Origin of the sequence: Acidovorax sp. LjRoot66 (assembly GCF_964253305.1) — a bacterium.
Taxonomy (GTDB): Bacteria; Pseudomonadota; Gammaproteobacteria; order Burkholderiales; family Burkholderiaceae_C; genus Acidovorax.
This window is the reverse complement of the sequence record NZ_CAXUQU020000001.1, coordinates 5357501-5585189: the sequence shown is the minus strand read 5'-3', so window position 1 is coordinate 5585189 and position 227689 is coordinate 5357501. Positions and strand designations below refer to the sequence as shown.

Genomic DNA, 227689 nt, shown 5'->3' with positions numbered 1-227689 from the left:
AATCAAGAACTATTCCCTGAACTTCGGACCGCAGCACCCTGCAGCGCACGGCGTGCTGCGCCTGGTGCTCGAGCTCGACGGCGAAGTCGTCCAGCGCGCCGACCCGCACATCGGCCTCTTGCACCGCGCCACCGAAAAGCTGGCCGAGCACAAGACCTACATCCAGTCGCTGCCCTACATGGACCGCCTGGACTACGTGTCGATGATGTGCAACGAGCACGCCTACTGCCTGGCCATCGAAAAGCTGATGGGCCTGGAAGTGCCCGAGCGCGCCCAGTACATCCGCGTGATGTTCTCCGAAATCACGCGCTTGCTGAACCACCTGATGTGGCTCGGCTCGCACGGCAACGATTGCGGCAGCTCCACCATCCTGATCTACACCTTCCGCGAGCGCGAAGACCTGTTCGACATGTACGAAGCCGTCTCCGGCGCGCGCATGCACGCGGCGTACTTCCGTCCGGGCGGCGTCTACCGCGACCTGCCGGACTCCATGCCGCAGTACAAGGTCAGCAAGATCAAGAACGCCAAGGCCCTGGAGGCCATGAACCAGAACCGCAAGGGTTCGCTGCTCGACTTCATCGACGACTTCACCCAGCGCTTCCCGGGCTGCGTGGACGAGTACGAGACCCTGCTCACCGACAACCGCATCTGGAAGCAGCGCACCGTGGGCATTGGCGTGGTGCCGCCCGAGCGCGCGCTGAACCTGGGCATGACCGGGCCCATGATCCGTGGCTCCGGCATTGCATGGGACCTGCGCAAGACCCAGCCCTACGACGTCTACGACCGTATGGACTTCGACGTGCCCGTGGGCAAGACGGGCGACTGCTATGACCGCTACCTCGTGCGCGTGCACGAAATGCGCGAGTCCAACCGCATCATCAAGCAGTGCGTGGACTGGCTGCGCGCCAACCCCGGCCCGGTCATCACCGACAACCACAAGGTGGCTGCGCCCGACCGCGAATCCATGAAGTCCAACATGGAAGAGCTGATCCACCATTTCAAGCTGTTCACCGAAGGCTTTCACGTGCCCGAGGGCGAAGCCTATGCCGCCGTGGAGCATCCCAAGGGTGAGTTCGGCATCTACCTGGTCAGCGATGGTGCCAACAAGCCCTACCGCCTGAAGATCCGTGCGCCCGGCTTCGCGCACCTGGCCACGCTCGACGAGATGGCCCGCGGCCACATGATTGCCGACGCCGTGGCCATCATCGGCACCATGGATATCGTGTTCGGGGAGATTGACCGATGAGTACGACCGAATCGAAGAACCTGACCGCTGGCACCGCCGCCATCACCGAGGCAACCCTTGCCCGTTTTGCGCGCGAAGTCGCCAAGTACCCGTCCGAGCAGAAGCAGTCGGCCGTGATGGCCTGCCTGGCCATCGTGCAGCAGGAGCAGGGCTGGGTCAGCGTGCAGAGTGAGGCCGTGATCGCCGACTACCTGGGCATGGCCCAGATCGCGGTGCACGAAGTGACCACGTTCTACAACATGTACAACCAGCAGCCGACGGGCAAGTACAAGCTCAACGTCTGCACCAACCTGCCTTGCCAGCTGCGCGACGGCCAGAAGGCGCTGCACCACCTCGAGAAGAAGCTCGGCGTGACCATGGGCGAGACCACGCCGGACGGCCTGTTCACGCTGCAGCAGTGCGAGTGCCTGGGCGCCTGCGCCGATGCGCCCGTGATGCTGGTCAACGACCGCACCATGTGCAGCTTCATGGACAACGACAAGCTCGACCAGCTGGTCGACGGCCTCAAGGCTGCGGAAGGACAAGCATGACCACCGCCGCACAGATCCTCTCGCAGTTCCAGGCCACGGGCGTGCAGACCTGCTTCCACGACCGCCACATCAACCCACAGATCGTTGCGGGGCTCGACGGCACGAACTGGGGCATCAAGGACTACGAAGCGCGCGGCGGCTACGAAGCGTTGCGCAAGATCCTGGCACAGGGCGAAGGCGCAGGCCTCACCCAGGACCAGGTGATCGCCACCGTCAAGGAATCGGGCCTGCGCGGCCGCGGCGGTGCGGGCTTCCCCACCGGCCTCAAGTGGAGCTTCATGCCCCGCTCGTTCCCCGGCCAGAAGTACCTGGTGTGCAACTCCGACGAAGGCGAGCCAGGCACCTGCAAGGACCGCGACATCCTGCAGTTCAATCCGCACATCGTCATCGAAGGCATGATCATCGCGGCCTACGCGATGGGCATCTCCGTGGGCTACAACTACATCCACGGCGAAATCTTCCAGACCTACGACCGCTTCGAAGAAGCGCTCGAAGAGGCGCGTGCCGCCGGCTACCTGGGCGACAAGATCCTGGGCAGCAATTTCAGCTTCCAGCTGCATGCGGCGCACGGCTTCGGTGCCTACATCTGCGGCGAAGAAACCGCGCTGCTCGAATCGCTCGAAGGCAAGAAGGGCCAGCCGCGCTTCAAGCCGCCGTTTCCTGCCAGCTTCGGCCTGTACGGCAAGCCCACCACCATCAACAACACCGAGACCTTCGCGGCCGTGCCGTGGATCATCCGCAATGGTGGCCAGGCCTACCTTGAGTGCGGCAAGCCCAACAACGGCGGCACCAAGATCTTCTCGGTCTCGGGCGACGTGGAAAAGCCCGGCAACTACGAAGTGCCCATGGGCACGCCGTTCGCCAAGCTGCTCGAGCTCGCCGGTGGCGTGCGCAAGGGCCGCCAGCTCAAGGCGGTGATTCCCGGTGGCTCGTCCTCGCCGGTGCTGCCGGCGTCCGTCATCATGGAATGCACGATGGACTACGACTCCATCGCCAAGGCCGGCTCCATGCTGGGCTCGGGCGCCGTCATCGTGATGGACGACTCCCGCAGCATGGTCGAGAGCCTGCTGCGCCTGTCCTATTTCTACTCGCACGAATCCTGCGGCCAGTGCACGCCGTGCCGCGAAGGCACGGGCTGGATGTGGCGCGTGATCGACCGGATCCAGCACGGCCAGGGGCGCGATGGCGACCTGAACCTGCTCAATTCGGTGGCAGACAACATCCAGGGGCGCACCATCTGCGCACTGGGTGACGCAGCGGCCATGCCGGTGCGCGCCATGATCAAGCACTTCCGTCCGGAATTCGAAGCGCTGATCCGCCAAGAGAAGACCCCCCAGGCTTCCGCCTCCGCCTGATCGCGAGAAACGCATATGGTTGAAATCGAACTCGACGGGCAGAAGGTAGAAGTCGCCGAAGGCTGCATGGTGATGCATGCAGCCGAAAAGGCCGGCACCTACATTCCCCATTTCTGTTACCACAAGAAGCTGTCCATTGCTGCCAACTGCCGCATGTGCCTGGTGGATGTGGAAAAGGCACCCAAGCCCATGCCCGCCTGCGCCACGCCGGTGACGCAGGGCATGATCGTGCGCACCAAGAGCGACAAGGCCATCAAGGCCCAGCAGTCGGTCATGGAATTCCTGCTCATCAACCACCCGCTGGACTGCCCCATCTGCGACCAGGGCGGTGAGTGCCAGCTGCAGGATCTGGCCGTGGGCTATGGCGGCTCCTCCTCGCGCTACGAGGAAGAAAAGCGCGTGGTCTTCCAGAAGGACGTGGGCCCGCTGATCTCCATGCAGGAGATGAGTCGCTGCATCCACTGCACCCGCTGCGTGCGCTTCGGCCAGGAAGTGGCCGGCGTGATGGAGCTCGGGATGATCCACCGCGGTGAGCACTCCGAGATCACCACCGTGGTGGGCGATACGATCGACTCCGAGCTGTCGGGCAACATGATCGACATCTGCCCCGTGGGCGCGCTCACCAGCAAGCCGTTCCGCTACAGCGCCCGCACCTGGGAACTGTCGCGCCGTCGCTCGGTCAGCCCGCACGACTCCACCGGTGCCAACCTCATCGTTCAGGTCAAAAACCACAAGGTCATGCGCGTGGTGCCGTTCGAGAACGAAGCCGTCAACGAATGCTGGATCGCCGACCGCGACCGCTTTTCGTACGAATCGCTCAACAGCGACGAACGCCTGACGGAGCCCATGCTCAAGCAGGGCGGCGTCTGGAAGGCCGTCGACTGGCAGACCGCGCTCGAGTACGTGGCCAATGGCCTGAAGAACATCAAGGCCGACCACGGTGCCAACAGCATCGGCGCCCTGGTCAGCCCGCACAGCACGCTCGAAGAGCTGTACCTGGCCTCCGCCCTGGTGCGCGGCCTGGGCAGCGACAGCATCGACTACCGCCTGCGCAACGCCGAATTCGCGGCGCCCGAAGGCATTCGCTGGCTCGGCACGTCCATCGCCTCCCTGTCCACGCTGCAACGCGTGCTGGTGGTGGGCTCCAACCTGCGCAAGGACCATCCACTGTTCGCCCTGCGCGTGCGCCATGCCGTGCGCCACGGTGCCCAACTGAGCGTGGTCGACTCCTCCGTGGGCGACTGGGCCATGCCCATCAAGCACCAACTGCTGCAGAACGCCAGCCAGTGGGTGCAAGCCCTCGGGTCTATCGCCTCGGCCATCGCCCAGGAAAAGGACGTCGCCGCCCCCCAGGGTGCAGCCGAAGCCTCCGAGGCCAGCCTGGCCATCGCCCGCTCGCTGCTGGGTGGTGAACGCAAGGCCGTGCTGCTGGGCAATGCCGCAGCGCACCACGGCCAGGCTGCAGCGCTGCTGGCCCTGGCCAACTGGATCGGCGAGCAGACCGGCGCCACCGTCGGCTACCTCACCGAAGCCGCCAACACCGTGGGTGCCCAGTTCGCTGGCGCCCATCCAGTGGGCAGCGGCCTGAACGCAGGCCAGATGCTGGCCGGCGGCCTCAAGGCCGTGCTGCTGCTCAACACCGAACCCGCGTTCGACGCGGCCAACGGTGCCCAGGCCAGCGCCGCCATCGGCCAGGCGCAGATGGTTGTGACCCTGAGCCCCTTCAAGGCCAACATGGACATCAGCGACGTGCTGCTGCCCATCGCGCCGTTCACCGAAACCTCGGGCAGCTTTGTCAACGCCGAAGGGCGCCTGCAGAGCTTCCACGCCGTGGTGCGCCCGCTGGGCGACACGCGCCCCGCCTGGAAGGTGCTGCGCGTACTGGCCAACGTGCTCGGCGTGCCGGGCTTCGACTTCGAGACCTCGCAGGACGTGCTGGCCCGTGCCACCAACGCCCCGGCGGGCAAGCTGGCCATGCTGCCGGCCGAGCAAATGTCCAACGCCGTGGGCCACCCGCCCGCAGCAGGCGCGGCCAGCGTGGCCGAGCCCGCAGTCGCTTCGATTTACCAGCTCGATGGCCTGGTGCGCCGCGCCACCTCGCTGCAATTGACAGCCGATGCCCGCATGGCGGCCGGTGAAGGAGTGGCGGCATGATCGACGCGCTGTACAACGGCGGGCTGAACCTCCTGCCCTTCGCCTGGTGGACGGGCGCGGCCTGGCCCGTGCTGTGGATCCTGCTCAAGATCGTCGTGATCGTCGCGCCCCTGATGGGCGCGGTGGCCTACCTCACGCTGTGGGAGCGCAAGCTCCTCGGTTTCATGCAGGTGCGCCACGGCCCCAACCGGGTCGGCCCCATGGGCCTGCTGCAGCCGCTGGCCGACGGCCTGAAGCTGATGACCAAGGAAATCATCCAGCCTGCGGCCGCCAGCAAGGGCCTGTTCGTGCTGGGTCCGCTCATGGCCATCATGCCGGCCCTGGCTGCCTGGGTGGCGATCCCCTTTGGTCCCGATGTGGCGCTGGCCAACGTCAATGCCGGCCTGCTGCTGGTGATGGCGATTACCTCCATCGAAGTCTATGGCGTGATCATCGCCGGCTGGGCATCGAACTCCAAGTACGCCTTCCTGGGCGCGCTGCGCGCCTCGGCACAGATGGTGAGCTACGAAATCGCCATGGGCTTTTGCTTCTTGGTGGTGATCATGGTGTCGGGCAGCATGAACCTGACCGAGATCGTGATGTCCCAGTCCCGCGGCATGGCCGCCAACATGGGGCTGAGCTTCCTGTCCTGGAACTGGCTGCCGCTGCTGCCGATCTTTCTGGTGTACCTGATCTCCGGCGTGGCCGAAACCAACCGCCACCCCTTCGACGTGGTTGAAGGCGAAGCCGAAATCGTGGCCGGCCACATGGTCGAGTACTCGGGCATGGGCTTCGCGGTCTTCTTCCTGGCCGAATACGCCAGCATGTGGCTGGTGTCCATCCTGGCGGCGCTGATGTTCCTGGGCGGCTGGCTGTCGCCCATCGACAGCGTGCTGTTCAACTGGATTCCGGGCTGGATCTGGCTTGGCATCAAGACCTTCGTCGTGGTGTCCATGTTCATCTGGATCCGCGCCACCTTCCCGCGCTTTCGCTATGACCAGATCATGCGTCTGGGCTGGAAGATCTTCATTCCGGTCACCCTGGTGTGGCTGCTCATCGTCGGCGGGTGGTTGCTCTCGCCGTGGAACATCTGGAAATAAGCGGGGACACACATGACTGCTGTTGCTGTTGCTGCTGCTGCACCTTTCTCGTTCAAGGATTTCTTCAAGAGCTTCATGCTCGTGGAGCTGCTCAAGGGCATGGCCCTGACGGGCCGCTATGCGTTTCGCCGCAAGGTGACCGTGCAGTTCCCCGAAGAGAAGACACCCTTGTCGCCGCGTTTTCGCGGCCTGCATGCCCTGCGCCGTTACGACAACGGCGAAGAGCGCTGCATCGCCTGCAAGCTCTGCGAGGCCGTGTGCCCCGCCATGGCCATCACCATCGAGTCCGAAGTGCGGGATGACGGTTCGCGCCGCACCACGCGCTACGACATCGACCTGACCAAGTGCATCTTCTGCGGCTTCTGCGAAGAAAGCTGCCCGGTGGACTCGATCGTCGAGACGCACATCTTCGAATACCACGGCGAAAAGCGTGGCGACCTGTACTTCACCAAGGACATGCTCCTGGCCGTTGGTGACCGGTACGAGGGTGAGATTGCTGCAGCCAAGGCTGCGGACGCCAAGTACCGCTGAGCGGTCGCGATCCCATCCATCCCGTCGCCAGACTTTCTATAAAGACCTGATTCATGGACGCCAAGACTGGTTTCTTCTACCTTTTCTCGGTCGTGCTGCTGTTTGCAGCCTTCCGGGTGATCACCGCGCGCAACCCCGTGCACGCGGTGCTGTACCTCATCCTGGCTTTTTCGCAAGCGGCGGCCGTGTGGCTGCTGCTCAAGGCCGAGTTCCTGGCCATCGCCCTGGTGCTGGTGTACCTGGGCGCGGTGATGGTGCTGTTCCTGTTCGTGGTGATGATGCTGGACATCCACATCGACACCGTGCGCAAGGGCTTCTGGAAGCACTTCCCGCTCGCTGCCTTCGTGGGCGCCCTGATCGCGCTGGAAATGGCCGCCGTGCTGATGGGAGGCTTCCGCGGCATGGAAGAACCCAAGGCAGCCGCGGTGGTGCTCGACGCCGCCGGCAAGGTGGTGCAGTACTCCAACACCAAGGAACTGGGCAAGCTGCTGTACACCCAGTATCTGTACCCCGTGGAAATCGCGGCTGTGATCCTGCTGGTGGCCATGATTGCGGCCATCGCCCTGACCCTGCGCCAGCGCAAGGACAGCAAGGCCATCAACCCATCCCAGCAGATCCGCGTGCGCGCCAAGGACCGCCTGGAAGTGGTGAAGGTCACCGCCACGCAAAAGCCCGCACCCGAAGTGCCGGCCGAGCCCGCCGCTGAGGAGAAGAAGCCATGACATTGACGCTGGGACATTTTCTTTCGCTGGGCGCCATGCTGTTCGCCCTGGCGGTGATCGGCATCTTCCTGAACCGCAAGAACCTGATCGTGCTGCTGATGGCCATCGAGCTGATGCTGCTGGCGGTCAACATGAACTTCGTGGCGTTCTCGCACTACCTGGGTGACATGCACGGACAAGTGTTCGTGTTCTTCATCCTGACGGTGGCCGCGGCCGAGTCGGCCATCGGCCTGGCCATTCTGGTGCTGCTGTTCCGCAACAAGTCCAGCATCAACGCGGAAGACCTCAACACCCTCAAGGGCTGATGAGCCACCCGTATTCCCAAGGTTCTCAAGAATGAGTCAAACCCTCTCTGCTTCGACGCTCCTGGCCGTGCCCCTGGCACCGCTGGCGGGCGCACTGCTGGCCGGCATCTTCGGCACGACCTTTGGCGGCAACTGGATCGGCCGCCGGCTGAGCCACACCCTGACCATCCTGGGCGTGCTCGTGGCCTTCGTGCTGTCGGCCATGACGCTCAAGAGCGTGGCGGTCGATGGCGCGCGCTTCAACGAGACGCTCTACACCTGGATGGTGGTAGGCGGCCTGAAGATGGAAGTGGGCTTCCTGATCGACAGCCTCACGGCCATGATGATGGTGGTGGTGACCTTCGTGTCGCTGATGGTGCACATCTACACCATCGGCTACATGGAAGAGGACGAGGGCTACAACCGCTTCTTCTCGTACATCTCGCTGTTCACGTTCTCCATGCTCATGCTGGTCATGAGCAACAACCTGCTGCAGCTGTTCTTCGGCTGGGAAGCGGTGGGCCTGGTGTCCTACCTGCTGATCGGCTTCTGGTTCAACAAGCCCACGGCCATCTTCGCCAACATGAAGGCCTTTCTGGTCAACCGCGTGGGCGACTTCGGCTTCATCCTGGGCATCGGCCTGATCGCCGCCTACACCGGCACGCTCAACTACAGCGAGATCTTCGCCAAGTCGGGTGAGCTCGGCGGCCTGGCCTTCCCCGGCACCGACTGGCTGCTGATCACCGTGATCTGCATCTGCCTGTTCATCGGCGCCATGGGCAAGTCGGCCCAGTTCCCGCTGCACGTCTGGCTGCCCGACTCGATGGAAGGCCCGACGCCCATCTCGGCACTGATCCACGCGGCCACCATGGTGACCGCCGGCATCTTCATGGTCTCGCGCATGTCGCCGCTGTTCGAGCTGTCGGACACCGCACTCAACTTCATCCTGGTCATCGGCTCCATCACGGCGCTGTTCATGGGTTTCCTGGGCATCATCCAGAACGACATCAAGCGCGTGGTGGCCTACTCCACGCTGTCGCAGCTCGGTTACATGACCGTGGCCCTGGGCGCATCGGCCTACTCGGTCGCCGTGTTCCACCTGATGACGCACGCCTTCTTCAAGGCGCTGCTGTTCCTCGGTGCCGGTTCGGTCATCATGGGCATGCACCACAACCAGGACATCCGCTGGATGGGCGGCGTGCGCAAGTACATGCCCATCACCTGGATCACCTCGCTGCTGGGTTCGCTGGCGCTGATCGGCACCCCCCTGTTCTCGGGTTTCTACTCCAAGGACAGCATCATCGAGGCTGTGCACGCCAGCAACCTGCCGGCGGCTCACTTCGCCCACTTCGCGGTGCTGGCCGGCGTGTTCGTCACGGCGTTCTATTCGTTCCGCATGTACTTCCTGGTCTTCCATGGCAAGGAGCGTTTCGATCAGAACCCCGACGCACACCACGATGCGCACCACGACGACCATGGTCACGGCCATGGCGAGCACCACGATCCGCACGAGTCCCCCTGGGTGGTGACGGTGCCGTTGGTGCTGCTGGCAATTCCTTCGGTGGTGGTGGGCTTCCTGTTCATCCAGCCCATGTTGTTCGGCGACTTCTTCAAGGACGTGATCTTTGTCGATGCGGCCAAGCACCCCGCCATGGCGGAGCTGGCCGAGATCTTCCACGGCCCCGTGGCCATGGCCCTGCACGGCCTGCAGACGGCGCCGTTCTGGCTGGCCGTTGCCGGTGTGGCCCTGTCGTATTACATGTACATGGTGAACCCGGCGCTGCCGGCGGCCATCAAGCGCATGTGCATGCCGATCTATACGCTGTTCGAGAACAAGTACTACCTCGACTGGTTCAACGAGAACGTCCTGGCGCGCGGTGCGCGTGCCCTGGGTACCGGCCTGTGGAAGGGCGGCGACCAGGCCATCATCGACGGTGCGCTGGTCAATGGCTCGTGGAAGCTGGTGCGCGGCGTCTCCGGCATGGTGCGCTGGGTGCAGACGGGCTTCATCTTCCACTATGCCCTGGTGATGATCCTGGGCGTGTTTGCCCTGATGACGTGGTTCGTCTGGGGCGATTTCTTCATGCAGCTCATCAAGAAATAAGGAAAAGAACAAAATGGGTCTGTTGAGTCTTGCAATCTGGGTGCCGATTGCCTTCGGCGCGCTGCTGCTCGCGGTTGGCCGCGATGAGCACGCCCCCGCCGTGCGCTGGTTGGCCCTGCTCGGGTCGGTGATCGGTTTCCTGGTCACCATTCCTCTGTACCAGGGCTTCAAGCTCGGTACGGCGGCCATGCAGTTCGTCGAAAAAGCCGAGTGGATCGAGCGCTTCAATGTGCACTACCACCTGGGCGTGGACGGCATCTCCTTCTGGTTCGTGCCGCTCACGGCCTTCATCACGGTGATCGTGGTGATCGCCTCGTGGGAGGCCATCACCGAGCGCGTGAACCAGTACATGGGCGCGTTCCTGATCCTCTCGGGCCTGATGATCGGCGTGTTCAGCGCGCTCGACGGCATTCTGTTCTATGTGTTCTTCGAGGCCACGCTGATCCCGATGTACCTGATCATCGGTATCTGGGGTGGCCCGAACAAGATCTACGCGGCGTTCAAGTTCTTCCTGTACACGCTGCTCGGCTCGCTCTTGATGCTGATTGCGCTGATCTTCCTGTACAACCAGTCCGGCGGCAGCTTCGACATCGCCACCTGGCACCAGCTGCCCCTGAGCTCCACGGCCCAGACCCTGCTGTTCTTCGCCTTCTTCGCCGCCTTCGCGGTGAAGGTGCCGATGTTCCCGTTCCACACCTGGCTGCCCGACGTGCACGTGGAAGCGCCTACCGGCGGCTCTGCCGTGCTGGCGGCCATCATGCTCAAGCTCGGTGCCTACGGCTTCCTGCGCTTCTCGATGCCCATCGCCCCCGATGCCGCACGCGAGTGGGCCTGGCTGATGATCACCCTGTCGCTGATCGCCGTGATCTACGTCGGCCTGGTGGCCATGGTCCAGAAGGACATGAAGAAGCTGGTGGCCTATTCGTCGGTGGCGCACATGGGCTTCGTGACCCTGGGCTTCTTCATCTTCAACGACCTGGGCGTCTCCGGCGGCTTGGTGCAGATGATTGCCCACGGCTTCGTCTCGGGCGCGATGTTCCTGTCCATCGGCGTGCTGTACGACCGCGTGCACTCCCGCGAGATCGCGGCCTACGGCGGCGTGGTCAACACCATGCCCAACTTCACGGCCTTCGCGCTGCTGTTCGCCATGGCCAACTGCGGCCTGCCGGGCACGGCCGGGTTCGTGGGCGAGTGGATGGTGATCCTGGGTGCGGTCAAGGCCAACTTCTGGATCGGCATGGCGGCTTCCACGGCGCTGATCTTCGGCGCCGCCTATACCCTGTGGATGTTCAAACGCGTGTACCTGGGACCCGTGGCCAACGACCATGTCAAGGAACTCACCGACATCAACAGCCGCGAATTCCTCGTGATGGCGCTGCTGGCGATTGCCGTGCTCGCCATGGGCCTGTACCCGCGTCCCTTCACGGACGTGATGGACACTTCGGTCGCGGAACTGCTCAAGCATGTCGCACTGTCGAAGCTGAACTGACCAGACTGAACTGAGAGATTCGAGATGATTGACAACATCAGCTGGCTTGCGATTTACCCCGAGATTGTTCTCCTGGTCATGGGCTGCGTCATTGCGCTGGTCGACCTGGGGGTGCACAGCCCCCGCCGCACGGCCACCTACGTGCTGACCATGCTGACGCTGGCCCTGGTGGCCGGCCTGCAGGCCATGTACGCCAGCACCGGCAGCACCTTCTACGGCTTTGGCAACATGGTGGTCAGCGACTCCATGGGCAACTGGCTCAAGTGCTTCGCCACCGTGGCCGTGATGGTCACCCTGGTCTATGGCCGCCCCTACGCGGCAGACCGCGACATGATGCGCGGCGGCGAGTTGTTCACGCTGTCGATCTTCGCGCTCCTGGGCATGTTCATCATGATCTCGGGCAACAACTTCCTGATGATCTACCTGGGCCTGGAGCTCTTGACCCTGTCGAGCTACGCCCTGGTGGCCCTGCGCCGCGACAACGCCACCGCGACCGAAGCGGCGATGAAGTACTTCGTGCTCGGCGCCATGGCCAGCGGCTTCCTGCTGTACGGCCTGTCCATGGTCTACGGTGCCACCGGTTCGCTGGACATCGGCCAGGTGTTCAAGGCCGTCAACTCCGGCCAGATCCGCCACCAGGTGCTGGTGTTCGGTCTGGTGTTCGTGGTGGCAGGCCTGGCCTTCAAGCTCGGTGTGGTGCCTTTCCACATGTGGATTCCTGACGTGTACCAGGGTGCCCCCACGGCCGTCACGCTGCTGATCGGTGGCGCGCCCAAGCTGGCCGCGTTCGCCATCACCATCCGCCTGCTGGTGGACGGGCTGTTGCCGCTGGCCATCGACTGGCAGCAGATGCTCGCGGTGCTGGCCATCGGCTCGCTGCTGGTGGGCAACCTCGCGGCCATCGCGCAGACCAACCTCAAGCGCATGCTGGCCTACTCGACCATCTCGCAGATGGGCTTCGTGCTGCTGGGCCTGATGTCGGGTGTGGTCAACGGCAACGTGGAAGCCGCCGCCGTCGAGAACGCCTACAGCGCCTCCATGTTCTATGTGGTGAGCTACGTGCTGACCACGCTGGCCGCCTTCGGCGTGATCCTGCTGCTGGCCCGCGAAGGTTTCGAGAGCGAAGAGATCGCCGACTTCGCCGGCCTGAACCAGCGCAGCCCGCTGTACGCCGCCGTGATGGCGGTGTGCCTGTTCTCCATGGCTGGCATTCCGCCCATGGTCGGCTTCTACGCCAAGCTGTCGGTGCTGCAGGCGCTGGTGGCATCGGGCCAGGCCGCCTACATCGCCATGGCGGTGTTCGCGGTCGTCATGTCGCTGATCGGCGCCTTCTACTACCTGCGCGTCGTCAAGGTCATGTACTTCGACGCCCCGCTGACCGCCACCAGCGTTTCCGCCCCCCTGGACGTGCGCGTGGTGCTCACCATCAACGGTGCCCTGGTGCTGGGACTCGGCCTTCTGCCCGGTGGCCTGATGGCGCTGTGCGCCGAGGCCGTCGTGCGCGCCCTGGCCACCTGACCGACCGGCCGGAGCGAACCCGTGTCCCTGACCGGTTCCGTCTGGCTGGTGATCGTGGCGGCCCTCATCGCTGCGAACCTGCCCTTTGCCAACCAGCGCTGGCTGGTGGTGGGGCCTGTGGCGCAGCCCAGGAAGGGCCTGCCCGTGCGCATCGCAGAACTCGTGCTGGCGTATTTTCTGGTGGGTGGCCTGGCGCTGCTGCTGGAGCGCCGGGCCGGGCAGATCGCCCCGCAGGGCTGGGAGTTCTATGCCATCACCGGCACCATGTTCCTCACGCTGGCCTTCCCCGGCTTCGTCTACCGCTACCTGCTGCGCCGCCACGGCTAGGCAGGGGTCGCATTCCTTTCTTTTCCCTCACGCGCCTCCTCGACCATGAAAGTGCTCGACCTGCACTGCCACGAGGGCCATGTCTTCGAAGGCTGGTTTGCTTCGGAGGACGACTTCCAGAGCCAGAACCAGCGCGGCCTCGTGCAATGCCCCTGGTGCGGCGATTCCAGCATCTCCAAGCGCCTGAGCGCGCCGCGGCTGAACCTGGGCGCCAAGCCGCCGGCCGTGGCACCCGCCAAGCCGGCGGCAGCCCCTGGCGGCCAGGAGTCCGTGGCCTTGCCCCCGGCGCTGCAGGCCGCCTGGCTGGAGCTGGCGCGCAAGATCGCCGCCAATACCGAGGATGTGGGCAACCGCTTCGCCGATGAGGCTCGCCGCATGCACCACGGCGAGACCGAGGAGCGCGCCATCCGCGGCCAGGCTACGCCCGACGAGGCGGCCCAATTGATCGATGAAGGCATTGCCGTGCTGCCGCTGCCCTTGCCAGCTGCAGCGAAAGAAACCCTCCACTGAATCTGCCTGAGGGCAGGGCGACTGCGTTGGCCTCGGCTCAGGCGGTGAACTGCAGCGCCGCCAGGCGCGCGTAGATGCCGTTGACGGCCAGCAGGCCGGCATGCGTGCCTTGCTCCACGATGCGCCCATGCTCCAGCACCACGATGCGGTCGGCGTTCTGCACGGTGGCCAGGCGGTGGGCGATCACAAGGGTGGTGCGTTGGCCGGTGTGGCGCTGCATGGCGGTGTCCAGGGCGGCCTGCACCATGCGCTCGCTTTCTGCGTCTAGGGCGCTGGTGGCCTCGTCGAGCAGCAGCAGCGGCGGGTTCTTGAGCATGGCGCGGGCGATGGCGATGCGCTGGCGCTGCCCGCCCGACAGGCGCACACCACGCTCCCCAAGGAAGGTGCCGTAGCCCTCGGGCAATGCCATCAGGAAGTCATGGGCGAACGCCGAGCGCGCAGCGGCCATCACTTCCTCGTCGGTGGCGTCCGGGCGCCCGTAGCGGATGTTCTCCATCGCCGATGACGAGAAGATCACCGCATCCTGCGGCACCACGCCCACATGCGATCGCAGCTCGGTCAGCGACATGGAGCGGATGTCCGTGCCGTTCAGCCGGATGGCGCCACAGGGTTGACCGTTTGGCGCCGTGTCCACGTCATAAAAGCGCTGCAGTAGCTGGAACACCGTGGTCTTGCCCGCACCACTGGCGCCCACCAGGGCCACGGTTTCACCCGCAGCCAACTGCAGATTGAAGTCGTGCAGCGCCGGCTGGTCCGGGCGCGAGGGGTAGTGGAAGTCCACCTGGTCGAATGCCACCGCCAGGCCCTTGCCGGTACCGGGCAGGGCCACGGGCGCGGCAGGCTCGGCCACGGGGGAGCGGCTGCCCAGCAGTTCCATCAGCCGCTCGGTGGCGCCCGCGGCGCGCAGCAGGTCGCCATAGACCTCGCCCAGCACGGCCACGGAGCCTGCCAGCAGGACCACGTAGACGACGGTCTGCCCCAGGTGTCCGGCCGTCATCTGGCCGGCCAGCACCGCCTGCGTGCCCTGGTACAGGCCCCACAGCAGCAGGGCGGCATTGGCGATGATGATGAAGGCCACCAGCACCGCACGCGCCAGCGTGCGCCTCACGGCCACGTGGAAGGCGTTTTCGTTGGCCTGCGTGAAGCGCTGCGCCTCACGCGGCTCGGCTGTGTAGCTCTGCACCACCGGGATGGCGTTGAGTACCTCGGCTGCGATGGCGCTCGAATCGGCCACGCGATCCTGGCTGTCGCGCGAGAGGCGCCGCACGCGCCGCCCGATCCACATGGTGGGCACCACCACCAGCACGATGGCCAGCAGCACCCATGACATCACGTAGGGGTTGGTCCACACCAGCATGGCCAGCGCGCCGATACCCATCACCGCGTTGCGCAGCCCCATGGACAGGGACGAGCCCACCACCGTCTGCACCAGGGTGGTGTCGGCCGTCAGTCGCGAGAGCACCTCGCCGGTCTGCGTGGTCTCGAAGAACTGCGGGCTTTGCTGCAGCACATGGCCATACACCGCATTGCGCAGGTCGGCTGTCACGCGCTCGCCCAGCCAGCTCACCATGTAGAAGCGCCCGGCCGAGAAGACGCCGAGCGCGATGGCCACAGCGAACAGGGCCTCGAAATGGTCGCGCAGCGCCATGGCCTGCTCGCCCTTGTCGGCATGGACCAGGCCGCCATCGACCAGCGTGCGCAGCGCGATGGGAAACGCCAGCGTGGCCAGTGCCGCCAGCACCAGAAAGACGCCCGAGAGTGCGATGCGCCCGCTGTACGGACGCAGGAACGGCAGCAGGCCGCTCAGGGAGCGCGGCGCACCGCGGGCTGGGGATGTGGAGGGAGATGCCATGCGCGCAGTGTAGGGGGCCGGGCGATTGCGTGCGCTGATGGGGCCGTTGCCAACCTGTACGGGTGGATACAGGTCCCGACGGGCCCACGGCACCCCACCAGTCAGTAAAAAGTCAGCACTCCAGCGGCCATGCCGCAGTGGCGGCCCAAGGTGCTGAAACCGGATTGGCGAGCCATGTTCCAGAGGCGGCATTCGGGTATACGCGCATGCCCTGGGCATGCTGCGCGCCACCCCGCACTGTCACCTAGGCGTTTATACATAGGCATTAGTCCCAGTATCTGCGCAGGGGCTCAGCCGCATACCATGCGTTGCAACAAATAAGCATGCATGGAGACCTTGTTGCAAGGCTCTTGCACCCTGCACACAACGGAGCAGCCAAGGCGCAATGAGCGACGTCATCCTCGAAACCACCAGCCTGACCAAAGAGTTCAAGGGCTTCACTGCAGTCAGCGATGTGAACCTGGCCGTGCGCCGGGGTTCCATCCATGCGCTGATCGGCCCCAATGGCGCAGGCAAGACCACGTGCTTCAACCTGCTGACCAAGTTCCTGGAACCCACGTCGGGCGTCATCCGCTTCAATGGGCATGACATCACACGCGAGCAGCCCGCGCAGATCGCCCGGCGCGGCGTTATCCGGTCGTTCCAGATCTCGGCCGTGTTCCCGCACCTCACGCTGATGGAGAACGTGCGCCTGGGCCTGCAGCGCAAGCTCGGCACATCCTTCCACTTCTGGCGCAGCGAACGCAGCCTGCACCAACTCGACGACCGGGCCATGCAGCTGCTGACCGAGGTCGGCCTGGCCGACATCGCCGACGAAGTCACCGTGAACCTGCCCTATGGCCGCAAGCGTGCGCTGGAGATCGCCACCACGCTGGCCATGGAGCCCGAACTGATGTTGCTGGACGAGCCCACCCAGGGCATGGGCCACGAGGACGTGGACCGCGTCACCCAGCTCATCAAGAAGGTCTCGGCCGGCCGCACCATCCTCATGGTGGAGCACAACATGAAAGTCGTCTCCACCATCGCCGACCGCATCACGGTGCTGCAGCGCGGCGCCGTGCTGGCCGAAGGGCCGTACGCCGAAGTCTCCAGCAACCCCCAGGTGATGGAAGCCTACATGGGCACCACCGACGGCCAACTGCAAGGGGCACATTGATGGCCGGCACCACACCCGCACTCGAAATCAAGGGCCTCGAAGCCTGGTACGGCGAATCGCATGTGCTGCACGGCGTGGACATCGTCGTGCAGCCCGGCGAGGTCGTCACCCTGCTGGGCCGCAACGGCGCGGGCCGCACCACCACCATGCGCGCCATCATGGGCCTCACGGGCGCACGCAAGGGCTCGGTCAAGATCCATGGCGTTGAGACCGTGAACATGGCCACGCACCGCATCGCCCACCTGGGCGTGGGCTACTGCCCGGAAGAGCGCGGCATCTTCTCCAGCCTCTCGTGCGAGGAGAACCTGCTCTTGCCCCCGCAGCTCAAGACCGGCACGCCCGGCATGTCGGTGCAGGAGATCTACGCCATGTTCCCCAACCTGGCTGAACGCAAGAACAGCCAGGGCACGCGCCTGTCGGGCGGCGAGCAGCAGATGCTCGCCGTGGCCCGCATCCTGCGCACCGGCGCCAAGCTGCTGCTGCTCGACGAGATTTCCGAGGGCCTGGCGCCCGTGATCGTGCAGGCCCTGGCCCGCATGATCACCATGCTGCGCCAGAAGGGCTACACGGTGGTCATGGTGGAGCAGAATTTCCGCTTTGCCGCGCCGCTGGCCGACCGTTTCTACGTCATGGAGCATGGCCGCATCGTCGAGAAGTTCGGTGCGGCCGAGCTCGAAGCCAAGATGCCGGTGCTTACCGAGCTGCTGGGCGTCTGACCCGACGGCAGCAGCACCCGCTCCCATCCTCTTCACCACCACCCACCCACAGGAGACAAATCCATGAAGAACCAACTCAAAGTGCTGGCCTTGATGCTCGGCGCAGCAGGTCTTGCAACGTCGGCCGCACACGCGCAGGACAAGGTCAAGATCGGTTTCATCACCGACATGTCCAGCCTGTACGCAGACGTGGAAGGCAAGAACGGCGCGCTGGCCATCCAGATGGCCATCGACGACTTCGGCGGCAAGGTGCTGGGCATGCCCATCGAGCTGATGAGCGCCGACCACCAGAACAAGGCCGACATCGCCGCCTCCAAGGCGCGCGAGTGGATCGACACCCAGGGTCTGACGATGATCTTCGGCGGCACCAACTCCGGCACCGCTCTGGCCACGGCCAAGGTGGCGTCCGAGAAGAAGCGCGTCTACATCAACAACGGCGCGGCCAGCTCGGCACTGACCAACGAGCAGTGCTCGCCCTACACCGTGCACTATGCCTATGACACCGTGGCGCTGGCCAAGGGCACGGGCTCGGCCATCGTCGATACCGGCGGCAAGAGCTGGTACTTCCTGACCGCCGACTACGCCTTCGGCCATGCGCTCGAAGCAGATACCACCACCGTGGTCAAGGCCAAGGGCGGCAACGTGGTGGGCGCCGTACGCCACCCGCTCAACGCTTCGGACTTCTCGTCCTTCCTGCTGCAGGCGCAGAACTCCAAGGCCCAGATCCTGGGCCTGGCCAACGCGGGCGGCGACACCATCAACGCCATCAAGGCCGCCAAGGAGTTCGGCATCGGCAAGACCATGAAGCTTGCCGGCTTGCTGATCTTCATCAGCGACGTGCACAGCCTGGGCCTGCGCAACACCGAAGGCCTGCAGTTCACCACCAGCTGGTACTGGGACCTGAACGACGAGACGCGCAAGTTCTCGGCCCGCTTCTTCGAGAAGACCAAGCGCATGCCGACCGAAATCCAGGCCGCCGACTACTCGGCCACGATGAACTACCTCAAGGCCGTGGAAGCCGCCAAGAGCATCGATGCCGACAAGGTCATGACCACCTGGCGAGGCATGAAGATGAACGACTTCTTCGGCTCGGGCCAGTTGCGTGCCGATGGCCGCTACGTGCACGACATGTACCTGATGGAAGTGAAGAAGCCTTCGGAATCCACCAAGCCATGGGACTACTACAAGCTGGTCAAGAAGCTGCCCGGCGACACGGTGTTCACCACCAAGGCCGAGAGCAAGTGCCCGCTCTGGAAATAAGCCCCTTCCCACCGACCTGAACCACTTCGCACCTCCTGCCGCCTTCGCCCATGGAAATCTTTGGTGTCTCATTGCCAGGCCTGTTGAGCCAGCTCCTTCTGGGGCTGGTCAACGGATCCTTTTATGCAATCCTCAGCCTGGGGCTGGCCGTGATCTTCGGCCTGCTCAACGTCATCAACTTTGCGCATGGAGCGCTGTTCATGACCGGGGCACTGATCACCTGGATGGCCATGAACTACCTGGGCCTTGGCTACTGGTGGATGCTGTTGCTGGCGCCGCTGGTGGTGGGGGTGTTCGGGGTGGTGATCGAGCGGCTCTTGCTGCGCTGGATCTACAAGCTCGACCACCTGTACGGGCTGCTGCTCACGCTGGGCCTCACGCTGCTGATCGAGGGCGTGTTCCGCTCCATCTACGGCGTGTCGGGCCTGGGCTATGACACGCCCGAGCTGCTCGAAGGCGCGACCAACCTCGGCTTCATGATCCTGCCCAACTACCGGGCCTGGGTGGTGGTGGCCTCGGTGGTCGTGTGCCTGGCCACCTGGTATGTGATCGAGAAAACCAAGCTCGGTGCCTACCTGCGCGCCGGCACCGAGAACCCGCGCCTGGTGGAGGCATTCGGCATCAACGTGCCGGTGATGGTGACCCTGACCTACGCCTTCGGCGCCGCCCTTGCGGCTTTTGCCGGCGTGCTCGCCGCGCCGGTCTACCAGGTCACGCCGCTGATGGGGCAGAACCTCATCATCGTGGTCTTCGCCGTGGTGGTGATCGGCGGCATGGGCTCCATCATGGGCTCCATCCTCACCGGGCTGGGCCTGGGCGTCATCGAAGGCTTCACCAAGGTGTTCTACCCCGAGGCTTCTTCCACCGTGGTGTTCGTCATCATGGTCATCGTTCTCCTCATCCGCCCCGCCGGCCTGTTCGGCAAAGAAAAATAAGCAGGGGCCGCTCGCATGAATCTCAAGAACCTTGCCCCCATCGGCTACGGCCTGCTGCTGCTCGCCTTGATCGCAGCGCCCTTCCTGGGGGCCTATCCCGTCTTCGTGATGAAGCTCATGTGCTTCGCACTGTTCGCTTCGGCCTTCAACCTGCTGCTCGGCTTCACCGGCCTGCTGTCCTTCGGCCACGCCGCCTTTCTCGGTGGCGCGGCCTACGTGGCCGGCCACGCCATCAAGGTCTGGGGTCTGACGCCCGAGATCGGCCTGCTGCTGGGCACCGCCGGCGGCGCGCTGCTGGGCCTGCTGTTCGGCTGGCTGGCCATCCGCCGCCAGGGCATCTATTTCTCGATGATCACCCTGGCCCTGGCGCAGATGCTGTTCTTCGCCTGCCTGCAGGCCCCATTCACCGGTGGCGAGGACGGCCTGCAGGGCGTGCCGCGCGGCAAGCTGTTCGGCATCATCAGCCTGCAGAGCGACCTGGTGATGTACTACGTGGCCCTGGTCATCGTGGTGCTGGCCTTCCTGGTCATCGTGCGCACCATCCACTCGCCGTTCGGGCAGGTGCTCAAGGGCATCAAGGAGAACGAGCCGCGCGCCATCTCCCTGGGGTACGACACGCACCGTTTCAAGCTGCTGGCCTTCGTACTCTCGGCCGCCCTGGCCGGGCTGGCGGGTTCGCTCAAGACGCTGGTGCTGGGTTTTGCCACCTTGTCCGACGTGCATTGGACCGCGTCGGGGCAGGTGATTCTGATGACCCTCGTGGGCGGGCTCGGGACTCTCTCCGGGCCACTGATCGGGTCGGCTGTGGTCGTGATGCTGGAGAACAAGATTGGCGAGTTCGGTAACTTGCTGGCTGCGCTGACCAGCGTGGAATGGTTCAAGACGCTGGGTGAGTCGGTCACCATGGTTACTGGCTTGATCTTCGTCATCTGTGTGCTGGCGTTCCGGCGCGGGATCATGGGGGAGATCATTGCCTGGCTGGTTGCTCGGCGGTCTGCGGGTTCGCGGCACTGAGGTTCTTGTTGCCCCTATGCCTTTGTTGAGGGCGGAGGCCGGGTCACGGCCCGGCGGTTGAGGGACATTCGACGGGCTGTGGCTTTGGTGATGGCGTGCCTGTGCGTGGTGCGGGAGCCGGGATGTGCGCCCGGCGGCGCACCTACCTTCTTTTGCTTCGTCAAAAGAAGGTAGGCCAAGAAAAGACGACCCCGCTGCCCGTGTCCCCACTCGCCTGGCAGCGAGTGGGGCAGCCTGCGATGCTCGGGCCTGGGGTGGCGCCGAAGAACTCCCTGCGCTGCCTCTGCGAGGCAGCTCCGGTCAAACAGCTTCGGCGAGCCAGATGACGAGGCGCGTGTCCTTCGGCACGCGCTCACCCCAGGCCCTGCGCTTCTCGGCACGGTCAGAAGGGGCGGTGAGCAGGCTCCACACGGGCCATTGCTTCGCTCGGCCCCAACTGCCTCGCTGCGCTTGGCCTGGACAGGGCGGCTGCGCCCCAGCCGTCGGCAGCGCGCAGCGCGAACCGACCCCAGGCGCAGCTGCGCAGCAGCAGCCGTGTTTGACCCCGCTCCCCACCCCTTCTGGCTGCGCCGAGAAGCGCAGGAGCTGGGGTGGGCGTGTGTGCCGAAGGACACACACGCTTCGTGAACTGACTTGCCGCAGCTGTTTGAGCGGAGTTCGAAGAACGCAGCGAGTTCTGCGGCACCACCCCAGGACCGAGCATCGCAGGTTGCCCCCGTTCGCCCGACAGGGCGAACGGGGGACGCAGACTGGGGGTCGCCTTTTCTTGGCCCACCTTCTTTTGGCGACGCAAAAGAAGGTGGGTGCGCCGCCGGGCGCACATCCCGGCTCCCGTCCTCAGCACAGGCATGCTGCAACCACCAACCACCAACCACCAACTACAACTTCAAAGCCCTCGCATACCCCGTCATCTCCAGATACCCCTTCCCCACCACTGTCCCCTCCCGCAGCAACTCCGACAACCCCTCCCAGTAGATAGCCCCCGTAGACGCACTGCTATCGAGCTCCTGGTTGTCCAGCAGACTCCGCACCTCAAACACCCCCACAGGCGTCTGCACCCGCCACTGCACCGGATACCGCGCCCCGCTCACAGGACTCGTCCACCACCGCTCGGGCGTGAACACCACCTCGGCCGCATCGAACACCCGGGCCGCCTGCCCAGGGGGGCGAAACGATCCCCCTGCCCACAGCGCAGACCCATCCCCACGCCGCAGCCGGAACGCCGTGAGCGCACTGCCATCCAGCAGGTTCATCCCGATCCAGTCCCACCCCTGCGCCTCGGGGTGCAGCAGCGCCTCGCTCCACTCATGGTCCATCCAGGCACGGCCACTTCCTGGGTCGATGGCCATGCGCTTGCCATCGAGCACGATGGCGCCGCCCACGGCCAGCTGTGGCTGGCTGTAGTAGTAACTCGCCTGGGCGCTCTCGGGCCCCTTGCGCGAGAGTCCTTCGCGGCCCTGCAGCAGCACGGGCTGGGTGGCGTCGAATTGCAGCTGCAGGCCGAAGTGCTCGCCCTCTATGCGCGCGGCATAGCGGCTGCCCCCGCCACCCGGCAGGTCGCTGCGCACCAGGCTCCAGTCCTGCAGTCGGATGGCTGTGTCGGATTCACTCGCCTGGGCCACGCCGAAGCCTGCGCGGGCGATGCGCTGGTCGTGGTGCAGGCGCTGGCCCTTCAGATCGGTGAGGGCGGCATGCGCGAACAACAGGTGCTTTGCGGCAAAGGCCGACTGGATGCCTTGTGCGGCGTCCACGCGCGAGCGAAAGAACGTGACCTGGAAGCCCCATTCGCGGCCGCCTGCTTGCGCATGGCCGGTGATGTACCACCACTCGGTGCGCAGCTCGGGGTGGCTGCCGTGGTCGCGGGGGAAGGCCAGGGTGCGGGCAGGCAGTGCCTGGGTGTGGCCGCTCCACGCGCTACCCAGGGCACCGGCCAGGCCCAACACGAGTGCCTTGCGGCGCGAGGGTGCGGGAGGTATGCCAAAGAGCATTGGGTACGGCGGCATGCGGCCTGCCTCAGTCCATCAGCGCCTGTACCTTGCGCTGTGCCTCGGTGCAGTCGCCGAAACTCCGGGCCACCCAATCGGCGTCGAAGTACGTGGGCAAATAGCGCTCGCCTGCATCGCACAGCAGCGAGAGGATGGAGCCCTGCTCGCCGCGCTCGCGCATCTCGCTGGCCAGGGTCAGCATGGCAATGAAATTGGTGCCCGTCGAGGGCCCCACGCGCCGCCCGAGCAGCTGCGACAGCGCCTGCATGGCGGCCACCGATTCCACGTCAGGCACTTCCTGCATGCGGTCCACCAGGGTGCGGATGAAGCTTGGCTCCACACGCGGGCGGCCGATGCCCTCGATGCGCGAACCGGGTGCCGTCAGCGTGGCGTCGCCCGTGCGGTGGTAGGCGCTGAACACCGAGCCCGCAGGGTCGGCCACGCAGACCTCGGTGGCGTGCTGCTGGTAGCGCAGGTAGCGGCCGATGGTGGCGCTGGTGCCGCCCGTGCCCGCACCCACCACGATCCAGCGCGGCACCGGGTGGGGCTCGCGCGCCATCTGCGTGAACATGCTCTCGGCGATGTTGTTGTTGCCACGCCAGTCGGTGGCGCGCTCGGCGTACGTGAACTGGTCCATGTAGTGGCCACCCGTCTGCTCGGCAATGGCGCGGGCCTCCTCGTACACTTGGCCGGCACTCTCCACCAGGTGGCAGCGGCCACCGTGGAACTCGATCTGCGCGATCTTCTCGGGCGAGGTGGTGCGCGGCATCACGGCCACGAAGGGCAGGCCCAGCAGGCGCGCAAAATAGGCCTCGCTCACCGCGGTGGAGCCGCTCGACGACTCGACCACGGTCGAGCCCTCGCTGATCCAGCCATTGCACAGCGCGTACAGAAACAGCGAGCGCGCCAGCCGGTGCTTCAGGCTGCCCGTGGGGTGCGTGGATTCGTCCTTGAGGTACAGGTCGATGCCATGCGCGCCATACGAGGGCAGGCGCAGCGGGATCAGGTGCGTGTCGGCACTGCGCTGGTAGTCGGCTTCGATGCGGGCGATGGCGTTGTGCAGCCAGGTGCTGGCATGCACGGGTGGGAGGGGCTTGTTGGCAGCGGTCATGGGGGGATTGTCTCGCAGTGCCCACTGTCCACGCAGGTTCTTACCAGTCTTCCTTGACGGCCATCACCGCATCGCGCCCCGCAGCGGCCCGCCCGGCCAGCCAGGCGGTCACCGTGCCCGACACCACCACGGCCGCGCACAGAGCCGCAAGGCGCCAGCCCGGAATGCTCAGGTCCATGGTCCAGTGAAAGCTCTGCGGATTCACCACGTGCACCAGCACCACCGACACAGCCAGGCCCAGCAGCACGCCGGCGACTGCGCCCACGCCTGTCCAGGCCGCGCCTTCGGCGGCCACCACGGCCAGAATCTGGCGGCGTGTGAGGCCCAGGTGCGCCAGCAGCCCGAACTCCTTGCGCCGCGCCAGCACCTGGGCACTGAAGCTCGCTGCCACGCCGAACAGGCCGATGCCGATGGCCACCGCCTGCAGCCAGTAGGTGACGGCAAAGCTGCGGTCGAAGATGTGCAGCGAGCGCTCGCGGATCGCGCTGGCGGACATGAACTCCAGGGGCAGCTCGCCCGCGCCACGGGCCGCCGCCAGGTCGCGGATGGCCTGCTGCAACACCGCCAGGTCGGCGCCCTCGCGTGGCCACAGTGCCAGGTCGCTGGTGCGCGCGTCGCCCGTGAGAAGCAGGTAGTCGGCCCGGTCCAGTGCCACTGCGCCCGACTGGCGTGCATAGTCGCGCCAGACCCCGGCGATGAAGAAGCGCGGCGCATCCACCCGGGTGCTGAACGCCCGCGATAGCCCATCCCACTGCATGCCCGGCGCCAGGCCATAGAGGTCCACCACGGCTTCGCTGATGTAGATGCCGATGCTGCCGGCGGGCACCGGCAGGGCCGTGCCCACCAGCGGCAGCTGGCGCGCCGGGTCGGCGCCCAGGGGGCGGCTGATGAGCATGAGCGCAGGGCGCGAGGGGTCGAGCTGCAACGGGCTGGCACGCAGCGGCTGCACGCGCTCGATACCCGGCAGCTGCGCCACGGCTTCGGCAAGGCCGGCGGGCAGCAGTGCGGCCTCGCTGCCCGCACCGCCCAGGGCCGAGCGCACGTACAGCGGCGAGGGCAGCACCCCATCGAGCCACTGCGCGACCGATCCGCGAAAGCTCGACACCATCACCGTGAGCGCCACGGCCAGGCTCAGGCTGGCCACCACACCGCCCACGGCAATGGCGGCGCTGCCGCGCATGCGGCGCGCGCGCTCCAGTGCCAGCAGGGGCAGGGCGTGTTGCGCGGCCAGCGGCTGCAGGCGTGCCAGCAGCGCCGCCATGCCGCGCGGCAGCAAGGCGATGCCGCCCACCAGCAGCAGCGCAATGGCGCCATAGGCTGCCAGCGGAATGCCGGCCAAGGGCGGCGCGAACGACAGCGCCACGCCCCCAGCCACCAGGGCCAGGCCCACGGTGCCCCGGTCGGCCCTGGTGGTGGCACTGCCCAGGCCCTTGAGGGTCTGCGCGGGCGGCAGGGTCTGCGCCGCGCGCGCGGGCCACCAGCCACCGGCCAGTGCGGCGGCAAGGCCCAGTGCGCCATAGATGGCCGCAGCCGGTGCGCTCCACTGCAGTGCCGGCTGCACGCCCGCAAAATAGCCGCCGCCCAAGTCCCCGCCCAGCAGGCGCAGCGCCGCTGCGGCCAGGCCCGTGCCCAGCGCGATGCCGGCCACGCTGCCCACCACGCCCAGCACCGCCGATTCGGCCAGCACCAGGGCCAGGCGCTGGCGCGGCGTGGCACCCAGCACGGCCAGCAGCGCGAACTGCGGCCCGCGCTGTGCCACGCTGAGCGCCAGCACCGAGAACACCAGGAAGGCCCCCGTGAACAACGCCACCAGCGCCAGCACCGTGAGGTTGACGCGGTAGGCACGCGAGAGGTTGCTGATGCGCTGCGCCGCATCGCCCGGCTCGGCCAACACGGCTTGCGCTGGCCAGCCGGGCAGGGCGCGCAGGCTTTGCATGAAGGCCTGGCGGTCGGTGCCCGCCTGCAGCTGCAGGTCGATCCTCGTCAATTGCCCGGCACGGCCGAACAGGTCTTGCGCGGCACCGATATCCATCACCGCCAGCGGCGCACCGCCTGCACCCACCGTGCCTGCCACACGCACCGCCAGGCGCTGCAGGCCCGTGTGCAGGGTGATCTGCGGCAGCGGCGCCCCCGCGTCGGTCGGTGCGGTGGATATCCCCAGCGCCTGCAGCGCCGAAGCATTGAGGAACACCGTGGCGGGCGAGAACAGTGCGAAGCGGTCTGCCTGGGCCCAGGGGCGCGGCACAAGGGCTGGTGCCACGGCGGGCAGCAGCAACGCATCGGCCCCCAGCACGCGCAGCGGTACGCGCGCGGCCTGGGCCCCCGAGGCCCCGTTGGGTGCCGCCACGGCCGACAGCTCCAGCACCGGGCTGGCCCGGGCCACCTGCGGGTGGGTGGCCAGGCGCCCGTACAGGGCCTCGTCCAGGCTGCCCTGCATGGCGCGCAACTCCAGATCGGGCTGGCCGTTGACGGCGCGCACCGCCTGCGAGAACTCATCGAGTGCCGAGGCATTGATCACATGCACTGCAAAGGCCAGCGCCACGCCCAGCATCACCGCGATCACGGCCGCCAGGCTGCGCCAGGGGTGGTGGCGCAGGTCCTGCCAGGAGAAGGTGCGCAGCAGGGCGAGCATGGCGGGCGGGCCTGGCGCAGTCAGCCTGCGCCGATGCCGTCGCTGCGCAGCCGCAGCACTCGGTCGGCCCGCGCGGCGGCCGCATTCGAATGCGTGACCAGCACCAGCGATGCGCCGTGTTCGCGCGTCTGCGCGAGCAGCAGGTCCATCACCAGCGCGGCGGTGGTGGGGTCCAGGTTGCCCGTGGGTTCGTCGGCCAGCAGCAGGGCGGGGCGGTGCACCAGGGCTCGGGCAATGGCCACGCGCTGCAACTGGCCGCCGCTGAGCTGCTGCGGCAGGCGCGCGCCCAGCTCGGCCAGGCCCACGGCGGCGAGCATGTGCTGCACCCGTGTTGCGTCGTTCTGGCCCAGCAGCATCAAAGGCAAGGCCACGTTCTGCGCCACGTCCAAGTGCGGCAGCACGTGGAAGGCCTGGAACACGAAGCCCACGTGCGCACGCCGCCACAGGGCGCGCGCCGTGTCGTCGAGCGTGCCCAGGTCGGTGCTGCCGTGCGTGATGCGCCCGGTGTCCCAGGTATCCAGGCCCGCCAGGCAGTTGAGCAGGGTGGACTTGCCCACCCCCGAGTCCCCCACGATGGCCACGAACTCACCGGGTTGCACTGCAAAGTCGACACCGGAAAACACCGTGGCCTCGCCATAGTGCTTGCCCAGGGCGCTGACGGTCAGTGTGGCCGTCATGGCGCGGCGGCATCCAGCCGCGCCAGCACGGCCTGCACCAGCGCGGCCGTGGCATCGGGCTGGTCGCAGGCGATGGCATGGCGCGCGGGCATGCTGCGCAGCCAGGTGATCTGGCGCTTGGCCAACTGGCGCGTGGCGGCAATGCCGCGCTCGCGCAGGCTGTCCATGGGGAAGGGGCCGTAAAGGCTTTCCCAGGCCTGGCGGTAGCCTACGCAGCGCATGGAGGGCAGGTCCGGGTGCAGGTCGCCGCGTGCGTGCAGGGCCTTCACCTCGTCCAAGAAGCCGGCCTGCAGCATGGCATCGAAGCGCTGGGCGATGCGCGCATGCAGCCAGGCGCGGTCATCGGGTTCCAGGCTGAACAGGGCGGTGCTGGCCGCCACTGTGCTCGTGGCGCGGTCCTTGGCCGAGTGAAAGCTCGACAGCGGCCGGCCAGAGACCTGCCACACCTCCAGCGCGCGCTGGATGCGCTGGCTGTCGGCCGGGGCCAGGCGCGCGGCGGTGACCGGGTCCACGCGCGCAAGCTCGGCATGCAGCGCGGGCCAGCCCTGCGCTGCGGCCTGGGCCTCGATGCGCTCGCGCACCGCAGGGTCGGCGGCGGGCATGTCGTCGATGCCGTCGAACAGCGCCTTGAAGTACAGCATGGTGCCGCCCACCAGCAGCGGCAGCGCGCCTCGCGCTCGGATCTCGGCAATGAGCCGGGTGGCGTCCTGCACGAACTCGGCCGCGCTGTAGGCCTGCAGCGGGTCGCGGATGTCGATCAGGTGGTGCGGTACGGCAGCCAGTTCGTCGCTGCTGGGCTTGGCGGTGCCAATGTCCATGCCGCAGTAGACCAGGGCCGAGTCCACGCTGATGATCTCCACCGGCATGCGCGGCGCCAGCACGGCGGCCAGCGCGAGGGCACCAGCGGTCTTGCCCGAGGCAGTGGGGCCGGCCAGCGCGATGGAAGGAATGTGTTCAGGCGCGCTCACCAGGATCTCCGAATTTCTGCACCAGCGTCCACGAGATCACGGCCAGCACCACCGACCAGAACCAGATGCCATTGACCAGCGGCCACACCGTGCCATCCAGGCGCAGGCCCAGCCAGCCGCCGATGGCGAAGGCCGCCAGCATCATCATGAAACCGTTGAGCGCCGAGGCCACGCCGGCCGCCTGGGGGAACGGCCCCACGGCGCCGCTCTGCCCACAGGGCTGGTGGATGCCATGCGCCAGCATGAACAGGTAGAACGGCAGCAGCAGCGCCCAGGGCTGGTGCCAGCCCATGAAGGCGACCAGCCCCATCAGCGTGCCGCCTGCCAGGCTCAGGCCGCCCGCAATGGCCACGGAGCGCTTGAGTCCGAAGCGTGCCAACAGCCCCCGGCACAGAAAGGTGCCCGCAAAGTAGGCCACGCAGGCCGATGCCATGGCACCACCGTACTGCGTGCGCGACAGGCCCAGCACGTCGATGAACACGAAGGACGATGACGCGAGAAAGGTGAACAGCCCCCCATAGGTGGCCGTGGTCTGCAGCGAAAAGGCCCAGAAGGTCGGGTGGCGCAGCACCTGCAGCCAGGTGGCCACCAGGGTGCGTGGCTGCAGGGCGCGCGGGTTTCGGTGCACCAGCGTCTCGGGCAGGCGCAGGGCCACCAGGGCCAGCGTGGCCACGGCATATACCGTGAGGGCCGAGAGCGATGCGCGCCAGCCCAGCCACTCGGCCAGCAGGCCGCCCAGCGGCGCGCAGATGCAGGCCACGAAGCCCAGGCCGGTGAGCGCCTTGGACATGGCGCGTGCGCCCTCCAACGGGGTGTACAGGTCGCGCACGATGGCGCGCGCGCACATCACCACCGAGCCCATGGCCGCCCCCTGGGCGATGCGCCACAGGATCAGCAGCGACATGCTGGGGGCCAGCGCGCTGCCGATGGAGGCCACGGTGTAGATGGCCAGGCCCACCAGCAGAATGGGCCGGCGGCCGAAGCGGTCCGACAAGGGGCCCCAGACCAGCTGCGAGCAGCCGAAGGCCAGCAGCAGGCCGCTGAGCGTGAGCTGGGCCGCAGACACGGGGGCACCCAGGCTGCGCGTGAGGGCGGGCAGCGCCGGCAGGTACAGGTCGGTGGTGACGGGCTGGATGCTCAGCAGCAGGGCCAGTATCAGGATGGCCAGGGCCGGGGAAATGGCAGCAGGCGCGGCCGGGTGGCCGGCGGTGGCGAAGGGGGCAGACATATCTGTCTGAGCGTACCAGATGGGTCGGGACAAACCCGCACACGGGGCTTTCGCGTCGCTTGCACGACATTGGCGTGGGCACGCCGCTGCAGGGCGCGGGTCTGAACGCCACGGCCGGCTACAGCTACCGCAACCAGTGGTGGGTGCTGCACAACGCCGATGGCGCCTACGAAGCCTCAGGCATCCATGGGCAAATGGTGCATGTGAACCCGGCGGCCGAGATGGTGATCGTCAAGCTCTCCTCGCACCCGGTGGCCAGCGCTGCGGCCACGCAGGCGCTCACGCTCAAGGCGTGGTCGGCGCTGGCGCAGGCCGTTCGGCGTTGAGGCCCACGATGGGCGCGGGATCGCCCTCGTAGCCGGGCGGCGTGAGATGGAACAGCGAGACCAAGGCCTCGCGGTACATCTCCATGCCCACGTCGTTGGTGTTGTGGTGCGAGCCGCCCTCCACCAGCACGAAGCGCTTGGGCTCCTGGGCGGCGTCGTACAGCTTGCGCCCGAGCGCCGGGGCGATCAGGCTGTCCTGGCTGCCATGCACCACGAGCAGCGGGGACCCGATCTCCGAGACCTTGCGCACCGATTCGAAGCGCTGCGTGATCAATGCCGACACCGGCAACCAGCCCCATTTGAAGGTGCTGAGCACCTCGGGGATGCTGGTGAAGGTCCCCTCGACCATGACGCCTTTTTCGTCCTTGACCTGGCGGGCCAGGTCGATGGCGATGGCCCCGCCCAGCGAGTGACCGAAGATGTAACGCGCCGCCTGGGGGTGGCGCTGGCCCAGCCAGTCCCAGGCAGCGTGCGCGTCCTCGGCGGCCATGGCCTCCGAAGGCAGGCCGGCGCTGCTCTGGCCAAACCCCCGGTAGTCGATGGCCAGCACCGAAAAGCCCAGTGCGTGCATGCGCCGGATGCGCGGCGATGAGCCTGCCACGTTCCAGCGTGCACCATGCAGGTACAGCAGCACCGGTGCGTCTGCACGGTCCGAGGGCATCCACAGCCCGTGCAGGCGCTCCGCCTTGTCCGTCGCTCGCGATGCGAAGTCGATCCACACGTCCTGCATGCCTTCGGTCACCCCCGTGCCGCCCCAGCTGCGGTTGCTGGGCTGGAAGATCCACTCGCGCTGCTTGGCATCGAGGGTCGAGCAACCAGCACTGACCGCCAGGGCCAGGACCAGTGAGAGCAGGAGGGCGGTGCGTTTCATTGCAGGAACTGACTCGCGTGCATGTAGGAAAGTTCTGATTTCCATTGCATGCATCGTGCCTGTTACGAAAAAGGGAGGCATTGCCTCCCTTTTGTTACCTATTTCCCGCTTTTGGCGGGATTTTGGATGCCGTTGATGGCTACACCACGCCTTGCGCCAGCATCGCGTCGGCCACCTTCACGAAGCCTGCCACATTGGCCCCGTCCACATAGCTCACGCTGCCGTCGGCGCGCTTGCCGTAGCGCAGGCAGGCGGCATGGATGCCCTGCATGATCTGCAGCAGGCGCGCGTCCACCTCTTCGCGTGGCCAGGACAGGCGGGCCGCGTTCTGGCTCATCTCCAGCCCGGAAGTGGCCACGCCACCCGCGTTACTGGCCTTGCCGGGTGCGTAGAGCACGCCCGCCGCCTCGAAGGCCTTGGCGGCCTCGATGGTCGATGGCATGTTGGCGCCTTCGGCCACGCAGATGACGCCGTTCCTGATCAGCACGGCCGCGTCGTCGGCATCGAGTTCGTTCTGCGTGGCGCAGGGCAGGGCCACGTCCACCGGCACATGCCAGGGGCGCACGCCGGCCTCTAACTTCGCGCCGGTGCGGGCCGCATAGTCGGCCACGCGCCCGTAGTGGTGGTTTTTCACGTCCATCAGAATGGCCAGCTTCTCGGTGGTGAAGCCTTCCTCATCGACGATGGTGCCGCTGGAGTCCGACACCGTGACCACCTTGGCGCCCAGCTCCAGGGCTTTTTCCACCGCGTACTGCGCCACATTGCCCGAGCCGGAGACCGACACGCGCAGGCCGTCGAAGCTGCGGCCCTTCTGCTTGAGCATCTCTGCCGCGAAGTACACCGTGCCGTAACCCGTGGCCTCAGGGCGCACCAGCGAGCCACCGAACGACAGGCCCTTGCCCGTGAACACGCAGTCGGACCGGTTGCTGAGCTTCTTCATCATGCCGGCCATGAAGCCCACCTCGCGCCCGCCCACGCCGATGTCGCCGGCCGGAACGTCGGTGTCCGCACCCACATGGCGGAACAGCTCCGAGACGAAGGCCTGGCAAAAACGCATCACCTCCCCGGGGCTCTTGCCCTTGGGGTCGAAATCCGAGCCCCCCTTGCCGCCGCCCATGGGCAAGGTGGTCAGCGCGTTCTTGAAGGTTTGCTCGAACGCCAGGAATTTGAGCACCGACAGGTTCACCGAGGGGTGGAAGCGCAAACCGCCCTTGTAGGGGCCGATCGCCATGCTGTGCTGGATACGGTAGCCGCGGTTGACCTGCACCGTGCCATGGTCGTCCACCCAGGAGACGCGGAACATCACCACGCGCTCGGGCTCCACCAGGCGCTCCAGCAGGCCATGCTCGGCATAGCGCGGGTGCTGGGCGATGAAGGGCCACAGGCTCTCCATGACTTCTGTGACAGCCTGCAAAAACTCGGGTTGATGGGGGTTGCGCTGCGCCACTTGCGCAAGGAAACTGCCAGCGGACTCGTACTTCATATCAGAGAAAGGCTTTCTTCAGGGAGGAGGAAAAGGCCCGGCGGAAATGGCCAGACCCGCGGGTTATGTCAAAAAGTCATGAACTCATGTGTGCAAATGCACAATTGTGGGGATTATGACGGCTGTATTGCTTCAATGTGGTGCGCAAGCCCTGGCTTTGATGGCTGAAATGCCCTGTAATGGGGCGTCACGGTCTTGTCACAAGCCGGCCCCACAGTTCGGCGATTCCAATCCACAACACGAGGAGAAGACGATGCACATTACTGGTGCGAAAGCCGGTTCATTGGCCCTTTTGGCCGCCGTGGCACTCACGGCCTGCGGTGGCGACAACGATTCCAAATACCCCACGCTCAATGGCGCCACGCCCCTGGTCATTGGCCACCGCGGTGCCAGCGGCTACCTGCCCGAGCACACGCTGGAAAGCTACCGCCGCGGCATCGAACTGGGCGCCGACTTCATCGAGCCCGACCTCGTGGCCACCAAGGACGGCGTGCTGATCGCGCGCCATGAGCCCAACATCACGGCCACCACCGACGTCTCGCAGCGCCCCGAGTTCGCCAGCCGCAAGACCCAGAAGACCGTGGACGGTGTGAAGGAAGAAGGCTGGTTCGCCAGCGACTTCACCCTGGCCGAGATCAAGACCCTGCGTGCCGTGCAGCCCATGGCCGACCGCGACCAGTCCAACAACGGCAAGTTCCTGATCCCCACCTACGAGGAAATCCTGGAACTGGCCAAGACCGAAGGCGCCAAGGCCAACCGCACGGTGGGCGTGTACACCGAGACCAAGCACCCTACCTACCATGTGGGCCTGAACCTGGCGCTCGAAGACCGCCTGCTGTCCATCCTGGCCAAGAACGGCTACACGGCCAAGAACTCGCCGGTGATCATCCAGTCGTTCGAGGTCGCGAACCTCAAGTACCTGCGCAGCAAGACCCAGGTGCGCCTTGTGCAACTGGTCGACGCGGACGACGTGAAGGCCGACGGAAGCATGTCGCTGGTGGCCCCCTACGACAAGCCTTACGACTTCGCCGTGGCCGGCGATGCCCGCACCTTCGCCAGCCTGCTGACCCCGGCCGGTCTGAAGGAAGTGAAGACCTACGCCGACGGCATCGGCCCCTGGAAGCCGTACCTGATTCCTTCGAAGCAGGTGGATGCCAACAACGACGGCAAGGCCGACGACCTGAACGGCGACGGCATCATCGACAACCGCGACCGCGTGATGCTGCCGCCGACCGATGTGGTGAAGAACGCCCACGCCGAAGGCCTGTTCGTGCACCCCTACACCTTCCGCAGCGAACCCAAGCAGCTCGCCTCGGACTTCAAGGGCGACCCCAAGGCCGAGTACAAGCTGTTCTTCAACCTGGGTGTGGATGGCCTGTTCAGCGACTTCCCCGACCAGGCCAAGGCCGCGCGCGACAATTGAGCTGTGTTGCTTTTGCCCTGAGCCCGCCGCGTGCGGGCTTTTTTCTGCGCGGGCGAACCCTCAGAAACCGCGCTGGATACCCATGCTCAGCAGCGTGCGGCCCTGCTGTCGGCCCAGGCTGCCGTCGATTTGCCACTGCGGTGCCCACTCCCACCGGGCCCCTGTCTGGAAGGTGGGGGCGCTGCCGCGCTGGCCAAAGGCTTCGGCGTGCACGGTGATGGGCCCCAAGGCGCGCTCCACCGCAAAGCCCCAGGCGGGAATCCAGTGCCGCGCTGGTAGCCGCAGGGCACCCAGGTTGGCATGCAGGGCGCCCCAGGCCGTATTGCAGGTGCCTACCAGGCCCAGGGCCAGGGTGTTGCCGGGTGCGTGGCGGGTGTGCAGCAGGCCGCCCGTGCTGGCGGCGTTGCATCCCTGCTCCTGCGACGCATTCCACAACCATTTGACCTGCAGTCCCTGCACTGTGGCGTGGCCCTCGAAGTCGCGCGCCAGCACGGCGCCCAGCTCCACGCCCTGCCTGGGCGAATAGGCTGGGGCGAGGTAGGCGTTGCCCTTTGTGCCGCGGCCTCCTTCCCACCACGCTTCCAACTGGCCTCCTGCCTGTTCTGCAACGCCCGCATCGTCCACGCTCAGGGGGCGTCCGGCCTCTGCCGGCAGCACGATGGCCAGGGCGGCAGCAGTGCCCCATTGGCGGGCTCGGCTGGGAAGGCGGGCGAGGCCCGCAGGTGCTTGGAGGTTGCGCATGTTGGTCGTATGTTGGCTGAGAAGCGCGCCCTTGCGGCATGCTCCTTGGCTATGCAGTCGGCGGCTAGCGCCCGCGCAGGAACAGCGCGTCCAGCTCGCGCATGGACAGCTGGCGCCAGGTGGGGCGGCCATGGTTGCACTGGTCCGAACGGTCGGTGGTTTCCATCTGGCGCAGCAGGGCGTTCATCTCGTCGATGGTGAGCCGGCGGTTGGCGCGCACCGCGCCATGGCAGGCCATGGTGCCCAGGATCTCGTTGCGCGCGCGCTGCACCACCGTGGTGGCGTCGTGCGCGGCCAGCTCGGCCAGCACGCTGCGCGCCAGCTCCACTGCGTCGCCCTGGGCCAGCGTGGTGGGCACGGCGCGCACGGCCAGCGTCTTGGGCGAGAAGGGCACCACCTCCAGGCCCAGCATGGCCAACACGTCCACGCTGGCCTCGGCCGTGGCCACCTCTTCGGGCGTGGCCGCGAAGGTGGCGGGGATCAAGAGGGGCTGGCTGGCAATGCGCGCACCGCTGTCCACCTGGGATTTCAGGCGCTCATAGACGATGCGCTCGTGCGCGGCGTGCATGTCCACGATGACCATGCCCTGCGCGTTCTCGGCCAGGATGTAGACACCATGCAACTGCGCCACGGCCCGGCCCAGGGGCCAGGCGGCTTCCTGGCCATCGCGGCCCACGGGCAGGGGGGCATCGCCCGCCGAGCGCTGGGGCAGCGGTGTCGCAGGTGCTGCCGCTGCAAGGCTGCTGGCAGGGAATGCCGTGCGCTCGGCGACCGGCGCATCGGCCTGCAGTGCTGCACTGGCGAAGCCGGTGGACGGGACCGGGGTGGCGGTTGCCGGCGTGCCCCACAACGCCTGCAGGTCTGTCACGCGGTGGCCCACGGGCTCCTCGAAGCGCATGGCCGACTGGGCGCGCCAGTCGGGCAGCGGTGTCCTGGCCAGGGTGAAGGGGGCTTGTTCGGTGGCTGCCGGTGCCGTTTCTGCGGCCAGGGCGGCAGCGGCCAATGCGGCGGCGCGCGGGGCGGCCAGGGCATTTTCCACAGCATGGCGCACGGCCTGGTGCACCTCGCGGCTGTCACGAAAGCGCACCTCGATCTTGGTGGGGTGCACGTTCACGTCCACGCGGGCCGGGTCGATCTCCACGTACAGCGCATACACCGGCTGCTTGTGGCCGTGCAGCACATCCTCGTAAGCGCTGCGTGCCGCGTGCGTAAGCACCTTGTCGCGCACGAAGCGGCCGTTCACATAGCAATACTGGTGGTCTGCGCGCGAGCGTGCCGCGTCGGGCAGGCCGGCGCGGCCGGTCACGGTAACCGCGCCCGAGCGGTGCTGCACGGCCACCGATTGGGTCACGAAGTCCTCGCCCAGCACGTCGGACAGGCGCCTTGCCAGCGCATCCTGCGCATCGCTGCCCTGGCCCGGCACGAAGGTGGCGCGCCACTGCTCGACCAGCTTGCCCTCGTGCCAGATGGCAAAGCCCACGTCGGGCCGGGCCAGCGCATGGCGGCGCACGGATTCGATGCAGTGCGCGAGCTCCGTGGAGTCGGTCTTGAGGAACTTGCGCCGCGCGGGGGTGGAAAAGAACAATTCCTTGACCTCCACCGTGGTGCCGGTGGCGCGTGCCGCAGGGCGCAGCTCGCCGCTGCGCGCATCAAGCAGAAAGGCCGTGGCCTGGCTGGCCGGGCGCGACAGCAGCGACATCTCGGACACCGAGGCCACGGCGGCCAGGGCCTCGCCGCGAAAGCCCATGGTGGCCACGGTCTCCAGGTCCGTGAGGTTGGTGATCTTGCTCGTGGCGTGGCGGCGCAGGGCCACCGGCAGCTCGTCCTGCGGAATGCCGCCGCCATCGTCCTCCACCGTGATCAGGCGCACGCCACCGGCCGACAGCCGTACGGTGACCTGCGTGGCACCCGCGTCCAGCGCGTTGTCCACCAGCTCGCGCACGACGGAAGCGGGGCGCTCGACCACCTCGCCGGCCGCGATCTGGCTGATCAGCTCGTCGGGCAGGTCGCGGATGGGACGGCGGGCGGAGGGTTCGGCTGCGGGGGAGGGAAGGGCGTTGGAGGTCACCCTGCGGATTTTAGGTCCGGTTGCCGTGGGGACTTGCCGGCAGGGGCTGGATGCCGGTGGGGATAATGCGCGCTGCCCTCAACAGCCCCGGACCCCATGGAACTCATCACCTTCCTGATCGACTTCATCCTGCACGTGGACAAGTACCTCGAGATGTTCGTGCAGAACTACGGGCCCTGGGTCTATGCGCTGCTGTTCATCATCGTCTTCGTCGAGACGGGCGTGGTGGTCATGCCCTTCCTGCCCGGCGACTCGCTGCTGTTCATCGTGGGCGCGCTGTGCGGTGCGGGGCTCATGAACTTTCCGCTGGCCTGTGCGGTGCTGGTCGTGGCCGCCATCCTCGGGGACCAGTGCAACTACTCCATAGGCCGCTATTTCGGGCCCAAGGTCTTCCAGTGGGAGGATTCGCGCTGGTTCAACCGCCGGGCGTTCAACCAGGCCCATGAGTTCTATGAGCGCTACGGCGGCGTCACCATCGTGATCGCGCGCTTCATGCCCTTCATCCGCACCTTCGCGCCCTTCGTGGCCGGCGTGGCCGAAATGTCGCGCAGCAAGTTCACGGCGTTCAACGTGGGCGGCGCGCTGCTGTGGGTGCTGGGCATCGCCACGGCAGGCTACTTCTTCGGCAGCTTCGCCTGGGTCAAGGAGAACCTGGACAAGATCATCTGGGCCATGATCTTCATTCCCGGGCTGATCGCGATTTTTGGTGCCTGGCGGGCCGGGCGCAAGGCCAAGGCTATGGCCTGATCCATTGCCCCCATGCGCAAAGCGCCGCCCATCGCGAGATGGCGGCGCTTTTTGCATGGTCGGGGCTGTGGTTCAGCCCTCCAGATCAACGGCGATAGTAGTGGCGTTGGTCGCGGTCTTCACCGATTTCGTGGCCCACCAAGGCGCCGGCGGCGGCACCGCCGATGGTGCCCACCGGGCCACCGAAGATGGCGTTGCCGGCTGCACCGCCGACCACGGCACCGACACCGGTGCCGACCTGTGCGTTGGTGGGGTTGGAGGCGCAACCGCCCATGGTCAGGGCGGCGGTGGCGGAAGCGGCGACGAGAAGGGTTCGAAGGGTATTGGTCATGGCGGGATTCCTTTGCGGTGGGTGGAGTCAGGCCTTGAAGTTCAAAAACCCGTGGGCTTTCGGTGTTCGACCTGTGCCTCTACTGTCACGCGCCAGGCGTTTTTGCGGTGTAGGTACCCGGGGGCAGCGGCTGTAGGACCCTGTCCGGGTGCCGTGTCCCCAAAAATTGTGCACGCGAGGCACTTGTCGATGGCCAGGTGGTGCCGGGGGAGGGTTATGCTGCGCTCATTCCAGCAGAAGACTGCTGCCGCCAACGCGGCCATAACAAGCAAGGAGACACACCATGGGCAACCCCGCACTTCCCTCACCCGGCAGCCACAGCACCCGGGGAGGCCAACTCACGGTGGCCCAGCAGATCAGCCTGGTCGTGGCCCTGGCGGCGGCCGTGCTCATCGTTGTGCTGGCGCTCAGCCTGGTGCGTGTGCAGCACCTGGGTGCCACGGTGGACCACCTGGCCAGTGAGCAGGTGGAGCGCCTGCAACTGGCGCTGCGCTGGCGCAGCAACATTGCAGTCAATTCCACGCGGGTGTTCTCGGTCGTGCAATCCGATGGCGACGATCTGCAGAACTTCTTCAAGGACCTGATCGCAGCCACCACGGCCGACACCTCGCAGGTGCAAAAGCGCTACACCGAACTGGAGACCAGCCCCGAGGGCCTGCGCATCCAGGAGGAACTGGCCACGGTGCGCAAACCCTACCTGGAAGCGCGTGACAAATCCCTGGCGATCAAGAAAGGCGGGGATATGGCGGCGGCCAAGGCGTTTGCCCTGTCCACCTTTGTCCCGGTGGTCAACCAGTACAACGCGGTGGCCGACAAGATGGTGGCCTATCAGGTCCAGCGTTCGGCCGACCAGGCCGCCGAGGCTTCCGGCCTGATCCGCTCCTACCGCACCACGGTGCTGGTGGCTGGCGTGGTGGGTCTCGCGCTGCTGATGCTGCTGTCCTGGGTGGTGGTGCGGCGCATCCGCGCTTCACTGCACGGGGTGGCCGTGGTGGCGCGCAGCATCGGCGAGGGCGACCTGTCGCAGCACATAGCCGTGCAGGGGCGTGGCGAGGTGGCCGAGATGATGCAGGCCATGCAGCACATGCAGACCTCGCTGGTGCGCATCGTGGGCGCCGTGCGCCAGAGCAGCGACTCCATCGCCACCGGCTCCAGCGAGATCGCCATGGGCAACGCCGACCTGAGCCAGCGCACCGAGGAGCAGGCCAGCAATCTCGAAGAGACGGCCGCCTCGATGGAGGAGATCACCAGCACCGTGAAGAACAATGCCGACACCGCCCGCAAGGCCGCCACGCTGGCCGGCACAGCGTCCGAGGCGGCCGTCAAGGGCGGCGAGGTGGTGGGCCAGGTAGTGGCCACCATGCAGGACATCTCGGCCTCGTCGAAAAAGATCACCGACATCATCAGCGTCATCGACGGCATCGCCTTCCAGACCAACATCCTGGCGCTCAACGCAGCCGTGGAAGCGGCCCGTGCGGGCGAACAGGGCCGGGGCTTTGCCGTGGTGGCCAGCGAGGTGCGCAGCCTGGCGGGCCGCAGCGCCGAAGCCGCCAAGGAGATCAAGTCCCTGATCGGCGCCAGTGCCGAACGCGTGGACAGCGGCACGCGGCTGGTGGCCGACGCGGGCGCGGGCATGGAGGACATCGTCACCCAGGTCAAGCGCGTGAGCGATCTGATCGCCGAGATCTCCAGCGCCACGGGCGAGCAGACCATCGGCATCGGCCAGGTCGGCGAGGCCGTGACCCAACTCGACCAGGTCACGCAGCAGAACGCCGCGCTGGTGGAGCAGAGCGCTGCCGCAGCCGACAGCCTCAAGCACCAGGCGGCGCGCCTGGCCGAGATCGTGAGTGTCTTCCGGCTTTCCTGAACTCAGCCCGGCAGCAGGCAGATCGTCAGCAGCACCGACGAGTCCTTGACCGCCTTGAGTGCATGTGGCGAGCGCGGTGCCAGGTGCACGAAGTCGCCAGGCTGCAGCAGCTGCACCGAATCGCCGGCGTGGAACTCCACGGCGCCTTCCAGGCACTGCACGGTGGCCTCGCCCTGGGTCTGGTGCTCGCGCATGGCCTTGCCTGCGGGCAGCACCACGCGCATCACCTCCAGCTGGCCGGCCTTGAGGATGGCCGAGGTGGTGGCGCTGGCCAGTTGCGCGCCCAGGGGGCGCACGCTGGCCACTTCTCCGGATTGTGCGTGGGGCAGTGCCATGGTTCTTCTCCTTCACCGTTGTCGTGGGGCCGTGGCTCCCACTGTGCCTGCGAAGGCTGCATGAGGCAAGCCACGCACTGCTGAAGAGGGCAATCGACTACACCGAGCGGCTGCGCGCCAGCGGCGGGTTCTTGGCGAAGTAGCGGGTGATGCCGCGCATCAGCGCGTCGGCCAGTTGCACTTGGTAGGCGCTGCTGCGCAGCTTGGCCTCTTCCTCGGGGTTGCTGATGAAGGCGGTTTCCACCAGCACGCTGGGGATGTCGGGCGCCTTGAGCACGGCAAAGCCGGCCTGTTCCACGCGCGGCTTGTGCAGCTTGGCCATGTTGCCGATCTCGCCCAGCAGCACGCTGCCGAGTTTCAGGCTGTCGTTGATTTGCGCCGTGGTGCTCATGTCCAGCAGCATGCGCTGCACATGGCGGTCCTGGCTCTGCACGTTCAGGCCGCCCACCAGGTCGGCCTGGTTCTCCTTGTTGGCCAGCCAGCGCGCGGCCGTGCTCGATGCGCCGCTCTGGCTCAGCGCGAACACGCTGGCGCCGCGTGCCGCCGGCGTGGTGAAGGCGTCGGCGTGGATGCTCACGAACAGGTCGGCCTGCACGCGGCGGGCCTTTTCCACGCGCGTGCCCAGGGGCACGAAGAAGTCGCCGTCGCGCGTGAGGAAGGCGCGCATGGGGTTGCCGCCCACGGTGGTGGCGTTGATGCGGTCGCGCAGCAGGTGGGCCACGCGCAGCACCACGTCCTTCTCGCGCGTGCCACCGGGCCCGATGGCGCCGGGGTCCTCGCCGCCGTGCCCGGGGTCCAGTGCCACGATGATGATGCGGTCGGTCTGCGTGGACGTGGCGCGGTTGCCGCCGCCTTTGGCCGGCGGGGCGGCTGCCACCACAGGCGCAGGCGGCTCCGCCGCAGCTGGCGGCGGGGCGGGGGCCGGGCCGGGGCGGTTGGCGTGCTGGGCGATCAGGTCTCCCAGGGGGTCGGCCTGCGGGGCCGGGGCCGTCGCAAGTGCGGCGGCAGGGGGGCGCACGGCAGCGGCGGCCACGGGGGGCGCTGCACGGCCACCCGTGGTATCGCGCAGGCGCTCGGCGATCAGGGCCTCCAGCGGGTCCACGGGCTCGGCAGGGTACAGGTCGAACACCAGGCGGTGCTGGTAGGCGGCCACCGGGGGCAGGGTGAACACCTGGGGCATGGCGGGCTGTTTCAGGTCCACCACCAGGCGCACCACGTTGGGCGCGTTCTGGCCTACGCGGATACCAGCGATGTTCGGGTCGTCGGGCTTGACCTTGGCCACCAGCTCGCGCAGCTCGGGGCTCAGGTCGATGCCCTCGATATCCACAGCCAGGCGCGGCGGCGTGGTCACGAAGAACTGTTTGGCCACCAGCTTGCCATCGGATTCGATGGTCACGCGCGTGTACTCGGGGGCAGGCCAGACGCGCACTGCCAGGATGGTGGCGCCGCGCGCGATCTGCTGTGTGCCCAGCAAAAGTACCAGGCTGCCCGTCTGCAGCAGGGTGCGGCGAGACGGCTGGCGGGGCGCCGGGCGGGCGGGCAGCTTCATTCGTTCAGAGTCCTTGCAGCAGCCGGTGGCCGGCGGCGGTGTGTGCATGCACGGTGACTTGCCTTTCGGTGTCGTCAATTGCTTCAATGTGTATAGCAAGGTCGGCAGGCGGGGTCAGCGCTGCAGCCTTTTCCGGCCATTCTGCCACCTTGAGGCCCGGGTTGGCAAAAATGTCCCTGAATCCGGCGTCCTCCCACTCGCGCGGGTCGTCGAAGCGGTAGAAGTCGAAGTGCCAGACCGTGGTGGCGTGCGGGGCCAGGCCCGGGGCCTCGTGCGGCTCCACCACGGCGTAGGTGGGGCTCTTGATGCGGCCTTGCACCCCCAAAGCACGCAGCAGGTGGCGCACCAGCGTGGTCTTGCCCGCGCCCAGGTCGCCGTGCAGGGTGAGGAAGGCGTTGGCCAGCAAGGGTTGCTGGGCGGCCAGCGCCTGCGCGAAGGCGGCGGTGTCGTCCTCGCCGTGCCAGTGCCAGATGCGAGGGCTTTGCGTGCGAGGGCTTTCCTGCGCGGCCGGGAGCGCGGGGCTTTCTACAATCGGGCCGGTATGTGGTGCAACAGTCAACTCGTTCCTCAAATGCAGGAGTGGGCCCGCGAGCTGGGATTTTCCCAAATCGGCGTGGCGGGGGTGGATTTGTCTGCCGCCGAAGCAGGGTTGGTGCAGTGGCTGGCCCAAGGGTTCCATGGCGAGATGCATTACATGGCCTCCCACGGCACCCGCCGCGCCCGCCCGGCGGAGCTGGTGCCCGGCACCGTGAGCGTGATCACGGCACGCATGGATTATCTGCCGCGCGGCAAGTCCATGGACGACTGGCAGGCGATGGAGCTGTCGCGCCTGGCGCGCCCGGGTGAGGGCATTGTCTCGGTCTATGCCCGGGGCCGCGACTACCACAAGGTGCTGCGCGCGCGGCTGCAAAAGCTCAGCGACCGCATCGCCGAGGCCGTGGGCCCGTTCGGCCACCGTGTGTTCACCGACTCGGCACCCGTGCTCGAGGCCGAGCTCGCTGCGCGCAGCGGCCAGGGCTGGCGCGGCAAGCACACGCTGGTGCTCAACCGCGAGGCGGGCTCGATGTTCTTCCTGGGCGAAATCTACGTGGACATGCAGTTGCCCGAGAGCGCACCCGTCACCGCGCACTGCGGCAGCTGCAGCGCCTGCATAGCCATCTGCCCCACGCAGGCCATCATCGCCCCGCACCGCATCGACGCGCGCCGCTGCATCTCCTACCTGACCATCGAGCACGGCGGCCCCATCCCCGTGGAGTTCCGCGCGGCCATGGGCAACCGCATCTACGGCTGCGACGATTGCCAGCTAGCCTGCCCCTGGAACAAGTTCGCGCAGGTGAGCCGCCTGCCCGATTTCGACGAGCGCAGCGGCCTGTCGGGCCAGCAGCTGGTGCATCTGTTCGGCTGGGACGAGGCCACTTTTCTGCGCATGACCGAGGGAGGGCCCATCCGCCGCATCGGCCATGAACGCTGGCTGCGCAACGTGGCCGTATCGCTGGGCAATGCCCTGCGTGCGCAGCCCGACGACGAGGGCCTGCGCAGCGCGCTGCAGTCGCGCGCCGGGCATGAGAGCGCGCTGGTGCGTGAGCATGTGGCGTGGGCGCTGGCGCAAGCGCATTGACGCTTTTCAGATCGGCGCGATTGCGACAGTGCGCGGCCCGTTCTGAACAACGCGCCCGCTGGCCCGGTGAAAGAATGGTTTCCATGCAAGAAACCACCACCACCCCTGAATTCGTGGCGAGCGAAACCGCCATCGTTGCCGCCGCCCACGCGCTGCGCGGCGAAGCCGTCGCCATGCTCAGCGAACTGGTCACCCACCCCTCGCTGCTGGGCCAGGAGCAGAGTGCGCAGAGCTTCATGGCCAGGGCTTTCGCCGGCCTGGGTCTGCAGGTGGACGAGTTCCAGATCGACGAGGAGAAACTCAAGGCCCACCCCGGCTACTCGCCCTCCCTGGTCTCGTACGAGGGGCGCACCAACGTGGTGGGCATCCACCGCCCCAGCGGCCCGTTCAAGGGCAACTCGCTGATCTTCAACGGCCACATCGACGTGGTGCCCACGGGCGCCGAAGTGCTGTGGACCGGCTCACCGTTCTCCGGCCGGGTCGAGGGGGACCGCCTCTACGGGCGCGGCGCGTCGGACATGAAGGCCGGCATCGTGGCCTACACCATGGCCTACAAGGCGCTCAGGTCCATGGGCCTGGAACCTGCCTCGCCGGTGTACTTCCAGTCGGTGATCGAAGAGGAATGCACCGGCAACGGTGCGCTGGCCTGCCTGGTGGAGGGCTACCGAGCGGACGCCGCGGTGATCACCGAGCCGGTGGCGGACAACGGCGTCATGACCTGCCAGATGGGTGTGCTGTGGCTGGCCATCGAGGTGCTGGGCAAGCCCGTGCACGCCTCTGTGGCACAGACCGGCGTGGGCGCCATCGACTTCACCATGTACCTGTTCGGTGAACTCAAGAAGCTCGAAGCGCGCTGGAACGCGCCCAGCGCGCGCTACCGCAGCTATGCGCACCACCAGCACCCGGTGAACTTCAACCTGGGCAAGATCAGCGGCGGCGAATGGGCGTCGTCCGTGCCCTCCGCCTGCCGGGCCGACGTGCGCATCGGCTTCTATCCCGACATGAAGGTCGGCAAGGCCAAGGCAGAGATCGAGGCCGTGCTGGCCGCCGCCTATGCTGCCCACCCGGCGCACGCTGCGCTGAGCTACCAGGTGGTCTATGGCGGCTTCCAGGCCGACGGCTGCGACGTGCCGCCCGATGCGCCCATCGTCGTGGCCATCTCGCAATGCCACAAGGACATCGTGGGCACGGAACTGGTGCCCACGGCTTTCACCGGCACCACCGACGCCAAGTTCTTCAACCTCTACGGCGACACCCCGGCCATCTGCTACGGCCCCTCGGGCGGTGCCAACATCCACGGCATCGACGAGTGGGTTTCCATCGACAGCATGGTGCAGACGGTCGCGGTGCTCGCGGTCTTCATGGCGCGCTGGTGCGGGGTCAACCGCCTGGGCTGAAGTTGGCTGGCTGGGCAGAAAAAATCCCCGAATGGTGCTGGCCATGCGGGGATTTTTGACTTTCATGGTGCATCCACTGAACGGACTGCACCACTTCAGGGTGTCAATCCAGGTCCATGTCGCTGCGCCCCAGGTAGTGGCGCGGCGTCTTTCCCATCACGCGGCGGAACATGGCCGAGAAGGCACTGGGGCTCTCGTAGCCCAGGTCGAAGGCCACCGTGGTGACGGGCGTGCCCGATGACAGGCGGCGCAGCGCCTCCATCAGGCGCACCTGCTGACGCCACAGCGTGAAGGTGATGCCGGTCTGGTCGCGGAACAGCCGCGTGAGCGTGCGCCGGCCCAGGGCGCCATGGTGCGCCCAGTACTCGATGTCGCCGTCGTGGCTGGGGTCGGCCAGCAACGCCCGGCAGATGCGCAGCAGGCGCGCATCGCGCGGCATGGGCACGTGCAGCGGGATCTTGGGGGCGCCGCAGATCTCGTCGAGGATCAGGCGCATCACGCGGCCGTCGCGGCCCGCCTCGTCGTAAAGCAGGGGGATGTCGATGGCCTCGATGATGAGGTGGCGCATCAGCGGCGACACTTCGATCACGCAGCACTCGATGGGCAGGTCGGGAGAGGCGTCGGGCTGGATGTAAAGCGAGCGGTTGGATACCGCCTGGCCGCGCGCATGCATCTCGTGCTCCACCCCGCCGGGCACCCACACGGCGCGGTTGGGCGGCACGAGCCAGGCGCCTTCTTCGGTGTGCAGGGCGAACGTGCCCTTGACCGAATAGGCCAGTTGCGCGCGCGGGTGCGAATGCCGGGGAACGATCATCGACGGCTCGGGGTCGTGCTCCACGATGATCATGGAGACCGGCCTCGGGATGTCCTGGTAGTCCTGGAAAACGACGCTGCGGGCGGTGGTCAAGCTGTTGTTCATCACTCCCTCTCGGCACGCAAGAAGCGCGCCAAAGCAATGCAGCGGACTGTGACGCGCGCAAGTCCCGCCGTCAAGCCATCGCAAGGATGGCCCAAGCGAAACAGAACTCGGCTCGAAACGCGCCGCCTTGGCGGGGCCGGCTGCCTACACTGAATTCGCGATCAACACACCGCGCAACCCGTGCGGCAGTCCACGTCCAACCCCCTGAGGATCAGCATGAACAAACGTGAGTTCCACAAGTACCTGCTTGCGACCGGCGCCCTGGGCCTGGCAGAGTTTCCGCTGGGTATCACCGCAGCGCACGGCCAGACGCGCGGCGGCACGCTCAACTCCATCGTGCAGCCCGAGCCGCCGATCCTGAACCTCGCGGTGAGCCAGCTCACGCCCACGCAGATGGTCTCGGGCAAGATCTTCCTGAGCCTGCTGACCTACGACGTCAACCTCAAGCCCATGCCCAGCCTGGCCAGGAGCTGGACCATCTCGAGCGACGGCAAGACCTACACCTTCAAGCTCGAACCCAATGCCAAGTGGCACGACGGCAAGCCCCTCACGTCCGAGGACGTGCTCTACACCGTCAAGGAGTTCCTGCCCATCACGCACCCGCGCGCCAAGGCCATCTTCGGCCGCTGCGAGTCCATCACCGCGCCCGATGCGCAGACCGTGGTCTTCAAGCTGACGGAGCCCTTCGGCCCCTTCATCGGCGCCTTCGACATCTCCAACCTGCCGGTCATGCCCAAGCACATCTATGCCGGCACCGACATCGTCAAGAACCCGGCCAACCTCAACCCCATCGGCTCGGGCCCGTTCAAGCTCAAGGAATGGGTGCGCGGCTCGCACATCCACCTGGTGCGCAACGAAAATTACTTCAAGCCCGGCCTGCCCTACCTGGACGCCATCATCTACCGCGTGGTGCCCGATGGTGCATCGCGCGCCCTGGCGCTCGAAAACGGCACCGTGCAGCTCACGCAGTGGACCGACCTGGAGCTGTTCGACGCCAACCGCCTGGCCAAGAAGGACAACCTGGCCGTCACCACCAAGGGCTATGAGTACTTCGCGCCCATCATGTGGCTGGAGATCAACAACCGCACGGCACCGCTGAACGACAAGCGCTTTCGCCAGGCGGTGATGCACGCCATCGACCGCAATTTCATCAAGGACAAGATCCTCTACGGCTTCGGCAAGGTCGCCACCGGCCCGGTGAACTCCAAGACCAAGTACTACGAACCCAACGTCAAGAAGTACGATTTCTCCATCGACAAGGCCAAGGCCCTGCTCGACGAGATGGGCCTCAAGCCCGACGCCAAGGGCGTGCGTACCACCGTGCGCCTGCCGGTCTCGCCCTACGGCGAGATGGTGCAGCGCACCTGCGAGTACATCCGCCAGTCGCTGGCCAAGGTGGGCATCGCCGTCACGCTGGAATCCACCGATCCGGGCAGCTACACGCAGCGCATCAGCAACTGGGACTACGAGCTCAACCTCTCGTGGCTGTACCAGTTCGGGGACCCGGCCTTGGGCGTCACGCGCAACTACGTGACCTCCAACATCCGCAAGATCCTGTTCACCAACACGGTGGGCTACTCCAACGCCCAGGTCGACAAGCTGGCCGACCAGGCCGCAGTGGAGGTGGACGAGGCCAAGCGCGGCGCGCTCTACAGCGAGATGCAGAAGATCATCGTCGACGAGGTGCCCATCGCCTGGCTGGTGGAGATGGACTTCCCCACCATCCACGACAAGCGCCTGCAGAACCTGGTGACGAGTGCCATCGGCATCCACGAGAGCTTCGACACGGTCTATTTCAAGGGCTGATGGGACACGGGCGTGGCAGTGTGCCGCGCCCGGCGCCCGGGCATGACTTATGAATCTTCAATGGCTCAAGGGCCTCGGCGCGCTCGGCGTGCGGCTCGCAAAGATGGTGGCGGTGATCCTGCTGATCGCTATCTTCAATTTCATGCTGGTGCGCGCCGCGCCCGGTGACCCGGCCCTGGTGATGGCCGGGCAGTCCGGCGCCACCGACGCGGCCTTCCTCGAACGCGTACGCGCCGACTACGGCCTGGACAAACCCATGGCGACGCAGCTGGTCACCTACCTGGGCAAGATCGTCACCCTGGACCTGGGTTACTCGCACCGCCAGCAGCGCACCGTGGCCAGCGCCATTGCCGAGCGCCTGCCGGCCACGCTGCTGCTCACGCTCTCGGCCTTTGCCATCTCGCTGGTGGGCGGGGTGGTGCTCGGTGCGCTGGCCGGCGTGCGCGCCGGCAAGCTGTCGGACACGCTGATCAGCCTGCTCGCTCTGGTGATCTACGCCACGCCGGTGTTCTGGCTGGGCCTGATGCTGGTGCTGCTGTTTTCCGTGCAACTGGGCTGGCTGCCGGCTTTCGGCTACCAGACCATCGGCACCAGCATCAGCGGCTGGGCCGCCGTGGTGGACAAGCTCAGGCACCTGGCGCTGCCGGCCTTCACCCTGGGCATGCTCTACCTGGCGATCTATGCGCGGCTCATGCGCTCGTCGATCATCGAGGTGAGCCACCAGGACTACGTGAAGACAGCGCGCGCCAAGGGCGCCTCCGAAGGCCGCATCCTGTGGCGCCACATGCTGCGCAACGCGCTGCTGCCGGTGGTGACCATGGCCGGCGTGCAGGCCGGCACCCTGATCGGCGGCTCGGTGGTGATCGAGACCGTGTTCGCCTGGCCGGGCCTGGGCCGCCTGACCTACGACGCCGTGCTGCAGCGCGACTACCAGGTGATGCTGGGCGTGTTCCTGGTGCTGTCGGTGCTGGTGATCTTCTTCAACTGGGTGACCGACCTGCTGTACCGCGTGATCGACCCCCGCATCCAGGCTGCCTGAGCGGCGCGGAGAACCCCGATGAAACAGACCCTCAAATCCTTCCTGCGCCACCCGAGCGGCATGCTCGGCCTGGTGATCCTGCTGGCGGTGATCGTGCTCGCGGCCAGCGCCCCCTTCTTCTTTCCGGGCGACCCCTGGGACACGGTGGCCGCGCCGTTCACGCCGCCGCAGACCGAGGGCATGCTGCTGGGCAGCGACAGCCTGGGCCGCGACATCGCCGCCGGCATTGCGCACGGCACGCGGGTGTCGTTGATGATCGGCGTCACGTCCACCCTGGTCGCGCTCATCATCGGCGTGGTGGTGGGCTCGCTCTCGGGCTATGTGGGCGGGCGCGTGGGCGAGTGGCTGATGCGCTTCACCGAGCTGTTCCAGACCATTCCGGCATTCATGCTGTGCATCTTGCTGGTGGCCATCCTGGAGCCCTCGATCCGCACCGTGGTGGTGGCCATCGCGCTGGTCAGCTGGCCGCAGGTGGCGCGCCTGACGCGCGGCGAGTTCCTTGCGCTCAAGGAGCGCGAGTTCGTGCTGGCCGCGCGCTGCCAGGGCGAGTCGCCGCTGTCGCTCATCGTGCGCTACATCCTGCCCAATGCGCTGTCGCCCATCATCGTGGCGGGCTCTCTGAGCATCGCCAGTGCCATCCTGATCGAGAGCGCGCTGAGCTTCATGGGCCTGGGCGATCCCAACCTCATGAGCTGGGGTTTCATGATCGGCGCAGCGCGCACCATGCTGCGCCAGGCGTGGTGGATGAGCTTCTTCCCCGGCATCGCCATCCTGCTCACCGTGCTGGCCATCAACCTCGTGGGCGAAGGCCTGAACGACGTGCTGAACCCGAGGATCTCCCGCCAATGACGACCGCCACCAACCCCGCCGCGCCCCTGCTGTCGATCCAGGGCCTGTCCATCGTGCTGCCCAGCTCGGGCGACCGCAACTATGCGGTGGACCGCCTGTCTCTGGACATCGCCGAGAACGAGATCGTCTGTCTGGTGGGCGAATCGGGCTCGGGCAAGTCCATGACGGCGCACGCCATCCTGGGCCTCTTGCCGCCACGCGTGGGCATCGACAAGAACAGCCGCATCCTGCTCGACGGCACCGACCTCACCGGGCTGACCCCGCCGCAGATGCGCAAGCTGCGCGGCGAGCGCATCTCCATGGTCTTCCAGGAGCCCATGAGCGCCCTGAATCCGTTGCAGCGCATCGGCGCGCAGGTGGCCGAGGCGCTGCAACTGCACAACGCCGAGCACCTCGGTGCCACCGCCATCGAGGAGCGCTGCATCGCCATCATCGACGCAGTGGGCCTGCCATCACCCCGGCAGATCGTGCGCAGCTACCCCTTTCAGCTCTCGGGCGGGCAGCGCCAGCGCGTGATGATCGCCATGGCGCTCTTGAACAACCCGCGCCTGCTGCTGGCCGACGAGCCGACCACGGCGCTGGACGTGACCACGCAGCGGCAGATCCTGGACCTGATCCAGAAGGTGCAGGCCGAGCGCAAGATGGGTGTGCTGTTCATCACCCACGACTTCGGCGTGGTGGCCGACATTGCCGACCGCGTGGTGGTGATGCGCCACGGCCGCGTGGTGGAGGAGGGCACGCGCGACGCCATCCTGCGCAACCCGCAGCACGAATACACCCGCGCGCTGATCGCCGCCGTGCCAGGCCGCCAGGCGCGCAGCACGGCCAGGCCCGCAGCGCAGGCCGAACCGCTGCTCAAGATCGAGCAGTTGAAGAAGACCTTCGTCTCCAAGGCGGGCCTGTTCGCGCCACCGCGCACGGTGGTGGCGGCCGACGGCATCGACCTGGCCATCGAGGAGGGCGAGACGGTGTCGGTGGTGGGCGAGTCCGGTTCGGGAAAGTCCACGCTGGGCCGCATGGTGATGCGCCTGATCGAGCCCGACAGCGGCGGCATCACCTTTGCGGGCAAGCCCGTGTTGGGGCAGGATGCCGCGGCGCTGCGCGCGTACCGGCGCCAGGTGCAGATCATCTTCCAGGACCCGTTCGCCTCGCTCAACCCGCGCCAGAAGGTGGGCGATGCGATTGCGCGCGGCCCCATGATCTACGGCACACCACGCGCCGAAGCGCTCAAGGCCGCTGCCGCGCTGCTCGACCGGGTGGGCCTGGGGGCCTCGGCCATCGACCGCTTTCCGCACGAGTTCTCGGGCGGGCAGCGCCAGCGCATCTCCATTGCCCGGGCGCTGGCGCTCAAGCCACGCCTGTTGATCGCGGACGAAGCGGTGTCGGCGCTCGACGTCTCCATCCAGGCGCAGGTGCTGGCCTTGCTGGCCGAGCTCAAGGCCGAGCTCAACCTGACCATGATGTTCATCACCCACGACCTGCGCGTGGCGGCCGAGATATCGAACTCGGTGGTGGTCATGCAGCGCGGCCAGATCGTCGAGCGCGGCGCGCCGGGCCAGCTCTTCAGCAACCCGCAGCACGCCTATACGCGCACGCTGCTGGCGGCCATGCCGGGGCTGGATTTCTTCGAGCACAGGCTGGCGGCTTGACTACCATGCAAGTCCCTTCCACCCCGATGTCGGCCCACCCCGCGCTGGCACAGCACCTCATCGCATCCTCGTCATGACCACCGTTGCCCTTCTGAGCCGTACCGCCAACCTCGACTTCCTTCGCCCCCTGCTGCAGGCGGCCGACCCCACCCTGGACGTGTGCACCTGGCCCGATCCGCGTGCACTGCAGGCCGAGGTGGCCGTCTGCTGGCAGACGCCGCCCGACCTGTATGCACAGATGCCCCACCTGAAGCTCGTGCACAGCATTGCGGCCGGCGTGGACAACGTCGTGGCCGGGCAGGACCTGCGCGGCCTGCCGGTGTGCCGCGTGGTCGATCCCATGCTGGCCGAGGGCATGCTGCAGTTCGTGCTGTGGGGCGTGCTGTACTTTCACCGCAAGCTCGATGCCGCGCTGGCCAGCCAGCGTGTGCGCGAATGGAAGCGCCCGCTGCAGACGCCAGCCGCCACCTGCCGCATCGGCCTCATGGGCCTGGGCGAGCTGGGCGGCCTGATCGCCGCGCGCCTGCCCGCGCTGGGCTACACCGTGAGCGGCTGGGCGCGTACGGCGCGCGAGGTACCCGGCATCCAGGTCTTTGCCGGGCAAGAGCAGTACGACGCCTTCCTGGCGCAGACCGATGTGCTGGTGTGCCTGCTGCCGCTGACCGAGCAGACGCGCGGCATCCTGGGCCGCCGCACCTTCGATGCACTGCCCAAAGGTGCGGCGCTGATCCATTGCGGCCGGGGCGAGCACCTGGTCGAGGGCGACCTGATCGCCGCGCTGGGCAGCGGCCAGTTGCGCGGCGCCGTGGTCGACGTCTTCGAGCAGGAGCCCCTGGCGCAGGACCACCCGCTGTGGACCACGCCGGGCGTGGTCGTCACGCCCCACATGGCCACCATGGCCACCTACGACGTGGTCGCCGGCCAGGTGGCCCGCAACATCGCCCAGATGCGCAGCGGTGGCGCGCTCTTCAACCAGGTAGACACCACGCGCGGCTACTGACGCTGCCCGCGCCGGCCTTTCGATCCATCCACTGCAAACACACTCCAACATGAATCAGCTCGACCCCGCCTTCGCTGCATCCACCCAGGGTGCCAAGCCTGCGCCCCTCGATCCGCAAGTCCAGCTGTTCGTGCAGCGCATGGCGGCGGACGCATCCAAGTTCCCGCGCCGCGATACGGTGTCGATTGCCGAGGGCCGCGACATCGCCGAGAAGGTGCGCGCACCCTGGACTGCGGGCGGGCCGTTGATGGCACGCACCACCGAGCGCCAGGTGCCCACGCGCCACGGCGAGGTGATGATTCGCACCTACTACCCCAAGGAGCAGCGCATGCCCGGCGCATTCTTCTACATCCACGGCGGTGGCTTCGTGCTGTTCAGCGTGGACACGCATGACCGCCTGATGCGCGAGTACGCCGAGCGGGCCGGCATCGTGGTCATCGGCATCAACTACACGCGTGCACCCGATGCGAAGTTTCCCCAGCCGATCGAGGAGTGCATCGACACCGTGGACTGGCTCATCGCCCACGCCGGCGAGATCGGCTTCGACAAGGACCAGTTCTTCATCGGCGGTGATTCGGCCGGCGGCAACCTTTCGCTGTGCACAGCGCTGCATTTCCGCGACCTGGGCCCAAGCCCCATCCGCGGCATGGTGCTCAACTACACGGGCTTCAGCACCGACCTGTACCAGGACTCGGTGGTGCGCTACGGCGCGGGCGACTACGGGCTGTCGCTGCACATGATGGTCTGGTTCTACCGCAACTACCTGGGCCGCAAGGAGGACTACACCGACCCGCGCATGAACCTGCTCGATGCCGACCTGCGCGGCATCCCACCCGCCTTCCTGGTCATCACCGAGTGCGATCCGCTGTACGACGGCAACATCGACATGGTGGCCAAGATGAAGGCAGAGGGCGTGGACGTGCAGTCCAAGGTCTACAAGGGAACGGTGCACAGTTTTCTCGAAGCCGTCTCGGTGGCCGACGTGGCGGGCGTTGCCTTCGACGACACCGTGCGCTGGTTCCACCAGCACGCGTAAGGAGCCGCGCCATGTACACGCCCCCCGCCTATGCGGAAAAGGACGAGCCGCTGCTGCGCGAGCGCATGCGCGCGTGGAGCTTCGCCACCCTGGTGACCCATGGCGCGCAGGGGATCAATGCCACGCACCTGCCGTTCCTGGTGGACGAGGAGGGCGGGCCGCACGGCCTGCTGACCACGCACCTGGCGCGCGGCAATGCGCAATACCATGACCTCAAGGCCGGTGCTCCGGCGCTGGTCATTTTCCAGGGTCCTCACGCCTTCATCTCGCCGAGCTGGTATGCCAACCGGCTCACTTTTCCGACCTGGAACTACACCGCCATCCACGTGCAGGGCACGCCTGAAGTGGTGGAAGACGTGGCAGCGATCCACGCGGTGCTCACGCGCACCGTGGCCACCTACGACACGCCGCTGGGCGGCGAATGGACCTTTGAAGGCGTGCCCACTGACCATACCGCATCGCGCCTGCGCGCCATTGCAGCCGTGCGCATTCCCATCGCCCGCATCGAGGGCAAGATGAAGCTCAACCAGGACAAGTCCGTGGCCGACCGACTGGGCGTGATCGCCGCGCTGGAGGCCCAGGGCGACGCGCAGAGCCTGGCCGTGGCGGCCATGATCCGCCAGCAGCCGGACCTGGAGCTGGCCTGACGACAACTGCAAACCAGCACACCACCATGACCACCAACGAACCCGCTGCATCCGTGGATGCCGAAACCCAGACCCGGCGCGACCTTGCGGCACTGTACCGGCTCATTGCGCACTTTCGTATGACCGACCTGATCGACACGCACATCAGCGCGCGCATTCCCGGCACGCCGGACCACTTCCTCATCAACCGCTACGGCGTGCTGTTCCACGAGATGCGGCCCGAGGACCTGGTGAAGATCGACCCCAGCGGCGCGGCGGTAGAGGCCGGCGATGCGGCCGAGCGCGTGAACGCGGCGGGCTTCACCATCCACTCTGCCGTGCACATGGCACGCCATGACCTGGCCTGCGTGATCCACACGCACACGGCCGACGGCATTGCCGTGTCGTGCCAGGAGGAGGGGCTCCTGCCCATCACCCAGCATGCGCTCAAGTTCTATGGCCATATCGGCTACCACGCCTACGAGGGCATCGCGCTGGACCTGGAGGAGCGCGAGCGCCTGGTGGCCAGCCTGGGCGCGCACCGCGTGATGATCCTGCGCAACCACGGCCTGCTGGCCGCAGGCCGCACCATTGCCGAGGCCTTCCTGAACATCTACTTTCTGGAGCGTGCCTGCCAGGCGCAGACCAAGGCCCTCTCGGGCGGCCGCACCATCACCTACCCGCCGGTGGCGGTGTGCGAGCGCACGGCGGCGCAGTTCAACCGGGAAGAGGGGCTTTCCCACGCGCAGATGGCCTGGGAGTCGGCGCTGCGCCTGATCGCCTGATCTCGCACCCTACCGGGCGAGCAGCCCGGTGTCCTTCAGGGTGTCCACAAGCCCCTGGGTGAACAGTTCGTACCCGGCGGCGTTGGCGTGTATGTTGTCCGAACGCAGCCTGGCGTCGGCCAGCACGCCCGACCAGCCCTTGCGGTGCAGGGGAATCCCCCGCTCCTTGGCGATGTCTTCGTACATCGCATGGTCACTCAACTGGCCCAGGGTGGCCAGGATCGTCAGCTCGGGTATCGCCACCAGCAGCACCTGCGCGCCGCCTGCCTTCGCGTCGGCGCAGATCTTGTGCACGTTGGTGCGCGTGGCGCTGGCGCTCTGGCGGCGCAGGAAGTCGTTGCCGCCGATGCTGACGATCACCAGCGCGGGCTGGTGCTTTTGCAGAAGCTCCGGCAGCCTTTGCAGGGCCTGGGCCGAGGTGTCGCCCGAGATGCCGCCGTTGATGACCTTCCACCCTGTCAGGCGCTGCAGCACGGCGGGGTAGGCCGTGTCGGCAGAAGCGCCCACGCCAGAGGTCAGCGAGTCGCCCAGCGCGAGCACGGTGGCCCCGGACGGGACCGTCTGCCCACGGCTTGGTTTGCGTCCACAAGCGGCCAGCGGTGCGATGCCGGCCGCCAGCAGGCCGGCGGCCAGCACGCGTCTGCGTACCAGGGCGTGGATGGCATTCACCGCAGCACTCCCAGCGCAAACGGCAGGCTCACCACGCCCAGCAGCGTGGACAGCGTCACCAGCCCGGCCACGTAAGGGCCGTTGTAGCCCATGCGCGCGGCCAGCACGTAGCAGGTGCTGGCCGTGGGCAGGGCCGAGAAGGCCAGCAGCACGGTGGTCTGTACCGGGTTGAGCGCGAACAGGTGCGCCAGGCCGAAGGCGATCACGGGCAGCACCAGGTGGCGGATGGCCAGCACCGAGATGCTCAGCGCCTTGCCGCGCGTGAGCAGCCCGAACTGCATGCCCGCACCCGCCGCCATCAGGCCCAGGGCCAGCGAGGCGGCGCTGATGCGCGTGACGGTGGGCTCGATCCAGGCGGGGATCTGGAACCCGAGCAGGTTGGCCACCAGGCCCGAGAGCGTGGCCACGATCAGCGGGTTGCGCGCCAGCTCGCGCACGAAGCCATGCTCGCCCTGCCGTGCCATGGGCCACACGGCGGCCACGTTGAACAGCGGCACGCACACGCCGATCAGCACGGCGATCATGAGCAGGCCCTGTGCGCCGGCCAGCCGCTCGGCAATCGCCAGGCCGATGAAGGAGTTGAAGCGGAACGCGATCTGCGCACTGGCCGCGTGGTCGCGCAGGTCCAGGCGCTTGCCCAGCCAGGGCCAGTGCGGCATGCTGTAGGCCAGCGCAATGCCGGCGATGCCGGTGAGCATGCCGGCGGCGATCAGTCCGGATGCGGCGCCGATGTCCACCGGGCTCTTGACGATGGACTGGAAGAGCAGCACCGGGAACAACAGGTAGTACACCAGGCTCTCGACCGGCTGCCAAACGGCGCGGTTCAATGCGGTGAAGCGGCACACCAGATAACCGCACAGGATGAGGGAGAAATCGGGGAGCAGGAGCTGGGCGTAATTCACACTCCGAGAATACCCGAGACGCCGCATCGTCCACGGGTAAGCACCTATGTGAAATCCATAAGGCGCGGTGGTTGCCATTGCGCATACCATCATCGCTGTCTGTTACCCCCTCATGAAGGAGAAATCAATGCATCGTCGTCAATGGCTCGCGCTGACGCTGGTGGCTGCCGCAGGATCTGCCGCCGCCCAGGGATACCCCAACAAGGTCATCAAGCTGCAGGTGCCCTTTGCCCCCGGTGGCACCACCGACATCATTGCGCGCGTGATCGCCGACCCGCTGGGCCGTGCCCTGGGCCAGAGCGTGATCGTGGAGAACAAGGCCGGCGGCGGCGGCATCGTGGGTGCCAGCGAAACCGCCCGCTCGGCGCCTGATGGCTACACCCTGGGCATCGCCACTGTGTCCACCACGGCGGCCAACCCGGCCATCAACCCCAAGACGCCGTACAACCCGATCACGGACTTCACGCCCATCACCAATATCGCGGCCACGCCCAACATCATTGCGGTGAACCCGAGCTTTCCGGCCAAGGACTACAAGGCCTTCGTGGCCGAGCTCAAGAAGTCGCCGGGCAAGTACTCGTACTCGTCGTCGGGCACGGGCGGCATCGGCCACCTGCAGATGGAGCTGTACAAGAGCCTGTCGAACACCTTCGTGACGCACATCCCCTACCGGGGTGCGGGCCCGGCGCTGAACGACACGGTGGCCGGCCAGGTCCCGATGATCTTCGACAACCTGCCCTCGGCCTTGCCCTTCATCAAGGACAACCGCCTGGTGCCCATCGTCGTCGCGGCGCCCCAGCGTGTCGCCGCCCTGCCAAACGTGCCCACGTTCAAGGAACTGGGGCTGGAGCCCGTGAACCGCATGGCCTACTACGGCATCGTCGGTCCCAAGGGCCTGCCCAAGGAAGTGGTCGACAAGGTCAACGCCGCCGTGCGCAAGGCGCTGGAAGATCCGGCCGTGAAGAAGCGCATCGAGGAGACCGGCTCCATCGTGATCGGCAACACGCCCGAGCAGTTTGCCGAGCAGATCAAGGCCGAATTCGCGGTCTACAAGGACGTGGTGGTCAAGCAGAAGCTGACGCTGGAATAAACCAGGCGCGCCCACGCTGTACCCAAGCCGCCCACGGGCGGCTTTTTTACGTGCTATGGTTTTGGCATGCTCACCGCCAGCCTGAACGCGATCGATACCTTTGTGGACGCCCTGTGGCTGGAGGACGGCCTCTCGCGCAACACCCTGGCCGCCTACCGGCGCGACCTCACGCTGTATGCGCAGTGGCTGGCCGAGCACCATCCCGGGCTGGCCCTGGACGGCACGGCCGAGCAGCACCTGCAGGGCTACTTCGCGGCACGGCATGAAGAGACCCGCGCCACCTCGGCCAACCGGCGCCTGACAGTGCTCAGGCGCTACTTCCACTGGGCGCTGCGCGAGCGGCGCATCAGCGCCGACCCCACCGTGCGCTTGCAGGCGGCGCGCCAGCCTCTGCGCGTGCCCAAGACCCTGTCGCAGGCGCAGGTGGAGGCCCTGCTCACCGCGCCCGATCTGGGCAACCCCCTGGGCCTGCGCGACCGCACCATGCTGGAGCTGATGTACGCCAGCGGCCTGCGCGTGACCGAGCTGGTCACGCTCAAGACCTTCCAGCTCGGGCTCAATGAAGGCGTGCTGCGCGTCATGGGCAAGGGCAGCAAGGAGCGCCTGGTGCCTTTTGGCGAAGAGGCGCGCCAGTGGCTCGACCGCTACCTGGCCGAGGCGCGCGGCGCCATCCTCGCGGGCCAGCAGACGGACGACCTGTTCGTGACCCATCGCGGTGCCGGCATGACGCGCGTGATGTTCTGGATCATCGTGAAGAAATGGGCGGCCGTGGCCGGCATCACCACGCCGCTGTCGCCGCACACGCTGCGCCATGCCTTTGCCACCCACCTGCTCAACCACGGTGCCGACCTGCGCGTGGTGCAGTTGCTGCTCGGGCATGCCGATATTTCCACCACCACCATCTACACCCATGTGGCGCGCGAGCGGCTCAAGGCGCTGCATGCGCAGCACCATCCGCGTGGCTGATCGGGCCACAATCCCCCGAGATATTGAATCCAAAAATAAGGACTGAACATGGAATCCGACAACCATAGCGTGAACTCCAGCCGGCGCGCTGCGCTGGGAGGGTTGGCCAGCAGTGCCGCGCTGCTGCTGGCGCCTGCCTTGGCGCACGCTCAGGCGCCGACCTGGCCCACGCGGCCGGTGCGCATCGTGGTGGCCTACCCGGCCGGGGGCGTGAGCGATGTGGTGGCGCGGCTGCTGGCCGACAAGCTCGCGGGCCCGCTGGGCCAGCCGGTGGTGATCGAGAACAAGGCCGGGGCCAGCGGCAGCATCGGCCTGGATGCCGTGGCCAAGGCGACGGACGGGCACACCCTGGGCTTTGCGGCCATCAGCCCTCTGGCGCTGAATCCACACCTGGGCGCATCGCCCTTCGATCCGGCCAAGGACATCGTGCCGGTGGCCACCGTGATGTACTCGCCCGTGCTGCTGCTGGGCACGCCGGCCAGCAGCGCGCGCGATTTTCGCGACCTGCTGGCGCAGGCCAAGGCCAAACCGGGCGCCATCCGCTGGGCCACCTCGGGCCAGGCGTCGCTGGGCCACATCATGCTGGAGCAGGTCATGCACACCAGCGGCGTGCAGATGACGCATATCCCCTACAAGGGCGGCGGCCAGCAGATGAACGACGCGCTCAGCGGGCAGTTCGAGATCCTGTCCACCAACGCCGGGCCGGCCGTGCTGCAGCACATCAAGAGCGGCAAGCTCAAGGCCCTGGCCGTGGGCGCGCCTGACCGGCTCGACACCCTGCCCGACGTGCCCACCCTGGCCGAGCTGGGTCAGGGCGCGGCCAACCTGTCCTCGCTGTTCGGGGTGTTCGCACCGGCGGGCATGCCTGCCGCCGTGGTGGCCCGGCTCAATGCCGAGATCAACAAGGTGCTGGCCCTGCCCGATGTGCGCAGCAAGCTCGACGCTTCCGACAACGTGCCCCTGGGCGGCACGGCGGCCGACTTCGGCAAGCGCATTGCCGCGGAGTCCGAGGCCAACCTGCGCATCATCCGCGCGGCGGGCATCAAGGGGCAGTAAGCGCCCGAAGAATGCAAAAGGGGAGCCACTGGCTCCCCTTTGTCGCATGGCGCGGCCGGTGCGCGGTCAGTCTGCGTTGAGGCTTTCGGCCCAGGTCAGAGCCTGCAGGTGGGCCCAGTTGACCTGGCGGTTCGACAGGTGCAGGGCTTCGGCCGTGCGGGCAAACACCACTTCGTCGCCGCTTTCGCAGGCCTTGGTCAGCTCCAGGAATGGGGCGAACACACCGGTGTTGTGCAGCAGTGCGTCGGTCACGGTCTGGGGCAGTGCCACGGATTCCAGGGCCTTCTCAATCGGCACGTTGAGCATGGTGTCCAGCAGCGAGAACACGCCCACCACGAAGGCGTTGTCGCACTCTTCGGGCGGCAGCAGTTCGGTGGCCAGCAGCTCCATCAGGCGGCCGCGCACCACGGCGGTCTGGCCCACGGCCGGCGGCGAGCCGTCGGCGCGCGAGGTAGTCATGAGCAGCGCCGCCCAGCGGAACAGCTTTTTCAGGCCGAGGATCATCACCGCGTGCCGGAACGAGGTGATCTCGCACGACAGGCCGAAGCCCGAGGAGTTGATGAAGCGCAGCAGGTTGAAGGACAGCGTGGGGTCCTTCTTGAGCAGGTCCTCGATCTCGGAGGTGCTGGCCTGTTTGCGCACCAGGTTGATCAGCTGGATGATGGTGGCCTGCGAAGGCCGGATGGTGGTGGCCTTGACCAGCGAGGGCTTGGCGAACCAGAAACCCTGGAACAGCTTCACGCCCAGGTCGAGCATCATCTTGAACTGCTCGGGCGTCTCCACCTTTTCAGCCACCAGCGTGGCCTTGGCGTAGTTGCCGGCAAACTTGACCAGCGGGCCTGCCAGCTCGGGCTTGAAGGCCTGCATGTCCAGCTTGATGTAAGCCGCCAGCGGCATCCAGCTGGCATAGGCCCGGCGCAGGGCATGCTGGTTGAACGCCAGGCGAAAGCCACGGGCGCGCAGCGACTCGAGCACGGGAACGCGGCCGTCGATCTCTTCCTGGGTGGCACTGTCGGGCAGCGGGGGCACTTCGAGCACCACCTTTTCGGGGTGGATCAGCTCCAGGTGGCCGCCCGCCAGGCTGTCGTGCGTGCAGTTGATGAAGACGGTCTTCTTGCCCACCAGGGCCTCGGTGCCTGCGTACGACAGGGCGTTGAACAGCAGGGCGGCATCGCTGGCGGCGGTGTGCGAGGCGGTGGCGGTGGAGCGGTCGAACAGCTCGTAGCCATACACGGCGCGGTGCTGGTCCACGATGGGCTGGCGCGCAATGATGGCCAGATTGCTGTCTTCGACGTTCTCCTGGGTCGGATCGACTTCGGAGGCGGCTTGTTCAGGGGTGGTCGACATGGGCGCTTGGATAGGGATAGACAGGGAGGGCTACTGGATCGGATTCTAGACCCGCTGCAGTAATCCTTCTGTATGCATCTTGCACGTCTCTCGACCGCAGGGTCAATCCTCGGTCAGTCCTCGGTCAATTGGTCGGCCCAGGCCAGGGCCTGCAGGTGGGCCAGGTTGATCTGCTGGCTGGACAGGTGCAAGGTGCCGGCGGCGCGGTCGAAAACGGCGTCGTCGCTGGATTCGCAGGCCTCGGCCAGGTTCAGCAGGTCACCGAGGAAGCCCTCGCGGCGCAGCAGGGCCGCAGCGGATGCCTCGGGCACGTTGAGCAGGCCGATGGCCGATTCCATGGGGATGGAGAGCATCACGTCCAGCAGGGAGAAGATGCCCACGACGAAGGCCTGGTCGGCCTCGTCGGGGGGCAGGGTCTCCAGCGCCAGCAGTTCCATCAGGCGCCCGCGCACCACGGCGGTCTGGCCCACGGACGAGGGCGCGCCGCTGGTGCGCGAGGCCGTGAGCAGCAGGGCTGCCCAGCGGAAGAGCTTTTTCAGGCCCATCAGCATCACCGCCTGGCGGAAGGAGGTGATCTCGCGGTTCATGCCGAACCCGGCCGAATTGATCAGGCGCATGAGGTTGAAGGCCAGGCCCGCATCCTTCTTGAGCACCTCTTCGATCTCGTCGGTGCTGGCCTGTTGGCGCACCAGGTTGATCAGCTGGATGATGCTGCTTTGGGCCGGCGTGAGCAGTTTCGCCTCGACCAGTGCCGGGCGGGCGAACCAGTAGCCCTGGAACAGCTGCACGCCCTGGGTGGAGACCGTGTCGTACTGCTGGGCGGTTTCCACCTTCTCGGCGATCAGTTCGGCCTGGGAGTGGCGCCCGGCATAGCTGATCAGCACCGCCAGCTGGTCGACCGCCAGCACCGACAGGTCGAGCTTGATGTAGTCGGCCAGCGGCAGCCAGGGGGCATAGGTCGATTGCAGCACCGTATGGTTGAACGCCAGGTGAAAGCCGCGTTCGCGCAGGCCGCTGAGGATGGGCAGGCGCGCAGCCACCTCATCGGTTGCGGCGTGGCCCAGGGGAGGTATCTCCAGCACCACCTTGTCCGGGTCCAGCAGCTCCAGGTGGCCGCCCGAGAGGCTTTCGTGCGTGCAGTTCACGAAGATCAGCTTCTTGCCCACGAGCTCTTCGGTGCCCGCATGCGAGAGGGCATTGAAGATCAGGATCACATCGCTGGCCGCCGTGTGGGCCGCTTCGGTGCGCGAGCGGTTGAACAGCTCGTAGCCGACCACGATCTGCTGGCCATTGACGATGGCCTGGCGCGCGATCATTGCCACGGAAGACTGGCCCGGGGCAGGCCGGGCAGGGTAGGTGGTTCCATGGGCAGGGTGGGTGGACATGGATCGTGGATGCGTTGGCTGTGCATGAAGGGAGGGGGGACGCGAGGCATTGTAGGGAAGTTCGGGTGTCCGAGCAGCCTGCTCAGCCCTGCTGGAGCCACAGGAGCTCGGTGTCGGTGAACCCGGCGGCACGGCGGGCGGCATCGTTGAACGGCGGCTTCAGGCGCGGCGCTTCATATTGGCGCGCCAGCACGCCGTAGTGCGCCTCGGGCTCCAGCCCCTGGCGCGTGCACAGCCAGCGGTACCAGTGGTTGCCGATGGCGACATGGCCCACCTCGTCGCGCAGGATGATCTCGAGGATGTCCACGGCGGCCAGCGCATCGGGCGAGCCAACCTGGCGCAGCTTGCGCTGGATCTGCGGGGTGGCATCCAGGCCGCGCGCCTCCATCGTGCGCGGTACCAGGGCCATGCGCGCCAGGACATCGTCCTGCGTCTTCTCGCACATGGTCCACTGGCCCTGGTGGGCCGGGAAGTCGCCATAGTCATGGCCGTGCGTGCGCAGGTGTTCGCGCAGCAGGTTGAAGTGGGTGGCCTCCTCGGCCGCCACGCGCAGCCAGTCCAGGTAGTAGGCGCCTGGCATGCCATCGAAGCGCCAGACGGCGTCGAGCGCCAGGTTGATGGCGTTGAACTCGATGTGGGCGATGGCGTGCAGCAAAATGGCCCGGCCTTCGGGCGTGGCGGGGGAGCGGCGGGCCAACTCGGTGTGCCGCAGCAACACCGGGCGCTCCGGGCGACCGGGCAGTGCGCCAGGGTCCGCAGGGCCTTCAGGGGCTTTGTCTGCTATTGAAAGCTGAGCAGCCTGCGCGTGCAGGCTCAGCGACTGCGCCGCTTTTTGTTCGGGGTCCGCAAGGCACAAGACCTGCAGTGCACGTTGGCGTAGCTCCATCCTTACAATTCTAGGCCCTGCCATCTGCAACGCTGCAAACGCTTTGTAACCATTGGCAGGCCCCGATGCGCGCAATATTTTCTTTCTGTCTGGAGTCTGCGGTATGGCGATTTACGAACTCGATGGTGCGATTCCCCAGGTGGCCGCTTCGGCCTGGGTGGCCGACAGCGCCCAGGTCATGGGCAACGTGGTGCTGGGCGAGGACGCGAGCGTCTGGTTCGGCACCGTGGTGCGTGGCGACACGGAAAGCATCACCATCGGCGCCGGCTCCAACATCCAGGATGCCAGCGTGCTGCACGCCGACATCGGCAAGCCGCTGGTGGTGGGCGAGCGCGTGACGGTGGGCCACCAGGTCATGCTGCACGGCTGCACCATCGGCGACGAGTCGCTGATCGGCATCGGGGCCATCGTGCTCAATGGCGCCAAGATCGGCAAGCACTGCCTGGTGGGCGCCGGCGCGCTGGTGACCGAGGGCAAGGAGTTTCCCGATGGCTCCATGATCATCGGCAGCCCCGCCAAGGCGGTGCGCGAACTGAGCCCCGAGCAGATCGAGGGCCTGCGCCAGAGCGCGCAGCATTACATCGACAATGCGCGCCGCTTCCAGAGCGGCCTGCACCGGATCGGCTGAGCAACGGCCAGCCAATCCCGACTTTTCAACGGAACCCTGCTTAGTGTCTGAACTTCACAAATTCCTCTTCGATGGCCTGCCTGTGCGCGGCATGCTCGTGCGCCTGACCGACGCCTGGACCGACATCCTGGCCCGGCGCGCCGGCAACTCGGCCACGGGCGCCTATGCCGCCCCCGTTACCGAGCTGCTCGGCGAGATGGCGGCGGCAGGCGTGCTGATGCAGTCGAACATCAAGTTCAATGGCGCGCTGGTCCTGCAGGTGTTTGGCGACGGGCCGGTGAAGCTGGCCGTGGCCGAGGTGCAGTCCGACCTCTCGCTGCGCGCCACCGCCACCGTCACCAGCGAGGTGCCGGCCGATGCGCGCCTGAGTCAGATGGTGAACGTGGGCGGGGGCGGGCGCTGCGCCATCACGCTCGACCCCAAGAACCGCCACCCCGGCCAGCAGCCCTACCAGGGCGTGGTGCCGCTGCATGGCGACCACCACGAGAAGCTCGATCGCCTGTCGGACGTGCTGCAGCACTACATGCTGCAGTCCGAGCAGCTCGACACCGTGCTGGTGCTGGGCGCCAACGACAAGGTGGCGGCGGGCCTCTTGATCCAGCGCATGCCCATCAAGGGCGAGGGCAACCTTGCCTCCGGCCTGTCGCATCGCGAGAACGAAGACCAGATCGGCCACAACGAAGACTACAACCGCATCGCCCACCTCGCCGCCAGCCTGACCCGCGAGGAATTGTTGAGCCTGGACGTGGACACCATTCTGCGCCGCCTGTTCTGGGAGGAGAAGCTGGTGCGCTTTACGCCCCAGCAGGGCGAGACGGGCCCGCGCTTTGCGTGCGCCTGCAGCCGCGAACGCGTGAGCGCCATGCTGCGCAACCTGGGCGCAGAGGAGGCCGAGAGCATCCTGGCCGAGCGCGGCGAGATCGAGGTGGGCTGCGAGTTCTGCGGCCAGCAGTACCGCTTCGATGCGGTGGATGCGGCGCAGATCTTCGTGGAGCCGGCCATCATCCAACCGCCAGCGCCCACGGGCATGCAATAGGGGCGGTGGCCGCCGCACCGGGCTGGCCATCTGACCATCGTTGACAATCGCGGCCGGCACGTGCAGCGCGGCGGGTCTACCATCAAGGCCTGTTACAAAGGGCTGTCATGGGGTTTCTGAGTCGCGTCATGGGCATGGGTGCCCGCCACAGGGGAGTGCCGCCACTGGCGCTTTACGAAAGCTCGCTCGCGCAGGACTCCCGGCGTGCCGACACGGTGCTGGCCGTGCTCGACCTGGACGCCGCCATCAACGCGCACGAGCGCTGGAAAGAGCGGCTGATGGACTACCTCGAAGGCCGCTCCTCCAAGGGGCTGGACCCGGCCATGGTGCGCCGCACCGACCAGGACGCCCTGGGCCGCTGGCTGCACGGTGTGGGTGCCGAACTGCTGGGCGACCGCCCGGCCTTCACCCTGCTGGTGGCGCGCCACGAGTATTTCCACGAACAGGCCGCCACCATTGTCGAGCTGGCGCAGCAGGGCGAATGGCCGCGCGTGGTGCAGGTGCTCAATGGCGGCTACCGCCACGGCTCCAGCCAAGTGGTGTTGCTGCTCAAGGAGCTCAAGCGCAGCCTGGCGCAGGAGGCCGGGTCAGCGCAGTGAACAGCCGGTGCTCGCACACCGGATCGCTGCATTTTTCGCACCCATATGCGCGTAGACGGACCGCGCGGGATTCGTTGGCCTGCACGGCATCGCTTTCAGGCACGCCCAGCACGGCGCCTAGCGCTCGCAAGGCGCTGGCCAGACGGGCCGGCCCTGTTCCATACACCACCCGGTAGGCAACGCCCGCCGCATTGAGCGCCGCGCGCAGCTGCGCGTCGGCCGCCTGCTGCGCGGGCTGCTGGTCTGGCGGGCAGGGCAGGTCCAGGCCCATTAGCAGTGCCATGGAGGCGGTCTGGTCCAGGGCGGAGAAGTCCGCCAGCACGACCAGCGTCACGGGTGTGGAGGAGGGCGTGGCGGCCAGGTGCGCCGCCAGGGCGTCGGCCAGAGCCTGTGCGCCGGTGCCGGGCGCGCCCAGCAGCACGATCTTCAAAGGCACGAGAGGGGGCCGTGAGAGGGCGCTGACACCGCTCAGCGCGGCGTGAACTGCACGTAGATTTCGTTGGGCCTGACCATGCCCAACTCGCTGCGCGCCTTTTCCTCGACCATGTCCAGGCCCTCCTTGAGGTCATGCACCTCGGAGGTCAGGCGCTCGTTGGCCTGCTGCGCCTGTACGTTGGCGGCCTTTTGCACGTCGATCTGGCGCTGCATCTCGTTCACGCGCGGCAGGCTGCCGCGCCCCAGCCACAGCTGGGCGTGCACGGCTGCCAGCAGGGCCAGCAGCACAACGGGAACAAGGCGGTTGACCATGGCGCTTTAGCTTACCAGCCACGCACCATGGCCACCGCGCCGCCCCGTGGGGGGCGGGCGGCGCGCAACAGGGCAGGCGGTCGGGCCGGCATGCGGGCAGGGGTCAGCGCAGGTTGTAGAACGCAGCGCGGCCGGGGTAGTGGGCGATGTCGCCCAGGTCTTCCTCGATGCGCAGCAGCTGGTTGTACTTGGCGATACGGTCCGAGCGCGACAGCGAGCCGGTCTTGATCTGGCCGGCGTTGGTGCCCACGGCGATGTCGGCGATGGTGCTGTCTTCGGTTTCGCCCGAGCGGTGCGAGATCACGGCGGTGTAGCCGGCGCGCTTGGCCATCTCGATAGCGGCGAAGGTCTCGGTCAGCGTGCCGATCTGGTTGATCTTGATCAGGATCGAGTTGGCGATCTTCTTGTCGATGCCTTCCTTGAGGATCTTGGTGTTGGTGACGAACAGGTCGTCGCCCACCAGCTGCACGTTCTTGCCCAGGCGATCGGTCAGGATCTTCCAGCCATCCCAGTCGCCTTCGTGCATGCCGTCTTCGATGCTGATGATGGGGTACTTGTCGCACCACGATGCCAGCATGTCGGTCCATTGTGTGGCCGTGAGCTTCAGGCCACCTTCGCCTTCGAGCACGTAGTGGCCGTCCTTGTAGAACTCGCTGGCCGCGCAATCGAGGCCCAGGGCGATCTGCTCGCCCGCCGTGTAGCCGGCGGCTTCGATGGCCTGCAGGATCAGCACGATGGCCGCTTCATGGTTTTCGACGCTGGGGGCAAAGCCGCCTTCGTCGCCCACGGCGGTGCTGATACCCTTGTCGTGCAGGATCTTCTTCAGTGCGTGGAACACCTCGGCGCCCCAGCGCAGGGCTTCGCGGAAGGTGGGTGCGCCCACGGGGATGATCATGAACTCCTGCAGGTCCAGGCTGTTGTTGGCGTGTGCGCCGCCATTGATCACGTTCATCATGGGCACGGGCAGCTGCATGCTGCCCATGCCGCCCAGGTAGCGGTACAGCGGCAGGCCGGATTCTTCGGCGGCTGCACGGGCCACGGCCATCGAGACCGCCAGCATGGCGTTGGCGCCCAGGCGGCCCTTGTTGTCGGTGCCATCCAGGTCGATCAGCGTCTTGTCCAGGAAGGCCTGCTCGGAGGCATCCAGGCCCAGCACGGCTTCGGAGATCTCGGTGTTGATGTGCTCGACCGCCTTGAGCACGCCCTTGCCGAGGTAGCGGCTCTTGTCGCCGTCGCGCAGCTCGATGGCTTCGCGGCTGCCGGTGGAGGCGCCCGAAGGCACGGCCGCACGGCCCATCACGCCCGACTCCAGCAGCACGTCGCATTCGACGGTGGGGTTGCCGCGGCTGTCCAGCACTTCGCGGCCTACGATGTCAACAATGGCACTCATGATCTTCCTTGAGGGTTTTTGAAATTCATCCGGACGGGCAGGGAGGAGGGGCAAACCACCTGCGGTGCCTGGCGCCGCCGCGCGTCGGTCGCGATTCTATGCTACCGATTTGATAGTGTTCGGGGCAGGTGCGGTACGTACCGGGTACGTATTGCGGCCTGCGGTGGCTATACGCCTTCTACGCAGACCATGCGCATGATGGCGGCGCCTTCGCGCGCCGCCTTGGCTTTCTGGTATTCGGGCGTGTCATAGAAAGCGCGGGCCGCTTCGAAGCTCGGAAACTTGAGGATCACGGTGCGGCCGGGGTTCCAGTCGCCTTCCAGCACTTCGACCTTGCCACCGCGCACGCAGACTTCGGCGCCATGGGCCTGCATGGCGATGGTGCTCCACTTGCGGTACTCCTCGTACTGTGTGGGGTTGGTGACGGTGACCGATGCGATGACGTAACCACTGCTCATGTCTCAGGCTCCAAAGTTGTTTTCGAGAAAACCGTTCTTCTTGGTGATGCCGTCCAGCGCCACCAGCGTCTCCAGCAGCGCCTTCATGTGCTTGAGCGGCACGGCGTTGGGCCCGTCGGACAGGGCGTTGGCGGGGTCCGGGTGGGTTTCCATGAACAGGCCGGCAACGCCCACGGCCACGGCCGCGCGTGCCAGCACCGGCACCATCTCGCGCTGGCCGCCGCTGCTGGTGCCGTTGCCGCCGGGCAGCTGCACCGAATGCGTGGCGTCGAACACCACCGGGGCGTTGGTCTCGCGCATGATGGACAGGCTGCGCATGTCCGACACCAGGTTGTTGTAGCCAAAGCTCGCGCCACGCTCGCAGGCCATGAAGCTGTCCTCGGGCAGGCCGGCGTCCTTGGCGGCAGCGCGGGCCTTGTCGATCACGTTCTTCATGTCGTGCGGCGCGAGGAACTGGCCCTTCTTGATGTTCACCGGCTTGCCCGACTGCGCCACGGCACGGATGAAGTCGGTCTGGCGGCACAGGAAGGCCGGCGTCTGCAGCACGTCGACCACCTTGGCGGCCTCGGTGATGTCGTCCTCGGTGTGCACGTCGGTGAGCACCGGCACGCCCAGGTCCTTGCGGATCTTGGCCAGGATTTCCAGGCCCTTGTCGCGGCCCGGGCCGCGAAAGCTGGTGCCCGAAGACCGGTTGGCCTTGTCGAAGCTGCTCTTGAAGATGAACGGAATGCCCAGGGCGCCCGTGATCTCCTTGAGCTGCCCGGCCACGTCCATCTGCAGTTGCTCGGACTCGATCACGCAGGGGCCCGCGATGAGGAAGAAGCGGTGTTCCAGGCCGACATCAAAGCCGCAAAGTTTCATGGCAGGGTCTCTTCTTTTCTGGATGGGTTGTGCCGATCAGGCCGCCACGGCGGGCTGCTGCAGGCTCTTTTGGTGCTCCACCGCCGCCTTGATGAAGGCATTGAACAGCGGGTGGCCGTTCCAGGGGGTGGACTTGAACTCGGGGTGGAACTGCACGCCGATGAACCAGGGGTGCACGCTCTTGGGCAGCTCGACGATCTCGGTGAGCTGCTCGCGCTGCGTCAGTGCCGAGATCACCAGGCCCGCCTTGCGCAACTGGTCCAGGTAGTTCACGTTGGCTTCGTAGCGGTGGCGGTGGCGCTCGGTCACGATGTTGCCGTAGATCTCGTGCGCCAGCGTGCCGGCCGAAACGTCCGAGCTCTGCGCGCCCAGGCGCATGGTGCCGCCCAGGTCGGAGTTCTCGTCGCGCTGCTTGATGGTGCCGTCGGCGTCCTTCCACTCGGTGATCAGGGCGATCACGGGGTGCGGCGTGGCAGGCTCGAATTCGGTGCTGTTGGCGTCCTTGAGGCCGGCCACATGGCGCGCATACTCGATGGTGGCCACCTGCATGCCGAGGCAAATGCCCAGGTAGGGCACCTGCTGCTCGCGGGCAAAGCGGGCGGTGCTGATCTTGCCTTCCACCCCGCGTGCGCCAAAGCCGCCGGGCACCAGGATGGCGTCGTACTTGGCGAGCTTCTCGGCCGCGTCGGCGGCGTTGATGGTCTCGGAGTCCACGTGCTCGATCTTCACGCGCACGTGGTTCTTCATGCCGGCGTGGCGCAGCGCCTCGTTCACCGACTTGTAGCTGTCCGACAGGTCCACGTACTTGCCGACCATGGCGATGGTGACCTCGCCCTGTGGGTGCTCGGTTTCGTACACCAGTTGGTCCCAGCGCTTCAAGCTCGTGGGCGGCGTGTTCAGGCGCAGCTTGTCGCAGATCAGGCCATCAAGTCCCTGCTCGTGCAGCATGCGCGGCACCTTGTAGATGGTGTCCACGTCCCACATGCTGATCACGCCCCACTCGGGCACGTTGGTGAACAGCGAGATCTTGGCGCGCTCGTCCTCGGGCATGCGGCGGTCGGCACGGCACAGCAGCGCGTCGGGCTGGATACCGATCTTGCGCAGCTCCTGCACGGTGTGCTGGGTGGGCTTGGTCTTGAGCTCGCCGGCCGCGGCGATCCACGGCACGTAGGTCAGGTGCACGAAGGCGGCATTGTTCGGGCCGAGCTTGAGGCTCAGCTGGCGCACGGCTTCCAGGAACGGCAGGGACTCGATGTCGCCCACGGTGCCGCCGACTTCCACGATGGCCACGTCCACGGCGTCATCGGTGCCGACGCCTGCGCCGCGCTTGATGTACTCCTGGATTTCATTGGTGACGTGCGGGATGACCTGCACGGTCTTGCCCAGGTAGTCGCCCCTGCGCTCCTTTTCCAGCACGCTCTGGTAGATGCGGCCGGTCGTGAAGTTGTTGGTCTTTTTCATGCGCGTTTCGATGAAACGCTCATAGTGACCCAGGTCGAGATCGGTTTCGGCGCCATCGTCCGTGACGAACACTTCGCCATGCTGGAACGGTGACATGGTGCCCGGATCCACGTTGATGTACGGGTCGAGCTTGATGAGGGTGACTTTGAGGCCCCGCGATTCGAGGATCGCGGCAAGGGAGGCTGAGGCGATTCCCTTGCCCAGGGAAGACACCACACCGCCGGTGACGAAGACAAATTTGGTCATGTCTTTTTTGGTGGTGGGAAATTGGGATTATAGATGGCCGCCCGGCACCGGGCCTGCCAAGGTCTTTTGAAGCCATGCACCTGCGGGCCAGGAGGCTGTCGGACTTGGAAATCGTCGGCTGCAAATCGGCCGCAGCGGTCCATTTTTCACCGCCTTTTTGCCCCATAGCCTGGCTATGGGGCTGCAAATCCGGCAAAAACTGTCCTCGCTGGGGCCGATTTTCGCTTTCGACGCTCCAATTCCGACAGCCTCCTAGCCGTCTGCTAAATTCGCGCCCATGAATGAGCTTGCTGGCAAACACATTGTTCTGGGACTGAGCGGAGGCGTGGCTTGCTACAAGTCGGCCGATCTATGCCGCCAACTGATCAAGGAGGGCGCCACCGTGCAGGTGGTGATGACCGAGGCGGCCGCGCAGTTCATCACGCCGGTGACCATGCAGGCCCTGTCGGGGCGGCCCGTGTACGGCTCGCAGTGGGACGCGCGCGAGCCCAACAACATGCCCCACATCAACCTGAGCCGCGAGGCCGACGCCATCCTGATCGCGCCCTGCAGCGCCGATTTCATCGCCCGGCTCGTCGAGGGCCGCTCCGACGAGCTGCTCAGCCTGCTGTGCCTGGCGCGCCCCATGGACCGTGTGCCGCTGCTGCTGGCGCCCGCCATGAACCGCGAGATGTGGGCCCACCCCGCGACCCAGCGCAACCTGGCCCAGGTCGCGAAAGACGGCGCCCGGGTGCTCGGCGTGGGCAATGGCGACCAGGCCTGTGGCGAAACCGGCGACGGCCGCATGCTGGAGCCGCTGGAGCTGCTCGACGAATTGATCGCCTTCTTCACGCCCAAGCCCCTGGCCGGGCGCAAGGTGCTGATCACGGCGGGCCCGACCTTCGAGGCCATCGACCCGGTGCGCGGCATCACCAACCTGTCGAGCGGCAAGATGGGCTTTTCCATCGCCCGTGCCGCGCGCGAAGCGGGTGCAGAGGTGACCCTGGTGGCTGGGCCCGTGCACCTGCCCACGCCGCGTGGCGTGCAGCGGGTCAACGTGCAGTCGGCCCAGCAGATGCTGGCTGCGGTGATGGCGCTGGCGCCCACGTCCTCGGTGTTCATCGCCACGGCGGCCGTGGCCGACTGGCGCCCGGCCACGCAGGCCGATGAAAAGATCAAGAAGGACGGCTCGGGCCAGGCCCCGACGCTGGCCTTCGTCGAGAACCCCGACATCCTGGCCACCGTGGCCCGGTTGCCAGAGGCGCTGTCCGGCGAACTCTACTGCGTGGGTTTTGCAGCAGAGAGCCACGACCTGCTGGCCCATGCCACAGCCAAGCGCCTGCGCAAGAAAATTCCGCTGCTGGTGGGCAATATCGGCCCTGCCACCTTCGGCCAGGACGACAATGCCCTGCTGCTGGTGGATGAGCATGGCCACCGCGAACTGCCCCTGGCGTCCAAGCGCTCCCTGGCGCAGCGCCTGGTGGGCGAGGTGGCTGCACGGCTGCCCGCGCGGCGCGGCTGATGGTTTTTCGCCCATTTCTTGACCCCTGCGGGGAGGCCCTATGACGATGCACTCGATCAAGCCCGAATGGGACACTCCGCCCAATGGCGACTTCGCCAGCTATGTGGAGCGGCTGAGCGCCTCCCAGGCGCTGCAGTCGGGGCGGGCGCAGGCGGCCCATTCCGCGCAGGTCACGCAGCAGCATGCATTGCCCGGCGGCGTTGCGCCCGGGTCCGCGCAGGCGGCGGCACGCCAGGGCGGCGCCAGCCCCGCAGCGCTGGCCGTGGCCTTGCCGCCCGATCTGCTGAAAGTAGTGTCGCCCTTCCTCGGCATGGTGCGCATCGCCCGCACGCTGCTGGCCGTGGTCGCGGCGGTGCATGCGCTCACGCTCGTGATGGTGGGCCAGGGCTCGTGGTTTGGGTTGGCGGTGATGGCCGGTCTGTGGTGGTTCATGGGCATCGTGATCAATGCTGCCGCATCGGCAGGCACCGCAGTGGTGCCGCCAGCGGCCGTGAAGGAGCGCCAGCGGCAAGGGGCCCAGCAGCGCAAGACAGGAAACAAGAAGTGAAGATTGACGTCAAGATTCTCGATCCGCGCATGGCGGACCAGTTGCCCACCTACGCCACACCCGGCAGCGCGGGGCTCGACCTGCGGGCCTGCCTGGATGCGCCGCTCACCCTCGAACCCAATGCCTGGCAACTGGTGCCCACGGGCATATCCGTCTACCTCAAGGACCCTGGGTATGCCGCGCTGATCCTGCCGCGCTCGGGCCTCGGTCACAAGCACGGCATCGTGCTGGGCAACCTGGTGGGCCTGATCGACAGCGACTACCAGGGCCAGCTCATGGTGAGCGCCTGGAACCGCAGCAGCACGGCCTTCACGCTCGAGCCCATGGAGCGCCTGGCGCAACTGGTCATCGTGCCTGTGGTGCAGGCGCAATTCAATGTGGTGACCGAGTTCACCGCGACGGAGCGCGGCGAAGGTGGCTACGGCTCGACCGGCAAGGCCTGAGCTTGCGCAGGCATTTGTAATCTTCTGAACAAACGCTTGCGGGCGGCCTGGCAGGCTTCCTATCCTGTAGGTGATGGCTGACGCGGCCTCCCGCTGCCGGATGGCGCCGGGAACCCTTGGCCGGTGATTCAATCTCAGCATGGTCGGGCAAGGACCGCTGCGCTGGTGCAGTTGGTCGCCCGCCGAGATCCATCTTCAGGAGATTGCAATGAACAAGACGACCCGTATCGCCACGCTGACTGGCTCCCTCATCCTGATCGGGAGCCTGGCCGCTTGCGGTGCTCCCCCGCGTTCGCAGGAATACTACGCCGGCGGCGGCTACCAGACCCAGGCGCCGGTCTACTCGTCTTCCAACCCGGTTCCCACCGAGTTTGGCCGCGTGGCGAATATTGAGGTGATGCAGTCCCAGGGCCAGGGGCGCACCTCGGGCGCCGGTGCCATCATCGGCGCTGTGGTCGGCGGTGTGATCGGCAACTCGATCGGTGGCGGTTCGGGCCGCGCCGCAGCCACGGCCGTGGGCGTGCTCGGCGGTGCGGTGGCCGGCAATGCAGTCGAAGGGCGCAACAACAGCGGGTACACCCAGGCGTACCGGGTCTCCATCCAGCTGGATCATGGTGGCTACCGCGCCTATGACGTGCCATCGCCCGGCGACCTGCGCGTAGGCGATCGCGTGCGCCTGTTCGACGGCCAGATCTCGCGCATCTGATCCATCCGGCGACCGCTCGCGCTGCGAGCAACGAACGGGCCCTCTTGAGGGCCCGTGGTCGTTCAGTGCAGCAGGTCGTTCCCGGGTGCCTGGGGCTGAACGCGGAAGAACCCGGTTCCCGCACTACCCTGGCCGATTTCGTCTTCGGTGGCTTCGCGCACCGACTGCACCGTGAGCTGCAGGCGCAGCGCGATGCCCGCCAGCGGGTGGTTGCCATCCAGCACCACATGCTCGGGGTAGATCTCGGCCACCGTGTACAGCACGTCGCGCGGTGCGTCGGGATTGCAGCCCTCGGGCAGGGCGGTGCCATCGAAGGTCATGCCTTCCTCGATTTCCTGCGGGAACAGCGAGCGCGGCTCCAGGAACAGCAATTGGTCGTTGAAGTCGCCAAAAGCGTCCTCGGGCTCCAGGTGCAGCGCCACCGAGGCGCCTGCGCTGTGGCCCTGCAGGGCCTCTTCGATACGGGGCAGCAGATCATCGCCCCCCACCAGGAACTCCACCGGCTCGTCGAGCACGTCGAGTTCCTCGCCAAGGGTGTCCTTGAGGATCCAGGTCAGGGCGACCACACATTGTTCGGTAATTTCCATAGGAGAATTGTCGCAGTTTGACCAACCGCCCTGCAAAGGGCCACACAGTACCCATGGACGCCCACCAACCCCTGACCCTTCTGGGCGGACTCACCCCTGCCCAGTTCATGCGCCGCCATTGGCAGAAAAAGCCGCTCCTGGTGCGCCAGGCGATCCCGGGCTTCGCGGCACCGGTGCAGCCTCGTGCACTGTTCGACCTGGCAGGCCAGGAGGGGGTGGAGTCGCGCCTGGTGCAGCAGGTCAAGGGCGTCTGGAAGCTTCGCCAGGGGCCGTTCACACGCCGCGCGCTGCCCTCGCTCAAGCAGCCCGACTGGACGCTGCTGGTGCAGGGCGTGGACTTGCACGACCAGGGCGTGCATGCGCTGATGCAGCAGTTCCGCTTCGTGCCCGAGGCGCGGCTGGACGACCTCATGATCAGCTACGCCAGCGATGGCGGCGGCGTGGGCCCGCACTTCGACAGCTATGACGTGTTCCTGCTGCAGGCCCATGGCCGGCGGCGCTGGCGCATCGGTCGCCAGAAGGACCTCACGCTCAAGGAGGGCATACCGCTCAAGGTGTTGGCGCAGTTCGAGCCCGAGGATGAGTTCGTGCTCGAGCCCGGCGACATGCTCTACCTGCCGCCGCGCTATGCCCACGACGGCATAGCCGAGGGCGAGTGCATGACCTATTCCATCGGCTTTCGCGCGCCGGCACGGGCCGAGCTCGCCAACGAGCTGCTGGTGCGCCTGACCGAAGAGGCCGAGGAGGGCGATGCCCGCGTGCTCTACCGCGACCCGCGCCAGGAGGCGGTGGAGCAGCCCGCAGCCATTCCCGCCAGCCTGCAGGACTTCGCGCGCGAGGCGCTGGCCCGGGCCCTGGCCGAACCATTGGCGCTGGAGCGCGCCCTGGGCGAGTACCTGACCGAGCCCAAGCCCAATGTCTGGTTCGATCCCGACGAATCCGGCGCCATGATCGAGGGTGTGGTGCTGGATCGCCGCACCCGCATGATGTATGACGCGCAGCATGTGTTCATCAACGGCGAGAGCTACCGCGCCGCCGGCCGCGACGCCACGCTGATGCGGCGCCTGGCCGACCACCGGCGCCTGTCCGAGCGCGAGCTGGCGCGTGCCAGCGACGACGCGCTGGAGCTGATTTCGTCCTGGTGCGATGCAGGATGGGCTCATTCCGATACCGAGGACACCGAGGAGGACTGACCGTGACGCACGATCCCAGCAACCCACCGTCTGCCGCTGCGCCGGGCGAGCTGCCTTCGGGCCGCTTCGCCAGCCGCGAGACCTTTATCCAACTGGTGCGCGATGCGCTGGCCACGGCGGCGCGCGACGGCTGGGAGGAGATCGTGGTCAGCGATGCCCATTTCCATGACTGGCCCCTGGGCGAGCGGGCGGTGGTGGAGTCGCTGCAGGCCTGGGCGCGCACGGGCAGGCGCTTCACCATGCTGGCCCGCTCGTACGACGAGGTGATCCGCCGCCATGCGCGCTTCGTGCGCTGGCGCGGCACCTGGGACCACATCATCACCTGCCGGCGCAGCGCCTCGGCCGACCCGCTGGACATTCCCAGTGTGCTATGGTCGCCGCAATGGGTCATGCACCGGCTGGACCCGGAGCGCTGCGTGGGCGTGACGGGCCGCGAGCCCGAGCGCCGCGTGCTGGTGCGTGAAACACTCAATGAATGGCTGCACGGAAAAAGTGCACCGGGCTTTCCTGCATCGACGCTGGGCCTGTAGGACAAACGCCCGACTTGGTGTTTCCAGGCCTTGCACCATGTGAAGGCACGGTAAACCTTGCATCCGTGTTAGTCAGTATTGACTAAATGCCAATATAATCGGCGGCTGCGCCGAAATGGTGCTACTCAAGTGCACTGTGCCAATGCGCAAAGGCTTTTTTGGAGCCGGGCGCTGTGGCTTTTCAAGATTCTGTCTGTCCCAACTAGGAAAAATCGCAATGAAGAACTCTCTCGTTCTGGCCGCCCTGATCGCTGCTGCTGCCCTCGCCGCTTGTGGCAAGAAGGAAGAACCCGCTCCAGCACCAGCACCCGCACCCGTGGTGGTTCCAGCGCCTGCTGCTGATCCAGCACCTGCAGCTGCCGCTTCCGAAGCAGCTTCTGCCGCTTCGGACGCCGCTGCCGCTGCCAACGCAGCTGCCACGGCCGCTACCGCTGCTGCCAGCGCTGCTTCGAACTAAGCACGCCTGAACCCTGGCCGCGCCACGGCGCCGGCCTTTGGTTCGGAAGCCCTGCCCTCGTAAGAGAGCAGGGTTTTTTTTCGCCTGCGTTGCTCAGAACAGCGAGGTGGCCGGGGGTGGCGGCGACAGGTGGCCGCAGGGCACGGGCTGCTCTCCCACGGTCAGCCAGCCCGTCCCCTGGGCCTGGTCGGCCACCACGATGAGCTCCGGTGCCCATTGCAGCGCGCCCGCAAGCGCCAGCCGGGCCAGGTCGGGCGTGTTGTTGCGCGCGCTCAGGTGGGCGGCCACCACCCACTGCAGGCCATCGTGCCGCACGGCCTGCACGATGGCGGCGCTGGCGTGGTTGGCCAGGTGGCCATAGGCGCCGCCCACGCGGCGCTTGAGGAAGGCCGGGTAGGCCGAGGCCGCCAGCAGGTCGGGGTCGTGGTTGGCCTCGATGAACAGGGCGTGGCAGCCCTGCACCTGCTGCAGCACATGGGGTGTGGCGTGGCCCAGGTCGGTCAGCAGGGCCAGGTGCATGGCGCCATCGCTGCAGCGCAGCTGCAGGGGTTCGCGTGCATCGTGCGGCACGGTGAAGGGTTGGATGGACAGCGGGCCCAGTTCGATGGCCTGCATGTCGCAGGCCAGCTGCAGCAGCCCGTCGAAATCCGGCGCGCCGATGGCCATGTGCGTGCCTTGGCTCATCCACACCGGGATGCGGTGGCGCAGGGCCAGCGCGTGCGCGCAGCCAATGTGGTCCGAATGCTCATGGGTGATGAACACGCCGTCGATCTGCCCCAACTGCAGGCCTGCCGCAGCCAGGCGGGTCTGCAGCTGGCGTATGCCCAGCCCGCAATCGACCAGCAGGCGGCGCGTGTGCAGGCCATCGCTGGCCTCCACGATGGTCGCATTGCCGGCACTGCCGCTGGCCAGGTTCTTCAAACGCAGCATGTGGAAATGAATTGCGCCTGGGCCCCACCCCGCAGGGTGGCGTCCAGGCGCATCCAGTGAGGGGTGTCGGTGTGGCTTACTTGAGCTCGTCTGCGATCACGCGCACGATGCGCTCGGCGTTGGCCGAGGCTTCGGGCGTGCCGCCTTCGTTGAGCACGGACACCGTGGTCGCTTCACCCTGGCTGCGCACGACGATGCGGTACTTGAGCGGCGGCACGGCGTCCGGCGAGCGGGTGAACAGCTTGCCGAAGAAGCCGGACTCCTTCTTGTCCGCATTGGGCGCCACATAGCGCACGAAGTACACGCCATCGTTGCGGTTGCGGTCTTCCACGGTGAAGCCGGTGCGGTCCAGCGCCACGCCGACACGGCGCCAGGCGCGGTCGAAGCCTTCCTTCATCTGTACCACGGGCACGTTGTTCACCGTGGCCACGGTGGCCGATTGCGCCACGGGCGCGGCGGCGGCGGCCACGACGGCCTTGGATTGCTCCTGGCTCACACCCAGCCTGACCATCAGGCGGCGCAGGAACTCGGTTTCCAGCTCGGGGTCGGCCGCGCGGGGCTGCCAGACGGTCTGGTCCTTGGTGGTGTTGCTGTAGACCTCGATCATGCCGCGGTGCGTGATGTAGACCTCGGTGCCGCCAGCGGCATTGCGCTCCAGGCGGGTGCGGAAGCGGTCGCGCTCACCCGTGGAGTACAGCGAATCGATGACCTTGCCCAGGGTGGAGCGGATCAGGTCCTGGGGCAGCTTGGCGCGGTTTTCGGCCCAGTCGGTTTCCATGATGCCCAGGTTGGCCTGGTCCAGGTCCAGCGTGAAGCCGTTCTCCAGCCAGAAGTCGCGCACGGGCTCCCACAGCTTGTCGGCGGGGCGGTCGATCACCAGCCAGCGCTTGTTGCCGTCGCGCTGGATGCGCACGTCGCCCAGCTGCGTGGCGGCCGCATTGGCCGTGCCCGAGGGTTGGGCGGCCTGGCTGGCCTGCATGGCAGCAGCCGAAACGGCGCCGCCCGGCACGTTGTAGCGGGAGTCGCGCGAGAGCTGGGTCAGGTCTGGGGGCACCTCCAGCGTGGAGCCCTTGGCGGCGCTCTTGTAGTCGATCTTGTCGCCTTCGAGGGCGGAGCAGGCAGACAGGGCCAGGGCGAGGGCCAGCAGGCCCACTCGGGTAGTAACAGCGTTCACGCGAATATCCTCGGAGTGTTCTTGGTACAGGCGCAGCCAGGGTTAAATCAGGCTGGCGGAGCGCAGTGCCGCCTCGACCACGGCTTCGTTGCCCTGGCTCAGCGGTGTCATGGGCAGGCGCAGTGTGCCACCGCACAGGCCCATGCGGGCCACGGCCCACTTCACGGGAATGGGGTTGGCTTCGACGAAGAGCTGCTTGTGCACGGGCATCAGCTGGAACTGGATTTCCATGGCGCGCTGCACGTTGCCGGCAATCGCCGCCACGCACAGCTCGTGCATCAGGCGCGGGGCCACGTTGGCCGTCACGCTCACGTTGCCGTGGCCGCCGCACAGCATCAGGGCCACGGCGGTCGGGTCATCGCCCGAGTAGATGCCGAAACCCTTGGGGGCTTCGCGGATCAGCCACTGTGCGCGCTCGATATTGCCCGTGGCCTCCTTGATGCCGATGATGCCGGGCACCTGGGCCAGGCGCAGCACGGTGTCGTGCTGCATGTCGGCCACGGAGCGGCCGGGCACGTTGTACAGAATGGTGGGCAGGTCGCCCACGGCCTCGGCGATGGCCTTGAAATGCTGGTACTGGCCCTCTTGCGTGGGCTTGTTGTAGTAGGGCACGACCTGCAGCTGCGTGTCGGCGCCCACCTTCTTGGCAAAGCGGGCCAGCTCGATGGCCTCGGCCGTGGAGTTGGCGCCGCAGCCGGCCATGATGGGCACGCGCTTGGCGGCCTGCTCCACCGACACGCGGATGATCTCGCAGTGCTCTTCAACGTTCACCGTGGGCGATTCGCCCGTGGTGCCCACAACGCCGATGCAATCGGTGCCTTCGGCGATGTGCCAGTCGATCAGTTTGCGCAGCGCGGGGTAGTCGACGCTACCGTCCTCATGCAAGGGGGTGACGAGGGCGACGATGCTGCCAGTGAGTGGCACTAAGGAAGATGTCATGTCCGCAGTGGTGAACGGGATAAAAGAGCATTCTAACTAGCCGCACTGGCCAGCAGATGTCTTGAGGGTGCCCCGGCGTCCGCAAGTTCCCTGATGGCCGTGATGCGCTGCACGAAACGCGCGGGTTCTTCGAGGAAGCCGTCCTCGTAGGCCACGGTGCGCAATCCGCTGCAGGCGGCCAGCAATTCGCCCGGCTGCAGCAGGAATTCGGGCCGCGCCGGGCGGCCCACCGTTTCGTTACCGTGTGCAAAGGTCTCGTAGACCAGTACGCCGCCCGGCGCGAGGCTGGCCACCAGCGTGGGAAACAGCGGGCGCCACAGGTAATTGGTGACCACCACGGCACCGAACTGGCGTCCGGCAAAGGGCCAGGGGCCGCTTTCGATGTCGGCGCACACCATCTCTCCGAGCGGGGCTCCTGCAGCCACGGCCTCGGGGGAGCGGTCCACCCCCACCACGGTGTGGCCCAGGCCGTGCAGCCAGCGCAGGTGGCGCCCGGCACCGCAGGCCACGTTGAGGACGGTGCTGCGGGGTGCTATCAGGGTCGACCAGCGGCGCACCCAGTCCGAGGGGTTGTCAGATCCGTGCATGCGCCCTAGAAGCAGTTCCACACCTGGTCGGCCAGCATCACCATGAACTCGGGCACGGTGTACATGGCAAACACGGCCAGGCACGCCAGGATGGCCACGGCCCAGGCCAGCACCCGCCACGCCAGCGGCAGGGCCGGGGTGCGGTGGGGGGCGTGTTCGGGGGCGGCTGGCATGGTGATCGGGTGCAAAGGTTCAGGCCGCCATCATGCCGGCACGGGGGCTGCGCGCTGGATAGGGCTTTCCTTGACCGGCAGGTTCACCAGGGCGGCGAACACCCCCAGGGCGATGGCGATGTACCAGACGATGTCGTAGCTGCCCGTGGCGTCGTACAGGTAGCCGCCCAGCCAGACGCCCAGGAAGCTGCCGATCTGGTGGCTGAAGAACACGAAGCCGCCGAGCATGGACAGGTGCTGCACGCCGAAGATCTGGGCAATGGTGGCATTGGTGGGCGGAATGGTGGACAGCCACAGCGTGCCCATGACGGCCGAGAAGATGTACACCGAGGCCGGCGACAGCGGCACCGCCAGGAACACCGCAATGGCAATCGCCCGCGCAAAGTAGATGAAGGCCAGGATGTAACGTTTTTGCAAGCGCTGGCCCAGGGTGCCGGCAATGTAGGTGCCGAACACGTTGAACAGGCCGATCAGCGCCAGCGCATAGCTGGCCACCTGGGGCGACAGGCCGTGGTCCTTGAGGTAGCTGGGCATGTGCACGCCGATGAACACCACCTGGAAGCCGCAGACGAAGTAGCCCGCCATCAGCAGCGAGAAGCTGGGGTAGCGAAAGGCCTCGAACAGTGCCTGGGCGACGGTCTGGTCGCGCTTGGGGGGCGCCGAGCCCTTGAAGCCCGGCTCGCGCAGGCCGAATGCCAGGGGCATGATAAGCAGCACCGCCAGCGACAGCGCCAGCAGCGCCTGCTGCCAGCCAAAGTTGGCGATGAGCCAGCCTTCCATGGGCACCATGAGGAACTGGCCGAAGGAGCCGGCCGCTGCCGCCACCCCCATCGCCCATGATCGTTTTTCGGGCGCGATCTGGCGGCCCAGCACGCCATAGATCACGGCATAGGTGGTGCCCGCCTGGGCTGCACCGATCAGTACCCCGGCCGTCAGCGCGAACAGCGTGGGCGTGGGCGACAGGGCCATGCCCGCCAGGCCGGCCGCATACAGGGCAGCGCCGGCCAGCAGCACGCGGAAGGCGCCGAAGCGGTCGGCTGCCATGCCGGCGAAGATGCCGATCAGGCCCCACGAGAGGTTCTGGATGGCGATGGCCAGGGCAAAGGACTGGCGCGTCCAGCCCATGTCCTGGGTGATGGGCAGCAGCCACAGGCCAAAGCCGTGGCGGATGCCCATGGACAGGGTCACGATGGCCGCGCCGCACGCGAGCACCTGGAACATGGACAGTTTCGGAGGATGCATAGACATGCGCAGAATGTAGCCAGATTGGCCACAATCTGCCCGCACACTGCCGAACAGTACAGTTGGGGGTGGTGGGGCTGTATTTTTATCCAGTCTTTGCTGCGCCGCACTACAATCCGCCGCATGTCTGCCAAACCGTCTTCCGTCTCCGCCAGCGAATATTCCGAAGGGTCGATCCGTGTGCTCAAGGGCCTGGAGCCCGTCAAGCAGCGCCCGGGCATGTACACCCGCACCGACAACCCCCTGCACATCATCCAGGAGGTGCTGGACAACGCCGCCGACGAAGCGCTGGCCGGGCATGGCAAGAAGATCAAGGTCACGCTGCACACCGACGGTTCGGTCAGCATTGAGGACGATGGGCGCGGCATCCCCTTCGGCATGCACCCCGAAGAGAATGCCCCGGTGATCGAACTGGTGTTCACCCGCCTGCATGCGGGCGGCAAGTTCGACAAGGGCAAGGGCGGCGCCTACAGCTTCTCGGGCGGCCTGCACGGTGTGGGCGTGAGCGTGACCAACGCGCTGGCCACGCGCCTGGAAGTGAGCAGCCACCGCGAAGGCAAGGTCGCGCGGCTGGTGTTTTCGGCCGGCGACGTGGTCGAGCCCCTGGTGACCCGCGCGCTGGAAGCCGGAGAGCGCAAGCAGGGCACCACCGTGCGCGCCTGGCCCGATGCCAAGTATTTCGAATCGAGCGCGCTGCCCATGGGCGAGCTCACGCACCTCTTGCGCAGCAAGGCGGTGCTGATGCCCGGCGTGTCCGTGACCCTGGTCAACGAGAAGACGCGCGACACCCAGACCTGGCAGTACAAGGGCGGCCTGCGCGACTACCTGATGCAGACGCTCAACGGCGAACCGGTGATCCCGCTGTTCGAGGGCGAAGGCTTTGCCGACCGCAACAACGAAAGCTTTGCCGAAGGCGAGGGCGCATCCTGGTGCGTGGCCTTCACCGAAGATGGCCAGCCGGTGCGCGAAAGCTACGTCAACCTGATCCCCACCAGCGCCGGCGGCACGCACGAAAGCGGCCTGCGCGACGGCCTGTTCAATGCCGTCAAGAGCTTCATCGAGCTGCACAGCCTGCTGCCCAAGGGTGTGAAACTGCTGCCCGAAGACGTGTTTGCCCGCGCCAGCTACGTGCTCAGTGCCAAGGTGCTGGACCCGCAGTTCCAGGGCCAGATCAAGGAGCGCCTGAACTCGCGCGATGCCGTGCGCCTGGTCTCGGGTTTCGTGCGCCCGGCGCTGGAGCTGTGGCTCAACCAGCATGTGGACTACGGCAAGAAGCTGGCCGAGCTGGCCATCAAGGCCGCGCAAACGCGCCAGAAGGCTGGCCAGAAGGTCGAAAAGCGCAAGGGCTCGGGCGTGGCCGTGCTGCCCGGCAAGCTCACCGACTGCGAAAGCCGCGACCTGGCCCACAACGAGGTCTTCCTGGTCGAGGGCGACTCGGCCGGCGGCAGCGCCAAGATGGGCCGCGACAAGGAAAGCCAGGCCGTGCTGCCGTTGCGCGGCAAGGTGCTCAACACCTGGGAGGTGGAGCGCGACCGACTGTTTGCCAACAACGAAATCCACGACATCTCGGTGGCCATCGGCGTGGACCCGCACGGCCCTAACGACACGCCCGACCTTACGGGCCTGCGCTACGGCAAGATCTGCATCCTGGCGGATGCCGACGTGGACGGCTCGCACATCCAGGTGCTGCTGCTCACGCTGTTCTTTCGCCACTTCCCCAAGCTCATCGACGCCGGCCATATTTATGTGGCGCGCCCCCCGCTGTTCCGGGTGGACGTGCCGGCCCGTGGCAAGAAGCCTGCCGCCAAGATGTATGCGCTGGACGATGGCGAGCTCACCGCCATTCTCGACAAGTGCGCCAAGGACGGCGTGGCCCGCGAGAAGTGCCAGATCAGCCGCTTCAAGGGCCTCGGTGAGATGAACGCCTCGCAGCTGTGGGAGACCACCCTCAACCCCGATACCCGGCGCCTGCTGCCCGTGCAGCTGGGCAGCACGGACTTCGCCGCGACCGAGGGCCTGATCACCAAGCTCATGGGCAAGGGCGAGGCGGCCTCGCGGCGCGAGCTGATGGAGCTGCACGGCGATGCGGTCGAGATCGACATCTGACCGGCTGCGCCTGGCGTGCGCGGGCCTGCTGCTGTGCCTGGCGCACACGGCTGCCCACGCCGACCTCTGGGCCTTCGTCGATGCGCGCGGCGTGACGCATTTCGCGCCTGAGCAGGTGGATGCCAACTACCAGCTGTTCTTCAAGGGCAACGAATTCGATTCCACGCGCGACGTGCCCGGCGATGCGCCGGCCATGCCCTATGCCCTGCCGCCTGCGGGGGCGCGGCTGCTGGCCTTTTTCGACATTGCGCCGGACTACAAGCGTGTGAAGCACCACCTGCGTGCCGCTGCAGTCAAGCATGCCGTGGACTACGAGTTGCTGCAGGCGCTGATCGCGACCGAATCGGGCTTCGATGCCGATGCCGTGTCGCCCAAGGGGGCTGTGGGCCTCATGCAGGTGATGCCGGCCACGGCCACCCGCTTTGGCGTGAGCGCCGATGCCAAGCGCTCGGTCGAGAAGAAACTCGCCGACCCGGCGGTGAACGTGCCCACCGGCACCCGCTACCTGCGCCACCTGCTGGACCTGTTTCCCAACCGCCTGGACCTGGCGCTGGCCGCCTACAACGCGGGCGAGGGAGCGGTGCAGCGCGCGGGCAACCAGATCCCGGCCTACAAGGAAACGCAGAACTACGTGCGCACCGTGATGGGCCTGTACACCCAGCTCAAGCCGCCGGCACCCGTGCTGGCCCAGCGTGCCGTGCCCGGGCGCGTGCGCATGGAACTCTCGGGCGGCGCCCTGAACCGGGGCAACCTGCCGCCCGCCCGCGTGGCACAGACGCCCGCAATGACCGAACCTTCTGAATCCAGCAAGAACGAATGAGCGACCAACCCACTCTCGATTTTCCGGCCTCCGACGACGGCGGCGATTCCCTGGGCCTGGCTAGCTACGCCCAGCGGGCCTACCTCGAATATGCGCTGTCGGTCGTCAAGGGCCGTGCCCTGCCGGACGTGTGCGATGGCCTCAAACCCGTGCAGCGGCGCATCCTGTACTCCATGGACCGCATGGGCCTGGGGTACAGCGGCCCGACGCGCAACACGGCGGCCAAGCCGGTCAAGAGCGCCCGCGTGGTGGGCGACGTGCTGGGCCGCTTCCATCCGCATGGCGACCAGTCGGCCTACGATGCGCTGGTGCGCATGGCGCAGGATTTTGCCCAGCGCTACCCGCTGATCGATGGCCAGGGCAACTTCGGCAGCCGCGATGGCGACGGCGCTGCGGCCATGCGCTACACCGAGGCGCGCCTGTCGCGCATCACCAGCCTGCTGCTCGACGAGATCGACGAGGGCACGGTCGATTTCATGCCCAACTACGACGGCAGCACCGAGGAGCCGCGCCAGTTGCCCGCGCGCCTGCCGTTCGCGCTGCTCAACGGTGCCAGCGGCATTGCCGTGGGCCTGGCCACCGAGATCCCGAGCCACAACCTGCGCGAGATCGCCGACGCCTGCGTGGCGCTGATCAAGACGCCTTCGCTCTCGGCAGAGGACCTGCTGGCCCTGGTGCCCGGCCCCGACTACCCCGGTGGCGGGCAGATCATCAGCGCTGCCTCCGACATCGCCGACGCCTACCGCACGGGCCGCGGCAGCCTGAAGGTGCGCGCGCGCTGGAAGATCGAGGACATGGCGCGCGGCCAGTGGCAACTGGTGGTCAACGAGCTGCCGCCGGGCGTGAGCTCGCAGAAAGTGCTCGAAGAGATCGAGGAGATCACCAATCCCAAGGTCAAGGCCGGCAAAAAGGCGCTGAGCCTGGAGCAGACGCAGCTCAAGGCCAGCATGCTGGCCGTGCTGGACGTGGTGCGCGACGAGTCGAGCAAGGACGCGCCGGTGCGCCTGGTGTTCGAGCCCAAGACCGGCAAGACCCCGCAGCAGGAGCTGATCACTGCGCTCCTGGCCCACACCAGCCTGGAGACTTCGTCGCCGATCAACCTGACCATGATCGGCCTGGATGGCCGGCCGGTACAGAAGTCGCTGCGCCTGATGCTGGAGGAGTGGATCTCCTTTCGCCAGAGCACCATCACCCGCCGCACGCAGCACCGCCTGGGCAAGGTGCTGGACCGCATCCACATCCTCGAAGGGCGGCAGATCGTGCTGCTCAACATCGACGAGGTGATCGCCATCATCCGCCAGGCGGAGGACCCCAAGGCCGCGCTGATCGAGCGTTTTTCGCTGTCGGACCGGCAGGCCGAGGACATCCTGGAAATCCGCCTGCGCCAACTGGCGCGGCTCGAAGCCATCAAGATCGAGCAGGAGCTCAAGGAGCTGCGCGAAAGCCAGGGCAAGCTCGAAGACATCCTGAACAACCCCGGCTCGCTGCGCCGCCTGATGGTCAAGGAAATCGAGGCCGATGCCAAGACCTTTGCCGATGACCGCCGCACGCTGATCCAGGCCGAGAAAAAGGCCGTGGCCGAGGTCAAGGTGGTGGATGAGCCGGTGACCGTGGTGGTTTCGCAAAAGGGCTGGGTGCGCGCGCGCACCGGCCATGGCCACGAGGCAGGGAGCTTCGCCTTCAAGGCCGGCGACGGGCTGTACCGCACCTTCGAGTGCCGCACGGTCGACATCTTGCTGGCCTTTGGCAGCAATGGCCGGGTGTACTCGGTGCCGGTGTCGGTGCTGCCGGGGGCTCGCGGTGACGGCCAGCCCGTGACCACGCTGGTCGAGCTCGAATCGGGCACGCAGCTCCTGCATTACTTTGCCGGCCCTGCCAGCGCCAGCCTGCTGCTGTCCAACTCGGGGGGCTATGGTTTCCTGGCCTCGGTGGAGAACATGGTCTCGCGCCAGAAGGGCGGCAAGGCCTTCCTCACGCTGGGCGAGGGCGAAACCGTGTGCCCACCCTCGCATGCGGCGGGCAGCACCGGCGGCCAGCCGCTGGTGTCGGCCACGCATGTGGCCTGCGCCTCGGCTGGCGGGCGCATCCTGACTTTCGAGATCAGCGAACTCAAGACCATGGCCAATGGCGGGCGCGGCCTGATGCTGATCGACCTGGAGCCCAAGGACACGCTGGCCGGCGCTGCGGCCTACACGCGCAGCATCCGCATCGAAGGCATGGGCCGGGGCGGCAAGGAGCGCGAGGAAACGCTGGAGATCCGCTCGCTCAACAATGCCCGGGCCGCGCGCGGGCGCAAGGGCAAGGCGGCGGACCTGGGCTTCAAGCCCGCGTCGGTGACGCGCGTCGAATAGCGGTCACCCCCCGACTGCCAGGAAGCCACCCACCCGGGTGGCTTCTTTTTTGGTGCATGGCAACACTCCACGGGTTGCTACGGATTGGACGAAAGCCTGGAACGGGCGCACCATATGTAAAGAAGTGTCTGCAATGGCGCCAGGCGCGGGTTTTGCCCCGGTGGTGGCGGGCAGGCCCTGAAAAAATCGACAACGACAGGAGACCATGATGTTCCAACGCATCCGCATTGCCCAGAAACTGTGGCTCGCCGTCATCTTCATTGTGGTCATGCTGGCCGGCGTGGTGGGTTTTTCGGCCTACCGTTCGGCCAAGGTGCAGGCCGAGGCCGATGAAGTTGCCAGTGAAATGCAGACCCGTGTCGGCGCTGCGATCCGCTGGGCCGGCCTCACGGAGACCAATGCGGCCCGCACGCAGGCGCTCATCGTCAGCAGCGATGCGGCGGTGGAGGCCGAATTCAAGGACGTGATCACCGCCACCTCGGCGCAGATCACCGAGGTGCAGAAGTCGCTCGAAGCCATGGCGCTGTCCGACGCGGACAAGGCGCAGATGGCCAAGATCGCCGACGCCCGCAAAACCATGATCGACTTGCGCGGCAAGGCCCGCCAGCTCAAGACCGATGGCAAGGCGGAGGAAGCCGTGACCCTGGTCAAGCAGACCTACAACCCGGCGGTGGCGGCCTACCTCACCACCTTGCGCGACTTTGTGGAGCTGCAGCAAAAGACCGCCCAGACCCGGCTGGCCGAGATGGCGGCCTCGCGCATGCTCACGGTGAAGATCGCCGCCGTGGCAGTGAGCGCCTTGCTGCTGGCCATCATCGCCGGGGCCTACTACCTGATCGGCCATATCCAGCGGCCCCTGGCGCAGGCCAATGACCTCGCGGCCAAGATCGCTGCCGGCGATTTGAGCGAGCAGGGTTCGGTCACGCGCGGCGACGAGTTCGGCGACCTGCTGCGCTCGCAGTATGCGATGAGCGATTCGCTCGGGCGCATGGTGCACCAGGTGCGCCAGAGCACCGACAGCATCGCCATTGCCAGCGCGGAGATCGCCACCGGCAACCACGACCTGTCGGCACGCACCGAGCAGACCTCGAGCAACCTGCAGGAAACGGCGGCGGCCATGGAGCAGTTCACCAGCACCATCGCGCAGAGCGCGACCAGCGCCCGCCAGGCCAGCACCCTGGCCGCCAGCGCCACGGGCGTGGCCGAGCGCGGTGGCTCGGTGGTGACCCAGGTGGTCTCCACCATGGAAGACATCAACCACAGCAGCAAGAAGATCTCGGACATCATCGGCACCATCGATGGCATCGCCTTTCAGACCAACATCCTGGCGTTGAATGCGGCCGTGGAGGCCGCGCGTGCAGGCGAGCAGGGCCGGGGCTTTGCCGTGGTGGCCAGCGAAGTGCGCAGCCTCGCCCAGCGCAGCGCCGAGGCGGCCAAGGAGATCAAGGCGCTGATCAGTGCCTCGGTGGAAAAGGTGGAAACCGGCAGCCGCCTTGTGGCCGATGCGGGCAGCACCATGACCGACATCGTGCGCTCGGTGCAGAGCGTGACCGACATGATCGGCGAGATCACTTCCGCATCGTCCGAGCAGAGCCTGGGCATCAACCAGGTCAACCAGGCCGTGGGCAACCTCGATCAGATGACGCAGCAGAACGCCGCGTTGGTGGAAGAGAGCGCCGCCGCCGCCCAGAGCCTGCGCGAGCAGGCCGAGCACCTGGCGCAGGTGGTCTCGGTGTTCAAGGTCAACGGGGCCGCCTATGGCGGCGTGGCGCCGCCGATGCGCGCGGCGCACAAGCCCGCAGCGCCGGCCAAGCCCGCAGCCGCAGCCAAGTCCACCGCTCCCCGCATCACCCAGGCGGCCAGCAAGCCGGCGACGAAGGCCGCTGCGCCCGCCAAGGCGGCACCGACACGCTCACCAGCCCTGGCCCAGGGGGCCGAGGAGGACTGGGAGTCGTTCTGACCAGGCGGCCCTTATCGGTCGGGCCTGGTCGGCAGGTGCTTCAGGCCAGCTCTGCGATCAGCTCGATTTCGACGCAGGCACCCATGGGGATCTGCGCCACGCCGAAGGCGCTGCGTGCGTGCACACCCTTGTCGCCGAACACCTGGCCGAACAGCTCGCTCGCGCCATTGGTCACCAGGTGCTGCTCGGTGAAGTCGCCGGTCGAGTTCACCAGGCTCATCACCTTCACGATGCGCTTGATGCGGTTCAGGTCGCCGCCGGTGGCCGCATGCAGCGTGCCCAGCAGGTCCACGGCCACGGCGCGTGCAGCGGTCTTGCCTTCTTCGGTGCTGATGTTGTTGCCGAACTGGGCCACCCAGGGCTTGCCGTCCTTGCGCGCGATGTGGCCGGAGAGGAACACCAGGTTGCCGGTCTGCACATAGGGCACGTAGGCGGCTGCGGGCACCGACACCGGTGGCAGGGTGATGTTCAGTTCGGAAAGCTTGTCGTAAACGCTCATGGTCGTTGTCCTTCGGTGGAGGTGGTGGTTGACATTGGCCTGGGGCGGCGCGCGGCGCCGGGCCGGGCCAGGGCAGCACGTGAGTGTTACATACCCGCACGGCGTGCCTGGCGAAGGCCTGCTGTCTTCGCGGTTTAGCATCGGCGCATGCCGGAGCTGCACGCCACTGTGATAGCTGCAACCGCCACGGGGACTCCGGTGGCCGTTGCGCGCAGCCATGCGCCGGCCCTGTGGCGCCTGCCCGCATTGCTGGCGGGCAGCCTGCTGGGGGCGGCACTGCAGCTGCAGCAGCCGGTGCTGTGGCACTGGCATGTCTGTGCGCTGGTGTTGGCGTGCGCGGTCGCGCTGTGGGGCTTGTCGGGCCTGCTGGTCCGGTCCGGCGGCAATGCCCGCCGCTGGCTGTGCCAACTGCTGGTGGTCTGTGCGGGTGCCAGCCTGCTCTTTGCCACCACCGGCCTGCGCGCCACGGTCTACCTGCAGGGTGCGTTGGACCCGGCGCTGGAGGGGCAGAACATCCGCGTCGTCGGCATCATCGCCGCCATGCCCCAGGTCAACGAGGCGGGGGTGCGCCTGCGCCTGGAGGTGGAATCGGCCTGGCTGCCCGGTGAGGGTGCGGGGGCCGCGCGCAAGCCCGTGCAGTTGCCAGAACGCATGGATGTCTCCTGGTACGGCGGCTTCTTCTTCGGCGCCACCAGCGCCACCACCACCGTGCGGCCGCTGGAGCCGCAGCGCCGCCCGCCGGCCCTGCATGCGGGCGAGCGCTGGGAAATGACCATCCGCCCGCGCGCGCCGCATGGCCTGAGCAACCCGCACGGCTTCGACTACGAGCTCTGGACCTGGGAGCAGGGCGTGCAGGCGACAGGCACGGTGCGAACGGGCCCCAAGGACCTGGCGCCCGTGCGGCTGGCCAGCACCTGGCAGTACCCGGTGGAGCAGGCGCGCCAGTCCGTGCGCGATGCCATCCTGGCGCGGCTGGCCCCGGGCCTGGACCCCGACGACCCGGGCCGCGCACGCATGGCCGGCGTGGTGGCCGCCCTGGTCACGGGCGACCAGCGTGCCATCGACCGGGCCGATTGGGATGTGTTCCGCGCGACAGGCGTAGCACATCTGATGAGCATCTCCGGGCTCCATATCACCCTGTTCGCATGGCTAGCGGCGCTGTTGGTGGGTGCCCTGTGGCGCCGCTCGCCGCGCCTGTGCCTGGCAGTGCCGGCACCCACGGCAGCCTTGGTGGCCGGGGTGCTGCTGGCGGCGGCCTATGCCCTTTTCAGCGGCTGGGGCGTGCCGGCGCAGCGCACGGTGACCATGCTGGCCACGGTGGCCCTGCTGCAGCTCTCGGGCCGCCGCTGGCCCTGGCCTCAGGTGTGGCTGCTGGCCTGCGCGGCCGTGGTCTGGGTGGACCCGTGGGCGCTGTACCAGGCGGGCTTCTGGCTCAGCTTCGTGGCGGTGGCGGTGCTGTTCGCCACCGACACACGGGCCGTGGGCGGCACGCCCCCCAAGGGCCGGGCGCGCGTGCAGGCGTTGCTTCGCGAGCAGTGGGTGGTCACGCTGGCACTCACGCCGCTGTCCCTGCTGCTGTTCGGCCAGGTGTCGGTGGTCGGCTTTGTGGCCAATCTGGTGGCGATCCCGTGGGTCACGCTCGTCGTCACGCCGCTGGCGCTGGGCGGGGTGCTCTGCGTGCCCCTGTGGAATCTGGCGCTGTGGAGCCTGCAGCCCCTGTCCGCCCTGTTGCAGTGGCTGGCGACCTGGCCGATGGCGGTGCTGTACCTGCCCGTGGCGCCGCTGTGGGCCGGCGCGGCGGCCCTGGCCGGCGGGCTGCTGCTGGCCATGCGCCTGCCGTGGCGGCTGCGCCTGCTGGCCCTTCCATTGGTGCTGCCGGTGCTGTGGTGGCAGCCCGGTCGGCCCGCGCCGGGCCAGTTCGAGCTGCTGGCCGCCGACATCGGCCAGGGCAATGCCGTGCTGGTGCGCACGGCCAGCCACACCCTGCTGTACGACGCAGGCCCGCGCTTCAGCCTGGAGAGCGATGCCGGCCACCGCGTGCTGGTGCCGCTGCTGCGTGCCCTGGGTGAGCGGGTGGACGTGCTCATGCTCAGCCACCGCGATGCCGACCACACCGGTGGCGCTGCGGCGGTGCTGGCCCAGCAGCCGGGCGCCAAGCTCACGGGCTCCATCGAGGCCGGGCATGAGCTGCAGGCTCTGCGCCCCGCCACGCCCTGCCTGGCGGGCCAGCGCTGGGAGTGGGATGGCGTGGCCTTCGAGGTGCTGCACCCCGCGCCCGGGGATGCCGGCGCGGTCGTGCGCGCCAACCACATCAGCTGCGTGCTGCGCATCGTGGCTGGCGGGGAGCAGGCCGCCGTGGCGCTGCTGGCGGGCGACATCGAGACCGGGCAGGAGCAGGCCCTGGTGGCGCGTGGCGTGCCGCTCAAGGCCGATGTGCTGCTGGTGCCGCACCATGGCAGCAAGACTTCGTCCACCGGGGCTTTCCTGGATGCCGTGGCGCCGCGCACCGCTTTGGTGCAGGCTGGCTACCGCAACCGCTTCGGTCATCCGGCGCCCGATGTGCTGGCCCGCTACCAGGCGCGGGGGATTGCCGTGGTGGAGTCGGCGCGCTGCGGAGCCGCCACCTGGTCGTCGGCGCAACCGCAGAGGGTGGCCTGCCAGCGCGAATCCGGCCAGCGGTATTGGCAGCACAGCATGGTGCCAGCTTTGCCGCGCTGAGTCTTGAGGGCCGGTGATGGCACAGTGCCTTGGTAGGCCGATTCGGGAAACTGGGCGCACAACTTGCTATCCTGCAAGCAGGAGGCCAGTTCATGCAGAAATTTGATGAGATGTACGCCATGCTGCCTTTTGACGGCAGCGACGTGCGAGAACACTACAAGCGCTACGCGCAATGGCTGTCCAGGCAGCCGGTGGACGTGATGCAGGCCCGCCGGGCCGAGGCGGAGATGATCTTCCGCCGCGTGGGGATCACCTTTGCCGTCTATGGCGCCAAGGACGAGGACGGCGCCGGCAACGAGCGCCTTATCCCCTTCGACCTGATACCCCGCATCATCCCCTCGCACGAGTGGGCCAGCATGCAACAGGGGCTGGTGCAGCGGGTCACGGCGCTCAACCGCTTCATCCATGACGTGTACCACGGGCAGGACATCATCCGCGCCGGCATCGTGCCGGCCGACCTGGTGCTCAACAACGCCCAGTACCGCCCTGAAATGGCGGGTGTGCAGGTGCCGCAGAACATCTACGCGCACATTGCCGGCATCGACATCGTGCGCGCCCCCAACGCCCAGGGCGAGGGCGAGTACTACGTGCTCGAGGACAACCTGCGCGTGCCCAGCGGCGTGAGCTACATGCTCGAAAACCGCAAGATGATGATGCGGCTCTTCCCTGACCTGTTCAGCATGCACAAGGTGGCGCCTGTGGCCCACTACCCCGACATGCTGCTCGAAACCCTGCGCGCCAGCGCCCCGGCCACGGCCGACGAGCCCACGGTGGTGGTGCTCACGCCGGGCATGCACAACAGCGCCTACTTCGAGCACGCCTTCCTCGCCCAGCAGATGGGGGTGGAGCTGGTCGAAGGCCAGGACCTGGTGGTCAAGGACCGCTTCGTCTACATGCGCACCACGCGCGGCCTGCAGCGCGTGGACGTGATCTACCGCCGCGTGGACGACGACTTCCTCGATCCGCAGGTGTTCCGCCGCACCTCCACGCTGGGCTGCGCGGGCCTGATGGAGGCCTACCGCGCGGGCAACGTGGGCATCTGCAACGCCGTGGGCACGGGCGTGGCCGACGACAAGTCGGTCTACCCCTATGTGCCCGAGATGATCCGCTTCTACCTGGGCCAGGAGCCCATTCTGAAGAACGTACCCACCTGGATGTGCCGCAAGCAGGACGACCTGCAGTACGTGCTGGACCACCTGCACGAGCTGGTGGTCAAGGAAGTGCACGGCGCGGGCGGCTACGGCATGCTCATCGGCCCGGCCGCCACCAAGGCCGAGATCGAGGACTTTCGCCGTGCGCTGCTGGCCAACCCGGCCGGCTACATCGGCCAGCCCACGCTCAGCCTGTCGAGCTGCCCCACCTATGTGGAAAGCGGCATCGCCCCGCGCCACATCGACCTGCGCCCCTTTGTGCTCAGCGGGCGCGAGGTGCAGATGGTCGCCGGCGGCCTGACCCGCGTGGCCCTGCAGGAGGGCTCGCTGGTCGTCAATTCATCACAAGGCGGGGGCACCAAGGACACCTGGGTTCTCGGAGAAGGAGGGACCCCATAATGCTCAGCCGTACCGCCGACCACCTGTTCTGGATGTCCCGCTATACCGAGCGGGCAGAGAACACTGCACGCATGTTGAACGTCAGCTACGAGACTTCGCTGCTGCCCCAGTCCGCTGCTGTGGCGCAGGAGGGCTGGGAAGGCCTCTTGTCCATCAGCGAGCTGATCCCCGCCTACACCGCCAAGCATGGCGAAGTGACGCCCGAGCGCGTGCTGCATTTCATGGTGCGCGATGGCGAGAACCCCTCGTCCATCGTCTCCTGCCTGCGCGCTGCGCGCGAGAACGCCCGCGCCGTGCGCGGCGCGCTGACCACCGAGATCTGGGAAACCCAGAACCAGACCTGGCTGGAGCTGCAGCGCCTGCTCAAGGGCGATGCCTACGAGCGCGACCCGGGCCAGTTCTTCGAATGGGTCAAGTACCGCTCGCACCTGTCGCGCGGGGTCACGCTGGGCACCATGCTGCAGGACGAGGCCTTCCACTTCCTGCGCATGGGCACCTTCCTCGAGCGATCGGACAACACCGCGCGCCTGCTGGACGTGAAGTTCCATGCCGTGAAGAAGGACTTCTTCGGCCGCGCCAGCGAGCGCAACCAGGAGAACGACTTCTACCACTGGAGCGCCATCCTGCGCAGCGTCTCGGCCTTCGAGGTCTACCGCAAGGTCTACCGGGACGTGATCACGCCAGGCCGCGTGGCGGACCTGTTGATCCTGCGCCGCGACATGCCGCGCTCGCTGCATGCCAGCATGCGCGAGGTGGTGGACAACCTGGCCGTGCTGGCCAACGACCATTCGTCCGAGACCCAGCGCCGCGCCGGCCGCCTGCTGGCCGACCTGCAGTACGGCCGCATCGACGAGATCCTGTCGACCGGGCTGCACGCCTTCCTCACGCAGTTCCTGGACCGCGTGAACGACCTGGGTGGCGGCATCAGCCGCAACTTCCTGGTCGCCAACGGGGACTGAGGCCCTGGCCCCGCATCTGCCGCACGGCGGATGCGGGTGCCGTCATTCTGCCGAGGGTGTGGGCATGCGCCCCCATTGCCCGGCCACCACCGACCGCACCTGTGCCACGGCCGAGTCGCGCAGCCCATCTGTGCGCCAGCCCAGCTCCACTGCATAGCGCGGCATTGCCACGGGGCAGGGCAGTACGGTCAGGCCGGCAAGGCGTGTCATCGCATGGGCTGCATGCACGGGCACTGTGGCCACGGCCTGGGTGCCCTTGAGCAGGTAGGGCAGGGCGGCGAAGTGCGTGGTCGATGCCACCACGCGCCGCTTGTGGCCCAGGGCGGCCAGCACCTCGTCCACCACGCCGATGAAGCCGCCCGATGAAATGAGGATGTGGTCCCGCGCCACGTAGTCCTCTACCGTCAGGCGCAGTGGCGCCTTGCGCCGGCCGGTGGGTGCGTCGACCACGCAGGCATAGCCACCTTCGCCCAGCGACTGGTGGCTCAGCCAGCGCGTGGCAAAGCCCCCGGCCGTGATGGCCAGGTCGATCTCGCGCGCCATCAGCATCTCGGCCACGATGTGGCTGTGGGTCTGCCTGAAGGCCAAGCGCAGGCCCGGCGCATGCTGCGCCAGCAACTGCACCAGCCACGGGCCCATGGCGATCTCGAAATCGTCCGACAGGCCCAGCACCACCGAGCGGCCCTGGTAGCGCGCCGCGGGCGATGTGCCCAGGGCCAGGCTCTCGCGGCATTTGTTGAGTGCCTCGCCGATCACGGGCTTGAGCTCCTGCGCGCGCAGCGTGGGCGCCAGGCCGCGCCCCGTGCGCGTGAACAGCGGGTCGCCGTAGACCTTGCGCAGCCGCCCCAGCGCCGCACTCACGGCGGACTGCGTGAGCGACAGGCGCAGTGCGGCGCGGGTGGCGCCACCCTCCTCGTACAGCGCCTCGAACACGCGCAGCACGTTCAGATCGAACCCGATATCAATCTCGTTCATATCAATCAGCAATGGAGAGGCATTGATTCATCTTAGGGCCTTGGCAACACTGGGGTCATCTTCACCCCCAAAGGATGTTTGCCATGGCCCTTTCCACCGTCGCCGCCCTGCAGATCGGCTCCTCCCCCGAGGGCACCGCCCAGACCCTGGCCAATGTGCTCGCCTTCGAAGGCGAGATCAAGGCATCGGGGGCCCGCCTCGTCGTCATGCCCGAGGCGCTGCTGGGTGGCTACCCCAAGGGCGAGATCTTCGGCACCCGCCTGGGCTACCGCTTGCCCGAGGGGCGCGAGGCCTATGCGCGCTACCACGCCAGTGCCATCGACCTGCCTGGGCCCGAGACCGAGGCCCTGGCCGGCCTGGCGCAGCGCACGGGTGCCACGCTGGTGCTCGGCGTGATCGAGCGCGCGGGCAGCACGCTGTACTGCACAGCGCTGTACCTCGACCCCGAGAAGGGCCTGGTGGCCAAGCACCGCAAGCTCATGCCCACGGGCACCGAGCGCCTGATCTGGGGCCAGGGAGACGGCTCCACCCTGCCGGTGGTCGAGTCGGCCGCCGGCCGCGTGGGCGGCGTGATCTGCTGGGAGAACCACATGCCCCTGCTGCGCACGGCCATGTATGCCCAGGGCGTGCAGATCTGGTGTGCACCCACGGTGGACGAGCGCGATATCTGGCAATGTTCGATGCGCCACATCGCGCACGAGGGCCGCTGCTTTGTCATCAGCGCCTGCCAGGTGCAGCCATCGCCGCGCGAGCTGGGCGTGGATGCCCCCGGCTGGGACGCCGACCGACCGCTGATCCGCGGCAACAGCGTGATCGTGGGGCCGCTGGGCGATGTGCTCGCCGGCCCGCTGCAGGGCAAGACGGGCTTGCTCACCGCGCAGATCGACACGGCCGAACTGGTGCGGGCGCGTTACGACTTCGACGTGGTGGGCCACTATGCGCGGCCCGATATCTTCAGCCTGCACGTGGACCGGCGTGCACGCCAGACCGTCGCCTTTGAGGATTAGGATGAGTCCTGCTCCACGGCCTGTCGCACCAGCGCCAGGGCATGGGGCAGCTCGTCCACTGCGACCGACCCGAGCGCCACGCGCAGCGCCTGGGGCACGTGGGTCGTGGTGGCAAAGGCTTCGGCGGTGGAGACGGTCACGCCGCGCTGCAGCAGCGTGGCTGCGATGCGGTCTGCGCGCTGGTCGTCGCCGAGCGGCAGCCAGACGAAGTAGGAGTGCGGGTGGCGCACCATCGCAAGGCCGCGCAGCGCGCTGGTCACCAGGGCCTGGCGCTGCGCAGTGTCGGCGCGCTTTTCGGCCTCCAGCCGGGCCACGGTGCCGTCCTCGATCCAGGCGCAGGCAATCGCCGTGAGCACGCCGGCCGTGTTCCACGAGGTGGCGCGGATGGCGCGCTCCAGCGGTGCGATCAGCGCGGGCGCTGCTGCGACAAAGCCGAAGCGCAGGCCGGTGGCCACGTTCTTGGACAGGCTGGACACGTACACCGTGCGCTCCGGCGCGAGCGCGGCGATGGGCACCAGCGCGTCGCCTGCCAGGTAGGCATAGGGCGCGTCCTCGATCACCAGCAGGTCGTGCTGGCGCGCAATCATCGCCAGCCGCCCGCGTGCGCGCGCCGGCATCACGCAGCCCAGCGGGTTGTGCAAGGTGGGCATGGTGTAGATGGCGCGCACGGGCCGTGCATGGCACAGGCGCTGCAGGGCGTCGAGGTCGGTCCCTTCGGGGCCGATGGGCACGGGGGCCAGGTCCAGCCGCAGGCGCTCGGCCAGCACGCGAAAGCCGGGGTAGGTGAGTGCATCCACGGCCACGATGTCGCCGGGGTTGAGCAGGCCCAGCGCCGCAATGGCCATGCCGTGCTGCGCGCCGTTGACGATGAGCACCTGCTCGCCGCTGACCTTGAGCAGCCTGGACTCCAGGTGCCGCGCCACGGTTGCGCGCTCGTGCAGGCGCCCGCCATAGGGCTGGTAGTGCAGCAGCGACTCCAGGTCGCCCGAGGCCGCGAGTTGGCGCAGCGCCTCGCGCAACTGCTCGGTCTGCCCGGGCACGCTGGGGTTGTTGAACGACAGGTCGATGGTGCTGGCCTGTGGCGTGGTGAGGTCGGCCCCCGGCCGCGGGTACGAGGGGTCGCGCACGAAGGTGCCGCGCCCGGTTTCGCCCACCACCAGGCCGATGGCCTCCAGCTCCGCGTACACCCGGCTGGCCGTGCCCAACGCCAAGCCGTGCCTGGTGGCCAGTTCACGGTGCGTGGGCAGCCGGGTGGCAGGCCGCAGCCGGCCGGCGCGGATGTCGGCTGCGAGCGCATCGACCACCTGCTTGTACCGAACCACACCCATGGCCATCCCGATGTATCTATGACAATTCTTTGATTGTACTAAGTGCTTTGCCTACGATGGCGGCTCCATCCCCCTCCAACGGAACCCCCATGCGCATCGCCCTGCTCGCCTTCGACGGCTTCAATGAACTCGACTCCCTGATTGCCCTGGGCATCCTCAACCGGGTCAAGCGCCCCGGCTGGGAGGTGGCGCTGGTCTGCCCCCAGGCCCGCGTGCGCTCCATGAACGGCATCGTGGTCGAGCCGCACCATGCCTCGCTGGCCTGGGCCCAGGGCGCCGATGCGGTGCTTGTGGGCAGCGGCATCCAAACCCGCGAGGTGGTGGAAGACGTGGCGCTGATGGGAGAGCTGCAGTTGGACCCCAGTCGCCAACTGCTGGGCGCGCAGTGCTCGGGTGCGCTGGTGCTGGCAAAACTCGGGCTGCTCGATGGCGTGCCGGCCTGCACCGACCTGACCACCAAACCCTGGGTGCAGGCGGCGGGCGTTACGGTACTCGACCAGCCGCTGTTTGCCCATGGCAACGTCGCCACGGCGGGGGGCTGCCTGGCATCGTCGTACCTGGCCGGCTGGGTGATCGCCCGCCTGGCGGGCGTGGCAGAGGCGGCGGCCGCCCTGCATTACTTCGCCCCGGTGGGCGAGAAGGAAGAGTACGTGGCCCGCGCCATGGGCCATATCGAACGCTACATGCCTGTGGCCGAGCCGGCCTGACCTTATTCCTTGGTATTGCGCCGGTAGTCGCGCAGCATGTAGAGGTACAGGCTTTCGACCTTTTCGCGCGCCCAGGGTGTCTTGCGCAGGAACTTGAGGCTCGAGGCCACGCTGGGGTCGCTCTGGAAGCAGCGCACGGGAATGCGCTGCCCCAGCTCTTCCCAGCCGAAGTATTCGACCAGGGCCGTCACCATGGCCTCCAGCGTCACGCCATGCAGCGGGTTGCGCGGCTGGGCGGGTTTGGCGGGCGTGGCTTCTGGCGGGGTCCCTGGTTCGGGCGTCGGGGTGTCGGGGGCATCGCTCATGTCCCAAGCATACCTTGGGGGATGGCGCGCAGCGGCTCCGGGGGAGTCAGGTCGTGCGCTGCAGGTGCGAGTTGCGTTGGACCAATTCGGCCGTCCAGTCCACGAAGGCACGCACCTTGGCGCTCAGGTGGCGGTTGGGCGGGTAGACCACGTAGATCGGCAGGAGCGCCTGCGTCCATTCGGGCAGCAGGCGCACCAGCGTGCCGTTCTCGAAGTGGCGCGTGGCCTGGAAGCTGGTGATCTGCCCGATGCCCAGGCCCGACACCACCGCCGTCACATAGGCATTGGTCTCGTTCACGCTGACCTGGTAGGGGCCGGTGATGTCCACGGACTCCTCGCCCTTGCGGAACTCCAGCGGGTAGTGGCGCCCGCTCTGGGGCGAGAAATAGACCACGATGGAATGCTTTTCCTCGATCTCCAGCGGGTGCGTGGGCGTGCCGTGGCGCTCCAGGTACTCGGGCGAGGCCACGGTGATGAATTCCAGGTTGCCAATGCGCCGCGCCACCAGCGACTGGTCGGTCAGCTCGCCGCCGCGGATCACGCAGTCCACGTTGTCGCTGATCAGGTCCACCATGCGGTCGCTCACGCCCAGGTCCACCTGGATGTCGGGGTAGCGCGCATGGAACTCGGCCAGGTTGGGCAGGATGAGCAGTTGTGCCATCGAGGTGCCCACGTCCACGCGCAGGCGTCCGCGCGGGTTGGAGCGGGCGTTGGTCATGCTTGCCTCGATGTCATCGAGGTCGGTGAGCAGGCGTATGGTGCGCTCGTAGTAGGCGGCGCCGTCGGCCGTCACCGTGACGCGGCGCGTGGTGCGGTTGAGCAGCTTCACGCGCAGGCGCTCTTCCAGCGCCTGCACATGCTTGGTGACCGTGGCCTTGGGCAGCGAAAGCGAATCCGCTGCCCTGGTGAACGTGCCGGCCTCCACCACCCGCACGAATATGCGCATGGCCTGTATCTGGTCCATGGGCTCTCCTTGTACTTTGTACTTGCACCCACCAGTGGGTGCAGGGCAATTCTCACACGCGGCCTGGGTGGGATTGTTGAGCTTTTGGAAACAGTGCAGTGGTGTTTGGCCTGTTTATCCGAAAGCGGCAAGGTACTACATTTCATCCATCGTCAATCCAATGGGTCCATGCCATGCAGCCCGATCGTCCGTCCCCCACATCGTCGCCCACCCGTGCCGGAGCCTCCTCCAAGGCCCCTGGCGCCGCAGTGGGCGCCCCCCAGCGCAGCGATGCCACCATTGAGGTGGCCAAGGGCGAAGAGGTGGCGGTGCGCGTCTACGGCCGCAAGCAGCCCGGCAAGCCTTCGCCGCTGGTGGTGCATTTCCACGGCGGCGCGTTCACCACGGGCGACCTGGATACCGGATGTACCGTGGCCGACCTGCTCGAACGCGCCGGCGCCGTGGTGGTGTCGGTGGCCTACCCGCTCACACCCTTCCCCCAGCCCGTCAACACCGGCTACGGTGTGCTGCAGTGGGCGTTTCGCAACCGCGTCAAGCTCGGCGGCCAGGGCGCGCAGATCTACCTGGCCGGCGAAGAGGCCGGTGGCAACCTGGCCGCAGCCGTCTCGGTGATGGCGCGCGACCAGTCGCACCCGCCGCTGGCCGGGCAGATTTTGCTGTCGCCCATGCTCGACCCCTGTGTCGGCACCGCGTCGGTGCGCGAAGCCACGGGCGATGCCACCGGCTGCAAGTGGACCGAGGGCTGGCGCAACTTCTTGCGCTGCCCGCGCGATGCCGAGCACCCCTATGCTGTGCCTGCCACTGCGCACCGCCTGGCCGGCCTGCCGTCCACGCTGGTGATGGTGGGCGACACCGACCCCATGCACGACGAGGCGCTGGCTTATGCCGCGCGCCTGGAGTCCGCCGGCCTGCTGGTGCGGCGCCATGTGTTTCCCAAAGCCGGTGAGATGCCCGAAGCCCTGGAGTCGGGGCTGCGCGAATGCCCCTGCGCCGAAGGCGCGCTGGTGCAGATCCGGCAGTTTTTCGAGGACACCCGATGTCCGGCCCCCACCTGAGACCCCAGGGTTCGTAGGAAGTAGTTGACCTCAACCTGAGTTGAGGTTCGATACTCCCGCCACCCCACTTACGGAGCGAAGCGCTCACCCCGAAATTTCCGGCCATTGGCGCCGGCGGGGAGAGGCTTTGCCCATGACTGGCCAGGAGCCAGTGCAGGTGCCGTCTGCGAGCGGTACGGACCGGCTGTTGCCCGCATTTTTTGCTGATCTGTTTTTTGCCCATTTCAATGACACGGAGGAATCACCCATGAACGTTATCCACCTGCAGGCTGCTGCACCCGGGAGCACTGCCACTGCCGACACGCCAGTTGCCGTCTTGTGTAGCCGGTGTTGACCTTGCCACCGTGTCAGTGCCCAGACTTCCTCCGCATCCATTCCACCCGATCTTGAAAACCGCAACGGCGCGTGTTCCACGAGAACTGCCCCGCCACTGAAAGTCACCATGAACTTCCATCTTCCCTTCCCCAAGCGCCCCCTGGGCCTGGCCACGCTGGCCACCGCTGTCACCGCCGTGGTGGCTTCGTCCGTGCTGGTGTTCCAGTCTCCTTCCGCCCAGGCGACTGACGGCGCAGCGCAGCCCCAGGCCGTGCCCGTCTCGGTGGCCGCCGTGCTGCAGCAGGACATCGCCCTGTGGGACGAGTTCTCGGGCCGGCTCGAAGCCGTGCAGCGCGTGGACATCCGCCCGCGCGTCTCGGGCGCGGTGCAGGCTGTGCACTTCCGTGAAGGCTCGCTGGTCAAGCAGGGCGACCTGCTGATCACCGTCGACCCGGCCCCCTACGCCGCCGAGGTGGACCGTGCAGACGCCCAGGTCGCCGCAGCGCAGGCCCGCGTCTCCTACACCCGCAGCGAAATGGAGCGCGCCACGCGCCTGCTGCAGGAAAGCGCCATCGCCCAGCGCGAGCACGACGAGCGCCAGAACGCCCAGCGCGAGGCCGATGCCAACCTGCGTGCCGCTCAGGCCGCTCTGCAGGCCGCGCGCCTGAACCTCGGCTACACCCAGGTGCGCGCCCCCGTGGCGGGCCGCGTGGGCCGCATCGAAGTCACCGTGGGCAACCTGGTGGCCTCGGGCGCCGGCGCGCCGGTGCTGACCACGCTGGTCTCGGTGAGCCCGATCTACGCCAGCTTCGACTCCGACGAGCAGATCGTGGTGAAGGCGCTGCAGGACCTCAAGTCCGGCAGCAGCGCGCGCACCCTGATCGAACGCATCCCCGTGCAGATGGGCACCGGCACCTCGGGCGGCACGCCGCACGTGGGCAAGCTGCAGCTCATCGACAACCAGGTCGATGCCAAGAGCGGCACGGTGCGCGTGCGCGCCGTGTTCGACAACGCCGACGGTGAACTCATCCCCGGCCAGTTCGCCCGCATCCGCATGGGCCAGTCGCGCAGCTCGCAGGCCATCCTGATCAACGAACGCGCCGTGGGCACCGACCAGAGCAAGAAGTTCGTGCTGGTGGTGGGCGAGGGCAACAAGGCCGAGTACCGCGAAATCACGCTGGGCGCACCCGTCGAGGGGCTGCGCGTGGTCACCTCGGGCCTGAAGGCCGGCGAGACCATCATCGTCAACGGCCTGCAGCGCGTGCGCCCCGGCGCCGTCGTCGCCCCGCAATCCGTCCCCATGACCGCCAAGGCCGAGATCCCTGCTGCCGACCGCAAGGAAGCCCGCGCCGCCAAGTCGCCCGCCGCATGAAGAAGACACACCAGCGCACACGTGAACACCACGCCATGCTGAAAGACCTGCCATGAATCTATCCCGCTTCTTCATCGACCGCCCCATCTTCGCCGGGGTGCTGTCGGTGCTCATCTTCCTGGGGGGGCTGATCGCGCTGCGCAGCCTGCCGATCTCCGAATACCCCGAGGTGGCTCCCCCCTCGGTGGTGGTGCGCGCCCAGTACCCGGGCGCCAACCCCAAGGTCATCGCTGAAACCGTGGCCACGCCGCTGGAGGAATCCATCAACGGTGTGGAAGGCATGCTCTACATGGGCAGCCAGGCCACGACCGATGGCGTGATGACGCTGACCGTGACCTTCGCCCTGGGCACCGACCCCGACAAGGCCCAGCAGCTGGTGCAGAACCGCGTCTCGCAGGCCGAGCCGCGCCTGCCCGAGGAAGTGCGCCGCCTGGGTGTCACCACGGTCAAGAGCGCGCCCGACCTGACCATGGTGGTGCACATGGTCTCGCCCAACGGCCGCTATGACATCGACTACCTGCGCAACTACGCCGTGCTCAACGTCAAGGACCGCCTCGCGCGCATCCAGGGCGTGGGCCAGGTGCAGATCTTCGGCGGTGGCGACTACTCCATGCGCGTCTGGCTCGACCCGCAGAAAGTCGCGCAGCGCGGCCTCTCGGCCAGCGACGTGGTGGCTTCCATCCGTGGCCAGAACGTGCAGGCCGCTGCCGGCGTGGTCGGCGCATCGCCCGGCCTGCCGGGCGTGGACCTGCAACTGTCCATCAACGCCCAGGGCCGCCTGCAGACCGAAGACGACTTCGGCGACATCATCGTCAAGACCGGCGCCGACGGCGCGGTGACGCGCCTGCGTGACATCGCCCGCCTGGAGCTGGGCGCGGCCGACTATTCGCTGCGCTCGCTGCTCAACAACGACCCTGCCGTCGGCATGGGCGTGTTCCAGGCCCCGGGCTCCAATGCCCTGGACATCTCCGCCAACGTGCGCAAGACCATGGACGAGTTGCAGAAGAACATGCCCGAGGGCGTGGAGTTCCGCATCGCCTACGACCCGACGCAGTTCGTGCGCGCATCGATCAAGTCCGTGATCCAGACCCTGCTCGAAGCCATTGCGCTGGTGGTGGTGGTGGTGATCCTGTTCCTGCAGACCTGGCGCGCCTCCATCATCCCGCTGCTGGCCGTGCCGGTGTCGGTGGTGGGCACGTTTGCCGTGCTGCACCTGCTGGGCTTTTCGATCAACGCGCTGAGCCTGTTCGGCCTGGTGCTGGCCATCGGCATCGTGGTGGACGACGCCATCGTGGTGGTGGAGAACGTGGAGCGCAACATCGAGGCCGGCCTGACCCCGCGCGAGGCGACCTACCGTGCCATGCGCGAAGTCTCCGGTCCCATCATCGCCATCGCGCTGGTGCTGGTGGCGGTGTTCGTGCCGCTGGCCTTCATCAGCGGCCTCACGGGCCAGTTCTACCGCCAGTTCGCGGTCACCATTGCCATCTCCACGGTGATCTCGGCAATCAACTCGCTGACCCTGTCGCCCGCGCTCAGCGCGCTGCTGCTCAAGGGCCACAACGAGCCCAAGGACGCACTCACGCGCGGCATGGACAAGGTGCTGGGCGGCGTGTTCCGCGGCTTCAACCGCGTGTTCCACCGCGGCTCCGAGGCCTACAGCGGCGGCGTCAAGCGCGTCATCGGCCGCAAGGCGCTGATGCTGGTGATCTACCTGGTGCTGGTGGGTGCGACCTTCGGCCTGTTCAAGCTGGTCCCGAGCGGCTTCGTGCCCGGCCAGGACAAGCAGTACCTGATCGGCTTTGCCCAGTTGCCCGACGGCGCCACGCTGGACCGCACCGAGGACGTGATCCGCCGCATGGGCGACATCATGAAGAAGAACCCCAACGTGGAAGACGCCATCGCCTTCCCCGGCTTGTCGATCAATGGCTTCACCAACAGCTCCAACTCCGGCATCGTCTTCGCCACGCTCAAGCCCTTTGCCGAGCGCAAGCGTGCCGACCAGAGCGGCGGCGCCGTGGCGGGCCAACTGAACCAGTCGTTCGGAGCCATCCAGGAGGCCTTCATCGCCATGTTCCCGCCGCCACCGGTGGCGGGCCTGGGCACCACGGGCGGCTTCAAGCTGCAGATCGAAGACCGTGCATCGCTGGGCTACGAAGCCATGGACGGCGCCGTCAAGGCCTTCATGGCCAAGGCCTACCAGACCCCCGAGCTGGCCGGCCTGTTCACGAGCTGGCAGGTCAACGTGCCGCAGCTGTACGCGAACATCGACCGCACCAAGGCGCGCCAGCTGGGTGTGCCGGTGACGGATATATTCGAGACGCTGCAGATCTACCTGGGCAGCCTGTACGCCAACGACTTCAACCAGTTCGGCCGCACCTACAGCGTGCGCGTTCAGGCCGATGCGGCCTTCCGTGCCCGCAGCGACGACGTGGGCCTGCTCAAGGTGCGTTCCACCACCGGCGAGATGGTTCCGCTGTCGGCGCTGATGAAGCTCGAGCCGAGCTTCGGCCCCGAGCGTGCCATGCGCTACAACGGCTTCCTGGCCGCCGACGTGAATGGCCAGCCCGGTCCCGGCTTCTCGTCGGGCCAGGCGCAGGATGCCATCGAGCGCATTGCCGCCGAAACGCTGCCCAAGGGCATCGGCTTCGAGTGGACCGAGCTGACCTACCAGGAAATCCTAGCCGGCAATTCCGCCATGCTGGTGTTCCCCATCGCCATCCTGCTGGTGTTTCTGGTGCTGGCCGCGCAGTACGAAAGCCTGACCCTGCCGATCGCCATCATCCTGATCGTGCCCATGGGCCTGCTGGCCGCGATGACCGGTGTGTGGCTCAGCAAGGGCGACAACAACGTGTTCACCCAGATCGGGCTCATCGTGCTGGTGGGGCTATCGGCGAAGAACGCGATCCTGATCGTGGAGTTCGCCCGCGAGCTGGAGTTTGCCGGGCGCACGCCCGTGCAGGCCGCCATCGAGGCCAGCCGCCTGCGGCTGCGCCCCATCCTGATGACCTCGCTGGCCTTCGTGATGGGCGTGCTGCCCCTGGTGCTGTCCACCGGTGCCGGCGCCGAGATGCGCAGCGCCATGGGCGTGGCGGTGTTCGCCGGGATGATCGGCGTGACGGCCTTCGGCCTGTTCCTCACGCCCGTGTTCTACGTGGTGCTGCGCCGCCTGGCGGGCAACCGCCCCCTGCAGCAGCACGGCAGCCATGTCGCGCCGCTGACGGATGCCTCCGGCCCCGGCGCCGTGGCCCACCCCATATTGGCTGCACCGCGCGGCCATGACGAATGAGCGCAAAGGAGCCTTTGCAATGAATGCGACTACGATTTTTTCCGACCCTTCCCTGACCGTGCGGCGCGCCGCGCGCCTGGCGCCGCTGGTCGCGGCCCTGGTGCTCGCTGGCTGCATGGGCACACCCATCGCGCCGCAGCCCGAGCATGCCGGTGTGGCCGTGCCCGCCAGCTTCAGCGTGGCCGATGGCGCGCCGGCCTGGACCACCGCCGCCCCTGCCGAGGCGCAGCCGCGCGGTGAGTGGTGGCTGGGCTTCCAGGACCCGGTGCTCAGCAGCCTGGTCGAGCGCGCAGCCAGCGGCAACACCAGCATCCAGGAGGCCGCGGCCCGCCTGGCCGAGGCTCGCTCGCTGTTGCGCTCGGCCGATGCGGCCCGGGCTCCCCAGGTGGGTGCCTCGGCCGGCGCCAGCCGCCAGGCCGGTGCGGGCACCACGGGCAGCACGCAGGCGTCCACGCTGACTACGGCCGGCCTCAACGTCTCGTACGAGCTCGACCTGTTCGGGCGCCTGTCCAAGGCCAGCGATGCGGCGCGCCTGGATGCCCAGTCCCGCGATGCGCTGCTGCAGAGCACGCGCCTCATGGTGCAGGCCGACGTGGCGCAGACCTACCTGCAACTGCGCTCGGTGCAGGCCGAGCAACTGCTGCTGCAGGGCAGCCTGTCGGCCTACCGCGACACGCTGCGCCTGACGCAGCGGCGCTTTCAGGCCGGCGACGTGGCCGAGCTCGACGTGGCGCGCGTGCAGACCGAGGTCGCGGCCACCGAGTCCGAGGCCTTGGCCCTGGAGCGCCAGCAGGCGCTGCTGTCCAACGCCCTGGCGGTGCTGGTGGGGGACGTGGCCACCGGCTTTGCCGTGGCCCCGGCGGGCAGCGATGCGGCCCTGCCCGTGATCCCGGCCGGCGTGCCCGGCACGGTGCTGGCGCGCCGGCCCGACGTGTCGGCCGCCCAGGCCTCGGTGCTGGCGGCGCAGGCACGCGTGGGCGTGGCCGAGGCGGCCTGGTTCCCGGCCATCACGCTCACCGGCAATGCCGGGCAGGCCTCGCCCGAGCTCGGTGACCTGTTCAAGTGGTCGGCCCGCTCCTGGGGCATCGGTGCGCTGTTGTCGCTGCCGATTTTCGACGGTGGCCAGCGCAAGGCGCAGGAAGAGGGCGCCCGCGCCCGGCTGGAGGCGGCCATGGCTGCCCACCGTGGCCAGGTGCTGGTGGCCTTTCGCGAGGTGGAGGACCAGCTGAGCGCACTGCGCCTGCTGGCCGGCCAGTCCGAGGCGCAAAGCCGTGCCGTGCAATCGGCCGTGCGCGCCACGCAGCTGTCGGACTCGCGCTACCGCAACGGCCTGGTGAGCCAGCTCGAACTGCTGGACGCGCGCCGCAGCGAGCTGCGCAACCGCCGCCAGGCCCTGCAGGTGCGCACCGCGCAGTACACGGCCACCGTGGGCCTGATCCGCGCGCTGGGAGGCGGCTGGGGCGATGGCAAGGGCGCAGCCCTGGCGCAGGCACCCGCCCGTTGAGCGGTCGTTGTCGCGGGCGGGCTTGACAGGGGCTTTCCGGGGTGCCCGCCCCGGCCTGCTGCAAGGGGCCTATAGTGCCGGGTGTCGCCGCTCGACCGATGGGTTGGTTTTGCGGCCGTCCCCCTCACTTCCCTTGCACGCAGGAGCATCCGCATGAGTTATCCCGATACACGCCTTTTCATCGCTGGCCAGTGGCAGGACGCCGCCGACGGCAAGACCATCGCCGTGCACAACCCCGCCACCGGCAAGGAAATCGGCCGTGTGGCCCATGCCGGCAAGGCCGATCTGGACCGCGCGCTCGAAGCCGCCCAGAAGGGCTTCGAGGCCTGGCGCGACATCCCCGCAGCGGACCGCGCCAAGACCATGCGCCGCGCCGCCGTCCTGATGCGCGAGCGCGTGGACGCGATCGCCGCCATCATGGTGCAGGAGCAGGGCAAGCCCCTGGCCGAAGCCAAGGTCGAGACCATGGCGTCTGCCGACATCATCGAATGGTTCGCCGACGAATCCATGCGCGTCTACGGCCGCATCGTGCCCTCGCGCAACCTCAAGGCCCAGCAACTGGTCATCAAGGACCCTGTGGGCCCCGTGGCGGCGTTCACGCCCTGGAACTTCCCGATCAACCAGGTGGTGCGCAAGCTCGCAGCCGCGCTGTCGGCCGGCTGCTCCATCCTCGTCAAGGCGCCTGAAGAAACCCCGGCCAGCCCGGCCGAACTGATCCGTGCCTTCGCCGATGCCGGCGTGCCCGCCGGCACCGTGGGCCTGGTCTATGGCGACCCGGCCGAGATCTCCAACTACCTGATTCCGCACCCCATCATCCGCAAGGTCACGTTCACCGGCTCCACGCCGGTGGGCAAGCAGCTCGCGGCCCTGGCCGGCAAGCACATGAAGCGCGTGACCATGGAGCTCGGTGGCCACGCCCCCGTGATCGTGGCCGAGGACGCCGATGTGGCCCTGGCCATCAAGGCTGCCGGTGGCGCCAAGTTCCGCAATGCGGGCCAGGTCTGCATCTCGCCCACGCGCTTTCTGGTGCATGAAAGCATCCGCGCCGAGTTCGTGGCCGCGCTCACCAGCCACGCCCAGGGCCTGAAGGTCGGCGACGGCATGGTCCAGGGCACGCAGATGGGCCCGCTGGCCAACCCGCGCCGCATCACCGCCATGGCCGACCTGCTGGCCGACGCCGTGCAGCAGGGCGCCCAACTGTCCGCCGGCGGCGAGCGCATCGGCAGCGAAGGCAATTTCTTCCAGCCCACCGTGCTCGACAACGTGCCGCTGTCGGCCCGCATCTTCAACGAAGAGCCCTTCGGCCCCGTGGCCGCCGTGCGCGGCTTCGAGAAGATCGAGGACGCCATTGCCGAAGCCAACCGCCTGCCTTTCGGCCTGGCCGGCTATGCCTTCACGCGCTCGCTCAAGAACGCGCACCTGCTGTCCCAGCGCCTGGAAGTGGGCATGCTGTGGATCAACCAGGCCGCCGCGCCAGCGGCCGAGCTGCCCTTCGGCGGTTTGAAGGACTCGGGCTATGGCTCCGAAGGCGGCTCCGAAGCCGTCGAGGCGCACCTGAACACGCGCCTGGTCTCGATCATGAACGTGTGAGGCCTGCGCCTTGTCCCCCGGCTGGCACCACAGTGCAGGCCGGGTGGATGGGGGGCCATTCAGTGGCAGATCGGACGGGTGTCTGGTCTGCCCATCTGCCCTGTCTCTCACAAACCATTTGACCTTGTTTAGCCAAATACATATCATGATATATATCTAAAAAATAATATCATGGTCCACGACATCGTCAGAGAGCTGGGGTTCCTCACGCTCGGCACCCGCTTTCGCCGGATCGGCGAATCCCTGCAGGCACAGACCCAGGCGCTCATGGCCCGGCATGGCATCGACATGCCTGCGGCCCATTTCCCGTTGCTTGCGGCGCTGGACCGGCATGGCCCGCTGGGCGTGGGGGAACTGAGCACAGCGGTCGGTGTCAGCCAGCCGGTGGTCACCCGCTCGCTGCGGGGGCTCGAGGCCAGCGGGCTGGTGGAGTCCCGCTCCCTGGAGGACGATCGGCGTATCCGCAAGGTGCAGCTCAGCGGCGACGGGCAGGCACTGGTCGCGCGTGCCAAGCGCGATGTCTGGCCGGTGATCGAGGCCTCGGTAGCCCAGATCTGCGCGCCGCTCGAAGGCCCGCTGCTGGAACAACTGGCCGCGCTGGAGGCGGGCCTGGAACACACCTCGCTGCTGCAGCGTGCCGCAGTATCCATCGCGGCACAGCCCGAGCAATCCCAAGGAAAGGCACCCCGATGAACAGCCCCCTCGACCGCCCTGTGTGGGCCTCTCTGCTGCATGCGCCGCAGCTCGCCGAAGGCGGGGACCTCGCCAGGCGCTACCGCCGCGATGTGCACCTGTTCGCGTCCGCGCGGGACGACGATGGCGCGAGCCTGGCAGCGCTGGCCGGCCTCGTGGAGGGCGGCGAGTCCGTCTTCGTGCTGCAGGTCCCGCCCATCGAGGTGCCCGCGGGGCTGCAGGCCGTGCGCCGTGCCCAGGGCGTGCAGATGCTCGCCATGCGGCCCGTGGCTCCCCTGGATGGTGAAGAGAGCGTTCTGGCGCTTACCGATGAGGATGCGCCCGAGATGCTGGCTCTGGCGCAACTGACCGAGCCCGGCCCTTTCCTGGCGCGCACGCACACCATGGGCCGCTTCTTCGGTGTGCGTATACAGGGACGCCTGGCCGCCATGGCAGGCGAGCGCATGCATTTTGCGGGCGCCACGGAGGTCAGCGGGGTCTGCACGCATCCCGACTTCCGGGGGCGCGGCCTCGCGCGCCAGCTGTCGTCGGTGGTGGCGCATGCCATCCAGCAGCGTGGCGACCAGGCGTTCCTGCATGCCTGGACCACCAACCACGCGGCCATCGCGCTCTATGAAAGCCTGGGTTTCCAGACCCGCACGGAGGTGCAGGTGGCCGTGCTGGCGCGGTAGTCCCGGGCGAGGTTGCCTGCAAACGCTTGCCCGGGCCACGCCGGCCTCACCTGGAATGCAGGGGCTCGGCCATGACGAAGCGCCGTTTCCCAGCCTCCTTGGCCCGGTACATGGCGTTGTCGGCCTGCTGCAGCAGGGCCTCGCAACTGGCCAGGCCGGTGGTGGCATGCGGGCCGTAGCTGGCACCGCCGATGCTGGCGGAAATCTGCAGCACCAGGCCCTCGATCAGGAACGGGGATGCCAGGCTTTCCACCAGCTTGCCGGCCACCTTGGCCGTGCCCCGCAGGCCCGGCTGGACCAGTGCCACAGCGAATTCGTCGCCCCCCAGCCGCGCGACCAGGTCACCGCCGCGCACTCCCTGCAGCAGGCGTTGGGCCGCCTGCTTCAGCAGGGCATCGCCCACCGCGTGGCCGTGGGCGTCGTTGATGCCCTTGAACCCATCGAGATCGACGAACAGGATGGAGACGTTGCCCCCGCTGCGGTGGGCTTGGGCCAGCTGCTGCTGCACGATCTGCCGGAACAGCGTCCGGTTGGCCAGGCCCGTCAGCATGTCATGGTGGGCCTCGTGCTTCGCCGTGTCCAGCAGGTGAGCGGCCTGGCGCAGTGCGTGGCCAACCTTGTCGGCCTCCGTCAGGCCCAGGGGCGGCACCACGATGGGGGCGCCCGAACCCAGGGCTAACGCCGGCCCGGTCAAGGCCTGCACGGCATTGGCGATGCTGCCGCCGATGCGCCAGGCCAGGAGCAGGCTGGCGGTCAGCATCAGCACCAGGCCTGCGATCAGCCACGCGACCGTGCTCAGCAGCGGGGTGCTGAGGCTGCTGCTTGGAATGCCGATGGAAACCGCCCAGCCCGTGGCAGGTGAGCGGCTGAAAGCCGAGAGCACGGGAATGCCTTCCAGGGTCACGGCAACCACCGAGTCCTCATCCACCTGGGCCAGCCGCTCCAGCAGCCGCGGGGCGCCCTTGGCCCCGACAAACCGCCGCATCTCGTGGCTGCGCGCGACGATGCTCCCCTCGGCGTCGTGGATGGAGACGATCCAGTCCCTGGCCAGGTGCTGGTTGTTCAGCAACTGGGTCAGCCGTTCGGGCCACAGGCTGGCCCTCAGCCACTGCTCCGAAGCAGGGACCTTGCCGGCTTTCCCTGGCGCAACGGGCACCGCGATGGTGACAGCGGTCTCCTTCTCGAAACGGGTTTGCAGAAAGGCCGCTTGCGAGAAGGAGGGGGTGGGGCGGGGGGAGGGGGAGGTAGCGTGAGTGCCTGGCGGCAGACGGGTGTCCATCAGCACGCTGCCATGGCCGTCCTCCAGCACGAGGGCCGCCACATGCAGGTGGCCCAGCGCATCTTCGGCCTGCAACTGGAAGGCGGGCAGGTTGCCGTCCAGCAGCGACCGGGATGTGGACAGCACCCTGAGCCCCGACTCGACACCGGCGAGGTCCTTGTCCACGGTGGCAATGATGGCGCGGGCCGTGACCACCAGCGCCCTGGCTTGTTGCTCGCGCAGGCGCTGATAGTCGTAGACCATGACCACCACGGCCATCAGGGACACGGGCAGGCTGGCTGCCACCACCAGGAACACCAGGCGCGAGCGGATGGTGGGTGGCATGGCGCCGTAGACCGAAATCAGCAGCGTGGTGACCAGGAACAGCGCCACCAGCCCGCTGATGATGAAGCCCAGCCAACTGCCACCGATGCCGGCCGGCCCTGCGCCGCAGACGCTGCCGGGGGCGAAGTTGGCGGCCGCCATGCCCGTGTAGTGCATGCCGGCGATGGCGGCCCCCATGACGAGGGCGCTGGCCGTCTTCTTGCGAAAGCCCGTCAGCACGGTTTCGTGGCGCAGGCGAAAGCAGATCAGCAGCGCGGCGCTCGAGGCCGCGATGGCGACGAGGACCGAGAGGCCAAACAGCCAGGGGTCGTAGGCGATGCGCGGGCGCATCTGCATCGCTTCCATGCCCAGGTAGTGCATGGCAGCGATACCCAGGCCCATAAGCGTGCCCGCAACCAGCAAGCGTTGCCAACGCAGGTGCCGCCGACGGACCGTGTGCAGGGCCAATGCCGAGGACAGCACGGCGACCAGCCAGGATGCCAGCGTGGTGCCGGCGTCGTAGGCCAGTGGCACCGGCAGCGAAAAGGCCAGCATGCCCACGAAATGCATGGACCAGATGCCGGTCCCCATGGCCAGGGCGCCGCACCCGAGCCACAGCAGTGCGCGGCGCGCATTGCCGATGGCTGCTGCCACCCGCGAGGCCATGTCCAGCGCCACGAACGATGCCACCACCGCCGTCGCGACCGACAGCAGCACCAGCACCAGGTCGTAGCTACCCTGCATGGGCGCCCGGGATCCGGCCCCTGTGCGGGGCGGCTGGCATGCGCAGACTCATCGACACCTCCCCTGGGAAACGCGTGGACATCCTCCTCGGACAACCATGCTAGCGGTTCCCTGCGGCGGCTGAAAGCTTTGCTTTGCACGCCGCCGCCGCAGCAGCAGCGGCTGGACCGGTGCCTCAGAGGCTGGGAATTTTTTGGCCGTGTCCGAAGTGCGCGCCACAACGCCTCGGATCTAGGCGTAAAGCACAGCCATAGCTCGGGCTATGGCGAGCATTTGCAACGACGATCCGGGGTGTTTTGGCGTGCAAGGCGGGCGTGGACGAAAGATTCTCAGTCTCTCAGAACCGGTAGGTCGAGGTCAGTGCGTAGGTGCGCCCCTGCCCATAGAAGCAGTCGCCCCGCGCCAGGCACTGAGTGATGTGCACCTTGTCGGCCAGGTTGGTCACGTTGAAGGCCAGGCGCCAGTCGCCCGCGTCGTAGGCCAGCAGGGCATCTGCCAGCGTGGCCGAAGGGGTGGTGATGGCAGACGTGCCGCTCCACTGCGAGCCGGTGTAGCGCACGCCGGCGCCGACGGTCCAGCCGCCGCGCCCTTCGGAGGCAAAGCGGTGCGACAGCCAGGCCGATGCCGTGTGCTTGGGCACGCTGGCCACGGGCAGGCCCTGGTCGCCAGCGTTGCTGCGAGAAATCTTGGCATCGGTGTAGCCGTAGGCCAGGGTGGCGTCCCAGTGGCTGGCCAGGCTGGCGGTGATCTCGGCCTCCAGCCCGGTGACCTTGACCTCGCCGATCTGCAGGCTGTTGAGCGGGTCTGCCGGGTCATTGGTCTTGCGGTTGGTCTCGCGCAGCTGGTAGGCAGCGACAAAGGCCGAGATGCCCTGGCCTGGTGGCTGCCACTTCACGCCGGCCTCCCACTGCTTGCCGCGCGTGGGCTTGTAGGGTGTGCCGTACACGTCCACGCCGCCCAGCGGCTGGAAGGACTCGGAGTAACCCACGTACGGGGCCCAGCCACCATCCATCTGGTAGGTGGCGCCGGCGCGCTTGGTCCAGGCCTTGTCGTCCACGGCGGCCACGGGGCGGCCTTCGGTGTCGGTCTTGGCGCTGTCGTGGCGCAGGCCCAGCGTGGCCGTCCATCGACCCCAGGTGATCTGGTCCTGGGCATAGAAGCCGAGCTGGCGCTGCGCCACGCCGGGCTGGCGCACCAGGGCCGATGCATTGGGGGCTGTGAAATTGCCGTAGACGGGGTTGTACACGTCGATGGACGGGGCCAGCGCACGCCAGGCCGACTGGCCCGAGTGGTTGCGCTGCATGTCCAGGCCTGCCAGCAGCGTGTGTTGCGTGGCGCCCGCATTGAGCTTGCCCTCGAGCTGGGTGTCGATGAGCAGCATGCGGCCGGTGTTGAGGTTCCAGGAGGCATCGCGCACCACGCTGCGGTTGTCGCTGTTGAACACCGGGCGCGCTGGGCGGCCCGTGGCGGCATTGGCGGCGAAGCTGGTGTAGATGGTGCGGTAGTCCACCTCGGTCACGGTGCGGCGCAGGTTCTGGCGCACGGTCCAGGCATCGTTCAGGCGGTGGCTGAACAGGTAGCCCCAGGAGCTGTTCTCGGTGTTGAAGGCATCCCAGCCCGGCTCGCTGATGAAGGCCGAGCGCGGGATCTGGCCGTAGGGGCTCGGTAGTTGCGTGCCCTGCCAGGGGAAAAAGCCGATCAGCGATCCGCTCTTGTCCTTCTGGTACAGGCCCTGCAGCGTGAGCGAGGTGTCCGCACTGGGGCGCCAGGTCAGCGAGGGCGCCAGCACAGTGCGGTCATCGGCCACGTGGTTGACCTGGGTATCGCTGTCGCGGCCCACGGCCACCAAGCGGTACAGCCACTGGCCATTGGCATCGAGCGCGCCGGTCAGGTCGGCGGCGATCTGCTTGCGTGCATGGCTGCCCACCTGCACCTGCACTTCGCGCGCGGTCTCGGCCTGGGGGCGCTTACTCGTGAGGTTGAGCACACCGCCCACGCTGCCCTGGCCATAGAGCACCGAGGTCGGGCCACGCAGGAATTCCACGCGCTCCAGCGTGTACGGATCGGGCCGGCTGCTGTTGTAGGTGCCGTAGGTGCGCAGCAGGCCGTCCTGGTACTGGGACACATTGGCGCCGCGCGCGCTGAAGCTGTCCACGCGGCTGTCGAAGTAGTTGGAGACGGCGCCGGCGGTGTAGGCGGTGACCTGGCGCAGCGTCTGCACGCCCTGGGCCTCCATCTGGTCACGGGTCACCACGCTGATGGCCTGCGGTGTTTCGAGCAGCGGCGTGTCAGTCTTGGTGGCGCTCAGGGCGCGCTTGGCCACGAAGCCGGAGACCGGCGCCGTGGGGTTCTCCCGCTCTGCGCCGGATTGCACGGTCACGGGGGCGAGGGTGGCTTCAGCGGCGGGGGGCGTGGCGGTCTGGGCCTGTGCACAGGCGCTGCAGACCATCAGGAACGCGGCGTGTGCAATGGCAGTGCGCGGAAGCCGCGCGAGGCAATGGGATGGCATGGTTGTCGATGGCAGTGGTGCAGCCTGCGGCCATGCGGCGGCGAAGGCTGGTTGGCTGGGGTGTGGCGGTGCGCGGCCGGCGCCGTGAAGGCTGCCGGTGGCAGTGGCTGGCGAAAAGAAAAAGGGCCGGGTGCAGGTCCGGACGCCCTGGAGACCCCCACCAGGTTCGATGGCCCTGCAGCCACCTGTGTTGGGGGTTGGCGCCCCTTCGGGCGCGAGTTGTCAGTGCTTCTCGGGGGCGGGTGGCAGGGGTGGCGAGACGGCGCCTTCGGCCTGCACGAAGCTCAGCGTGGTCACGTAGCTGGCTTCACCGTACTTTTCGCCCTGGGCTTCGCCGGGGGTCTTGTCGGTGTGGTGCACTTCGGCCACGTACTGGCCCTTCCAGGGGGTCAGGAACTCCACGGTGCCGTCGGCGGCGGACTCGGCTTCGCGGCTCCAGCCGGCGGGTGAAACCAGTTGCACCTTGGCCTTGGGCAGGGGGTTGCCGTTGAACACGACCTTGAGCTGGCCGGGCTTGCCGGTGGGCACCAGGTCCAGCGCCTGGCCGGGCGCCACGGGCTGGGCCAGGCTGGCGACCCAGCGGGCCGAAGGCTGCCAGTACATCGCAGGCAGGTTGCGCTTGCTGCGGTCGATCAGCGGGTAGGTGGCGGCGGCGAACAGGGTGTCGGCATTGCCGGTCACGGTGTAGGCAAAGGCGTCCTTGGTGAGCTTGCCTTCGACTTTCTGGCTGGCGGTGCCGGCGCGCTGTTCGAGCACGGGCACGCCCTTGAACTTGTCCAGCGAGCCGGGGGAGGTTTCGCGCAGGTTGTCATTGAACTCGCCGAAGTGCAGGCGGGCCTGGCCGCCGGCATTTTCGAGCCACACCTGGTGGGCCTGGGCCGTGGAGGCGCCGGCGATCAGCAGGGCGGCAGCCAGCAGGGGTTTCAGGGAGGATGTCATGGAAGTCTTCCTTTCAATGGTTGGATGTGGAACACGGAATCGAACGAACGCCCCCGGCCCCCGCTGTCGCGGAGCAAGGGGACGAAGGCATGGGGCCCGGGGAGGGGCTCGGCCCGGCATCAGAAATCGACGCTGGCGCTCAGGCTGAAGGCGCGTGGAGCACCCACCACCAGGTAGCCCGAGCCTGGGTAGCCGCCCACCGAGGCCCAGTAGTTCTTGTTGGTTGCGTTGTCGATGCGCGCGCGCAGCGTGACGAGCTTGCCGCCCATCTCGGTCAGGTAGCGGGCACCCAGGTCCAGGCGGTTCCAGCCGGCCACGCGCAAGGTGTTGGCGGCGTTGGCGTAGCTCGATCCGGTGTGCACCAGGCGGCCATCGAGGGCCAGGCCGCGCACGCCAGGTACGTCCCACTCCAAGCCCAGGTTGGCCTGCAGCTTGGGCACGCCGATCACGCGCTGGCCTTCGGTGAGTGCCGAGCCGGTGCGCTGCTGCTTGGCTTCGAGCCAGGTGGCACCGCCGAGCACGCGCAGGCCGCTCACGGCTTCGCCCTGCACGGCCAGTTCCAGGCCCTGGTGGCGGTCCTTGCCGCTCGCGCCGAAGATGCCTGCGGCATCGACCACGGAGCGTGGCTTGTCGGTGGAGAACAGCGCCAGGCTGCCGCCTACGCGGCCGCCGTCGTACTTCACGCCGACTTCCTTCTGCTTGGAGACATAGGGGGCCAGCATCGTGCCCCGGTTGGCTGCGGTCGACGGCGCCGTTTCGCCCTGGCTCAGGCCCTCGGCATAGTTGGCGTAGACCGACAGGCTCTTGTCCAGCTTGTACAACGCAGCCAACAGGGGGCTGGTGCGGCTCTGGTCGTAGCGGTCGGTCTCGACGCCGGTGTTGTAGTTGAAGTTGGCGATGTCGAACTTCTGGTGGCGCACGCCCAGCGTCACGAGCAGGCGCTTGTCCAGCATCGACAGCGTGTCGCCCAGCGCCACGCTGCTCAGTTTGATGCGGCCCGTGGTCAGCGGGTTGCCCATCACCCCGCCGCGCAGCGCGGTGCCGCTGTAGGCCGGCGTGGCGGTGTACAGCGGGTTGTAGAGGTTGGTGGCCTGGGTGTTGCCGAAGTCCATGACATAGGCGTTCTTCTTGTCCAGGCTGAACGAGGAGGCTGCCAGCACCCACTCGTGTCCGATGCTGCCGGTCTGCAGCTTGCCGCGCAGGCCCAGTTCGCCGGTGTTCACGTTGTCCTTGCGGTCGTTGTCGAAGCGGTAGGTGGTGCCGGCGCCAGTGGCCGCATTGGCCACCGAGAGGTTGGCCAGCGAGTTCGATTCGGTGCCGCTGCGCGCGCCGGCAGCGGCCCAGGCGGTGATGTTGGAACTGATGTCCCACTCGCCACGCAGCGTGCCGAAGGTGTCGCGCTCGTTGGAGAAGGCCCAGGGCTGGGCGAAGTTGGTGTTGCCGTCGGGTGCGGTGGGCACAGCGGTCACTGCGCCGAGCGTGACGTTGGTGCGGGTGCGGTTCAGCTTGTGGTCCTGCCAGCCGATGTCGCCCGACAGGCGCACGTCGCGGCTGCGCCAGTCCAGGCCCACGGCGGCCAGGCCAAGCTTGGCCTTCTCGTCGTCGACGGCGGTGCCGCCGTTGTGCGAGGCCACGTTCACGCGGATGCCGGCGCTGCCATCGGGGCCGAAGCGGCGCGCGATGTCGGCCGCCACGTCACTGTGGCCGCCGCTGCCCACGCCCACGCTCACCCGGCTCAGGGGCTCGTTGGGGGCGCGCTTGGGCAGCAGGTTGATGGCGCCGCCCAGGCCGCCACCACCGGGGTTGGCACCGTTGAGGAAGGACGATGCGCCGCGCAGCACTTCCACGCGCTCGAACAGCTCGGTGGCGATGTACTGGCGCGGCAGCAGGCCGTACAGGCCGTTGTAGGCCGTGTCGTCCGAGCCCAGGATGAAGCCGCGGATGAAGTACGACTCCTGGAAGTTGCCGAAGCCCCGGGCCACGCGCACCGTGGGGTCGTTCTGCAGCACATCGCCCACGCTGCGGGCGTGGCGGTCCTGGATCAGTTCATTGGTGTAGCTGATGGCGGAGAACGGCGTCTCCATGGCATCGCGCGTGCCCAGAATGCCGACTCGGCCGCCGCGTGCCACCTGGCCGCCTGCATAGGCCGGTGACAGGCCCTGTGCCGATGCGTCGGCGCTGGCATTCACGGTGACGGTGGAGAGCGCCTTGTCGCTGCCGGCACTGGTCTGGGCGTGCACGGCGGGCAGGGCCAGCATGCACAGCAGAGCCGCAGCAAGGGCCGCCGGTGTGTGCGGGAACTGGGTGCGGGACGGGCCCCGGGGCGTGATGGCGGTGTGGTGCATGGTGGTCGGCGGTAAGAGCAAAGAAGGGTCAGAAAGGGGTGGCAGGGTCATCGCCGGGGTTGGGATCCGCTGGGGCCGCGGCCGGCGTTGGCCGCCAGGTGAACCAGCCCATCACGGCCACGGGCACGCCCAGCCCGACCCAGGACCACCAGTCGCCCCAGGTGTCCGAGATGAGCGCGGTGGCCAGCCCGCTGGCGGTCAGCAGCCCCAGCACGATGGGCCAGCCCCACAGGGTGCGAAACGGCGTGGATGCGTTTTTCATGCGGACTGCTCCGGGCGGGCCATGGTGGCCGTGGCGCCAGCGGGCAGGCCGGTGGCCGTGGCGGTTGCAGGCGCGGCGGCCGAGGCAGGCGCCCTGCGGCGCAGCCACAGGTACAGGCCGCTGCCCAGCACCACGATGGTGGCAATGTCGAGCAGCGCCCAGAGAATCTTCATGGGCATGCCGCCGTAGTCGCCGAAGTGCAGCGGCTGCGAGACCAGAAGCGCCGTGAGGTACCAGGGCAACTGCGGTGCGGCGGTGACCTGGCCGCTGTGCGCGTCGACCAGCACCGGCTGCAGCAGGCGCGAGGTCAGGGGCTCGGCGCCGCGCAGGAACACGGTGTTGTGGTGCGGGCTTGAGAACGAGGTTCCGGGGAAGGCGATGAACGACAGTTTGTTACCTGGCGCGTGCGTGCGCGCGGCGTCCACTGCCTGCTGCAGCGGCCCGCGCTGGTCCATGGCGATCACGGGCTTGCCCTTGTAGGGCGCCAGCAGGGTCGACAACTGGTCGTACTGCCAGTACTTGATCATCAGGTCGGCCCATGTGTTGATCATGCCGGTGGCGCCCACCACCAGGGCCCAGACCAGGGTGACGACGCCCAGCAGGTTGTGCAGGTCGAGCCATTTCACGCGCGTGGAGCGGTCGCGCCGCACGTCACCGAACTGCAGCTTGCGCATGAAGGGCGCGTACAGCACCACGCCGGTGACGATGGCCACCAGCAGCAAGAGGCCCATGAATCCGAGGAACAGCTTGCCCGGCAGGCCCGCGAAGAGGTCCACGTGCAGGCGGAACATCAGGTTCATGAAGCCCTGGTTGGTGGGCACGTCGGACAGCACCTTGGCCGTGCGCGCATCCACCGCCACGGACTTGAAGTCCTCGGTGGGCTCGGGCGTGTGCGTGAGGGTGACGAACCAGACCTTGTCGTCGTCCTCGGCCTGCGAGACGAACTGCACCATGCGCCCGGGGTGCACGGCCTTGGCGGCAGCGATCACGGTATCGAGGCTGGCGCGCGGCGTGCCCTCGGGCATGGCGGGCGCCTCGACCTCGGTGCCCAGCAGGTGGCCGATTTCGTGGTGGAAGATCAGCGGCAGGCCAGTGAGGCACAGCAGCAGCATGAAGATGGTGCAGACCAGGCTGGACCACTTGTGGGTCCAGGACCAGCGGCGGATGGCGGTGGGTGACAGCATGGTGCGGGGCTCGGTGGAACCCCTTCGGGTCATGTCGATGGACGAGGGCTGAGAGGGCGTTTGGGCTCGAATTTTACAATGCAAGTAAGAATGATTTGTTTTTGCGTTGTCATGAATCTGTTGTTTTGATGCCCAAAAAAATGCCCGGCGCCCTTGGGGAGCGCCGGGCTGTGCAAGCGCTACGGGGCGCGTGTGCTCAGTACCTTGCCTTGAGCGCCAGCGTCACGCGGCGCGGCTCGCCGTAGAAGTTCTGGCGAAAGGTGTTGGAGACCTTCTCGTAGTAGGTCTTGTCGAACAGGTTGTCCACCGAGAGGTTCAGCGCCAGCTGGTCGTTGATCTGGTAACCCACCTGGGCGCTGGCCAGCACGTAGTCGCCCGGGGTGATGCGCAGTGCGCCGCTCTGCGCGAAGAACTCGCTGCGGTAGGAGATGCCGCCACCGATGCTGAAGCCGCGCAGCGCGGGCGAGGTGAAGGCATAGCGCGTGAACAGGTTCACGCTGTGGCGCGGGGTGATGGGGCTGAACACCTGGCCTACCTGGGATACGGGCGCATTGAGGTAGAGCGTGTCGTTGTAGGCGTAGCCGGCCACCACGTCCCAGCCGGGCTGGGGCTGGCCGCTGACCTCGGCCTCGAAGCCCTGCGAGCGCACCTTGCCGCCGGCGATGGACGCATTGGTCGCGTTCGGGTCGGTCATGGCGCGGTTCTCGTCGATGATGCGGAACACGGCAGCATGCGCCTGCAGGCGCTTGTCCAGGAACTCGCCCTTTACGCCGAACTCCACCTGCTTGCCAGTGCGTGGCGCGAGCAGGTTCTTGGCCGCGTCGAGCTGGCTCTGCACCACGAAGGTCTCGGAGTAGCCTGCGTAGGCGGTGTACTGCGGATGAAAGTCGTACAGCACTGCCACCGAAGGCACGAACTGGCGGCCCGGGTCGGCCACGCTCGTGGCGGCACCGGTGCTGGTGCTGCGCGTCACCGCGTCGGCCCAGCTCAGGCGCCCGCCGGCCAGTACCTTGACGGCGTCCGCCACGCTGACCTGCGCCTGGCCGTACAGTGCGTTCTCGTTGCGCGTGGTGATGGCCGTATAGCCGGGCAGCACGAGAGCCGGGTAGGGCGCGCCATAGTTGGGCGTGAGCAGGTTGGCCTGGGTTGGGGTGCCGTAGACGAAGTTGTTGTCGTAGCTCTTGTTCTCGCTGCGGCTGGCGCCCACCAGCAGGCGGTGGGTGCGGCCCGCCACGTCCACCGGCAGGTTGGCGAACAGGTCGTAGTTGCGTGTCTTCACATGGGTCAGGCCATCCACCATTTCCATGGTGAAGTTGCCATTGGGGGCGAGGGCGCTGTTGGCGCGGGCGGCACTGTAGAAGGCGGTGCGGTCCACATCGCGGGCCGACAGGCGCACCGTGCCTCCGCCCGAGAGGCGGTGCTCCAGCTCGGCGAAGAGGTCGGTGGTTTCCAGGTCCTGGCGGTTGGACGCCAGGCCCGAGAAGGCGCTGCGCGGCAGGCTGGCCAGACGGCCGTCGGCATAGGTGGGCAGGCCCTGGTCGATAGAGGCGCGCACGCGCTGCTGGGCGCCGCCGATGGACAGCGTGGTGGACGGGGCGATGTCCCACTCCAGCGTGCCATACCCCAGGCGCTTGTTGTTGAACAGGGTGTCGACATGGCTGTCGCGGTCTTCCGCCACCGCCACTGCGCGGGCGCGCACGGTGCCGCTGGCGTTGAGCGCACCGCCCACGTCCACCGTGCCGCGGCGCAGACCGAAGGAGCCCACGGACGCATCGGCGTTGATCATCAGCTTGCCCGGTGCGCGCTTGCGCACCAGGTTCACGGTGCCTCCCGGCTCGCTGCCGCCCTGCAGCATGCCGGCGGGGCCGCGCAGCACCTCGATGCGGTCGTACATGGCGGCGTCCAGCGTGCTGTAGTTGCCCTGCGGGATGGGCACATCGTCGAGCTGGATGGAGCCCAGATCGAAGCCGCGCGACTGGAAGGTGTTGTAGTTGCCCGCACCGTCGAAGCGGGTCACGTTGATGCCGGTGCTGAACTTGACGGCGTCTTCGACCTTGGTGACGTTGCGGTCATCGAGCTGCTGGCGCGTGATGACGCTGATGGACTGCGGAATCTCGCGCGGAGCCTGCTCCATCTTGCCCACGCTGAGCTTGCGGGCGGTGTACTGGCCCGTGCCTTCGGTGGTGTCGATGGAGTTGGTCACCTTCACCTCGGGCAGGGCGGCGTCCTGCGCCTGGGCCGTCGCCATGCAACTGCAGGCGGCCAGCAGAGCCAGGGTGGTGAGGCGAAACGAGGGCGCAGTGGATGCGCGCAGGTGGTGGGTGGAAAGGCGGCGGTGTGTCATGGCATGGGCAGGGTGGCTGAAGGTGGGTGCAAAAAAACTCAGAATCGTGTGCGCAGCGTGACCTGCAGCGCGCGCGGCGAGCCGGGCAGGATCAGGTTGTCGTTGCTGCCGTGGGCTGAGACGTAGTACTTGCGGTTGGTGAGGTTCTTCACGTTCACGTCCAGGCCCCACTGGCCCAGCGTGTACTGCAGGGCGGCGTCCACCGTGGTGTAGGCGGGCAGGGTGACCAGGTTGGTCAGCGAGGTGAAGCGCTCACCCACGTGGCTCACGCCGCCGCCCAGGCGCAGGCCGTGGGCTACATCTTTCATGGCCCAGAGGAAGGCCGAGCTGCGGGGGGTCAGTGCAGCCACCTTGCCCTGTGAAGGCACGTTCACGGTGGGCAACTGGCTGCTGGCGGCTGTGGCCAGGGATTTCGCCATGCGGCCATTGAGATAGGCATAGCCTGCGCTCACGTCCCAGCCGGACAGCCGGCCACTGCCGGTGAGCTCCAGCCCATTGGTGCGCTGCGTGCCTACGTTGATCTGGCGCGCAGGGTTGGATGGGTCGGTGTTCTTGATGTTGGTGCGTTCCAGGTTGAAGAGCGCGCCGGTGAGATTGAGGCGGCCGTCGAGCAGGTCGAGCTTGACGCCGATCTCCTTGTTCTGCGTGATCTCGGGCTCGTTGGCCGTGTTGTTGGCCGCCAGCGCGAAGGTCTCGCCCGAGGGTTGGAAGGACTTGCTGTACGACACGTAGTACGACACCTGCTCGCTGGGCTGCCAGACCAGGCCGGCGCGCGGGCTGAACTTCTTGTCGGTGCGCTCAAGGCTGGCCAGGGTGCGGTCAAAGCGGGTGTCCTGCTTGAAGACGTCGTAGCGCGCGCCCACCAGGGCCTTCCACTGCGGTGCCAGGGTGATCTGGTCCTGCAGGTACAGGCCCACGGTGCCCTGCTCCGTGTGGCTGGGGATGGCGCCGGTGGCGGTGTAGGCGCTGGCGGGGATGGCCGGTGTGGGCACGTTGCCGGGGTTCAGGATGCTCACGCGGTCCACCACGCCGCCCGAGACGGACTCGGCGCGCTTTTTCTGCTGGCCCAGCTCCATGCCCATCAGCCATTCCTGGCGCAGCCCGCCCAGGTGGTTGCGCCAGGTCACGTCGGTCTGGTTGAACATGCCGCTCTCGTCGCGAAAGACCAGGCTGCGGGTGCGGCCCACGGTCATCGTGACTGGGTCGGTGGTGCCGCTGGGAAGGGTGTTGTAGCGGTCCAGCGTGTAGTCGTACACGCGGGTGACGTTGCGCACCGACCAGTCGTCGTTGAAGCGGTGGTTGAGCGTGGCCGTGAAGGACTGGACGTTGCTGGTGCTGGTGTCGTCCTTCACCGCCGTGCCCGAGCCGTAGTAGGTGCCGGCCGGCACGTTGACGGGGCGGCCGTTGAGCGCGGGGATGCCGAAGTCCGTGAGCCGCTGGTCGCGGGCGTTGGTGTACTGCAGCAGCAACTGGGTCTCGGGTGCGAGCTTGAGTGCCAGCGAGGGTGCGAAGTTGTGGCGTTTGACGAACTGCTGATCGCGGTAGCTGCCCGAATCCTCGCCCGCCAGGTTCAGGCGCAAGGCGGCGGCATCGTTGATGCCCAGGTTCACATCGGCCGTGGCGCGGCGGTAGTCGTGGCTGCCCAGGCCCAGCGTGGCCTCGCCCGAGGTGGTACCGAACACGGGCTTCTTGGTCACGCGGTTGATGAGCCCGCCCGACGATCCGCGCCCGTAGAGCACGGCGGCCGGGCCCTTGAGCACCTCGATGCGCTCGATGTCGGCCAGGTCGCGGAAGTACAGCGCGTCATCGCGCACGCCATCGACGAACTGGTCGGCGATGGCCGTGAAGCCGCGGATCACCACCTGGTCGCGCTGGCCGTCGCCATGGCTCATGGCCACGCCGGGCACGTTGCGCAGCGCGTCTTCCATGGAGCGCGCGCCCTGGTCGCGCAGCAGTTGCCCCGGTACCACGTTGACGGCTTGAGGCACGTCGCGCAGCGGGGCACTGCCCTTGGTGGCCGTGGTGCTGGCGGCGGGGGCGTAGGCATCGTCCGCAGCACCTGACTTGATGGTGACCTCGCCCAGCGTCTGGGGCGCGCGGGGCGCGGGGACGGCCTGGGCCAGGGCGGAGGTGCCGAAGGCGGCGATCAGGGCCGCAGCCACAGGCGTGCGTGCGGCGGAAAACAGGGGGTGCAGGGGCATGGGATACCTTGGACGGGACACAGCGATGGAAGAAAAAGAAACCGGTGAGAGGGGGTGGGCGGAGAGGGGGAGCCCATCACCACCCGGCGGCCCAGGCGGCCAGCCCGGCCAGCAGGGCTGCGCCGGCCAGCGTTGGCGCGCGACGGGGCTGCCAGGTCATCACCGCGGTGACGGCCACGGCGGCCACCGACAGCGCGATGGTCCAGGCCGTCACACCCAGCGAGGAGGGGGTGCCGGACTGGGGCCGCGCGGCCAGCCACAGCGAGAGGGCCAGCAGCAGCCAGCCCACGCGACGCAGTTGCGCCAGGCGGGGCGTGGCGGTCTGGCGGCCCAGGGCATCCTCGTGGTGCCGGTCCATGCCCAGGGCAATGGCAGACCAGGCGGCAAAGCAGAAGAAAAAGGTGGACATGGCGACTCGTTCAGGCCTGGGAGGCCGGCAGGGCATCGGGGGTGGCCATGGCTGCCGAGCGGTTGGGCATCACTGCCTTGCCCGGCAGCGGCCGGCCCGGGCGCAGGCGCCAGGCGAGCCAGGAGAGCAGCGCACCGGTGGCCAGGAAGCTGAGGTCCATGCCGGCCCACAGCCAGTCGCCCGCAGGCAGGCTGACCCCCAGGTGCGTGGCGGTGGTCAGCGCATTGAGCACCGGCAGCGCTGCCCAGGCGGCACCGGCCAGGGCCAGCACCAGCGACCAGCCGCGCCGGTTGGGGAACAGCACCCCCCAGAGCAGCGCCACGCCCCAGGCGCCGAAGAAGTACGACAGCTCGGCATCGGGCCGTTCGGGCGCGTCCAGCGGGATCAGCCGGTTGGAGGCCATGTACACGGCGCAGGCCAGCGGCAGGCCCGCGAGCGAGGCGATGTTGAGGCTGGCCACCAGGCGCTGGCCGAACGGAAGACGCAAGGGCACATCGGCCGCGACCCCCTTGCGCTGCCCCTGCGCGCTGCGCTTGACCGACCACAGCACCATGCCGGTGGCGATCATCAGGCTGCCCAAAAGGCCAAAGCCCACCAGCACCCAGCGCATGCCGGGGCCCGCAAAGCGTCCCAGGTGCAGGCCATAGAGCACGCCATAGGTCACGGCGGCGGGCGAGGTGGCGTCGGTCTGCTCCAGCAGCGCGCCGGTGGTGCCGTTGAACAGCATGCGCTCGGGGCGGTACTGCAGGCGGTCGCCCTCATGGCGCGTGACCTCCACCACCGGCGTGCCCTGCGCGTCGCGCCGTGCCTGGATGCCGCCGATGCGCCCGCCGTCCCAGCGCTGGCGCGCGGTTTCCAGGATGGCGGCGAGCGGCATGGCTGCGGGCAGCGGCGCCACCTTGTCGCCGGGGCTGCGGCGCACGCGCCGCTCGGGCTTTTCACCCTGCAGGTCGGCGAAATAGGTCTGTGAATCCACGCCCTTGGGGCCCTGGTAGGCCGCCGCGATGCCCGAGGGCATGTACAGCGTGTGGAAGATCATCAGCCCGCTGAAGGTGATCATCAGGTAGAAGGGCAGCACCAGCACGCCGGTGACGTTGTGCGCATCGAGCCAGGCGCGCTGCCCGCCCTTGGCCGGGCGGAAGGTGAAGAAGTCCTTGAAGATGCGCCGGTGCGTGACCACGCCCGTGAGCAGGGCGATGAACATCAGCATGGTGGCCACGCCCACCACCCAGCGGCCTTCGATGGCCCAACGGCTTTTCTGCGCGGTGCGCAGCTCGTAGTGGAAGCGGTAGAAGAACTCGCCGCCCATGGTCTTGCGCGCATCCACCGTCTCGCCGGTCTGCGGGTTCATGAGCAGGGTCTCGAAGCGGCCATTGCCCGTGTCGCGCCACAGCAGCGTGACGGCATTCTGGCGCTCGTCGGGCATGCGCAGTATCCACTGCGTGACGTCGGGCACCTTCTTGTTCATGGCGGCCACGGCGCGCTCGGCCACGTCGGCGTTGGCGGGCGGCATGCCGTGCAACTCGGGCCGCATCCACAGGTTCAGCTCGGTCTTGAAGAACGACAGCGTGCCCGTGAGAAAAATGGCGAACAGCAGCCAGCCCAGAACGAGCCCGGCCCAGGTGTGCAGCCAGGACATGGCCTGGCGGAAGCCTTCGCGCGCCTGTTCACGCGCTGCGCGCGGCGCTGGGGGTGCGGGGGTGGTATCGGTCATTGCAGTGTCTCCAGCCAGCGCGGCGCCATGGCGCAGGCGCCCAGCACCAGCGCGGGCAGCAGGGTGCCGCCCCAGGCGCCCCAGGCCGTGCGGGCGTAGAAGGCCCAGCCTGCGGCGCCCGCGTAGACCAGCCAGGCCAGCATGGTGGCGGTGAGCACCGCTTCCACGCGCGGCATGGCCTGGGCCAGGGCGAGGGACAGGGCGGCGGTGAAGGCCGCAGCCAGCGCATACCCGCCCGCCGTGGCGGCCAGCGCGCGCGAGGTGATGGCCAGGCGGTAGCGCCAGCCGGGATGGGTCGTTTTCATGACGAGCCTCCCTGCCTCAGAAGCCGCCGCGCCGTGTGGGCGAGGCGGTGCACGGGCCCAGGCGGTGGTGGTCGTTCTGGTGGGGCAAGCGGCGGTGCATGTCGGTACTCCCTGGTGTCGCGTTCGGTGGTTGCTTGCGGCCAGGGGTGTTGGTAGTGCTTGCATGGCAGGCGCGGCGACACCCAAGGCGTGGCACCCGAAGGCGGCGGCGCCATGACGACGGTGCGCAGCCAACGGATGAAGGCCGCGCACAGGCGCGGCGCGGGATGCGGGGGCATCCCGGAGTTCATGGTTGGCTGGCAGGAGAGGGTGCGTGAACGAACGCGCCCCGGTGCTGGGGACGCGCTGTGGAGGCGGGCTGCTGGCTGGGCCCGTAGTTTACTTAATTGAGAACGGTTCTCATTGTTTGTTTGCAACGTGTGTGCGTTTGCAACAACGTTGGCGCCGTCGAGCCACTGTTGTCCGGCGAGCGGGCATAAAAAAACGGGCCGAGGCCCGTTGTGGAAGGTGTGGGGTACTTGTCGTTGGCGCTGGTTTGTCAGTCTTTTTATGGTCGAGTCTGCTTTTTCTACTGTCTTCGTGGGGCGACTCGTGAATGGGGAAAGCTCAGTCTTCTTCGCTCATCTGGGACTGCAGGTAGTTCTGCAGGCCGACCTTGGCGATCAGCTCGATCTGGGTTTCCAGAAAGTCGATGTGCTCTTCGGTGTCGTCGAGGATCTTTTGCAGGATGTCGCGCGAGACGTAGTCGCGCACGGTCTCGCAGTGGGCAATGCCCTCCTTGATGGTGGCCTGGGCGCCTTTTTCGGAGCTCAGGTCGCAGGCCAGGATCTCCGGCACGTCCTCACCGACCTGCAGCTTGGCCAGGTCCTGCAGGTTGGGCAGGCCGTCGAGCATGAAGATGCGGTCCATGAGCACGTCGGCGTGCTTCATCTCGCCGATCGACTCCTGGTATTCCTTCTTGGCCAGCTTGTCGAAGCCCCAGTGCTTGAGCATGCGGTAGTGCAGGAAGTACTGGTTGATGGCGGTGAGCTCGTTCTTGAGCTGGGCCTGCAGATGGCCGATGACCTGTGCGTCGCCTTGCATGGGGAGACCTCCTTGTTATGTGATTCGCCGCTGATTGTCGTGAGCGCGGGCGCCGCACGCAAGGCAAGCCCCCGTACCTTCGCATTGGCTGCGTGTGATGCTGAGTTGTGTTCGCGTTCGGTGCTCTTCGCGGTGCCTCGCCCAGGGGTTTTCGCCAAAAATTCACAGAAGCTGCCCACAGTCATGCCAGGGACCCAGGCGCCTGAAACAGCCGCTTTCAACCCGCAACAGACGCAGGGCCGGGTTTCCAAGTATAGTCAAAGGCAATTGATTCAATCAAATCAATTAATTGGATTGATGGCCTCAGAAGGCCTAAACTTCATTCCGTAGTCAGTTCAACCACCCTTAAGGAAACAGCAATGTCCCTGATCAACACGCAAGTTCAACCCTTCAAGACCACCGCTTTCGTCAACCGCAATGGCAAGGGCGAGTTCATCGACCTGACCGAAGCCGATCTCAAAGGCAAGTGGTCCGTGCTGATCTTCATGCCTGCCGCCTTCACCTTCAATTGCCCCACCGAAATCGAAGACGCGGCCGACAATTACCCCGAATTCCAGAAGGCTGGCACCGAGGTCTACATCGTCACCACCGACACGCATTTCTCGCACAAGGTCTGGCACGAAACCTCGCCCGCCGTGGGCAAGGCCAAGTTCCCCCTGGTTGGCGACCCAACGCACCAGTTGACCAATGCCTTCGGCGTGCACATCCCTGAAGAAGGCCTGGCACTGCGCGGCACTTTCGTGATCAACCCCGACGGCATCATCAAGACCGCCGAAGTGCATTCCAACGAAATCGCCCGCGACGTCAAGGAAACCGTGCGCAAGCTCAAGGCCGCCCAGTACACCGCCGCCCACCCCGGTGAAGTGTGCCCCGCCAAGTGGAACGACGGCGCCAAGACCCTGGCTCCTTCGCTGGACCTGGTCGGCAAGATCTGATCGGCTGATTGCATCGGCAGAGCGGCCTTGGGGCCGCTCCCCAGCCGGACAGCGTCATGGCGCGCGTGCGCCATGCCGTCCGGCTTTTTTTCGCCCATTTTTTACGCTCTGTTGCGGACCCAGGCTTGCCACAAGCGGCCTTGGCCCCCACCCTATAAGCCAGAACTCGAAAGGACACCACCATGCTCGACGACCAACTCAAGACCCAGCTTGCCGCCTACCTGGAGCGCGTGACGCAGCCGTTCGAACTGGTGGCCTCCCTGGACGACAGCGCGACCTCGCGCGAGATGCTGGAGCTGTTGACCACCATCCAGTCCCTGCGCAGCGACAAGATCAGCCTGCGCACCGATGGCCAGGACGCACGCAAGCCCTCGTTCAGCCTGCAGCGCGTGGGCAGCACGAATTCGCTGCGCTTTGCCGGCCTGCCCCTGGGCCATGAGTTCACCTCGCTGGTGCTGGCCCTCTTGTGGACCGGTGGCCATCCGCCCAAGGTCGAGCCCGAGGTGATCGAGCAGATCGCCGCGCTCGACGGCGACTTCGAGTTCGACGTCTACATGAGCCTGACCTGCCACAACTGCCCGGACGTGGTGCAGGCGCTGTCGCTCATGTCCATCTTCAACCCCAAGATCAAGACCACCGTGGTCGAGGGCGGTGCCTTCCAGCAGGAAGTGGCCGACCGCGAGATCATGGCCGTGCCCATGGTGTTCATGAACGGCAAGGTCTTCGCCTCGGGCCGCATGTCGGTCGAGGAGATCATTGCCAAGCTCGATACCGGCGCAGCAGCCCGCGATGCGGCCAAGCTGTCGGCCAAGGCACCTTATGACGTGCTCATCGTCGGCGGCGGCCCTGCCGGCGCTGCAGCCGCGGTGTACGCTGCCCGCAAGGGCATCCGCACCGGCGTGGCGGCCGAGCGCTTCGGCGGCCAGGTCAACGACACGCTGGCCATCGAGAACTACATCTCGGTGCTGGAGACCGATGGCCCCAAGTTCGCTGCCGCGCTCGAAGCCCACACCCGTGCCTACGATGTGGACATCATGAACCTGCAGCGCGCCGACAGGCTGATCCCCGCCAGCGAGCCCGGCGGCCTGATCGGCGTGCAACTGGCCAACGGTGCCACGCTGCATTCCAAGACGGTGATCCTGTCCACCGGCGCGCGCTGGCGCAACGTCAATGTGCCCGGCGAAGCCGAGTACAAGAACAAGGGCGTGGCCTACTGCCCGCACTGCGATGGTCCGCTGTTCAAGGGCAAGCGCACGGCCGTGATCGGCGGCGGCAACTCGGGTGTCGAGGCCGCCATCGACCTGGCCGGCCTGGTGGCCCATGTCACGCTGGTCGAGTTCGCTGACCAGCTCAAGGCCGATGCCGTGCTGGTCAACAAGCTCAAGAGCCTGCCCAACGTGAGCATCCACACCAACGCGCAGACCACCGAGATCACCGGTGCCGATGGCAAGGTCAATGGCCTCAAGTACAAGGACCGTGCCACGAACGAGGAGCACCTGGTGCCGCTCGAGGGCGTGTTCGTGCAGATCGGCCTGGTGCCCAACACCGAATGGCTCAAGGGCACTGTGGAGCTGTCCAGGTTCGGCGAGGTCATCGTCGACTCGCATGGCCGCACCAACCTGCCTGGCGTGTTCGCCGCCGGCGACTGCACCACGGTGCCGTTCAAGCAGATCGTCATTGCCGCAGGCGATGGCTCCAAGGCTGCCCTTGCCGCCTTTGACCACCTGATCCGCATGCCGGTGCTGGCCAAGGCCACGGCCGAAGCCGTGCCGGAAGCCGTGGCTGCATGACCCTGCGCGCCGATTGGTAAATGAACGGGAGCCTGCGGGCTCCCGTTTCTGTTTTTGCGTGCCTGGGGGCCACGCAGCAGCACGTCTGCCGTTTGCCGGGCAATTGGCAAGGTCAATGTGTATTGATAACTATTCTCATATAATGCCCCCATAGCCAGCCATTGCCAGCCCGTTGAAGGGCCTCGCGGAAGCCAGCTCTGTTTCCATCCGTCTCAGAGAAAAAGGGTTTCCTGCCGTGGCGCCATCAATCGATCAATCCCCCCGTTTCGCCCTCCGTCCGCTGGCCCTGCTGGCCGCGCTGGCGTGCGCCTCCTTCACCGGCGCCCAGGCGCAGGCCACGGCCGAGGCGCAGCTCGTGGCGGCAGGTCCCGCGCTCAAGGAGGTGGTGATCAGCGGCTCGCGCAGCGAGCAGAACCCCGACGACCTGCCGATGAGCATCGACGTGATCAACGCCCGCGCGCTCGAAGAGGGCCAGGTGCGTGACATCCGCGATGCGGTGCGCGAGCTGCCCAATGTGTCGGTCACGCGTTCGCCCGCGCGCTTTTCGCTGGCCAGCGGCTCCACCGGCCGCGAGCAGAACGCGGGCTTCAACATCCGCGGGCTCGATGGCAACCGGGTGCTGATGATGGTGGACGGCATCCGCCTGCCGCGCAGCTATGTGTTCAGCGCCAACGCCTTTGGCCGTGACTACCTGGACATGGGCCTCTTGCAGCGCATCGAGGTGGTGCGCGGCGCCACCTCGGCCCTGTACGGCTCGGACGGCATGGCCGGCCTGGTGAACTTCATCACCGTGGACCCCGAGAACTTCCTCAAGGACGGCAAGACCCTGGGCGGCCAGGTGAGCGCGGGCTACGACGGCGACGACCACGGCAAGCGCCTGGGCGCCACGGTGGCAGGGCGGGTCAACGACGCAGTGCAGTGGCTGGTGGCCGGCAGCGTGAACCGCGCGCGCGAGCTCGACAACATGGGCACCAACGATGCGGCCAACGCCGATCGCACCCTGCCCAACCCGCAGAAGGACCAGGGCGGCGCGTTGCTGGGCAAGGTGGTGCTCACCCCCGGCGGCGGCCAGCGCCATGTGTTCACGCTGGAGCATGTGGACAAGACGTCTGACTACGAACTGCTCACCGCACGCTCCAAGCCGCCGCTGGCGGCCACGTCCACGCTGTCGTCCAACTCCTCCACCGACATGCAGCGCACGCGTGCCACGTGGGAGGGCCACTGGCGCCTGAACGCCGGCTTCGCCGACGATGTGAAGGCCACGCTGAGCTTTCAGGACGCGCATTCGCGCGAGTACGCCTTCGAGGACCGCAACACCGCGGCCGACCGTGTGCGCGACGTGACCTACGACGAGCGCAGCTGGCAGGCCAATGTGCAGGGCAGCAAGCTGCTGCGCACGGGCGGCAACTGGGTGCAGAAGATCACCTATGGCATCGACCATTCGTCCGCCAAGGTCACCAACCTGCAGGACGGCGTGACGCCGCCCGTGGGCGAGACCTTCCCGCTCAAGCGCTTTCCCGACACCACCGAGACCAGCACCGCCCTGTATGTGCAGGACGAGATCATGAGCGGCCCCTTCAGCGTGACGCCAGGCGTGCGCTTCGACACCTTCCGCATCAAGGCCGATCAGAGCGGCTTCGGCGCGCAGGCGGTCTCGCTCTCAGGCAACGCCACCTCGCCCAAGCTCGGCGTGCTGTACCGCGCCACAGACGCCTGGAGCGTGTTCGGCAACTATGCTGCGGGCTTTCGCGCGCCCAATGCCGGCCAGGTCAACGCCTTCTTCGAGAACCCGGTCAGCAACTACAAGACGGTGCCCAACGGCAACCTCAAGCCCGAGAAGAGCCAGAACTTCGAGCTGGGCGTGCGCGGCCGCATGGACGCGCTGTCCATCGAGGCAGCGGCCTTCACCGGCCGCTACAAGGACTTCATCGAAGACCTGCGCCAGGTGGGTGGCACCGGCGCGCCGGGCAACCCGCTGGTGTTCCAGTCGGTCAACATCGGCCGCGTCAAGCTCAATGGCTTCGAGGTCAAGGGCGACATGCGCTGGGGCAGCTTCGCGGGCGGCCAGCTGAGCACGCCGTTCGCCTACGGCCAGACGCGTGGCCGCGACACCGCCACTGGCAAGCCGGTCAACACCGTCGACCCCTCGCGCCTGACGGCTGGCCTGCGCTACGACACCAGCGCGTGGATGGCCCGCCTGGAACTGACGCACGCCGCCGCCAAGAAGGCCAGCGACGTGATCGTAGCCACGGGCAGCACGCAGTACCTCACCCCCTCGTACACGGTGCTCGACCTGTCGGGCCAGTGGCGCATCCGCAAGGACCTGCGCCTGAACGCCGGCATCTACAACCTCACCGACAAGAAGCACTGGCGCTGGGCCGACGTGCGCGGCCTGGCCGCCAACGCCAATTTCATCGACGCCTACAGCCAGCCCGGCCGCTCCGTGCGGGTCTCGCTGGTGGCGGATTTCTGAGCCACTTTCTCAAACCCATCGCGCAAGGAGACAGACCATGAGCCACGCCAACGATACGCCCGATGCCCCGGCCTCCGGCGGCCACTGTGACGAGGAATACAGCCTGCCCTGCGCCGAGGCGCTGCTGGCCGGTACGCTGGCCCTGATGACGGGCTATGTGCAGGCCTGCTGCGACAGCCACAGCGATGCGATGGGCCGCAAGATCACCGCCAACCTGCAGATGCTGGCCGATGCCGAAGGCTTCACGCCGCACTTTCGCACCGTGGTCTGGAGCCTGCAGGGCCGCTGGGCCCAGCAGGGTGCAGGGCAGGGGGGCGATGCCGCCAGCGCCGCCCTGTCGGCCGCCGAGCAGCGCCGCGCGCTGTGGCTGACCGCACCGGAGACCGTTCAATGAGCGAGGTACTGATGAACAACGCCGACCCGAACGGAATGCGCGTGCAGACCGCACCCGCCATCCGCGAGCAGTTCGCCGCCGTGCGTGCCACGGGCAAGCGTGCCAAGGACGCGGCCGAGGCGCTGGGCCTGTCCGAAGGTGCGGCCATCGCGGCCCACGCGGGCGAGCACGAATACCCGGTCAAGGCCGTGCCGCTGCAGGGCTCGTGGCTGCAACTGCTGCAGTCGCTGGAAGCCTGCGGCCCGCTCATGGCGCTGACGCGCAACGAGGGCGTGGTGCACGAGAAGACCGGTATCTACACCAACATCTCGGCCACCGGCCCGGTGGGCCTGGCCTTGGGCGAGGATATCGACCTGCGCCTCTTCTTCGCCCAGTGGCATGCCGGCTTTGCCGTGACCGAGGCCGCCGCCGACCCGGCACGCGCGCCCCAGCGCAGCCTGCAGTTCTTCAATGCCCACGGGCGTGCGGTGCACAAGGTGTTCGTGCGCGAAGCCACCGACCTGGCCGCGCTCGATGCCGTGGTGCAGCGCTTTGCCCAGCCGAGCGCGGGCTATGTGTTCGGTGCCGCGCCGCTGGCCGAAGTGCCGCGACCCGACACCGAGATCGACGCCGCCGGCCTGCGCGAGGCCTGGGCCGGGATGCAGGACACGCACGAGTTCTTCGGCCTCACGAAGAAGTTCGCGGTGGAGCGCCAGCAGAGCTTTCGCCTGGTCGAGGGGCAGTTTGCCTGGCGCCTGGCGAAGGAGTCCGTAGCGACGCTGCTGCAGGGCGCGGCGGCAAGCGGTCTGCCCATCATGGTCTTCGTCAGCAGCGGCGGTTGCATTCAGATCCATACCGGCCCCGTGAACAACATCAAACCACTGGACACACCCGGAGCGCAGTGGATCAATGTGCTCGACCCCGGCTTCAACCTGCACCTGCGCACCGACATGGTGGCCAGCGTGTGGCTGGTGGAAAAACCCACGGCCGACGGCGTGGTGACCTCGGTGGAAGCCTTTGACCATGCGGGCGAGCTAATGGCCATGTTCTTTGGCGCGCGCAAGCCCGGCAAGCCCGAGCTGCAGGGCTGGCGCGATCTGGCGGCACGCCTGCCGCGACTGCAGGAGCTGGCCCATGCTGCGTGATAGCGTGTCGATCGAGCGCCGCCATGTGCTGCGCGGTGCTGCCGCACTGCCCTTGTTCTTCGCGCTGGGCCAGGCCCGTGCGGCGGGCGCAGCGCGCATCGTCTCGCTGGGCGGCGCCCTGACCGAGGTGGTCTATCTGCTGGGTGCGCAGGCGCAACTGGTGGGCACCGACACCACCAGCCTGTTCCCCGAGGCCGCGCTCAAGACCGCCAAGGTCGGCTACATGCGCCAGCTGTCGGCCGAGGGGCTGCTCTCGCTCAAGCCCGATGCCGTGGTGGGCACCACCGAGGCGGGACCGCCGGTGGTGCTGGACCAGGTGCGCAGCGCTGGCGTGCGCGTGGAGCTGGTCAAGGCTGACCACACCTGGGACGAAGTGCAGCGCAAGGTGGCCACCGTGGGCAGCGTGGCGGGCCGCGAACGCGAGGCCCAGGCCCTGCAGGCCGAGCTCGATGCCCAGTGGGCCGGCGTGCAGAAAAGCGTGGCCGCTGCCGCACGGCGCCCGCGCGCGATCTTCATCCTCTCGCACAGTGGCAGCCCCATGGTGGCCGGCACCGGCACGGCGGCCGATGCGCTGATCCGCTTTGCCGGCGGTACCAACGCCATCACCCAGTTCGCAGGCTACCGGCCGCTCACGGCCGAGGCCATGGCCAGCGCCGCGCCCGAGGTGCTGCTCAACAGCACGCAGGGCATCGAGGCGCTGGGCGGCGAGGCGGCCTTCTGGCAGCGGCCCGAACTGGCGCTCACGCCCGCGTTCCGCCGCAAGGCCCTGGTGGCCATGGAGGCCAGCCACCTGCTGGGCTTTGGCCCGCGCCTGCCCGCCGCCGTTCGCGAGCTGCATGCGCGCATGCAGGCGATCACCGCGTGAGCCAACTGGCGGCCGTGCAGCCCCTCCCTCGGCGTGCGCCGGGGCGCTTGTCCCCGCGCGCCGCATGGGCGCTGGGCCTAGGGCTGGTACTGCTGGCCTTTGTCTGGGGCAGCACCCAGGGCGCCTACGCGATTGCGCCGGCCCAGTTGTGGCAGGTGCTGCTGCAAGCCGTGGGCGCCGTGCCCGCACCCGAGCATGCGCCCGAGTACCTGGTGTTCGTCAACATCCGCCTTCCGCGCCTGCTGATGGGCGTGGCCGCCGGCGCGGGCCTGGGCCTGGCCGGTGCGCTGATGCAGGGGCTGTTCCGCAACCCGCTGGCCGACCCCGGCCTCATCGGCGTGAGCAGCGGTGCCGCGCTGGCTGCGGCCCTGGCCATCGTGCTGGGCATGCACTTTCTGCCCGACCTGCCGCGCACCCTGGGCAGCTGGACCCTGGTGCTCATGGCCTTTGCCGGCGGCCTGCTGGTCACCGCGCTCATCTACGGCCTGGCGCAGGCCGATGGCGGCACGCGCATGGGGCTGATGCTGCTGGCCGGCGTGGCCGTCAACGCGCTGGCGCTGGCGGGCCTGGGCTACCTCAATTTCATCTCCACCGACGAGCAGTTGCGCAACATCCAGATGTGGCTGTTGGGCAGCCTGGGCGGGGCGCGCTGGAGCGCTGTGGCCCTGGTGGGCAGTTTGGTCGCGGTGGCCTGCGGACTGGGCCTGGCGCTGGCGCGCCCGCTCAATGCCATTGCCCTGGGCGAGGCGCAGGCCGCGCTGCTGGGCGTGCCGGTGGAGCGCACCAAGCGCCTGGCCGTGCTGGTGACGGCGCTGGCGGTGGGTGCCGTGACTGCGGCCACCGGCATCATCGGTTTCATCGGCCTGGTGGCGCCGCACTGGGTGCGGCTCGTGGCCGGGCCGGACCACCGCGTGGTGCTGCCCTGCTCGGCGCTGCTGGGCGCCACGCTGGTGCTGGCGGCCGACGTGGTGGCGCGCACCATCGTCAAGCCGGCCGAGCTGCCGCTCGGCGTGCTCACGGCCTTCATCGGCGTGCCGCTGTTCCTGGCCATGCTGCGCCAGTTCAGGAGCAAAGTGTGAGCGCAAGTTCCCTCCATCCTGGCGATCCGCTGGTATGCGATCAGTTGGGGGTCGGCCTACCAGGGCGTCCGCTGCTGGCCACCGTGCATGCACGCCTGGCGCCTGGCCGCTTTACCGCCATCCTCGGGCCCAACGGGGCGGGTAAGTCCACGCTGCTGTCCATGCTCTCGGGCCAGCGCGCGCCGCGCTCGGGTTCGGTGAGCCTGGGGGGCAGGGCGCTCTCGGCCATGGCCGCGCTGGAACTGGCGCGCCTGCGTGCCGTGCTGCCGCAGGAGACAGCGGTGGCCTTCGACTTCACGGTGCAGGAGGTGGTGGAGATGGGGCGTTTCCCCCACCGCCAGTTGCCCAGTCGGCACGAGGTGCGCATTGCCCACGATGCGATGGAGGCCACCGGCGTGGCCCACCTGGCGACGCGGGGCGTCAACACCCTCTCGGGCGGCGAGCGCGCACGCGCCCACCTGGCCCGGGCGCTGGCCCAGATCTGGGAACCAAGGCCCGATGGCGCCACACGCTGGCTGCTGCTGGACGAACCCACTGCAGCGCTCGACCTGGCGCACCAGCACCAGGCCATGGCCCTGGTGCGCCGCTGGGCGGTGGAGCAGGGCATTGGCGTGGTGGCGGTGCTGCACGACCTGAACCTGGCGCTGCGCTATGCGCACGACACGGTGCTGATGGGCGCTGGGCGCTGCGACGTGGGGCCCACCGGCGAGACGCTGGATGCCGCGGCCATTGCGCGCGTGTGGGGTGTGGAGTGCTCCGAGGTGCATGCCAGCGATGGCACGCCGCAGTTTCTCGTGGCGGCCGGATGATGTGCAGATGACGATTCGGTCATCTGCCATGGCCATGCCCTTGGCCCCATGGGGACATGCGCGCTTGCGCATGCTGCGCTGCACGTTCTTGTCACTAGAATGCGCGCACACCACCATGCGCCGCCTGCTCCTCGTCTTCCTGCTGCTGTTCATGCCGCTCCAGTCCATCTGGGCCGCTGCATCGCCGTATTGCGGGCACGAGGCCGCACCGCAGGCCTCGCATTTTGGCCACCATGTGCATGAGCACCAGGCCGATGAGCAGGCCGCACCATCCCAGACCAGTGAAACGCCCGACCATAGGGGCCTTGCCACCTCTGGCATGGCCGACATGGATTGCCATGCCTGCCATGGCGCGGGCAGCGGCATGGCGCTGAGCGCCAGCGCCCAGGCCATCGTTGTGTCGGTGGGCCGCCCTGCGTCCCAGGCGGCGCCGGCCTGGGTCCACCCACCCCTCTCCCGCCCCGAACGCCCCAACTGGCCCGCCCTCGCCTGAGCGGCGAGGCGGGGCACCGGGTAGCCCCTTCCTGACGATTCCACGCTGCCTTGGCGGGCAGCAGCGGTGCGCGCGTGCGCGCCGGGCATCGTGCCTTGCCGATTTCAAACCCGTGGCCCCTGGCCATTGCAGAGGAATCGGATGCAACGAACGAGAAGAACGAACCACACACCACGGCTGTCCATGGCGGCTGTGGCCCTGGGATGGGCGCTGGCCGGCAGTGCCGCGCTGGCCCAGCCGCCTGCGCCACCGCTCACGCTCAAGGCCTTGTTCGACAGGGCCTGGGAGCGCCAGCCCGAGGCACAGTCGGCCGCACTGCGGCGCGAATCGGCGCAGGCCGCGCGCAGCGGCGCATCGTCCTTTACGGCCGAGCCCGCCGCACTGGAGCTGTCCACCAAGACCGACCGCCCCGGCAGCAACCAGGGCAGCCGCGAGGTCGAGCTGGGCGTGGCCCTGCCGCTGTGGCTACCCGGTGAGCGTGCACGCAAGGCCGCGCTGGGCGATGCCGAGATCAAGGCTGTGGAGAGCCGCCGCCTGGCCGCGCAGCTGCAATTGGCTGCCAGCGTGCGCGAGGCCTGGTGGGCCCTGCAGCGTGCACAGGCGGAAATGGGCCTGGCCCAGGACCGGCTGCAGAACGCCCAGCGCCTGTCGGCCGACGTGGCGCGCCGTTTCAAGTCCGGCGACATGTCGCGTGCCGACCAGACCCAGGCCGACGGCGCCGTGGCCCAGGCCGAAGCCGCCGTGGCCGAAGCGACCGGAGCGCGCGATGTGGCCCAGGCGGCATTGGCCGCATGGGGCGGCAACCGGGAGTTGGCCGACGGCGCGGAGCCCGAGGCTGAAGCCCTGCCTGCGGCCGGCCTACCCGCCGACCATCCGGCTGTGGCCGATTGGCAGGACCAGGCCGAGGTGGCGCGCCGCGCCGCCGACCTGGCTGCCGTGCAGACCCGTGCCAACCCCGAACTGACCGTGGCCGCCACGCGCGGGCGTGAGCAGGCGGGCGAACGCTATCTGCAAAGCTTCACCGTCGGCCTGCGCGTTCCCCTGGGCGGCGGTGACCGTGCGCGCGCCAAGGAGACCGCCGCACGTGCCGACGCACTCGATGCCGAGGTGCGGGCCCGCGTGGAGCAGGACCGGCTGGCCGCCGACGTGGCCGCCGCCATGGCGCGCGTGAAGGCCACCCAGGCCCAGCGCGAGGCCATGGACCGCCATGCGGTACTGGCGCGTGACACGCGCGGCTTCATCGACAAGGCCTTCCGCCTGGGCGAAGCCGACTGGCCCACGCGCCTGCGCGTGGAGCTCGAAGCCGTGCAGGCCGAGCGCCAGTTGGCGCGTGCCCGCATCGATGCCGCCGCCGCAGTCTCCACCTTGCGCCAGGCCCTGGGCTTGCTGCCGCAGTGAGCGCTCAGCCTCTCTCCACCCCATTTTTGTGATCACCATGCAAATCCTTTCTTTTCTTTCCACGCTGGGGCTGGCCCTGGTGATGGGCCTTGTTCCGCCGGCCGCTCTTGCCGATGCGGGCCATGACCATGGCGAGGCTCCCGCCGCTGCGGCCGGCCCGGCCATGCCGCGCTTTGCCGCCACCTCCGATCTGTTCGAACTCGTGGGCGTGCTCGATGGGCAAAAGCTGGCGCTCTACCTTGACCATGCGGGCGACAACAGCCCCGTGAAGGAGGCCCAGCTGGAGCTCGATATCGCCGGCACGCGCGTGCCCGTCACCCGCGTCGCCGAAGGCGAATTCCAGGCTTCGCTGGCCGCACCGCTGGCTGAGGGCGTGAGCCCCGTCACGGCCACCGTGGTGGCCGGTGCCGAGACCGATCTGCTGGCCGGCGAGATCGATGTGCATGCCGCCGCGCACGCCCATGCCGAGCCCGCAGGCCGGCGCAACGCACTGGTGGCCGGTGCCGTGGGCGCCGTGCTGCTGGCCCTGGGCGCCGTGTGGGGTCTGCGGCGCAGCCGCGCCGCCCGTGTGGGAGGTGCCGCATGAAGCACTCTATTGCAACCCGCACCCTGGCCGCCTTGCTGGTGGCCGCCGGCCTGTACGCCCCCCTGGGCGCAGTGGCCGGCGAAGGCCATGACCATGGCGATGCGCCTGCGGCCGCCGACGGCAATGGTCCCAAGCGCCAGCCCGATGGCAGTGTGTTTTTGCCAAAGCCCGCGCAGCGCCAGCTGGGCGTGCGCACCCTGGTAGCGGCCGAGGGCCGGCACCCCAAGGCCTTCGAGCTGGCCGGCACGGTGGTGATGGACCCCAATGCCGGCGGCAAGGTGCAGGCCGCGCTGGCCGGCCGGCTGGAGGCAGGGCCCAAGGGCCTGCCCGGCGTGGGCCAGGCGGTGCGCAAGGGCGAGGTGTTGGCCTATGTGGTGCCTACAGCGGGCGCCATCGAGCGCTCCAACCAGTTGGCCCAGCAGGCCGAGCTGCGCGCCGCGCGCGACCTGGCCGGACGCCGCTTGGCACGTTTGAAGGACCTGGCGGACACCGTGCCGCGCAAGGACATCGAGGCGGCCGAGAGCGAGCTGCAAAGCTTTACCCAGCGCCTGGGCGCCGTGGGGGCGGGCCTGTCCACGCGCGATGCGCTGGTGGCGCCTGTTTCGGGCGTGATCGCCTCGGCCAACGCCGTGGCAGGGCAGGTGGTGGATGCGCGCGAACTGCTGTTCGAGGTGGTGGACCCTTCGCGCTTGCGCGTCGAAGCCCTGGCCTACGACACGGCGCAGGCCCACAGCGTGGCCGGTGCCGCGCTTGCCGTGGGCGGGCAGCGCGTGCCGCTGCGCTTTCTGGGCGCGGCGCGCAGCCTGCGCGACCAGGCGCTGCCGCTGCAGTTTGCGGGCGACTCGGCGGTGCTCGGCACCCTGGCCCTGGGCCAGCCCGTGCGCGTGTTCGTGCAGTCCACCGAGCAGGCCGCCGGCGTGCAGGTGCCCGTGGCGTCGCTGCTGCGCAACCCCGCGAACCAGACCATCGTCTGGGTCAAGGAGTCGCCCGAGCGCTTCGTGCCCCGGGTGGTCACCTACGTGCCGCTGGACGGCACCTCGGTGGCCGTGACCTCGGGCCTCAAGGCCGGTGACCGCGTGGCCACGCAGGGCGCCACGCTGATCAACCAGGTCCGCTAGGAGCCACCCGATGTTCAAGTGGCTACTCGAAAACAGCCTGGCCAACCGGCTGCTGGTGCTCATCGCGGCCGGCGTGCTCATGGCCTATGGCGCCTTCACGCTCTCGCGCACCCCGGTGGACGTGTTCCCCGACCTCAACAAACCCACTGTCACCCTGATGACCGAGGCCGGCGGCATGGCCGCCGAGGAGGTGGAGCAGCTCATCACCTTCCCGCTGGAAACCACGATGAACGGGCTGCCCGGCGTGGAAAGCGTGCGCTCCACCTCCAGTGCCGGCCTGTCCTTCATCTACGTCACCTTCGACTGGAGCACGGACATCTTCCGTGCGCGCCAAATGGTGTCCGAGCGCCTGTCGTCCATGGAGGAGGGGCTGCCCGTGGGCGTGACGCCGCGCATGGGGCCCATCAGCTCCATCATGGGCGAGATCATGCAGGTGGCGATCCCCATCGACGTGCAGCGCACCACGCCCATGGCCGTGCGCGAGTACGCCGACTGGGTGCTGCGCCCGCGCCTGCTGGCGATTGCCGGCGTGGCGCAGGTGATACCCATCGGCGGCGAGGTGCGCCAGTTCCAGGTGCAGCCGCAGACGGCGCGCATGGCCGAGCTGGGCATCACGCACGATCAGCTCACGGGTGCGCTCAAGGGTTTCTCGGCCAATACCTCGGGGGGCTTTCTGGAGCTCAACGGGCGCGAGTACCTGATCCGCCACCTGGGCCGCACCTCGCGCCTGGAAGACCTGCAGAACCTGGCGCTCACCGCGAAGAACGGCCAGCCCGTGCTGCTGCGCCAGGTGGCCGAGGTGACGTTTGCCGCCGCACTCAAGCGCGGCGACGCGGGCTTCGAGGGCAAGCCGGCCGTGATCCTGGGTATCCAGAAGCAGCCCACGGCCGACACGATTGCGCTCACGCGCAGCATCGAGGCAGCACTTGGGGACTTGAAGAAGTCGTTGCCCGCAGGCATGGAGGCGCCGCGCGTCACCTTCCGCCAGGCCAGCTTCATCGAGGCCTCGGTCACCACCTTACAGGGCAAGCTCATGGGCGCATCGGTGTTCGTGGCGGTGATTTTGTTCGTGTTTCTCGGAACGCTCAGGCCCACGGTGATCGCGCTCACGGCCATCCCGGTGTCGATCTTCATCACGGCGCTGGTGTTCAAGTACTTCGGCCTGTCCATCAACACCATGACGCTGGGCGGTTTGGCCATTGCCATCGGCGGCCTGGTGGACGATGCCGTGGTGGACGTGGAGAACGTGCTGCGCCGCCTGAAGATGGACCGCGCCAAGCACCCGAACCACCGCTTGCACCCCATCGAGGTGGTCAAGCTCGCGTCGATGGAAGTGCGCTCGGGCATCCTCTACGCCACGGCCATCATCGTGCTGGTGTTCCTGCCGCTGTTCGCGCTGCCGGGCATCGAGGGGCGGTTGTTCGTGCCCCTGGGCATCGCCTTCATCGTCTCCACCGTGGCCTCGCTGCTGGTGTCGGTCACGGTCACGCCGGTGCTGGCCTTCTATCTGCTGCCACGCATGAAGAACCTGGACCATGGCGACACGCGCGTGGTGGCCTGGCTCAAGGCGCGCTACCGCAGCGGGCTGCTGGGCGTGCTGGCGCGGCCGCGCATCGCCATGGCCGTGAGCGCAGTGGCGGTGGTGCTGTCGGTGGCGGCGGTGCCGTTCTTTCCGACCACCTTTTTGCCACCGTTCAACGAGGGCACGCTGCTCATCGGCATGCGCCTGAACCCGGGCGTGACGCTGGCCGAGTCGGCCGCCCTGGCCAGCCAGGCCGAGGTGCTGGTGCGCCAGGTGCCCGAGGTCACGCACGTGGGCCGGCGCAGCGGCCGGGCCGAGCTGGACGAACATGCCGAGGGCGTGCACGTGAGCGAACTCGACGTGGGCCTGCTGCCCGCGGCCGAGCTGAAACGCAGCATGGCCGAGGTGCAGGCCGACATCCGCAGCCGGCTGGCGCAGATGCCGGCGGCGATTGCCATCGGCCAGCCGATCTCGCACCGCATCGACCACATGCTCTCGGGCGTGCGCTCGCAGATCGCGATCAAGCTCTTTGGCGAGGACCTCGATACCCTGCGCGGCCAGGCCGATGCGCTGCGCGCGCGCCTGGCCAGCATCGACGGCCTGGCCGACCTGGAGGTGGAAAAGCAGGTGCTGGCGCCGCAGATCACCGTGCGCGTGGACCATGCCGCCGCAGCCCAGTACGGCGTGCCGGCCGCGCAGGTGCTGGCCACCTTGCAGGGCCTGGTGGAGGGCGAGAAAGTCACGCAGATCGTGGAGGGCAGCCGCCGCTTTGCGCTGGTGGTGCGCCTGCCCGAGAGCGCGCGCTCACTTGAAGGCCTGGCGCAGATCATGATCGAGACCCCGCGCGGGCGGGTGCCGCTGTCGCGCCTGGCCAGCATCGAGGACGGCGACGGCCCCAACCAGATCAGCCGCGACGACGGCAAGCGCCGCATCGTGCTGTCGGCCAACGCGCAGGGCCGGGCGCTGTCCGACGTGGTGGCCGACATCCGCAAGGTGGTGGGCGAGACGCGCCTGCCCGATGGCTACTTCATCACCCTGGGCGGCCAGTTCCAGGCGCAGGAGGAGGCCAGCCGCCTGGTGGGCATGCTGGCCGTGGTCTCGCTGGTGCTGATGTTCGTGGTGCTGTACACGCGCTACCGCTCGGCAATGCTGTCGGCGCTGATCATGGCCAACATCCCGCTGGCGCTGGTGGGTGCCGTGCTGGGGCTGTGGATCTCGGGCCAGCCGCTGTCGGTGGCGGCGCTGATCGGCTTCATCACGCTGGCGGGCATCTCGGTGCGCAACGGCATTTTGAAGGTGAGCCACTACCTGAACCTGATGCGCGTGGAGGGTGAGAACTTCGACCACGCCATGATCGTGCGCGGCTCGCTCGAACGCCTCTCCCCCGTGCTCATGACGGCCCTGGTCACCGCCTTCGCGCTGGCGCCGCTGCTGCTGGAAGCCGAGCGCCCCGGAACCGAGATATTGCACCCGGTGGCGGTGGTGATCTTCTCGGGGCTGATCAGCTCGACCCTGCTCGACACCTTCCTCACCCCCGCTCTGTTCTGGCTGTTCGGCCGCCGTGACGCCGAACGCCTGCTCGATGACAAGAACGCCGAGGCGTTTTGAGCTTTTCCCCTGTTCCCGTCAACCCTTTGAAAGGACACCCATGACAACCAAACAACTCCTGGCCGCCCTGGCACTCACTCTGGCTGGCAGCGCCTTTGCCGCCGGCGAGCACAGCCATGCCCCTAAACCCGAGCACGGCGGCGTGGTGGCCGAGGCCGGCGAGATCGGCTACGAACTCGTGGCTCGGCCCGACACCCTGACCTTGCACCTGCTTGACCACGGCAAGCCGGTGAAGACCGAAGGGGTGGGCGCCAAGCTCACGCTGCTCAACGGCACCGAAAAGTCCGAGGCCGTGCTGGTACCGGCCGGCGAGGGCAAGCTTGAAGCCAAGGGCACATTCAAGGTCGCGGCGGGCACCAAGGTGGTGGCGCTGGTGACACTGCCAGGCAAGAAGCCGGCGAATGTGCGTTTTGCGCTGAAGTAAGCAGGCACCAACGCCAGCCGGTGCGCAATGCGTCACGAAAAGGGCGCCCCGTGGCGCTGGCATGGCCTGCCTGCGACCCAGGGTGGGCCTACCATGCAAGCATGCCTGCTTCCACCGACTTCGATTTCGCCGCGCTGGCCGAGGGCATCGCCCAGGCCAGCCGCGCGGCCCTGGCCGATATCTCCGAGCGCTGCGGCCCGCACGACCCCGTGTGTGCCTTCACCCTGTACACCGACGACGGGGCCATGACCGTCTGCCCGGCCCTGTTGACCGAATCGCAGGTGCGTGAACTCACTGCGCGCCACCCGGACGAGGCCGGCTACTACCGCTACAGCTCAGCGGAATGGCCCCTGGAGGGCGAGGGCGCCAATGGCGCCTTCAATGACCTGTGCACGCTGGTGCGTGAACATGTGCTGGCGCTGCCGGACGAGGGTGGCGATGCCGCCTTCACGGCTTTTCGTGCGCAGCTGCTCGAAACCATGGTCCAGGTGCTGGAGCGCCTGCGCCGAGAAGACCCGGCCTTCGCCCGCGAGTCCCTGCTGCTGCAGGTGTCGGTCTCGGATGGCGATGAGCCGGCCGAGGTGCTGAACCAGTGGGTGGCCCGCCTGAATCCGCCTGCCGCAGCAGCCGAATTCAAGGCCTGGACCGATTCCTGGGGTTGACGGCTGGCGCGGGCATGGCCCGCCGCCGTCAATACACCAGCCGTTCGGGCCGGATCTCCTGCAGGATGGTGGTGGCGATCTCTTCGATCGACTTGGTGGTGGTGGACAGCCAGCGGATGCCGGCGCGGCGCATCATGGCCTCGGCCTCGGCCACCTCGTGGCGGCAGTTGACCAGGTCGGCATACTTGGAGTTGGGGCGGCGCTCGTTGCGGATCTCGGACAGGCGCTCGGGCTGGATGGTCAGGCCGAAGATCTTCTTGCGGTGCGGCTCCAGCGCGGGCGGCAGCTGGCGGCGGTCGAAATCCTCGGGGATCAGCGGGTAGTTGGCGGCCTTCATGCCGTACTGCATGGCCAGGTACAGGCTGGTGGGGGTCTTGCCGCTGCGGCTCACGCCCACCAGGATCACGTCGGCACCGGCCAGATCGCGGTTGCTCTGGCCGTCATCGTGCGCCAGGCTGAAGTTGATGGCTTCGATGCGGTCGGTGTACTCCTTGCTGCGGCTCACGTCCGAAAAGCGGCCCACGCGGTGGTGGGACTTGATGCCGAGCTCTTCCTCCAGCGGGTGCACGAAGGTGCCGAACATGTCGAGCAGCATGCCCTTGCAGCCTTCCTGGATGACGCGCAGCACCTCCATGTTGACCAGGGTAGTGAAGACGATGGGCTTCTTGCCCTCGATCTCGGCCGTGTGGTTGATCTGCCGCACCGTCTGGTGTGCCTTGTCCACGCTGTCGATGAAGGGCAGGCGCACATGGCGGGGCTTGAGCTCGAACTGGGCCAGGATGGCATTGCCGAAGGTCTCTGCCGTGATGCCGGTGCCGTCCGAGACGAAGAATACGGTGCGCGTGTGCATGAGGGGCAGGGCCTTTCGTCGCTTTGGCAGCGCCTTGGGTTCGGGTGGATCGTAGTGCGAGGACTACAGGCATCGTAAACAGGTTCCTGCGTGCTCCCGGCGCGGCAGGCCTACAATTGTGTCAATTATCCAAATTTCTCAACCATGCACGCAGTCGGCACACAACCACAACGACAAAGCCTGAGCCAGTGCATGGCCGCTCGCCCCACGGTGCCCCTTGGTGGGGGCGGGCGCGCAGACGACCCGGTTTCAACTTCTGGAGCTTTCCCATGTCTGCACTTTTCAGCCCGACCGCCCTGGTCGTACCGTTTGAAAACCTGAGAATGACCGATGTCGAGTCGGTGGGCGGTAAAAACGCCTCCCTCGGCGAAATGATCTCGCAGCTGCCCGAGGGCGTGCGCGTCCCTACGGGTTTTGCCACCACGGCACATGCCTTCCGCGAATTCCTGGCCCACGATGGCCTGGCCGACAAGATCAGCGCCAAGCTGGCCAGCCTCGATACCGAGGACGTGCGCGCCCTGGCCCGGGTAGGCGGCGAAATCCGCGCCATGGTCGAGGCCCAGCCCTTCCCGGCCGACCTGCAAAAAGCCATTGGCGAAGCTTTTGCCACCCTGTCCGCCGGCAACCCGCAGGCCAGCTTTGCCGTGCGCTCGTCGGCCACGGCCGAAGACCTGCCCGACGCCTCGTTCGCCGGCCAGCAGGAGACCTTCCTGAACGTGGTGGGCATCGACGACGTGCTGCACAAGATGAAGGAGGTGTTCGCCTCCCTGTACAACGACCGTGCCATCTCCTACCGCGTGCACAAAGGCTTTGCGCACGACGTGGTGGCCCTGTCGGCCGGCGTGCAGCGCATGGTGCGCTCCGACCTCGGTGCTGCGGGCGTGATGTTCACCATCGACACCGAGTCGGGTTTCGACCAGGTAGTCTTCATCACCAGCAGCTACGGCCTGGGCGAGACGGTGGTGCAGGGCGCCGTGAACCCCGACGAGTTCTACGTGCACAAGCCCACCCTGCAGGCCGGCAAGAAGGCCGTGATCCGCCGCAACCTGGGCAGCAAGCTGGTGCAGATGGTGTTCTCCACGGCCGAGGAAAAGGCCGCATCGGGCAAGCTGGTGAAGACCACCGACGTGCCCACCGAGCAGCGCAACCGCTACTCGCTGACCGATGCCGACGTGCAGCAACTGGCGCACTATGCGCTGGTGATCGAGCAGCACTATGGCCGCCCGATGGACATCGAATGGGGCAAGGACGGCACCGACGGCCTGCTTTACATCCTGCAGGCGCGCCCCGAGACGGTCAAGAGCCAGTCCAAGGGCCAGGCCGAGATGCGCTACAAGCTCAAGGGCCAGGGCACCGTGCTGGCCGAGGGCCGCGCGATTGGCCAGAAGATCGGCACCGGCCCGGTGCGCCTGGTGCACAACATCTCCGAGATGGACAAGGTGCAGCCCGGCGACGTGCTGGTGACCGACATGACCGACCCCAACTGGGAGCCGGTGATGAAGCGCGCCAGCGCCATCGTCACCAACCGCGGCGGGCGCACCTGCCACGCCGCCATCATCGCGCGCGAGCTGGGCATCCCGGCCGTGGTGGGCTGCGGTGACGCGACCGAGCTGCTCAAGGACGGCACCCTGGTCACGGTGAGCTGCGCCGAGGGCGACACCGGCCACATCTACGACGGCCTGCTGGAAACCGAGGTCACCGAGGTGCAGCGCGGCGAGATGCCGGCCATCAAGACCAAGATCATGATGAACGTGGGCAACCCCCAACTGGCCTTCGACTTCTGCCAGTTGCCCAACGAAGGCGTGGGCCTGGCGCGGCTCGAGTTCATCATCAACAACAACATCGGCGTGCACCCCAAGGCGATCCTGGACTACCCGCAGATCGACGCCGACCTGAAGAAGGCCGTGGAGTCGGTGGCCCGCGGCCATGCCAGCCCCCGCGCCTTCTACGTGGACAAGGTCGCCGAAGGCGTGGCCACCATAGCCGCGGCCTTCTACCCCAAGCCGGTGATCGTGCGCCTGTCGGACTTCAAGAGCAATGAATACCGCAAGCTCATCGGCGGCAGCCGCTACGAGCCCGAGGAAGAGAACCCGATGCTGGGCTTTCGCGGTGCGGCGCGCTACCTGAGCGCTGACTTCGGCGAGGCCTTTGCGATGGAGTGCGAGGCACTGAAGCGCGTGCGCAACGAGATGGGCCTGACCAACGTGCAGGTGATGGTGCCCTTCGTGCGTACCCTCGGCCAGGCCGAACGCGTGACGCAACTGCTGGCCCAGCACGGCCTGCAGCGCGGCAAGGACGACCTCAAGGTCATCATGATGTGCGAGGTGCCGAGCAATGCCATCCTGGCCGAGCGCTTCCTCGAGTTCTTCGACGGCTTCTCCATCGGCTCCAACGACCTGACCCAACTCACGCTGGGCCTGGATCGCGACTCGGGCCTGGAATTGCTGGCGCAGGACTTCGACGAGCGCGACCCCGCCGTGCTGGCGCTGATCCACCAGGCCATCAAGGCCTGCCTGGCGCAGGGCAAGTACATCGGCATCTGCGGCCAGGGCCCCAGCGACCACCCTGACTTCGCGCAGTGGCTGGCGGCCGAGGGCATCTCCTCCATCTCGCTGAACCCCGACAGCGTGATGGCCACCTGGCAGCAACTGGCTGCGGGCTGAGGCCTTGCGGGCACGGGCACGCCAATTCATGCAGCGCCCTGGCTGATCCGATGCCCGTGCTGCCCCGTTCCCCCATCAAGCCTGCCGAGCCCGAGCTCGCAGGCCCTTTTCCGCCCGACCTGCACGACGTGCGCCACCTGTGGCTGAAGGCGGGGTTGCTGGTGATCTGGGTGCTGGTGTCCTTCGTGGCCACCTACTTCGCACGCGACCTGCAGTTCCTCATCCCGGGCGGCTGGCCGCTGGGCTACTGGATCGAGGCGCAGGGCGCGGTGCTGGTGTTCATTGCCATCGTGGTGGTGTATGCCTGGGCCATGAACCGCTTCGAGCGGCAGGACGAACGGCGCCGCCTGGCGCTGGAAGCCGCCCCGCCAGCGGACGGCAAGCTCCCTGCGGACGCGGCCTGACGCCATGCGCAAGCAGGGCCCTGCAGGAGCGCCTTCCGGCAATGCGTCTGGGGCCGGCCCGAGCGCGGTGGAGAAAGCCTATTCCTGGCGCCTGCACCGCATCCTGGCGCTGTACATCGCCGGGGTGCTCGGTTTTCTGGCCCTCATGACCTGGGCCGAGCACCAGGGGCTGTCGCGCCACTGGATCGGGCCGATCTTCTTGTTCCTCACCGTCATGGTGTACGCCGGCATCGGCGTCTATGGCCGCACCTCGGACCCTGAGGAATACTACGTGGCGGGGCGGCGCATTCCGCCCATGTACAACGGCATGGCAGCGGCTGCCGACTGGATGAGCGCGGCCTCGTTCATCAGCCTGTCGGGGGCGCTGTACCTGCAGGGCTTTGCGGGCACGCCCGGTCAGCCCGGCGGGCTGGCCTACCTGCTGGGCTGGACGGGGGGCTTCTGCCTGGTGGCCATGCTGATCGCGCCGCACCTTCGGGCCATGGGCCTGTACACCGTGCCCGATTTCTTCCACGTGCGCTTTGGCGGGCGCTGGCCACGTGTGATCGCGGCGCTGGCCGCCGTGCTGTGCTCGTTCACCTACGTGGTGGCGCAGATCTACGGCGTGGGGCTGATCGCCTCGCGCCTGACGGGTGTGCAGTTCGAGATCGGCATCATGCTCGGCCTGGGCGGGGTGCTGCTGTGCTCGTTTCTGGGCGGCATGCGCGCCATCACCTGGACGCAGGTGGCGCAGTACGTGGTGCTGCTGCTGGCCTTTCTGATCCCCGTGTCCTGGCTGGCCTACAAGCAACTGGGCAGCCCGCTGGCGCCGCTGGTGTACGGTGCACAGATCACCAAGATCGCCGACCTGGAGGCGCAACTGCTGGACTCGCCCGCCGAGCAGCAGGTGGTGCAGATCTACCGCCAGCGTGCGCAGGAATTCGAGGAGCGCCTGAAGGACGTGGAAGCGGCCCTGGAGCGCGAGCGCGAAAAGGGCCGTGAGCGCATCCGCACGCTGCGCGCGCAGAACGCCGAAGTGGGCCTGATCGTGCTGGCCAGCCGTGACCTGGCGGCGCTGCCGCGCGACCCCGCTGCAGCACGCGAGCGCTGGACGCGCGAGATGCAGGAGAACATCGAGCGCGCCCGCCCCCTCGGGGGCCTGCCACAGCACAGCCAGGCCTTTGCGGGCGACCCCGACGGCACGCCCGAGGAGCAGCGCGAGTTCGACCTGAGCCGGCGCAACTTCATGGCACTGATGTTCTGCCTGATGGTGGGCACGGCCGGGCTGCCGCACCTGCTCACGCGCTACTACACCTCGCCCACGGTGTCGGGTGCGCGGGCCTCGGTGGGCTGGTCGCTGTTCTTCATCGCCCTGCTGTACCTGAGTGCGCCGGCGCTCGCGGTGCTGGTGAAGTTCGAGGTCATGCACAACCTGGTGGGCAGCAGCTTCGAGGCGCTGCCCAACTGGATGGCGCAGTGGGCGCGGGTGGATGGCTCGCTGCTGTCGATCGAGGACGTCAATGGCGACGGCATCGTGCAGTTCGGCGAGATCCGGCTCGGGGCCGACCTGATCATGCTTGCCACGCCTGAACTCGGTGGCCTGCCCTACGTGGTTTCGGGCCTGGTGGCGGCGGGCGGGCTGGCGGCGGCATTGTCCACGGCCGACGGGCTGCTGCTCACCATCAGCAATGCGCTGGTGCGCGACCTGTACTTCCAGGGCTCCGACCGCGAGGCCTCGCCCGAGCAGCGGGTGATCCTCACCAAGTTCGCACTGCTGGCGGTGGCCCTGTCGGCGGCCTTCGTGGCGGCGCTCAAGCCGGCCGAGATTTTGCCCATGGTGTCTGCCTCGTTCTCGCTGGCGGCATCGGCCTTCGTGCCGGTGATGGTGCTCGGGATCTTCTGGCGCGGCACCACACGCCAGGGGGCGGTGGCCGGCATGCTGGCGGGCCTGGGCGTGGCGGTGTACTACATGCTCTCGCATGTCGTGGCCGTGAAGACGCTGCTGCCGGCCTGGCTGCTGGCCGATGGGCTGTGGTTGGGCATCCAGCCCATCTCGGCCGGGGTGTTCGGCGTGCCCCTGGGATTGATGGTGGCGCTGGTGGTCAGCCGCATCACGCGGCCTGCGCCTGAGCTGCCGCGCGTTCGCATGGAGATGTAGCCACGCGCTTCGCTTGGCGGCCGTGGCCTGCGGGATGGGGCCCTGAGCCGCTCTAAATCGGTACAGGCCGAAGGGGCATGGAAAAACCCGACTTCTCAAGGCGCCGCAAACGTGACACCCTGTAAACCGGCTCCCACGGGAGGCGGTGGATTGGGCTGTGCGCAGTCCGCAGTGGGCTATTTCAAAAGATTTCGGGGGAGAGTCATGGTTTTGGTCAAAACGCAGGCGGGGCAGGAAGCGCTCAAGGACCGCCAGGGTGGTTTGACATCGCGGCAGCGCTCCGCCTTCATTCTGTTCGATGGCAAGCGCTCCACGGGAGAGGTGCTGGCGGCCACGGCGGCCATGGGCATCACGCAGGACGACGTGCAGGCCATGATCGCCCTGGGCCTGCTGGAGCCGCAGTCCAGCAGCGGCGCAGGCGCTGCCCTGGCTGCGGCTGCCGCCGCCAAGGGCACGGGACAGGCGGTGGCAGCTGCCAATGCCGTGACTTCGGCCTCGAGCACGTCGTACGAAGCCACGGTGGCCATGGAGGCCGTGAAGGGCAGCGGCCGCTCGGACCAGCAGCGCTACACGGATGCCTACCCGATTGCCACGGAACTCACGGCCGGCCTGGGGCTGCGGGGCTTTCGCCTGAACCTGGCGGTGGAGGGGGCTGGCAGCTTCTCCGACCTGGCCGCGCTGGCCCCCAAGATCCGTGAGGCGGTGGGGGATGCGAAGTTTGCGCGCTTCGACAAAGCGCTTTTTGACTGAGAGCAGTCACAACCGGCCATGAAAAAGCGGCCAGCAGGCCGCTTGGTCTTTCCGGTCGCCAGGAGGCGCTGGGCTCAGCGGCCGACCTTGAGCAGTTCCACGTCGAACTTGAGCGTGGCGTTCGGAGGGATCACGCCGCCAGCGCCGCGCGCGCCGTAGCCCAGGGCTGCGGGGATGATCAGCGTGCGCTGGCCGCCGATCTTCATGCCCTGCACGCCTTCGTCCCAGCCCTTGATGACCATGCCGGCACCCAGCGAGAACTCGAAGGGGTCGTTGCGGTCACGGCTGGAGTCGAACTTGGCGCCTTGTTCGCCGTTGTTGTAGAGCCAGCCGGTGTAGTGCACCGATACGTTCTGGCCCTTGGTGGCTTCTGCGCCTTCACCCACGGTGGTGTCTTCGTACTGCAGGCCGGATGCGGTGGTGGTGAACGCCATGAAAATCCTTGTTTGCTATGGAGTTGGTAGCGAGATGCCGTTGTATTGCAACGGAAAAACGCCGGTTGATGGGTGTTGGTGGAGGGCGCTGGCCCTGTAGAACGGCCTGATTTTACGCGGCAGGCTTCTTCACGCGGCTGGCCACCCAGCGCGTGGCAAAGGCCTGCACGTCGCTCAGGCGCTTGAGCAGGTCGGTGCCCGAGGGGGTGACGGTGTAGCCGTCGCTGCCGTGGTCGACCAGGCCGGCCTCACGCAGTTCCTTGATGCGGGTGTTGAGCGTGTTGGGGGTGATGCCGCCCACGCTGTCCTGCAGCAGGCGGAAGGTCTGGGGGTGTCCGTCACGCAGGGCCCACAGCACACGCAGCGCATAGCGGCATTCCAGCCGCTCGAACAGCTGGTTGATGGCGAAATTTTCCTTGGAGCTCATGCAAGCTTCTCCTCGCGCGGTGTGTATGGAAAACAGTGGCGGCCCGCCGGACACTGCCCGCAAGACGCTGTCAATATAGCTTGGAAACGATTTTGCTACAAGTTTAATAGCTCTGAACGCAGCACTGATATGCGCCAACCCCCTTAACCAAGGGTCTTTTTTGCGAAGTGTTGCGGTGCTGCCACGGCGGGGTGAAGCGGGTAGCATGCCGGCCATCGAGGCGCGCTGCCTTGCGAGGAATCCATGGAACACAAACACCTGCACGAGGCCAACCGGCTGTCCTGGAACGCCGCCACCCGTGCCCACAACCGCCACAAGGGCGACCAGGCCGCCTTTTTCCGGGCCGCAGGCTCGCCGCTGTTCCCGGAGGAAACCGCGCTGCTGGGCGACCTGCACGGCCAGTCCGTGCTGCACCTGCAGTGCAATGCCGGGCAAGACAGCCTGGGCATCGCCCAACTGGGCGCCCGGGTCACGGGTGTGGACATCTCGGACGAGGCCATTGCCTTTGCCCGGGCACTGTCCGATGCCAGCGGCATTGCAGCGGAGTTCGTGCGCTCGGATGTGTACGACTACTTCGATGGGCTGGCGGCTTCAGCAGGGCCGGGTGGGCTGTTCGACACCGTTTTCAGCTCCTACGGCACCATCTGCTGGCTGTCGGACCTGGCGCGCTGGGCACGCGGCATCAGGGCGGCGCTGCGACCGGGCGGGCGCTTTGTCTTCGTGGAATTCCACCCCGCCGCGCTGGTGTTCGATCCGCATTGGCGGGCCCGCTACGACTACTTCAACGAGGCACCGGTGCACGAGGCCGGCGTGGGCGATTACGTGGGCGAGACGCAGCAGGCGCGCGAAGGGCAGGAAGCAGCGGTGCCCGAGGTGTTTGCCAACCCCCACCCCAGCCACGAGTTCGCCTGGGGCCTTGGCCGCGTGGTGACGGCGCTGCTGGGCGCCGGCCTGCAGGTCGAGGCGCTGGAGGAGTACCCGTACCTGAATGGCTGGCGCGCCTTCGAGGGGATGCAGGATCTGGGCGGGCGGCGCTGGGGCATGCCGCCGGGCATTGCGCGCATGCCGCTGATGTATTCCATCGTCGCGCGCAAGGCCGTTGGCAGCGCAGTGCCGGCCTGCTGATGTCGGGATTGCCCGACTGCGGCAGTCCCTGTTCCCGACCCGGGGCCGCCGGCCCGGACTGGACCGTTTATCGTGCTGACCCATGAATGCTCTTTTGAACCCTTCTTCTGTCCCTGCCCGCGCGCTGCCCCTGGCCGGCCTGCGCGTGGTGGAATTCACCCACATGGTCATGGGCCCCACCTGCGGCATGGTGCTGGCCGACCTGGGGGCCGAGGTCATCAAGGTCGAGCCGGTGGATGGCGACCGCACGCGCCACCTGCTGGGCGCGGGGGCCGGCTTCTTCCCCATGTTCAACCGCAACAAGAAGAGCATTGCGCTGGACCTGCGCACGCCCGAAGGCCTGGAGGTGGCGATCCGCCTGGCTTCGTCGGCCGACGTGGTGGCGCAGAACTTCAAGCCCGGCGTGATGGCCAAGTACGGCCTGGACTATGCCGCGCTCTCGCGCCTGAACGAGCGCCTGGTCTATGTGAACCACGCGGGCTTCCTGCCCGGCCCGTACGAGCACCGCACCGCGCTCGACGAGGTGGTGCAGATGATGGGCGGCCTGGCCTACATGACGGGGCGCCCTGGCGACCCGCTGCGCGCGGGCACCAGCGTGAACGACATCATGGGCGGCATGTTCGGCGCCATCGGGGCCATGGCCGCGCTGATGCAGCGCGCGGCCACCGGGCGCGGGCAGGAGGTGGACTCGGCCCTGTTCGAGAACAATGTCTTCCTCGTCGGCCAGCACATGATGCAGTACGCGGTGACGGGCCAGCCCGCCGCGCCCATGCCCGACCGCATCTCCTCCTGGGCCGTGTACGACGTGTTCAGCGTGAAGGACGGCGGGCAGATCTTCCTGGCGGCCGTGAGCGATGCGCAGTGGGCCACCTTCTGCGACGCCATGGGCTATGCCGACCTCAAGGCCGATGCGGGCCTGGCCAGCAACAACGACCGCGTGCGCGCCCGTGGCACCCTGCTGCCCGACCTGCGCCAGCGCCTGGCGCAGCACACGGCCGAGGAGCTGTCGGCCATCTTCGAGCGGCATGGCCTGCCGTTCGCGCCCATCATGCGGCCCGAGCAGTTGTTCGATGACCCGCACCTGAATGCCACCGGCGGCCTGGCCGACATCACGCTGCCCGACGGCGAGCGTGCCGGCAGCACGGCGCGCGTGACGCTGCTGCCGCTGCGCATGGACGGCCAGCGTATGGCTGTGCGCACGGATCCGCCAAAGCTGGGCCAGCACACGGCAGAGCTGCTGGCCGGCCTGGGCTACACGCCCGCCCAGGTGCAGGCGCTGCACGCGGCGTCGGCGGTCGCGTAAGGCAAGGCCACTACCAGCCTGCGCTGTGGCGCTGGCCGCAGGCTCAGAAGCTGTAGCGCATGTTCAGATTGAAGCTGCGCGGCGCGCCCCAGGTGTAGTGCAGGCTGCCGAAGTTGGTGACGCCTGCGAAGTACTTCTTGTCCAGCAGGTTGTTGATGTTGGCGCCCACGCTCAGGTGGCGGTTCACCTGGTAGCGGGCCATCAGGTCCACCAGCCAGTAGGACGGCTGGGCCAGCGTGGCGGCGTCGTTGCGGGTGGAGGTTTCGCTCTGCCAGCGGGTGGCGGCGCCTACCGTCAGGCCCTGCAGTGCGCTGCCGCCCAGGCGGTAAGTGGTGCCCAGCTTGAACTGGTGCTTGGGGTGCTGGCTGGCGCTGGTCAGGCTGCTGCTTTGCGTGACGAAGCTGCCCTGGGCCTGCCAGCCTTTGGCGATCTCCCCGGATATCTCGATATCCCAGCCACGCCGCGTGGCGCCCGTCACGGCGCGGTAGGCCATGTCCCCCGAGGGGGTGCGCTGGCCAGTTTCCTCGGCCGTGTTGTCGGTCTTCATCCAGAAGTGGCTGATGGCGGCGTTCAGGCGCTTGTCGAAGAATTCGCCCTTGGCGCCGACCTCGTAGGTCACGCCTTTTTCGGGAGGCAGCGCGCGGCCCTGTTCGTCCTGGCCGCTCTGCGCCTCGAAGATGCTGGTGGTGCTTCCGTACAGCGAGACATTCGGGTGCACGTCGTAGACCAGGCCCGCATAGGGCGTGACCACGCCGTGCTCCTTGAGGTCGTAGTTCCACCAGAAGGGGGTGGTGTCCAGTTGCGCATAGTCGGTGATGCGCACGCCGGTGATCAGCTTGAGCGGATCGGCCAGGTGAAAGCGCCCGGCTGCATAGGCGTAGTGCTGCTTGCGCGAAAAGCGATTGGGCGCGTAGCTGTAGCGGCTCCAGTCGGGCGTCGGAATCTGTGCACCGCCGTCGGCATAGGCCATGCCCAGGCTGGCGAGCTGCGTGCGCACGCTGTTGCTGGTCTGCATCTCGCCCTGGTAGCGGGCCGTGCCGGCGCCCATCAGCAGCTCGTGCTTGCGGCCAAAGAGTTCGATGGGGCCCTTCACGTCCAGGTTCACCGTCCAGTTGCGGTTGTCGATGCCCTGGTAGGGTGCGGTGGCGACGCTGCTGCGGTCGTACAGGTAGCCGAGCAGCATGTCGTCCATCTGCACGCTCTGGTGCGAGAACTGCAGCTTGGTCGACCAGTCGCCGGCAAAGCGGTGCTCCACGCTGCCGAAAACATTGAGTGCATCCTGCTGGTAGCCGGCCCAGGGCGCGCCGGGGTTGAACGAGCGCGGCAGCCAGGCCACGGTGTCGCCGGTGCTGGTGTAGCGCTGGATGGGCTGGGTGCTGCCCATGCCGCGCAGCTCGCGCCGGCGCCAGGTGAAGCCGCCGTTGACCGAGGTCTGCGGCGCGATGTCCGCCTCCAGCGCGCCGAACAGCATCTGGCTATTGCTCTTTTCGTGGTCGCGGAACGAATCGGCATCCGACACCGAAGCCACGATGCGCCCCCGCAGGCTGCCGCTGGCGTTGAGCGGGCCGCCCACGTCCACGTCGCTGCGCAGGGTGTTCCCGCTGCCGGCGCTGGCGCCCACATGGGCCTGGAATTCGGAGGTGGGGCGCTTGCGCACCAGGTTGACGGTGGCGCCCGCGCTGCCATAGCCGTTGACCAGGCCCGAGGAGCCCTTGAGCACCTCGATGCGGTCGATCTCGGCCATGTCGTCCGGCGCGTACATGGTGCTGGTGAAGTAGTACCAGCCGCTGGTGAGCTGGCGCACGCCATCGGTCTGCAGGTTGACGCTGGAGCCGCGCGCCTGGAAGTCGGTGGCATTGCCCTGGCGGTAGGTGCTGATGCCGGGCGTCTGCTCCATCACGTCGGTCAGCGTCTCGAGCTTGAAGTCGTCCATGCGCTGGCGCGTCATCACGCTGACGGACTGCGGTGTTTCGCGCAGCGAGAGGGCCAGGCCCGTGGCCGTGCCGCTCGGGCCGCGTGCGGTGTAGCTGCCCGTGCCCTCGGTGGTGGCATCGTTGCGCGGTGCCTCGGCCGTCACGCGCACTTCGGACAGGGTGACGCTGCCGGCGGGTGCCGCTGCGCCGGGCGGTTGGGTGGGGGTTGGGGCGCGGCGCAGGGTGTAGGTGCCGTTGTCGGCCACCACGGCAGACAGGCCGGTGCCCACCAGCAGGGCGGCCAGCGCTTGCGGCGCGGTGTGGCTGCCCTGCAGGCCCGGGCTGCTGCGGCCGTGGACCAGGTCCGGCGTGTAGGCCAGCAGCACGCCCGATGCCTTGGCGAAGGATGTCAACGCGGGCTCCAGCGGGCCGGCGGGGATGCTGTAGCTGGCGCTGCGGCTGGCCTGCGCCGTCTGCTGCGCCTGTGCGTGGGCGGGCAGGGCTACAGCGGCGAACCATGCGCCGGCCAGCGTGGCCGCCAGCACGGCGGTGGGGCGCAGGGTGAAGAGGGGCTGGGAAGAAGGCGTACGGGCAGCAGCGTGCCGGGGTGCGGTGGGCATGGTGGTCGGATGGAAGGTGGAAGGAGTGGAATGCGCTATTCCCTTCCTTGTCACGCGAAGGCGCAAAAGGTACAGACCGGGCGCGAAATAGTTCTCACAGGCCGGCACGCCTGCCGCTGCGCACCGGCGCTCAGGCCGAAGGGCCTATGCGCACCCAGTAGCGCACCGGCACCCGCACCTCCACCGGCAGCACCTGGGCCAGCGATTGCAGGATGCGGTCCGTGTCCGCCAGCGGAAACACGCCCGACAGGCGCAGGTGCGCCACCTCGGGTGCCAGGCTGATCACGCCGCTGCGGTAGCGCCGCAGCTCGGCCACGAAGTCCGCCAGGCGCATGTCGGAGGCCACCAGAACGCCTTCGGCCCAGGCGGGTGGCTCGGCCTCACTGGCACCGGGGGCGGTGGCCGCAGTCGGCGTGAGCCGGGCCGACTGGCCCGCATCGACGCGCACGGTGGCATCCGGCTTGTCCAGCGGGCTCAATTCCACGGCACCGTCGTACACGGCGACCTCGCTGGCGATGCCATCGTGCCGGACCGTGAAACGGGTGCCCAGGGCACGGATGCGTCCGGCCGGCGTGTCCACCACGAAGGGGCGCGGCGGCGTGGCCGCATCATCGGGTGCGGTGGTGATGAGCACCTCGCCCTCGCGCAGGTGCAGGCGGCGCAGGCCAGCGGTGTAGCGCACGTCGAGCGCGCTGCTGGTGTTGAGCACGATGCGCGTACCGTCCGGCAGGGTGGTGCTGCGTTGCTCGCCCCGGGCGGTGCGCAGGTCGGCGCCCCAGCCGCGCCAGGGCAGTTGCTCGTAGCCCAACCACGCAGCCACGCCCCCAACGGCCAGGCCGCCGATGCCACGCAGCGCATGGCGCCGGCGGGGTGATGGCGGTCCGGCCAGCGTGGTCACGGCGGTGGCGGCCGTGACCATGCCGGCCGTGCGCCCGCGCAGGCGTGTGTCGGTGGCCTCGATCTGTTGCCAGGCCTGCTCGTGCTGCGGGTGGGCGGCGCGCCAGCGTTGCCAGTCGGCCCGGCTCTCGGCGGTGGCCGTGCCGGACCACAGGTGCACCAGCCACTCAACCGCGGCATCCACCACAGGCGCGGGCAGGGCCGTGCCGGGGTGCGCAGGCAGGTGGGCGCTCATGCGCCTGCCCCTGGAAAGTAGCAGTGCCGTATGGCGCGCGCCATGTACTGCTTGACCGAGCTGAGCGAGACCCCCATGCGCTCGGCGATCTCGGCATAGGGCATGCCGTCGAGCTGTGCCCAGAGGAAGGCGGTGCGCACCTTGGGCGGCAGGCCGTCCAAGATGGCGTCGATCTCCAGCAGTGTCTCGAGCACGATGGCGCGTTCTTCGGGTGAGGGCGCCAGCGGCTGGGGCATGTGGGCCAGCGTCTCGAGGTAGGCGCGCTCGATCTCGCGGTGGCGCAGGTGGTTGGCCACCACGCGCTTGGCCACGGTGGTCAGGAAGGCGCGCGGCTCGCGGATGTCGGCCAGCACGGTGCGCGATTCGATCACGCGCAGGTAGGTGTCCTGGGCAAAGTCGGCCGCATCCCCCGCATGGCCCAGCCGCCGCTGCAGCCAACTGCGCAGCCAGCCATGGTGCTGTACGTAGAGATCGGTCAGCGCGTGCGGGAAGGACATGGAGTGGTGGAAGGTACGCGGTGCGGTGCTGTTGAAAACCTGGGAATGATAACCATTCTTGTTGATTGAGTGCCTGCAAGCCTTGTGTGTCATGCTGCAAGCCATCTCCTTGCACCAGGCAAGGTAAAGATTTTGCAAATGCAAATGGTTGTCATTCTCTGAAACTAGAATACGGGCTTCGCACTCGGCGCACCGCCTGACAAGGCTCCATCGCGCGCACCCCTCCAGGAATGAACAAACCACAGGACAACCGGCGCCGGTCTTACTGGCTCAAGACGCTGCACGAATGGCATTGGGTCAGCTCGGCCATGTGCCTGATCGGCATGCTGCTGTTTGCCGTCACGGGCTTCACGCTCAACCATGCCGGGCAGATCGAGTCCAAACCCAAGGTGGTGAGCCAGCGGGCCCCCGTACCCGATGCACTGCTGACCACGCTCAAGGCCTTGCCTGCGCCGCCGAAAGACCGTGCCCCACTGCCCGAGGCCTTGCAGGCCTGGGCGCGCACGCAGTGGTCGCTGGACATGGCTGGCCGCGAGGCCGAGTGGTCGGCCGATGAAATCTATGTCTCGCTGCCGCGCCCCGGCGGCGATGCCTGGCTGCGCGTGAACCTGGCCGACGGCGAGGCCGAGTACGAGCGCACCGACCGCGGCTGGATCTCCTACCTCAACGACCTGCACAAGGGCCGCAACACGGGGGCCGCCTGGAGCTGGTTCATCGACATCTTCGCTGCCGCCTGCCTGGTGTTCACCGTCACCGGCCTGTTCATCCTGAAGATGCACGCGGGCAACCGCCCCTTCACCTGGCCCATGGTGGGCATGGGGCTGGTGATCCCGGTGGTGTTGGCGCTCCTGTTTATCCACTGAACCGAAAGAAGAAAAGAATGCCTGTGACAAAGCATTTGCACCTGCGCTACAGCATCGCGCTGGGCGCATGCCTGGGCGCCCCGGCGTTTGCAGCTGGCCTGGGCGTGGGCGTGGAGATCCCGCGCCTGGACGTGGCCGAGTACCACCGCCCCTACGTGGCGATGTGGGTCGAGCGTGCCGACAACTCGGTGGCATCGACCCTGGCCGTCTGGTACGACGTGAAGATGAAGAACGAAGAGGGCGCCAAGTGGCTCAAGGACCTGCGCCAGTGGTGGCGCCGCACGGGCCGTGAGCTCACGGTTCCCATCGATGGCGTGACCGGCCCCACGCGCCCCGTCGGCAAGCACCAGGTGGCTTTCAACGAAGGCACCAAGCAACTGGCCACGCTGCCCGCCGGCAGCTACAAGCTGGTGGTCGAGGCCTCGCGCGAGGTCGGCGGCCGTGAGCTGGTGACGATTCCCTTCACCTGGCCTGCCGCCAAGGCCCAGCAGCTCAGTGCCAAGGGCAGCAGCGAGCTCGGTGAGGTCACCCTCGACCTCAGGCCCTGAACCCTTTGACGAATACCCGGAGTACCTTCATGCAATTCAAGACCCGTATCGCCACCTGCATCGCCCTGCTGTGCGGTGCCTTCTCGGCCCAGGCCCACAACGTGTGGCTGCTGCCATCGACCACCGTGCTCTCCAAGGCCGAGTGGATCACGGTGGATGCCGCCGTCTCCAACGACCTGTTCTTCTTCAACCACTTCCCGCTGGGCCTGGACAACCTCGTGGTGGTGGCCCCCGATGGCTCGGCCGTCAAGCCTGAAAACTCGCACCGCGGCAAGCTGCGCAGCGTGTTCGACCTGAACCTTACACAGACCGGCACCTACCACCTGGCCGTGGTCAGCAGCGGCCTGAACGCGAGCTACAAGGACAAGGCCGGCCAGAACAAGCGCTGGCGCGGCACGGCCGAGAAGTTCGCGGCCGAAGTGCCTGCCGACGCGCAGGAGCTGAAGGTGACGCAGTCGGCCGGCCGCATCGAGACCTTCGTGACGGTGGGCAAGCCCAGCGCCATCAAGCCCACAGGCCAGGGGCTGGAGCTGGTGCCCGTGACGCACCCCAACGACCTCGTGAAGGGTGAGAAGGCCACGTTTGCCTTCCACGTGGACGGCAAGCCCGCCGCCAACATCGAAGTGGTGCTGATCGCCGGTTCCACCCGCTATCGCGACAAGATCGGTGAGATCAAGGCCACCACCGATGCCAAGGGCGAGTTCAGCGTGACTTGGCCTGCCGCCGGCATGTACTGGGTGGATGCCGATGCCAAGGACGAGAAGACCTCGCTGCCCCAGGCCAAGGAGCGTCGTCTCTCGTACGTGGGCACGCTCGAAGTTTTGCCTTGATCTGTTGCAGCTGAGGTTTCGGCGCGCATGAGCATCCAGGTGCAGTACGGGCAGGGGTTCGGGCGCGCAGCCCTTGCTGCGGCGCCTCTTCCTGCCCTGGCATCGTTCGACGGGGCTGCCCATGCCGCCCCGCATGTGCCTGTGCGCGCTGCCGATCCCGCTGTCTTGCAGACCCTGGTCGGCGAGGCCATGGGCACCACCTGGTCGGTGCGGCTGTGCAATCCGCAGTTCGTGCCGCTGGCACCCGTGCGCGCCGCCATCGAAGAGGCGCTGGCCCTGGTCGTGCGCCAGATGAGCAATTGGGAATCCGAATCGGAGGTCTCCCGCTTCAACCGCGCGCCCGCGGGCAGCTGGCATGCGCTGTCGCCCGAGTTCTTCACCGTGCTGCAGGCTGCGCAGCATTGGGCGCTGGCCAGTGGCGGTGCGTTCGATGTGGGCGTGGGGCAACTGGTGGGCCGCTGGGGTTTCGGCCCCCGGCACGACCCGCAGGCCGACCACATGGCTCCCGCCACGATGCCCTCGGCGCAGGAGCTGCAGGCCCTGCGTCCGCACAGTGTGGGCGCAGGCCTGGTGCTGCGCGACGAGGGGCAGCAGGCGCTGCAGCCCGGGGGCCTGCAGCTGGATCTGTCGGGCATTGCCAAGGGCTATTCGGTGGACCTGGTCGTGCAGGTTTTGCAGGCGCAGGGCTGGGTGGATTTTTTGGCCGAGGTCGGTGGCGAGCTGCGCGCCAGCGGCACACGCCCCGGCGGCCAGCCCTGGCGCGTGGCCGTGGCAGGCGACGCGGGCTCGGCCCGGGTACTGCCTCTCCAGGGCATGGCCATCGCTACATCGGGCGACCACTGGCATGCCTTTGACCACGGGGGCCGGCGCTACTCGCACACCATCGACCCGCGCACTGGCGAGCCCGTGGTGCATGCGCTGGCCAGTGTGACGGTGCTGCACCAGGAATGCATGCATGCCGATGCCCTGGCCACGGTGCTCACCGTGCTGGGGCCGGTGCAGGGCCTGGCCTTTGCTGCGCAGCAAGGGGTGGCTGCGTTGCTGTGTGAGCGCACGGCGCAAGGTCCGGTGTGGACAGCGAGCCCGGCGTTTGCTGCGCACTTCCCCGAATTTTCATGAACGTTTCCGACCCCGCCGTGCGGCTGGCCGCTGCCGCCGCTTTGGTGCTGCTGTACGCCGCCCTTTGCGCCGCCATCTGGCTGCGCGAGCGGCGCAAACACCAGGCGCAGGCCGCACAGGCCCTGGCCTTGGCATCGGCGCGCGAGGGGGTGCAGCCGCTGCTGGTGGTGTATGCCAGCCAGACCGGCCAGGCCGAAGAACTGGCGCGCGAGACGGCGCGCCTGCTGCACACTGCGGGTGAGCCTGTGCACCTGTGCGCGCTCGACAAGCTCGATGCGGCCTTGCTCGCGCGCAGCCGGCGTGCCCTGTTCCTGGCCAGCACCTACGGCGAGGGTGATGCGCCCGACAATGCCGCGGCCTTCCAGGAGGCGTGCATGGGGGCGAGCAAAGGCGGTGCGCCGGACCTGTCGCAACTGCAGTATGGCCTGCTGGCGCTGGGCGACCGCCAGTACGCCCACTTCTGCGGCTTTGGCCGCCAGCTCGACGCATGGCTGCGCGCGTGCGGCGCCACGCCGTTGTTCGAGCGCGTGGAGATGGACAACGGCGCGCCGGCCGCCCTCACGGCCTGGCAGCACCAACTGGCGCAGGTGTCGAGCCTGAGCGAGCTGCCCGCCTGGGAGGCGCCCGCATTCGGCCAATGGACCCTGGCCGCGCGCAGCCACCTGAACCCCGGCAGCGAGGGGGCTCCCGTGCACCTGGTGGAGCTGGCACCGCCCGCTGGCGCGGCGGCTGCATGGGAGTCGGGCGACCTGGTGCAGGTGTGCGTGCCCGGCGACCTGGAGCACCCGCGGGAGTATTCGATCGCCTCGCTCGCCAGCGATGGCCTTGTGCACCTTGTGGTGCGCCAGGCCACGCGCGAGGATGGCACGCCGGGCCTGGCATCGCATTGGCTGACCGAGGGCGCGCAAGTGGGCGCAGCGGTGCCAATGCGCCTGCGCGCGCACCGCAATTTCCGGCTCGAAGACAACGCTGCACGCCCGCTGATCCTGGTGGGCAATGGCTCGGGAATAGCCGGCCTGCGCAGCCACCTGCGGTCCCGGGCGCAGGCCGGTGTCGGGCCCAACTGGCTGCTGTTCGGCGAGCGCAACGCTGCGCACGATTTCCTCTTTCGCGACGAGCTCATGGCCTGGCAGGCCAGTGGGGTTCTCACACGGCTTGACCTGGCCTTCTCGCGCGACGACCCGGCCCACAAGGTCTATGTGCAGGACCTGCTGCAGGCGCATGCCGCCAGCGTGCGTGCCTGGGTCGAGGAGCAAGGCGCGGCCATCTACGTGTGCGGCAGCCTGCAGGGCATGGCGCAGGGGGTGGACATGGCGCTCACCGGCCTGCTGGGCCCTGCGCCCATGGCCGAGCTGGTGCGCAGCGGGCGCTACCGGCGCGATGTGTACTGAGGGCGGCGCATGCGTGCGTATATACGCGTTGCAGCGGGTGTCTGCGAAACCATCCAACACGAATGGTAATGACAATGATTTTTGTTATTGATTGATACAGTCGCGTTGCAGATGGCGCCCGCCGTTGTCACCGACCGTCGTTGAGCCGCAGAACAAAACATTTCAGAGCGCGTGGCACGGACCCCTTCCGTTGTTTTCCATCGTTGTTCCCTGGAGTGTTTTCATGTCCATTCGCATGCCTGCGAGCGCCCGTTGCCCGCTGCGTCTGTCTTCCCTTTCCATGTTGGTGGCCGCCGCCTGTGCCGGTGGTTCCGCGCTGGCCCAGGAGCCCGCCACGGGCACCCCTTTGCGTGAGGTGGTCGTCTCGGCCTCGGGCTTCGAGCAGGACATCAAGGAGGCGCCCGCCTCCATCACCGTGATCACGCGCAAGCAACTGGAGCAGAACCGCTTCAACAGCCTGGCGCAGGCGCTCGAAGATGTGGAGGGCGTGGACATCGGCACGGCTACCGACAAGTCGGGCGGCCTCAATATCAGCATCCGCGGCATGCCCAGCGACTACACGCTGATCCTGATCGACGGGCGCCGCCAGAACGCGGCCGGCAACGTCACGCCCAACGACTTTGGCGGCACGCAGACCAGCTTCATGCCTCCGCTGTCGGCCATCGAGCGCATCGAGGTCATCCGCGGGCCCATGTCCACGCTGTACGGTTCGGACGCCATGGGTGGCGTGGTCAACATCATCACGCCCAAGGTGGGCAAGACCTGGGCCGGCTCGGTCACGGCGGACTATGCGCTGCAGGAGGAGTCCGATTTTGGCGACACGCGCTCGGGCAACTTCTACCTGAGCGGCCCGATCCAGCAGGACATGCTGGGCCTGACCGTGCGCGGCAGCACCTTCCGCCGAGGTGCGTCGGACATCCGCTACATGACGCAGGCAGGCAACGAGGTGGTGCCCATCATGGGTGCCAACCCGGTGAAGTCCGAGGTGAACACCCTGGGTGCACGCCTGGCGCTCACGCCCAACAGGTACCACGACCTTGTGCTCGACCTGGACACCGGCCGCCAGACCTACGACAACGCGCGCGGGCAACTGGGCACACTGGGTGTGCAGGGCGGCTATGCCCCTGAGCAGAAGTACCACCGCGACCAGGTCACGCTGGCCCACACCGGCCGCTACGGTTTCGGCACCTGGGACACGAGCTACATGGTCAACCGCACCGAGACCATCGGCCGCACCATCCCGCCGGGCACCCCCGGTGCGGTGCAGGGCACGGCGCGCGCGCTGGAGGTGCAGAGCAAGGTGCTGGACACCAAGCTCATGCTGCCCTGGGGCAGCAACCACCTGACCACCGTGGGCGGCCAGTGGTGGGACGCCGAGATGAAGGACGGCGTGGCGCCTGGCACCTTTGCCTTCACGCAGAAGGCGGTGTTCGCCGAGGATGAGTGGAGCGTGCTGCAGAACTTCAAGCTCACGCTGGGCGCGCGCTACGACAACCACAGCATCTTCGGCGGCAAGGTCAGCCCGCGCGTGTACGGCGTGTGGAACGCCGCGCCGCAGTGGACCGTGAAGGGCGGTGTAAGCAACGGCTACAAGACGCCGCGCGTGGAGCAACTGGCGCCGGGCATCAACGGCTTTGGCGGCCAGGGCACGATTCCCCTGGTAGGCAGCCCGGGCCTCCAACCCGAGACCAGCCGCAGCACCGAGCTGGGCGTGTACTTCGACAGCCCCGGTGGCTTTGCGGCCAGCGCCATGCTGTTCAACAACGACTTCAAGGACAAGATCACCAGTGGCCCGGGCCTGCTCAACTGCAGCTACAGCGTGGCGCCCAACCGCCCCGGCTGTGTGAGCTTCGGGAACTGGCCGCGGGTCGATGCCTTCGGCCAGTCCATCAACGTGGACGAGGCCGTGACGCGCGGGCTCGAACTGAGCACCCGCATCCCGATTACCCGCGCCTGGTCGGCGACGGCCAACTACACGTACACGAAGAGCGAGCAAAAGAGCGGGCCCAACCTGGGCAAGCCGCTGATGGACACGCCCGAGCATGCGCTCAATGCGCGGCTGAACTGGGAGCCTTCGCAGCAGTGGAATGTCTGGCTGCGTGCGGAGTTCCGCAGCGAGCGTTTCCGGGATCCGGGCACGACTGCGGACACGCGGGCTGCGAAGGCAGCGTTGGGGGACTTCAAGGCGTACACGCAGTTCCATGTGGGGGGCAGCTACAAGGTGACGCCGCAGTTCACGATCAATGCGGCTGTGTACAACCTGTTCAACAAGGATTTTGTGGAGTACATGCCGTATACGGTGCCGGGGTCGCCTGCGGTGGTGAACTATCGGAATCTTTATACGAACAGCCAGGATGGGCGGCGGTTGTGGTTGTCGGCTACGTACGATTTTTGATCGTCTGACCTTTGACTATCTGCCTTGGGGTGTCGCTTCGCTTTGATGGGGCTTGCCTTTTTTGAGGGCGGAGGCCGGGATGTGCGCCCGGCGGCGCAGTAACTTTCTCTTGCGTCGCCAAGAGAAAGTCACCAAAGAGAAGGCGACCCCGCTGCCCGTGTCCCCCTCGCCGGTGGCGAGGGGGCAGCCTGCGATGCTCGGTCCTGGGGTGTGCCGCAGAACTCACTGCGTTCGGCCTTTGGCCAAACTCCGTTCAAACAGCTGCGGCAAGCTAGACAACGATGCGCGTGTCCTGCGGCACGCGCTCACCCCAGGCCCTGCGCTTCTCGGCACGGTCAGAAGGGGGTGGGAGCGGGCTCCATACGGGCCATTGCTTCGCTCGGCCCCAACTGCCTCGCTGCGCTTGGCCTGGGCTGAGACATAGTGCCCAGCCGTCGGCAGCGCGCAGCGCATACCCGACACCCGGCGCAGCTGCGAAGCAGCAGCCGGGTGGTACCCGCTCCCCACCCCTGCTGGCTGCGCCGAGAAGCGCAGGGTCTGGGGTGGGCGTGTGTGCCGAAGGACACACACGCTTCGTCCTCTAGCTTGCCGCAGCTGTTTGAGCGAAGTTCGAAGAACGTAGCGAGTTCTGCGGCACCACCCCAGAGCCGAGCATCGCAGGTTGCCCCCGTTCGCCCGACAGGGCGAACGGGGGACGCAGACTGGGGGTCGCCTTTTCTTTGCCCACTTTCTTTTGGCGACGCAAAAGAAAGTGGGTGCGCCGCCGGGCGCACATCCCGGCCTCCGCCTTCAACATAGGCACGACGCCAGAAACGAACCCTAAAAGATCAGGGCAAATCCACGCGAACAATCCGATCCGTAGCCGGCGGCACCACAGCCCCACCAGCCGCAGTGAAGTAGGCCTCCAACGCATCCAGATCCTGCCCCGCCCCCAACCCATCCACGCCTTGCGTGAAGACAGTGAAGTTATCCCCGCCCGTAGCCAGGAAGCTGCTCACCACCACCCGGTAGACCGCATCGGCGCGCAACGGCTGGCCGTTGAGCAATACGCCGCTCACCCGCTGCCCCGCAGGCAACCGCAGGTCATAGCGGTAGGTGAACCCCTTGGAGACCGACAGCACCCGCGGGCTCTGTGCGGTGTTGGTGCCGCTGGCGAACTGCTGCTCCAGGATGGCCTTGACCTGCGCGCCCGTGAAGGACTGCACCATCAGGCTGTTGCCGAACGGCTGGGCCGTGAACATCTGGCCGTAGCGCACCTGCCCATCGGCCCCGGGCACCAGCACGCCGCGCACGCCGCCGGGGTTCATGAAGGAGATCTGGGCGGCAAGGCCCGGGCCCTGGGCCGCGAGCAGTTGCGCGTCGGCGATCAGGTTGCCCATGGAGGTTTCGAGCGAAGGTGCGGGCTCGCGCGAGACCGGGCCCGTGAGGCGGCCCGCTGGGCGTTGGGCCTGGGGCTCGGCAGCCGCGCGGTAGCGCTCCACGATGGCGTGCACGCCCTCATCGCGCGCGAAGACGGGGAAACGCCGGTCCACCGCGAAGGTGGTGGGGCCGCTGGTGAAGCCCTCGCCCTGCACGATGACCTGGCGCGCGCTCTTGCGCACCACGCGGCGGGTGGCGGTGTCCACGCGCAGGCTGATGTCGGTGACGTGCGTGCCGTACTGGCCCGCGCTGGTCAGCAACAGCGGGTGCGCGGGGTTCACGGTGCCGTAGTCGCACAGGTAGGAGCGGTGCGTGTGGCCCGAGACCACCACGTCCACTGCCGGGTCGAGCCGCTCCAGGATGGGCACGATGTCGCCGCTCAGGCCCTTGCAGCTGGTTTCGCCCAGGGCGGCCTCGGTTTCGCCGCCCTCGTGCACCATGACCACGATCACATCGGCGCCCTGGGCGCGCAGGCCGGGGATGAGGGCGTTGACCGTGTCAGCCTCGTCCGCGAAGCGCAGGCCGGCCACGCCGGCGGGCGCCACCATGGCGGGTGTGCCGCGCAGGGTCAGGCCGATGAAGCCCACGCTGACCGTCACGCCGCCTTCGGTGAAGCGCTTGATGCCGGTGGGCGGCAGCAGCGGGCGGCCGTCGTCGTGCGCGGTGTTGGCCGCCAGCAGGCCGAAGTTGGTGCCGGGAAAGCCGGGGTTGAGCTGGCAGGGCTCGCGCACGGTGTGCTTCTCGCAACCACCGTTCTTCAGGCGCAGCAGCTCGCGCCAGCCCTTGTCGAACTCGTGGTTGCCCACGGCATTGAAGTCGATGCCCATGCGGTTGACGGCCTCGATCGTCGGCTCGTCGAGGAACAAGGCCGACACCAGGGGCGACGCGCCCACCATGTCGCCGGCCGCCACCACCGCATGGTGCCTGTGGACGGTCTTCAGGTGCGCGATGGCGCTGGCCATGTAGGCCGCGCCGCCCGCGGGCACGCGCGCCGGGCCGCTGCCGTCGGGCGCAGCCACCTGCAGGGCCATGCGCGGCGGCTCCAGGTTGCCGTGCAGGTCGTTGAAGGCGATGAGGCCGATGTCGATATGCGTGGGCGCGGGCGTCGACGCGCAACCTGCCAGCAGTGCTGCTGCCGCCAGGGCCAGCGCCGTGGCGCATGCCAGGGCGCCACGGGTGCGGGCGGCGGAACTCAAAGGAAGGACGCCTGGATCGGGGCCACCTCGCGCACCACGTCCGCGCACTGGGCGCGGTTGCGCAGGGCGTGTTCGATCACCACCAGCGCCAGCAGCGCCTCGGCAATCGGCGCGGCACGGATGCCCACGCAGGGGTCGTGGCGGCCTTTGGTGATCACTTCGGTGGGCTGGCCGTGGATGTCGATGGACTCGCGTGGGCTGATGATGGAGCTGGTCGGCTTGATCGCGATCGAGACTTCCAGGTCCTGCCCGGTGCTGATGCCGCCGAGCACGCCGCCGGCGTGGTTGGTGCGAAAGCCCTGGGGCGTCATCGAGTCGCCGTGCATGGTGCCGCGGTGGGCCACGCTCTCGAAGCCGGCACCGATCTCCACGCCCTTGACGGCATTCAGTCCCATCATGGCGTGGGCGATGTCGGCGTCGAGCTTGTCGTACAGCGGCTCGCCCAGGCCCACGGGCACGCCGCTGGCCGAGATGCGGATGCGCGCGCCGCAGGAGTCGCCGGCCTTGCGCAGCGCGTCCATGTAGTCCTCGTACTGCTGCACGTCGGCCACGGGGGCGAAGAAGGGGTTTGCGCGCACATGGTCCCAGCTCTCGAAGGGGATGGGCAGCTCGCCCAGCTGCGTCATGCAGGCGCGGAACTGCGTGCCGTACTGCTGGGCCAGCCACTTCTTGGCCACGGCCCCAGCGGCCACGGTGGGCGCCGTCAGGCGTGCCGACGAGCGGCCGCCGCCGCGCGGGTCGCGGATGCCGTACTTGTGCCAGTAGGTGTAGTCGGCATGGCCCGGGCGAAAGCTCTCGGAGATGTTGCTGTAGTCCTTGCTGCGCTGGTCGGTGTTGCGGATCAAGAGCGCAATGGGGGTGCCGGTGGTCCGGCCTTCGTACACGCCCGAGAGGATCTCTACCGCATCGGGCTCGTTGCGCTGGGTGACGTGGCGGCTGGTGCCGGGGCGGCGGCGGTCCAGGTCGGCCTGGATGTCCGCCTCGGCGAGCGGCATGCCCGGCGGGCAACCGTCGATCACGCAGCCAATGGCCGGGCCGTGGGATTCACCAAAATTGGTGACAGCGAATAGGGTACCGATGGTGTTGCCGCTCATGGGACCGATTATCCCAGAGTGGCGGAACCTGTTCAGCCGCCCGATTCTTCCTCGGGCCAGTCGCGGATATAGGCCTTGAGCATCTTGTTCTCGAAGTTCTGGCTGTCCACCACGGCCTTGGCCACGTCGTAGAAGCTGATCACGCCCATGAGCATGCGCTTGTCCATCACCGGCATGTAGCGCGCGTGGCGGTCCAGCATCATGCGGCGTACCTCGTCCATCTCGGTTTCGAGGGTGCAGGTCAGCGGGTGGTCGTCCATGGCCGAACGCACCTGCAGCGTGCCCACGCTGCCGCCGTTCTTGACGATGGCCTGGATCACCTCGCGGAAGGTGAGCATGCCCACCAGGTCACCGAGCTCCATCACCACCAGCGAGCCGATGTCGCGGTCGGCCATGATGTCCACGGCGTTGGCCAGCGGCTCGTCGGGGGTGACGGTGTAGAGGGTGTTGCCTTTGACGCGAAGGATATCGCTGACTTTCATGATCGGTCTCCAATGGGGCTCGGTAGGGCGCGGCAGGCCTGTTCATACCAAATATAGCCCACAATGCCTCCAGCACCGACAACATGGGAGACATTGGATGCCCGGTTACTCCGACCCCGGCTTTGACACGCTTGCGCTGCACGCCGGAGCCACACCCGACCCCGCCACCGGCGCACGCGCCGTACCGATCCACCTGACCACCTCGTTCGTCTTCGAATCGAGCGACCACGCCGCCTCGCTGTTCAACCTGGAGCGGCCCGGCCATGTCTACAGCCGCATCAGCAACCCCACCAATGCGGTGCTGGAGCAGCGCGTGTCGGCCCTGGAAGGCGGCGTGGGCGCCATCGCCACCGCCAGCGGCCAGGCCGCGCTGCACCTGGCCATCTGCACGCTGATGGGCGCGGGCAGCCACATCGTGGCCAGCACGGCGCTGTACGGCGGCTCGCAGAACCTGCTGCACTACACGCTGTCGCGCTTCGGCATAGCGACCACCTTCGTCAAGCCCGGCGACATCGACGGCTGGCGCGCCGCCGTGCGGCCCAATACGAAACTGTTCTTTGGCGAGACGGTGGGCAACCCGGGCCTGGATGTGCTGGACATCCCGACGATCAGCGCTATCGCGCACGAGGCGGGCGTGCCGCTGCTGGTGGATTCCACCCTGACCTCGCCCTGGCTCATGAAGCCGCTGGAGCTCGGCGCCGACCTGGTCTACCACTCGGCCACCAAGTTCCTCTCGGGCCACGGCACGGTGGTGGGCGGCATCGTGGTCGATGGCGGCAGCTTCGACTGGGACGGCCCGCGCGCAGCAGGCAGGTTCGCCGAGCTGACACAGCCGTACGAGGGCTTTCACAACATGGTGTTCAGCGAGGAAAGCTCGGTGGGCGCCTTTTTGCTGCGCGCACGGCGCGAAGGCCTGCGCGACTTCGGCGCCTGCATGAGCCCGCACACGGCCTGGCTGATCCTGCAGGGCATCGAGACCCTGCCGCTGCGCATGGAGCGGCACATGCGCAACACGGCGCGCGTGGTCGAGTTCCTGGCCAGCCAGCCCTTCGTCTCGCGCGTGGGCCACCCCATGCTGGAGTCGCACACCAGCCACGCGCTGGCGCAGAAGCTGCTGCCGCGCGGCGCGGGCTCGGTGTTCAGCTTCGACCTCAAAGGCAACCGCGAGCAGGGCAAGAAGTTCATCGAGGCGCTCAAGGTCTTCAGCCACCTGGCCAACGTGGGCGACTGCCGCAGCCTGGTGATCCACCCGGCCAGCACCACGCACTTCCGCATGAGCGACGAGGCGCTGGTGAATGCCGGCATCACGCAGGGCACGATCCGCCTGTCCATCGGGCTGGAGGATGCCGATGACCTGATCGACGACCTCAAGCGCGCCCTCAAGGCCGCGGAGAAGGCGGCCTGAGCCCGGTGATGGCTGACAAGGCACCCGCCATGGACTGGCAGGCCTTCGAGCAGACGCTGCTGGACGACGCGCTGGCGCTGGTGCTGCCCGCGTTGCAGGCACACCCGCTGTGCGGCGACGTCTACGCCGTGGCGCTCGCAGGCATGTACCGCGAACTCGATGGCCCCATCTACCTGCCTACCGTATCCATGGGCAGCGAGGCGGCATTGGCCGAGGTGGAACCGGAAGATGACGGCGGCACGCTCCACAGCCTGCGCTGGAACCCTGCCGACTGGCGCTGGCCCGAGATGTCCTCGGACAGCGCCGCCATGGCCTCTGCCCAGGCCGCATTGGCGACCGAGGCCCAGGGCGGCGACGTGGCGCAATGGGAGGCCGCAGACCGCCGCTGCGTCGATGCGCTGGTGAGCGTGTGCCACCGGTTGCGTGCCGCCCTGCAAGCGTCGCCCGTGGCCGACCGGCTCACGCCCGGCTTTGCCGTGCTGCTGCACGAGGACAGCGACGAGGGCATCGCCATCGCCCAGCGCTGTGTGGGCGAAGAGGCATTTGCCCGGCTGCTGCCCGGCCATGCTGCCGACCTGGCCGAGGCCCGGCGCGTCGCAGAGTTGCCCGATGCCGAGCGCCTGCGCTACCACCTGGCTTGCCTGGCGCACCAGCCTGCCCCCGAACTGGGGCTAACGCGCGCGCAGGCCCAGCGCCATGGCGAAGCGGCGCAGCGCGCCCTGCGGGCTTTCGGACCTGCCGCCATCCCCGCTTTGCTGTCACTGCTGGAGCGCACGTCAACGCAATGCGAGGCCGCGCGCCTGCTGGGCGAGATCGGTGCGGCCAGGCCCGAGGTGTTGGCCGCGTTGCGTACGCAGGTGCTCAAAGCCGTGCCGCGCGGCAGCATGCGCCACCGGGCCCAGGCCGGGCGCAATATCTGCGCCGGTGCGCTGGCGCATCTGGGCGAAAGCGCCTGGCTGCTGGAACAGGCCCAGGCCGGAACGCTCAGCGATGAATGCGTGGCCCAGGGCCTGTCATCGCCCTACGGCGCGTTCCGCAACCACGCGCTCGACCCGCTGCCGCTCGACTACCGCCCCATCGAGTCCCTGCCCGCCGTGCGGCCCGTACTGCTGCCGCTGGTGGAGCAATGGCTGCGCCCCGGCTCGGGCACCTGCACGCTGCGCCCGCACGAGGTGGATGAAGCCGTGCGCGGCCTGCACTCGCCCCTGACCGTGGTGCGCCAGCATGCCGCCATGGCGCTGGGCGACCGGGCCCTGGGCGCCGAGGCCGGTGCACGCGCCGTGCCCGCGCTGGCCCATGCCGTGGCGCACGATGGCGACGAGACGGTGCGCTACCTGGCCGTGCTGGCCCTGGACTACTGGCGCAGCGAGGCGGCCGCCGAGCGCCCGCTGGCCGAGGCCACGGCCGCCAGCGATGCAAGCGCCAAGGTGCGCGACGCAGCGCAGCGCTGGATCCAGGTGCTGGACGACCTGGCTGCCGGCGTGCCGCCGCGCTGAGGCCGGCATCGCACCCGACACCACAACAACGCAACAAAGACAAGCGAACAAAGAGGACCCATCCGTATGCAGATCCAAGTCAACGGCCACACCACCTACTGCTACACCGGCGGCAAGGCGTTCAACCCCGCACTGCCCACCGTGGTCATGGTCCACGGCGTGCTCAACGACCACAGCGTGTGGGCCCTGCAAAGCCGCTACCTGGCCAACCATGGCTGGAACGTGCTGGCGGTGGACCTGCCCGGTCATTGCCGCAGCGCGGGCGAGGCGCCGGCCAGCGTGGAGGCGGGGGCCGACTTCATCGCTGCGCTGCTCTATGCCGCAGGCGTGCAGCGCGCGGCACTGGTGGGCCACAGCTTCGGCTCGCTGATCGCGCTGGAGGCCGCGGCCCGCCTGGGCGAGCGCGTGAGCCACCTGGTGCTGGTGGGCACGGCCTACCCGATGAAGGTCTCGCCCGCGCTGATCGATGCGGCGCTCAACGAGCCCGAGAAGGCGCTGCGCATGGTCAACGTGTTCTCGCGCAGCACGCTGGCGCCGCCTTCGGGCGCGGGCTTCTGGGTCTACAACGCCGGCATGGCGCTGGGCCGCAAGGTGCTGCGCAGCAACACGGCAGTCAACGTGTTCCACCGCGGCTTCGTGGCCTGCGACAGCTATGCCAACGGCGAGCAGGCCATGGCGGCCGTGCGGTGCCCGGTACTGTTCGCGCTGGGCGCGCAGGACCAGATGACCGCGCCCAAGGCCGCGCAGGGCCTGGTGGCCGCTGCACGCGCCGCGGGCAAGGTGGTGCACACCACCAGCCTGCCCGTGGGCCACAACCAGATGAGCGAGGCGCCCGACGGTACGCTGATGGCGATCCGCGACTTTATTTCCCTGTCCTGAGCCAAAGGCCCCTCCCATGACCCTGCGCACCGCCCTGTTCGAGCTGGCCCGCCAGCACACGCTGGACCGACCGGCCGCCACGCGCCTGCTCGGGCTGGCGGGGTTCGACCGCCCGCCCGCCGCCCTGCACACCACGCTGTGGCGCACCGTCGCGGTCATCGCGGCGGCGCTCGGCGGTCTGGGGCTGGTGATGTGGATCGCTGCCAACTGGGAGAGCCTGGGCCGCTTCATGCGCTTTGCGCTGCTGCAGGGCTTCGTGCTGGCCATGTGCGCAGGCGCTGCGTTCCGGGCCGGTGCGCGTGCGCCGCTGGCCATGCTGGCGCTGCTGGGCACGGGCGCGCTGTTCGCCTACTTCGGGCAGACCTACCAGACCGGGGCCGACCCCTGGCAGCTGTTTGCCGTGTGGGCCGTGCTCACGCTGCCCCTGGCGCTGGCCGTGCGCAGCGATGTGGTGTGGGTGCCATGGACCCTGGTGGCCATGGTGGGCATCTCGCTGTGGGCGCAGGCGCACACGGGCCACAGTTGGCGCGTGTCGCCTGCGGACATGACGGTGCACCTGGTCTCCCTGGGCGCTGCGCTGGCCGTGGCGGCAGCCATGCTGCCGCAGCTCCACCGCTTCACGGGTGCAGGCGTCTGGGCGCTGCGCACGGCGGGCACGCTGGCGCTGATGCTGGTCACGCTCACCGCGCTGGGTGGCCTGTTCCACTCGCCCGTGGCGGGTCACTACGGTCTGGGCCTGGTGCTGCTGGCGGCGGGTGCCGCGCTGATGGGCATGCGCACGCATTTCGACATTTTCCTGCTCAGCGGTGCGGCGCTGGGGCTCAACATCCTGCTGGTGACGGGGCTGGCACGTGCCATGTTCTCGGGCTCCCGCTTCGGTGATTTCGTGGGCTCGCTGCTGCTCATCGGCCTGGTCGCCGCAGGGCTTCTGGCGGCAACCGTGAATCTGGTGATGCGCCTGGCGCGCCGCGCTGCGCAGCAGCAAGGAGAAGCGGCATGAGCGACGCATCCATCGATCCCGTGAATCTGTCTGCAAGCGCCGCTGCGCCCGTGCCCAAGCCCGGCGCGCTTGAAACCATCGTGCAAGCCGCCGTGGCGCAAGGCATCCTGCCGCCTGGCGCCTCGTCCGCAGACGCACACCGTGCCGGCGGCACGGCGCGCCCCTGGCCCGTGGTACTGCTCACGGCGCTGGGCGCCTGGCTGGCCGCGCTGCCGCTGCTGGCCATGTTCGGCCTGTTCTTCGGCGAGTGGATCGTGAGGGACGCGGGTGCCTACCTCATCGGCGCTGTGGTGCTGGCCGGCGCCACGGCAGCCCTGCGCAGCAAGGACCTGCCGATCTTTCTGGAGCAACTGGCGTTTCCGGCATTGCTGACCGGCGCGGGCCTGCTGGGCTTTGCCTTCGGGCGCGACATGGGCCTGCAGCCGGCGGCCGCCTTCATGCTGGTGGTGGCGCTGGGCGTGGCCGCACTCGTGGCCTTGCCCTGGCTGCGCGTGCTGCTGGGTGCGGGCGCGGCGGCGCTGTTCGCCGTGCTCATCTGGCCCGGTGCTGATGACCGCTGGGCCTTGTCGCCGCTGGTGCCCTGGAGCATGGTGCACAGCGTGCTCGCGGTGTGGGTGGGGCTGCTGCTGTGGCAGCGCCATGCGCTGGGCCGCGGTACGGCCGGCAACTGGCTGGCGGCGCTGCTGGAGCCCCTGGCCTGCGGCTGGCTGCTGGTGCTGCTGTGGGGCATCTGCGGCCTGTCGGGCCAGACCTTCCTGGTGGGCGGTGCGTTCGGTGCCGGCATCGGTGGCGAGCTGGTGCGCGAGGTCGGCCGGGAGGTCGGGCCGCGCGCCTTTGCGCTGCAATGGCTGGTGCAGGCGGCCAGCGTGCTGCTGGCGCTGGTTGCCGCCGCCATCGCGCAGCGCGCCTGGCCGGTGCTGCGCCAGCCCCGCGCTGGCGTGGTGGCGCTGGTGCTGGCGCTGCTGTGCTGGTTCTCGCCCTTGCTCGGCAGTGCCCTGCTGGCCCTGGCCATCGCCGGCACCACCCGCCGCTGGGGCCAGGCCACTGCGGCCGCCTTGGCCTGCACCTGGATCATGGGAGGTTTCTACTACCTGCTGGCCTGGCCTCTGACCACCAAGGCCATGGTGCTCGTGGGCTGCGGTGCGCTGCTGGGTGTGTTGGCCTGGAGTGCGTTGCGCACGCCACGCGCCGCTGCGATGCCCGGTGAAACTGGCCATGCCGCCCGCCACTGGGCCCACCGCATGTGCCCCTGGCTGCTGGTGCTGAGTGCGGTGGCCACCGTGGCCGTTGCCAACATCGGCATCGCCGACAAGGAAAACACGATTGCCAACGGCCAGAAGGTCTACGTGCCCCTGGCCCCGGTGGACCCGCGCTCGCTGATGCAGGGCGACTACATGCGCCTGCGGTTCACCCTGCCACCTATGGTCGATTTCGACCGGCGCGACGCGGGCGTGGAAGGCCTGCTGGGCAGCCGGCCCTATGCCGTGGGCCGGCTCGATGCACGCGGCGTGGTGGCCTGGGAGCGCGTCGAAAAGTACGATGCGCCCATCGCCCCCGGCGAGTTCCGCATCCAGCTCACGCCCAAGAACGGCGACTGGACGCTGGTGACGGACGGCTGGTACTTCGCCGAAGGCGATGCCAGCCGCTGGGAGCAGGCGCGCTTTGGCGAATTCCGTGTGCAGCCGGACGGCAAGGCCTTGCTGGTGGGCATGGCGGACGATCAGCTTGTGCCCATCGGGCGGTGACGCAGCCGTCGCGCAGGCAGCTTATTCGACCGGGCGCGCCGTGCGCTGCCATGCGGGCCAGCGCAGCAGCGTGAACGCACGCAACAGCCACTCTGCCGGCCCGTAGGTGTGCAGCGCCATCCAGCGGCGGCTCTGCACGAGCAGGGCCGCATACAACGCCAGGCAGCCCAGCAACACCGCCAGCGGTGACACCCGCCCCACCAGCGCCAGGCCGTAGGCGGTGAACACCACCGCCCCCACCAGGGACTGCAGCAGGTAGTTGGACAGCGCCATGCGGCCCGCAGGTTCCAGCCAGGCGCCCAGTCGGCGGCCTGCAGCTCCGCTCTGCAGGGCCCAGAGCAGTGCCGCGACATAGCTGAAGGTGAGGAAGGGCGCGGTGGCCAGGTCCAGCGCGAGCGTGGCGGCCGACACATGATCGGGTTGGCGGACGGTGCTGTTCTGCGCTGTGGCATAGACCCAGGCACCCAGGCCGCCCACCGGCAGGCAGCACAGCACCCAGCGGCGCAGGCGTGCCGGCTGCAGCGCAATGGTGGCCAGGTAGCCCGAGCGATGGGCCGCCAGCCCCAGCAGGAACATGGCCAGCGCGCAAGGCCCCTGCACGAACACCAGCACGAACCAGACGCCATCGGCCATGTCGCGCCCGCGCTGGGCAATGGCCTCGATCGCCCCGGAACGGTAGGCCTGTGCGGCCTGCTGTGCCTTGGCGTGGATCTCGGCCAGCGGCCAGTCCATCGGCGGCGCTAGCGACATCAGCCAGGCGAGCAGTCCCCAGCCCGCGGACACCAGCGCCAGCAGCGCCACGGCCATCACCACCGCAGTACCCGGCCGCAACTTGCACAGCGCCAGCAGCAACCAACCCAGCAGCGCATAGGTCACCAGGATGTCGCCCGAAAACAGCAGCCAGGCATGGGCCACGCCCAGCAGCAGGAGGCCCGCCAGGCGCCGCAGGAAGCGCGGCACGAAGGCGCTGCCGGAGCGCTGGGCCGAGTCCATCTGCAAGGCAAAGCTGTAGCCGAACAGCAGCGAGAACAAGAGGTAGAACTTGGTCTCGAAGACCAGGCTGATGAACCAGCGCACGGCGTGGTCCACGGGACGCGAGAACGCGGGGTCGGCGACGCCGAGGCCAAAGTAGGTCGAGGCAAAGCTGCCCGCATTGACGACCAGGATGCCCAGCAGCGCAAAGCCGCGCAGCGCATCGATGGCGTGCTCGCGGCCGGGGCCGCTTTCATTTGGACTGCAGGGTACGGCTGCGTCCTGTGTCAGGGAGCAAGGGGGAGAGGGCAAAGGCAGGGGAGGCAATCGTGGATCGGCGAAGCGGCCTATTGGAAGATCCCCATGGCGCGCTGTCAAATACGGCACGCCCACCCCTGCATGCGTGGGCGTATAAAGCAGGAGCAACCAACAATACCCAACGGAGACAGGCACCATGGACATCAGCGCCACCCCGACCGACCCGCGTGCTTTCAAGAGCTTCGCGGAGTTCTACCCGTTCTACCTGACCGAGCACAGCAACCGCACCTGCCGGCGGCTGCATTTCGTGGGCTCGACCCTGTCACTTCTCTGCGTGGCCTGGGCTGTGGCCACGCGGCAGCCGTCCTTCTTGCTGGTCGGCCTGCTGTGTGGCTATGGCTTTGCGTGGGTGGGGCACTTCGGCTTCGAGAAGAACAAGCCGGCCAGCTTTAAGCGGCCGCTGTACAGCTTCATGGGCGACTGGGCGATGTACCGGGACATCTGGTTGGGCAAAGTGCCGTTCTGAGTCGCCGCAAGGCCTGGCAGCCCGTGGTGTCCTCGGTCGATTCGATCCGCAACCCGGCTTCGGCTGTCAGTCCGCAGTTTCCCCGGAGTCCTTGATGATCCTGGCCCAGCGGATCATTTCGCCCTCTACGTATTTCTTGTGCTCCGCAGGTTCCAGGCGCGCGTCGGTCACGATGCGCACACCGAGTGCCTCCTCGCGCTGGATGAGTTCGGGGTCCTTGAGCGCTGCGCGGATGGCGGCATTCAGCCTGGCCAGCACGGCCGGTGGCGTGCCCTTGGGGGCGTACACGCCATGCCACACCGACATCTCGAAGCCGGCCAGGCCTGCTTCGGCCAGCGTGGGCACCTGGGCAAGCGCGGGCAACGCCATGCGCTGCTTGCTGGTGACGCCAAAGGCCTTGACCTTCTTCGCTTCGATCTGGGGCACGGCGTTGGTGGCCTGCTCGCACATCAGGTCCACCTGTCCACCCATCAGGTCGGTCATGGCAGGCGCCGTTCCCTTGTAGGGAACGAAGACCATCTTCGATTGCAGGGTGGCCTGCAGCACCAGTCCGCACAGGTGGGATGCCGAGCCCACGCCCGCATTCGCGAGGTTGACCTTTCCGTCATTGGCGCTGATCCATTTGCGAAGGCCCGCAAAGTTGCTGGCCGCCAGGCCTGGCTTGCCGATCAGGGTCGAAGGCGCCTCGTTGATGAGTCCGAGGTACTCGAAGTCTTCCAGCGTCTTGTAGGGCAGCTTCTTGTAGAGCGCTGGTGCGGTGGAGATGCCGATGTGGTGCACCAGCAGGGTATAGCCATCTGGCGAGGCACGTGCGACGCGCGCCGCACCGATGGTGCCTCCCGCGCCTGCCGTGTTGTCGACGACCACGGTCTGGGCCAAAGGCTTGCGCAGGGCCTCTGCCAGATCACGGGCAATTTTGTCGCTGGGGCCGCCAGCAGAAAAGGGGACGACCAAGGTAATTGGCTTGTCCGGAAATTCCGCCCATGCGGTTGTGCTGATGCTGATCGCAACCAGTCCGATGGCTGCGGCTGCAGCCCCTTGCTTCAAAATGCCCATGGCTTTGTCTCCTTCAGGTTCTGTTTTTGAGGGGAGTGATCAGGCCGACAGGGCCTGCATCTGCGCATACAGGTCGGCCTTGCCTTCGAAGCCGATGCCGGGCAGGTCGGGCAGCGTGACGTGGCCGTCGACCACCTTCACTCCGTCGGGGAAGCCGCCGAACGGCTGGAACAGGTCCGGGTAGGACTCGTTGCCGCCCAGGCCCAGGCCGGCCGCGATGTTCAGCGACATCTGGTGCCCGCCATGCGGGATGCAGCGGCTCGCGGACCAGCCGTGTTCCTTGAGCATGTCCAGCGTGCGCAGGTACTCCACCAGGCCGTAGCTCAGTGCGCAGTCGAACTGCAGCCAGTCGCGGTCAGGGCGCATGCCGCCATAGCGGATCAGGTTGCGCGCGTCCTGCATGGAGAACAGGTCTTCACCTGTGGCCATGGGGTTCTTGTAGTAGTTGCGCAAGGTGGCCTGCAATTCGAAATCGAGTGGGTCACCGGGCTCCTCGTACCAGAACAGGTCGTATTGCGAGAGCGCCTTGGCGTACTGGATGGCGGTGTCCAGGTCGAAGCGGCCATTGGCATCCACGCACAGCTTCTGGCCATCCTGCAGCACTTCCATGATGGAGTCGATGCGGCGCAGGTCTTCGTCGAGCGAAGCGCCGCCGATCTTCTTCTTGACCACGGTGTAGCCGCGGTCGATGTAGCTCTTCATCTCGTCTTTCAGCTTGCCGTGGTCCTGGCCGGGGTAGTAGTAGCCGCCGGCGGCATAGACGAAGATCTTGCGATTGGGTGTACCGTTGCCATAGCGGTCGGCCAACAGCTGGAACAGCGGCTTGCCTTCGATCTTGGCCACCGCGTCCCACACAGCCATGTCGATGGTGCCGATGGCCACGGAGCGCTCGCCGTGGCCGCCGGGCTTCTCGTTGGTGAACATGGCGTTCCAGATCTTGTGCGGGTCTAGGTTCTTGCCGCTGTCGTCGATCAGTGATTCGGGGCTGGCTTCGAGCACGCGGGGGATGAAGCGCTCGCGCATGAGCTTGCCCTGGCCATAGCGGCCGTTGGAGTTGAAGCCGTATCCCACCACTGGCTTGCCATCGCGGATCACGTCGGTGACTACCGCCACCAGGCTCAGCGTCATCTTGCTGAAGTCGATGTAGGCGTTGCGGATGGGCGAACTGATGGGGATGGTCTTCTCTCTGATCTCAACGATTTTCATGCGGTGCTCCGGGTGTCGAAACGGGGTGTCACAACGGGTGACGGGATGGGTATGATCCGCAACCGCGCGGTGTTTGACCAATGCCGTTTTTGTTCTCTTCAGTGCTTTCAGAGCACAGCGGGCTTGTTATGAACATCTCCTGGCTGGAGGATTTCCTGGTCCTTGCCGCCGTCGGAAATTTTTCCCGCGCCGCAGAAGACCGCCACATGACGCAGCCTGCCTTCGGTCGCCGCGTGCGTGCCTTGGAGGAGTGGCTGGGGGTGGAGCTGTTCGACCGCAGCACGCAGCCGGTCAGGCTGACGGAGGCGGGCCAGTGGTTTCAAGGCGTTGCGCCCGAGCTGCTCGCCGAGGTGGCGCGCCTGCCCGGCGCGGCGCGCGCCGTGGCCGAGGCGAATTCGAAGAGCCTGCGCTTTGCCGCGACCCATGCGTTGTCGCTGACCTTCATGCCGGGGTGGCTGCGCAGCTATGGCGCGCACACCATGGCCGGGACCCTGCAGCTGGAGTCCGACATGCTGCACCGCTGCGAGGCGCTGCTGGCCCAGAGCAAGGTGCAGTTCGTGCTGTGCCATGCCCATGCGCAGGCCCCCAGCCTGTTGCACGCGCAGGCCTATCCATCGGTCTGCGTCGGTACCGATGTCTTGCGGCCCGTGTGCGCCGTAGGGCCGGACGGTGCCGCCCTCTATGGCCTGGAGCGCTCCGGTGCGGTTGCGCCCTTGCTGGCCTACAGTGCGGAATCGGGGCTTGGCAATATCCTGCACAAGACCATCGACGGTGCGCTCGGAAAGCTCTCGACGCAGACGGTTTTCACGGCCCACCTGGCTTCCGTGCTGCGCACGATGGCACTCGAGGGCCGGGGCATTGCCTGGTTGCCCCAGAGTCTTGTGGTCGACGATCTGTCAGCGGGGCGGCTGGCCTGCGCTGCGGCCTCGCCGCAGTGGAGCATCGAGCTGGAGATCCGGGTGTACCGCTCCCACGTGCAGATGGGGCGCGCCGCCGAGGCGCTGTGGGATGCGGTAGCGCGCGAGGCTGCTGGCCCCTCACCTGCCACGTCTTGATCAGCGCAGCCGGAACACCGCCACAGCCTCCACCAACTGATGCGCCTGGCCGCTCAGGCTGCCGGCGGCGGCTGCGCTTTGTTCCACCAGCGCGGCGTTCTGCTGCGTGGCGTCATCCATGCGCACGATGGCCTGGGTCACGCGCAGCATATCGTTGGTCTGCTCGGCGCTGGCCTGGCTGATCTCTTCCATCAGCGTGCTCACGCCGCGGATGGACTGGACCACCTCGCCCATGGTGCTGCCGGCATTGCGTGCCAGGCTGGAGCCCGCTTCCACGCGCTCCACGCTGGTCTGGATCAGTGCCTTGATCTCGCGCGCGGCGCTGGCACTGCGCGTGGCCAGGCTGCGCACCTCGCTGGCCACCACGGCAAAGCCGCGGCCCTGTTCGCCCGCGCGTGCGGCTTCCACGGCGGCGTTGAGCGCAAGGATGTTGGTCTGGAAGGCGATGCCGTCGATGACGCCGATGATGTCGGCGATCTTGCGCGAGCTTTCCTGGATGCCCTGCACCACCTCGACCATCTGGCCCACCACCTGGCCGCCGCGCTCGGCGACCGAGGCGCCGCTCTTGGCCAGTTCGTTCGCCCGCTGGGCGTTCGCCGCGTTGTTCTGCACGGTCTGCTGCAACTGCTGCATGGAGGAGGAGGTTTCGTCCAGCGACGAGGCCTGGTCTTCGGTGCGCATGCTCAGGTCGGTGTTGCCCTGCGCGATCTCGGCGCTGGCGCTGGCCACGCCTTCGGCATTGGTACGAACGCCAGAAACCACGCGCTCCAGGTTTTCCTGCATGGCGGCCAGGGCCTGCAGCAGGCGCGCGGGTTCGTCATTGCCTTCTGTGACTATGGTGGTCGTCAGGTCGCCTGCGGCCACCTTGTTGGCCAGGGACACGGCCACGCGCAGCGGGCCCACCACCGAGCGCGTGAGCACCCAGCCGGCAAACACCCCCAGTGCGCTCACCAGCGCCAGCGCCACCAGGCTGCTGACCAAGGCGCGGCGCGCATCCTGCGCGGCCTGCTGCGCAATGGCAGCGCTGCTGTCGGCCACCTGGCGGCTCAGTTCGCCCAACAGCTTGGCAGGGCCCTGGTCGATGTCGGCCACATCGGCATCGCCGGCCGAGGCCACGAAGCCGAGCGACTGGAAGGCTTCGAAGCCCTTGCGGTAGCCCTGGGCCATCTGCGTATGGGCATCGAAGAACTTCTGCAGCGCAGCGCGCTCGCTGCTGTCCACCAGCTGCGGTGCCAGGGCCTTGGCGTCGTCGGCCACGCGTTTTTCGCTGGCTTGGAAGGCGTTCCAGTGCAGTTCACGCTTGCGCGAATCCTCGCCGCGCAGCAGCGTGTTCTTCCACTCCATCACCTGGGTCTTGAACTCGCTCTCCATGCGCGTCACGGCGCGCTCCTGGGCCACGCGCTGCTGCACCGTGCTGTCGTAGGTACCCAGCGTGCTGTACAGCGCGGCAATGCCGAACAGCGCTGCGCCGATCATCAGCGCCAGCACCAGGCCCAATGCACCGGCCATGCGCGTGCCGATGGAGTAGCGGGACATTTTCATCAGGAGGTCCTAAGTGTCGGCAGCGGGTAGGCGGTGCGATGCAAGAGCCTCGCGAAGGGAGGGTCAGGCTTTGAGCTTGAGCAGGTAGACCATCACACGCGCGGTGGTCAGGTCCAGTTCCATGAACTCGGTCAGGTCCTTGCCGGTGAGCCAGGATGCATCCCACTTGTTGGTTTTCAGGGTGCGCACCCACGATTCATGCACGGTGGCGGCTTCCACGGCAGTCACCATCTCGGCCAGGCGGGCGGCAGAGACCCCCTTGCCCGTGAACACGCCGCGCCAGTTGGCCATGACAGCATCGATCCCCTGCTCGCGGAACGCGGGCAGGCCGAACACGCTGCGCCGGGCCGATACGCCGATGGCGCGCAGCTTGCCGGCGGCAATCGCTTCGCTGAACTCACTGTAGCCCGACAGGCCCAGGGCGGCCTTGCCGGTGACCAAGGCATCCACCACCTCATTGCCGCCCGCAAACGGGCGGTAGACCAGTGCCTCGGGGCTGGCCTTGGCGGCACGGGCCAGCACGCCCGCATAGATGTGGTCCACCCCGCCTGCAGAGCCGCCAGCCACCGGCAGGGCGGGCAGGTCGGCCTTCATGGCGGCGACCAGGTCCTTGGCCGTGCGGATAGGGGACGATGCGGGCACGGCGGCCACCAGGTAGTCGCTGGTCAGGCGCGCAATGGGCTGGATCTGCGTGAGGTCCACCGCCGGCTTTTGCAGCGCCACGGCGCCCACCATCACCATGCCGCCCATGAGCAGGGTGTTGGGGTCGTTGGCGTATTTTTCGGCGTAGCGGGCCAGGCCGATGGTGCCGCCCTTGCCGCCGACGTTCTCGTACTCCACCTGGTCCACGGCACCCGCGCCCACCAGGGCGGTGCCCAGTGCGCGGCCGGTCTGGTCCCAGCCACCGCCGGCATTGGCGGGGATCACGATGCGCAGCGTACCCGCCAGCTTGGCGACCTTGGCCGGGGGGCGGGCCTGGGCCAGCACCGTGCTGCCAAAGGGTGCTGCCAGCGCGGCAAGCGCAGCCGCGCGGATCAGCACCTGCCGGCGCCGTGTGTTCAGGGGGGTGTGGGCGGTCATGGGTTCCCTTGGTAAGCGAATGTATCCATCTGCAATGGTGTGCGCTGAAACTGTCATTCAGCTGTCCAGAGTATCAGGGTATACGCTGGAGCGGATGACATCTGTGGCCGCCACGCCACCATGAAAAACGCCCTGCGCCGCAGATGCGGGGCAGGGCGTCAGGACCGGAAAACCCCCGACAGGGGCTTTCACTGGCAGGCCGATTACAGCGAATCGATGAAGCTGCGCAGCTTGTCCGAGCGGCTGGGGTGCTTCAGCTTGCGCAGCGCCTTGGCTTCTATCTGGCGGATGCGTTCGCGCGTTACGTCGAACTGCTTGCCCACTTCTTCCAGCGTGTGGTCGGTGGACATCTCGATGCCGAAGCGCATGCGCAGCACCTTGGCTTCGCGTGGCGTGAGGCCGTCCAGGATGTCCTTGACCACGTCGCGCAGGCCGGCCTGCATGGCAGCATCGATGGGAGCGGTGTTGGCACCGTCCTCGATGAAGTCGCCCAGGTGGCTGTCGTCGTCGTCGCCGATGGGGGTTTCCATCGAGATCGGCTCCTTGGCGATCTTCATGATCTTGCGGATCTTCTCTTCCGGGATCTCCATCTTCGCCGCCAGGATGGACGCATCGGGCTCGAAGCCGAACTCCTGCAGATGCTGGCGGCTGATGCGGTTCATCTTGTTGATCGTCTCGATCATGTGCACCGGGATACGGATGGTGCGCGCCTGGTCGGCGATCGAGCGCGTGATGGCCTGGCGGATCCACCACGTGGCGTAGGTCGAGAACTTGTAGCCGCGGCGGTATTCGAACTTGTCCACGGCCTTCATCAGGCCGATGTTGCCCTCCTGGATCAGGTCCAGGAACTGCAGGCCGCGGTTCGTGTACTTCTTGGCGATGGAGATCACGAGGCGCAGGTTGGCCTCGATCATTTCCTTCTTGGCATCGCGCGAGGTGGCTTCACCCTCGTTCATGCGCTTGTTGATGTCCTTGAGCTCGGTCAGCGGCACGACCACGCGCGATTGCAGGTCCGTCAGCTTTTGCTGCAGTTCCTGGATGGGCGGGATGTTGCGCGCCATCACCGTGCTCCAGGGCTTGCCGGCGGCGGCCTGCTTTTCCACCCACTTCAGGTTCAGCAGGTTGGCCGGGAAGTCCTTGATGAAGGTCTCTTGCGGCATGCCGCACTTGTCCACGATGATGCGGCGCAGCTCGCGCTCCTTCTTGCGCACGTCGTCCACCTGGCCGCGCACCATGTCGCACAGCTTCTCGATGGTCTTGGCGGTGAAGCGGATGGTCATCAGCTCTTCCGACAGGGCGTGCTGCGCCTTCACGTAGGCCGGCGTGCCGTAGCCTTCCTTGTCGTAGATCTTGTGGACCTTCTCGAACAGGTCGCGCAGCTTGTCGAAGCGCTCCAGCGCCTGCTTCTTGAGTTCTTCGAGCTTCTTGGTCAGCGCCTTGGAGCCGCCCTTGCCATCGTCGTCGTCGGCTTCGTCGAATTCGTCGAAGTCTTCTTCGGCCACATAGTCGTCGGCCTCGTTGGGGTTGGAGAAGCCGTCCACGATGGTGGAGATGACGACCTTGCCTTCGCGGATTTCCTCACCCATGTTGAGGATCTCGGCGATGGTGGCGGGCGATGCGCTGATCGCCTCCATCATGGACATCAGACCGCCTTCGATGCGCTTGGCGATCTCGATTTCGCCTTCGCGGGTGAGCAGCTCCACCGTGCCCATTTCGCGCATGTACATGCGCACGGGGTCGGTGGTGCGGCCGAATTCGCTGTCCACGGTGGACAGGGCGGCTTCGGCGGCCTCTTCGGCTTCTTCTTCACTGGCGCCTGCGGGGGCGTTGTCGGTGATGATCAGCGCCTCGGCATCGGGCGTCTGCTCGTACACGGCCACGCCCAGGTCGTTCAGCGTGGTGATGACGGCTTCGAGCGTTTCGGCATCGACCAGCTTGTCGGGCAAGTGGTCGGAGATTTCGACGTGCGTGAGGTAGCCGCGCGTCTTGCCCAGCTTGATCAGGGTTTTCAGGCGCGAGCGGCGCTTGGCCAGGTCTTCTTCGGTCAGGACGGTTTCGTCCAGGCCGAATTCCTTCATCAGGGCGCGTTCCTTGGCCTTGCTGATCTTCATGCGCAGCGGCTTGACCTTCTCGGCCGTGGGCGTGGCTTCGGCCTCGACCTCGACTTCACCTTCCAGGTCGGATTCGATGTCCGACAGGTCGGCATCGTCGCTGCTTTCCGCGGCACCACCGGCGGCGGCCTTGGGCTTGCGGCCGCGTTTGGCCGGCACCTTGGCCTCGTCCGTGGCGGCACCTGCGACCTTGGCGGGGCGGCCAGGGCGCTTCTTGGGGGCCTCTTCACCGTCTGCGTCGACGGCAGCCTTGGCGCGGGCTTTCTTGAGTTCTTCGGGGGCTTCCGTCTTCTCGGCAGACTTGTTCAAGGGCACAGTTTTCACTTTCTTGGCGACCGGGGCGGGCGCGGCAACTGTTTTGGAGGCAGTTGCCTTGGCCGGCACCTTGGCCGCGGTTTTTGAGACGGCCTTCGCGGCGGTCACTGGGGCTGACTTGGATGGCTTCGCGGACTTTTGAGCGGGCATGAACAACCTCAGAATCAAAAACGGACACAAAGAAAACGCAAGCGCCACAGATCCCGGCGCGGGTGGCACTGCAAAAGCGATGCTTTTGCAGCTTGAGGGGTATCCCTCAGGGGCAAGATGTCTGGGCGAACATTTGGTGTGCAGTCCTTGCGATGGGTGGGCGGTTGTGCGCGTTTGTCACGGTGGCCCGGCTCGGAGGTGCTGCTGTCGCTCTTGCCTAACCCTACATTATACCATTTGACGCAATTTCAAGCCACCTTGACGGTTGCGTTCAACAAAACCAGGCGTTTTTGCTCCAGCACACGGTAGCGCTCCAGGGCCGACGCGTCCTGGGCCGCCTGAAGGATCAGCACTTTCTGCTGTTCCTTGATGTCCTCGATGAGCATCCGGTTCAGTAGATCGCGCAGTTCCAGCCGGAGTTCCTGCGATTCGCCCTTGGTCTGGGCGTGGGCTCCGGTCATCACCTTCATCGCCAGGTCTTCGCATTCGTGCTCGCGCAGGCCCTCGCGCAGCACCTCCCAGGCCTGGGGACCGTGCTCGTGGAACTGGCCCTCCAGCCAGGTGAACAGCGGCCCGTGGGGAGCTGGCTTTGCGCACAGGGCGGCGTGGTCGTCGTGTGTGAGTTCTTCCAGAAAGCCCATGTGCGACAGCAGCAGGCGCGCGGCGTGGTCTGCCCGGCCCATGGCGGGTGTGCGCGGTAGCCGCGGCTGGGGCGGCCAGGGGGAGTCCTTGTCCTTTTTCTTCCACTTGCCCCCGGTGTTGACCCAGTCGCTGCCGCCCTTGCGGAAGGGGGGCTTGCCATTGCCGGTTGCGCCATTTCCACCACCGCTGTAGCCGCCATGGCCGCCATCGCTCGGGCCCTGGTACCCGCCGCCCACGTAATCGGGCTCGTGCGGGGGGTGCCAGCCGTCCAGGTCGGACGGGGCGCCGCCCCAGGGCGGCTCATCGGCATAGGGGTTGGCGGCTTCCTGCGTGCGTGCCGGGCGCTGCTGGGGGGCTGGCGCCGGGGCGGGAGCGCGGGCGCCGCCGGGGTTCCACAGCTCGGACAGGTCGCGCGCGTTCAACTGCGTCAGTTCGGCCAGCTCGCCCAGCAACTGGCGCTTGAGCACGCCGTCGGGCAGCGCCGTCCATAGCGGGCGGGCGTTGCTGGCCATGTGGGCGCGGCCCTCGGCGGTGGTCAGGTCGCAGCCATCGCTGGCCGACTCGACCAGGAAGCGGCTGAGCGGCACGGCCTCGCTCACGTGCTTGGCAAACGCATCGGTGCCATTGGCGCGGATGAAGCTGTCGGGGTCGTGCTCGGCCGGCAGGAACAGGAACTTGATGCTGCGCGTGTCCGTGGCGTGGGGCAGGGCGCCGTCCAGCGCCTTGCGCGCGGCGCGCCGGCCGGCGTTGTCGCCGTCGAAGCTGAACACCACCGATTCGGTGAAGCGCAGCAGCTTTTGCACATGTTCGGGCGTGCAGGCCGTGCCCAGCGTGGCCACGGCATTCGGAAAACCCAGCTGCGCCAGCGCCACCACGTCCATATACCCTTCGGTGACCAGGGCGTAACCGTGCTCGCGGATGGCTGTGCGCGCCTCGAACAGGCCGTAGAGCTCTCGCCCCTTGTGGAACACCGGGGTTTCAGGCGAATTGAGGTATTTGGGCTTGTCGTCGCCCAGCACGCGCCCACCAAAGCCGATGCATTCACCCTTGACGTTGCGGATGGGGAACATCACCCGGTCGCGAAAGCGGTCATAGCGCTTGTCCTGCCCGTCCTCGCCCACGATGACCAGGCCGCTTTCCTCCAGCAGCGGGTCGTCGTACTGCGGGAACACGCTGGCCAGGCTGCGCCAGCCCTCGGGCGCATAGCCCAGGCCGTAGCGCTTGGCCACCGCGCCCGACACGCCCCGGCCCTTGAAGTAGGCAATGGCGCGCTGCGATTCGCGCAATTGGCGGCGGTAGGCGTCGCCGGCTTTTTCCAGTACGTCGGTCAGGGTGGCCTGCTTCTGGCGGGCGGCGGCGGCGCGCTCCTTTTCCTGCTGGGAGATGTCGTCGTCGGGCACCTGCAGGCCCACCTGCTGGGCCAGGTCCTGCACCGCCTCGACGAAGCCCATGCCCGCATGGTCCATGAGAAAGCCGATGGCATTGCCGTTCTTGCCGCAGCCAAAGCAGTGGTAGAACTGCTTGGAGGGGCTGACACTGAAGGACGGCGACTTTTCCCCATGGAAGGGGCACAGGCCCATGAAATTGGCCCCGCCCTTCTTCAACTGGACGTAGCGGCCCACAATCTCGACCACGTCGGTGCGGGCTAGCAGTTCCTGGATGAATGACTGGGGGATGGACACCGCTGCATTTTCCTCTATCGCCGGGGCGGGCCCCGGGTTCGCCCGCAGATGCCCGCCAGAACCCTGCGTTGTAATAGGGCGGTTCATCGTCCCCGCGAAGGAAATCCCTGCCATGCCCCACATGTTCGACCAGCACCTGGACCGGAACCCGGCCAACTTCGCGCCCCTGTCGCCCCTCGGGTTTCTGGAGCGCACGGCCGAGGTCTACCCGGACCGCCTGGCCATCGTCCATGGTGAATTGCGCCAGACCTGGGGCCAGACCTATGCGCGCTGCCGCCAGCTGGCCAGCAGCCTGAACCGCGCCGGCATAGCCAAGAACCACACCGTGGCCGCACTGCTGCCCAACACCCCGCCCATGGTGGAAGCGCATTTCGGCGTACCGATGGCCGGCGCCGTGCTCAACGCCATCAACACCCGCCTGGACCCCGAGACCATCGCCTTCATGCTCGACCACGGCGAGGCCCGTGCCATCATTGTCGACCCGGAGTTCACCGGCACCCTCGCCAAGGCCCTTGCATGGCGCAAGTCCACTGCGCCGCTGCTGGTGCTGCAAGTGCAGGACGCCGTGTACGGCCCGGCTGCCCAATCCCTGGGCGGCACCGACTACGACACCTTCGTGGCCGCAGGCGATGCGCAGCACGCCTGGGAACTGCCTGCTGACGAGTGGGATGCCATCGCCCTGAACTACACCAGCGGCACCACGGGCAACCCCAAGGGCGTGGTCTACCACCACCGGGGCGCGGCCACCAATGCCATCAGCAACGTGCTGGAGTGGGACATGCCCAAGCACGCGGTCTATCTGTGGACCTTGCCCATGTTCCATTGCAACGGCTGGTGCTTTCCCTGGACGGTGGCGGCGCGCGCGGGTGTCAACGTCTGCCTGCGCCGCGTGGAGGCGCATGCCATCTTCGACGCCATGCGCCAGCACGGCGTCACGCACTACTGCGGCGCACCCATCGTGCACGGCATGCTGGTGAATGCGCCCGATGCCATGAAGGCCGGCGTGCCCGCCGGCATCCAGGCCATGGTGGCGGGTGCCGCGCCACCCGCGTCGATGATCGAGGGCATGGAGAAGATGGGGTTCGACCTGACCCACGTGTATGGCCTGACCGAGGTGTACGGCCCCGCCACCGTGTGCGCCAAGCACGGGGCCTGGGATGACCTGGACATCGGCGAGCGCGCCCGTCTGAACGCCCGCCAGGGCGTGCGCTACCACCTGGAGCGCGACGTGCGCGTGCTCGACCCCGCAACCCTGCAGCCCGTGCCGCAGGACGGCGAGACCATGGGCGAGATCATGTTCAAGGGCAATATCGTGATGAAGGGCTACCTCAAGAACCCCAAGGCCACGGACGAGGCCTTTGCGGGCGGCTGGTTCCACAGCGGCGACCTGGCGGTGCAGTACCCCGACGGCTACATCAAGATCAAGGACCGCAGCAAGGACATCATCATCTCGGGCGGCGAGAACATCTCCTCCATCGAGGTGGAGGATGTGCTCTACCGCCACCCCGCTGTGCTGGCCGCCGCCGTGGTGGCCCGGCCCGACCCCAAGTGGGGCGAGACACCCTGCGCCTTCGTCGAGCTCAAGGCCGGAGCCACGCTCACGCCCGAAGACATCGTGGCCCACTGCAAGCAGCACCTGGCGGGCTTCAAGGTGCCGCGCGCGGTGGTGTTTGGCGAGCTGCCCAAGACCAGCACCGGCAAGATCCAGAAGTTCGAGCTGCGCAAGCAGGCGGGCTCGGCCGAGGCCATCGACGTCTGAGCCTCAACCCAGGCCTGTGCTGCTTTCCAGTTGGCTCTGCAGCCACTGCGCAAAGCACTGCGCCTCGGGTGCTGCATCGGGCGCCAGGCCATAGTAGTGGCGCGTGAGCGGCAGGCGCAGCGCGGGCAGGGGGCACACCAGGCGGCCAGCGGCCAGGTCGTGCGCCACCAGCGAAACCGGGGCCAGCGCAAAGCCCAGGCCACCCTGCGCGGCCTGCAACACGAAGTGCAGGTGGTCGAACTGCAGCTGGCTTGCGGGCCGCAGGCGCGGTGCACCCACCTGGCGCTTCCAGTGCTCCCAGTCGTCGGGGCGCGAGCGCGACCACAGCAGGCCGTGGGCGGCCAGGTCGCGGGGGCCGTCAACGGGTGCGTTGGCAAGCAGCGCCGGCGTGCCCACGATCAGTGCCTCGTCCAGAAGGAAGGGCTGCACGGCGATGGACGCCGGCCAGCCCGCGCTGCGGCCGCGGCGGATCGCTACATCGAAATGCTCGCTGGCCTGGTCGGGCGATACGGTGCTGGTGACGACCCTGGGGGCTATACCCGGGAATTGCGCCACGAAGTCCGGCAGCCGCGGAATCACCCAGCGCACCGCGAACGAGGGCCGCACGTTGATGGTGACCGAGCGCGCGGGTGCATCGTCCATCAGCGCCCGGGCGGCCGCGCCGATCTGTTCCAGCGCCGGCGCCACCTCGGCGAAGAAGCGCTGCCCTTCGGGCGTAAGCGACACCTGTCGCACGCGCCGCTCGAACAGCGCCACGCCCAGGAACTCCTCAAGGCTTTTGACCTGCCGGCTGATGGCACCATGCGTCACGAACAGCTCGGCCGCCGCCAGCGTGAAGCTCTGGTGGCGTGCTGCAGCGGCAAAGGCGCGCACGGCGTTGAGCGGGGGCAGGCGGGGTGTCATGCGTGTGATTTTCTCACGCATGGGCGGCCGTAAACTCGTTTGCCGCAGACAGTGCGGCGCTGCACCATGGCGGCTATGCCCCCCGCAATATTCGCCACCAACCCCTGGAACCTGACATGACCGCCACCGTTGTCGATACCGCCCATTCCATCGAGAGCATTGCCCAGCTCGAAGCCTTGTTCGGCACGCCCGGCGAGGCCTCGCTGTCCAAGGAGGTGCCCTTCGTGCACCCCTCGTACCGCAGCATGATCGAGGCATCGCCCTTCGCGGTGCTGGCCACCTCGGGCCCGGGCGGACTCGATGCATCGCCGCGCGGCGATGCGCCGGGCTTCGTGCAGATGCTGGACGAGCGCACCCTGCTGCTGCCCGAGCGGCGCGGCAACAACCGCGTGGACAGCCTGCGCAACATCGTGGCCGACCCGCGCGTGGCGCTGCTGTTCCTGATCCCCGGCGTGGGCGAGACGCTGCGCGTGAACGGCCGCGCCAGCATCACCACGGCACCCGATCTCATGGAGCGCTTCGTGGTCAGCGGCCAGCCGCCCAAGTGCGTGGTGCGCATCGCGGTGGAGGCCGTGTACTTCCAGTGCGCGCGCGCCATCCTGCGCTCGCGCTTGTGGGGGGAGGCCACCGAGCCCGGTGCGCCCCGGCCCGTGCCCACGCCCGGTGCCATCCTGTCGGCCATCAGCCAGAGCTTCGATGGCGCGGCCTATGACCAGGCACTGCCCGAGCGGCAGCGCACGACCCTGTATTGAGCGGCTGGAGCGAGCGGGGCGCCCGCTCCAGGCCGATCACAGCGATCGCAGGAAGGCCAGCAGCGCTTCGCGGTCTGCCGTGGGCAGTGCCTCGAAGCGGCGGCGTGCCGCATCGGCCTCGCCGCCATGCCAGAGCACCGCTTCGGTCAGCGAGCGGGCCCGGCCGTCGTGCAGGTAGCCCACCTTGGCGGCTTGGCCAGCGCCCATCACCTTCTCGGTATAGCCGATGCCCCACAGCGGCGCGGTGCGCCACAGGGCTCCCGTGGCCTGGCCCTGCGCGAAGTTGTCGGCCAGCTCGGCACCCATGTCGTGCAGCAGCAGATCGGTGTAGGGGCGGATGGTCTGGTCGCGCAGTTCTGCAAACAGGTGGCCCGAGCCGGTCTTCATCTCGGCCGTGTGGCAGGCCACGCAGCGCAGGGTGTCGAACAGTTTGGCGCCCAGGGTGACCTGCTGCGGGTTCACGCGGTGCTCGTCCAGCGGTGCCACGCCCTTGGGGAAGCCGCTGGCCTGGCTGCGCTGGGCCGGCACGGCCACCAGGGCCAGGTAGTTGGAGATCGAGGCTAGGTCGGCCTCGGTGATGCCGGGCTTGCGCACGCCCGATGCACAGGCGGTGGGGCCGTAGTTGCAGTCGCGCGAGGGGTAGACGGTGGACGTGACCGACATGTCCTGCAGCAGCGCCGTGGAGGCCTGCTGGCGCAGGGTGGCCTTGGATGCCTTCCAGCCGAAGCGGCCCAGGCGCACCACGCCGCTCTCGGGGTCGTACACATAGTTGGGCATGCCCTTCACGCCATCGGCATCCGGCACGGTGCGTGCGCGGGCCAGGATGTCGGCCTCGGGCACGGCTTCGAGCAGGCCCATGCCGATCATGGGGGGCGCGGCGCGCAGCGAGTGCACGGCGGGCACCGGGCCGTCGAAGCCGAGCACGGGCTTGCGCAGCTCCACCACGCTGCCATCGGCCAGGCGCACATTGCGCGTCTCGAATTTGGCCACGCGCACGCTGTTGCCCCAGTCCTGCGCTTCGCCGGTGGCGGCGCGGGCGTTCATCTGCAGCACGCTGCCGTAGCGCGGGTGCGGTTGCTGCTGGCCGGCATCGCCCAGGCTGGCGGTCTGCAGCGACATGCTGTCCAGGCGCTGGTTGACCTGCATGGGGGCGGGGCTGCGGCCGTTGTTGACGTGGCAGGCCAAGCAGGCCGACTGGTTGAAGTGCGTGCCCTGCAGCTTGGCGGCGGGCATGTACGGGTCGTTGCCCGGCTCGCTGTGGGCACCGGTGTCGAAGCTGGTGTGGATCAGCCGGCGCCCCTCGACGAAGCGCTGCATGTTCTGCATGCCCACGTTGTTGAACGGCTGCTGGAACATCGAGGCGCCGTTGTCCGAGTAGTTGTACGAGACCGAGCCGGTGCCGCCCGAGAGCGTGATCGCCGGCAGCGGCGCCGAGTTCAGCCGGGGCTGCACGCCATACCAGGGCACGAGGCCCGTACCCACCACGTACAGCCACTCGGCCGAGTAGTAGCGGATGCCGCCGTTGTCGCCCTTGGAGGACATGGATTCGCGCGTGCTGAACATCGCGGGAGAGACCTCGATGGCGTCCCCGGCCACCAGTGCGCGCGAGGGCACGTTGGTGCCGTTGGGCAGGCCATCGGCGCCCAGGCCGCCGTGGCCCGGGTAGTCCTTGATGCGCAGGGTGCAGGGGCCGTTGATGCCGTCGGGGCTGGCCAGGCGGCCATTGGCCGGGTAGGGCGTGGGTGCGCAGACCTTGACGTTGCGGTCCACCAGCTCGCCCGGGTTCATCCAGCCGTAGCCGGTGACGCCGGGCCGGTCGAACGCGCGAAAGAACGCCGTGTCGCCCGGCAAGAAGTCCACCGTGGTGTAGCGGTTGACCACCAGCGTTGGCTTGGTCACGCCCGCCACGCGGCTGTTGTCGAGGATCTCCATGCCCCAGGTGCGGTTCTGGAAATACTGGGTCACGAAGGTCAAGTGCGCGCCGGGGCCCTTGTCCACGGGCGCACGCGTGACAGGGTCCACCGTGTCGTTGGGGCCAAAGCCGATCTCGTTCCACTCTTCACCCCGCTCGCGGCCATGGCGGCCCAGCGCGCGTGCGCCGAAGCGCGTCACCAGCGTGCCGTCGGCCAGGCGGAACTGTGTCAGCTCGGCGGCCTCGGGTGCGGAGGGCAATGGCGCCAGCCCCTGGCCGTGGGCCGGGTAGCGCCAGGCCGAGGTCGCGCCCACGCCCTGGGTGTTGTCGGTGCCCGGTGTCTTGAACTCCACCTCGAACAGCGAGTAGCCGTAGCCGCCGGCCCGCGCCACGCCCTGCAGGCGGATGTAGCGCGCGCTCATGCCCAGGTTCAGGAACTCCTCGGTGCCGCCCTTGCCGTTGGTGACGTAGCGGATCTGCGTCCAGGTGCTTCCGTCCTGCGAAACCTGCAGCGCGTATTCTTTGCCGTAGGAGCGCTCCCAGACCAGCTTCATGTAGCCCACGTCGACCTTGGCGCCAAAGTCGAACTGGATCCAGGCATCGTCCACGAAGGTGCTGCCCCAGCGGCTACCGAGGTTGCCGTCTATGGCGGCCGTGGCCGCCATGCCGGGGTTTTCCACCGCCGATGAGGTCGCGGTCACGGGCTTGATGGCCACGCCCGGCTGGCTGGGCGCTGCAGCCGTTGCTTCGTAGGCAGACTTGTGCTGGACGTAGACCACGTTGGACGAAGCCTGTGAAGCCTCCTGCCCACTGCCGCTGCTGTCCGTGCTGCCTCCACCGCAGGCGGCCAGGCCCAGCGCCAATGCGCCCAGGGCTCCCCAGCGCGCACCGTGGTGCACGCCCTTTTTCATCGTGTGTTCCATGCTTCTCCCACCCCGCATCCGTGTGCGTTCGTTGTGGGCAAATCATAGGCATGAAGACCATTTCACCGGCTACCGCTGTGGCGTGGCCGCAGCGGTTAATTTGCGTTAATTAATTGCAAAACGTGTGCAAACGTATCTTTGAAAGAGGCGTTTTGGGCCGTTGCCGGGTGGCGCGGTGCTTTCACGCTGGGGATCCCGGTTTTGGGGCAGTTGCATATGGATGCAATCGGCCTCGGCTGGCTTTGGGCGACCGGTTGATTTGTCCCCAGCAGGACTTGCACCATGCGTGAGAAGATGGCTACTCCAAGCGCCTCGCGGCGGCCTTTGACATGAATAAGACCCTCAGGAACCCTGAATGACCCAGCAGCATCCTTCCCTCGCACTTCACGATGGCCGCTCCATCCCCCAGCTCGGCCTGGGCGTGTGGCGCACCCCGGCCGATGCCACCGCACAGGCCGTGAAGGCGGCATTGGCCGCAGGCTACCGGCATATCGACACGGCTGCCATCTATGGCAACGAGGCGGGCGTGGGCGAGGGCCTGCGTGCCAGCGGCGTGGCGCGCGAAGAGGTCTTCATCACCACCAAGCTGTGGAACGCCGAGCAGGGCCTCGATTCCACGCTGCGTGCCTTCGATGCCAGCATGCAGCTGCTGGGCCTCGACGTGCTCGACCTGTACCTGATCCACTGGCCGAACCCTTCGCGCGATCTGTACGTGGACACCTGGCGCGCCTTTGTGCGCCTGCAGTCCGAAGGGCGGGTGCGCTCCATCGGCGTCTCCAACTTCGAGCCCGAGCACATCGACCGACTTGTGCAGGAGACCGGTGCCAAACCGGTGCTCAACCAGATCGAGCTGCACCCGCGCTTTCAACAGCGCCGGCTGCGTGAATACCACGCTGCAAATGGCATCGCCACGCAGGCCTGGAGCCCGCTGGGCCAGGGCCAGTTGCTGGAGGATGCGGGCATTAAGGCCATTGCCGCCAGGCATGGCAAAACGCCGGCCCAGGTCGTCTTGCGCTGGCACATTGAGGTGGGCAACGTTGTGATCCCGAAGTCGGTCAACCCCGGCCGCATTGCCGAAAATGCCGATGTCTTCGACTTTGCGCTGGATGCACAGGACATGGCGGCCATCGCCCAGCTGGACCAGGCCGAGGGGCGTATCGGCCCGAACCCGCTCACGGCGGCGTTCTGACGCGCTGAAAACAAGCGCTCGCAAGAGGGCTTGTTTTTCACGGCGTGATCGGACTCGAACCCACGGTCTACCGCGCTGGCGCCTGCCCCAGGTCAGGCCTGCTCTGCTGCAAACCCGGCCGCCGCATCGCGCAATGCCTGTGCCAGCAACGCCACCTCCGCATACTGCGCGCCCTCGGAGCGCTGGAACAGCGTGATGGGCGGCAGCGTCCAGCCGAAGCGGTGCGGCACGATCGCCACGCCGGCAATGCGCACCAGCTCCTGCGCGATGTCGGCCGGCACGATGGAGACGGCGCGCTCGCTGGCCGCGATCAGCTCGCCGATCACCTTGGACGACAGGCTCTCCACATAGGCCTGCGGCGGGGCTACACCGGCACGCAGGAAGAAGTCGGTGATCTGCTCGCGCATGGGGGTCTGGCGTGCGCCCAGCACCCAGTCGAGTTCGGCCAGCTCGGGCCATGACAGCGGGCGCCGCGCCAGCCGCGCCGACAGGCGGCGGTGGGCAATCAGGCGGGGCTCCTGGTGGTAGAGCACCTCGTGCACCAGTCCATCCATGTCGAGCACTGCGGAGGCGCGGCCGATCACGCAGTCGAGTTCGTGCGCGCGCAGGCGCTGCAGCAGGTGGTCGCTGGTGCCCTCGTGGATGCTGACGGTGGCGCGCAGCCCGCGCGGCCGCGTCTGGCCGATGGCGGCGGCCAGCAGGCGACCGGGCACGAAGGGGATCACGCCGATCTGCAGATGCGCGGCGCGGCCAGCGCTGGCGGCTTCGATGTCCAGCGCCCAGTGGGTGAGGTCCTGCAGCATGGCGCGCGCACGGGCCAGCGCCAGGGTGCCGAGCGCGGTGGGCACCATGCCGCGCGCTGAGCGTTCGAACAGCGGCGCATCGAAGATCGACTCGATTTCGGCCAGCGCATGCGTGATGGCCGGCTGGCTGGTGGCCATGTGGTGCGCCACGCGGGTCAGCGTGCCGTGCGTTTCGATCTGCTGCAGCAGCACCAGGTGTCGCATCTTCAGGCGCGAGGCCAGGCGGGCCTGCAGGGCCTGGGCGGCATTGGTGTCATGGGATGGCATGGTGAATAGGATATGCGGAAAATCGCATGGGTGAATAGTAATTGCTGATGGTTTGCTTATACGAACCGACCACAATTCGATGCAGGTGCTGGACGGGCAGGCACCGTACAACAAGGGAGAGGCAATGGATTCGGTATTCATCGTGGTGGCCCTGGGCGCAGTCGCCGCAGGCTTTGTGCAGGGGCTCTCGGGCTTCGGCTTTGGCCTGACGGCGATGTCGCTCTGGGCCTGGACGCTGGAGCCGCGCCTGGCCGCCGTGCTGGTGGTCGCTGGCTCGCTCACGGGCCAGGTGCTCGCGGCGTTCTCGGTGCGCCGGGGCTTCGACAAGCTGCGCCTGATGCCCTTCGTGCTCGGTGGGCTGGCGGGCATCCCCATCGGCGTGGCGCTGCTGCCGCGGCTGGACATGGACGCCTTCAAGCTCGTGCTGGGCGTGCTGCTGGTGCTGTGGTGCCCGGCCATGCTGATGGCCAGGCAGTTGCCGCGCCTCACGCGCGGCGGCCGGCTGGCCGATGCGGTGGTGGGCATGGCGGGCGGAGTGATGGGCGGCATCGGCGGCTTCACCGGCGTGCTGCCCACGCTTTGGTGCACGCTGCGCGGCTGGGACAAGGACGCCCAGCGCGCCGTGATCCAGAACTTCAACCTGGCCATGCTGCTCGTGACCATGCTGGCCTACCTGGCCACGGGCATGGTCACGGCGCCCATGCTGCCCTACCTGGCCGTGGCGCTGCCGTCCATGCTGGTGCCCGTGCTGCTGGGCGCGCGGCTGTACCGCGGCATCAGCGAAGCTCGCTTTCGCCAGATCGTGCTGGGCATGCTCACGCTCTCGGGCGTGGCGATGCTGGCATCGGCGCTGCCCAGGCTGGTGGGATGACGGGGCCTTCAGATTCCTGACAACCTGCACGCAGGCTGGGCAGTCGGCCCTAATATCTCCACCGGCAGAGCGCCATGCGCTGCCGCGACAACAACACTGGAGACATATGACAAAAGCAATTTCTGCATGGGCTGCGTGCGCAGCCATGGCCCTGTCCCTCGCTGCCACACCGGCCCTGGCTGACGTGTTCACCAAGGAGGAGCTCATCAAGGTCAACAAGGAGGCTGCCGGTGGCGGTAAGGGCACCTTGATGGGTGAATACGCCTTCACGCGCGACAAGGCCCTGAAGGACCAGGCGATCAAGGAAATCAGCTGGCTTACCCTCAAGCCTGGCGACTCCATTGGCTACCACAAGCACACCACGAATGAAGACACCTACATCATCATCTCGGGCCGAGGCACCTTCAAGGACAAGGATGGCAAGGACATTGCGGTGAAGGCTGGGGACGTGACCATCGTGCGCAAGAACGAATCGCACGGGCTTACGAATACGGGGACGGAGCCACTGGTCTTTGTGGATGTGATTGCTGAGCAGTAATTTCCCTGCATGCGTGTGCGACCTGTTTTGAACTGCATGCTTTAGCTGAGGGCGGAGGCCGGGTCTCGGCCCGGCGGCCGAGGCACTTGTTCTTTGCGTCGCCAAAGAAAAGTGCCCAAAAGAAAGGCGACCCCGCTGCCCGTGTCCCCTGCGCTGCGCTCCGGGGCAACCTGCGATGCTCGGTCCTGGGGTGCACCGCGGAACTCGCTGCGTTCCCCCTGCGGGTGAACTCCGCTCAAACAACCGCGGTGAGTCAGACAACGATGCGCGTGTCCTTCGGCACGCGCTCACCCCAGGCCCTGCGCTTCTCGGCACGGTCAGAAGGGGGTGGGAGCAGGCTCCACACGGGCCATTGCTTCGCTCGGCCCCAACTGCCTCGCTGCGCTTGGCCTGGGCTGAGACATAGTGCCCAGCCGTCGGCAGCGCGCAGCGCATACCCGACACCCGGCGCAGCTGCGAAGCAGCAGCCGGGTGGTACCCGCTCCCCACCCCTGCTGGCTGCGCCGAGAAGCGCAGGGCCTGGGGTGGGCGTGTGTGCCGAAGGACACACACGCTTCGTGATCTGGCTTGCCGCAGCTGTTTGAACGGAGTTTGGCCAACGGCCAAACGCAGTGAGTTCTGCGGCACCACCCCAGGACCGAGCATCGCAGGTTGCCCGCAGCGAAGCGAAGGGACGCAGACGGTGGGGCGCTATTTCTTTGCCTACTTTCTTTTTGCGCAAAAAGAAAGTAGGTGCGCCGCCGGGCGCACACCCCGGCCTCCGCCAATCAATCAAGCAAACGGCCTGATTCCCAATCAGCGGCCAGACCAGCTCAATCCCCCATCACAACACCTTCCCGCCGCGGATCCGCCCCCCCAAACCACAGCATCTTCCCATGCGCATGCCCCCGCGCAATGGCCTGCAACCCACTGGTCATGTTCATCTCCCGCACCTCCGCCCCCCGCGCCCGCAAGGTCTCCACGGTAAGCGAGGGGAACCGCTTCTCCTCCAGCAGCGAAGGCCCGTTCATCGACCCGAAATTGGGCAGGTTGATCGCCTGCTGTGGCATCAACCCCCAGTTGAACACCCCGTACAAGGTCTTGGCCGTGTAGTGGATGATGGCCGCGCCACCCGGGCTGCCGCCACTCATCAGCAACTCGCCCGTGGCCTTGTCGAACACCAGGGTGGGCGACATCGACGAGCGCGGCCGCTTGCCCGGCTGCACGCGGTTGGCGATCGGCTGGCCCTGGGCATCGGCCGGCGCAAAGCTGAAATCGGTGAGCTCGTTGTTCAGCAAAAAGCCCTTGACCATTTGCCGCGCGCCGAACTGGTCCTCGATGGTCGTCGTCATCGCCACCGCATTGCCGAAGGCATCGACGATGCTGATGTGGCTGGTGCCGTACTCGGGCTGCTCGGGCATGGGCGCGTAGCTGGTGGCCACGGCGCCGGGCTTGCCGGGCTGGGCGAGCTTGAGGCTTTGCGTGCCGATGAGCTTGGCGCGCTCGGCCAGGTAGGCCGGCGCGATCAGGCTGGCCCAGTTACCGGCGGGCGGCTGCACGAAGTCGGGGTCGGCCACGTACAGGGCGCGGTCGGCAAAGGCCAGGCGCGCAGCGTCGGTGTACAGGTGCAGCCAGTCGGCCGTGGGCAGGCCATCTTCGAGCGGCATGGCGGCGGCATCGGTGTTCCTGAGGATGCCCAGGATCTGCGCGATGGCGATGGCGCCCGAGCTGGGTGGCGGAAAGCCGCACATGCGGTAGCTTTTGCTCGCCACCTGGTAGTCGTGGCACAGGGGCTCGCGCTTCTTGGGCTGGTAGCCGGCCAGGTCGGCCATGCTCAGCCTGCCGGGGTTGGTGGGGTGCTTTTGCACCTTGTCCACGATGGCCTGGGCGATCTCGCCCTCGTGCAGGGCCTTGCTGCCCTCGGCCGCGATGCGGCGCAGCACGGCACCCAGCTCGGGGTTGCGCAGGTTGAAGCCCACGTCGCGCGCATCGCCATCGGGCTTGTAGAAGTAGGCGGCGGCCACCGGGTCCTTCTTGAGGTGGGCATCGGCCGCAGCCAGCGTGTTCAAGCGCGCGCTGACCTTGAAGCCGCCTTCGGCCAGGGTGATGGCGGGCTGGAACAGCGTGGCCCAGGGCAGCTTGCCGTGCTCCTTGTGCGCCATCTCCAGCATGCGCACGGTGCCCGGTGTGCCGACCGAGCGGCCACCCACCACGCCGTCGTAGAACGGCACGGGCTTGCCGTCCGCGCCGAAAAAGAGCTTTTCGTCGGCCCCGGCCGGCGCGGTCTCGCGGCCGTCATAGGCCTCCACCTTGGCGCCTGCGCTGTGCAGCAGGAAGGCGCCCCCGCCGATGCCGCTCGATTGCGGCTCCACCAGCGTGAGCACCATCTGCACGGCAATCGCCGCATCCATGGCCGAGCCGCCGGCCTTGAGGATCTGGTAGCCGGCATCGGTGGCCAGCGGGTTGGCGGCGGCCACGGCGAACTTCTCGGTGGCCCAGCCTGGCTTGTCGGTGTAGCCCGAGGAGCCTTCGGGCTGGGCGGGCACGGTGTACTCGAACCGGGGTGCGCTGGCACAGCCGGCCAGCAGTGCGGCCAGGGCCAGCAGGGTCAGGGTGGGTGTCTTGCGCATGGCTTGTCTCCAAGGGGGCTGGGATAAGAACCATGGTAAATCGCAGGCACGGTCGCAGCGCTCCCTTTTTCCAGGCTGCTACAAGCGCAGGGTGTTGCTGGCAGAGGCAAGGATTGAACCCGTATCCACGCAGGAGGTCCACCACCAGGGGCTATATTGCTATTGGTTTGGTAGCGATTGATCAGGCGGCAACAGGCCCTGCGCGCCTGTCTTCAACGACAAAGCGCGCCAGCGTGCGGGCCCCGCTGTCCTCGCGCAACGGGTCGTCCAGCACGCGCAAGGTGGTGGTCCAGCGAGTGGGTGTGATGTCGGCCAGCCCATAGCCGCGCTGCTCGCAGCGGGCCAGCAGCACGTGCGGGCTGTTGCGCACCACGGCGTCCACCTTCTCTTGCGTGGTGCCAGAGCGCGAGCTGATCGAGGTGCCGCAGAACTCGCTGGCGATCACCGGGGCATCGGGTCGCGCCGCATCGGCCAGCACGCGGCAGACATAGTTCTGGTGGATGTCGCCGCCCAGCAGCACGGTGTTGCGTGGGGCATGCTGCGCGATGGACTGCAGCAGGCGGGCGCGCGCGGCGGGGTAGCCGTCCCAGCTGTCGGTGGAAACCACGCCCGAGGGGTAGTGGCGCGGCGAGAACAGGGTTTGCTGGGCGATCACGCTCCAGCGGGTGCGGCCGTCCTTTGCGTCGGCCGCCAGGCCCGCATCCAGCCACTGCTCCTGGGCGGTGCCCAGAAAGCTGCGGGCGGGTTCGGCCAGTTCGGCGCAGTCCCTGGTGCGCACCGCGCCGGCACCGCTGGCACTGGCGGTGCGGCAGGCCTGCACGCTGCGGTACTGGCGCGCATCGAGCATATGCAGCTGTGCCAGCCGCCCCCAGGCCAGGCGCCGGTACAGCTGCAGGGCGGTGGTGTCGCGCTGCACCAGGCTGGCGGCGCGCAGGGGCATGTTCTCGTAGAACGCCTGCCAGGCGGCGCTGCGCTGGGCCAGGAAGGCTTCGGGCTCGCCCTTGCCTGTGCTGCCTGCGTAGTCGTTCTGCACCTCGTGGTCGTCCCAGGTCACCAGCCAGGGGCAGGCGGCGTGGGCGGCCTGCAGGGCCGGGTCGCTCCTGTGCAGCGCGTAGCGGTCGCGGTAGTCGGCCAGGGTGGTGGCCAGGCGCAGGCCGTGCACGCGGGCCAGGCCTGTGCTGTCGCGCGGGCTGGCGTACTCGTAGATGTAGTCGCCCAGAAACAGCACCAGGTCGGGCGCATCCGCGCGCACATGGCGCCAGGCCGCGTAGTGGCCATGCTCCCAGCGCTGGCACGAGGCAAAGGCCACGCGCAGGCGTTCGGGCAGGGCATCGGCCGCCGGCGCGGTGCGCGTGCGGCCGGTAGCGCTCACGGCGTCGCCATGCATGAAGCGGTAGTGGTACCAGCGGCCCGGCGCCAGGCCGGCCAGCTCCACATGCACACTGTGGCCCAGGCCCGGCAGGGCCGTGGCCTGGCCGCGCTGGACGATGCGCTGGAAGCCCTCGTCGTCGGCCAGTTCCCAGTGTACGGTGAGGGGCGTGCTGGCCTGGCCGGGCTCCGCAGTGACAAGGCGGGTCCAGAGCACCACACCGCCGGCGCTGGGGTCGCCGCTGGCCACGCCCAGCGCAAAGGGGTTGCTCTGCTGGCGCTGCGGCTGGCCCCAGGCCCAGCGGGGCAGGGTGGTGGCGGCCGCGCCATGGGCCGCCAGCAGCAGGAACGAGCGGCGTTGCTGCGGCGTCACCGGCGGGGGCTCATGCCGCCATCACGCGGTTCTTGCCCGAGCGCTTGGCCAGGTACATGCTCTGGTCGGCGCGCTTGATGGCGTCGAAGCTGGTTTCTGAGTCATGCAATTGCGCCACGCCTGCGCTGAAGGTGATCAGGATCTTTTCGCTGCCCTGCAGGAAGAAGCGCGTGGTCAGCTCGCGCTGCAGGCGCGTCATCGCGGCTACGCCGGCCTCCACCGCCGTGTCGGGCAGCAGCAGCACGAACTCCTCGCCGCCGTAGCGGGCCAGCAGGTCCTGCGGGCGCATCACCTCGCGCGTGACCTTCGCCAGGTGCACCAGGGCGGCGTCGCCCACGCTGTGGCCCAGGCGGTCGTTGATGAGCTTGAAGTTGTCGATGTCCAGCAGCGCAAAGCACAGTGGCGCACCCATGCGGCGGGCACGGGCGATCTCGCGCTCCATGGCCTCGTCCAGGCCCTTGCGGTTGAGGGTGCCGGTGAGCGGATCATGCCGTGCCTGGGCGCTGGCGCGGTCGAGCTCCTGCTGCAGCTTGGTGACTTCGGCGTGCTTGGCCTCGGTGCGCTCGCGCAGGTCCAGCAGCTCGGTGCGGGTGAGCTTGGTGTCCAGGGCCATGCTGCGCGTGGCGGTCATCACCTCCTCCAGCACCGGCGCGATCTCCTGCAGGCTGGCGGCCTTGCCGATCAGGTCGGCGCAGCGCTCCATGGTGCCCTGGTAGGTGGTGCTGGACGCGGTGATCAGTGCCAGGCGCTCTATGAAGGTGGCCAGAAGCTCCTTCATCTGCTCCTGGGCTTCCATGGTGCGCGCCTTGGCCTCGGTCTGTTTGAAGATCACGTCCTTCAGGCGCAGTTGCACATCGTCGAGCCGGCGCAGCGTGAGCGGCGGGGTGGACGCCGTCATCAGCGCCTCGGCCTGGCCTTGCAGCCATCGGTCGTCGGCGCTGAGCACGGCGATGTTCTCGAACACCATGTGCAGCAGTTCCAGCAGCCCTGCGCGGATGGCAGCCTGGTCCTCGGTGGCAAACGACAGCCGGTAGGTGAAGTTGCCCAGCATCAGCATCAGCGTGGGGATCAGCGGCGAGGGCTCGCGCAGGAACGTGGTGAGCTGCCCGGCCATGTCGTGCACACGCGCATCGTCCTCGCCCAGCGCTGGCAGGAGGTTGTCGATCAGGCGGGCCAGCAGTTCGGCCAGGTCCTGCGGCAGGACGCTGACGGGGGCGGGGGTTGCCACCTCGACAGGCGCGGCGGCGGCAGGGCTCAGGCCCAGGTTGGCATAGCCGACGAGCACGCTCTGCAGGCCGCTCCAGTCCTTGTTGGTGACGGCCTTCTCGAACTGGCCGAGCAGGCGCTTTTGCGCCGGGGTCTGGGCGGGAATCAGCCGCAGAATGCTGGCCAGCTGTGCGTCGGGAAACGGCGCAGCACTGCGCGCACCTGCGATTTCATCGTAGATGGACAGGTAGTTGTCCGGTGTGGGCGCCAGTCGGCGGGCCGCCAACTGCTTGAGCGTTTCGCGTGCGATTTCGTAGGGTTGACGGTCGGCCATGGGCGGGCACCAGTAACAGGGGCTGCGTTGAACCGCGAGTTTGACACAGCGCCATGCTTTCCGTTACAGACGCCGCCATGGCGTCTGTTTTCGGTGCCGCTCAGTTGACCATGACCAACTTGCCCATCACCCCGCGCGAGCCCATGTGGGCGTAGGCGGCGGGCAGCTCGGCCATGGGCATGGTGCGGTCGATCACGGGCTTGATCCTGCCCTTGGCGTACCACTGCGCCAGCTCGCCCATCATGGCGGCATTGGCCTTGGGCTCGCGCTTGGCGAAGTCGCCCCAGAACACGCCGACGATGGAGGCGCCCTTGAGCAGCGCCAGGTTGAACGGCAGCGCCGGGATGGGGCCCGAGGCAAAGCCCACCACCAGGTAGCGCCCGCGCCAGGCGATGGAGCGGAACGCCGGCTCGGCGAAATCGCCGCCCACGGGGTCGTAGATCACATCGGGGCCCTTGCCATCGGTCAGCGCCTTGATGGCCTCGCGCAGGTTCTCCTTGCTGTAGTTGATGGTGGCGTCGGCGCCAATGGAGGTGCACAGCGCGCATTTCTCGTCGCTGGAGGCGGCGGCGATCACGCGCGCCCCCATGGCCTTGGCGATCTGGATGGCCGAGGTGCCCACGCCGCCTGCGGCGCCCAGCACCAGCACGGTTTCGCCTGCCTTGAGCTGCGCCCGGTCCACCAGCGCATGGTAGGACGTGGCGTAGATCATGATGAAGGCAGCAGCATCCACATGCGAGAAGCCCGGCGGCAGCGGCATGCACAGCGCGGCCGGTGCAATCGTGTGGGTGCCAAAGCCCCCGGTGCCCGACAGGCAGGCCACGTTCTGGCCCACCTGCAGGTGGGTGACGCCTTCGCCCACGGCCTGCACCACGCCCGCGTACTCCGAGCCGGGCACGAAGGGTAGCGGCGGCTTCATCTGGTACTTGTTCTGCACGATCAGCAGATCCGGGAAGTTCAGGCTGGCGGCCTTGATCTCGATCAGTACCTCACCCGCCTTGGGCGTGGGCGTGGGCAGTTCCGTCCAGGCCAGGGCCTCGACGCCGGTGGGGTTGGTGCAAAGCCAAGCGTGCATGGAAAAAGTCTCCTGTCAGTGATGCGCCGGATGATAGGCGCGGCGTCTGGCCGTGCGATGTCCCCCGAGCGACGGGGGCACCCGTGTCGGTCGCGTCCTACAATCCACGGCAAACCCCGACCACACTCCATGAAGATCCTGATTTCCAACGACGACGGCTTCCAGGCCCCTGGCATCGTGGCGCTGCATGGCGCGCTCAAGACGCTGGCGGGCGTGGAGGTGGAAGTGGTCGCGCCCGAGCACAACAACAGTGCCAAGTCGAACGCGCTGACCCTGCATTCGCCGCTGACCGTGACCAAGGCGGCCAACGGCTTTCGCTATGTGAACGGCACGCCGGCGGATTGCGTGCACATCGCCCTCACGGGCTTGCTCGGGTACCGGCCCGACCTGGTGGTCTCGGGCATCAACAACGGCGCCAACATGGGCGACGACACCATCTACTCGGGCACCGTGGGCGCAGCCATGGAGGGCTATCTCTTCGGTGTGCCGGCCATTGCCTTCTCGCAGGTGGACAAGGGATGGGGCGAGATCGAGGCGGCCGCCGCCAAGGCGCGCGAGATCGTGGAGCAGATGCTGGCGCAGAGCCTGGTGACCGAAGTACCCTGGCTGCTCAACGTGAACATTCCCAATATGCCGCTGGCGGCGCTCAAGCCCATCAAGCTGTGCCGCCTGGGGCGCCGGCATGCGGCCGAGCGCGTGATCGTGCAGGAAAGCCCGCGCGGCGAGGCCATGTACTGGATCGGCAACGCGGGCGCGGCCAAGGACGATGCCGAGGGCACCGATTTCCATGCCACGGCGCAGGGGCATGTGGCCATCACCCCCTTGAAGGTAGACCTCACGGACCACGACAACCTGGGCTACTGGGCGCAGACCGCCTCGAAGCTCGCGGCGGGCATGTGATGCAGCGGCGTCCCGGATTTCCCGCCAGGCTCCCGGGCAGCGGAGCACCCGCACCACGCCCTGCAGGGGCGGGCGCGGGCGCACCCAAGGGCACCGGGGCCGGGCTGGGCCAGCGGGCTCCGGCTGCTACGGCGGTGGGCGTGGGCCTCGATTCGGCGGCCGTGCGCAACCGCATGGTGCAAAAACTCGCGGCCGGGGGCATCACCTCGCCTGCCGTGCTGCAGGCCCTGGCGACGGTGGAGCGCCACCGCTTCGTGGACAGTGGCCTGGTCAACCAGGCGTATGAAGACACCAGCCTGCCGATCGGCCTGGGGCAGACGATTTCCAAACCCAGCGTGGTGGCGCGCATGTGCGAGCTGCTGCTCTCGGCCGAGAGTGCCCGACCCGCCGGGCTGGGCCGCGTGCTGGAGATTGGCACCGGCTGTGGCTACCAGGCGGCCGTGCTGGGCCTGCTGGCGCGCGAGGTCTACACCATCGAGCGCCTGCGCGGCCTGCACGACAAGGCGCGCGACAACCTGCGCCCGTTTCGCCTGGCCAATGTGCACCTGATGCTGGGCGACGGCATGCTCGGCTACGCCAAGGGTGCCCCCTATGCGGCCATCATCGCCGCAGCCGGAGGCGACGCCGTACCGCAGGAATGGTGCGACCAGTTGGCGATGGGCGGAAGGCTGGTGGCGCCCATGGCGGTGGCCGGTGGGCAGCAGATGTTGCTGGTAATTGACAAGACCCCACACGGGTTGAAACAAAGCGTGCTCGAGCCGGTTCACTTTGTCCCTCTAAAATCGGGGATTGCCTGAAGGGAAAATGCTTATGTTGGTATCGCGTGGTCTTGTTGCAGGGTTTACCGTGGCGTTGCTGTTGGTGGGCTGTGGAACACGGATGACCAAGGCCCCTGTGGAGGACCGGGGAACCTATGCCGGTGCCATGACCACCACGAACGGATCGCCGCAGCCCGGGGTGGTGGCCGCGCCCATCAAACCCCTGCCGGGGGCAGAGAATGCCGGAAAGCCCGGCTACTACACCGTCAAGCCCGGTGACACACTGATCCGCATCGGCCTGGAGAACGGGCAGGGCTGGAAGGACATTGCCCGCTGGAACAACCTGACGAACCCCGACCTGATCGAGGTGGGCCAGGTGCTGCGCGTCGTCGCACCCGGCACGAACCCGCCGCCCGTGATTGCCGCCGATACCGGCGTGGTCACCCGCCCGGTGACCTCCACGACCATCACCCCATCGACCCCGACGGCGACCCCATTGCCGCCCGCATCCACCGCCAGCGGCGCCAAGCCTGTCACGCCTGCGCCAGCCGTGGCTGCCGCACCGGCACCGAGCGCGGGTGAGGACGACCTGAACTTCATCTGGCCCGCATCGGGCTCGCTGCTGGCGGGCTTCGACGAGGCCCGCAACAAGGGCTACGACATCTCCGGCAAGGCCGGTGACCCGGTGCTGGCCGCTGCGGATGGCCGCGTGGTGTATTCGGGTGCCGGCCTGCGGGGCTATGGCAACCTGGTGATCCTCAAGCACAACAACACCTTCCTCACGGCCTATGCGCACAACCAGACGCTGCTGGTCAAGGAAGACCAGACCGTGCGCAAGGGCCAGAAGATCGCCGAGATGGGCAGTACCGACGCCGACCGCGTGAAGCTGCACTTCGAGATCCGCCGCCAGGGCAAGCCGGTGGACCCCGCACGCTACCTGTCGGCGCGTTGAGCGCCGTGGTGGCGCCCGCGCACCCCGGCACCGAGCCCGGCCTGCCCGGGCCGGACGAGGAGGGGGCCGGCGAGGAGTGGGCGAGCGAGGAAGCGGGCGGGGCCGATGCCGAGCTGCGCCAGATGCAGGTGGGCACGGCGCAGCATGCGGCCCGGCTGGACCGGGCGCTGGCCGAGCTGGTGCCCGAGCTGTCCCGCAGCTACCTGCAGCAACTGCTGGCCCAGGGGCTGGTTCGCCTGAACGGCAGCCCGGCCACCAAGGCATCGCTCAAGGTCAAGGCGGGCGACGGCCTGACCCTGGAGATGCGCCCCACGCAGCAGAGCCAGGCCTTTCGGCCCGAGGCGATGGACATCGACGTGGTCTACGAGGACGAGCACCTGCTGGTGGTGAACAAGCCTGCTGGCCTGGTGGTGCATCCGGCCCCCGGCAACTGGAGCGGCACCTTGCTCAACGGCCTGCTGGCGCGCGACCCCAAGGCGCTGCTGGTGCCGCGCGCGGGCATCGTGCACCGGCTGGACAAGGACACCAGCGGCCTGATGGTGGTGGCGCGCGAGCGCGCCACCATGGACGCGCTGGTGGCCATGATCGCCGCGCGCAGCGTGCACCGCCAGTACCTGGCGCTGGCGCACAAGCCCTGGGCAGGCAATGCCCGCCGCACGGTGGCGCAGCCCATCGGCCGCGACCCGCGCAACCGCCTGCGCATGGCCGTGGTCGACCTTGCCAGCCATGCCGGCAAGCCGGCGCGCACGGATTTTCGCCTGCTGGAGGGCGCGGACCAAGGCTGCTGGGTGGAGTGCACGCTGCACACCGGCCGCACGCACCAGATCCGCGTGCACATGGCCTCCATCGGCCACCCGCTGGTGGCCGATGTGCTCTATGGCGGCGTCCCTGTGGGCGCGCTGCAGCGCCAGGCGCTGCATGCCTTTCGCCTGGCGTTCACCCATCCGGTCACGGGCCAGCCGCTGGAGTTGCATGCACCGCTGCCCCTGGATATGCGCGATGCACTGTCTTTTTGGGGCCTGCGTTACAATGGCGCATAGCGAAACGCAGGTATCTGTGTTTCCAGGCCTGACCGGCCCTGGGGCGTGAACACCACGCCCTGAACCCGAAGACGGAATCCCGCCGGGCCCCCGCGTCGCGCCAGCGGCCGCGCAATATGCGCCCCTTTGATGGATCCCTGCTGTTGGTGTGGCCCCTTGTCACGACACGTGCCGCCTTTTTTCCCGGAATCGCTGAACCATGAACACGGTGGATGCCAAACGGGTCCTTGAGACTGCCCTGATTTGCGCGCAGCAGCCCGTGCCGCTGCGCGAAATGCGGGTGCTGTTCAACGACGCCCTGGGTACGGACACGCTCAAGCTGCTGCTGCTCGACCTGCAGCGCGACTGGTCCCACAGCGGGGTGGAGCTGGTGCAGGTGGCCACCGGGTGGCGCCTGCAAAGCCGCCCCGAAATGCGCGAATACCTGGACCGGCTGCACCCCGAGAAGCCGCCCAAGTACACGCGCGCCGTGCTGGAGACACTGGCCATCATTGCCTACCGCCAGCCGGTGACGCGCGGGGACATCGAGGACATTCGTGGGGTGACGGTCAACAGCCTGATCATCAAGCAGCTCGAAGACCGTGGCTGGGTCGAGGTGATCGGCCACCGCGAGACGGTGGGGCGGCCTTCGCTGTTTGCCACCACGCGCCAGTTCCTCGACGATCTGGGCCTGGCCTCGCTGGACCAGTTGCCCATGCTGGAGGATGCCTCGGGCCATGCCAACGTGCTGGAGGCCATGGCCGCTGCAGCGCAGGGCGTGATCGGGTCAGAGGAAGAAGAGGGTGCTGCCGGGGAGGCTGTGGGTGAGGAACCCGGTGCCCAGGCTGCGCCGCAAGGCGGGGAGGGCGGTGAAGCCGCCGCCCCCGTGCCATCCGTCGAAGACGGTGGGCATGCCGGCGAGGGTGGCACGCAGGCGCAGCAGAACCTGCTCGACCTGGATGGCCAGCTTGAAGGCGAGGCTGCGGTGCCCGATGTGCCGGCCGACGGTGCGGCGCAAGAGGCGCCCGCCCGGCTGGAGCCGGACAGCCAGTTGCTGGCCGGCAGCGGTGAAGAAGACACGACGGGCGGTACCGGCCCGGCAGACTCCGCACCCGCTGCGGATGATTTGAACAAGAGCGCGCAGAGCGATGAAGAGCTGCGCGATGACGATGACGATGCCCGCCGTGGCATCCAGGGAAAGCTTCCATGAACGATTCGACGACACCCGACGCATTGCCCGACGCCCCCGGCACCGAGCAACCGCCCGAGGCGGCCACGCCGCCCGCCAAGCCGCGCCGCGCGCCGCGCAAGAAGGCGGTGGTGCAGGCCGATGAAGCCGCCGCCGTGGAGGCTCCCGTGGCGCCCGCCGAGGCATCGTCGGCACTGGATGCCGGTAGCGAGCCTGCGGTGAAAAAGCCACGCAAGCCGCGCCAGCCCCGCGTGGCTGCCGATGTGGCCGATGGAGCCGAGGCGGTGGAGTCCGCGCCGCCTCTGGCCGTGGCGCCTGCAGAGCCCTCAGCTGCCCTGGATGCTCCCGCAGCGGTCGATGGCGACGCAGTGGACAGGGCGCCCGTGCCGGCCGTGGTATTGGTCGACCGTGCGCCCGGCGCGCGCATCTATGGCGACGCCCCCGCCGCAGCGCGCGGCGATGCGCAGGAGCGCCGGGAGGGCCGCAAGGAAAGCCATGGCAAGGGGCAGAACCACCAAGGTCAGGGGCCCAAGGGACCCAGGCCGCAACACGGCGTGCAGGGCTACCAGTTCGAGGACGTGGTGTCTGGCCAGTTCGATGCGGACGAGGAGTCCGGCGAGGAGGTGCCCCTCAAGCGCGTGCTGCTGCCCCAAGTGGAGACACCCAAGCTGCACAAGGTGCTGGCGCAGGCCGGCCTGGGCTCGCGGCTGGAGATGGAGCAGCTCATCCTGGAGGGCCGCATCTCGGTCAATGGTGAGCCGGCCCACATCGGCCAGCGCATCCAGTTCGGCGACCAGGTCAAGGTCAATGGCAAGCCCATCCGCTACCGCATCGACCCGCCACCGGCACGTGTCATCGCCTACCACAAGCCCGTGGGTGAAGTGGTGTCGCACGACGACCCGCAGAACCGGCCCACCGTGTTCCGCAAGCTGCCGCGCCTGCAGCAGGGCAAGTGGCAGTCCGTGGGCCGGCTGGACCTGAACACCGAAGGCCTGCTGCTGTTCACCAGCTCGGGCGAGCTGGCCAACAAGCTCATGCACCCGCGTTTTGGCCTGGAGCGTGAGTACGCCGTGCGCGTGCTCGGCGCCCTGAGCAATGAAGAAAAAGCCAAGCTGATCGAGGGCGTACGCCTGGACGACGGCATGGCCGCCTTCGGCTCCATCGAGGACGGTGGCGGCGAAGGTGCCAACTGCTGGTACCGCGTCACCATTTCCGAAGGCCGCAACCGCGAAGTGCGGCGCATGCTGGAGTCGGTGGGCCATGCGGTCAGCCGGCTGATCCGCATCCGCTATGGCGCCATGGTGCTGCCGCGCGGCCTCAAGCGCGGCGCGTTCCTGGAGCTGGACGAAAGCGACATCCGCGCACTGGTGAAGGCCGCAGGCGCCGGGCGCGACCCGTTGGAAGACCGTGGCGATGCCGCGCCGGGCGAAGCTGCCCCCGCAGGCAACAAGCGCGGCAACATCCGCCGTGGCGGCCCGCGCGGCGACGGCAGCCGCCGTGACCAACCTCCGGGCGCCGGTGCCAACGGCCCGCGCGGCCAGAAGCCCCGCCGCGATGGCGGCGGTGGTGGCCAGGGTGCTCGGGGTGGCAATGGTGGTGGCAACAACAATGCCGACCGCGCGCGTGGCGGCTCGGCCCAGCCCGATCCGATGAAGACCTCGGTCGGCTACATCGGCACCGACAGCCTCTCGCGCCACCGCCAGGCCCAGCGCGCCCCCGGTGGCGGCGGTGGTGGCGGCCCGCGCCGTGGCCGTGGCCGCTGATTCACAGGGGTTACCCGGCGCACGGTTAGAATCGAGGGTTTTGTCCGCTGGGCAAAAGAATCCGCATCGTTTATATCAATCCAATCAGGAAAAACACCATGGCAATCGAACGCACTCTCTCCATCATCAAGCCTGACGCAGTCGCCAAGAACGTGATCGGCCAGATCTACGCCCGTTTCGAAGCTGCCGGCCTGAAGGTCGTGGCTGCCCGCATGGTGCACCTGTCGCGCCTGGAAGCCGAGCAGTTCTACGGGGTGCACAAGGCACGTCCCTTCTTCAAGGACCTGGTCGATTTCATGATCTCCGGCCCCGTGATGATCCAGGCCCTGGAAGGCGAAAACGCCATCCTGAAGAACCGCGAACTGATGGGCGCCACCGACCCCAAGAAGGCAGAAGCCGGCACCATCCGCGCGGACTTCGCCGACAGCATCGACGCCAACGCCGTGCACGGTTCCGACGCTGCCGAAACGGCTGCCGTCGAAATCGCCTTCTTCTTCCCCGGCCTGAACATTTACACCCGCTGAGATGGTGGTCCCCATGCTTGAGCCCACCCCGGTGGGGCGGCCGCACCATGGGGACGACTGCGAGCGGTTACCCGAAGGGATGCCGCTATGACCACGACTGAAACCGCCACCGCTGTGGTTGCCGCGCCAGCGACAGCGACCCCGGCCAAGACCACCAACCTGCTGGAGTTCGATCTCGACGGGTTGGCCGCCTTCTGCGAAAAGCTCGGGGAAAAGCGCTTTCGCGCGACCCAGCTGTTCCGCTGGATCCACCAGCGCGGCGCGCGCGATTTTGATGCCATGAGCGATCTGGCCAAGGCCCTGCGCGACAAGCTCAAGGGCTGCGCGCACGTGCAGGCGCTGCCGGTCATCTCCGAGCATGTCTCTGCCGACGGCACCGTCAAGTGGCTGTTCGACGTGGGCGGCGGCAATGCGGTCGAGGCGGTGTTCATTCCCGAGGACGACCGCGGTACGCTGTGCGTTTCCTCCCAGGCCGGTTGCGCCGTGGGATGCCGGTTCTGCTCCACCGGCCACCAGGGCTTCAGCCGCAACCTCACCACCGGTGAGATCGTGGCCCAGTTGTGGTTTGCCGAGCACGCGCTGCGCGCGCGCCTGGGCAAGACGGAGCGCATCATCTCCAACGTGGTGATGATGGGCATGGGTGAGCCTCTGCAGAACTACTCGGCCCTGGTGCCGGCGCTGCGCGTGATGCTGGACGACCATGCCTACGGCCTGTCGCGCCGCCGCGTGACGGTGTCCACCTCGGGCGTGGTGCCCATGATCGACCGGCTGGCGCAGGACTGCCCCGTGGCCCTGGCCGTTTCGTTGCATGCACCCAACGATCCGCTGCGTGACAACCTGGTTCCACTGAACCGCAAATACCCGATCGAAGAGCTGCTGGCCGCGTGCAACCGCTACCTGGAACACGCGCCGCGCGACTTCATCACCTTCGAATACTGCATGCTGGACGGGGTCAACGACCAACTCGAGCATGCGCAGCAACTGATCGACCTGGTCAAGCCCGTACGCGGCGCGGGCGTGCGCTGCAAGTTCAACCTGATCCCCTTCAACCCGTTCCCGGCGTCGGGCCTTTTGCGTTCGTCACAGGCGCAGGTGCTGGCCTTTGGCAAACTGCTGAGCGACGCGGGCATCGTGACCACGGTGCGCAAGACGCGCGGCGACGATATCGACGCCGCTTGTGGTCAATTGGCCGGTGACGTCAAAGATCGCACAAAAGCGGCGGAACGCATGGCCAAACAGCGCACAATCGCGCTCAAACTGGTGACATGACACAACGAACTTGAAGGAGGCTCTACATGGTGGGATTGGTTGAACGCTGGCAGCGCATGGGCCGCTGTGCGCTCCTGGCCTGTGGGGTGGTGGCTGGCGTGGCAGGGCTCTCGGGCTGTGCGAGCGGCGGCAGTGGCCCCTCGGCCGGCGAGCCCGGCGGTGCTGTCTTCACCCAGTCCGATGAGCCCGAGGCGCGCCGCCGCGCGCGCATCCGCCTGGAGCTGGCGACCAACTACTTCGAGAACGGGCAGACCACCGTGGCGCTGGACGAGGTCAAGCAGGCCCTGGTCGCCGACCCCACCTATTCCGACGCCTTCAACCTGCGCGGCCTGATCTACCTGCGGCTCAACGAGTTTGGCCAGGCCGAAGAGAGCTTTCGTCGCGCGCTCGGCCTGCGCAGCAACGATCCGAATCTGCTGCACAACCTGGGCTGGCTGCATTGCCAGCAGCGCAAGTACGCCGAGGCCGACCAGAGCTTCGTGACGGCCCTCGCCAACCCGGCCTATACCGCGCGCAGCAAGACACTGATGGCGCGCGGCCTGTGCCAGATGGAAGCCGGCCAGGTGGCCGAAGCCGAGCAGTCGCTGCTCAAGGCCTATGAGCTCGATGCTGCCAACCCGGTGGTGGGCTACCACCTGTCGTCGCTGCTGATGCGCCGCAATGAGCTCACGCGGGCGCAGTTCTACATCCGCCGCCTGAACAACAGCGATTTCTCGAATGCGGAAACGCTGTGGCTGGGCATCAAGGTCGAGCGCGGCCTGGGCGACACGGTGGCCATGCGCCAGCTGGGTGATCAATTGCGCAGGCGTTTCCCGGAAGCGCGTGAGACGGGTGCCTATCAGCGTGGGGCTTTCAATGAGTGATTCGGTGACAGGGGTTTCGGTGCACGCAGAGGCACAAGAGATGGCTGGAGGGCGGACGGCCGGTACCTTGCTGCGCGAAGCGCGCATGGAGGCGGGCCTGCACATTGCGGCGCTGGCCGTGGCCCTGAAGGTGCCGGTGGCCAAGCTGGAGGCCCTGGAGGCCGACAACTTCGCGGTGCTGCCTGACACGGTGTTCGTGCGGGCTCTGGCATCCAGCGTGTGCCGCACCCTCAAGATCGACCCGGCGCCCATTCTGGCGCTGCTGCCGCAAAGCAAGAGCCCGCGCCTGGTGGCGGGCAATGCGGGGATCAACGCGCCGGTCAAGGGCAGCAGCTCCAGTGCGGGCAATGGCTCCTTTGCTCCAGCGTCCTCGGGCGGCAAAAAGTCCTGGGCCATCGCCGTGGTGGTGCTGGCCTTGCTGGCGGGTGCCCTGGCCATCATGTTTGTCCCTGCCGACCGCAATCCGTTCGGCGGCAGCGCGGGAGACGATGCGCCGGCGTCTCCACCCGTGGCTGCCCAGGAGCCGCAAGCCCCCGTGGCTGCGGCCTCCGGCCCGGCCGCTGTGCCCGCACCCGCTGCGGCTGTGGTGGCCGCGCCTGCTGCGACGTCTGCGGCCCCTGTGCCTGCGGCAAGCCCTTCCGCTGCGGTGGCAGCCAGTGCGGCCACCCCGGCCGTGGCGGCATCGACCCCCGAAGCGGCTGCGGCTGCCTCGGCCTCCAGCGTGCTGACCCTGAGTGCGCGCGGCGCCTCGTGGGTGCAGGTGCGCGATGCTGGCGGAACCATTGCGCTGCAGAAGAATCTGGCAGTAGGGGAGTCGGTGGCCGTTTCGGGCACGCTCCCTCTGGCGGTGGTGATTGGCCGGGCCGATGTGACCGATGTGTTTGTGCGTGGCAAGCCATTCGCGCTGACCACCGTTTCGCGCGACAACGTTGCGCGCTTTGAGGTGAAATAAGTGGACAAGTCCCTGATCGATCTGGCCCCGATTGCCATTGCCCAGCCCGCCCCTCGGCGCTCCCGCCAGGCCCGTGTGGTCTGGGGCTCGCGCGTGGTCACGGTCGGGGGTGATGCGCCGGTGCGCGTGCAGTCCATGACGAATACCGACACGGTGGATGCCATCGGCACCGCCATCCAGGTCAAGGAGCTGGCGCAGGCCGGCTCCGAGTTCGTGCGCATCACCGTCAACACGCCCGAGGCGGCGCAGGCGGTGCCCTACATTCGCGAGCAGCTCGACCGCATGGGTGAGACCGTGCCGCTGGTGGGGGATTTCCACTTCAACGGCCACCGCCTGCTGACCGACTACCCGGACTGCGCGCAGGCGCTGTCCAAGTACCGCATCAACCCCGGCAACGTGGGCAAGGGCGACAAGCGCGACCGCCAGTTCGGCCAGATGATCGAGGCCGCCATCCGCTGGGACAAGGCGGTGCGCATCGGCGTGAACTGGGGCAGCCTGGACCAGGAGCTGCTGGCCGAGCTGATGGACACCAACAGCCGCCGCGCCCGGCCCTGGGAGGCGCGCCAGGTGATGTACGAGGCGCTGATCACCTCGGCCATCGAATCCGCCCGCCGTGCGGAAGAAATGGGCCTGAACGGCGACCAGATCATCCTCTCGTGCAAGGTCAGCGGTGTGCAGGACCTGATTTCCGTGTACCGGGCCCTGGCCCAGCGCTGCGACTACGCGCTGCACCTGGGCCTGACCGAGGCCGGCATGGGCACCAAGGGCACGGTGGCGTCGGCCACGGCGCTCTCCATCCTGCTGCAGGAAGGCATTGGCGACACCATCCGCGTGTCCCTGACCCCGCAGCCCGGCGAGGCCCGCACCCAGGAAGTGGTGGTGGCCTCCGAGATCCTGCAGTCGCTGGGCTTGCGCATCTTTGTGCCCAGCGTGACTGCCTGCCCCGGCTGTGGCCGCACGACCAGCACCACCTTCCAGGACCTGGCCAAGCAGATCGACGACTACCTGCGCGCGCAGATGCCTGTGTGGCGCGTGAAGTACCCGGGCGTGGAAAAGCTCAAGGTAGCGGTCATGGGTTGCATCGTCAACGGCCCCGGCGAGAGCAAGCATGCCGACATCGGCATCAGCCTGCCCGGTACCGGTGAAGCCCCGGCCGCCCCGGTGTTCATCGATGGCGAGAAGGCCCTGACCCTGCGCGGCGAGAACATCGCCGCCGAGTTCCACCAGCTGGTGGAAAACTACATTGAAAAGCGCTTCGGCGGCTCCCATCCGGTGGCTGCCCCGGCGGTGGGTGCGCCTGACAGCGCGCTCGCCTGACCCGGCGGCGGCCGACGCCCCTGCGACAATCGCACCCTGCGGGCCCGAACGGCCCAGCGAGGCGCCTCCCCGGAGCCGCCTCCCGTACCCCTATTCAACTGGAAACCATTGCCGTGAGTAAAGACGTATCTGCCGCCGCCGCCAAGCCCGAGAAACTGGTGGCGGTCAAGGGCATGAATGACATCCTGCCGCCCGACTCTGCCCGCTGGGAGTGGCTGGAGGAGAAGGTGCGCAGTCTGATGGCGCGCTATGCCTACCGCAACATGCGCACGCCCATCGTCGAGCCCACGCCGCTGTTCGTGCGCGGCCTGGGCGAGGTGACCGACATTGTCGAGAAGGAGATGTACTCCTTCGAAGACCGCTTGAACGGCGAGCGCCTGACCCTGCGCCCCGAGGCCACGGCCGGCGTGGTGCGTGCGGTGGTCGAGCACAACATGCTCTACGAAGGCGGCAAGCGCCTGTACTACATGGGCCCCATGTTCCGCCACGAGCGCCCCCAGCGCGGTCGCTACCGCCAGTTCCACCAGATCGGTGCCGAGGCCCTGGGCTTTGGCGGGCCCGAGGTGGATGCCGAGCTGATCCTGCTGGCCAACGCGCTGTGGAAGGAGATCGGGTTGACCAACGTGCGCCTGGAGCTCAACAGCCTGGGCCAGCCCGAGGAGCGCAAGGCGCACCGTGCGGCGCTGATCGCCTATTTCGAGCAGAACGCCGACCAGCTGGACGAGGAGGCGCGCCGCCGCCTGCACGCCAACCCGCTGCGCATCCTGGATACCAAGAACCCGGCCATGCAGGCGCTGGTGAATGCCGCGCCCCGGCTCATCGACTTCCTGGGCGCCGAGTCGCTGGCGCACTTCGACGCGGTCAAGGCCATCCTGGACGCCAATGGCGTGGCCTGGACGGTCAACCCGCGCCTGGTGCGCGGCATGGACTACTACAACCTCACGGTGTTCGAGTTCATCACCGAGCAATTGGGCTCGCAGGGCACCATCTGCGGCGGTGGGCGCTACGACTACCTGATCGAGCAGATCGGCGGCAAGCCGGCCCCGGCCGTGGGCTGGGCCCTGGGTGTGGAGCGCGTGCTGGAGCTGGTCAAAGAGCAGGGCGCCCAGGTGCCGGCGCTGGTGCCGGATGTCTATGCCATCATCCCCAGCCGTGCGGCGCTGCCCGTGGCCAGCCGGGTGCTGGAACAACTGCGTGCCCAGGGCATAGAGGTGCAGATGCACGGCGCGCCAATGGCGGGCGAGGGCATGGGCAGCATGAAGTCCCAGTTCAAGAAAGCCGATGGCAGCGGCGCGCAGTATGCTTTGGTGTTTGGCGACGAGGAGCTTGCGCGCGGCGTGGTGGGCGTCAAGTCCCTGCGCGATGGCGCCGGCGCCCAGGTGGAGCAAACCATCGCCAATGTGGCCGATTGGGCCGCCACCCTACAATCCAACCGTTAATTCTTACCTACCTCCATGGCAAATCATTTAGACCTCGAAGAGCAGGAACAACTCGACCAGCTCAAGCACTTCTGGAACAACTGGGGTACCTTGATCAGCTGCGTGCTGATCGTGGTCTGCGGTTCGCTGGCGGCATGGAACGGTTACCAGTACTGGCAGAGCAGCCAGGCCACGAAGGCGGCGGCGCTGTTCGATGCGGTCGACGTGGCCAGCCGTGCCAAGGACCAGGAACGCCTGGAACGGGCCTTCGGCGACCTCAAGGCCGGCTACGCGGGCACGCCCCAGGCGGCCCAGGCGGGCTTCACCGTGGCCCGCAACCTCATGGAAGCGGGCAAGCCCGATGGCGCGCGCGAAGCGCTCGCCTGGGTGGCCGAACATGCCGGCGACGATGGTTTCAAGGCGCTGGCCAGGCTGCGCCTGGCCTCCGTGCTGACCGAGCAGAAGAAATACGACGAAGCGCTGGCCCAGCTCTCGGGCTCGCTGCCTGCCGCGTTCGAAGGCGTGGCTGCAGACCACCGTGGCGACATCCTGATGCTGCAGGACAAGCGCACCGAGGCCCTGGCCCAGTACACCAAGGCCTACAAGGCCATGAACGAAGACGTGGAATACCGCCGCCTGGTCGAGGTCAAGCTCAACACGCTGGGCGCCAACCCTGCCGCCGATACCGTGGCGGCCGCCAAGACGGCAGAGGCTGCAAAATGAGCGCGCAGACTCTGATCCGCACCCACCTTCGTCCGGTCCGTGGCCTGGCGCTGCTGGCCCTGGCGGCGGCGCTGGCCGGCTGCTCGGTGATGCCCGGCGGCTCGTTCTGGGGCGCCCCCAAGCCCGTGCCTGCCGACCTCGGTGCCAATGTGCCCGTGCTGGGCGTGCGCCAGGCATGGACCAGCAAGGTCGGGGCGGTGGCGGGCCTGTCGCTGGATGTGCGCGTCAATGGCACCACGGTGACCCTGGCCTCGGCCGACGGCACGGTGGCTGCCATCGATGCCCGCACGGGCGGCGACATCTGGCGCCTGGCCCTGGCCGAGCCGCTGTCGGCCGGTGTCGGCAGCGATGGCAAGCTGGCGGCCGTGGTGGCACGCAGCAATGCGCTGATCGCCGTTGAGTCCGGCCGTGAGCGCTGGCGCCAGCCCATGGCCTCGCAGGTCTTCACCGCGCCGCTGGTGGCGGGTGGCCGCGTGTTCGTGCTGGCGGCTGACCGCACCGTGATCGCTTTCGACGCCGCCACCGGCAAGCGCCTGTGGACGCAGCAGCGCCCCGGCGAGCCCCTGGTGCTGCGCCAGGATGGCGTGCTGCTGGCGGTGGGCGATACCCTGGTGGTGGGCCTGTCCGGCCGCCTGGTGGGCCTGAACCCCGACAACGGCAGTGCCCGCTGGGAGGCCCCTCTGGCCAGCTCGCGCGGCACCAACGACGTGGAGCGCTTGGTGGAACTGGTGGGGCGCAGCAGCCGCGTCGGCGAATCGGTGTGCGCCCGTGCCTTCCAGTCGGCCGTGGGCTGCGTGAACACGGTGCGCGGCAACGTCGCCTGGACCCAGCGCGCCGCCGGCGCCGAGGGCATCGACGGTGACAAGGATGCGATCTTCGGAACCGAGAGCAATGGCTCGATGGTGGCCTGGAACCGCAATGACGGCACGCGCCTGTGGGGCTCGGATCGCCTCAAGCACCGCAAGCTGACCACGCCGCTGTTGCTGGGCCGCTCCGTGGTGGTGGGCGACGACACGGGTCTGGTGCACCTGCTCTCGCGCACCGATGGCGCGCCCCTCAATCGCATGACCACCGATGGCTCCGGCATTGCCGCAGCGCCGGTGGCTGCAGCAGACACCCTGGTGGTGGTCACCCGCAATGGCGGAGTATTCGGCTTCCGCCCAGAATGATGGATCGTATTCAATGAAGCCAGTTATCGCCCTCGTGGGGCGGCCGAATGTCGGTAAATCCACGCTGTTCAACCGCCTGACGAAGACCCGCGACGCGATCGTGGCGGACTTCGCCGGGCTCACGCGTGACCGCCACTACGGCAATGGCAAGCAGGGCAAGCACGAGTACATCGTCATCGATACCGGGGGCTTCGAGCCCGATGCCTCCACCGGCATCTACCGCGAGATGGCCAAGCAGACGCAGCAGGCCGTGGCCGAGGCCGACGTGGTCGTCTTCGTCGTGGATGCGCGCGCCGGTGTCTCGGCGCAGGACCATGACATCGCCAACTACCTGCGCCGGCTGTCCAAGCCCTGCGTGCTGGTTGCCAACAAGGCCGAAGGCATGGTCGAGGGCGTGCAGCTGGCCGAGTTCTATGAACTGGGGCTGGGCGAGGTGTTCCCGGTGTCGGCTGCGCATGGCCAGGGCATCAGGGGCCTGGTGGAGATTGCGCTCGAGCCGCTGAACCTGCCCGACCCTGACGAGGCCGATGCCTCCGACGACAAGAGCATCATCAAGCTTGCCGTGGCGGGCCGCCCCAATGTGGGCAAGTCCACCCTGATCAACACCTGGCTGGGCGAAGAGCGCCTGGTCGCGTTCGACATGCCGGGCACCACGCGCGATGCGATCACCGTGCCTTTCGAGCGCAACGGCCAGCGCTTCGAGCTGGTGGACACGGCAGGCCTGCGCCGCAAGGGCAAGGTCTTCGAGGCGATCGAGAAGTTCTCGGTGGTCAAGACGCTGCAGGCCATCGAGTCGGCCAACGTGGTGCTGCTGCTGCTCGATGCCACGCAGGGCGTGACCGACCAGGACGCGCACATTGCCGGCTACATTCTGGAGAGCGGCCGCGCCGTGGTGCTGGCCGTGAACAAGTGGGATGCCGTGGACGAATACCAGCGCACGCTGCTGGAGCGCTCCATCGAAACCCGCCTGTCGTTCCTGAAGTTCGCCTCGATGCACTTCATCTCAGCCAAGAAGCGCCAGGGCCTGGGCCCGCTGTGGACCTCCATCGTGCAGGCGCACAAGGCGGCCACCTGCAAGATGTCCACCCCCGTGCTCACCCGCCTGCTGCTGGAGGCGGTGCAGTTCCAGGCGCCCAAGCGCGCGGGCATGTTTCGCCCCAAGCTGCGCTATGCGCACCAGGGCGGCATGAACCCGCCGGTGATCGTGATCCACGGCAACTCGCTGGAGCATGTGACCGAGGCCTACAAGCGCTTCCTGGAAGGGCGTTTCCGCAAGGAGTTCGACCTGGTGGGCACGCCGCTGCGCATCGAGGTCAAGACCTCGCACAATCCCTACGCGGACAAGGACGAGGGCTGACCCCGGGGAGAGGGCGCCGCACGGCTCCTTCGTGGCCACGGCATATGCTGCATTGCAGCATGGTTATTGCATCGCCCTGGTTTGGTGAATGGCGCGCAGAAGTAACTATCTGTTTCTGTCGCCGCATATTCATCCGCGGTATTCCCTGGTGAGAACCTCGGTTCGGCGTGCAGAAAGGCCGGGTTGGCGAAAGGCCATGTCACCAGGCGGCAAAAGTCCCACTTTGCTGTGGTAAGGTGGTGGTTTACAACAACATCTTTGAACACGGAGAATATCGTGAGCAATAAAGGCCAACTTTTGCAAGATCCTTTCCTGAACGCACTGCGTAGGGAGCATGTACCTGTTTCCATCTACCTGGTGAACGGTATCAAGCTGCAAGGGCAAATCGAATCGTTCGACCAGTATGTGGTGTTGCTGCGCAATACCGTGACGCAGATGGTCTACAAGCATGCGATCTCCACCATCGTGCCCGGTCGTGCAGTCAATTTCTCGACGGCCGAAACCCCTGATGCAGACGGCGCCGGCACCTGAGTTGCGGCATCCAGTTCAGCATTCAATTCTGGGTCAGATGGTCATGGGCGGAGGCCATCCGCTTTGAGTACCCCCGCATCTTCTGACGCGGGTGGTGCCTCGGTGTTGCTGGTGGGGGTGGATTTCGGTCTTCCCCATTTCGATGGCGAGCTCGAAGAGCTGGGTTTGCTTGCGCAAACTGCGGGGCTCAACCCCGTGGCGCGCCTGACCTGCAAGCGCAAGGCACCCGATGCCGCCCTGTTCGTGGGCAGCGGCAAGGCCGATGAAATCCGCACCCTGGCCCAGATGCACGGTGCGGTGGAGGTGCTGTTCGACCAGTCGCTCAGCCCTGCGCAGCAGCGCAACCTGGAGCGCAACCTGGAGCTGCCGGTCTCTGACCGCACCTTCCTGATCCTCGAAATCTTTGCGCAGCGGGCCCGCAGCCATGAGGGCAAGTTGCAGGTGGAACTGGCCCGGCTGCAGTACCTGAGCACGCGCCTTGTGCGCCGCTGGTCGCACCTGGAGCGCCAGACCGGCGGCATCGGTGCGCGCGGCGGTCCGGGCGAAAAGCAGATCGAGCTCGACCGCCGCATGATCGGCGAGGCCATCAAGCGCACGCGCGAGCGGCTCGTCAAGGTCAAGCGCCAGCGCTCGACCCAGCGCCGCCAGCGCGACCGGCGCGACACCTTCACCATCTCGCTGGTGGGCTATACCAACGCCGGCAAGTCCACGCTGTTCAATGCGCTGGTCAAGGCCCGCGCGTACGCGGCCGACCAGCTGTTTGCCACGCTCGATACCACCACGCGCCAGCTCTACCTGGGCGATGCGGGGCGTTCGGTGTCGCTGTCCGACACGGTGGGCTTCATCCGCGACCTGCCACACGGCCTGGTAGATGCCTTCCAGGCCACGCTGCAGGAGGCGGTGGATGCCGATCTGCTGCTGCATGTGGTGGATGCCTCCAACCCCAACTTTCCCGAGCAGATGGACCAGGTGCAGCGCGTGCTGCACGAGATTGGCGCGGCCGACATTCCGCAACTGCTGGTGTTCAACAAGCTCGATGCGCTCGACGCCGAACAGCAGCCCGCGCTGCTGGAAGACCAGTACGAAGTGGAGGGGCAGATGGTGCCCCGCCTGTTCGTGAGCGCACGCTCCGGCCAGGGCCTGGACTCCCTTCGCCGTGTGCTGTCCGCACGGGTGTTGGCGGCGCAGGAGGACATGACCCCAGCTGATGCTGCCCCATTGCCGGCCCAAGAGGAGTGATTGGGCACAATGCCGTTTTGATCGATGCCACCAGAGAACCAGAGACTTTGCGCATGAATTTCCAAAATCGCACCCTACGCTGGGCTTCGCTGCCAGAACGTATCCGGGGCATGTTCAATCTGAACGATCCCCGCTGGGGCCGTGGCGAAGACAAGCCGGACGACGGCGCACGCCCGGACGAGCGCCCGCCGGCGCCGCCCCCTGCAGGCAATCGCGGGCGCGAGAACAACAAGGGCCAGGGCAATGGCCAGCCACCGGATCTGGATGAACTGTGGCGTGACCTCAACCGCAAGCTCGGCGGCCTGTTTGGCGGCAAGGGCGGCGGCGGTGGCCGGGGCACGGGGGGCGCTGGCAACGGCGGCTTCCAGCCGCCCGACATGAAGAGCGCGGGTGTGGGCGTGGGCCTGATCGCCGGCATCGTCTTCGTGATCTGGATGGGTACGGGCTTCTTCATCGTGCAGGAAGGCCAGCAGGCCGTCATCACCCAGTTCGGCAAGTACAAGAGCACGGTGGGTGCGGGCTTCAACTGGCGCCTGCCGTACCCGATCGAGCGCCATGAGCTGGTGTTCGTGACGCAGATCCGCTCGGCCGACGTGGGCCGCGACAACATCATCAAGAGCACGGGCCTGCGCGAGTCGGCCATGCTCACCGAAGACGAGAACATCGTCGAGATCAAGTTCGCCGTGCAGTACCGCCTGAGCGATGCACGCGCCTGGCTGTTCGAGAGCAAGAACCCCTCGGACGCCGTGATCCAGGCCGCTGAAACGGCGGTGCGCGAAGTGGTGGGCAAGATGCGCATGGACACGGCCCTGGCCGAAGAGCGCGACCAGATCGCGCCGCGCGTGCGCACGCTGATGCAGACCATCCTGGACCGCTACAAGGTGGGTGTCGAAGTGGTGGGCATCAACCTGCAGCAGGGCGGTGTGCGCCCGCCCGAGCAGGTGCAGGCGTCCTTCGATGACGTGCTCAAGGCCGGCCAGGAGCGCGAACGTGCCAAGAACGATGCCCAGGCCTATGCCAACGACGTGATCCCGCGTGCCGTGGGTTCCGCATCGCGCCTCAATGAAGAGGCGGCTGCCTACAAGGCCCGCATCGTGGCCCAGGCGCAGGGCGATGCGCAGCGCTTCTCGTCGGTGCTGGCCGAGTACCAGAAGGCGCCCCAGGTCACCCGTGACCGCATGTACATCGAGAGCATGCAGCAGATCTACGGCAACGTGACCAAGGTGCTGGTGGATTCCCGCCAGGGCTCCAACCTGCTGTACCTGCCGCTGGACAAGATCATGCAGAGCGTGGCCACCGGCACGCCAGGCGCCCTGGATGCGCAGCCCGCCAGTGCTGCGGCCACCACGGTGGTTCCGGCTGCGCCTGCGGCCCCTTTTTCGAATGACCCCCGGGCGCGTGACAGCAGTCGCACACGCGAACGTGAATCCCGCTAGGAGCAGCTCGTGAACAGAGTCGGATTTATCGCATCCACCCTCCTGGTGGTGCTTGCACTCATGAGCTCCATGCTCTTCGTGGTGGACCAGCGCCAGTTCGGCGTGCTCTACGCGCTTGGGCAGATCAAGGAAGTGATCACCGAGCCGGGCCTGAACTTCAAGCTGCCGCCGCCGTTCCAGAACGTGACCTACATCGACAAGCGTCTGCTCACGCTGGACAGCCCCGATACGGAACCTATGCTCACGGCAGAAAAGCAGCGCGTGGTGATCGACTGGTATGTGCGCTGGCGCATCTCCGAGCCCACCCAGTACATCCGCAACGTCGGTCTGGATGAAAGCGCCGGTGCCATGCAGCTCAACCGCGTGGTACGCAATGCCTTCCAGGAAGAGATCAACAAGCGCACCGTGAAGGAGCTGCTCTCGCTCAAGCGCGAAGCGCTGATGGCCGATGTGAAGCGTGAAGTGCTGGAAACCGTGCGCGGCGCCAAGCCCTGGGGCGTGGACGTGGTGGACGTGCGCATCACGCGCGTTGACTATGTGGAGGCCATCACCGAGTCGGTCTACCGCCGCATGGAGGCCGAGCGCAAGCGCGTGGCCAACGAACTGCGCTCCACCGGTGCGGCCGAAGGCGAAAAAATCCGCGCCGATGCGGATCGCCAGCGCGAGATCGCCATTGCCAACGCCTACCGCGATGCCCAGAAGATCAAGGGCGAGGGCGATGCCGAGGCCGCTCGCATCTACGCCGAGGCCTTTGGCCGCGACCCGCAGTTTGCGCAGTTCTACCGCAGCCTGGAAGCCTACAAATCGAGCTTCAACAAGAAGAGCGACGTGATGGTGGTCGATCCCTCGTCGTCGGAGTTCTTCAAGGCCTTCCGCGGCGGCACGGCTTCTACGGCGCAGCCTGCAGCCCCGCGCAAGTAAAAAAGCGGCGCCAGGCGCACAGCGGCAGCCTCTGCATTGCAGGGCTGCCGTTTTTTTTGGCCGCTCTACCTCCTGCGGGACGGGGTGACTCCATGTGTTTCGCGCGCTTGATGGCCTTGTTGGTCGGTCCCCGTTGGAGGGGCCTTGGCCGGTGCCGGTAGAATCACGGTTTTAACAGCCTCCCCTTTTCTCATGTCTGCTTGGGTCCTGCCGGATCACATTGCCGATGTCTTGCCGTCCGAAGCGCGGCACATCGAAGAATTGCGTCGCGGGCTGCTCGACACGGCGCGCTGCTATGGCTATGAGCTGGTCATGCCGCCGCTGCTGGAGCACCTGGAATCCCTGCTGACCGGTACCGGCGAGGCGCTGGACCTCCAGACCTTCAAGCTGGTGGACCAGTTGTCGGGCCGCTCCATGGGGCTGCGTGCGGACACCACGCCCCAGGTGGCGCGCATTGATGCCCACCTGCTCAACCGCAAGGGTGTGACACGGCTGTGCTACTGCGGCCCCGTGCTGCACACCCGCCCCGACCGCCCCCATGCCACGCGCGAGCCGCTGCAATTTGGCGCCGAGATCTATGGCCATGCCGGGCTGGAGGCCGACCTCGAAGCCCTGCAGCTGGCGCGTGAATGCCTGCGCGTGGCCGAGGTGCGCGACACCACCATCGACCTGGCCGACGTGCGCATCGTGCGCAGCCTGCTGGCCGGTGTGGCGGTGGATGCGCCGTTGCTCAGCCGCATCCATGCCGCCCTGGCGGCCAAGGACGCGAGCGAACTGGCAACGCTGACCCGTGATTTCCCTGCGGCATCGCGCCAGGGGCTGCTGGCGCTGCTTCAGCTGTATGGTGACGAGTCCGTGCTGGCCGAGGCCGACAAGGCCTTGAAGCACATCGCCGGCGTGGCTGAAGTGCTGTCGCACCTGCGCTGGCTGGCCTCGCGGCTGGACGGCGCCGTGGTCACCTTCGACCTGGCCGACCTGCGTGGCTATGCGTACTACAGCGGCACCCGCTTTGCCATCTATGGCAAGGGTGCCAGCGATGCGCTGGTGCGTGGCGGCCGCTATGACGAAGTGGGTGCCGTGTTCGGCCGCAACCGGCCTGCGGCCGGCTTCAGCCTGGACATCAAGCAACTGGTGAGCGTGGTGTCCCCGCGCGCCCTCAAGGCCGCCATCCGCGCGCCCTGGGGCGAGGCGAGCGACGTGAATGCCGCCATTGCCGAGCTGCGCCGCCAAGGCGAGACGGTGGTATGTGTTCTGCCTGGGCATGGGAGCGAAGTCGATGAGTTCCACTGTGACCGAGAGCTGGTGCAGATTGCGGGCCAGTGGGTCGTGCAGGCTGTTTGAGTTAATTGCAATTGAAAATTGGGTCTGAGATGAAAGCAACCAAAGGTCGCAACGTAGTGGTGGTCGGAACCCAATGGGGTGACGAAGGCAAGGGCAAGCTGGTCGACTGGCTCACCGAGAGCGCGCAAGGCGTGGTCCGGTTCCAGGGTGGCCACAATGCCGGCCATACGCTGGTCATCAATGGCGTGAAGACCGCACTGCACCTGATCCCTAGCGGCATCATGCGCCCCGGCG

The 227689-nt window shown here is 67.6% G+C and carries 194 protein-coding genes and 2 pseudogenes (2 of these 196 cut by a window edge); 121 read left to right on the top strand and 75 right to left on the bottom strand.

All coding sequences use genetic code 11. The annotated features are described in order from the left end of the window. The 13 genes in view from ACSQ3Y_RS26180 to ACSQ3Y_RS26120 are tightly spaced (at most 53 nt apart) and all read left to right on the top strand, a layout consistent with a single transcriptional unit that may run on beyond the window. Window positions 1–1246 carry the 3' portion of an NADH-quinone oxidoreductase subunit D gene (locus ACSQ3Y_RS26180; protein WP_057202179.1) on the top strand. 8 nt of this gene lie to the left of the window's left edge, so 1246 of the gene's 1254 nt are visible here — the last part of the coding sequence; the start codon falls outside the window, past its left edge; the stop codon is at window positions 1244–1246. Further along, complete coding sequence (gene nuoE, locus ACSQ3Y_RS26175) at window positions 1243–1776, top strand: NADH-quinone oxidoreductase subunit NuoE (protein WP_436179348.1); 534 nt, start codon at window positions 1243–1245, stop codon at window positions 1774–1776. Before ACSQ3Y_RS26180 ends, nuoE begins: the two co-directional genes overlap by 4 nt. Next, window positions 1773–3131, top strand: coding sequence for an NADH-quinone oxidoreductase subunit NuoF (nuoF, locus tag ACSQ3Y_RS26170; RefSeq protein ID WP_057202181.1), 1359 nt, complete (start codon window positions 1773–1775; stop codon window positions 3129–3131). The genes nuoE and nuoF overlap by 4 nt, the downstream gene beginning before the upstream one ends. 15 nt (window positions 3132–3146) lie before the next feature. Beyond that, complete coding sequence (gene nuoG, locus ACSQ3Y_RS26165; protein WP_436179347.1) at window positions 3147–5285, top strand: NADH-quinone oxidoreductase subunit NuoG; 2139 nt, start codon at window positions 3147–3149, stop codon at window positions 5283–5285. Continuing rightward, on the top strand, window positions 5282–6364 hold the full coding sequence (gene nuoH, locus ACSQ3Y_RS26160; RefSeq protein WP_057267899.1) for an NADH-quinone oxidoreductase subunit NuoH: 1083 nt from the start codon (window positions 5282–5284) through the stop codon (window positions 6362–6364). Before nuoG ends, nuoH begins: the two co-directional genes overlap by 4 nt. Before the next feature lie 12 nt (window positions 6365–6376). After that, window positions 6377–6895, top strand: a complete 519-nt coding sequence (gene nuoI / locus ACSQ3Y_RS26155; protein WP_436179346.1) for an NADH-quinone oxidoreductase subunit NuoI — start codon at window positions 6377–6379, stop codon at window positions 6893–6895. A 53-nt stretch (window positions 6896–6948) separates the two neighbouring features. Next, window positions 6949–7617, top strand: a complete 669-nt coding sequence (locus tag ACSQ3Y_RS26150; protein WP_057267900.1) for an NADH-quinone oxidoreductase subunit J — start codon at window positions 6949–6951, stop codon at window positions 7615–7617. Then, window positions 7614–7922 carry an NADH-quinone oxidoreductase subunit NuoK gene (gene nuoK / locus ACSQ3Y_RS26145; protein WP_005793248.1) on the top strand — a complete coding sequence of 103 codons (309 nt, stop codon included), beginning with the start codon at window positions 7614–7616 and terminating at the stop codon, window positions 7920–7922. The genes ACSQ3Y_RS26150 and nuoK overlap by 4 nt, the downstream gene beginning before the upstream one ends. Window positions 7923–7953: 31 nt before the next feature. After that, entirely contained in the window at window positions 7954–10005 is a 2052-nt protein-coding gene (gene nuoL / locus ACSQ3Y_RS26140) for an NADH-quinone oxidoreductase subunit L (protein ID WP_436179345.1), read from the top strand. A 13-nt stretch (window positions 10006–10018) separates the two neighbouring features. Continuing rightward, window positions 10019–11494, top strand: a complete 1476-nt coding sequence (locus ACSQ3Y_RS26135; protein ID WP_305747159.1) for an NADH-quinone oxidoreductase subunit M — start codon at window positions 10019–10021, stop codon at window positions 11492–11494. A 24-nt stretch (window positions 11495–11518) separates the two neighbouring features. Then, a complete protein-coding gene (gene nuoN / locus ACSQ3Y_RS26130; RefSeq protein ID WP_436179344.1) occupies window positions 11519–13012 on the top strand; it encodes an NADH-quinone oxidoreductase subunit NuoN in 1494 nt (497 codons plus the stop codon). Window positions 13013–13033: 21 nt separating this feature from the next. Then, window positions 13034–13339, top strand: a complete 306-nt coding sequence (locus ACSQ3Y_RS26125) for a DUF2818 family protein (protein WP_057267902.1) — start codon at window positions 13034–13036, stop codon at window positions 13337–13339. Between the two features lie 45 nt (window positions 13340–13384). Next, window positions 13385–13849 (top strand): DUF1178 family protein, encoded by a 465-nt coding sequence (locus ACSQ3Y_RS26120; RefSeq protein WP_179681527.1) that lies wholly within the window; start codon window positions 13385–13387, stop codon window positions 13847–13849. 37 nt (window positions 13850–13886) lie between these two features. Here ACSQ3Y_RS26120 and ACSQ3Y_RS26115 read toward each other — a convergent pair whose 3' ends face one another. Beyond that, the gene (locus ACSQ3Y_RS26115; RefSeq protein ID WP_436179343.1) at window positions 13887–15701 is read right to left on the bottom strand and encodes an ABC transporter transmembrane domain-containing protein; all 1815 of its coding nucleotides are present in this window, start codon (window positions 15699–15701) and stop codon (window positions 13887–13889) included. Between the two features lie 385 nt (window positions 15702–16086). Between ACSQ3Y_RS26115 and ACSQ3Y_RS26110 the strand changes: the two genes are divergently transcribed. From ACSQ3Y_RS26110 to ACSQ3Y_RS26090, 5 genes are all read left to right on the top strand, one after another. Continuing rightward, a complete protein-coding gene (locus ACSQ3Y_RS26110; RefSeq protein ID WP_057202192.1) occupies window positions 16087–16857 on the top strand; it encodes an ABC transporter ATP-binding protein in 771 nt (256 codons plus the stop codon). Beyond that, a complete protein-coding gene (locus tag ACSQ3Y_RS26105; protein ID WP_436179342.1) occupies window positions 16857–17573 on the top strand; it encodes an ABC transporter ATP-binding protein in 717 nt (238 codons plus the stop codon). Before ACSQ3Y_RS26110 ends, ACSQ3Y_RS26105 begins: the two co-directional genes overlap by 1 nt. Window positions 17574–17636: 63 nt before the next feature. Beyond that, the gene (locus tag ACSQ3Y_RS26100; protein WP_057202194.1) at window positions 17637–18833 is read left to right on the top strand and encodes an ABC transporter substrate-binding protein; all 1197 of its coding nucleotides are present in this window, start codon (window positions 17637–17639) and stop codon (window positions 18831–18833) included. Window positions 18834–18883: 50 nt separating this feature from the next. Further along, window positions 18884–19768, top strand: coding sequence for a branched-chain amino acid ABC transporter permease (locus ACSQ3Y_RS26095; RefSeq protein WP_057202195.1), 885 nt, complete (start codon window positions 18884–18886; stop codon window positions 19766–19768). 15 nt (window positions 19769–19783) lie between these two features. Next, the gene (locus ACSQ3Y_RS26090; RefSeq protein ID WP_436179341.1) at window positions 19784–20782 is read left to right on the top strand and encodes a branched-chain amino acid ABC transporter permease; all 999 of its coding nucleotides are present in this window, start codon (window positions 19784–19786) and stop codon (window positions 20780–20782) included. Window positions 20783–21660: 878 nt separating this feature from the next. On the opposite strand, the gene ACSQ3Y_RS26085 is transcribed toward ACSQ3Y_RS26090, so the two are convergent. The 6 genes from ACSQ3Y_RS26085 to ACSQ3Y_RS26060 are packed head-to-tail and all read right to left on the bottom strand — an operon-like array spanning window position 21661 to window position 29383. Continuing rightward, window positions 21661–22785: a lipocalin-like domain-containing protein gene (locus tag ACSQ3Y_RS26085; protein WP_436179340.1), complete on the bottom strand. Its 1125-nt coding sequence runs from the start codon at window positions 22783–22785 to the stop codon at window positions 21661–21663. A gap of 10 nt (window positions 22786–22795) precedes the next feature. Beyond that, window positions 22796–23878 (bottom strand): PLP-dependent cysteine synthase family protein, encoded by a 1083-nt coding sequence (locus ACSQ3Y_RS26080; RefSeq protein ID WP_436179339.1) that lies wholly within the window; start codon window positions 23876–23878, stop codon window positions 22796–22798. Window positions 23879–23918: 40 nt separating this feature from the next. After that, the gene (locus ACSQ3Y_RS26075; RefSeq protein WP_436179338.1) at window positions 23919–26510 is read right to left on the bottom strand and encodes an FtsX-like permease family protein; all 2592 of its coding nucleotides are present in this window, start codon (window positions 26508–26510) and stop codon (window positions 23919–23921) included. A 20-nt stretch (window positions 26511–26530) separates the two neighbouring features. After that, the gene (locus tag ACSQ3Y_RS26070; protein WP_436179337.1) at window positions 26531–27187 is read right to left on the bottom strand and encodes an ABC transporter ATP-binding protein; all 657 of its coding nucleotides are present in this window, start codon (window positions 27185–27187) and stop codon (window positions 26531–26533) included. After that, the gene (gene miaA, locus ACSQ3Y_RS26065) at window positions 27184–28155 is read right to left on the bottom strand and encodes a tRNA (adenosine(37)-N6)-dimethylallyltransferase MiaA (protein WP_436179336.1); all 972 of its coding nucleotides are present in this window, start codon (window positions 28153–28155) and stop codon (window positions 27184–27186) included. The genes ACSQ3Y_RS26070 and miaA overlap by 4 nt, the downstream gene beginning before the upstream one ends. After that, window positions 28142–29383: a multidrug effflux MFS transporter gene (locus tag ACSQ3Y_RS26060; protein WP_436179335.1), complete on the bottom strand. Its 1242-nt coding sequence runs from the start codon at window positions 29381–29383 to the stop codon at window positions 28142–28144. Before ACSQ3Y_RS26060 ends, miaA begins: the two co-directional genes overlap by 14 nt. 77 nt (window positions 29384–29460) lie before the next feature. Here ACSQ3Y_RS26060 and ACSQ3Y_RS26055 point away from each other — a divergent pair. Next, window positions 29461–29709, top strand: a pseudogene (locus ACSQ3Y_RS26055) (6-aminohexanoate hydrolase); the annotation flags it as partial. Here the strand turns inward: ACSQ3Y_RS26055 and ACSQ3Y_RS26050 are convergent. Together ACSQ3Y_RS26050 and gdhA are read right to left on the bottom strand one after the other, a co-directional pair. Further along, window positions 29669–30580 (bottom strand): alpha/beta hydrolase, encoded by a 912-nt coding sequence (locus ACSQ3Y_RS26050; protein WP_057202203.1) that lies wholly within the window; start codon window positions 30578–30580, stop codon window positions 29669–29671. The pseudogene ACSQ3Y_RS26055 and the gene ACSQ3Y_RS26050 overlap by 41 nt on opposite strands. Before the next feature lie 139 nt (window positions 30581–30719). Then, window positions 30720–32063: an NADP-specific glutamate dehydrogenase gene (gdhA, locus tag ACSQ3Y_RS26045; protein ID WP_436179334.1), complete on the bottom strand. Its 1344-nt coding sequence runs from the start codon at window positions 32061–32063 to the stop codon at window positions 30720–30722. Between the two features lie 253 nt (window positions 32064–32316). Between gdhA and ACSQ3Y_RS26040 the strand changes: the two genes are divergently transcribed. Then, entirely contained in the window at window positions 32317–33486 is a 1170-nt protein-coding gene (locus tag ACSQ3Y_RS26040) for a glycerophosphodiester phosphodiesterase (protein ID WP_057202205.1), read from the top strand. A gap of 60 nt (window positions 33487–33546) precedes the next feature. Here ACSQ3Y_RS26040 and ACSQ3Y_RS26035 read toward each other — a convergent pair whose 3' ends face one another. Beyond that, window positions 33547–34227 (bottom strand): hypothetical protein, encoded by a 681-nt coding sequence (locus tag ACSQ3Y_RS26035; protein ID WP_436179333.1) that lies wholly within the window; start codon window positions 34225–34227, stop codon window positions 33547–33549. A gap of 64 nt (window positions 34228–34291) precedes the next feature. Further along, window positions 34292–36295 carry a DNA mismatch repair endonuclease MutL gene (gene mutL / locus ACSQ3Y_RS26030; protein ID WP_436179332.1) on the bottom strand — a complete coding sequence of 668 codons (2004 nt, stop codon included), beginning with the start codon at window positions 36293–36295 and terminating at the stop codon, window positions 34292–34294. A 96-nt stretch (window positions 36296–36391) separates the two neighbouring features. Between mutL and ACSQ3Y_RS26025 the strand changes: the two genes are divergently transcribed. Then, complete coding sequence (locus tag ACSQ3Y_RS26025; RefSeq protein WP_436179331.1) at window positions 36392–37042, top strand: DedA family protein; 651 nt, start codon at window positions 36392–36394, stop codon at window positions 37040–37042. A gap of 85 nt (window positions 37043–37127) precedes the next feature. Here the strand turns inward: ACSQ3Y_RS26025 and ACSQ3Y_RS26020 are convergent, their stop codons facing one another. After that, the gene (locus ACSQ3Y_RS26020) at window positions 37128–37373 is read right to left on the bottom strand and encodes a glycine zipper 2TM domain-containing protein (protein WP_436179330.1); all 246 of its coding nucleotides are present in this window, start codon (window positions 37371–37373) and stop codon (window positions 37128–37130) included. 283 nt (window positions 37374–37656) lie between these two features. On the opposite strand from ACSQ3Y_RS26020, the gene ACSQ3Y_RS26015 reads away from it, so the two are divergent. Then, a complete protein-coding gene (locus ACSQ3Y_RS26015) occupies window positions 37657–39240 on the top strand; it encodes a methyl-accepting chemotaxis protein (RefSeq protein ID WP_436179329.1) in 1584 nt (527 codons plus the stop codon). A 2-nt stretch (window positions 39241–39242) separates the two neighbouring features. On the opposite strand, the gene ACSQ3Y_RS26010 is transcribed toward ACSQ3Y_RS26015, so the two are convergent. The 3 genes from ACSQ3Y_RS26010 to tsaE form a co-directional block, all read right to left on the bottom strand. Then, window positions 39243–39575 (bottom strand): cupin domain-containing protein, encoded by a 333-nt coding sequence (locus ACSQ3Y_RS26010; RefSeq protein WP_057268183.1) that lies wholly within the window; start codon window positions 39573–39575, stop codon window positions 39243–39245. Window positions 39576–39672: 97 nt separating this feature from the next. Then, on the bottom strand, window positions 39673–41124 hold the full coding sequence (locus ACSQ3Y_RS26005; RefSeq protein WP_057268182.1) for an N-acetylmuramoyl-L-alanine amidase: 1452 nt from the start codon (window positions 41122–41124) through the stop codon (window positions 39673–39675). A 4-nt stretch (window positions 41125–41128) separates the two neighbouring features. Beyond that, window positions 41129–41683 carry a tRNA (adenosine(37)-N6)-threonylcarbamoyltransferase complex ATPase subunit type 1 TsaE gene (gene tsaE / locus ACSQ3Y_RS26000; RefSeq protein ID WP_057268202.1) on the bottom strand — a complete coding sequence of 185 codons (555 nt, stop codon included), beginning with the start codon at window positions 41681–41683 and terminating at the stop codon, window positions 41129–41131. A gap of 12 nt (window positions 41684–41695) precedes the next feature. Here tsaE and queG point away from each other — a divergent pair, with 12 nt between their 5' ends. Next, window positions 41696–42742 carry a tRNA epoxyqueuosine(34) reductase QueG gene (gene queG, locus ACSQ3Y_RS25995; protein ID WP_200961109.1) on the top strand — a complete coding sequence of 349 codons (1047 nt, stop codon included), beginning with the start codon at window positions 41696–41698 and terminating at the stop codon, window positions 42740–42742. Between the two features lie 83 nt (window positions 42743–42825). Further along, window positions 42826–44139: an ArgE/DapE family deacylase gene (locus ACSQ3Y_RS25990; protein ID WP_057202213.1), complete on the top strand. Its 1314-nt coding sequence runs from the start codon at window positions 42826–42828 to the stop codon at window positions 44137–44139. A gap of 103 nt (window positions 44140–44242) precedes the next feature. Here the strand turns inward: ACSQ3Y_RS25990 and ACSQ3Y_RS25985 are convergent, their stop codons facing one another. Next, on the bottom strand, window positions 44243–45058 hold the full coding sequence (locus ACSQ3Y_RS25985) for an AraC family transcriptional regulator (RefSeq protein WP_436179328.1): 816 nt from the start codon (window positions 45056–45058) through the stop codon (window positions 44243–44245). Between the two features lie 216 nt (window positions 45059–45274). On the opposite strand from ACSQ3Y_RS25985, the gene ACSQ3Y_RS25980 reads away from it, so the two are divergent. The 8 genes from ACSQ3Y_RS25980 to ACSQ3Y_RS25945 all read left to right on the top strand — a co-directional run bounded on the left by ACSQ3Y_RS25980 (window position 45275) and on the right by ACSQ3Y_RS25945 (window position 53848). Next, entirely contained in the window at window positions 45275–46864 is a 1590-nt protein-coding gene (locus ACSQ3Y_RS25980; protein WP_436179327.1) for an ABC transporter substrate-binding protein, read from the top strand. 49 nt (window positions 46865–46913) lie between these two features. Then, window positions 46914–47903: an ABC transporter permease gene (locus ACSQ3Y_RS25975; protein WP_057202216.1), complete on the top strand. Its 990-nt coding sequence runs from the start codon at window positions 46914–46916 to the stop codon at window positions 47901–47903. Between the two features lie 18 nt (window positions 47904–47921). Next, window positions 47922–48752 (top strand): ABC transporter permease, encoded by an 831-nt coding sequence (locus ACSQ3Y_RS25970; protein ID WP_057202217.1) that lies wholly within the window; start codon window positions 47922–47924, stop codon window positions 48750–48752. Next, window positions 48749–50401, top strand: a complete 1653-nt coding sequence (locus tag ACSQ3Y_RS25965; protein WP_057202218.1) for an ABC transporter ATP-binding protein — start codon at window positions 48749–48751, stop codon at window positions 50399–50401. The genes ACSQ3Y_RS25970 and ACSQ3Y_RS25965 overlap by 4 nt, the downstream gene beginning before the upstream one ends. 73 nt (window positions 50402–50474) lie before the next feature. Further along, complete coding sequence (locus tag ACSQ3Y_RS25960; protein ID WP_427999747.1) at window positions 50475–51401, top strand: 2-hydroxyacid dehydrogenase; 927 nt, start codon at window positions 50475–50477, stop codon at window positions 51399–51401. Window positions 51402–51450: 49 nt separating this feature from the next. Next, entirely contained in the window at window positions 51451–52437 is a 987-nt protein-coding gene (locus tag ACSQ3Y_RS25955) for an alpha/beta hydrolase fold domain-containing protein (protein ID WP_436179326.1), read from the top strand. Window positions 52438–52448: 11 nt separating this feature from the next. After that, complete coding sequence (locus tag ACSQ3Y_RS25950; protein WP_427999749.1) at window positions 52449–53084, top strand: FMN-binding negative transcriptional regulator; 636 nt, start codon at window positions 52449–52451, stop codon at window positions 53082–53084. Window positions 53085–53110: 26 nt separating this feature from the next. After that, entirely contained in the window at window positions 53111–53848 is a 738-nt protein-coding gene (locus ACSQ3Y_RS25945) for a class II aldolase/adducin family protein (RefSeq protein WP_427999750.1), read from the top strand. A gap of 9 nt (window positions 53849–53857) precedes the next feature. On the opposite strand, the gene ACSQ3Y_RS25940 is transcribed toward ACSQ3Y_RS25945, so the two are convergent. Continuing rightward, window positions 53858–54508, bottom strand: a complete 651-nt coding sequence (locus ACSQ3Y_RS25940) for a GDSL-type esterase/lipase family protein (protein WP_436180174.1) — start codon at window positions 54506–54508, stop codon at window positions 53858–53860. A 5-nt stretch (window positions 54509–54513) separates the two neighbouring features. Further along, window positions 54514–55419: an AEC family transporter gene (locus ACSQ3Y_RS25935; protein ID WP_057268179.1), complete on the bottom strand. Its 906-nt coding sequence runs from the start codon at window positions 55417–55419 to the stop codon at window positions 54514–54516. A gap of 127 nt (window positions 55420–55546) precedes the next feature. Between ACSQ3Y_RS25935 and ACSQ3Y_RS25930 the strand changes: the two genes are divergently transcribed. The 3 genes from ACSQ3Y_RS25930 (at window position 55547) to ACSQ3Y_RS25920 (ending at window position 58531) form a co-directional block, all read left to right on the top strand. Further along, window positions 55547–56509 carry a tripartite tricarboxylate transporter substrate binding protein BugE gene (locus ACSQ3Y_RS25930; RefSeq protein ID WP_057202228.1) on the top strand — a complete coding sequence of 321 codons (963 nt, stop codon included), beginning with the start codon at window positions 55547–55549 and terminating at the stop codon, window positions 56507–56509. A gap of 66 nt (window positions 56510–56575) precedes the next feature. Continuing rightward, a complete protein-coding gene (gene xerD / locus ACSQ3Y_RS25925) occupies window positions 56576–57475 on the top strand; it encodes a site-specific tyrosine recombinase XerD (RefSeq protein ID WP_057202230.1) in 900 nt (299 codons plus the stop codon). Window positions 57476–57523: 48 nt separating this feature from the next. Further along, the gene (locus ACSQ3Y_RS25920) at window positions 57524–58531 is read left to right on the top strand and encodes a Bug family tripartite tricarboxylate transporter substrate binding protein (RefSeq protein WP_436179325.1); all 1008 of its coding nucleotides are present in this window, start codon (window positions 57524–57526) and stop codon (window positions 58529–58531) included. Window positions 58532–58597: 66 nt separating this feature from the next. On the opposite strand, the gene ACSQ3Y_RS25915 is transcribed toward ACSQ3Y_RS25920, so the two are convergent. From ACSQ3Y_RS25915 to ACSQ3Y_RS25905, 3 genes are all read right to left on the bottom strand, one after another. After that, entirely contained in the window at window positions 58598–59878 is a 1281-nt protein-coding gene (locus tag ACSQ3Y_RS25915; RefSeq protein ID WP_427999753.1) for an EAL and HDOD domain-containing protein, read from the bottom strand. Between the two features lie 113 nt (window positions 59879–59991). Then, entirely contained in the window at window positions 59992–61263 is a 1272-nt protein-coding gene (locus ACSQ3Y_RS25910; protein ID WP_057268177.1) for an EAL and HDOD domain-containing protein, read from the bottom strand. 82 nt (window positions 61264–61345) lie between these two features. Next, on the bottom strand, window positions 61346–62149 hold the full coding sequence (locus ACSQ3Y_RS25905; protein ID WP_436179324.1) for a ferritin-like domain-containing protein: 804 nt from the start codon (window positions 62147–62149) through the stop codon (window positions 61346–61348). A 103-nt stretch (window positions 62150–62252) separates the two neighbouring features. Between ACSQ3Y_RS25905 and ACSQ3Y_RS25900 the strand changes: the two genes are divergently transcribed. From ACSQ3Y_RS25900 to ACSQ3Y_RS25890, 3 genes are all read left to right on the top strand, one after another. Further along, a complete protein-coding gene (locus ACSQ3Y_RS25900) occupies window positions 62253–62777 on the top strand; it encodes a gamma carbonic anhydrase family protein (protein WP_057202237.1) in 525 nt (174 codons plus the stop codon). A 43-nt stretch (window positions 62778–62820) separates the two neighbouring features. Next, window positions 62821–63813, top strand: coding sequence for an Hsp33 family molecular chaperone HslO (locus ACSQ3Y_RS25895; protein WP_436179323.1), 993 nt, complete (start codon window positions 62821–62823; stop codon window positions 63811–63813). A gap of 107 nt (window positions 63814–63920) precedes the next feature. Further along, entirely contained in the window at window positions 63921–64412 is a 492-nt protein-coding gene (locus tag ACSQ3Y_RS25890; protein ID WP_427999755.1) for a CZB domain-containing protein, read from the top strand. On the opposite strand, the gene ACSQ3Y_RS25885 is transcribed toward ACSQ3Y_RS25890, so the two are convergent. The 6 genes from ACSQ3Y_RS25885 to ACSQ3Y_RS25860 all read right to left on the bottom strand — a co-directional run bounded on the left by ACSQ3Y_RS25885 (window position 64372) and on the right by ACSQ3Y_RS25860 (window position 69575). Beyond that, on the bottom strand, window positions 64372–64848 hold the full coding sequence (locus ACSQ3Y_RS25885) for a hypothetical protein (protein WP_436179322.1): 477 nt from the start codon (window positions 64846–64848) through the stop codon (window positions 64372–64374). The genes ACSQ3Y_RS25890 and ACSQ3Y_RS25885 overlap by 41 nt on opposite strands. A 32-nt stretch (window positions 64849–64880) precedes the next feature. Next, a complete protein-coding gene (locus tag ACSQ3Y_RS25880; RefSeq protein WP_436179321.1) occupies window positions 64881–65159 on the bottom strand; it encodes a septum formation initiator family protein in 279 nt (92 codons plus the stop codon). Between the two features lie 103 nt (window positions 65160–65262). Then, window positions 65263–66549: a phosphopyruvate hydratase gene (eno, locus tag ACSQ3Y_RS25875; RefSeq protein ID WP_057268171.1), complete on the bottom strand. Its 1287-nt coding sequence runs from the start codon at window positions 66547–66549 to the stop codon at window positions 65263–65265. Window positions 66550–66716: 167 nt separating this feature from the next. Next, window positions 66717–67007 (bottom strand): DUF1330 domain-containing protein, encoded by a 291-nt coding sequence (locus tag ACSQ3Y_RS25870; protein ID WP_007859228.1) that lies wholly within the window; start codon window positions 67005–67007, stop codon window positions 66717–66719. 3 nt (window positions 67008–67010) lie between these two features. Next, window positions 67011–67868 carry a 3-deoxy-8-phosphooctulonate synthase gene (gene kdsA, locus ACSQ3Y_RS25865; RefSeq protein ID WP_305745762.1) on the bottom strand — a complete coding sequence of 286 codons (858 nt, stop codon included), beginning with the start codon at window positions 67866–67868 and terminating at the stop codon, window positions 67011–67013. Between the two features lie 36 nt (window positions 67869–67904). Next, window positions 67905–69575, bottom strand: coding sequence for a CTP synthase (locus tag ACSQ3Y_RS25860; protein WP_057202251.1), 1671 nt, complete (start codon window positions 69573–69575; stop codon window positions 67905–67907). A 277-nt stretch (window positions 69576–69852) separates the two neighbouring features. Here ACSQ3Y_RS25860 and coaBC point away from each other — a divergent pair, with 277 nt between their 5' ends. The 4 genes from coaBC to ACSQ3Y_RS25840 all read left to right on the top strand — a co-directional run bounded on the left by coaBC (window position 69853) and on the right by ACSQ3Y_RS25840 (window position 72772). Next, window positions 69853–71076, top strand: coding sequence for a bifunctional phosphopantothenoylcysteine decarboxylase/phosphopantothenate--cysteine ligase CoaBC (gene coaBC / locus ACSQ3Y_RS25855; RefSeq protein ID WP_427999758.1), 1224 nt, complete (start codon window positions 69853–69855; stop codon window positions 71074–71076). Between the two features lie 40 nt (window positions 71077–71116). Then, the gene (locus ACSQ3Y_RS25850; protein ID WP_427999759.1) at window positions 71117–71623 is read left to right on the top strand and encodes a hypothetical protein; all 507 of its coding nucleotides are present in this window, start codon (window positions 71117–71119) and stop codon (window positions 71621–71623) included. Continuing rightward, window positions 71620–72066, top strand: coding sequence for a dUTP diphosphatase (gene dut / locus ACSQ3Y_RS25845; protein ID WP_057268168.1), 447 nt, complete (start codon window positions 71620–71622; stop codon window positions 72064–72066). Before ACSQ3Y_RS25850 ends, dut begins: the two co-directional genes overlap by 4 nt. A gap of 208 nt (window positions 72067–72274) precedes the next feature. Beyond that, entirely contained in the window at window positions 72275–72772 is a 498-nt protein-coding gene (locus tag ACSQ3Y_RS25840; RefSeq protein WP_057202259.1) for a glycine zipper 2TM domain-containing protein, read from the top strand. Between the two features lie 62 nt (window positions 72773–72834). Here ACSQ3Y_RS25840 and ACSQ3Y_RS25835 read toward each other — a convergent pair whose 3' ends face one another. Continuing rightward, window positions 72835–73359: an FKBP-type peptidyl-prolyl cis-trans isomerase gene (locus ACSQ3Y_RS25835; protein ID WP_436179320.1), complete on the bottom strand. Its 525-nt coding sequence runs from the start codon at window positions 73357–73359 to the stop codon at window positions 72835–72837. 53 nt (window positions 73360–73412) lie between these two features. On the opposite strand from ACSQ3Y_RS25835, the gene ACSQ3Y_RS25830 reads away from it, so the two are divergent. The 3 genes from ACSQ3Y_RS25830 to ACSQ3Y_RS25820 all read left to right on the top strand — a co-directional run bounded on the left by ACSQ3Y_RS25830 (window position 73413) and on the right by ACSQ3Y_RS25820 (window position 75539). Further along, a complete protein-coding gene (locus ACSQ3Y_RS25830; protein ID WP_436179319.1) occupies window positions 73413–74552 on the top strand; it encodes a JmjC domain-containing protein in 1140 nt (379 codons plus the stop codon). 2 nt (window positions 74553–74554) lie between these two features. After that, complete coding sequence (locus ACSQ3Y_RS25825) at window positions 74555–75082, top strand: hypothetical protein (protein WP_057268164.1); 528 nt, start codon at window positions 74555–74557, stop codon at window positions 75080–75082. Between the two features lie 217 nt (window positions 75083–75299). After that, window positions 75300–75539 carry a hypothetical protein gene (locus tag ACSQ3Y_RS25820; RefSeq protein ID WP_082604143.1) on the top strand — a complete coding sequence of 80 codons (240 nt, stop codon included), beginning with the start codon at window positions 75300–75302 and terminating at the stop codon, window positions 75537–75539. A gap of 93 nt (window positions 75540–75632) precedes the next feature. Here the strand turns inward: ACSQ3Y_RS25820 and ACSQ3Y_RS25815 are convergent, their stop codons facing one another. The 6 genes from ACSQ3Y_RS25815 to ACSQ3Y_RS25790 form a co-directional block, all read right to left on the bottom strand. Then, window positions 75633–76469, bottom strand: a complete 837-nt coding sequence (locus ACSQ3Y_RS25815; protein ID WP_436179318.1) for an MBL fold metallo-hydrolase — start codon at window positions 76467–76469, stop codon at window positions 75633–75635. A 76-nt stretch (window positions 76470–76545) separates the two neighbouring features. Next, window positions 76546–77643 carry an outer membrane protein assembly factor BamC gene (gene bamC, locus ACSQ3Y_RS25810; RefSeq protein WP_436179317.1) on the bottom strand — a complete coding sequence of 366 codons (1098 nt, stop codon included), beginning with the start codon at window positions 77641–77643 and terminating at the stop codon, window positions 76546–76548. A 42-nt stretch (window positions 77644–77685) separates the two neighbouring features. Continuing rightward, window positions 77686–78582, bottom strand: a complete 897-nt coding sequence (gene dapA, locus ACSQ3Y_RS25805) for a 4-hydroxy-tetrahydrodipicolinate synthase (protein WP_057202271.1) — start codon at window positions 78580–78582, stop codon at window positions 77686–77688. 32 nt (window positions 78583–78614) lie between these two features. Continuing rightward, entirely contained in the window at window positions 78615–79169 is a 555-nt protein-coding gene (locus ACSQ3Y_RS25800) for a class I SAM-dependent methyltransferase (protein ID WP_436179316.1), read from the bottom strand. 5 nt (window positions 79170–79174) lie between these two features. Continuing rightward, window positions 79175–79342, bottom strand: a complete 168-nt coding sequence (locus tag ACSQ3Y_RS25795; RefSeq protein ID WP_157412468.1) for a hypothetical protein — start codon at window positions 79340–79342, stop codon at window positions 79175–79177. Between the two features lie 30 nt (window positions 79343–79372). Then, on the bottom strand, window positions 79373–80590 hold the full coding sequence (locus tag ACSQ3Y_RS25790) for an MFS transporter (RefSeq protein ID WP_427999763.1): 1218 nt from the start codon (window positions 80588–80590) through the stop codon (window positions 79373–79375). A gap of 117 nt (window positions 80591–80707) precedes the next feature. Here ACSQ3Y_RS25790 and ACSQ3Y_RS25785 point away from each other — a divergent pair, with 117 nt between their 5' ends. From ACSQ3Y_RS25785 to ACSQ3Y_RS25770, 4 genes are all read left to right on the top strand, one after another. Next, the gene (locus tag ACSQ3Y_RS25785) at window positions 80708–82690 is read left to right on the top strand and encodes a DNA topoisomerase IV subunit B (RefSeq protein WP_057202279.1); all 1983 of its coding nucleotides are present in this window, start codon (window positions 80708–80710) and stop codon (window positions 82688–82690) included. After that, on the top strand, window positions 82668–83510 hold the full coding sequence (locus tag ACSQ3Y_RS25780) for a lytic transglycosylase domain-containing protein (protein WP_427999764.1): 843 nt from the start codon (window positions 82668–82670) through the stop codon (window positions 83508–83510). Before ACSQ3Y_RS25785 ends, ACSQ3Y_RS25780 begins: the two co-directional genes overlap by 23 nt. Beyond that, window positions 83507–85861 carry a DNA topoisomerase IV subunit A gene (parC, locus tag ACSQ3Y_RS25775; RefSeq protein ID WP_436179315.1) on the top strand — a complete coding sequence of 785 codons (2355 nt, stop codon included), beginning with the start codon at window positions 83507–83509 and terminating at the stop codon, window positions 85859–85861. The genes ACSQ3Y_RS25780 and parC overlap by 4 nt, the downstream gene beginning before the upstream one ends. Window positions 85862–86069: 208 nt before the next feature. Beyond that, window positions 86070–87821: a methyl-accepting chemotaxis protein gene (locus ACSQ3Y_RS25770; protein ID WP_436179314.1), complete on the top strand. Its 1752-nt coding sequence runs from the start codon at window positions 86070–86072 to the stop codon at window positions 87819–87821. A gap of 40 nt (window positions 87822–87861) precedes the next feature. Here ACSQ3Y_RS25770 and ACSQ3Y_RS25765 read toward each other — a convergent pair whose 3' ends face one another. Then, window positions 87862–88320: a RidA family protein gene (locus ACSQ3Y_RS25765; protein ID WP_436179313.1), complete on the bottom strand. Its 459-nt coding sequence runs from the start codon at window positions 88318–88320 to the stop codon at window positions 87862–87864. A gap of 147 nt (window positions 88321–88467) precedes the next feature. On the opposite strand from ACSQ3Y_RS25765, the gene ACSQ3Y_RS25760 reads away from it, so the two are divergent. The 3 genes from ACSQ3Y_RS25760 (at window position 88468) to ACSQ3Y_RS25750 (ending at window position 93547) form a co-directional block, all read left to right on the top strand. After that, window positions 88468–91038: a DNA internalization-related competence protein ComEC/Rec2 gene (locus tag ACSQ3Y_RS25760; RefSeq protein WP_436179312.1), complete on the top strand. Its 2571-nt coding sequence runs from the start codon at window positions 88468–88470 to the stop codon at window positions 91036–91038. 92 nt (window positions 91039–91130) lie between these two features. After that, window positions 91131–92588: a circularly permuted type 2 ATP-grasp protein gene (locus ACSQ3Y_RS25755; protein WP_007854621.1), complete on the top strand. Its 1458-nt coding sequence runs from the start codon at window positions 91131–91133 to the stop codon at window positions 92586–92588. Then, window positions 92588–93547, top strand: a complete 960-nt coding sequence (locus ACSQ3Y_RS25750; protein WP_057202295.1) for an alpha-E domain-containing protein — start codon at window positions 92588–92590, stop codon at window positions 93545–93547. The genes ACSQ3Y_RS25755 and ACSQ3Y_RS25750 overlap by 1 nt, the downstream gene beginning before the upstream one ends. A 42-nt stretch (window positions 93548–93589) precedes the next feature. Here the strand turns inward: ACSQ3Y_RS25750 and ACSQ3Y_RS25745 are convergent, their stop codons facing one another. Further along, window positions 93590–94522: a LysR family transcriptional regulator gene (locus ACSQ3Y_RS25745; RefSeq protein WP_057202297.1), complete on the bottom strand. Its 933-nt coding sequence runs from the start codon at window positions 94520–94522 to the stop codon at window positions 93590–93592. 83 nt (window positions 94523–94605) lie between these two features. Between ACSQ3Y_RS25745 and ACSQ3Y_RS25740 the strand changes: the two genes are divergently transcribed. After that, entirely contained in the window at window positions 94606–95529 is a 924-nt protein-coding gene (locus tag ACSQ3Y_RS25740; RefSeq protein ID WP_436179311.1) for a carbon-nitrogen hydrolase family protein, read from the top strand. On the opposite strand, the gene ACSQ3Y_RS25735 is transcribed toward ACSQ3Y_RS25740, so the two are convergent. Next, window positions 95526–96857: a PLP-dependent aminotransferase family protein gene (locus ACSQ3Y_RS25735; RefSeq protein WP_436179310.1), complete on the bottom strand. Its 1332-nt coding sequence runs from the start codon at window positions 96855–96857 to the stop codon at window positions 95526–95528. The genes ACSQ3Y_RS25740 and ACSQ3Y_RS25735 overlap by 4 nt on opposite strands. Before the next feature lie 89 nt (window positions 96858–96946). Here ACSQ3Y_RS25735 and ACSQ3Y_RS25730 point away from each other — a divergent pair, with 89 nt between their 5' ends. Continuing rightward, on the top strand, window positions 96947–97564 hold the full coding sequence (locus ACSQ3Y_RS25730) for a DJ-1/PfpI family protein (protein WP_436179309.1): 618 nt from the start codon (window positions 96947–96949) through the stop codon (window positions 97562–97564). A gap of 2 nt (window positions 97565–97566) precedes the next feature. Here ACSQ3Y_RS25730 and ACSQ3Y_RS25725 read toward each other — a convergent pair whose 3' ends face one another. Further along, entirely contained in the window at window positions 97567–97869 is a 303-nt protein-coding gene (locus ACSQ3Y_RS25725; protein WP_305745785.1) for a VF530 family protein, read from the bottom strand. 46 nt (window positions 97870–97915) lie between these two features. Then, on the bottom strand, window positions 97916–98833 hold the full coding sequence (locus ACSQ3Y_RS25720; protein WP_436179308.1) for a LysR family transcriptional regulator: 918 nt from the start codon (window positions 98831–98833) through the stop codon (window positions 97916–97918). Window positions 98834–99006: 173 nt separating this feature from the next. On the opposite strand from ACSQ3Y_RS25720, the gene ACSQ3Y_RS25715 reads away from it, so the two are divergent. The 7 genes from ACSQ3Y_RS25715 (at window position 99007) to ACSQ3Y_RS25685 (ending at window position 109319) form a co-directional block, all read left to right on the top strand. Next, window positions 99007–99888: an alpha/beta hydrolase gene (locus ACSQ3Y_RS25715; RefSeq protein ID WP_235516173.1), complete on the top strand. Its 882-nt coding sequence runs from the start codon at window positions 99007–99009 to the stop codon at window positions 99886–99888. A gap of 442 nt (window positions 99889–100330) precedes the next feature. Then, entirely contained in the window at window positions 100331–101575 is a 1245-nt protein-coding gene (locus ACSQ3Y_RS25710) for an efflux RND transporter periplasmic adaptor subunit (protein ID WP_157412471.1), read from the top strand. Between the two features lie 52 nt (window positions 101576–101627). Further along, complete coding sequence (locus ACSQ3Y_RS25705) at window positions 101628–104861, top strand: efflux RND transporter permease subunit (protein WP_057202309.1); 3234 nt, start codon at window positions 101628–101630, stop codon at window positions 104859–104861. A 19-nt stretch (window positions 104862–104880) separates the two neighbouring features. Continuing rightward, window positions 104881–106365, top strand: coding sequence for an efflux transporter outer membrane subunit (locus tag ACSQ3Y_RS25700; RefSeq protein WP_057202311.1), 1485 nt, complete (start codon window positions 104881–104883; stop codon window positions 106363–106365). A 153-nt stretch (window positions 106366–106518) separates the two neighbouring features. Beyond that, window positions 106519–107955 carry an NAD-dependent succinate-semialdehyde dehydrogenase gene (locus tag ACSQ3Y_RS25695; protein WP_057202313.1) on the top strand — a complete coding sequence of 479 codons (1437 nt, stop codon included), beginning with the start codon at window positions 106519–106521 and terminating at the stop codon, window positions 107953–107955. A 171-nt stretch (window positions 107956–108126) separates the two neighbouring features. Beyond that, complete coding sequence (locus ACSQ3Y_RS25690; RefSeq protein WP_436179307.1) at window positions 108127–108648, top strand: MarR family winged helix-turn-helix transcriptional regulator; 522 nt, start codon at window positions 108127–108129, stop codon at window positions 108646–108648. Beyond that, complete coding sequence (locus ACSQ3Y_RS25685) at window positions 108645–109319, top strand: GNAT family N-acetyltransferase (protein ID WP_436179306.1); 675 nt, start codon at window positions 108645–108647, stop codon at window positions 109317–109319. The genes ACSQ3Y_RS25690 and ACSQ3Y_RS25685 overlap by 4 nt, the downstream gene beginning before the upstream one ends. 46 nt (window positions 109320–109365) lie before the next feature. On the opposite strand, the gene ACSQ3Y_RS25680 is transcribed toward ACSQ3Y_RS25685, so the two are convergent. The 13 genes and pseudogenes from ACSQ3Y_RS25680 to bfr form a co-directional block, all read right to left on the bottom strand. Continuing rightward, window positions 109366–110922, bottom strand: a complete 1557-nt coding sequence (locus tag ACSQ3Y_RS25680; RefSeq protein ID WP_436180173.1) for a diguanylate cyclase domain-containing protein — start codon at window positions 110920–110922, stop codon at window positions 109366–109368. 234 nt (window positions 110923–111156) lie between these two features. Further along, window positions 111157–111648: pseudogene (locus tag ACSQ3Y_RS25675) on the bottom strand (MHYT domain-containing protein); the annotation flags it as partial. A gap of 334 nt (window positions 111649–111982) precedes the next feature. After that, the gene (locus ACSQ3Y_RS25670) at window positions 111983–114094 is read right to left on the bottom strand and encodes a TonB-dependent siderophore receptor (protein ID WP_436180172.1); all 2112 of its coding nucleotides are present in this window, start codon (window positions 114092–114094) and stop codon (window positions 111983–111985) included. A 282-nt stretch (window positions 114095–114376) separates the two neighbouring features. Continuing rightward, the gene (locus ACSQ3Y_RS25665) at window positions 114377–115093 is read right to left on the bottom strand and encodes a TonB-dependent receptor (protein WP_436179305.1); all 717 of its coding nucleotides are present in this window, start codon (window positions 115091–115093) and stop codon (window positions 114377–114379) included. Window positions 115094–115212: 119 nt separating this feature from the next. Next, a complete protein-coding gene (locus ACSQ3Y_RS25660; RefSeq protein ID WP_436179304.1) occupies window positions 115213–117438 on the bottom strand; it encodes a TonB-dependent receptor in 2226 nt (741 codons plus the stop codon). 28 nt (window positions 117439–117466) lie between these two features. Further along, window positions 117467–117700, bottom strand: a complete 234-nt coding sequence (locus ACSQ3Y_RS25655; protein WP_436179303.1) for a hypothetical protein — start codon at window positions 117698–117700, stop codon at window positions 117467–117469. After that, a complete protein-coding gene (locus ACSQ3Y_RS25650; protein ID WP_436179302.1) occupies window positions 117697–118884 on the bottom strand; it encodes a PepSY-associated TM helix domain-containing protein in 1188 nt (395 codons plus the stop codon). Before ACSQ3Y_RS25650 ends, ACSQ3Y_RS25655 begins: the two co-directional genes overlap by 4 nt. Before the next feature lie 196 nt (window positions 118885–119080). After that, complete coding sequence (locus ACSQ3Y_RS25645; RefSeq protein WP_436179301.1) at window positions 119081–121228, bottom strand: TonB-dependent siderophore receptor; 2148 nt, start codon at window positions 121226–121228, stop codon at window positions 119081–119083. Window positions 121229–121266: 38 nt separating this feature from the next. Then, complete coding sequence (locus ACSQ3Y_RS25640; RefSeq protein WP_436179300.1) at window positions 121267–123429, bottom strand: TonB-dependent receptor; 2163 nt, start codon at window positions 123427–123429, stop codon at window positions 121267–121269. Window positions 123430–123505: 76 nt separating this feature from the next. Continuing rightward, window positions 123506–123838 (bottom strand): DUF3325 domain-containing protein, encoded by a 333-nt coding sequence (locus ACSQ3Y_RS25635; protein WP_436179299.1) that lies wholly within the window; start codon window positions 123836–123838, stop codon window positions 123506–123508. Window positions 123839–123848: 10 nt separating this feature from the next. After that, entirely contained in the window at window positions 123849–125552 is a 1704-nt protein-coding gene (locus ACSQ3Y_RS25630) for a PepSY-associated TM helix domain-containing protein (protein WP_436179298.1), read from the bottom strand. Next, window positions 125549–125857 carry a DUF3649 domain-containing protein gene (locus tag ACSQ3Y_RS25625; protein ID WP_436179297.1) on the bottom strand — a complete coding sequence of 103 codons (309 nt, stop codon included), beginning with the start codon at window positions 125855–125857 and terminating at the stop codon, window positions 125549–125551. The genes ACSQ3Y_RS25630 and ACSQ3Y_RS25625 overlap by 4 nt, the downstream gene beginning before the upstream one ends. A gap of 606 nt (window positions 125858–126463) precedes the next feature. After that, complete coding sequence (gene bfr, locus ACSQ3Y_RS25620; RefSeq protein WP_057202336.1) at window positions 126464–126940, bottom strand: bacterioferritin; 477 nt, start codon at window positions 126938–126940, stop codon at window positions 126464–126466. A 359-nt stretch (window positions 126941–127299) separates the two neighbouring features. On the opposite strand from bfr, the gene ahpC reads away from it, so the two are divergent. The 15 genes from ahpC to ACSQ3Y_RS25545 all read left to right on the top strand — a co-directional run bounded on the left by ahpC (window position 127300) and on the right by ACSQ3Y_RS25545 (window position 144220). Next, on the top strand, window positions 127300–127875 hold the full coding sequence (gene ahpC / locus ACSQ3Y_RS25615) for an alkyl hydroperoxide reductase subunit C (protein ID WP_007854684.1): 576 nt from the start codon (window positions 127300–127302) through the stop codon (window positions 127873–127875). A gap of 182 nt (window positions 127876–128057) precedes the next feature. Continuing rightward, window positions 128058–129665, top strand: coding sequence for an alkyl hydroperoxide reductase subunit F (ahpF, locus tag ACSQ3Y_RS25610; protein WP_436179296.1), 1608 nt, complete (start codon window positions 128058–128060; stop codon window positions 129663–129665). Window positions 129666–129900: 235 nt separating this feature from the next. Beyond that, window positions 129901–132138 carry a TonB-dependent hemoglobin/transferrin/lactoferrin family receptor gene (locus ACSQ3Y_RS25605; RefSeq protein WP_436179295.1) on the top strand — a complete coding sequence of 746 codons (2238 nt, stop codon included), beginning with the start codon at window positions 129901–129903 and terminating at the stop codon, window positions 132136–132138. A gap of 37 nt (window positions 132139–132175) precedes the next feature. Continuing rightward, complete coding sequence (locus ACSQ3Y_RS25600) at window positions 132176–132532, top strand: hypothetical protein (RefSeq protein ID WP_436179294.1); 357 nt, start codon at window positions 132176–132178, stop codon at window positions 132530–132532. Between the two features lie 11 nt (window positions 132533–132543). Further along, complete coding sequence (locus tag ACSQ3Y_RS25595) at window positions 132544–133656, top strand: hemin-degrading factor (protein WP_436180171.1); 1113 nt, start codon at window positions 132544–132546, stop codon at window positions 133654–133656. Next, on the top strand, window positions 133646–134521 hold the full coding sequence (locus tag ACSQ3Y_RS25590; RefSeq protein WP_436179293.1) for a heme/hemin ABC transporter substrate-binding protein: 876 nt from the start codon (window positions 133646–133648) through the stop codon (window positions 134519–134521). Before ACSQ3Y_RS25595 ends, ACSQ3Y_RS25590 begins: the two co-directional genes overlap by 11 nt. Then, window positions 134518–135600 carry a FecCD family ABC transporter permease gene (locus ACSQ3Y_RS25585; protein WP_436179292.1) on the top strand — a complete coding sequence of 361 codons (1083 nt, stop codon included), beginning with the start codon at window positions 134518–134520 and terminating at the stop codon, window positions 135598–135600. Before ACSQ3Y_RS25590 ends, ACSQ3Y_RS25585 begins: the two co-directional genes overlap by 4 nt. Further along, window positions 135597–136409, top strand: a complete 813-nt coding sequence (locus ACSQ3Y_RS25580) for a heme ABC transporter ATP-binding protein (RefSeq protein WP_436179291.1) — start codon at window positions 135597–135599, stop codon at window positions 136407–136409. The genes ACSQ3Y_RS25585 and ACSQ3Y_RS25580 overlap by 4 nt, the downstream gene beginning before the upstream one ends. Window positions 136410–136524: 115 nt before the next feature. After that, window positions 136525–136902: a hypothetical protein gene (locus tag ACSQ3Y_RS25575; protein ID WP_436179290.1), complete on the top strand. Its 378-nt coding sequence runs from the start codon at window positions 136525–136527 to the stop codon at window positions 136900–136902. 183 nt (window positions 136903–137085) lie between these two features. Further along, entirely contained in the window at window positions 137086–138300 is a 1215-nt protein-coding gene (locus ACSQ3Y_RS25570) for a TolC family protein (RefSeq protein WP_436179289.1), read from the top strand. Window positions 138301–138337: 37 nt separating this feature from the next. After that, window positions 138338–138886, top strand: coding sequence for a hypothetical protein (locus tag ACSQ3Y_RS25565; RefSeq protein ID WP_436179288.1), 549 nt, complete (start codon window positions 138338–138340; stop codon window positions 138884–138886). Beyond that, window positions 138883–140004 carry an efflux RND transporter periplasmic adaptor subunit gene (locus ACSQ3Y_RS25560; RefSeq protein ID WP_436179287.1) on the top strand — a complete coding sequence of 374 codons (1122 nt, stop codon included), beginning with the start codon at window positions 138883–138885 and terminating at the stop codon, window positions 140002–140004. Before ACSQ3Y_RS25565 ends, ACSQ3Y_RS25560 begins: the two co-directional genes overlap by 4 nt. A 10-nt stretch (window positions 140005–140014) precedes the next feature. Next, window positions 140015–143134: an efflux RND transporter permease subunit gene (locus ACSQ3Y_RS25555; protein WP_436179286.1), complete on the top strand. Its 3120-nt coding sequence runs from the start codon at window positions 140015–140017 to the stop codon at window positions 143132–143134. Window positions 143135–143174: 40 nt separating this feature from the next. Continuing rightward, the gene (locus ACSQ3Y_RS25550) at window positions 143175–143558 is read left to right on the top strand and encodes a hypothetical protein (protein WP_057268130.1); all 384 of its coding nucleotides are present in this window, start codon (window positions 143175–143177) and stop codon (window positions 143556–143558) included. A 101-nt stretch (window positions 143559–143659) separates the two neighbouring features. Beyond that, a complete protein-coding gene (locus ACSQ3Y_RS25545; RefSeq protein WP_436179285.1) occupies window positions 143660–144220 on the top strand; it encodes a DUF4303 domain-containing protein in 561 nt (186 codons plus the stop codon). A 28-nt stretch (window positions 144221–144248) separates the two neighbouring features. On the opposite strand, the gene ppsR is transcribed toward ACSQ3Y_RS25545, so the two are convergent. Continuing rightward, window positions 144249–145070: a posphoenolpyruvate synthetase regulatory kinase/phosphorylase PpsR gene (gene ppsR, locus ACSQ3Y_RS25540; protein ID WP_305745818.1), complete on the bottom strand. Its 822-nt coding sequence runs from the start codon at window positions 145068–145070 to the stop codon at window positions 144249–144251. Between the two features lie 269 nt (window positions 145071–145339). Between ppsR and ppsA the strand changes: the two genes are divergently transcribed. The 4 genes from ppsA to ACSQ3Y_RS25520 all read left to right on the top strand — a co-directional run bounded on the left by ppsA (window position 145340) and on the right by ACSQ3Y_RS25520 (window position 151024). After that, window positions 145340–147733: a phosphoenolpyruvate synthase gene (gene ppsA / locus ACSQ3Y_RS25535; RefSeq protein WP_057268128.1), complete on the top strand. Its 2394-nt coding sequence runs from the start codon at window positions 145340–145342 to the stop codon at window positions 147731–147733. A gap of 50 nt (window positions 147734–147783) precedes the next feature. After that, window positions 147784–148137: a DUF4212 domain-containing protein gene (locus tag ACSQ3Y_RS25530; RefSeq protein WP_436179284.1), complete on the top strand. Its 354-nt coding sequence runs from the start codon at window positions 147784–147786 to the stop codon at window positions 148135–148137. A gap of 4 nt (window positions 148138–148141) precedes the next feature. Then, window positions 148142–150274 (top strand): VC_2705 family sodium/solute symporter, encoded by a 2133-nt coding sequence (locus ACSQ3Y_RS25525; RefSeq protein WP_436179283.1) that lies wholly within the window; start codon window positions 148142–148144, stop codon window positions 150272–150274. A gap of 204 nt (window positions 150275–150478) precedes the next feature. Beyond that, window positions 150479–151024 carry a hypothetical protein gene (locus tag ACSQ3Y_RS25520; protein WP_436179282.1) on the top strand — a complete coding sequence of 182 codons (546 nt, stop codon included), beginning with the start codon at window positions 150479–150481 and terminating at the stop codon, window positions 151022–151024. 74 nt (window positions 151025–151098) lie between these two features. Here the strand turns inward: ACSQ3Y_RS25520 and ACSQ3Y_RS25515 are convergent, their stop codons facing one another. Together ACSQ3Y_RS25515 and ACSQ3Y_RS25510 are read right to left on the bottom strand one after the other, a co-directional pair. Continuing rightward, on the bottom strand, window positions 151099–151458 hold the full coding sequence (locus ACSQ3Y_RS25515) for an FKBP-type peptidyl-prolyl cis-trans isomerase (protein ID WP_057202373.1): 360 nt from the start codon (window positions 151456–151458) through the stop codon (window positions 151099–151101). Between the two features lie 112 nt (window positions 151459–151570). After that, window positions 151571–151885 (bottom strand): winged helix-turn-helix transcriptional regulator, encoded by a 315-nt coding sequence (locus tag ACSQ3Y_RS25510; protein ID WP_007857697.1) that lies wholly within the window; start codon window positions 151883–151885, stop codon window positions 151571–151573. A gap of 243 nt (window positions 151886–152128) precedes the next feature. Between ACSQ3Y_RS25510 and ACSQ3Y_RS25505 the strand changes: the two genes are divergently transcribed. Then, window positions 152129–153010 (top strand): class I SAM-dependent methyltransferase, encoded by an 882-nt coding sequence (locus ACSQ3Y_RS25505; RefSeq protein ID WP_436179281.1) that lies wholly within the window; start codon window positions 152129–152131, stop codon window positions 153008–153010. 82 nt (window positions 153011–153092) lie between these two features. Beyond that, entirely contained in the window at window positions 153093–154313 is a 1221-nt protein-coding gene (locus tag ACSQ3Y_RS25500; RefSeq protein ID WP_436179280.1) for a CaiB/BaiF CoA transferase family protein, read from the top strand. Between the two features lie 43 nt (window positions 154314–154356). On the opposite strand, the gene ACSQ3Y_RS25495 is transcribed toward ACSQ3Y_RS25500, so the two are convergent. The 3 genes from ACSQ3Y_RS25495 to ACSQ3Y_RS25485 form a co-directional block, all read right to left on the bottom strand. After that, window positions 154357–156846, bottom strand: coding sequence for a TonB-dependent siderophore receptor (locus ACSQ3Y_RS25495; RefSeq protein WP_436179279.1), 2490 nt, complete (start codon window positions 156844–156846; stop codon window positions 154357–154359). Between the two features lie 130 nt (window positions 156847–156976). Continuing rightward, a complete protein-coding gene (locus tag ACSQ3Y_RS25490; RefSeq protein WP_436179278.1) occupies window positions 156977–157978 on the bottom strand; it encodes a FecR domain-containing protein in 1002 nt (333 codons plus the stop codon). After that, window positions 157975–158475 carry a sigma-70 family RNA polymerase sigma factor gene (locus tag ACSQ3Y_RS25485; RefSeq protein WP_436179277.1) on the bottom strand — a complete coding sequence of 167 codons (501 nt, stop codon included), beginning with the start codon at window positions 158473–158475 and terminating at the stop codon, window positions 157975–157977. The genes ACSQ3Y_RS25490 and ACSQ3Y_RS25485 overlap by 4 nt, the downstream gene beginning before the upstream one ends. Window positions 158476–158705: 230 nt before the next feature. Here ACSQ3Y_RS25485 and ACSQ3Y_RS25480 point away from each other — a divergent pair, with 230 nt between their 5' ends. The 6 genes from ACSQ3Y_RS25480 (at window position 158706) to ACSQ3Y_RS25455 (ending at window position 165621) form a co-directional block, all read left to right on the top strand. After that, a complete protein-coding gene (locus tag ACSQ3Y_RS25480) occupies window positions 158706–159338 on the top strand; it encodes a PepSY-associated TM helix domain-containing protein (protein ID WP_436179276.1) in 633 nt (210 codons plus the stop codon). A 17-nt stretch (window positions 159339–159355) separates the two neighbouring features. Then, entirely contained in the window at window positions 159356–159886 is a 531-nt protein-coding gene (locus tag ACSQ3Y_RS25475; RefSeq protein WP_436179275.1) for a DUF2271 domain-containing protein, read from the top strand. A 29-nt stretch (window positions 159887–159915) separates the two neighbouring features. After that, on the top strand, window positions 159916–160716 hold the full coding sequence (locus tag ACSQ3Y_RS25470) for a DUF4198 domain-containing protein (RefSeq protein WP_436179274.1): 801 nt from the start codon (window positions 159916–159918) through the stop codon (window positions 160714–160716). Window positions 160717–160743: 27 nt separating this feature from the next. Then, the gene (locus tag ACSQ3Y_RS25465; protein ID WP_436179273.1) at window positions 160744–161835 is read left to right on the top strand and encodes an FAD:protein FMN transferase; all 1092 of its coding nucleotides are present in this window, start codon (window positions 160744–160746) and stop codon (window positions 161833–161835) included. After that, a complete protein-coding gene (locus ACSQ3Y_RS25460) occupies window positions 161832–163226 on the top strand; it encodes a sulfite reductase subunit alpha (protein WP_436179272.1) in 1395 nt (464 codons plus the stop codon). Before ACSQ3Y_RS25465 ends, ACSQ3Y_RS25460 begins: the two co-directional genes overlap by 4 nt. Before the next feature lie 223 nt (window positions 163227–163449). Then, window positions 163450–165621, top strand: a complete 2172-nt coding sequence (locus ACSQ3Y_RS25455; RefSeq protein WP_436179271.1) for a TonB-dependent receptor domain-containing protein — start codon at window positions 163450–163452, stop codon at window positions 165619–165621. 827 nt (window positions 165622–166448) lie between these two features. Here ACSQ3Y_RS25455 and ACSQ3Y_RS25450 read toward each other — a convergent pair. Genes ACSQ3Y_RS25450 through ACSQ3Y_RS25440 form a run of 3 tightly spaced genes read right to left on the bottom strand, consistent with a single transcriptional unit; the run spans window position 166449 to window position 169812 of the window. After that, a complete protein-coding gene (locus tag ACSQ3Y_RS25450) occupies window positions 166449–168236 on the bottom strand; it encodes a bifunctional metallophosphatase/5'-nucleotidase (RefSeq protein ID WP_436179270.1) in 1788 nt (595 codons plus the stop codon). Further along, the gene (aroC, locus tag ACSQ3Y_RS25445) at window positions 168233–169330 is read right to left on the bottom strand and encodes a chorismate synthase (RefSeq protein WP_436179269.1); all 1098 of its coding nucleotides are present in this window, start codon (window positions 169328–169330) and stop codon (window positions 168233–168235) included. Before aroC ends, ACSQ3Y_RS25450 begins: the two co-directional genes overlap by 4 nt. 32 nt (window positions 169331–169362) lie before the next feature. Beyond that, window positions 169363–169812 (bottom strand): CBS domain-containing protein, encoded by a 450-nt coding sequence (locus ACSQ3Y_RS25440; protein WP_007858637.1) that lies wholly within the window; start codon window positions 169810–169812, stop codon window positions 169363–169365. A 97-nt stretch (window positions 169813–169909) separates the two neighbouring features. Between ACSQ3Y_RS25440 and ACSQ3Y_RS25435 the strand changes: the two genes are divergently transcribed. The 5 genes from ACSQ3Y_RS25435 to ACSQ3Y_RS25415 all read left to right on the top strand — a co-directional run bounded on the left by ACSQ3Y_RS25435 (window position 169910) and on the right by ACSQ3Y_RS25415 (window position 176337). Continuing rightward, complete coding sequence (locus tag ACSQ3Y_RS25435) at window positions 169910–171217, top strand: O-acetylhomoserine aminocarboxypropyltransferase (RefSeq protein WP_436179268.1); 1308 nt, start codon at window positions 169910–169912, stop codon at window positions 171215–171217. 8 nt (window positions 171218–171225) lie between these two features. Next, window positions 171226–172713: a DUF4303 domain-containing protein gene (locus ACSQ3Y_RS25430; RefSeq protein ID WP_436179267.1), complete on the top strand. Its 1488-nt coding sequence runs from the start codon at window positions 171226–171228 to the stop codon at window positions 172711–172713. A 66-nt stretch (window positions 172714–172779) separates the two neighbouring features. Further along, the gene (locus ACSQ3Y_RS25425; protein WP_436179266.1) at window positions 172780–173592 is read left to right on the top strand and encodes an alpha/beta fold hydrolase; all 813 of its coding nucleotides are present in this window, start codon (window positions 172780–172782) and stop codon (window positions 173590–173592) included. Between the two features lie 16 nt (window positions 173593–173608). Next, the gene (locus ACSQ3Y_RS25420; protein WP_436179265.1) at window positions 173609–174592 is read left to right on the top strand and encodes a DUF2157 domain-containing protein; all 984 of its coding nucleotides are present in this window, start codon (window positions 173609–173611) and stop codon (window positions 174590–174592) included. Next, window positions 174589–176337 (top strand): GDYXXLXY domain-containing protein, encoded by a 1749-nt coding sequence (locus ACSQ3Y_RS25415; RefSeq protein ID WP_436179264.1) that lies wholly within the window; start codon window positions 174589–174591, stop codon window positions 176335–176337. Before ACSQ3Y_RS25420 ends, ACSQ3Y_RS25415 begins: the two co-directional genes overlap by 4 nt. Window positions 176338–176358: 21 nt before the next feature. Here ACSQ3Y_RS25415 and ACSQ3Y_RS25410 read toward each other — a convergent pair whose 3' ends face one another. Next, window positions 176359–177537, bottom strand: coding sequence for a DUF418 domain-containing protein (locus ACSQ3Y_RS25410; RefSeq protein WP_428003804.1), 1179 nt, complete (start codon window positions 177535–177537; stop codon window positions 176359–176361). Between the two features lie 226 nt (window positions 177538–177763). Here ACSQ3Y_RS25410 and ACSQ3Y_RS25405 point away from each other — a divergent pair, with 226 nt between their 5' ends. Further along, the gene (locus ACSQ3Y_RS25405; protein WP_436179263.1) at window positions 177764–178093 is read left to right on the top strand and encodes an Mpo1-like protein; all 330 of its coding nucleotides are present in this window, start codon (window positions 177764–177766) and stop codon (window positions 178091–178093) included. 66 nt (window positions 178094–178159) lie between these two features. Here the strand turns inward: ACSQ3Y_RS25405 and ACSQ3Y_RS25400 are convergent, their stop codons facing one another. After that, a complete protein-coding gene (locus ACSQ3Y_RS25400; RefSeq protein ID WP_436179262.1) occupies window positions 178160–179149 on the bottom strand; it encodes a tripartite tricarboxylate transporter substrate-binding protein in 990 nt (329 codons plus the stop codon). 39 nt (window positions 179150–179188) lie between these two features. Continuing rightward, window positions 179189–180355: a mandelate racemase/muconate lactonizing enzyme family protein gene (locus tag ACSQ3Y_RS25395; RefSeq protein WP_057268948.1), complete on the bottom strand. Its 1167-nt coding sequence runs from the start codon at window positions 180353–180355 to the stop codon at window positions 179189–179191. A gap of 128 nt (window positions 180356–180483) precedes the next feature. On the opposite strand from ACSQ3Y_RS25395, the gene ACSQ3Y_RS25390 reads away from it, so the two are divergent. Beyond that, window positions 180484–181410 carry a LysR family transcriptional regulator gene (locus ACSQ3Y_RS25390; protein ID WP_057268949.1) on the top strand — a complete coding sequence of 309 codons (927 nt, stop codon included), beginning with the start codon at window positions 180484–180486 and terminating at the stop codon, window positions 181408–181410. On the opposite strand, the gene ACSQ3Y_RS25385 is transcribed toward ACSQ3Y_RS25390, so the two are convergent. The 4 genes from ACSQ3Y_RS25385 to dnaG all read right to left on the bottom strand — a co-directional run bounded on the left by ACSQ3Y_RS25385 (window position 181411) and on the right by dnaG (window position 188932). After that, window positions 181411–182952, bottom strand: coding sequence for a methyl-accepting chemotaxis protein (locus ACSQ3Y_RS25385; RefSeq protein ID WP_057202413.1), 1542 nt, complete (start codon window positions 182950–182952; stop codon window positions 181411–181413). It lies immediately after the preceding gene. A gap of 63 nt (window positions 182953–183015) precedes the next feature. Then, window positions 183016–184032 carry a Bug family tripartite tricarboxylate transporter substrate binding protein gene (locus ACSQ3Y_RS25380; RefSeq protein ID WP_157422126.1) on the bottom strand — a complete coding sequence of 339 codons (1017 nt, stop codon included), beginning with the start codon at window positions 184030–184032 and terminating at the stop codon, window positions 183016–183018. Window positions 184033–184235: 203 nt separating this feature from the next. Continuing rightward, window positions 184236–186608, bottom strand: coding sequence for an RNA polymerase sigma factor RpoD (gene rpoD / locus ACSQ3Y_RS25375; RefSeq protein ID WP_436179261.1), 2373 nt, complete (start codon window positions 186606–186608; stop codon window positions 184236–184238). A 248-nt stretch (window positions 186609–186856) separates the two neighbouring features. After that, on the bottom strand, window positions 186857–188932 hold the full coding sequence (gene dnaG / locus ACSQ3Y_RS25370) for a DNA primase (RefSeq protein ID WP_436179260.1): 2076 nt from the start codon (window positions 188930–188932) through the stop codon (window positions 186857–186859). A 112-nt stretch (window positions 188933–189044) separates the two neighbouring features. On the opposite strand from dnaG, the gene ACSQ3Y_RS25365 reads away from it, so the two are divergent. Beyond that, window positions 189045–190691 (top strand): acyl-CoA synthetase, encoded by a 1647-nt coding sequence (locus tag ACSQ3Y_RS25365; RefSeq protein WP_436179259.1) that lies wholly within the window; start codon window positions 189045–189047, stop codon window positions 190689–190691. Window positions 190692–190694: 3 nt separating this feature from the next. On the opposite strand, the gene gcvA is transcribed toward ACSQ3Y_RS25365, so the two are convergent. Then, on the bottom strand, window positions 190695–191594 hold the full coding sequence (gene gcvA / locus ACSQ3Y_RS25360) for a transcriptional regulator GcvA (RefSeq protein ID WP_436179258.1): 900 nt from the start codon (window positions 191592–191594) through the stop codon (window positions 190695–190697). Between the two features lie 116 nt (window positions 191595–191710). Between gcvA and ACSQ3Y_RS25355 the strand changes: the two genes are divergently transcribed. Then, window positions 191711–192346 carry a pyridoxamine 5'-phosphate oxidase family protein gene (locus ACSQ3Y_RS25355; RefSeq protein WP_436179257.1) on the top strand — a complete coding sequence of 212 codons (636 nt, stop codon included), beginning with the start codon at window positions 191711–191713 and terminating at the stop codon, window positions 192344–192346. A gap of 36 nt (window positions 192347–192382) precedes the next feature. On the opposite strand, the gene ACSQ3Y_RS25350 is transcribed toward ACSQ3Y_RS25355, so the two are convergent. Further along, entirely contained in the window at window positions 192383–195169 is a 2787-nt protein-coding gene (locus ACSQ3Y_RS25350) for a di-heme oxidoredictase family protein (protein WP_436179256.1), read from the bottom strand. 367 nt (window positions 195170–195536) lie between these two features. On the opposite strand from ACSQ3Y_RS25350, the gene ACSQ3Y_RS25345 reads away from it, so the two are divergent. Then, window positions 195537–196370, top strand: a complete 834-nt coding sequence (locus tag ACSQ3Y_RS25345) for an aldo/keto reductase (RefSeq protein WP_436179255.1) — start codon at window positions 195537–195539, stop codon at window positions 196368–196370. A 92-nt stretch (window positions 196371–196462) separates the two neighbouring features. Here the strand turns inward: ACSQ3Y_RS25345 and ACSQ3Y_RS25340 are convergent, their stop codons facing one another. Then, complete coding sequence (locus ACSQ3Y_RS25340) at window positions 196463–197440, bottom strand: LysR substrate-binding domain-containing protein (protein ID WP_436179254.1); 978 nt, start codon at window positions 197438–197440, stop codon at window positions 196463–196465. A 124-nt stretch (window positions 197441–197564) separates the two neighbouring features. On the opposite strand from ACSQ3Y_RS25340, the gene ACSQ3Y_RS25335 reads away from it, so the two are divergent. Both ACSQ3Y_RS25335 and ACSQ3Y_RS25330 read left to right on the top strand, forming a co-directional pair. Beyond that, the gene (locus ACSQ3Y_RS25335) at window positions 197565–198311 is read left to right on the top strand and encodes a sulfite exporter TauE/SafE family protein (protein ID WP_436179253.1); all 747 of its coding nucleotides are present in this window, start codon (window positions 197565–197567) and stop codon (window positions 198309–198311) included. 145 nt (window positions 198312–198456) lie between these two features. Then, window positions 198457–198849: a cupin domain-containing protein gene (locus ACSQ3Y_RS25330; RefSeq protein ID WP_436179252.1), complete on the top strand. Its 393-nt coding sequence runs from the start codon at window positions 198457–198459 to the stop codon at window positions 198847–198849. An 812-nt stretch (window positions 198850–199661) separates the two neighbouring features. Here the strand turns inward: ACSQ3Y_RS25330 and ACSQ3Y_RS25325 are convergent. The 4 genes from ACSQ3Y_RS25325 to ACSQ3Y_RS25310 form a co-directional block, all read right to left on the bottom strand. Next, a complete protein-coding gene (locus tag ACSQ3Y_RS25325; protein WP_436179251.1) occupies window positions 199662–201458 on the bottom strand; it encodes a gamma-glutamyltransferase family protein in 1797 nt (598 codons plus the stop codon). A gap of 181 nt (window positions 201459–201639) precedes the next feature. Next, window positions 201640–203199: an alkaline phosphatase D family protein gene (locus tag ACSQ3Y_RS25320; RefSeq protein WP_436179250.1), complete on the bottom strand. Its 1560-nt coding sequence runs from the start codon at window positions 203197–203199 to the stop codon at window positions 201640–201642. 10 nt (window positions 203200–203209) lie between these two features. Further along, window positions 203210–204739, bottom strand: coding sequence for a GGDEF domain-containing protein (locus ACSQ3Y_RS25315; protein WP_057205322.1), 1530 nt, complete (start codon window positions 204737–204739; stop codon window positions 203210–203212). Window positions 204740–204839: 100 nt separating this feature from the next. Next, window positions 204840–205814 (bottom strand): NADPH:quinone oxidoreductase family protein, encoded by a 975-nt coding sequence (locus tag ACSQ3Y_RS25310; protein WP_057268959.1) that lies wholly within the window; start codon window positions 205812–205814, stop codon window positions 204840–204842. A gap of 129 nt (window positions 205815–205943) precedes the next feature. On the opposite strand from ACSQ3Y_RS25310, the gene surE reads away from it, so the two are divergent. From surE to ACSQ3Y_RS25205, 21 genes are all read left to right on the top strand, one after another. Then, window positions 205944–206714: a 5'/3'-nucleotidase SurE gene (gene surE, locus ACSQ3Y_RS25305; RefSeq protein ID WP_057205328.1), complete on the top strand. Its 771-nt coding sequence runs from the start codon at window positions 205944–205946 to the stop codon at window positions 206712–206714. Continuing rightward, window positions 206714–207511, top strand: coding sequence for a protein-L-isoaspartate(D-aspartate) O-methyltransferase (locus tag ACSQ3Y_RS25300; protein ID WP_436179249.1), 798 nt, complete (start codon window positions 206714–206716; stop codon window positions 207509–207511). Before surE ends, ACSQ3Y_RS25300 begins: the two co-directional genes overlap by 1 nt. A 13-nt stretch (window positions 207512–207524) precedes the next feature. Continuing rightward, window positions 207525–208424 (top strand): peptidoglycan DD-metalloendopeptidase family protein, encoded by a 900-nt coding sequence (locus ACSQ3Y_RS25295; protein ID WP_057268962.1) that lies wholly within the window; start codon window positions 207525–207527, stop codon window positions 208422–208424. Beyond that, window positions 208421–209464, top strand: a complete 1044-nt coding sequence (locus ACSQ3Y_RS25290) for an RluA family pseudouridine synthase (RefSeq protein WP_436179248.1) — start codon at window positions 208421–208423, stop codon at window positions 209462–209464. The genes ACSQ3Y_RS25295 and ACSQ3Y_RS25290 overlap by 4 nt, the downstream gene beginning before the upstream one ends. Window positions 209465–209663: 199 nt before the next feature. Further along, window positions 209664–210653 (top strand): SMC-Scp complex subunit ScpB, encoded by a 990-nt coding sequence (gene scpB / locus ACSQ3Y_RS25285; protein WP_436179247.1) that lies wholly within the window; start codon window positions 209664–209666, stop codon window positions 210651–210653. Further along, entirely contained in the window at window positions 210650–212395 is a 1746-nt protein-coding gene (locus tag ACSQ3Y_RS25280; RefSeq protein ID WP_436179246.1) for a pseudouridine synthase, read from the top strand. Before scpB ends, ACSQ3Y_RS25280 begins: the two co-directional genes overlap by 4 nt. Window positions 212396–212493: 98 nt before the next feature. Next, a complete protein-coding gene (gene ndk, locus ACSQ3Y_RS25275; RefSeq protein ID WP_007848912.1) occupies window positions 212494–212919 on the top strand; it encodes a nucleoside-diphosphate kinase in 426 nt (141 codons plus the stop codon). A gap of 87 nt (window positions 212920–213006) precedes the next feature. Continuing rightward, window positions 213007–214188: a 23S rRNA (adenine(2503)-C(2))-methyltransferase RlmN gene (gene rlmN / locus ACSQ3Y_RS25270; protein WP_436179245.1), complete on the top strand. Its 1182-nt coding sequence runs from the start codon at window positions 213007–213009 to the stop codon at window positions 214186–214188. A gap of 26 nt (window positions 214189–214214) precedes the next feature. Then, window positions 214215–215051: a type IV pilus biogenesis/stability protein PilW gene (gene pilW / locus ACSQ3Y_RS25265; protein WP_057205337.1), complete on the top strand. Its 837-nt coding sequence runs from the start codon at window positions 214215–214217 to the stop codon at window positions 215049–215051. 40 nt (window positions 215052–215091) lie between these two features. Then, window positions 215092–216003: a helix-turn-helix domain-containing protein gene (locus ACSQ3Y_RS25260; protein WP_436179244.1), complete on the top strand. Its 912-nt coding sequence runs from the start codon at window positions 215092–215094 to the stop codon at window positions 216001–216003. Beyond that, a complete protein-coding gene (gene ispG, locus ACSQ3Y_RS25255) occupies window positions 216004–217320 on the top strand; it encodes a flavodoxin-dependent (E)-4-hydroxy-3-methylbut-2-enyl-diphosphate synthase (protein ID WP_057205342.1) in 1317 nt (438 codons plus the stop codon). 173 nt (window positions 217321–217493) lie between these two features. After that, on the top strand, window positions 217494–218759 hold the full coding sequence (gene hisS / locus ACSQ3Y_RS25250; protein WP_436180170.1) for a histidine--tRNA ligase: 1266 nt from the start codon (window positions 217494–217496) through the stop codon (window positions 218757–218759). Window positions 218760–218774: 15 nt separating this feature from the next. Beyond that, the gene (locus tag ACSQ3Y_RS25245) at window positions 218775–219461 is read left to right on the top strand and encodes a YfgM family protein (protein ID WP_436179243.1); all 687 of its coding nucleotides are present in this window, start codon (window positions 218775–218777) and stop codon (window positions 219459–219461) included. After that, window positions 219458–220630 (top strand): outer membrane protein assembly factor BamB, encoded by a 1173-nt coding sequence (gene bamB / locus ACSQ3Y_RS25240; protein ID WP_436179242.1) that lies wholly within the window; start codon window positions 219458–219460, stop codon window positions 220628–220630. Before ACSQ3Y_RS25245 ends, bamB begins: the two co-directional genes overlap by 4 nt. Window positions 220631–220643: 13 nt before the next feature. Beyond that, a complete protein-coding gene (gene der, locus ACSQ3Y_RS25235) occupies window positions 220644–221987 on the top strand; it encodes a ribosome biogenesis GTPase Der (protein WP_436179241.1) in 1344 nt (447 codons plus the stop codon). Between the two features lie 276 nt (window positions 221988–222263). After that, on the top strand, window positions 222264–222518 hold the full coding sequence (gene hfq / locus ACSQ3Y_RS25230; RefSeq protein WP_057205382.1) for an RNA chaperone Hfq: 255 nt from the start codon (window positions 222264–222266) through the stop codon (window positions 222516–222518). Window positions 222519–222581: 63 nt separating this feature from the next. After that, a complete protein-coding gene (hflX, locus tag ACSQ3Y_RS25225) occupies window positions 222582–223757 on the top strand; it encodes a GTPase HflX (protein ID WP_057268969.1) in 1176 nt (391 codons plus the stop codon). Between the two features lie 53 nt (window positions 223758–223810). Then, window positions 223811–225193 carry an FtsH protease activity modulator HflK gene (hflK, locus tag ACSQ3Y_RS25220; protein WP_427999837.1) on the top strand — a complete coding sequence of 461 codons (1383 nt, stop codon included), beginning with the start codon at window positions 223811–223813 and terminating at the stop codon, window positions 225191–225193. A 9-nt stretch (window positions 225194–225202) separates the two neighbouring features. Next, a complete protein-coding gene (hflC, locus tag ACSQ3Y_RS25215; protein ID WP_427999838.1) occupies window positions 225203–226114 on the top strand; it encodes a protease modulator HflC in 912 nt (303 codons plus the stop codon). 192 nt (window positions 226115–226306) lie between these two features. Continuing rightward, complete coding sequence (locus tag ACSQ3Y_RS25210) at window positions 226307–227455, top strand: ATP phosphoribosyltransferase regulatory subunit (RefSeq protein ID WP_057205364.1); 1149 nt, start codon at window positions 226307–226309, stop codon at window positions 227453–227455. Window positions 227456–227484: 29 nt separating this feature from the next. Then, window positions 227485–227689: the 5' portion of an adenylosuccinate synthase gene (locus tag ACSQ3Y_RS25205; protein ID WP_057205367.1), read on the top strand. Its footprint extends 1172 nt past the window's final position; only the first 205 of its 1377 coding nucleotides appear in the window; it begins with the start codon at window positions 227485–227487; the stop codon falls past the right edge of the window.

Excerpts from the sequence above, each read along its gene's own strand:
- ACSQ3Y_RS25480 (WP_436179276.1), top strand. The coding sequence starts at position 158,706 with ATGAACAAACCACAGGACAACCGGCGCCGGTCTTACTGGCTCAAGACG.
- ACSQ3Y_RS25405 (WP_436179263.1), top strand. The coding sequence starts at position 177,764 with ATGGACATCAGCGCCACCCCGACCGACCCGCGTGCTTTCAAGAGCTTC.
- ACSQ3Y_RS26080 (WP_436179339.1), bottom strand. The coding sequence starts at position 23,878 with ATGACCGCTGCCAACAAGCCCCTCCCACCCGTGCATGCCAGCACCTGG.
- ACSQ3Y_RS25850 (WP_427999759.1), top strand. The coding sequence starts at position 71,117 with ATGACGATGCACTCGATCAAGCCCGAATGGGACACTCCGCCCAATGGC.
- ACSQ3Y_RS25590 (WP_436179293.1), top strand. The coding sequence starts at position 133,646 with ATGCTGCGTGATAGCGTGTCGATCGAGCGCCGCCATGTGCTGCGCGGT.
- ACSQ3Y_RS25985 (WP_436179328.1), bottom strand. The coding sequence starts at position 45,058 with ATGAACAACAGCTTGACCACCGCCCGCAGCGTCGTTTTCCAGGACTAC.
- nuoK (WP_005793248.1), top strand. The coding sequence starts at position 7,614 with ATGACATTGACGCTGGGACATTTTCTTTCGCTGGGCGCCATGCTGTTC.
- ACSQ3Y_RS25700 (WP_057202311.1), top strand. The coding sequence starts at position 104,881 with ATGAATGCGACTACGATTTTTTCCGACCCTTCCCTGACCGTGCGGCGC.
- ACSQ3Y_RS25330 (WP_436179252.1), top strand. The coding sequence starts at position 198,457 with ATGGCCCTGTCCCTCGCTGCCACACCGGCCCTGGCTGACGTGTTCACC.
- ACSQ3Y_RS25430 (WP_436179267.1), top strand. The coding sequence starts at position 171,226 with ATGGCTGACAAGGCACCCGCCATGGACTGGCAGGCCTTCGAGCAGACG.
- parC (WP_436179315.1), top strand. The coding sequence starts at position 83,507 with ATGAGCGACCAACCCACTCTCGATTTTCCGGCCTCCGACGACGGCGGC.
- ACSQ3Y_RS25415 (WP_436179264.1), top strand. The coding sequence starts at position 174,589 with ATGAGCGACGCATCCATCGATCCCGTGAATCTGTCTGCAAGCGCCGCT.
- hflK (WP_427999837.1), top strand. The coding sequence starts at position 223,811 with ATGAATTTCCAAAATCGCACCCTACGCTGGGCTTCGCTGCCAGAACGT.
- ACSQ3Y_RS25550 (WP_057268130.1), top strand. The coding sequence starts at position 143,175 with ATGACAACCAAACAACTCCTGGCCGCCCTGGCACTCACTCTGGCTGGC.
- ACSQ3Y_RS25335 (WP_436179253.1), top strand. The coding sequence starts at position 197,565 with ATGGATTCGGTATTCATCGTGGTGGCCCTGGGCGCAGTCGCCGCAGGC.
- ACSQ3Y_RS25695 (WP_057202313.1), top strand. The coding sequence starts at position 106,519 with ATGAGTTATCCCGATACACGCCTTTTCATCGCTGGCCAGTGGCAGGAC.
- ACSQ3Y_RS25960 (WP_427999747.1), top strand. The coding sequence starts at position 50,475 with ATGACCACCGTTGCCCTTCTGAGCCGTACCGCCAACCTCGACTTCCTT.
- ACSQ3Y_RS25345 (WP_436179255.1), top strand. The coding sequence starts at position 195,537 with ATGACCCAGCAGCATCCTTCCCTCGCACTTCACGATGGCCGCTCCATC.
- ACSQ3Y_RS25730 (WP_436179309.1), top strand. The coding sequence starts at position 96,947 with ATGCGCATCGCCCTGCTCGCCTTCGACGGCTTCAATGAACTCGACTCC.
- pilW (WP_057205337.1), top strand. The coding sequence starts at position 214,215 with ATGGTGGGATTGGTTGAACGCTGGCAGCGCATGGGCCGCTGTGCGCTC.
- ACSQ3Y_RS25755 (WP_007854621.1), top strand. The coding sequence starts at position 91,131 with ATGCAGAAATTTGATGAGATGTACGCCATGCTGCCTTTTGACGGCAGC.
- ACSQ3Y_RS25725 (WP_305745785.1), bottom strand. The coding sequence starts at position 97,869 with ATGAGCGATGCCCCCGACACCCCGACGCCCGAACCAGGGACCCCGCCA.
- ppsR (WP_305745818.1), bottom strand. The coding sequence starts at position 145,070 with ATGCACACGCGCACCGTATTCTTCGTCTCGGACGGCACCGGCATCACG.
- ACSQ3Y_RS26060 (WP_436179335.1), bottom strand. The coding sequence starts at position 29,383 with ATGTCTGCCCCCTTCGCCACCGCCGGCCACCCGGCCGCGCCTGCTGCC.
- ACSQ3Y_RS25210 (WP_057205364.1), top strand. The coding sequence starts at position 226,307 with ATGTCTGCTTGGGTCCTGCCGGATCACATTGCCGATGTCTTGCCGTCC.
- ACSQ3Y_RS25435 (WP_436179268.1), top strand. The coding sequence starts at position 169,910 with ATGCCCGGTTACTCCGACCCCGGCTTTGACACGCTTGCGCTGCACGCC.
- eno (WP_057268171.1), bottom strand. The coding sequence starts at position 66,549 with ATGAGTGCCATTGTTGACATCGTAGGCCGCGAAGTGCTGGACAGCCGC.
- ACSQ3Y_RS25460 (WP_436179272.1), top strand. The coding sequence starts at position 161,832 with ATGAACGTTTCCGACCCCGCCGTGCGGCTGGCCGCTGCCGCCGCTTTG.
- ACSQ3Y_RS25720 (WP_436179308.1), bottom strand. The coding sequence starts at position 98,833 with ATGGACCAGATACAGGCCATGCGCATATTCGTGCGGGTGGTGGAGGCC.
- ACSQ3Y_RS25745 (WP_057202297.1), bottom strand. The coding sequence starts at position 94,522 with ATGAACGAGATTGATATCGGGTTCGATCTGAACGTGCTGCGCGTGTTC.
- ACSQ3Y_RS25765 (WP_436179313.1), bottom strand. The coding sequence starts at position 88,320 with ATGAGCGTTTACGACAAGCTTTCCGAACTGAACATCACCCTGCCACCG.
- ACSQ3Y_RS25665 (WP_436179305.1), bottom strand. The coding sequence starts at position 115,093 with ATGACATCCTCCCTGAAACCCCTGCTGGCTGCCGCCCTGCTGATCGCC.
- hisS (WP_436180170.1), top strand. The coding sequence starts at position 217,494 with ATGAATGACATCCTGCCGCCCGACTCTGCCCGCTGGGAGTGGCTGGAG.
- ACSQ3Y_RS25455 (WP_436179271.1), top strand. The coding sequence starts at position 163,450 with ATGTCCATTCGCATGCCTGCGAGCGCCCGTTGCCCGCTGCGTCTGTCT.
- ACSQ3Y_RS25945 (WP_427999750.1), top strand. The coding sequence starts at position 53,111 with ATGACCACCAACGAACCCGCTGCATCCGTGGATGCCGAAACCCAGACC.
- ACSQ3Y_RS25600 (WP_436179294.1), top strand. The coding sequence starts at position 132,176 with ATGAGCCACGCCAACGATACGCCCGATGCCCCGGCCTCCGGCGGCCAC.
- ACSQ3Y_RS25295 (WP_057268962.1), top strand. The coding sequence starts at position 207,525 with ATGTTGGTATCGCGTGGTCTTGTTGCAGGGTTTACCGTGGCGTTGCTG.
- ACSQ3Y_RS26135 (WP_305747159.1), top strand. The coding sequence starts at position 10,019 with ATGGGTCTGTTGAGTCTTGCAATCTGGGTGCCGATTGCCTTCGGCGCG.
- ACSQ3Y_RS25690 (WP_436179307.1), top strand. The coding sequence starts at position 108,127 with ATGGTCCACGACATCGTCAGAGAGCTGGGGTTCCTCACGCTCGGCACC.
- nuoN (WP_436179344.1), top strand. The coding sequence starts at position 11,519 with ATGATTGACAACATCAGCTGGCTTGCGATTTACCCCGAGATTGTTCTC.
- ACSQ3Y_RS25880 (WP_436179321.1), bottom strand. The coding sequence starts at position 65,159 with ATGGTCAACCGCCTTGTTCCCGTTGTGCTGCTGGCCCTGCTGGCAGCC.
- nuoL (WP_436179345.1), top strand. The coding sequence starts at position 7,954 with ATGAGTCAAACCCTCTCTGCTTCGACGCTCCTGGCCGTGCCCCTGGCA.
- ACSQ3Y_RS25520 (WP_436179282.1), top strand. The coding sequence starts at position 150,479 with ATGGTTTTGGTCAAAACGCAGGCGGGGCAGGAAGCGCTCAAGGACCGC.
- ACSQ3Y_RS25780 (WP_427999764.1), top strand. The coding sequence starts at position 82,668 with ATGCGGTCGAGATCGACATCTGACCGGCTGCGCCTGGCGTGCGCGGGC.
- ACSQ3Y_RS25440 (WP_007858637.1), bottom strand. The coding sequence starts at position 169,812 with ATGAAAGTCAGCGATATCCTTCGCGTCAAAGGCAACACCCTCTACACC.
- ACSQ3Y_RS25890 (WP_427999755.1), top strand. The coding sequence starts at position 63,921 with ATGGGGTTTCTGAGTCGCGTCATGGGCATGGGTGCCCGCCACAGGGGA.
- surE (WP_057205328.1), top strand. The coding sequence starts at position 205,944 with ATGAAGATCCTGATTTCCAACGACGACGGCTTCCAGGCCCCTGGCATC.
- ACSQ3Y_RS25760 (WP_436179312.1), top strand. The coding sequence starts at position 88,468 with ATGCCGGAGCTGCACGCCACTGTGATAGCTGCAACCGCCACGGGGACT.
- nuoH (WP_057267899.1), top strand. The coding sequence starts at position 5,282 with ATGATCGACGCGCTGTACAACGGCGGGCTGAACCTCCTGCCCTTCGCC.
- ACSQ3Y_RS26100 (WP_057202194.1), top strand. The coding sequence starts at position 17,637 with ATGAAGAACCAACTCAAAGTGCTGGCCTTGATGCTCGGCGCAGCAGGT.
- ACSQ3Y_RS25510 (WP_007857697.1), bottom strand. The coding sequence starts at position 151,885 with ATGAGCTCCAAGGAAAATTTCGCCATCAACCAGCTGTTCGAGCGGCTG.
- ACSQ3Y_RS26035 (WP_436179333.1), bottom strand. The coding sequence starts at position 34,227 with ATGCGCAACCTCCAAGCACCTGCGGGCCTCGCCCGCCTTCCCAGCCGA.
- ACSQ3Y_RS25950 (WP_427999749.1), top strand. The coding sequence starts at position 52,449 with ATGTACACGCCCCCCGCCTATGCGGAAAAGGACGAGCCGCTGCTGCGC.
- ACSQ3Y_RS25715 (WP_235516173.1), top strand. The coding sequence starts at position 99,007 with ATGCAGCCCGATCGTCCGTCCCCCACATCGTCGCCCACCCGTGCCGGA.
- nuoI (WP_436179346.1), top strand. The coding sequence starts at position 6,377 with ATGACTGCTGTTGCTGTTGCTGCTGCTGCACCTTTCTCGTTCAAGGAT.
- ahpC (WP_007854684.1), top strand. The coding sequence starts at position 127,300 with ATGTCCCTGATCAACACGCAAGTTCAACCCTTCAAGACCACCGCTTTC.
- ACSQ3Y_RS25830 (WP_436179319.1), top strand. The coding sequence starts at position 73,413 with ATGGACGCCCACCAACCCCTGACCCTTCTGGGCGGACTCACCCCTGCC.
- ACSQ3Y_RS25640 (WP_436179300.1), bottom strand. The coding sequence starts at position 123,429 with ATGCCCCTGCACCCCCTGTTTTCCGCCGCACGCACGCCTGTGGCTGCG.
- ACSQ3Y_RS25495 (WP_436179279.1), bottom strand. The coding sequence starts at position 156,846 with ATGCCCACCGCACCCCGGCACGCTGCTGCCCGTACGCCTTCTTCCCAG.
- ACSQ3Y_RS25625 (WP_436179297.1), bottom strand. The coding sequence starts at position 125,857 with ATGAAAACGACCCATCCCGGCTGGCGCTACCGCCTGGCCATCACCTCG.
- ACSQ3Y_RS25920 (WP_436179325.1), top strand. The coding sequence starts at position 57,524 with ATGGAATCCGACAACCATAGCGTGAACTCCAGCCGGCGCGCTGCGCTG.
- ACSQ3Y_RS25380 (WP_157422126.1), bottom strand. The coding sequence starts at position 184,032 with ATGACCGCCCACACCCCCCTGAACACACGGCGCCGGCAGGTGCTGATC.
- ACSQ3Y_RS25560 (WP_436179287.1), top strand. The coding sequence starts at position 138,883 with ATGAAGCACTCTATTGCAACCCGCACCCTGGCCGCCTTGCTGGTGGCC.
- rpoD (WP_436179261.1), bottom strand. The coding sequence starts at position 186,608 with ATGCCCGCTCAAAAGTCCGCGAAGCCATCCAAGTCAGCCCCAGTGACC.
- ACSQ3Y_RS25385 (WP_057202413.1), bottom strand. The coding sequence starts at position 182,952 with ATGAAAATGTCCCGCTACTCCATCGGCACGCGCATGGCCGGTGCATTG.
- ACSQ3Y_RS25790 (WP_427999763.1), bottom strand. The coding sequence starts at position 80,590 with ATGTCTATGCATCCTCCGAAACTGTCCATGTTCCAGGTGCTCGCGTGC.
- ACSQ3Y_RS25545 (WP_436179285.1), top strand. The coding sequence starts at position 143,660 with ATGCCTGCTTCCACCGACTTCGATTTCGCCGCGCTGGCCGAGGGCATC.
- ACSQ3Y_RS25820 (WP_082604143.1), top strand. The coding sequence starts at position 75,300 with ATGAAGAACTCTCTCGTTCTGGCCGCCCTGATCGCTGCTGCTGCCCTC.
- ACSQ3Y_RS25325 (WP_436179251.1), bottom strand. The coding sequence starts at position 201,458 with ATGCGCAAGACACCCACCCTGACCCTGCTGGCCCTGGCCGCACTGCTG.
- ACSQ3Y_RS26120 (WP_179681527.1), top strand. The coding sequence starts at position 13,385 with ATGAAAGTGCTCGACCTGCACTGCCACGAGGGCCATGTCTTCGAAGGC.
- scpB (WP_436179247.1), top strand. The coding sequence starts at position 209,664 with ATGAACACGGTGGATGCCAAACGGGTCCTTGAGACTGCCCTGATTTGC.
- ACSQ3Y_RS25680 (WP_436180173.1), bottom strand. The coding sequence starts at position 110,922 with ATGCCACCCACCATCCGCTCGCGCCTGGTGTTCCTGGTGGTGGCAGCC.
- ACSQ3Y_RS25740 (WP_436179311.1), top strand. The coding sequence starts at position 94,606 with ATGGCCCTTTCCACCGTCGCCGCCCTGCAGATCGGCTCCTCCCCCGAG.
- ACSQ3Y_RS26090 (WP_436179341.1), top strand. The coding sequence starts at position 19,784 with ATGAATCTCAAGAACCTTGCCCCCATCGGCTACGGCCTGCTGCTGCTC.
- ACSQ3Y_RS25800 (WP_436179316.1), bottom strand. The coding sequence starts at position 79,169 with ATGCACGGATCTGACAACCCCTCGGACTGGGTGCGCCGCTGGTCGACC.
- ACSQ3Y_RS25900 (WP_057202237.1), top strand. The coding sequence starts at position 62,253 with ATGGCGATTTACGAACTCGATGGTGCGATTCCCCAGGTGGCCGCTTCG.
- ACSQ3Y_RS25355 (WP_436179257.1), top strand. The coding sequence starts at position 191,711 with ATGACCGCCACCGTTGTCGATACCGCCCATTCCATCGAGAGCATTGCC.
- ACSQ3Y_RS25705 (WP_057202309.1), top strand. The coding sequence starts at position 101,628 with ATGAATCTATCCCGCTTCTTCATCGACCGCCCCATCTTCGCCGGGGTG.
- ACSQ3Y_RS25555 (WP_436179286.1), top strand. The coding sequence starts at position 140,015 with ATGTTCAAGTGGCTACTCGAAAACAGCCTGGCCAACCGGCTGCTGGTG.
- ACSQ3Y_RS25955 (WP_436179326.1), top strand. The coding sequence starts at position 51,451 with ATGAATCAGCTCGACCCCGCCTTCGCTGCATCCACCCAGGGTGCCAAG.
- ACSQ3Y_RS25860 (WP_057202251.1), bottom strand. The coding sequence starts at position 69,575 with ATGACCAAATTTGTCTTCGTCACCGGCGGTGTGGTGTCTTCCCTGGGC.
- ACSQ3Y_RS25260 (WP_436179244.1), top strand. The coding sequence starts at position 215,092 with ATGGCTGGAGGGCGGACGGCCGGTACCTTGCTGCGCGAAGCGCGCATG.
- ACSQ3Y_RS25395 (WP_057268948.1), bottom strand. The coding sequence starts at position 180,355 with ATGAAAATCGTTGAGATCAGAGAGAAGACCATCCCCATCAGTTCGCCC.
- ACSQ3Y_RS26050 (WP_057202203.1), bottom strand. The coding sequence starts at position 30,580 with ATGAAACGCACCGCCCTCCTGCTCTCACTGGTCCTGGCCCTGGCGGTC.
- ACSQ3Y_RS25660 (WP_436179304.1), bottom strand. The coding sequence starts at position 117,438 with ATGCACCACACCGCCATCACGCCCCGGGGCCCGTCCCGCACCCAGTTC.
- ACSQ3Y_RS25245 (WP_436179243.1), top strand. The coding sequence starts at position 218,775 with ATGGCAAATCATTTAGACCTCGAAGAGCAGGAACAACTCGACCAGCTC.
- ACSQ3Y_RS26040 (WP_057202205.1), top strand. The coding sequence starts at position 32,317 with ATGCACATTACTGGTGCGAAAGCCGGTTCATTGGCCCTTTTGGCCGCC.
- ACSQ3Y_RS26095 (WP_057202195.1), top strand. The coding sequence starts at position 18,884 with ATGGAAATCTTTGGTGTCTCATTGCCAGGCCTGTTGAGCCAGCTCCTT.
- ACSQ3Y_RS25645 (WP_436179301.1), bottom strand. The coding sequence starts at position 121,228 with ATGACACACCGCCGCCTTTCCACCCACCACCTGCGCGCATCCACTGCG.
- ACSQ3Y_RS26005 (WP_057268182.1), bottom strand. The coding sequence starts at position 41,124 with ATGAAGCTGCCCGCCCGCCCGGCGCCCCGCCAGCCGTCTCGCCGCACC.
- ACSQ3Y_RS25785 (WP_057202279.1), top strand. The coding sequence starts at position 80,708 with ATGTCTGCCAAACCGTCTTCCGTCTCCGCCAGCGAATATTCCGAAGGG.
- ACSQ3Y_RS25310 (WP_057268959.1), bottom strand. The coding sequence starts at position 205,814 with ATGCACGCTTGGCTTTGCACCAACCCCACCGGCGTCGAGGCCCTGGCC.
- ACSQ3Y_RS25465 (WP_436179273.1), top strand. The coding sequence starts at position 160,744 with ATGAGCATCCAGGTGCAGTACGGGCAGGGGTTCGGGCGCGCAGCCCTT.
- ACSQ3Y_RS25930 (WP_057202228.1), top strand. The coding sequence starts at position 55,547 with ATGCATCGTCGTCAATGGCTCGCGCTGACGCTGGTGGCTGCCGCAGGA.
- dapA (WP_057202271.1), bottom strand. The coding sequence starts at position 78,582 with ATGACATCTTCCTTAGTGCCACTCACTGGCAGCATCGTCGCCCTCGTC.
- ACSQ3Y_RS25505 (WP_436179281.1), top strand. The coding sequence starts at position 152,129 with ATGGAACACAAACACCTGCACGAGGCCAACCGGCTGTCCTGGAACGCC.
- ACSQ3Y_RS25340 (WP_436179254.1), bottom strand. The coding sequence starts at position 197,440 with ATGCCATCCCATGACACCAATGCCGCCCAGGCCCTGCAGGCCCGCCTG.
- ACSQ3Y_RS25350 (WP_436179256.1), bottom strand. The coding sequence starts at position 195,169 with ATGAAAAAGGGCGTGCACCACGGTGCGCGCTGGGGAGCCCTGGGCGCA.
- ACSQ3Y_RS25655 (WP_436179303.1), bottom strand. The coding sequence starts at position 117,700 with ATGAAAAACGCATCCACGCCGTTTCGCACCCTGTGGGGCTGGCCCATC.
- ACSQ3Y_RS25840 (WP_057202259.1), top strand. The coding sequence starts at position 72,275 with ATGAACAAGACGACCCGTATCGCCACGCTGACTGGCTCCCTCATCCTG.
- ACSQ3Y_RS25670 (WP_436180172.1), bottom strand. The coding sequence starts at position 114,094 with ATGGTCTGCAGCGCCTGTGCACAGGCCCAGACCGCCACGCCCCCCGCC.
- ACSQ3Y_RS25685 (WP_436179306.1), top strand. The coding sequence starts at position 108,645 with ATGAACAGCCCCCTCGACCGCCCTGTGTGGGCCTCTCTGCTGCATGCG.
- ACSQ3Y_RS26085 (WP_436179340.1), bottom strand. The coding sequence starts at position 22,785 with ATGCCGCCGTACCCAATGCTCTTTGGCATACCTCCCGCACCCTCGCGC.
- ACSQ3Y_RS25470 (WP_436179274.1), top strand. The coding sequence starts at position 159,916 with ATGCAATTCAAGACCCGTATCGCCACCTGCATCGCCCTGCTGTGCGGT.
- ACSQ3Y_RS25595 (WP_436180171.1), top strand. The coding sequence starts at position 132,544 with ATGAACAACGCCGACCCGAACGGAATGCGCGTGCAGACCGCACCCGCC.
- ACSQ3Y_RS26010 (WP_057268183.1), bottom strand. The coding sequence starts at position 39,575 with ATGGCACTGCCCCACGCACAATCCGGAGAAGTGGCCAGCGTGCGCCCC.
- ACSQ3Y_RS26105 (WP_436179342.1), top strand. The coding sequence starts at position 16,857 with ATGGCCGGCACCACACCCGCACTCGAAATCAAGGGCCTCGAAGCCTGG.
- ACSQ3Y_RS25425 (WP_436179266.1), top strand. The coding sequence starts at position 172,780 with ATGCAGATCCAAGTCAACGGCCACACCACCTACTGCTACACCGGCGGC.
- nuoE (WP_436179348.1), top strand. The coding sequence starts at position 1,243 with ATGAGTACGACCGAATCGAAGAACCTGACCGCTGGCACCGCCGCCATC.
- ACSQ3Y_RS25300 (WP_436179249.1), top strand. The coding sequence starts at position 206,714 with ATGCAGCGGCGTCCCGGATTTCCCGCCAGGCTCCCGGGCAGCGGAGCA.
- ACSQ3Y_RS25420 (WP_436179265.1), top strand. The coding sequence starts at position 173,609 with ATGACCCTGCGCACCGCCCTGTTCGAGCTGGCCCGCCAGCACACGCTG.
- coaBC (WP_427999758.1), top strand. The coding sequence starts at position 69,853 with ATGAATGAGCTTGCTGGCAAACACATTGTTCTGGGACTGAGCGGAGGC.
- ACSQ3Y_RS25475 (WP_436179275.1), top strand. The coding sequence starts at position 159,356 with ATGCCTGTGACAAAGCATTTGCACCTGCGCTACAGCATCGCGCTGGGC.
- ACSQ3Y_RS26075 (WP_436179338.1), bottom strand. The coding sequence starts at position 26,510 with ATGCTCGCCCTGCTGCGCACCTTCTCCTGGCAGGACCTGCGCCACCAC.
- bfr (WP_057202336.1), bottom strand. The coding sequence starts at position 126,940 with ATGCAAGGCGACGCACAGGTCATCGGCCATCTGCAGGCCCAGCTCAAG.
- der (WP_436179241.1), top strand. The coding sequence starts at position 220,644 with ATGAAGCCAGTTATCGCCCTCGTGGGGCGGCCGAATGTCGGTAAATCC.
- ACSQ3Y_RS25400 (WP_436179262.1), bottom strand. The coding sequence starts at position 179,149 with ATGGGCATTTTGAAGCAAGGGGCTGCAGCCGCAGCCATCGGACTGGTT.
- ACSQ3Y_RS25710 (WP_157412471.1), top strand. The coding sequence starts at position 100,331 with ATGAACTTCCATCTTCCCTTCCCCAAGCGCCCCCTGGGCCTGGCCACG.
- ACSQ3Y_RS25635 (WP_436179299.1), bottom strand. The coding sequence starts at position 123,838 with ATGTCCACCTTTTTCTTCTGCTTTGCCGCCTGGTCTGCCATTGCCCTG.
- ACSQ3Y_RS25870 (WP_007859228.1), bottom strand. The coding sequence starts at position 67,007 with ATGAGCAGTGGTTACGTCATCGCATCGGTCACCGTCACCAACCCCACA.
- ACSQ3Y_RS25530 (WP_436179284.1), top strand. The coding sequence starts at position 147,784 with ATGCCCGTGCTGCCCCGTTCCCCCATCAAGCCTGCCGAGCCCGAGCTC.
- ACSQ3Y_RS25280 (WP_436179246.1), top strand. The coding sequence starts at position 210,650 with ATGAACGATTCGACGACACCCGACGCATTGCCCGACGCCCCCGGCACC.
- ahpF (WP_436179296.1), top strand. The coding sequence starts at position 128,058 with ATGCTCGACGACCAACTCAAGACCCAGCTTGCCGCCTACCTGGAGCGC.
- ACSQ3Y_RS26020 (WP_436179330.1), bottom strand. The coding sequence starts at position 37,373 with ATGACCAATACCCTTCGAACCCTTCTCGTCGCCGCTTCCGCCACCGCC.
- ACSQ3Y_RS25970 (WP_057202217.1), top strand. The coding sequence starts at position 47,922 with ATGAAACAGACCCTCAAATCCTTCCTGCGCCACCCGAGCGGCATGCTC.
- ACSQ3Y_RS25315 (WP_057205322.1), bottom strand. The coding sequence starts at position 204,739 with ATGGCCGACCGTCAACCCTACGAAATCGCACGCGAAACGCTCAAGCAG.
- ACSQ3Y_RS25975 (WP_057202216.1), top strand. The coding sequence starts at position 46,914 with ATGAATCTTCAATGGCTCAAGGGCCTCGGCGCGCTCGGCGTGCGGCTC.
- ACSQ3Y_RS25650 (WP_436179302.1), bottom strand. The coding sequence starts at position 118,884 with ATGCTGTCACCCACCGCCATCCGCCGCTGGTCCTGGACCCACAAGTGG.
- ACSQ3Y_RS25490 (WP_436179278.1), bottom strand. The coding sequence starts at position 157,978 with ATGAGCGCCCACCTGCCTGCGCACCCCGGCACGGCCCTGCCCGCGCCT.
- ACSQ3Y_RS25795 (WP_157412468.1), bottom strand. The coding sequence starts at position 79,342 with ATGCCAGCCGCCCCCGAACACGCCCCCCACCGCACCCCGGCCCTGCCG.
- ACSQ3Y_RS25575 (WP_436179290.1), top strand. The coding sequence starts at position 136,525 with ATGCGCCGCCTGCTCCTCGTCTTCCTGCTGCTGTTCATGCCGCTCCAG.
- ACSQ3Y_RS25835 (WP_436179320.1), bottom strand. The coding sequence starts at position 73,359 with ATGGAAATTACCGAACAATGTGTGGTCGCCCTGACCTGGATCCTCAAG.
- ACSQ3Y_RS25500 (WP_436179280.1), top strand. The coding sequence starts at position 153,093 with ATGAATGCTCTTTTGAACCCTTCTTCTGTCCCTGCCCGCGCGCTGCCC.
- ACSQ3Y_RS25770 (WP_436179314.1), top strand. The coding sequence starts at position 86,070 with ATGTTCCAACGCATCCGCATTGCCCAGAAACTGTGGCTCGCCGTCATC.
- nuoF (WP_057202181.1), top strand. The coding sequence starts at position 1,773 with ATGACCACCGCCGCACAGATCCTCTCGCAGTTCCAGGCCACGGGCGTG.
- xerD (WP_057202230.1), top strand. The coding sequence starts at position 56,576 with ATGCTCACCGCCAGCCTGAACGCGATCGATACCTTTGTGGACGCCCTG.
- ACSQ3Y_RS26070 (WP_436179337.1), bottom strand. The coding sequence starts at position 27,187 with ATGACGGCCACACTGACCGTCAGCGCCCTGGGCAAGCACTATGGCGAG.
- ACSQ3Y_RS25565 (WP_436179288.1), top strand. The coding sequence starts at position 138,338 with ATGCAAATCCTTTCTTTTCTTTCCACGCTGGGGCTGGCCCTGGTGATG.
- ACSQ3Y_RS26115 (WP_436179343.1), bottom strand. The coding sequence starts at position 15,701 with ATGGCATCTCCCTCCACATCCCCAGCCCGCGGTGCGCCGCGCTCCCTG.
- ACSQ3Y_RS25915 (WP_427999753.1), bottom strand. The coding sequence starts at position 59,878 with ATGTCGACCACCCCTGAACAAGCCGCCTCCGAAGTCGATCCGACCCAG.
- ACSQ3Y_RS25365 (WP_436179259.1), top strand. The coding sequence starts at position 189,045 with ATGCCCCACATGTTCGACCAGCACCTGGACCGGAACCCGGCCAACTTC.
- ndk (WP_007848912.1), top strand. The coding sequence starts at position 212,494 with ATGGCAATCGAACGCACTCTCTCCATCATCAAGCCTGACGCAGTCGCC.
- ACSQ3Y_RS25965 (WP_057202218.1), top strand. The coding sequence starts at position 48,749 with ATGACGACCGCCACCAACCCCGCCGCGCCCCTGCTGTCGATCCAGGGC.
- ACSQ3Y_RS25815 (WP_436179318.1), bottom strand. The coding sequence starts at position 76,469 with ATGCTGCGTTTGAAGAACCTGGCCAGCGGCAGTGCCGGCAATGCGACC.
- ACSQ3Y_RS25485 (WP_436179277.1), bottom strand. The coding sequence starts at position 158,475 with ATGTCCTTCCCGCACGCGCTGACCGATCTCTACGTACAGCACCATGGC.
- ACSQ3Y_RS26150 (WP_057267900.1), top strand. The coding sequence starts at position 6,949 with ATGGACGCCAAGACTGGTTTCTTCTACCTTTTCTCGGTCGTGCTGCTG.
- gcvA (WP_436179258.1), bottom strand. The coding sequence starts at position 191,594 with ATGACACCCCGCCTGCCCCCGCTCAACGCCGTGCGCGCCTTTGCCGCT.
- kdsA (WP_305745762.1), bottom strand. The coding sequence starts at position 67,868 with ATGAAACTTTGCGGCTTTGATGTCGGCCTGGAACACCGCTTCTTCCTC.
- queG (WP_200961109.1), top strand. The coding sequence starts at position 41,696 with ATGCAGGAGTGGGCCCGCGAGCTGGGATTTTCCCAAATCGGCGTGGCG.
- gdhA (WP_436179334.1), bottom strand. The coding sequence starts at position 32,063 with ATGAAGTACGAGTCCGCTGGCAGTTTCCTTGCGCAAGTGGCGCAGCGC.
- ACSQ3Y_RS25525 (WP_436179283.1), top strand. The coding sequence starts at position 148,142 with ATGCGCAAGCAGGGCCCTGCAGGAGCGCCTTCCGGCAATGCGTCTGGG.
- bamB (WP_436179242.1), top strand. The coding sequence starts at position 219,458 with ATGAGCGCGCAGACTCTGATCCGCACCCACCTTCGTCCGGTCCGTGGC.
- ACSQ3Y_RS25390 (WP_057268949.1), top strand. The coding sequence starts at position 180,484 with ATGAACATCTCCTGGCTGGAGGATTTCCTGGTCCTTGCCGCCGTCGGA.
- ACSQ3Y_RS25990 (WP_057202213.1), top strand. The coding sequence starts at position 42,826 with ATGCAAGAAACCACCACCACCCCTGAATTCGTGGCGAGCGAAACCGCC.
- ACSQ3Y_RS25905 (WP_436179324.1), bottom strand. The coding sequence starts at position 62,149 with ATGGAGCTACGCCAACGTGCACTGCAGGTCTTGTGCCTTGCGGACCCC.
- ACSQ3Y_RS25750 (WP_057202295.1), top strand. The coding sequence starts at position 92,588 with ATGCTCAGCCGTACCGCCGACCACCTGTTCTGGATGTCCCGCTATACC.
- ACSQ3Y_RS25735 (WP_436179310.1), bottom strand. The coding sequence starts at position 96,857 with ATGGGTGTGGTTCGGTACAAGCAGGTGGTCGATGCGCTCGCAGCCGAC.
- ACSQ3Y_RS26110 (WP_057202192.1), top strand. The coding sequence starts at position 16,087 with ATGAGCGACGTCATCCTCGAAACCACCAGCCTGACCAAAGAGTTCAAG.
- ACSQ3Y_RS26015 (WP_436179329.1), top strand. The coding sequence starts at position 37,657 with ATGGGCAACCCCGCACTTCCCTCACCCGGCAGCCACAGCACCCGGGGA.
- ACSQ3Y_RS25980 (WP_436179327.1), top strand. The coding sequence starts at position 45,275 with ATGAACAAACGTGAGTTCCACAAGTACCTGCTTGCGACCGGCGCCCTG.
- ACSQ3Y_RS26025 (WP_436179331.1), top strand. The coding sequence starts at position 36,392 with ATGGAACTCATCACCTTCCTGATCGACTTCATCCTGCACGTGGACAAG.
- ACSQ3Y_RS25570 (WP_436179289.1), top strand. The coding sequence starts at position 137,086 with ATGGCGGCTGTGGCCCTGGGATGGGCGCTGGCCGGCAGTGCCGCGCTG.
- aroC (WP_436179269.1), bottom strand. The coding sequence starts at position 169,330 with ATGAGCGGCAACACCATCGGTACCCTATTCGCTGTCACCAATTTTGGT.
- ppsA (WP_057268128.1), top strand. The coding sequence starts at position 145,340 with ATGTCTGCACTTTTCAGCCCGACCGCCCTGGTCGTACCGTTTGAAAAC.
- nuoG (WP_436179347.1), top strand. The coding sequence starts at position 3,147 with ATGGTTGAAATCGAACTCGACGGGCAGAAGGTAGAAGTCGCCGAAGGC.
- ACSQ3Y_RS25910 (WP_057268177.1), bottom strand. The coding sequence starts at position 61,263 with ATGTCCACCCACCCTGCCCATGGAACCACCTACCCTGCCCGGCCTGCC.
- ACSQ3Y_RS25630 (WP_436179298.1), bottom strand. The coding sequence starts at position 125,552 with ATGACCGATACCACCCCCGCACCCCCAGCGCCGCGCGCAGCGCGTGAA.
- ACSQ3Y_RS25515 (WP_057202373.1), bottom strand. The coding sequence starts at position 151,458 with ATGGCGTTCACCACCACCGCATCCGGCCTGCAGTACGAAGACACCACC.
- rlmN (WP_436179245.1), top strand. The coding sequence starts at position 213,007 with ATGACCACGACTGAAACCGCCACCGCTGTGGTTGCCGCGCCAGCGACA.